We start from the raw sequence: 225,762 nt of genomic DNA, 5'->3' as shown, positions 1-225,762 counted from the left end.
GCCCGGCGAGGAGGTGCTGGCCGGTGGGGCGGACGTTCGGCGAGCCGACGGCGTACAGGGTCCCGTACGCCACGCTCCAGCCGATCAGCACGGTCAGGATGATCGAGAAGGGTGTGGTGTACCCGCCGACCAGCATCGCGAAGGCGTCCAGCAGCAGCACCACCCACAGCGCCACCCGCCAGCGCGGCCGCCGCGTCATCCCGACGGCCGTCATGTACGCGATCACCGGCGCGAGGTAGCCGTGCACCGGGTCGGTGAGGGCGCCGCCCCCGGCGGAGCGGGTCAGGGCGTCCTGGATGGTCTCCGGGGCGCCCTGGGACACCCACAGGTCGGTGGCGAGGGTGACCCCGTGCGCCAGGACGGCGGCGAGGACGCCGTCGGCGATGCGCAGCCCGTCGCGTTTGATCAGCCGTTCGATGGCGAAGGCGACGGGGACGAGGAGCACCGCGATGCTCGACACCAACCCCGCGACCTTGATCAGCACGTCGGGCGCCTGGCCGGTGCCCTTGCTGATGTCGGCTTCCAGGCCGACCGTCGTGCCGTGCGCGAAGGCGGCGATGCCGAGGACGACGGCGATGCCGAGGAGCCCGACGAGGAGGCGTACGAGGTCGGAGGGGCGGTGCACGCGGGCGGCGAGCAGCGGCTCGTCCACCTCGACGGTGTCGGCCGCCGTCGGGGTGTGGCCGGGCGGGTCGTCGGGGTGCGGGTCGTGCGGGCGCGGCCGCGCCTGGGCATCGCCCTCGGGGGCCGCCGGCGCGGTGCCGGAGGCGGCCGCACCGTGGTCCGGTGCGGGCTCCGCGGGGCGTGCGGCATCCCCGTCCGGCGCGTCCTTCTCCGGGCGGGCGTCCCCGCCCGTTCCCGCACCGTTCGGAGGGCTCACACCCCGCTCCTTCGCCGTCACTTCCGTCTCTTCTTGATCACGTATCACCAGTCACCGCCCGGAAGATGGTGGCACGGACCGGCGCCCCAGCGGGGCATCAGGGTGCGCGCCGGTATGGAACCGAAGCTTCCGCCGAGCCGTCCGCGGCATCCGGCACCATGGGCGGAATGAGCGGAGAGCTGCCCGCGTACGCGGAGCGGGTACTGGAGGCGGCCGAGCGGATTCCGCCCGGCCGGGTGATGACGTACGGGGACGTCGCCGAGTGGCTCGGCGAGGGCGGACCCCGCCAAGTCGGGCGCGTCATGGCCCTGTACGGGGGAGCCGTGCCCTGGTGGCGGGTGGTGCGCGCCGACGGCGTACCCCTGCCCGGGCACGAACGCCGCGCCCTGGAGCACTACCGGACCGAGGGCACACCGCTGCGCGAGACCCCTTCCGGCGAGCCCCGGCTGGCGATGCGGCGGGCACGCTGGGACGGGGCCGGGGAAGACGCCGGAGGCGACGAGGCTCACATCTGACAGCTTCGGCCATCCGGAGTCCGTACGGGCACCCGAAGGCCCGTACGGGGGACGGCCCGCGGGGCCCCCGGGTCGACGTCCGGCCCCACCGGGACGGACTGCGGCGGCCCGGCCGGTTGCCGTAGCGTTGCCTCTTCGGCTCCGGCGCCCGCGCCGTCCGCCCCGCTGACAGCACCCGCAGACCCACCAGGACCGGCACCCCACGTGATCACCTCTCCTCCCGGCCGCTCGGAGCGGCGTACGCGTACGCCCGACGCGTACCGCCTGGTGCGCACCGGCCCGCGGCAGGTGGCCCCCCCTGTTCTGGACGCGGCCCAGCGGGCGGTGGTTGATCACACCGGCGGACCGCTCCTCGTCCTGGCCGGCCCGGGCACCGGCAAGACCACCACCCTGGTCGAGGCGGCCGCCGCCCGCGTCGAGGCCGGGACCGACCCGGCCCGCATCCTGATCCTCACCTTCAGCCGCAAGGCCGCCGTCGAACTGCGCGACCGGGCCGCCCTGCGGCTCGGCGGCGCCCGCGCCCCGCAGGCCACCACCTTCCACTCCTTCTGCTACGGGCTGGTCCGCGCCCACCAGGACCACGAACTCTTCGCGGACCCGCTGCGGCTGCTGTCCGGACCGGAGCAGGACGTGATGGTCCGCACCCTGCTGGAGGGCCAGCGCCGGCTCCGCTCCATCCGCTGGCCGGAGGACCTGCGGGCCGCGCTCACCACGCGCGGCTTCGCCGACGAGGTCCGCGCCGTCCTGGCCCGCGCCCGCGAGCTGGGCCTGGGCCCGACCGCCCTCGCCTCCTTCGCCGACCGCATCGGACGGCCCGACTGGAAGGCGGCGGCGGCCTTCCTCTCCGAGTACCTCGACGTCCTGGACCTCCAGGGCTCCCTGGACTACGCCGAGCTCGTCCACCGCGCCGTCCTCCTCGCCGAGGAGACCCCGTCCCTCTCCTCCTCGTACGACGTGATCTACGTGGACGAGTACCAGGACACGGACGCCTCCCAGCTGCGGCTGCTGCGCGCGCTGAACGGCCCGGCGGGCACCCTGGTCGCCTTCGGCGACCCCGACCAGTCGATCTACGCCTTCCGGGGCGCCGACATCAACAACACCCTCGACTTCGAGGCGTCCTTCCCCGGCGCCGGGGTCCGCGCGCTCACCGTCGGCCGCCGCTCGGGCGTGAACCTGCTGGCCGCCACCCGCCTCCTGACCACCCGCATGCCGGTCCCGCGCCTGCCCGCCGCCGCCGTCCGGGCCCACCGCGCCCTGACACCCGTCCGCGAGGGCGGCAGCGTGGAGGTGTACACGTACCCGACCGCCGGGGCCGAACTGGACAACATCGCCGACATCCTGCGCCGCGCCCACCTGGAGGACGGCGTCCCCTGGCAGGACATGGCCGTCCTGGTCCGCTCGGGCGGCCGCACCCTCCCGGCGATGCGCCGCGCCCTGATCGCGGCGGGCGTCCCGGCGGAAACGGACACCACGACCACCCCCCTCCGCCACGAACCGGCCCTCTCCCCCCTCCTGACGGCCCTCCGCCTCACCGCCACAGCCGCCGCCACCCTCCCGCCCGCCGCCCCGCCGCCGGAGGCGCCGACCGCCGACCTGCCGAACGCCGCGGGCGCATCCCTGCCGGCCCCGGCCGGGTCCGGCGCCGCAGGCGCCGAGGCGCGCGAGGGGGACGAGCCCGCGCCCGGCGAAGCCGCGGCCGCCCCCGCCCCCGCCGGAGGCGAAGGGTGGGTCGGGGTCGAGGACGCCGTCGAGTTGCTCACCTCGCCGCTCGGCGGCATGGACGCCGCCGACCTGCGCCGCCTCGGGCGGGCTCTGCGGGACGAGGAGCGGGCCGCCGGGACCGCCGTCCCCGCGCCCTCCGACGTGCTGCTCGCCCGCGCCCTCGCCGAGCCCGAACGCCTCACCGCGCACGACCCCGCCTACGCCCGCGGCGCGCAGCGCCTCGGCCTGCTCCTGCGCAAGGCCCGCGAGCTCCTCCAGGGCGGCGGCACCGCCGAGGAGGCCCTCTGGGCCCTCTGGGACGGCACCCCCTGGCCGCAGCGCCTCGAACGCCAGGCCCGCCGCGGCGGCCCGGCCGGCCGCAACGCCGACCGGGACCTCGACGCCGTGTGCGCCCTCTTCGACAACGCCGCCCGCGCCGAGGAACGCACCGGCGGCCGCGGCGCGCTCAACTTCCTCGAACAGCTCGACGCCGAGGACATCGCCGCCGACACCCTCACCGGCCGGACCGTCCGCTCCGACTCCGTACGCCTCATGACCGCCCACCGCTCCAAGGGCCTGGAATGGGGCCTCGTCGTCGTCGCCGGGGTCCAGGAAGGCCTCTGGCCCGACCTGCGCCGCCGCGGCTCCCTCCTCGAAGCCGACCGCATCGGCCGCGACGGCCTCGCCGAACCCCTCACCCCCGGCGCCCTCCTCGCCGAGGAACGCCGGCTGTTCTACGTGGCCGCCACCCGCGCCCGCCACCGCCTCGTCGTCACCGCCGTCAAGGCCCCCGCCGAAGACGGCGACCAGCCCTCCCGCTTCCTCACCGAACTCGGCGTCACCCCCAAGGACGTCACCGGCCGCCCCCGCCGCCCCCTCGCCGTCCCGGCGCTCGTCGCCGAGCTCCGCGCCACCACCGTCGACCCCGACGCCTCGCCCGCCCTGCGCGACGCCGCCGCCCGGCGCCTGGCCCGGCTCGCCGCGCTCACCGACGACGAGGACCGCCCCCTGGTCCCCGCCGCGCACCCGCAGCGCTGGTGGGGCCTGTACGAGCCCACCGCCTCCGCCGCCCCCCTCCGCGACCGCGACCGCGCCCTGAACCTCTCGCCCAGCGCCCTGGAACAGCTCGCCAACACCTGCTCCCTCCAGTGGTTCCTCGGCCGCGAGGTCAAGGCCGACGCCCCCTCCACCGCCGCCCAGGGCTTCGGCAACGTCGTCCACGTCCTCGCCGACGAGGTCGCCTCCGGCCGCACCCCCGCCGACCTGGCCGTGCTCATGGAACGCCTGGACTCCGTCTGGGACGCCCTCGCCTTCGACGCCCCCTGGAAGTCCCGCCAGGAGAAGGACAACGCCCGCGCCGCCCTGGAACGCTTCCTGCGCTGGCACACCACCGACCGCGGCGGCCGCACCGCCGTCGCCACCGAGCACGACTTCGACGTCACCCTCGACGCGGGGGAGTACGCCGTCCGCATCCGCGGCTCCATGGACCGCGTCGAGGCCGACCCGCAGGGCCGCGCGTACGTCGTCGACTTCAAGACCGGCAAGGGCGCCCCCACCCGCGACGAGGTCGCCCGCCACCCCCAGCTCGCCGTCTACCAGCTCGCCGTCCGCGAGGGCGCCGTCGACGAGGTCTTCGACGGCCGCCGCCCCGAACCCGGCGGCGCGGAACTCGTCCAGCTGCGGCAGGGCGCCGCCAAGCGCGACGGCGGCGACGAGGTCCCCAAGGTCCAGGCCCAGGAGGCCCTGTCCCCCGGCAGCTCCGGCGAGTGGGTCGGCGACCTGCTGGCCACCGCCGCGGGCCGGGTCCTGGACGAACGCTTCGCACCCGCCACCGGTGAACACTGCAAGCACTGCTCCTTCCGCAGCTCCTGCAGCGCCCTCCCCGAGGGCCGCCAGACCGTGGAATGAGACGGCGGCCGGGAGTGTCGGCGCGGGCGGCTAGCCTTCTGAGGTGACCGCGTACGTGTCCGGGCGCGCCCCCGTCCTCGACGATCCCGAGCAGCTCAAGGAGCTCCTCGGGATCCCCTTCACGCCCGAGCAGCTGGCCTGCGTCACCGCCCCGCCCGCCCCCCAGGTCATCGTCGCGGGCGCCGGCTCCGGCAAGACGACGGTCATGGCCGCCCGGGTCGTCTGGCTCGTCGGCACCGGCGCCGTCGCCCCCGAACAGGTCCTCGGCCTCACCTTCACCAACAAGGCCGCCGGCGAGCTCGCCGAACGCGTACGCAAAGCCCTCGCGCGGGCCGGCGTCACCGACCCCGACCCTTCCCCGGCCGACCCCGGCGCGGCGGGCGGCGAGCCCCGCATCTCCACGTACCACGCCTTCGCCGGCCAGCTCCTCAAGGACCACGGCCTGCGCATCGGCCTGGAGCCCAGCGCCCGCCTCCTCGCCGACGCCACCCGCTTCCAGCTCGCCGCGAAGGTCATCCGCGAGGCCCCCGGCCCCTACCCGGCCCTCACCAAGTCCGTCCCCGACCTGGTCAGCGACCTCCTCGCGCTCGACGGGGAGCTCTCCGAGCACCTGGTCGAACCGGCGGAGCTGCGCGCGTACGACACCGAGCTCCTCGGCGCCCTCGCCGACACCAAGCTCACCAACGACGACCTGCGCAAGGTCCCCGAGGCCGCCCGCGGCCGCCTGGAGCTGCTGGAGCTCGTCACCCGCTACCGCGAGGCCAAGCGCTCCCGCGACCTGTTCGACTTCGGCGACCAGATAGCCCTCTCCGCGCGGCTCGCCACCACCCGCCCGGAAGTCGGCGCCCTGCTGCGCGAGGAGTTCCGCGTGGTCCTCCTCGACGAGTACCAGGACACCTCCGTCGCCCAGCGGCTGCTGCTGTCCGGCCTCTTCGGAGGGGGCACCGGGCACGCCGTGACCGCCGTCGGCGACCCCTGCCAGGCCATCTACGGCTGGCGCGGGGCCTCCGTCGCCAACCTGGACGACTTCCCCGAGCACTTCCCGCACGCCGACGGCACGCCCGCGACCCGTCTCTCCCTCAGCGAGAACCGGCGCAGCGGCGGCCGCCTGCTGGACCTCGCCAACGGCCTCGCCGCCCCGCTGCGCGCCCTGCACGAGGGCGTCGAGGCGCTGCGCCCGGCCCCGGGCGCCGAGCGCGACGGCCTGGTCCGCTGCGCGCTGCTGCCCACCCACGCCGAGGAGCTGGAGTGGCTCGGCGACTCCGTGGCCCACCTGGTGCGAACGGGCCGGGAGCCCGGCGAGATCGCGGTCCTGTGCCGCTCGGCGGCCGACTTCGCGAGCATCCAGGCGGTCCTGGTCGCCCGGGACGTCCCCGTCGAGGTCGTGGGCCTGTCCGGCCTCCTGCACCTCCCCGAGGTCGCCGACCTGGTCTCCGTCTGCGAGGTGCTCCAGGACCCCGGCGCCAACGCCGCCCTGGTCCGCCTCCTCATCGGCCCGCGCTGGCGCATCGGCGCCCGCGACCTGGCCCTGCTCGGGCGCCTGGCCCGGCAGCTCGTCGCCCGCCCCGGGGCCCTGGACGGCCCCGACGGGCGCCTCGCCGCCGCGGTCGAGGGCGTCGACCCGGCCGAGGTCGTCTCCCTGGCCGACGCCCTGGAGACCTTCCTGGACGGCTCCGCCACCGAGGACCTCCCGTTCTCCCCGGCCGCCCGGGTCCGCTTCGCCCACCTCGCCCAGGAGCTCCGCGACCTGCGCCGCTCCCTGTCCGACCCGCTGATGGACGTCCTGCACCGGGTCCTGGGCACCACGGGCCTGGACGTGGAACTCGCGGCCTCCCCGCACGCCCTGGCGGCCCGCCGCCGCGAGACCCTGTCCAACTTCCTGGACGTCGCGGCCGGCTTCGCCGCGCTGGACGGCGACGCCACCCTGCTGGCCTTCCTGGGCTTCCTGCGCACGGCCGCCCAGTACGAGAAGGGCCTGGACCACGCCCTGCCCGGCGGGGAGAACACGGTCAAGGTCCTCACCGCCCACAAGTCCAAGGGCCTGGAGTGGGACGTGGTCGTGGTCCCCGACCTGTGCGCGGGCTCCTTCCCGAAGGAGAAGGCCCCGGAGGCCTGGACCGCGTACCCGAAGGTGCTCCCGTACGCCCTGCGCGGCGACTGCGAGACCCTGCCGGCCGACCCGGTGTGGACCTCGGCGGGCCTGAAGTCCTTCAAGGCGGCCCTGAAGTCCCACAAGGAGACGGAGGAGCTCCGCCTGGGCTACGTCACCTTCACCCGCCCCCGCTCCCTCCTCCTCGCCTCGGGCCACTGGTGGGGCCCCACCCAGAAGCGCCGCCGCGGCCCCTCCGCCTTCCTCCAGGCCCTCCACGACCACTGCGCGCGCGGCTACGGCGACATCGAAACCTGGGCGGCCCCCCCGCCCCCCGAAGCCGAGAACCCGTCCCTCGCCTCCGACGCCACCCCGGACCACTCCTGGCCCCTGCCCCTGGACCCGCACTCCCTCGCCCTCCGCCGCGAGGCGGCGGCCCTGGTGGAGGCCCACCTGGCGACCCGGCCCGCCCCGGCCCCGGCCCCGTCCGACGACCCCTACCTCTGGCCCCCCGACTGCGAGGACCCGTCCTACGAGGACGAACCCACCCCCTGGCCCGCCGAAGCCCCCGCCCCCCAGGACGACGCATGGCCCGCCGAAGCCGTGCCCGCGCCCCGGGCAGCCGACACCCCGTGGGCCGGCGAAGCCGTGCCCGGCACTGACGTGCCGGGCGGACCGGACGACCTCTGGGCGGGCGAGGCCGTGCCCGCCGCCGCGCAGGCGTCGGCGGGGCCGGACACCGCCTCCCCCGAGGCGCCCGACGCCCTGTGGGCCGGCGAAGCCGTGCCCGTGGACCCGTGGGGCGAAGCCCCCATGGGCGGCCCCGGCGCAACCGGGCCGGGCCCGGACGGGGTCCGGGGCGCAGCCCCGGTTTCGGGAAGGGCCGGGGTGGGGGAATCCGGCCTTCGGCCCGACCCCGCCGACGGTGACGACCTCTGGGCCGGGGAGGCCGTGCTGCCCTCCGCCGGGCCGGGGCCCGAGACCGCCGCCCCCCAGCCCGCCGCAGGCGACCGGCTCACGCCCGAAGAGGCCCGCACCATCGCCTCCTGGGACCGTGACCTCGACGCCCTGGAGGGCGAGCTGCTCCGCGCCCGCGCCGCCGTGCGCGACGTGGAGCTGCCCGGCGCGCTCTCCGCGAGCCAGCTCCTGCGGCTCGCCGCCGACGAGCAGGCCTTCGTGCGCGACCTCGCCCGCCCCATGCCCAAGCCCCCGCAGCCCGCCGCCCGCCAGGGCACCCGCTTCCACGCCTGGGTCGAGTCCCGCTTCGACGCCCTCCCCCTGCCCCACCTCGACGTCCTCGACCCCGCCGCCGACCTCCCCGGTACCGACCAGGAGATCGCCGACGCCGCCGACCTCGAGTCCCTCAAGGCCGCCTTCGAGCGCAGCGAGTACGCCGAGCGCACCCCGTACCGGATGGAGGCGCCCGTCCAGCTCACCCTCGCCGGCCGCGTCATCCGCGGCCGGATCGACGCCGTGTACCGCAACCCCGACGGCTCCTACGAGGTCGTCGACTGGAAGACCGGCCGCACCACCCAGGCCGACCCCCTCCAGCTCGCCGTCTACCGCCTCGCCTGGGCGGAAGCCACCGGCACCCCCCTCGACCGGGTCGCCGCCGCCTTCCTCCACGTCCGCAGCGGCCGTGTCATCCGCCCCCGTGACCTGCCCGGACGCGAGCGTCTTGAGCGGATCCTCCAAGGCAAAACGGGCACGGACGGCACGCCCCGGGCGGACGGCTAGGCTCGTGACCATGAGCGAAACCCCGGACAACGTCGTCCGCACGTACATCGGCACCCACCGCACGGCCTTCCTCGACGACCTCGCCGAGTGGCTGCGCATCCCGTCCGTCTCGGCCCAGCCCGAGCACGCGGGCGACGTACGCCGCAGCGCCGAATGGCTCGCGGCCAAGCTCAAGGAGACCGGCTTCCCGGTCACCGAGATCTGGGAGACCGCCGCGGGCGCCGGCGCCCCCGCCGTCTTCGCCCACTGGCCCGCCGCCGACCCGGCCGCCCCCACCGTCCTCGTCTACGGCCACCACGACGTCCAGCCCGCGGCCCTCGCCGACGGCTGGCACACCGAGCCCTTCGAGCCCGTCGTCAAGGACGGCCGGATGTACGGGCGCGGCGCGGCCGACGACAAGGGCCAGGTCTTCTTCCACACCCTCGGCGTGCGCGCCCACCTCGCCGCCACCGGCGCCGAGGCCCCCGCCGTGCACCTCAAGCTCCTCGTCGAGGGCGAGGAGGAGTCCGGCTCCCCGAACTTCCGCGCGCTCGTCGAGGCCCGCGCCGCCGAGCTCGCCGCCGACGTCGTGATCGTCTCCGACACCGGCATGTGGTCCGAGACCACCCCCACCGTCTGCACCGGCATGCGCGGCGTCGCCGACTGCGAGATCGACTTCCACGGCCCCGACCAGGACATCCACTCGGGTGCCTTCGGCGGAGCCGTGCCCAACCCGGCCACCGTCGCCGCCCGCCTCGTCGCGGCCCTGCACGACGAGGACGAACGGGTCACCATCCCCGGCTTCTACGAAGGCATCACCGAGCTCACCGACGCCGAGCGCCGGCTGATCTCCGAGCTGCCCTTCGACGAGGCCGAGTGGCTGCGCACGGCCAAGTCCCACGCCGCCTCCGGCGAGGCCGGCTACTCCACCCTGGAGCGCGTCTGGGCCCGCCCGACCGCCGAGGTCAACGGCATCGGCGGCGGCTACCAGGGCCCCGGCGGCAAGACCATCGTGCCCGCCTCCGCCCACCTGAAGCTGTCGTTCCGGCTGGTCTCGGGGCAGGACCCGTACGAGGTCGAGGCCGCCGTCCGCGACTGGGTCGCGGCCCGGGTCCCGGCCGGCATCCGGCACTCCATCACCTTCGGCGCGCCCACCCGCCCCTGCCTGACCCCGCTGGACCACCCCGCCCTCCAGTCCGTCGTCCGCGCCATGGGCCGGGCCTTCGGGCAGCAGGTCCGCTTCACCCGCGAGGGCGGCTCGGGCCCGGCGGCCGACCTCCAGGACGTCCTGGACGCGCCGGTCCTGTTCCTCGGCATCTCCGTCCCGTCCGACGGCTGGCACTCCCCGAACGAGAAGGTCGAGCTGGACCTGCTCCTCAAGGGCGTCGAGACCGCCGCCCACCTGTGGGGCGACCTCGCCGAGAACTGGGCCCCGCCCGCGCCCGTCGCGGCCGCCGCCACCGCCTGACCGCACGCACCCACGTCCGTACGCCTGCCTTGTCCCATACACCGGGGGAGTTGGAAGTACCTGTGAGCACGCACACCGAGCGCCCACTGTCGCTCACCGCGCCCAGCGACATAGACCGCGCCGCGCACCACCGCCTCGACGAGGCCTGGCTCGCCGCCGCCTGGAGCCACCCGACGACCCGCGTCTTCGTCGTCTCCGGCGGTCAGGTGCTGATCGACGACACCCCCGACGGCGGCACGGCCATCGTGATGACCCCGGCCTTCGAGGCCCCGGTCACCGAGACCCACCGCTACTTCCTGGGCACCGACGAGGACGGCGTACGGTACTTCGCGCTGCAGAAGGACTCGCTGCCCGGCCGGATGGACCAGTCGGCCCGCCCCGCCGGGCTCCGGGAGGCCGGGCTGCTGCTCTCCCCGCGCGACGCCGGGCTGATGGTGCACGCGGTGGCGCTGGAGAACTGGCAGCGCATGCACCGCTTCTGCTCCCGCTGCGGCGAGCGCACCGTGGTCGCGGCCGCCGGGCACATCCGCCGCTGCCCGGGCTGCGGCGCCGAGCACTACCCGCGCACCGACCCGGCCGTGATCATGCTGGTCACCGACGAGCAGGACCGCGCGCTCCTGGGCCGCCAGGTGCACTGGCCGGAGGGCCGCTTCTCCACGCTGGCCGGGTTCGTGGAGCCGGGCGAGTCGATCGAGGCGGCCGTGGTCCGCGAGGTGTGGGAGGAGGCGGGCGTGCGGATCGGCGAGGTCGAGTACGTCGCCAGCCAGCCCTGGCCCTTCCCGTACAGCCTGATGCTGGGCTTCAACGCGCGGGCCGTCAGCTCCGAGATCACCGTCGACGGCGAGGAGATCCAGGAGGCCCGCTGGTTCTCCCGGGAGGAACTGGCCGAGGCGTTCGAGTCCGGCGCGGTCGTCCCGCCGTCGGGGATCTCCATCGCGGCCCGGCTCGTCGAGCTCTGGTACGGCCGGCCGCTGCCGAAGCCGGCGCCGGCGGCATAACTTTCGTCACACGGTCCCACGGTCATACGCGGAAGGCCCCCGCCTCGGCGGGGGCCTTCCGCGTTCCGCACGTGCTCCGCACCCGGCGGAATCAGACGGCGAGGGCCTGCTTGACCTGCGCGAGGCTCGGGTTCGTCATCACGGACTCGTTGCCGGCGGAGGACTTCACGAGCACGGTCGGGACGGTCTGGTTGCCGCCGTTGGCCTGCTCCACGAACTTGGCGGACTCGGGGTCGAGCTCGATGTTGATCTCGTTGTACGCGATGCCCTCCCGGTCCAGCTGCGTCTTCAGCCGGCGGCAGTAGCCGCACCAGGTGGTGCTGTACATCGTGACCGTGCCCGTGTCCTGCATGCTCGCTCCTCTGTGAGGTCTGGGGGACCGGAGTCCCGCCCGGTCCGAGTACTCGAACGCACGCCGTCCCCCGGCCATTCCCGGCCCCCGCCCGGTATGACCCATCCGACAACCTGCCCGGGCCTGTGGACGGATTTCCCGCCCGCCCCAGCCGACCTGGCAGCATGTTGGGGTGACAGCAGCAACGCACTCCCCCTCCTTCCCGGCCGGCCCGGCTACCGGCGCGGCCGACGCCGACGCGGTGCTCCTGGGCCTCGACCCGGAGCAGCGCGAGGTCGCCACGACCCTGCGCGGCCCGGTGTGCGTGCTGGCCGGAGCCGGCACCGGCAAGACCCGGGCGATCACGCACCGGATCGCCTACGGGGTCCGGTCCGGGCAGCTCATGCCCGCCAGCGTGCTCGCCGTCACGTTCACCAACCGGGCCGCCGGCGAGATGCGCGGCCGGCTGCGCGCGCTGGGCGCCGGCGGGGTCCAGGCCCGTACCTTCCACTCCGCCGCCCTGCGCCAGCTCCAGTACTTCTGGCCCCGGGCCGTCGGCGGCGACCTCCCCCGCCTCCTCGAGCGCAAGGTCCAGTTCGTGGCCGAGGCCGGGGCGCGCAGCCGCGTCCGCCTCGACCGGAACGAGCTGCGCGACGTCACCGGCGAGATCGAGTGGGCCAAGGTCACCCAGACCGTCCCCGCCGACTACCCGGCGGCCGCCCTCAAGGCGGGCCGCGAGGTCCCCCGGGACGCGGCCGAGATCGCCCAGATCTACGGCACGTACGAGCAGCTCAAGCGCGACCGCGGGATGATCGACTTCGAGGACGTGTTGCTCCTCACCGTCGGCATCCTCCAGGACCGGCACGACATCGCCGAGCAGATCCGCGCCCAGTACCAGCACTTCGTGGTGGACGAGTACCAGGACGTCAGCCCCCTCCAGCAGCGGCTGCTGGAGCTGTGGCTGGGCGAGCGCGACAGCCTCTGCGTGGTCGGCGACGCCAGCCAGACCATCTACTCCTTCACCGGCGCCACCCCCGACCACCTGCTGGACTTCCGCGGCCGCTACCCCCACGCCACCGTGGTCAAGCTGGTCCGCGACTACCGCTCCACCCCCCAGGTGGTCCACCTCGCCAACGGCCTGCTCGCGCAGGCCAGGGGCCGGGCCGCCGAACACCGGCTGGAGCTGCTCTCCCAGCGCGAGCCCGGACCCGACCCGGTCTACGCCGAGTACCCGGACGAGCCCGCCGAGGCCGAGGGCGTCGCCCGCCGGGTCCGCGACCTGATCGCCGCCGGGGTCCCGGCCGGGGAGATCGCCGTGCTCTACCGGATCAACGCCCAGTCCGAGGTCTACGAGCAGGCCCTCGCCGACGCCGGGGTCCCCTACCAGCTGCGCGGCGCCGAGCGCTTCTTCGAGCGGGCCGAGGTCCAGAAGGCGGTCCTCGCCCTGCGCGGAGCCGCCCGCTCCGCCGGCAACGACCCCCTCCTCGACGACGTCGTGGAGCTGGGCTCCCAGGTCCGGGCCGTGCTCAGCTCCACCGGCTGGACCGCCGAGCCGCCGGCCGGCTCGGGCGCCGTGCGCGACCAGTGGGAGTCGCTGGCCGCGCTGGTCCGCCTCGCCGAGGACTTCGCCCGCGCCCGGCCCGGCGCCGGCCTGGCCGAGCTCACCGTCGAGCTGGAGGAGCGCAAGGCCGCACAGCACGCGCCGACCGTCCAGGGCGTGACCCTGGCCTCGCTGCATGCCGCGAAGGGCCTGGAGTGGGACGCCGTGTTCCTCGTGGGCCTCACCGACGGCATGGTGCCGATCACCTACGCCAAGACCGACGAGCAGGTCGAGGAGGAGCGCCGGCTGCTCTACGTCGGGGTCACCCGGGCACGGCTGCACCTGACGCTCTCCTGGGCCCTCTCGCGGGCTCCGGGGGGCCGGGCCTCCCGACGCCCCAGCCGCTTCCTGAACGGCCTGCGGCCGGGCTCGACGGCCCCAGGGGCGCGGTCCGCAGCCCCGGCCGAGCGCGGGCCCCGCAGACGCGGCAGCCGCGGCCCGGTGCTGTGCCGGGTCTGCGGCCGGACCCTGACGGAGGCCGGGGACATCAAACTGATGCGCTGCGGGGACTGCCCCTCGGACATGGACGAGGGCCTCTACGAGCGGCTGCGCGAGTGGCGGGCCGGCCAGTCGAAGCTCCAGGGGCTGCCCGCCTACTGCGTCTTCACCGACAAGACGCTGATGGCCATCGCGGAGGCCGCGCCCTCCGAGCCGGGCGAGCTCTCGATGATCTCTGGAGTCGGCGGCCGCAAGCTCGACCGCTACGGGTCCGACGTGCTGGCCATCTGCGCAGGCCAGGAGCCTGCGGGCGAGGATTCTGACGACGCGTAGAAACTCGTCGGAAAAATAGTTTGCACATGCCCAGGCAATCCCCATAGGTTCTTAGCAACGGAAACGGTGGCTTCTCCGAAGCCCCGGATCCGTGCTGTACTTATCCGAATACGCATGGGACGGGCCCCCGGGCCAGGTCCCCGAGACGCCGAGAGGAGGCGAGACCAGTGACCAGCTTCATGACCTTCACCAAAATGACCGATCGCTCGGTTGCCGCTTCCTGCCTGCTCGGTTCCGTCTCCCTCCGGGGCACCGGTCTGTCCGCGATTTCCGCCGACAAGCCCGCCCTGCTGGCGACCCTTCCGGTCAGCGAGCGCAACGAACGACCGACCAAGGCACTGGTGGCAGTAGGCGGAGCCCAGCAGGCGCACGGCGCCTATGGTTTCGCGGCCGCAGCCGGTGCCGCCAGTGCCGGAATCAAGAACCAGCACACGCAGACGACGCAGCACCACCTGATGTGGGCCTTCCGCGGGCTCGAACCCTGGAGTGATCCAGCCTGATCGCATGATCAGGCCGGCGCCTTCAGGGCCGCGGAACCCCACCCGGGATCCGCGGCCCTTCTGTTTGTCCCCGAACGGGGAGGACGGAGCGAAGGGGCCTCGGGACTGGCAGGACCAGGTAACAGCCGCCACCCGGCCGACCGGCCGGAACGACTAACCGAACCAGACGAGGAAGAGACCACCGTGCAACTCGAAGCGCACGCCCCGTCCGCACCGCAGACCCGAACGATCTCCCCGCCCGCAGTTCCGGAGGACCCCGCCTTGACCCCCCTCACCGCGCTCACCGCGCTCGACGACGCCATCGAGAACCTCGGCGTCCCCGTACCGTGCCGGACCTTCGACCCCGAGGTCTTCTTCGCCGAGTCCCCGGCGGACGTCGAGTACGCCAAGTCCCTCTGCGGCACCTGCCCGCTGGTCGAGGCCTGCCTCGCCGGCGCCAAGGAGCGCCGCGAGCCCTGGGGCGTCTGGGGCGGAGAGCTCTTCGTCCAGGGCGTGGTCGTGGCCCGCAAGCGGCCCCGTGGCCGTCCGCGCAAGAACCCGGTTGCTGCGGCATGACCGCCACCGGAACCATCGACCGCCCCCTGACGCACGACCCCCTGAAGCAGGCCCCCATGTCCCCCTACGCCAACACGAGCGAGCAGCCGCACGGCTCCGCCACCGCAGACTTCATCACCACCGGCGCGATCACCTCGCGTCAGAACAGGACCCGCGAAATGCAACTCATCCCAGAAGCCCTGGCCCGTGCGCATATGGACGACCGGCTGCGCGAGGTGGACGCCCAGCGTCACGCCGTGCGCCTGGTCGCCGCCCGGCGCATGCAGCGCAAGGCCGAGCGCGTCTCGCTGCGCGCCCGCCGCGCGCTGGCCATGGCCGTCATGCACTGACGGCCCCGCACGGAGCCGCGACCCGGCTCCGCACCAGCGCGGTGCGAACACCGCCGCCGCCGGCCCGACCAGGCCGGCGGCGGCACCCCCGGAGGGACCGGTCCGAACGGACCGGTCCCTCCGGTGCGTTGCGGGCCCGGGTGCGACCCCTCGGGGATATCGTCTGGTGGTGGACCAGCCGACTCCCCACCCCGCCAAGCCGGGACCCGAGGACCAGCCCGTCGTCTGCGCGCGCTGCGGCGCCCGCTCCCCGAACGGCGCCCCACCCACCTGGACCTGCTCGGTGGAGAACGGGGCCAGACAGTTCTTCTGCGTCGACTGCGCGCGCGCCAACCTCCGCGCGATCGAGGGCCGGCTCGACTCCTCCTGGTGGTGAGCCGAAGGCTCAGTCCTCGGACGCGAACCCGGGCAGCCAGGCGTCCAGTTCGTCGCGCAGCCGCACCGTCGCACCCAGCTGGCACAGCACCCCGATGGTGCTCAGAGTCACCCGGTGGATCAGCAGGTAGGACGGCGGCAGGTTGATCTGCCGCCCCAACTGGTGTGCGGGGGAACGGGGATCGGCGATCCGCGCGGCCTGCCCGCGCAGCCACGACCGGGTGAAGGTGAACGCGTCGGCCTCGGCCGGCTCGATGATCGGCTTGAGGTAGTCGAGCACCGCGTCCGGGTCGAGCGCGATGGACTCCTTCACGAACCCCTCGGCGCGCAGGTGCCCGTAGACCCCCTCGGCGTCCCCCTCCAGGGTCATCCGCAGCGACCGGCCGATCGGCTTGGGCCAACCGCCGGGCAGCCGGTCCACCGTGCCGAAGTCCAGCACGCCCAGCCGCATCCGGCCGTCCGCCCCGGCCATGAGCCGGAAGTTCCCCGGATGCGGATCGGCGTGCAGCAGCCCCGTGCGCGCCGGGCCGGAGAAGAGGAAGCGGGTCAGCAGCTGGCCGGCGCGGTCGCGCTCCTCCTGCGTGCCGTCGGCTATGACCTCCGACAGCGGGGTGCCCTCCAGCCACTCGGTCACCAGCACCTGGTCGCCCTGGTGCACCACGTCGGGGACGACCACGTCCTCGTCGCCGACGAAGGCGTCCGCGTGGGTGCGCTGCGCCTCGGCCTCCAGCTCGTAGTCCAGCTCCTCGGCGACCCGGTCGCGCAACTCGGTGATCAGCGGTTTGACGTCCATGCCCGGGATCAGCGGTCCCAGCAGCCCGGCGAACCGGCCCAGCTGCTTGAGGTCCGACAGCAGCGCCTCCCCGGCCCCCGGGTACTGGACCTTGACCGCCACCTGCCGCCCGTCGTGCCACACGGCCCGGTGCACCTGCCCGATCGAGGCCGCAGCGGCGGGCTTGTCCTCGAACTCCTCGAACAGTTCGCGCCAGTCCTCCCCGAGCCGCTCCGCGAGCACCTGGTGCACCCGCGCCGCCGGCAGCGGAGGCGCCGCCTCCTGAAGCTTGGTCAGCGCCGCCCGGTAGGGCCCGATGACCTCTTCGGGAAGCGCCGACTCGAACACCGAGAGGGCCTGCCCGAACTTCATGGCACCCCCCTTGAGCTCGCCGAGCGTGCGGAACAACTGCTCGGCGGTGCGCTGCTGGAGCTCACGGGCCACGATCTCGGCCGACTTCCCGCCGATCCGCTTGCCCAGCCCCCAGGTGGCCCGCCCGGCGATACCGAGCGGCAGCGCGGCCAGCTTGACCGTACGGGTGACCGCCTTCCGGGGAAGATCAGACATACGCCCCTCCAATTCCCAGACAGCCTCGGCGCAAGCGGCGGCCGAGGGGTGTCCTCCCCGCGCCTGCGGTCACCCCGCATCCTGCCATGGCCCTTTCCGCCACCCGTGCCCACACCGGCCCGCCTCCGCCAGGATCCCAATCCGGCCAACCCGGGCCGGGCCCGTTCTCGGCGAGACACCATGGTCGGAGCAGCGACCGGGGCCGAGCGCGAAGGGGACCGTGGATGGCGGGGCGGGGGCCTTCTCGGCAAGAACTGATCCGGCGGAGGCGTTCCAGCGGCTTCATCGGCCGCCAGGGACAAGTGGCGGCCTTCCGGGACGCCATGCGCCGGCCCCCCGACGAGGGGACGCAGTTCCTTTTCCATGTGCGCGGCCCGGCCGGCGTCGGGAAGTCGACCCTGGTGCGGCAACTGGAGACCATCGCCCGCGAAGGGCAGGCGGTCACCGCCTACGTCGACGAATCCGTCGCCGACCCCATCGAGGCGATGGAGGTCGTCAGCGGCCAGTTCGCCCAGCAGGGCGCCCCGCTGAAGGCCTTCGACAAACTGCTGGCCACCTACCGCCAGCGCCGGCACGAAGCCGATGCCGGAATGGGTGCCGCGGCGGCCGACCCGGCCTCCGGCGGCGCCCCCGCCCCGTCGCCCTCCAGCGTGGTCGCCTCCCAGCTGGGCCTGGTCGGCTTGGGCATGATCCCCGGAGTCGGCGCCTTCACCGGCGCGGTCGACCCCAACCAGGTCGCCGCCGGGGCGGACCGGGTGAGGGCCCTCCTCAGCACCCGGCTGCGCCACCACGGCGACGTAGAGCTGATCCTCTCCCCGCTGGACGTCCTCACCCCCGTCTTCCTGGAGGAACTCTCGGAGGCCGCCCGCAGGCACCCGTGGATCGTGCTGTTCTTCGACACCTACGAGCGCACCGGGCCGATGCTGGACACCTGGCTGCGCGACATCATCGTCACCGACCGCCACGGCGAGCTGCCCGCGAACGTGCTGGTCACCCTGGCCGGCCAGTCCCGGCTCGCCGCCCACTGCTGGGGGGACTGGCACGACCTGGTCACCGACTGGCCGCTGGAGGTGTTCACCGACACGGAGGCCCGCGCCCTGCTCACCGGAAAGGGCGTGACGGACGAGCGGGTCGTCGAGGTGATCCTGCGGCTGTCGGAACGGCTGCCGGTCCTGGTCTCCACCCTCGCCGAGACCCAGCCCGGCAGCGTCGAGGAGATCGGCGATCCCAGCGGCACCGCCGTCGAGCGGTTCCTGAAGTGGGAGACCGACCCGGCCCGCCGGGCCGCCGCCCTGGTCTGCGCGTTCCCGCAGCAGCTGGACGAGGACGTGTACCGGGCGGCCGTGGAGGAGGAGGCGGCCGAACTCTTCGGCTGGCTGCGCTCGATGCCCTTCGTCACCGACCGCTCCGGCCACTGCCGCTACCACGAGGTCGTCCGCAGCGCGATGCTCCGCCTCCAGCGCAGGCAGTCCCCCACCAGGTGGCAGCAGCTGCACACCCGCCTGGCCGACGCCTTCTCGCGGCGACGCGACCGGCTGGAGGAGGCCCCGGCCCCGCCGGACGGCTGGTGGCAGGACGAGACCTGGCGCGGCCACCGCCTCCAGGAGACCTACCACCGCCTCTGCGCCGACCCGCGCGGCGCCCTCCCTGACGCCCTCAGGGAGCTCCTCGACGCCTATGACCACGGCCTCACCACCCTCCGCCGCTGGGCGGACACCCTGGACCAGGCCGCCCGGGACACCGAGTCCGAGGACCTGACCGACTGGGGCGAACGCCTCCGGACGGCCCTGGAACAGCCTGAGCCCGGCATCGCTGTCCTGACGCTCCTGCTGGCCGGCAGCCGGCTCGACACGGCGGGCCGCTGCGTCGCCTTCACCCTCCGAGGCCGCGACCACCGCAACGCCGAGCGGTACCCCGAGGCCCTCGCCGACTACGCACAGGCCCTCGCCCTCGACACGGGCGCCGCGCGCGCCCACTACGGCCGCGGCCGCACCCATGAGCTCACGGAACGCTTCGAAGAGGCAGCCGAGGACTACACCCGCGCCATCGAACTCGATCCCGACGCCCAGAGCCTGGTCAACCGGGGAGCGTGCCACTTCAACCTCGGCCGAACCGAGGAGGCCATGGCGGACCTCGACCGGGCGATCGTGCTCGCTCCGGACAGCTACGAGGCATACGTCTACCGCGGCGCCCTGCATCGCGACACGGGCCGGTTCGCCGAGGCCCGCGCCGACTTCGACCGGGCCATCGCGGCCGAACCCGACAGCACCTGGGCCCTGGTGATCCGCGCCTTCTTCCTGATCGCCACCAAGCGGTACGAGGAGGCGCTGTCCGACCTCGACCGGGCGGTCGAGCTCGCCCCGGAAGACGTATGGGGCCACCGCCTCCGGGGAGAGTGCCACTGGCACCAGGACCGGTACGAGGAGGCGGTGGCCGACTACACCCGCGCCCTCGAACTGGAACCCGACCACCCCCGGGCACTCGCGGGCCGGGGCAGCGCCTTCAGGCTCATGGGCCGCTACGGCGAGGCTTTGGCCGACCTCAGCCGCGCCATCGAGCTCAGCCCCGACGATGCCTGGACCCTCGCCGAGCGCGGGGTCACCTACCAGCTCACGGACCGGTACGAGGAGGCGCTGTCCGACCTCGACCTCGCGATCCGGCTCAAGCCGGAGGTCTGGTGGGCCCTGTACCAGCGCGGGCTGACGCATGAACGGCTCGGCCGGTACGCGGAAGCCCTGGCGGACCACACCCGTGCCGCGGAACTCGAGCCCGACGAGCCCTGGGCCTTCGGCGACCGGGGGGACGTCCACCGCAAGACCGGCCAGTACGAGGAGGCGCTGACCGACTACCTCCGTGCGGACGAGCTCCGCCCCGACAACGCGGAGGAGTTGACCCGCTGCGGCCTCGCCCGCCGTCTTCTCGGCCGGTTCGACCAGGCGCTGGCCGATCTCACCCGGGCGCTCGCGCTCCAGCCCGACGACGTCTGGGCGCACTACGAGACGGCCGTGGTGCTCCGCGCCCTCGGGCGCGCCGACCACGAGGGCCACTTGGAACGGGTGGTTGAACTCCTTACCGAACCCGAGGACGCCGAGGACTTCGGCTGCCTCGTCCTCGCCCACTGCGTATGGGCCCGCTGGGATGAGGCCGAGCGGTACCTGCTCCGCTTCCTGGACCTCGACCCGCCCCGGGGAACGGTCCACGAGATGCTCATGGCCCTGTGCGGCCTGCTTCCGCTGCTTGGTTCGGCGCAGCCGCGGCTCCTCGGGTTCTGCCAGGTCGTCGAGAACCGGCTCGCCTGACATCCGCCTCATGACCGGGCCTCCAATTCCGGCCCCACCGCCGGCACCGCCGCCCCGCACGGACAGTCCGGATGCGGTACCAGCGCCGAGCGCTCCCAGTGCAGGGCGGGCAGGGCGGCCTCCCAGCGGGCGCCGGTGGAGCCGGGCAGGCGGCCGTCGAGGAAGGCCAGGGCGTGGGCCGCGGCCAGGCCGGCCACCGCCGTGGAGAGCCCCAGATCGCAGGCGGCCCGCTCCCGCCGCCGGTGCGCCGACCGCCACTGGACCAGCATCCGCGGCCAGGCCGGGTCCCGGCCGACGCGCTCGCGCTCCATGCACCCGGCGCAGGCCGTCACCCCGGGCAGCACCAGCGGCCCGACCAGCCCCGTCCCCTCCAGCACCCCCGCGTACAGGTGCGGGGTGCCCGTCGCCACCCAGTCGGCGGCCGTCGCCGGATCGGGCGCCCACGCCTGGAGGCCGTCCCGGGGCGCGACCACCACCAGCGCGACCTCCGGCCCCGGCCCCTCGGGGTCGCCCTCCCGCGGGGCCCGCCCCGGGGCCGACTCCCGCACGAGGGCCCGCGCCGCCTCGGCCCGCAGCCGGCCCACGCTCCCCGGGCCCAGCCCGCCCGGCGCCACATCGGCCGGCTCCACCCGGCCCCCGTCCAGCACCTCGACCCGCCCCACCCCGGCTCCCGCCAGCACGGCGGCCACCAGCGCCCCCACCCGGCCGCTCCCGCGCACCCGGACCCGTATGGCCCGGCGGGCCGCGACGCCCCGTAAGTCGCCCCCGGGCTCCGGACGCACCAGGGACAGCGAGCCCAGATCGGGGCCGAGCCGCTCCAGCACCTCCGGGCGGCTGCGCACGGCCTGGGCGCGGGGCCCGCCCGCCGTGGCGTCGTCGAGCAGCCCGGCCCCCGCGAGCCGCCTGACCAGCCCGTCCGCCCGCCCCTCGGGCAGCCCCATCCCGCGAGCCTCCGACCGCAGCAGCTCCATGCCGCGCGTCCCGTCGATCCGGTCGATGAGCGATCCGGTGGCCGTGTGCACCGGGCCGAGCACCACCGCATGCGCCGGGGTCACCCCGAACTGCACCGTCTGCAGGTCCCGCCACGCCCGTGCCAGCGCGGGCTTCACCTTCGGATACATCGCCGCCTCCTCGTCTCCCCGTACCGTCCGCGGCCGTTTCCCCGGCCTCCTCCGTCACGATGCCCGCCCGTCGGGAGGAGTGCGGAGACTTGTCCACAGGCAGGGGGTATTAGGCATATGAGATGAATGGGTTGAACAGAAGGGGTGTTCCCGGAGGGGGCGCGCGGGGATCCCGTTCGAAGCGCGGACGTGCGGGACTTCCGCCGCGGCGACCGGGTACCGTCGTGGCGTGTCCGCCGACCCATCCCAGCACGCCGTCGAAGTACGCCGGAGCGCGCGCCGCCGCAGGACCGTCTCCGCCTACCGCGAAGGTGACCGGACGGTCGTCCTGATCCCCGCCCGGATGTCCGAGGCGGAGGAGCGGCGCTGGGTCGGGGTCATGCTCGACAAGCTCGCCGCCCAGGAGAGCAGGCGTACCCTCGGCGACACGGAACTCACCGAACGCGCCGCGCGTTTGTCCGAGCAGTACCTCGGCGCCCGCGCCCGCCCCCGCTCGGTCCGCTGGGTCACCAACCAGAACACCCGCTGGGGTTCCTGCACCCCCGCCGAAGGCAGCATCCGGCTGTCCCACCGGCTCCAGGGGATGCCGGAGTACGTGGTCGACTACGTCCTCCTGCACGAGCTGGCGCACCTGCTCGTCCCTGGCCACGGCCCCCGGTTCTGGGAGCTGCTGGAGGCCTACCCGAGGACCGAGCGGGCCCGCGGCTTCCTGGAGGGCGTGGTCGCGGCGGAGCGGCTGCCCCGGATCCCGGCCGCCCGCGAGGAATGAACGCCCCGCGCCTGGCGCGGTTTGTACCGGGTCGGTACCGGCTTGCCCGGATGTCGCCGGGAGCCGTTAGCCTGAGCGGCACACAACCGCGGGTACGCATCCGGCGGCACACCACCAGGCAGGCGAGCAGCCGCGCACTCACACTCGGGACGGGGGACGGTCGGACGTATGGCCAGGGAATTCCAACGCGGCCACAAGGCCAGGATCAGTGACCTGACAGCGGGGACCGATCTGTACGTGGGCATCCAGATCGCCGGCCCCGGACTCACCTTCGACATCAGCTGCTTCGGCCTCGACGCCGACGAGCGCCTGTCGGACGACCGCTACTTCGTCTTCTACAACCAGCCGAAGTCGCCCGAGGAGTCCATCCAGCTGCTCGGCGCGCAGGCCGGGGACACCGAGTCCTTCCGGGTGACCCTGGACCACGTGCCCGCCTCCGTCCACCGGCTCTCCTTCACCGCCAGCCTCGACGGCGACGGACAGATGTCGCAGATCGGCCCCGGCTACATCCGGATCGTGGCGGGCGGCGAGGAAGTCGTCCGCTACTCCTTCACGGGCTCGGAGTTCAGCACCGAGCGCGCCCTGATGATCGGCGACTTCTACCGCAAGGACGTGTGGCGCTTCGCCGCCGTCGGCCAGGGCTTCGACGGCGGGCTCGCCGCGCTGCTGGAGAACTTCGGCGGCGAGGTCGCCGAGGAGGAGCCGCAGCAGCTGGCCCCGGTCCCGGCCCAGCCGCAGGGCGCCACCCCCGGGTTCGCCCCGCCGGCCCAGGCCGCAGCCCCGGCGCCGGCCGCCCCCGCCCCCTCCTACGGCGCCCCGGTCCACCAGCAGCAGCCGCCCGCCCCCGCGCCGTACGCCCCGCCGCAGCAGCCCCAGCAGCAGCCCCCGGCCCCGGCGCCCGCCCCGGCGGCGGTGCACTCGGCCCCGACCATGGTCGGCCCGCTGGTCCCGCCCGCCCCCGCGACCCCTTACGGCCAGCCCCCGCACCCGCCGCAGCAGCCCGGCCCGCCCTCGTACGGCGGAGGCCGCCAGCCGCAGCAGCAGCCGTACGGCGCCCAGGTCCCGCCCCCGGGACCGGCCCCCGCCCCCTACGGCCAGCCGCCCCAGCCCTCCTACGGCGGCCAGGTCCCGCCCCAGCAGCCGGGCTACCCCCAGCAGCAGGGCTACCAGCAGCCGGGCCAGCAGCCCCCCTACGGCCAGCAGCCCCCCGCCCCCTACGGCCAGGCGGCCCCGCAGGCCGGACCGGGCCTCGCCGCCGCGCTCCAGCTGTACAAGGAAGCCCCCACGGGCGCCCGCTGGACCGCGCAGAACCACCAGCTCATGCGGGTCGACCTCGCGGCCGGCGGCGGCCAGCCCGTCCTCGCCCGCCAGGGCAGCATGGTCCTCTACCAGGGCAAGGTCGACTTCAGCTACAAGGGCGCGGGCTTCGCCGGCCGCATCGTCGGCAACGCCACCGGCCAGGAGATGCAGATGATGCGCTGCACCGGCCGCGGCCAGCTCTTCCTCGCGGAGAACGGCGCCCACCTGCACGCCATCGAGCTCCAGGGCGACGGCATCTGCGTCAACTCCGAGAGCGTCCTCGCCTTCGACGAGTCCCTCCAGCACGAGGTCCGCCGCATCGAGGGCCACGGCATCCCCGGCGGAGCCCTGTTCACCATGCTCTTCCAGGGCACCGGCACCGTGATCGTCAAGACGCACGGCACCCCCGTCGTCCTGCCCGTCACCCCGACCACCTTCGCCGACAGCAACGCCATCGTGGCCTGGTCGGCAGCCTCCCAGGTGATCGTTTCCAGCCAGGTCCGGCTGCGCCGCAACGCCTACCCCGGCCACAGCGGGGAGACCGTGAACCTCCAGTTCCGCGGCGCCCCCGGCAACTTCATCGTCGTCCAGCCGTACGAGGTCTGAGGGAGCCCCACATGAATGCCATGAACCCGATGAACCAGCAGCTCGCGGGCTACGCCCCGACCCCCGTCACGGCCCGCATGGAGAACCACGGTTCGGCCATGCTCAAGGTCGCCATGCAGAGCGGCCAGGACCTCTTCGCCCGCACCGGCTCGATGGTCGCCTACGAGGGCTTCGTCCAGTACGAGCCCAACCCGCCGGCCCTGCGCCAGATGGCCTCCCAGTGGCTCACGGGCGAGGGCGCCCCGCTGATGAAGTGCACCGGCGACGGCCTGCTCTACCTCGCCGACTACGGCGCGAACGTGGTCTGCATCAACCTCGACAACGACGCCCTCTCCGTCAACGGCACCAACCTGCTCGCCTTCGACGCCCACCTCCAGTGGGGCGTGGAACGGGTCAAGGGCATGGCCAAGTTCGCCGGCCAGGGCCTGTTCAACGTGCAGGTGTCCGGCACCGGATGGGTCGCCATCACCTCCCGCGGGACCCCGATCGTGGTCGACTGCGGGCGCGGCGAGGACGAGACGTTCGTCGACCCCGACGCGCTCGTCGCCTGGTCCCCCAACCTCAAGGTCAAGGGCAAGAGCAGCTTCAAGGCCTCCTCCCTGATCGGCCGGGGCAGCGGGGAGGCCTACCAGATGGCCTTCTCCGGCCAGGGCATCGTCGTCGTACAGCCCAGCGAGGACAGCACCGACCGGCTCCGGACCCGGGGCTGAGGGGGAGCGGACACACCATGCAGAGCTCACTTTTCGGCCACGCCGAGCAGCAGTCCCAGGAGCGGTACGCCGTCCAGAACCCGCAGCTCCTGCGGGTCACCCTGGCCGGCTCCGACGACGTCCTCGCCCGCAAGGGCTCGATGGTCGCCTACCAGGGCATCGTCGACTTCGACGGTGAGTACCAGAGCACCAGCCAGCGCGGTGCCCGCGCGCGCACCGGCGAGGGCCTCGACCTGATGCGCTGCTCCGGCCAGGGCACGGTCTACTTCGCCAACCTCGCCCAGCACGTCCACGTCCTCGACGTCGACCACGAGGGCCTGACCGTCGACAGCGGCTACGTGCTGGCCATGGACTCCACCCTGCACACCGAGGTCATCGCGGTGGACAGCCAGTACGGGATCTCCGGCTCCGGCAAGTACCAGCTCAACATCACCGGCCGCGGCAAGGTCGCCCTGATGACCTCCGGACAGCCGCTGATGATGCACGTCACCCCGGACAAGTACGTGAACGTCGACGCCGACGCGATCGTCGCCTGGTCCACCTCGCTGCGCGTCCAGATGCAGGCCCAGACGCACTCCAGCGGCGTCTGGCGGCGCCGCGGCAACACCGGCGAGGGCTGGGAGCTCAGCTTCCTCGGCACCGGCTTCGCCCTCGTGCAGCCCAGCGAGGTGCTGCCCCCGCAGAACGCCCAGCTCGGCCAGGGCCTCGCCGCCCAGTACGGCATGGGCCAGCACGGCGCGCACGCCCAGAACCAGAACAACGTCTGGAGCTGACCCGGCGCCCCCACCCGGCCGGCACGACGGCACCACCACACGCGACGAAGGGGCGGCCCCGCCGGGCCCGCCCCTTCCTCACGCCCCTAGGCGCCCAGCCGCGCCCGGGTCGCCTCCACCAGCCGCACCACCGAGGTGTCGGCCACCGAAGCGACCTCCGCGTACGGGAACCAGCGCAGGTCCAGCGACTCGTCACTGATCTCCGCCGTCACCCCGGCCGGAGCCAGCGCCGCGTACTGCACGTCCAGGTGCCAGTTGCACGGGGCCGGGATCGGGTGCCGGTCCAGCCGCACCGGGCCGCCCTCCAGCAGCGTCAGCCCGGAGGCGATGCCCGACTCCTCGACCGCCTCGCGCATCGCCGCGCCCGCCAGCGTGGTGTCACCGGGCTCGCAGTGCCCGCCCATCTGCAGCCACAGCCCGAGCTTCTTGTGCAGGGTCAGCAGAACCCGGCCGCCGGCCGGGTCGATCACCAGCGCGCTGCCCGTCACGTGCCCCGCCTGACAGGGCTTGTACATGCCGTCCGGGTGCTCCGCCAGGTGCTCCAGGTAGACGTCCCTCAGCTCGCGCTGCTGCTCGTCCGCGCCCTCGAAGTCCTTCAGGACCAGGACGGCGTCCTCGTACAGGCTCACTTCTGCTCGTCACCCTCGCCCTGGTCGCGCTTCTCGGCGGCCTCGCCGAGCATCTTGTCGATCTCCGAGAAGTCCAGCTGCTCGCGGTGCACGAACCCGTCCGGGTCGTCCAGGTCGGAGGCGGTCGGCAGCATGTCCGGGTGCTCCCACAGCCCGTCGCGGCCGTCCACGCCGCGCGCGTCCGTGAGCGAGGCCCACAGCCGCGAGGCGTCGCGCAGCCGCCGCGGCCGCAGCTCCAGCCCGATCAGCGTGGCGAAGGTCTGCTCCGCCGGGCCGCCGGAGGCACGCCGCCGGCGCATCGTCTCGCGCATGGCGTCGGCCGAGGTCAGCCGGGGCTTGGCCGCCTCGTGCACCACGGCGTCCACCCAGCCCTCGACCAGCGCGAGAGCCGTCTCCAGCCGGGCCAGGGCCGCCTTCTGCTCCGGGGTGTCCTGCGGCTGGAACATGCCGCCCTGGAGCGCCTCCTGGAGCTGCTCAGGGTTCGACGGGTCGAGCTGTCCGACCACGTCCTCCAGCTTCGAGGTGTCCACCTTGATGCCCCGCGCGTAGCCCTCGACCGCGCCGAACAGGTGCGAGCGCAGCCACGGCACGTGCGCGAAGAGACGGGCGTGCGCCGCCTCGCGCAGGGCCAGGTACAGGCGCACCTCGTCCGAGGGGACGCCCAGGTCCTTGCCGAAGCTCTCGATGTTCAGCGGCAGCAGCGCCGCCCGCCCGGCCGGGCCCAGCGGCAGCCCGATGTCCGTGGAGCCGACGACCTCGCCCGCGAGGGTGCCCACGGCCTGGCCGATCTGCTGGCCGAACATGGCCCCGCCCATGGAGCGCATCATGCCCAGCAGCGGGCCCGCCATGGCCTGCATCTCCTCGGGCAGCACGCCGCCCATGGCCGCGCCGACGCGCTCGGCGACCGGGTCCACCAGCTCCTTCCACACCGGGAGGGTCGCCTCGACCCACTCGGCGCGGCTCCACGCGACGGCCGCGTTGGCACCCGAGGGCAGGGAGGTCACCCCGTCCAGCCACAGGTCGGCCAGCCGCACGGCCTCCTCCACCGCCGACTTCTCGGCGATGCCGACGCTGGCGTCCTTCACACCGTCCGACGTGCCCTGCGCGACGGTCTGGCGGGCGATGTCCTTGGCCATGTCCCAGTTCACGGGACCGCCCTCGTAGCTGAGCATCTGCCCCAGCTGCTGGAAGGCGGCGCCCAGGTCGTTCGGGTTCATCGAACCGAACATCGCGGCGAACGGATTGTCCGCACCGCCGGGAAGACCGCCGGGGAGGCCGCCCGGGCCGAACCCGAACGGATTCCCGGGGCCGCCCTGGCCCCCCTTCTTGCCCTTGTCGCCGTCCTCCGGCTCCTCCGGCGGAAGGCCGAATCCGAATGGGGTGTCGCTCACGGGTTTCCTCGGCTCGTAGGGCCGCCGGCGGACGCCGACGGGCAATGGTCCGACAACACCACCCAGCGTAGACACCACTCCCGCTTCCGGGCTCGGTGCTCCGCCGACTCCTGGGCTGCGGCAGGATGGACATCACCTGGTGGGTACGCGTCACGGCGCGCCCCCACTGAAGACAACCGCTGGAGACGCCCGGTGAGTTCCCCAGATCCGCAGGCTCGCGCGCCGCACGACGCCGAAAACCGCCCTGAGCACGGCGACAGCGCCCCCGGCGTTCGCCAGCCGCGAAACGAAGCCTCCCCCCGCCGCCGCAGCCCCGTGATCGCGGTCACCGGGGCCGCCTCCGGCGTCGGCGCCGCGCTCGTGGACCGCCTCGCCGCATCCGACGAGGTCAAGCAGGTCATCGCCATCGACGAGCGGCGCGGGGAGTGCGCCGACGCCCAGTGGCACGTCCTGGACGTGCGCGACCCCGCCATCGCCGAGAAGCTGCGCGGCGCGGACGTGGTCGTGCACCTCGCGCTCGACCTCGACCTGGAGACGGACCCCGCGGCCCGTACCGCGTACAACGTACGCGGGACGCAGACAGTGCTGACCGCCGCCGCGGCGGCCGGCGTGCACCGGGTGGTGCTCTGCACGTCCGCGATGGTCTACGGGGCCCTGCCCGACAACCCCATCCCGCTCTCGGAGGACTCCGAGCTGCGGGCCACCGCCGAGGCCACCGGCGTCGGCGACCTGCTGGAGATCGAGCGCCTGGGCCGCCGGGCCCCCCGCGCCCACCCGGGCCTGAACGTCACGGTGCTCCGCCCGGCCGTGCTGGTCGGCGGCACGGACACCGCCCTGACCCGGTACTTCGAGTCCCCGCGCCTGCTCGTCGTCGCGGGCTCCCGGCCCACCTGGCAGTTCTGCCACGTCGAGGACCTGGTCAGCGCCCTGGAGTACGCCGCCCTGGAGAAGGTGGAGGGCGAGCTGGCCGTCGGCTGCGAGGGCTGGCTGGAACAGGAGGAGGTCGAGGAGCTCAGCGGCATCCGCCGCATGGAGCTGCCCTCGGCGGTCGCCCTGGGCGCCGCTGCCCGGCTGCACCGGATCGGCCTGACGCCGTCCCCGGCCGGGGACCTCGCGTACACGATGCACCCCTGGGTGGTCAGCGTCAGCGGGCTGCACGCGGCCGGCTGGCGGCCCCGCTGGACCAACGAGGAGGTGCTGGCCGAGCTGCTCCAGGAGGTCGCGGGCCGGCACACCGTCGCGGGCCGCCGCCTGGGCCGCAAGGACGCCGCCACGGCCGCCGGGGCCGCCGGGGCGACGGTGGCCCTGCTGGGCGCCGCCGCCGCGGTCCGCCGGGCCCGCCGCCGCCGCGGCCTCTGACCTCCGGCGGACGCCCGGTCCGCCGCGTCCGCCCGCCCCTCCCGGCGGCCGGAACGCCGGCGGGGCCGGGGTCCTCCTGTAGGAGAATCCCAACCGGCCGGTCACGCCACGGGCGATCCGGCTATTCCGCCACGTCAGCCCCTGAGGCACGATGGATGACATGGCACCGCACTTCGACCACCCCGGCGAGCAGGCCGCCCAGGACCCCGTCCGGCTGCTCGCGATCCGTGAGACCCCGCTCTCGATCGACGAGGTCTTCAAGGCAGTCGGCGACGACGCCACGGGAGGCACCACCCTCTTCGTCGGCACGGTGCGCAACCACGACGGCGGCGCCGACGTCGACTCCCTCGGCTACTCCTGCCACCCGACGGCCGAGGCCGAGATGCGCCGCATCGCCGACCGCGTCGTGGAGAAGTACCCGGTCCGCGCCCTGGCGGCCGTCCACCGCGTCGGCGACCTGGCGGTCGGCGACCTGGCCGTCGTCGTCGCCGTCTCCTGCCCGCACCGCGGCGAGGCCTTCGAGGCCTGCCGGATGCTGATCGACGACCTCAAGCACGAGGTCCCGATCTGGAAGCACCAGACGTTCGCGGACGGCACGGAGGAGTGGGTCGGCGCCTGCTGAGGCCCGCTCGGCACACCCGGGCCCCCCGGTCGCGGAGGCGCGGCCGGGCGGGAGTAGCCTCACACCCGTTCGGCCGCGCAACACGCCCTCGATTTGCGTAACCCCCCCACGGGCACGAGCGTTGAAGCCACCGACGACACTCGTACTTTCGGGGCAGGGAGGCACGTCCATGGCGTCACTGGCGTGGTTGCTGATTCCGCTGTTCGCCGCGATCGGGGCGGCGATATGGGGCAGCTGGGCAGCGCGCGACCGCACCCAGGGAGACATATCCGAGCTCGCCGGCTACGCGAGGTTCCGCGAGGCCATGGACAACGCCGACCGGGCGAGGCAGAAGGAAAAGGCGCACTCCGGTTCCGACGCCGTCTGACGCGTCCCGGAAGTCCCCGGCCCCCGCACGGATCGTCACCCCTACGGACCGGCCCCCGTACGGACCGGCCCCACGGGTCGGCCCACAGGACCGTCCCGTACTGTCGATCCATGCCACGCCGTACAGCGACGATGCTCGCCTCCTCCCTCGTGCTGTTCGCGCTGCTCTGCGCGGGAGTGTTCCTGAAGGTCCCGTACTCCGAGATGAGCCCCGGACCGACCGTGAACACCCTGGGCGAATCGCACGGCGAGCCCGTCCTGAACATCTCCGGGCACAAGACGTACCCGACGACCGGCCACCTCAACATGACCACGGTCCGCGTCACCGGCGCCGACTACGACATGAACCTGCTCGAAGCGGTCTACGGCTGGGTCGCGGGCGACAACATCGTCGTCCCGCACGAGAACCTCTACCCGGACGGCAAGACGGACAAGGAGTCGACGCAGGAGAACGCCGAGGAGTTCAGCCAGTCGCAGGAGAGCGCCAAGGTGGCCGCCCTCAAGCAGCTCGGCATCCCGGTCAGCGCCCGCGTCATCGTCGCCAGCGTCGTCAAGGGCAGCCCTTCCGAGGGCAAGCTCCACGCCGGGGACGTCGTCAAGGCCGTCGACGGCAGCCCCGTCACCGCGCCCGGCGACGTCGCGAAGCTGGTCACCAAGCACAAGCCGGGCGAGCCCGTCGAGTTCACCATCGTGCCCGCCGCCGACGCGGCCGAGGCCGAGAAGGCGAACCGCGAGCCCACCACCACCGCCAAGGTGACCGTCACCGCGGGCAAGGCACCCGACGACGGTCACGCCATCGTCGGCATCAAGGCGGGGACCGACCACACCTTCCCGTTCCCGATCGACATCAAGCTCGCCGACGTCGGCGGTCCCAGCGCCGGCCTGATGTTCGCCCTGGGCATCGTCGACAAGCTCACCCCGGAGGACCTGACCGGCGGCAAGTTCATCGCCGGCACCGGCACCATCGACGACACGGGCAAGGTCGGCCCGATCGGCGGCATCCAGATGAAGACCATCGGCGCCCGCCAGGCCGGCGCCGAGTACTTCCTCACCCCGGCCGAGAACTGCGCCGCGGCCGCCGCGCAGGTCCCCGACGGCCTCACCCTGGTGAAGGTCTCCACCATCGACGACGCCACCAAGGCCCTGCAGAAGATCGGCAAGGGGGACACGGCCGGACTCCCGAGCTGCACGAAGTCCTGACCGGGCGTCCCCCAGCTACCGCTGGGAGGTGCCGCCAGCCGGCCGCGCCCCCACGGCGCCTCAGGCGAAGGTCGCCGCCAGCGCGTCGGCCAGGCCGGGCACCAGGCCCGCGCCGGTCAGCACCTCGCTGGAGGAGTCCTTCTCCCGCAGCCGCACGGCCGACTCCCGCGAGCCGTCGCGCAGGACGCCCACCGTCAGCCGCACCTCCTGCCGCTCCGGGTGGCCGGCGACCCACTTGGCCAGCTGCTTGTCGCTGAGCCCCTCCGGTACGGAGGCCTCGGCGGACGGAGGCAGCATCAGCCGCTCCACCGTCAGGGCGCACCCGACGACCGCGTCGGGCCAGGCGATGGTCCCCAGGAACTTGTCCAGCGGGGTCCCGGCCGGCACCTCGTCCTGCTCGATCGGGGTGAGCTGGGCCTTGCCGGCGTCGTCCGCGTCGAGGCCGAGCTGGTTCGCGAGGCCGGGCTCCTGCCGGCGCAGGCGGGCCGTGTCGACCAGGGCGAAGAGGCGGGCCGGCTTGTCCCAGCCGAGGGTGGAGGCGTACTCGTCGATCTCGAGGACGGCGCGGGTCAGCGGAGTGGCCGCCATGGGGGTGCCGGGGGAGGGCGAAAGGTTGGACATGGACAACATCCTGCCTCCTTTCTCCCCGATACCGGGAACTGACTAAAGCCTCAGTAAGTTGCATGGGTGGGCCCTACGATCGTGGGCCCACGACCAGACACAGCGACTTTCGAGGTGCGCACCTTGGCTTTCCAGATGCCGGACCGCGGCGGAGGCCCCTCCGGGCCACGGATGAGAGTCGGCCGCCCCTCCCGGCGCGCCCGGACCCTTCTGCTGACCCTGGGCGCCCTGGCCGTCCTGGCCATGGCGTTCATCATGTTCGCCGGGTTCTGGACGGACTGGCTCTGGTTCCGCTCCGTCAAGTACTCCTCCGTCTTCACCACCACCCTGTGGACCAAGATCGGCCTCTTCGCCGTCTTCGGCCTGCTGATGGCGGGTGCCGTCGGGCTGAACGTATGGCTGGCGTACCGGCTGCGGCCGCCGCTCAGCGCGATGTCGATGGAGCAGCAGAGCCTCGACCGGTACCGGATGAGCGTCGCCCCGTACCGGAAGTGGCTGCTCCTGGGCGTCGCCGCCGTCGTCGGGCTGATCGCGGGGGCCTCGGCCGCCGGCCAGTGGAAGACCTGGCTGATGTACGTGAACGGGGTGCCCTTCGGCAAGAAGGACCCCCAGTTCCATCTCGACGTCTCCTTCTACACCTTCGACCTGCCCTGGTACCGCTTCCTGCTCGGCTTCGGCTTCGCCGCCGTCGTGCTGTCCGTGATCGCGGCCGTCGTCGTGCACTACCTGTACGGCGGACTGCGCGTGACCAGCCCGGGTGCCCGGGCCACCGCCGCGGCGACCGGGCACCTGTCGGTGCTGCTCGGCCTGTTCGTCACGTTCAAGGCGGTCGCCTACTGGCTCGACCGCTACGGCCTCGCGGTGAAGTCCAGTGACTTCAAGGCCTCCGACAACTGGACCGGCCTGCGCTACGTCGACGCCAACGCCTACCTGCCGGCGAAGACGATCCTCGTCGCCATCGCCGCGATCTGCGCGGTGCTGTTCTTCGCCACCCTGTGGCGGCGCACCTGGCAGCTGCCGGTCATCGGCTTCGGCCTGATGGTCCTCTCGGCGATCCTGATCGGCGGGCTGTACCCGGCGATCGTGCAGAAGTTCCAGGTCCAGCCGAACGAGCAGGCCAAGGAATCGCCGTACGTCGAGAAGAACATCAAGGCCACGCGCGACGCCTACGGGATCGACGGAACCGAGGTCAAGGACTACCCGGGCGTGCCCAACGCCGGCACGAACAAGGACCAGCTGCGCAAGACGGCGGACACCACCGCCAGCATCCGGCTCCTCGACCCGAACATCGTCTCCCCCGCCTTCCAGCAGCTCCAGCAGGTCAAGGGCTACTACGCCTTCCCGTCCACGCTCGCCGTGGACCGCTACAGCGGCCAGGACACGGTCATCGGGCTCCGCGAGCTGAACATCGGCGGCATCCCGAAGAACAACTGGATCAACGACCACTTCCGTTACACGCACGGCTTCGGCGTGGTCGCCGCCAAGGGCAACACCGCCACGGACAAGGGCGCCCCCGACTTCACGCAGTCGGACCTGCCCTCCCAGGGCATGTTCGGCAAGGACTTCCAGCAGCGCATCTACTACGGCGAGCAGACGAAGCAGTACTCGATCGTCGGCGGGCCGCAGAAGGAGCTGGACTACTCGGACGACAAGGGCGAGAAGGAGACGAGCTACAAGGGCGACTCCGGGGTCAACCTGGACAACCCGGTCAACCGGGCCGCCTACGCGCTCGCCTTCAGTGAGCCGCAGATCCTGTACTCCGGGGCCATCGGCGAGGGCTCGCGGATCCTCTACAACCGCACGCCCAAGGACCGCGTCGAGGCCGTGGCGCCCTGGCTCACCATCGACGGGGCCCCGTACCCGGCGGTCGTGGACGGCCGGATCAAGTGGATCGTCGACGCCTACACGACGACGAACGGCTACCCGTACGCCTCGCGCACGACCCTGGGCCAGAGCACCGCGGACTCGCTGACCAACAGCCAGCGCGCGGTGGTCGCGCAGGAGAACCGGGTCAACTACATCCGCAACTCGGTCAAGGCCACCGTCGACGCGTACGACGGCACGGTCGACCTGTACCAGTGGGACACCCAGGACCCGGTCCTGAAGACCTGGATGAAGGCCTTTCCGGGCACGGTGAAGCCCAAGAGCGAGATCTCCAAGCCGCTCATGGACCACCTGCGCTACCCGCAGGACCTCTTCAAGGTCCAGCGCGAGCTCCTGACCCGCTACCACGTCACCGACCCGCAGACCTTCCTCAGCGGCAGCGAGGCGTGGCAGGTCCCGGACGACCCGACGACCAAGGCCGGCACGGCGGTTCCGCCGTACTACCTGTCGATGAAGATGCCGGAGCAGAAGGAGAAGGACCAGGTCTTCTCCCTCACCACCACGTTCACGCCCAACGGGCGGGACAACCTGAGCGCCTTCATGGCGGTCAACGCCGATCCCGGCACCCCGGACTACGGCAGGATCAGACTCCTGAAGCTGCCGACCAGCAGTCCGGTCGACGGCCCCAAGCAGGTCCAGAGCAAGTTCAACTCCGAGCCGAAGATCGCCGAGTCGATCCGCCTGCTGCGCGGCGGTGACTCCGAGGTCGAGTACGGCAACCTGCTCTCGGTCCCGCTGGACGGCGGGATGCTCTACGTGGAGCCGGTGTACGTCCGCAGCGCCACCCTGAAGTACCCGCTGCTGCGCAAGGTGCTGGTGACCTACGGCGGCCAGACGGCCTTCGAGGACACCCTGGAGAAGGCGTTGAACGTGGTCTTCGGCGCCGAGGCACCGACCACGCCGGTGCCGCCGGAGACCCAGCCGACCAAGCCGGGCGAGACCCCCGCCAACCCGCCGGCCGCGCAGGACCCGACGGTCAAGGCGGCCCTGGCCGACGCCCAGAAGGCGGTCGAGGACGCCGACAAGGCGATGAAGGCCGGCGACTGGAACGCGTACGGCAAGGCACAGAGCGACCTCCAGGCGGCGCTGAAGCGGGCGATCGAAGCCGAGGCCAAGCTGACGGCCCCCAAGCCGGGCGGCTAGGCGGCCCGGCCGGCCGTGTCCGTTCGGCTGGAAGGTCGGTAATGGCTCCGCTCCGCGTCGTGATACTGTGGTTTCACCGACGCGGGGTGGAGCAGCTCGGTAGCTCGCTGGGCTCATAACCCAGAGGTCGCAGGTTCAAATCCTGTCCCCGCTACTGAAGACCAAGGCCCGGATCCCATGGGATCCGGGCCTTCGTCATGCCCGGATGAGATTCCGGTGAGATTCGGGGGCCGCTCGGAGCGGGCTCGCACGGGCCGTGCGGGGCCGGTAGGAAGCTGCTGGGGGACATGAGGTCACTGGGGCGGGTGAGTTGAGGTGTGAGCGTGTTTGACTTGTCTCTCTGTGGGCATGTCGACAAAACGCTGTAGTGACCTCACTGGCTGCGACATACCAGGTGTACGCGGGTAGCAGGTGATGCGACGATGGGATTTATGGGGGACAGGTCAACTCTGCTGGAGACAGGGCGGTTTGTGAGGGCGGAGGCCGAGTCGGGTACGGAGGCCGGCAGGACGGCTCCCGCTGTCAACGCGCAGACCGCACTGACCGATGCGGATTTCGCGGAAGAGGCCTTCGGCGACGCCGAGGGGGCCACCGACGCCGAACTGGAGGCGCGCCACCGGGTGGCCGCCGACAAGGGCGACCCCGGTGCCATGAGCGTGCTCGGCGCCCTGCTGCTGCGCCGCGGCGACCTGGCCGGGGCCGAGCCCTACCTGCGCGGCGCCACCGGCGCCGGGGACCGCGCCGCCGCCAACAACCTGGGCGTCCTCCTCCTCCAGCGCGGCTACCCCGACGAGGCCGCCGGCTGGTGGCGGGTCGCCGCCGTCGCCGGATCCGCCCCCGCCGCGCACGCCCTGGGACGCCACTACCGCGAGCGCGGGGACGAGCCCGCCGCCGAGTACTGGCTGCGCCAGGCGGCGGAGTCCGGCCACGCCCTCGGCGCCTACGGCCTGGCCGACCTGCTGGAACACCGCGGGGACAAGGGCATCGAGCGCTGGTTCCGCGCCGCCGCCGAACAGGGCCACCGCGAGGCCGCCTACCGGCTGGCCCGGCACCTGCGCAAGGGCGACCCCGCCGAGGCCGAGCAGTGGTACCGGCAGGCCGCCGCCCGCGGCCACCGGCGCGCGGGCCTGCACCTGGGCGCCCTCCTGGAGGCGCGCGGCGAGCTCAAGGAGGCCGGCCGCTGGTACCTCAGCTCCGCCAAGCAGGGCGAGGCCCGGGCGGCGTGCGCGCTCGGCTTCCTGCTGCGCGACGCCGGGGACGAGGACAGCGCGGCCGCCTGGTGGCACCGTGCCGCCCAGGACGGCGACGGGAACGCGGCCAACGCCCTGGGCGCGCTGCACGCGGCCCGCGGCGAGACCGAGACGGCCGAGAAGTGGTACCGGGTCGCGATGGACGCGGGCGACCACAACGGCGCCTACAACCTCGCCCTGCTGTGCGCCGCCCAGGAGCGGACCGCCCAGGCCGAGCAGTGGTACCGCCGCGCCGCCTACGCGGGCCACCGCGAGGCCGCCAACGCCCTGGCGATCATGCTGCTCCAGGCCGGGGACGCGGCGGGCGCCGAGCCGTGGTTCTCCAAGGCGGCCGAGGCCGGCAGCGTGGACGCCGCCTTCAACCTGGGGATCCTCTTCGCCAGCCGTGACGAGGACCGCTCCGCCCTCAAGTGGTACGAGCGCGCCGCCGCGGCCGGGCACACCGACGCCGCCCTCCAGGTCGGCATCGCCCTGGTGCGCGACGGCGAGGAACGCGCCGCCGAACGGCACCTGCGCTGCGCGGCGGGCGGCGGGAGCGCGGAGGCGGCCTTCCGGCTGGCCGCGCTGCTGGAGTCGCTGGCCCCGCCGCCGGAGCCGGTGGCGCTGGGCGAGCCCGTCGGCGGCGCCGCGCGCTCCGAGAGCGAGGACTGGTACGAGCGCGCCGCCGAGCAGGGCCACCGCCGGGCCCAGGTGCGGGTCGGGATGCTGGCCGCGGCCCGGGGCGACCTGGCCGTGGCCGCCCGCTGGTACCGGGAGGCGGCCGAGGCCGGCTCGCGCAACGGCGCCTTCAACCTCGGGCTGCTCCTGGCCCGCGAGGGCAACGAACCGGAGGCGGCCCTGTGGTGGACCCGCGCGGCCGTGGCCGGACACGGCCGGGCCGCCCTGCGCCTGGGGCTGCTCGCCGCCCGGCACGGCGACCTCGCGGAGGGGCAGAAGTGGTGCGTACGGGCGATGGAGCTGGGCCCCGCGGAGGTCGCCGAGCGGGCGGCCCGGCTGCGGGACGCGCTCGCGGAGGAGCTCTCGGTATGAGGCCGGCCGGGGCACCGGTCGACTGATTTGCATCTGCCGGGTGGGCTCCCGTAGAGTCGTGTTTACCGACGCGGGGTGGAGCAGCTCGGTAGCTCGCTGGGCTCATAACCCAGAGGTCGCAGGTTCAAATCCTGTCCCCGCTACTGAAGGCCCGAGGCCCGGATCCCATGGATCCGGGCCTCGAGTCGTTTCTGAACGTAAACGCCCGCGCAACGGACGCAAGGGAGAAGGCCGGGGGCTTCCGCCCCCGGCCCTCCTCGTTCTTTCGTCGGATCCGTCGGAATCCGTCGGATCACCCGGCGGCGCAGTTCGGGCAGACCCCGCGGTAGGTCACCTCGACCGCCGAGACCGTGAAGCCGAAGCGCTCGCCGGCGGGCAGGTCGGCCAGCGGGTCGCCCGCCGGGTGGACGTCGCGGATGGCCCCGCACTGGGCGCAGACCAGGTGGTGGTGCGGCCGGTGGGCGTTGGGGTCGTAGCGCTTGGCCCGCCGGTCCGTGGAGACCTCCAGCACCTCGCCGAGCGAAACCAGCTCGCCCAAGGTGTTGTACACCGTCGCTCGAGAAATCTCGGGCAGTTTGATCACAGCGCGTGCGTGCACTTCGTCTGCCGTCAGGTGAACGTGGTCACCGTCGAGTACTTCGGCCACGACACGCCGCTGGGCCGTCATGCGCCAGCCGCGTCCGCGAAGTCGTTCCAGCAGGTCACTCATACACGCCAGCCTAACAGTGGGGATTCGGTGCAGATCCCGAACCGATGTGGACTTGGATCCTTACTTGACTTAGACAAAGTCCATCGTAGGATCGGTTACGGCAAACGCCAAGGACAGGACTTGCAGGAAATGACGCAGGAGGCGCACGTGACGCAGGGACCGCTCACCACGGAGGCCGGGGCACCGGTCGCCGACAACCAGAACAGTGAGACCGCGGGCGTCGGCGGGCCGGTCCTCGTCCAGGACCAGCTCCTCCTGGAGAAGCTGGCCCACTTCAACCGCGAGCGCATCCCGGAGCGCGTGGTCCACGCCCGCGGCGCCGGCGCCTACGGCACCTTCACCGTGACCGCGGACGTCACGCGGTACACCCGGGCGAAGTTCCTCTCCGAGGTCGGCAAGCAGACCGAGACCTTCCTGCGCTTCTCCACCGTCGCGGACAGCCTCGGCGGCGCCGACGCCCGCCGTGACCCGCGTGGCTGGGCGCTGAAGTTCTACACCGAAGAGGGCAACTACGACCTCGTCGGCAACAACACCCCGGTGTTCTTCATACGCGACGCCATCAAGTTCCCCGACTTCATCCACACCCAGAAGCGCGACCCGTACACGGGCTCGCAGGAGGCGGACAACGTCTGGGACTTCTGGGGCCTGTCGCCGGAGTCCACCCACCAGGTGACCTGGCTGTTCGGCGACCGCGGCATCCCGGCGTCCTACCGCCACATGAACGGCTACGGCTCGCACACGTTCCAGTGGAACAACGAGGCCGGCGAGGTCTTCTGGGTCAAGTACCACTTCAAGACCGACCAGGGCATCAAGAACCTCACCCAGGCCGAGGCCAACCGGCTCGCCGGCGAGGACCCGGACTCCCACCAGCGCGACCTGCGCGAGTCCATCGAGCGCGGCGACTTCCCGAGCTGGACCGTCCAGGTCCAGATCATGCCCGCGGCCGACGCGGCGGAGTACCGCTTCAACCCGTTCGACCTCACCAAGGTGTGGCCGCACGAGGACTACCCGCCGATCGAGATCGGCAAGCTGGAGCTCAACCGGAACCCGGAGAACATCTTCGCCGAGGTCGAGCAGTCCATCTTCTCCCCGGCGCACTTCGTCCCCGGCATCGGTCCCTCCCCGGACAAGATGCTCCAGGGCCGTCTCTTCGCGTACGGCGACGCCCACCGCTACCGCGTCGGCATCAACGCCGACCACCTGCCGGTGAACCGCCCGCACGCCACCGAGGCGCGCACGAACTCCCGTGACGGCTACCTCTACGACGGCCGCCACAAGGGCGCGAAGAACTACGAGCCGAACAGCTTCGGCGGCCCCTTCCAGACGGACCGCCCGCTGTGGCAGTCCACCGCGGTCACGGGCGGCACGGGCAACCACGCCACCCCCTCGCACTCCGAGGACGACGACTTCGTCCAGGCGGGCAACCTCTACCGCCTGATGTCCGAGGACGAGAAGGGCCGTCTGATCGAGAACCTCTCCGGCTTCATCGCCAAGGTCTCCCGTGAGGACATCGTCGAGCGCGCCATCGACAACTTCCGCAAGGCGGACGGCGACTTCGGCAAGCGGCTGGAAGCCGCGGTCCAGGCCCTCCGCGGCTAGTACGGACCGCTTGCCGTAGCGGAACGGCGGGCCGGGACCCCTTGGGGGTTCCGGCCCGCCGCCGTTTCAGGCCGCGACGGCCCGCCGCGCGCGCACCTGGGAGCGGATGACGTCACGGACGGAGACGATGCCCACCGGGCCGCCGTCCTCCAGCACGATCAGGTGCCGGAACCCGCCGACGGCCATCGCCTCGGCGGCTTCCGCCACGGTGGCCTCGGGGGTGCAGAAGACGACGTTGTTCGTGGTGTGCGCGCCCACCGACTCCCGGTCGGGATCGTGGCCGGCGCCGATGGAGTTGAGGATGTCGCGCTCGGTGAGGATGCCGATGCCGCTGTGGTCGGGGTCGAGGACGACGGCCGCCCCGACCCGGCGGCCGGACATCAGGCAGGCCGCCTGGCGAAGGGTGTGGGCAGGTCCGAGGGTCAGGATCAGGGTGCTCATGGCGTCACGGACGAGCATGAAGAGAACCACCTCCTGGGTGAGTCCCGCTTCGAGAACCGCTTCACAAGCGCACAAGCGGGGGAGTCTCAGATTCCCACGCATACGCAGCGTCATCAAGAGGGCGCGCTGAGCGCACGCCCCCGCGCGTCGGGATCAGGCGGAGGGGCGCAGGAAGCCCAGCATCTCCCCGTGCAGCAGCCCGTTCGAGGCCGCCGCGTTGCCGCCGTGCACCCCGTCCACGCCGTCGATGCTCGTGAACCGGCCGCCCGCCTCCTTCACCACCACCGCGAGGGCCGCCATGTCCCACAGGTTCAGCTCCGGCTCGGCACACAGGTCCAGGGAGCCCTCGGCGACCATCATGTACGGCCAGAAGTCCCCGTAGCCGCGCGTACGCCAGCAGGCGCGGGTCAGCTCCAGGAACCCGGGCAGCCGGCCCAGCTCCTCCCAGCCCGCCAGCGAGGAGAAGGCGAACGAGGCGTCGGCCAGGGAGGCCACCTTCGAGACGCCGATCGGGCCCGCGGGCTCGCCCAGCGCGCCGCCCGCGAAGGCGCCCCCGCCCTCGGAGGCCCACCAGCGGCGGCCCAGCGCCGGGGCCGAGACCACGCCGACGACCGGCCGGAACTCCCCGTCCGCGCCCTCCTCCATCAGGGAGATCAGGGTCGCCCACACCGGCACCCCGCGCACGTAGTTCTTCGTCCCGTCGATCGGGTCCACCACCCAGCGGCGCGGCCCCTCGCCCTTGAGCCCGTACTCCTCGCCGAGGATCGCGTCGTCCGGCCGCGCGGCCAGGATCCCGGCCCGGACGATCTCCTCGGCGGCCTGGTCGGCCTCGCTCACCGGGGTCATGTCCGGCTTCGTCTCCACCTTGAGGTCGAGGGCGCGGAACCGCTGCATGGTCGCGGCGTCCGCCGCGTCGGCGAGTTCGAGGGCGAGGCGCAGGTCGTCGTCATACGTGGACATGCCCGAACAGTACCGAGAGTCCGCCGGCCCGGCGAACGGCGTCCACGGTACGGCCGGGAGGCGCCCTTGACAGGATCTGGCGGTCCGTCAAATCTTGCGGGAGAGCCAGGCCCGGTGACCGCCGGCCGGCGCGACAGGCGGGGGAGGCGACGGATGTCGGCGGCCCGGGAATCCTTGCTGGAAGCGGCCGAAGCGGCGCTGTGCGCCCGCCCCTGGCCGGCCGTGCGCATGGTGGAGGTCGCCACCGCCGCCGGGGTCTCGCGGCAGACCCTCTACAACGAGTTCGGCGGCAAGGAGGGCCTGGGCCGGGCCCTGGTGCGCCGCGCCGCCGACTGGTACCTCGACGGGGTGGACCGGACGCTGGCCGCCGCCCCGCCCGGGCACACCGCCGGGGAGCGGCTCACGGCGGTCGCCGAGTGGACCGTACGGGCCGCCCGCGCCCGTGCCCTCGTACGGGCCCTGCTGACCGGGGCCTGGGACCCGGCCCTGCCCGCGCCGCCCCCGGCCGGGAGCCGGTACGCGGTCGGGCCGGGGGAGCTGACCCGGGCCGCCCGCGACCGGGCCGCCGCCGCGCTGCCGCAGGAACCGGCCCGCCGCTGCGAGCTCGCCGTCCGGCTCGCGCTGTCCTACGTGGTCGCGCCGGGGGAGGAGCCGGGGGACCGGGAGCTGCTGCGGCTGCTCAGTGGGCCGAGCCGGAGAGCTGCAGGCCGATGACGCCCAGGATGACCAGCGTGATCGAGACCAGCTTGAGGGTGGAGACCAGGTCCCCGAGGAAGACCATGCCGTAGATGGCGGTCCCGGCCGCGCCGATGCCCGTCCACACCGCGTACGCCGGGCCCACGTCCAGCTTCTTGAGGGCCAGGGTCAGCAGGCCGAAGCTGCCGAGCGCGAAGCACGCGAAGGCGATCGTCGGCCACAGCCGGGTGAACCCGTGGGACAGCTTCAGGCAGACCGCGAAACCGGTCTCCAGGATTCCCGCGACCACGACCAGCAGCCACGCCATGTCGAATGCCTCCCCGCCTCAGGTGACATCGCGTCACTTGGTGGGATTATGCATTTACCAGACCGGGCATGGTGCAAACCCCGCCGGACGATCAGTCGCCTTCGCGGCGCTCACGCGTCCCCAGCAGCCGGCGCAGCGAATACAGCCGTGCCGGATCCGCGTGGCCGTCCTCCACCCACCGGTCCAGCGCGCAGTCCGGCTCGTCGTGGCTGCACGCCCGCGGGCACTCCTCCGTGCCCGGCACCAGGTCCGGGAAGGCCAGCACCACCCGCGAGGGGTCCACGTGGTGCAGGCCGAAGGAGCGCACGCCCGGGGTGTCGATGACCCAGCCGTCCCCGGAGGGCAGGGGCAGGGCCAGGGCCGAGGTGGTGGTGTGCCGGCCGCGGCCGGTGACCGCGTTGACATGGCCCGTGGCCCGCTGGCGGCCCTCGCCGACCAGCGAGTTCACCAGCGTGGTCTTGCCCACGCCCGAGTGGCCGACGAAGGCCGTGATCCGGCCGTCGAGCCGCTCGCGGACCCGCTCGGCCGCGTCGCCCGTCGCCAGCTCCTCGCGGTTGGTCACCACGTAGTTCAGACCGAAGGTCGAGTAGACCTCCAGGATCTTGTCCGGGGAGGTCAGGTCCGACTTGGTGAGCACCAGCAGGGGCTCCAGCCCCGCGTCGTACGCCGCCACCAGGCAGCGGTCGATCATCCGGGGCCGCGGCTCCGGGTCCGCCAGGGCGGTGACGATGGCCAGCTGGTCGGCGTTGGCGACGACCACCCGCTCGTACGGGTCGTCGTCGTCGGCGGTGCGGCGCAGGACGGACTTGCGCTCCTCGATCCGCACGATCCGGGCGAGGGTGTCCTTCTTGCCGGAGAGGTCGCCGACGAGGGACACCCGGTCGCCGACCACCGCCGCCTTGCGGCCCAGTTCGCGGGCCTTCATCGCGGTGATCTTGCGGTCCCCGACCAGACAGGTCAACCGGCCCCGGTCGACCGTGAGGACGAAGCCCTCGGAGGCGTCCTCGTGCTTGGGCCGGATGTTGGTCCGCGCCCGGTTGCCCTTGGGGTTCGGGCGCTGGCGGATGTCGTCCTCGTCGGTGTTCTTGCCGTACCTGCGCATGACCGGGCCCCTACGCTCCCGCTCCCGCATCCGCCCCGGAGAGCATGTCCGTCCACATCTTCGGGAAGTCGGGCAGCGTCTTCGCTGTCGTCGCCACGTTCTCGATCTCCACGCCCGGCACGGCCAGGCCGATCACCGCGCCCGCGGTGGCCATGCGGTGGTCGTCGTAGGTGTGGAAGACCCCGCCGTGCAGCGGGCGCGGGCGGATGTGCAGCCCGTCCGCCGTCTCGGTGACGTCGCCGCCGAGCTCGTTGATCTCCTTGGTGAGCGCGGCCAGCCGGTCCGTCTCGTGCAGCCGCAGGTGGGCCACCCCGCGCAGGGTGGACGGCGAGTCGGCCAGGGCCGCCACCGCGGCGATGCCCGGGGTCAGCTCGCCGACCTCGCCCAGGTCCACGTCGATGCCGTGGATCCGGCCGGTGCCGGTGAACACCAGGCCCGCGTCGGTCAGCTCGCAGGAGCCGCCCATCTCCGTGAAGATCCGGCGCAGCTCGTCACCCGGCTGCGTGGTGCGGTGCGGCCAGTCCGGGATGGTGACCGTACCGCCGGTGATCAGCGCCGCCGCCAGGAACGGCTGGGCGTTGGACAGGTCCGGCTCCACGACCAGGTCGCGGCCCAGCAGGGCGCTCGGCGCGACCCGCCACACGTTCTTCTCGCCCCCGGCCTCGGGGGTGTCGACCTGGGCGCCCGCCGCGCGCAGCATCTCCACCGTCATCCGGATGTGCGGCATCGACGGCAGCGTCGCGCCGGTGTGCCGGACCTCGACGCCCTGGTTGAAGCGGGGGGCGGACAGCAGCAGCGCCGAAACGAACTGGGAGGAGTTCGAGGCGTCGATCTCGACCGTGCCGCCCTCCAGGGCGCCCCCGCCGTGGACGGTCATCGGCAGCGCGCCGCGGCCCTCGTCCTCGATCCGGGCGCCCAGGGCGCGCAGGGCGTTGATGACCTCGCCGAGCGGGCGCTCGTAGGAACGGGGGTCGCCGTCGAAGCGGATGTCGCCCGCGGCCAGGGTGGCGACGGGCGGCAGGAAGCGCATGACCGTACCCGCGTTGCCGACGTCGACCGTGGCCGGGCCGTGCAGGGCGGCCGGGATGACCCGCCACGCCTCGCCGCCCGCGCCCGCCCCGGCGGAGCTGGAGGAGACCGTCTCCTCGATGCCGACGCCCAGGGCGCGCAGCGCGTCCGACATCAGCTGCGAGTCGCGCGAGCGCAGCGGACGGCGCACCCAGCCCGGCTCGGCGGCCAGGGCGGCGAGCACGAGGGCGCGGTTGGTGACCGATTTGGACCCCGGCACGGTGACGGTGGCGTGGACGGCGCCCTCGGCGAGCGGAGCGGGCCAGAGGGGGTGGAGCGCGGGGGTCTCGGTCATGGCCCCCACTTTAGTGGCTCCCCGCCACCCCGGATCTTGATCGCTCCCGCGTCTCACAGGCCGAGCAGCCAGCGGCCGCCGCCCACCAGGCAGCACAGCGCGACCGTGTGGAAGAAGCCCAGCCAGACCACCGGGTGCAGGTGCGTGAGCCGCCCCAGCTGGTCCGCGTCCGAGTCCGGGGCGGCGCCCCCGCGCCGCTTGCGCTGGAGCTCGAAGACCGGCCGCACCCCGCCCAGCAGCAGGAACCACACCACCGCGTACGCGAACACCGCCTGCACCTGCTCCGAGGCCAGCCAGGACACCAGGACGAACGCGGCCCCGGCCAGCACCACCGTCAGCACCCCGTAGGCGTTGCGGACCCGCACCAGCAGCAGCGCCAGCAGCGCGGTCGCCGCCCACAGCAGCACCGTGATCCGGTGCGCCGACAGCAGGGCCGCCCCGCCCAGGCCCAGCAGCGGGGGCGCCGTGTACCCGGCGGCGGCCGTCAGGACCATGCCGATCCCGGTCGGCTTGCCCCAGCTGACGGTCACCCCGCTGGTGTCCGAGTGCAGCCGGATCCCCTCCAGCCTGCGGCCGCTGAGGCGGGCCACCAGCCCGTGGCCGCCCTCGTGCGCGATGGTGATCGCGTTGCGGGCCGGCAGCCACAGCGGCCGCCACGCCACGACGGCCAGGGCGGCCAGGCCGGTGGCGGCCACCAGCCATGCGGCCGGCGCGGTCTGTATCCCGGTCAGCCGGTCCCAGAGACCGGCGGTGCTGCTGCTGTCCATGGAGTGGCGCACTCCTTGCGGTGGGGGGCGGTGCTCGTGGCAGTGTGTCAGCCATGTGCGGAAGGTTTGCGGCCGGTCGGACGCCGGAGGAGCTGGCGGGGATATTCGGCATCGAGCGGTGGGAGCCCGAGGAGACCCTGGCCCCCGACTTCAACGTGGCGCCGACGAAAGAGGTCCACGTGGTCCTCGACCGTCCCCTCAAAGACGCGCGGGATCCGCGCCCGGTTCGCCAGCTGCGGGCACTGAAGTGGGGCCTGGTCCCCTCCTGGGCCAAGAGCCCCGAGGGCGCCGCCCGGATGATCAACGCCCGGTCCGAGACCCTCCACGAGAAGCCGTCCTTCCGGCGCCCCTTCGCCCAGCGGCGCTGCATCGTCCCGGCCGACGGCTACTACGAGTGGGTCACCGCCCACGACGAACGGCAGCTGGAGGTGGAGGGGAAGAAGAAGCGGGCCCGCAAGCAGCCCTACTTCGTGCTCCCCGCCGACGGCTCCGTCTTCGCGATGGCCGGGATCTACGAGTTCTGGCGGGACGCCACCCTGCCCCCCGACCACCCGCAGGCCTGGTGGGCCACCTGCTCGGTGGTCACCGCCGAGGCCGAGACCACCCCGCTGGGCGTCGCCCCCGCCGAGGGGCCCCGCTCCCTCTCCGACATCCACCCCCGGATGCCGCTGATGCTCACCCCGGACCGCTGGGACGCCTGGCTGGACCCCGCCCGCACCGACGAGACCGGGCTGCGCGAGCTGCTGGCGCCGCCCCCGGGCGGGCTGATGCGGGCCTACCCGGTCTCCACCGCCGTGAGCAACGTCCGCAACAACGGGCCCGAGCTGCTGGGCGAGCTCGAAGCCCCGGAGGAAGGCACGCTCTTCTAGGGCCTGTCCGGCCCGGGTGCGCGGCGCCGCGCCGGCCGCCCGGCACGATGGGGGCATGACCACGCGCAGCGAGACCGTCGAGACCCCGGCCGGGCAGGCCCGCGTCACCTGGCACACCGCCCGCGCGGCCAAGGCCGTCCTCGCCCTCGGCCACGGCGCCGGCGGTGGGATCGAGGCCCGCGACCTCCAGGCCCTGGCCGCCGCCCTGCCCGCGCACGGCTTCACCGTCGCCCTCGTCGAGCAGCCCTGGCGGGTCGCCGGCAAGAAGGTCGCCGCCGCCCCCAAGGTCCTCGACGAGGGCTGGCGCGGCCTGTGGCCCGCCCTCACCCGGCCCGGGCTGCCCGTGGTCGCCGGCGGCCGCAGCGCCGGGGCCCGCGTGGCCTGCCGGACCGCCGCGGAACTGGGCGCGGCCGGGGTCCTCGCGCTGGCCTTCCCCCTGCACCCGCCGGGCAAGCCCGAGAAGTCCCGGGCCGGGGAGCTGCTGGACGCCGGCCGGCCCGCCCTCGTCCTCCAGGGCGGGCGCGACCCCTTCGGGCGTCCCGAGGAGTTCCCCCAGGGGGCGTACGAACTGGTGGAGGTGGCCCACGGGGACCACGGCTTCGCCGTGCCCAAGAAGGCGGACCTCACCCAGGACGAGGCTCTGGCGGTGATCACCGGGGCGGTCGCCCCCTGGCTCACCCGGCTGCTGGGCTGACCCCCTCCGCCCCGACCTGACAGATTCGCCGCGCACCCGCGCGTGATCCCGCTCACCCGCCCCGTCCCAGGACGCCGTGGAACCGCCGGATCCCTTGCCGCGCCCGGGAATGCGCGGGCCCGGGCTCCTGTTGTGCCGAGTGTCGGTAAGCAGGGGAAAGACGTCCGAGGAGAGGGAGCGCATGACCCAGGTCATCAGCCAGAACCGTCGGCAGGCCGCTGACCTGGACTGGACGGTCCTCCCGGCGCCCAAGCGCGGCTCGGTTCGAGCGGCGGAGGGCCGGGATGGTCGACTATTCTCCGATTCGAGCGGATCCGCTTTCGGAGCCGCCACGCTGTCGGAGGAGGTGGGTCCTGTCGCTGGGACCGACGAAGGCCAGGCGCAGGAGACGACCGCTGAGCGCAACGCGCGGTTCGAGCGGGACGCCCTCGGCTACCTCGACCAGATGTACTCCGCCGCCCTGCGCATGACGCGCAACCCGGCCGACGCCGAGGACCTGGTCCAGGAGACGTACGCCAAGGCGTACGCGTCCTTCCACCAGTTCCGCGAGGGCACCAACCTCAAGGCGTGGCTGTACCGCATTCTGACCAACACCTTCATCAACTCCTACCGCAAGAAGCAGCGCGAGCCGCAGCGCAGTGCCGCGGAGGAGATCGAGGACTGGCAGCTGGCGCGCGCCGAGTCGCACATGTCGACCGGCCTGCGTTCGGCCGAATCGCAGGCGCTCGACCACCTGCCGGATTCCGATGTGAAGGAGGCCCTCCAGGCCATTCCCGAGGAGTTCCGCATCGCGGTCTATCTTGCCGACGTAGAGGGCTTTGCGTACAAGGAGATCGCGGACATCATGGGTACACCCATCGGTACGGTCATGTCCCGGCTGCACCGTGGCCGCCGTCAACTCCGCGGAATGCTGGAGGACTACGCCCGCGAGCGCGGGCTGGTCCCCGCGGGCGCGGGAGAGTCGAACGACCTGAAAGGCTCGGGCTCATGAGCTGCGGAGAGCCGCACGAGACGGAGTGCTCCGAGGTCCTGGATCATCTGTACGAGTTCCTGGACCACGAGATGCCCGACAGCGACTGCACCAAGTTCGAGACGCATTTCGGCGAGTGCAATCCCTGTCTGGAGAAGTACGGCCTTGAGCAGGCCGTGAAGAAGCTGGTCAAGCGCTGCTGCGGCTCGGACGACGTACCGACCGACCTGCGTTCCAAGGTCATGGGCCGGATCGAGCTGATCCGCTCCGGCCAGGCCGTTCCGGACCACGACGTCACCGCGGACCCCGCGGGCGGCTGATCTGCCGCGGCTCTCCGCCGGAACCCCTCGCCCCGTACGGCCGACAACGCCCCCGGAAGCACCGTTCATTCACTCGAAGGTGCTAATCCGGGGGCGCCCGTACGGGGCAATACGAAAATGTCCCCCGCTTCGCACGGGGGCCGATTTATTCTCCCCTCGCGGTACCCCTTCCGAAGCGGTACCCGGGAATGCACGCCCCAGGGGAGGAGAGCGCCATGCGGGTCCTTCCGCCGGCGGCGCGCGCCTGCGTCCTGGGCGCCGTGCTCGCGGCCGCCGCGTGCGTCGCCCCCGCACTCCGTCCCGGATCAGCCGTGCCCTGGCCCACCGTGGGACTGCTGGCCGCGCTCTGCCTCGGCTGCGAGGCGGCCCGGGTGCTGCCCCTGCGCGGGCGCGGGGCGCCCGAGGGGACCGGCCCCTTCTTCCCGGTGGTGCTGGCCGCCGTCTTCCTGCTGCCCCCGGCCGCCGCCGCCCTCGTGGCCCTGCCCGGCGGGCTCGCCCAGCCCGCCCCCCAGCGGCCCGTCGCCGTCCGCCGGATCTGGCACGCCGCCCAGCAGGCCGTCGCCGCCTGGGCGGCCGGACGGGCCTACGGGCTCCTGGGCGGCCACGGAGCCCCCGCCGGGGCGGCCGCCTTCCCCTACGCGCTGCTGCCGGCGGCCGTCGCCGCCGTCGTCTTCTGCCTGGTGCTCACCACCCTCGACACGGCGGTCCTCGCCGCCGCCGAAGGCCGCCCCGCCACGGCGGCCGCGACCGCCGCCGCGGACCGGCGCCGACCGGCCGCGCTCCTGCGGGTGCCGTCCGGGGCGGGCGCCCCGGCCCTCGCCCCGTACTGCCTGCACGGACTCGTCGGCCTGATGATGGCCGTGATGTGGCACAGCCCCTACGGCCCCCCGGCCGCACTGCTGGTCCTGCTCCCCATGTACATCTCCTGCTGGGTCTTCGCCCAGTACCAGCGCGAACACGCCGCCCACCAGGCCACCATCCGCGCCCTCGTCCAGGCCGTCGACATCAAGGACCGCTACACGCGCGGGCACAGCGAACGCGTGGGCCAGGCCTCCGAGATGATCGCCCGCGAGCTGGGCATGGCCGACGACCGCCTCGAAGTCGTCCGCATCGCCGGCATCCTCCACGACGTCGGCAAGCTGGGCGTGCCGACCCGGCTGCTGCGCAAGAACGGGCCGCTGACCCCCGAGGAGCGCCGGGTCGTCGAACTGCACCCCGAGTACGGGCACGAGATGGTGCGCGGCATCGGCTTCCTCGGCGAGGCCCGCTCGGCGATCCTGCACCACCACGAACGGGTCGACGGCTCCGGCTACCCCTACGGGCTGAGCGGGGAGCAGATCCCGGTGCTGGCCCGGGTGGTGGCGGTGGCCGACTCCTTCGACGCGATGACCTCGACCCGCTCCTACAGCCGGGCCCGCCCGGTGGAGACCGCCCTCGCCGAGCTCCGGCGCTGCGCGGGCTCCCAGTTCGACCCGGCCATGGTGCGGGCCCTGACCTCCGCCGTCGGACGGCACGGCTGGCACCCCGTGGTCACCTCGGACGAGGACCTCCCGGCCGCCGGGGCCGGAGCCGCGGGCCCGGCCGGGGCCCGGGACGGCGGGCCGGACGGGCCGCCCGTGATGCCGGCCCAGGGGCGCGAGGCCGCCGGTTCACCCGGACGGGGCAAGGCCGGCGGCCCGTGAGGACCTCCGCCGGCTGGGCCGTACGGGGGGCCGCAGCCGTGCTCACCGCGGGCGGGCTGGCACACACCCTGTGGACCGGGGTCGCCGAACCCGCCGCCGCCCTCGCCTTCGCCACCCTGATCACCGTCGGCGAACTCGCCCGCCGCGACCACCCCGCCGAGGACCGCCGCCCCGCCCCCCTCGGCTCCGCCGGAGCCCTCGCCTACGCCCTGCTCGGCCAGGACGCCGGGCAGCCCACCCACCACGGCGTGCTCCAGACCGTCGCCGTCGTCGTCGCGGCCGCCCTGGCCGGGACCGTCCCGCACATCGCCCGCGGCCACGCCCCCGCCCTGGACCACGTGGCCCGCCGGGTCCTGGCCGTCGCCTTCGCCGCCGCCTGCTTCCAGCCCCTCTACGGCTCCGGCCGCCTCACCCAGTGGATCGGCCAGGGCCCCTCCCTCGTCCTGTTCCTGGTGCTCCTGCTGGGCCTCACCGCCCTGTGCGACGCCGTCCTGGCCGCCGCCCTCGCCGGAGCCCGCACCGGCTGGCGCTTCGGACCGCTGCTGCGCGACGAGCTGCGCGCCCAGCTCGGGATCGGCTCCGCCATCTGCGCCACCGGGGTCGTCATGGCGCTCGGCGTGGCCGTGGCCGGCCTGTGGGCGCTGCCGGTCTTCAGCGTCCCGCTGCTGCTGACCCAGCTCTCCTTCCACCGCGTCGACGCCGTCCGCACCACCTACCGCCAGACCATCACCTCCCTGGCCCGCGCCACCGAGATCGCCGGCTGCACCGCCCCCGGCCACTCCCGCCGGGTCGCCGCCCTCAGCCGCGCCGTCGGCCGGGACCTCGGCCTCTCCGAGCGGGAGCTCACGGTGCTGGAGTACGCGGCCCTGATGCACGACATCGGGCAGCTCTCCCTCGTCGACCCCGTCCCCGGCGGGGCCACCGCCGAACTGCCCCCCGACGAGGCCCGCCGGATCGCCGGGCTCGGCGGGGAGGTGGCCCGCCGGACGGGGGTGCCGGCGGAGGTCGCCGTGATCGTGGAACGGCAGGCCGACCCGTACCGGCGGCAGCCCGTCGCCGCCCGGATCGTGCGCGCGGTCAACGCCTACGACGACCTGGCCGGGGACGGCCGTCACCCGGCCGGCTCACTGTCCGCCCTGGAACGCCTCCGCCTGGGCACCGGGCACGACTACCAGCCGGAGGTCGTGGAGTCCCTGGCGAGGGTTCTGGCCAGGGGCGGACGCGGCAGAGTCGTTCCCGTTCCACCGGGGTAACCCATGGGTAATGAGCGGTCGTCCGAGCGGGCATGGTTGGATGCAGTAAGGGGTGTCCGTGAGGGTGTCCGCAGGGCTGAACCGTTGGAGCGGCAGGCGGGAATCGTGAGGATCTTCGGAAAGGTACGGCATCGGCCCTCCGCCTCGTGGCGGCAGGCCACCGACCGCGCGTTCACGCTGATCGGCGACGGTCGGTACGAGGACGCGGGTGCGCTGCTGACCAGGGCGGCGGACCTGGAGCCCTGGCTGTCCGAGTCCTGGTTCAACCTGGCCCTCCTCCACAAGTTCCGGCACGACTGGGAGCAGGCGCGGGCCGCGGGCCTGCGCGCCGTCGCCCTGCTGGACCGCGAGACCGGCGCCCCGGACTGGTGGAACGTGGGCATCGCCGCGACCGCCCTCCAGGACTGGCCGCTGGCCCGCCGGGCCTGGCAGGCGTACGGGCTGAAGGTGCCCGGCGACCCCCACAGCACGGCCGGGACGGGCGAGCCGGTGGGCATGGAGCTGGGCAGCGCGGCCGTGCGGCTGTCGCCCGAGGGCGAGGCCGAGGTCGTGTGGGGCCGCAGGCTCGATCCAGCCCGTATGGAGGTCCTGTCCATCCCGCTGCCGTCCTCGGGACGCCGCTGGGGCGAGGTCGTCCTGCACGACGGGGTGCCGCACGGCGAGCGCGTCACCGCGGCCGGGCCCTCGTACCCGGTCTTCGACGAGATCGAGCTGTGGGCGCCCTCCCCGGTGCCGACCTGGGTGGTGCTGCTGGAGGCGGCGACCGAGGAGGACCGCGACGCCCTGGAGCAGCTGGCCTCGGACGCGGGCTTCGCCGCCGAGGACTGGTCCTCGTCCGTGCGGCTGCTCTGCCGGACCTGCTCGGAGAGCTCGATGCCCAGCGGCGAGGACAACGGGGACCACCTCGACCCCCACGACCACAGCGAGCCCGGGCACCCCGGACCCCTCGGCCACCGCACGGCCGGATCCGGCTCCCTGTGGGTCCCCGAGCGCGAATGCGGCATCGCGGCGCCGGCCGGACTGGTGCGCGGACTGCTCGACGGCTGGGTCGCCGACAGCCCCGACAGCCGGGAGTGGCGGGATCTCGAAGAAGTCTGCTGACCCCGGGCCGTAGGCTGTACGGGCACACCACGGACTTGAGGGAAGGCGTACGGCGGACATGGCGCAGCAGGAGAACCAGGTGACCCCGATCGACGACGAGGGCTGGGTCGTGGACACCGAGGACTGTGAGGCGCGCGAGCTCGCCCACCGCGAGCGCGGTACGTCCCGCCCCATCACGGTCGTCGGCAACCCGGTCCTGCACCGCGAGTGCAAGGACGTCACCGAGTTCGGCGACGAGCTGGCGCAGCTCATCGACGACATGTTCGCCAGCCAGAAGACCGCCGAGGGCGTGGGCCTGGCCGCCAACCAGATCGGCGTCGACGCCAAGGTCTTCGTCTACGACTGCCCCGACGACGACGGCGTCCGCCACACCGGTGTCGTGGTCAACCCCAAGCTCGTCGAGCTGCCGGCCGGCTCCCGCGTCCTGGACGACTCCAACGAGGGCTGCCTCTCCGTCCCCACCGCCTACGCCTCCCTGGCCCGCCCCGACTACGCCGAGGTCACCGGCCAGGACGCCCAGGGCAACCCGATCAAGGTCCGGGGCACCGGCTACTTCGCCCGCTGCCTCCAGCACGAGACCGACCACCTGTACGGCTACCTGTACATCGACCGCCTCTCCAAGCGCGACCGCAAGGACGCGCTGCGCCAGATGGCGGAGAACACCCCGCGCTACGAGGTCGTCCCGAACGACTGACCCGGCCCGCGCCCGCGGACGCACGAAGGCCCCGCTCCGGACAACGCTCCGGAACGGGGCCTTCGCCTGTGGGGGGTGTCCCGCGCGGGTGACGCGGGGCGGCGTATTCGGATCCCACCACCGCCACGGCCCGACGACCAGACCCACCCGCCCCGCATGTCAAGTCGAGGGTCGAATACCGGCCGCCCCTGCCGACCGGACTAGAAGTCCTCGTCCAGGTCGACGGTGCCCTCGACGGCCACCTGGTACGCCGACGGGCGGCGCTCGAAGAAGTTCGTCAGCTCCTGGACGCCCTGGAGCTCCATGAACGAGAACGGGTTCTGCGAGCCGTACACCGGCGGGAAGCCGAGGCGCACCAGGCGCTGGTCGGCGACGCACTCCAGGTACTCGCGCATCGAGTCGGTGTTCATGCCCGGCAGGCCGTCACCGCACAGGTCGCGGCCGAACTGCAGCTCCGCCTCCACGGCCTCCTTCAGCATGTCGGTGACCTGCTGCTGGAGGGCGTCGTCGAAGAGCTCCGGCTCCTCCTTGCGGACCGTGTCCACGACCTCGAAGGCGAAGTTCATGTGCATGGTCTCGTCGCGGAAGACCCAGTTGGTGCCCGTCGCCAGGCCGTGCAGCAGGCCGCGCGAGCGGAACCAGTACACGTAGGCGAAGGCGCCGTAGAAGAACAGGCCCTCGATGCACGCGGCGAAGCAGATCAGGTTCAGCAGGAAGCGGCGGCGGTCGGCGGCCGTCTCCAGCCGCTCGATCTTCTCGACCGAGTCCATCCACTTGAAGCAGAACTGCGCCTTCTCGCGGATCGACGGGATCTCCTCGACCGCGTCGAAGGCGGCCGCGCGGTCGTCCGGGTCGGGCAGGTAGGTGTCGAGCAGCGTCAGGTAGAACTGGACGTGCACGGCCTCCTCGAACAGCTGGCGCGACAGGTACAGGCGCGCCTCCGGGGAGTTGATGTGCTTGTACAGCGTCAGGACCAGGTTGTTCGAGACGATCGAGTCGCCCGTCGCGAAGAAGGCGACCAGACGGCCGATCATGTGCTGCTCGGCCGGCGTCAGCTTCGCCAGGTCGGCGACGTCGGAGTGGAGGTCGACCTCCTCCACCGTCCAGGTGTTCTTGATCGCGTCCCGGTAGCGCTCGTAGAAGTCCGGGTAGCGCATCGGGCGGAGCGTGAGCTCGAAGCCCGGGTCGAGGAGGTTCTTCTTCTCGGTGGAGCTCATTACTGGCAGGCCTCGCAGGACTCGGGGTTCTCAAGGGAGCAGGCCAGCGCGTCGGCGTCGAGGGCCTGCGGCAGCTGGGTGGGGGTGGCGGCGGGAGCCGGGACGGCCGCGCCGGAGGCCGCGCGGGCGATCTTCGTCGCCGGGCGCGAGCGCAGGTAGTACGTGGTCTTCAGCCCCTGCTTCCAGGCGTACGCGTACATCGAGCTGAGCTTGCCGATGGTGGGCGTCTCCAGGAACAGGTTCAGCGACTGGCTCTGGTCCAGGTACGGCGTGCGGGCCGCCGCCATGTCGATCAGGCCGCGCTGCGGGATCTCCCACGCCGTGCGGTACAGCTCGCGGACCTCCTCCGGGATCCAGCCGAAGCCCTGGACCGAGCCGGAGGACTCGCGCAGCGCCTCGCGGGTCTGCGCGTCCCACACGCCGAGCTTCTTGAGGTCCTCCACCAGGTAGCCGTTGACCTGGAGGAACTCACCGCTGAGGGTCTCGCGCTTGAAGAGGTTGGAGACCTGCGGCTCGATGCACTCGTACACGCCCGCGATGGAGGCGATCGTCGCCGTCGGGGCGATCGCGAGGAGCAGCGAGTTGCGCATGCCGGACTGCGCGATCCGGGCGCGCAGCGCGTCCCAGCGCTCGGGCCAGTGGCGCTCGGTCTCGTAGTGGTCGGGGTGCAGCACGCCCTGGGCGGTACGGGTCTCGGCCCAGGCCGGGAGCGGGCCGCTGCGCTCGGCGAGGTCGCAGGAGGCCTCGTAGGCGGCGAGCATGATGCGCTCGGAGATCTTCGTGGACAGCGCCTTCGCCTCGGCGGAGTCGAAGGGCAGGCGCAGCTTGAAGAAGACGTCCTGCAGGCCCATCGCGCCCAGGCCCACCGGACGCCACTTGGCGTTGGAGCGGCCGGCCTGCTCGGTCGGGTAGAAGTTGATGTCCACGACGCGGTCGAGGAAGGTCACGGCCGTGCGGACGGTCTCGTCCAGGCGCTCCCAGTCCATGTCCCCGTCGGCGACGAACGCGCCGAGGTTGACGGAGCCGAGGTTGCAGACGGCCGTCTCGCCGTCGTTGGTGACCTCGATGATCTCGGTGCAGAGGTTGGAGGAGTGGACCACCGTGCCGGGCAGCGCCGTCTGGTTCGCGGTCCGGTTGGAGGCGTCCTTGAACGTCATCCAGCCCTGGCCGGTCTGCGCCAGGGTGCGCATCATGCGGCCGTACAGGTCGCGGGCCGGCATGGTCTTCTTGGCGAGCCCGGAGGCCTCGGCCTTGACGTAGGCGGCGTCGAACTCGTCGCCGTAGAGGTCCACCAGCTCGGGGACGTCGGCGGGGGAGAACAGCGACCACTCGGCGTCGGCGTTCACGCGGCGCATGAACTCGTCCGGGATCCAGTGGGCGAGGTTCAGGTTGTGCGTGCGGCGCTGGTCCTCGCCGGTGTTGTCGCGCAGCTCCAGGAACTCCTCGATGTCCGCGTGCCAGGTCTCCAGGTAGACGGCGGCGGCGCCCTTGCGGCGGCCGCCCTGGTTCACGGCGGCGACGGAGGCGTCGAGGGTCTTCAGGAACGGGACGATGCCGTTGGAGTGGCCGTTGGTGCCGCGGATGAGGGAACCGCGGGCGCGGATGCGGGAGTAGGACAGGCCGATGCCGCCGGCGTGCTTGGAGAGGCGGGCGACCTGGTGGTAGCGGTCGTAGATGGAGTCCAGCTCGTCCAGCGGGGAGTCGAGGAGGTAGCAGGAGGACATCTGCGGGTGCCGGGTACCCGAGTTGAACAGGGTGGGGGAGGACGGCAGGTAGTCCAGGCGGCTCATCAGGCGGTAGAGCGAGGCCACTTCCTCGACGGCGCGGACGCTCCCGTCCTCGGCGAGGCCGCAGGCCACGCGCAGCATGAAGTACTGCGGGGTCTCGATGACCTGGCGGGTGATCGGGTGGCGCAGCAGGTAGCGGCTGTGCAGGGTGCGCAGGCCGAAGAAGCCGAAGCGGTCGTCCGCGCCCTCGGCGAGCGCGTGCTCGACCAGGGCGTTCAGGCGGGCGGCGTGGGCGGCGACGAACTCGGCGGTGCGGTCGGCGATCAGGCCCTCGCGGTGGCCGACGGCGACGGACTCGGCGAAGGAGGTGGAGCCCTGGCCGGCGGCCTCGTCGGCGACGGCCAGCGTCAGCAGGCGGGCTGCCAGGCGGGAGTAGGCCGGGTCCTCGGAGATCAGGCCGGCGGCGGCTTCGGTGGCGAGCCCGCGCAGTTCGGCCTCGTCGGCGGCGGCGCTGCGGCCGCGCAGGGCGGCGGCGGCGACCCGGCCGGGGTCGGTGTCGGGGAGGTCGGCCGTGAGCTCGGTGAGGGTCCGCAGCAGGGCGGCCCCGGGACCTTCTGCTTCGGGGTGGTCGGACTCGGCGCGCGGTGCGGCGGGCGCGATGGTCACGGGGGAGCTCTCCCTCACTCGGCCCGGGCATCGGCGGAGCGGGGCGCGAGTGGGCGCATGCGGGCGCGCGCAGAAGCGCGTTCGGCACCGCATGGCGTCCACCGGCCCAACCGCGAGGCCCGGACGAATCGACACCCCGGTTCGGTCGATCCGGGGGTACTGCCGGCAGGTCTTCGGACTCGCGGACACGCCGGTGGGCGTACGTCTCACCGTTGCGGGACAGTTCCGGATTCCCACCGGATTCCCCTGCGGCGGCAGCAGGCATGAGCATACATGTGGGGGCGACCCGATGCGGTAGCCCCCACATGTTGTGTCGGGTGCATGCGGAGCGTGGCGTCACAGCTCCAGTCGGTACGTGAGCAGGGACAGTTCCGGGATGGGCGACCAGTCCCGTTCGGGGGTACGGACGAAGCCGAGCCGCTCGTAGATCCGCTGGGCCCCGCGCATGGCCGGCTGGGTGGACAGCACCAGTGCGGTGACCCCGTCCAGGGCGCAGGCCCGTTCGGCGCAGGCCCGCACGAGGGCCTCCCCGACGCCCTGCCCGCGCGCCTCGGCGGCCACCGCGAGCATCCGGAACTCGGCCTCGCCCTGCCGGGCGATGTCGGCGAGCCGGCTCCCGGGCGCGGCGAACGTCACCCCGCCGAGCACCTCCCCGTCCCGCACGGCGACGAGCACCTCCCCGTCCCCGGCCCGCCCGGCGACGTCCCGCAGGACGTTGAGGTAGCGGTCGTCCCCGTTCTGGTCGAGCAGCCCGTCCCCGGCATAGGCCTGCCCGGTGATCTCGCCGAGCCGCCGGTACTCGTCTTCCCTTGCCGTCCTGATCTCGAAGTCCATGCCGTCGAGTGTGCCGGACGGGTGCCGGTGCCCGACGCCGTCCCGGCTGCGCCGGGCAAGCGGAAGGGCCCCGCCGTCTCCGACCGGAGACCGCGGGGCCCTTCACAGGCGCTCAGCAGCAGCGGAAGCCCTCCCGGGGGTTCGCTTCGCGGGCGTCCGTGCGGGCGTGTTCGAAGGCTCGGCGGGTCAGGACCTCGGCCTCGGGGTCGTGGGAGCGGGCGTGGGCGACGTAGCGGTCGTATGCGGCCTCGCCGGAGAACTCCCGTACGAAGTACCGCGCCTTCGCCAGGGCCCCGCGGACCCCGTTCACGCGACCGGGTCCTTCACGCGGCCGCCGCCGCTGTCGAGGCCGGCCGCCGCGAGCCGGGCCTTCTCCTCGGCCGTGGCGATCAGCCCCGCCGGGGCGATGATCTTCGACTCGCTCCACGGGACCTCGCTCAGGCGGACCGACCCGGGGTCGGAGACGGCCTTGAAGCAGGTGCGGGCCGCGTCCAGCAGGACGATGATGATCAGGGCGGCGAAGAGGGCCGAGAGGACCCCGTCGACCGTGGCGTTGGTGACCACGGTGTGCATCTCGTCCATGTTCTTGGCGGGCGCCAGCACCTTCCCGGCGTCGATGCCGGTCTGGTACTTGTCGCGCTGCGCGAAGAAGCCGATCTTCACGTCGTCGGAGAAGACCTTCTGGTAGCTCGCGGTGAGGGTGACGGCCACGTCCCAGGCCAGCGGGACGCCGGTGACCCAGGCCCACTTGAGGCGGCCGGACTTGACCAGCAGGGTGGTGCACACCGCCAGGGCGACGGCGGCGAGCAGCTGGTTCGCGATGCCGAACAGCGGGAAGAGCTGGTTGATGCCGCCCAGCGGGTCCTTGACGCCGACCCACAGGAAGTAGCCCCAGCCGCCGACGACGACCGCGCTGGCCAGCCAGACGCCCGGCTTCCAGCTGACGTCCTTGAAGGACTTGTGCACGTTGCCCAGGGTGTCCTGGAGCATGAACCGGCCGACGCGGGTGCCCGCGTCCACCGTCGTCAGGATGAACAGGGCCTCGAACATGATGGCGAAGTGGTACCAGAACGCCTTCATCCCGGCCCCGCCGAACACGGAGGAGAAGATCTCCGACATTCCGAGCGCGAACGTCGGCGCGCCACCCGTGCGGGAGAGCAGGGTGGTCTCCTCCACGTCCTTGGCGGCCTGCGCCAGGGCGTCGGGGGAGATGGCGAAGCCGAGGTGGCCGACGGCCGCCGACGCGCTCTGGACGGTGGTGCCGATGACCCCGGCGGGGGAGTTGACGCCGAAGAACAGCCCGGGCTCGATGATGCAGGCGGCGATCACCGCCATGACGGCGACGAAGGACTCGGTGAGCATGGCGCCGTAGCCGACGACCCGGATCTGGGTCTCCTTCTGGATCATCTTCGGGGTGGTGCCCGAGGCGACCAGCGAGTGGAAGCCGGACAGGGCGCCGCAGGCGATGGTGATGAAGACGAAGGGGAACATCGAGCCGGCGAAGACCGGACCGTCGCCGCGCGTGGCGAAGTCGGTGACCGAGGGCATCTTCAGCGTCGGCATCGCGACGACCACGCCGACGGCCATCAGCGCGATCGTGCCGACCTTCATGAAGGTCGACAGGTAGTCGCGCGGGGCGAGCAGCAGCCACACCGGCAGGACGGAGGCGAAGAAGCCGTACCCGATCATCCAGAGGACGAGGGTCTCCTTGTCCAGGGTGAAGAAGTCGGCCCAGGAGGACTCGGCGACCCAGCCGCCCGCCACGATGGCGAGGAGCAGCAGCGCGACGCCGACGACGGAGACCTCGGTGACCCGGCCCGGCCTCAGGTAGCGCAGGTAGACGCCCATGAAGAGGGCGATCGGGATGGTCATGCCGATGGAGAAGACGCCCCAGGGGGAGTGCCCCAGGGCGTTGACGATGACCAGCCCGAGCACCGCCAGGAGGATGATCATGATGGTGAACACGGCGAGCAGGGCGGCGGCCCCGCCGACGGGGCCGATCTCGTCCCGGGCCATCTGGCCGAGCGAGCGGCCGTCGCGCCGGGTGGAGAAGAACAGCGTCACCATGTCCTGGACGGCGCCGGCGAAGATGACGCCCGCGACGATCCAGATGGTGCCCGGCAGGTAGCCCATCTGGGCGGCGAGCACCGGACCGACGAGCGGGCCGGCGCCGGCGACGGCGGCGAAGTGGTGGCCGAAGAGCACGCGCCGGTCGGTGGGGTGGAAGTCGACACCGTTGTCGAGGCGTTCGGCGGGGGTGGCCCGGGTGCCGTCCAGCTTCAGCACGCGGTTCGCGATGAACCGCGCGTAGAAGCGGTAGCCGATGGCGTACGAACCCAGCGCGGCGGCCAGCAGCCAGGCGGCGGAGATCTCCTCACCGCGCGAGAGTGCCAGCACGCCCCAGCCGACGGCACCGACGAGGGCCACGAGCACCCACACGGCGATGGACTGCGGGGTGGCTCTCGCCGCCGGTGTCCGCTGTGTCCCTATTGCTCCCGGTTCCGGCATGATCCTCGTCCCCTCGTTGATCATTTGCGTACAAGCGCACGGAATCTACGGGGGGTTGTCGGTGGACGTCACCCCTCGTCCGCATAGCGGTACGAGCGTCCACCGGCGTTCGAAGTGCCGTCAACCGTTGATCACACGGCAGGTCGCTGAAGACGGGCAACGAACTTATAACGGTCGCCGCGATATACCGATCGCACCCATTCGACCGGTTCGCCTTCGGCGTCCAGCGAGTGCCGCGAGAGCATCAGCATCGGCAGGCCCACGTCCGTGCCGAGCAGCCCGGCCTCGCGCGGGGTGGCGAGGGAGGTCTCGATGGTCTCCTCGGCCTCCGCGAGCCGGACGTCGTACACCTCGGCGAGGGCGGTGTAGAGGGAGGTGTACTTGGCGAGCGAGCGGCGCAGCGCGGGGAAGCGCTTGGCCGACAGGTGCGTGGTCTCGATGGCCATCGGTTCGCCGCTGGCCAGGCGCAGGCGCTCGATGCGCAGCACCCGCCCGCCGGTGGCGATCTTGAGCAGGCCGGCGAGGGTGTCGTCGGCGGTCACGTAGCCGATGTCGAGGAGCTGGGAGGTGGGCTCCAGGCCCTGGGCGCGCATGTCCTCGGTGTAGGAGGACAGTTGCAGCGGCTGGGAGACCTTGGGCTTGGCGACGAAGGTGCCCTTGCCCTGGATGCGCTCCAGCCGTCCCTCGACCACCAGCTCCTGCAGTGCCTGCCGGACGGTGGTCCGGGAGGTGTCGAACTCGGCCGCGAGCGTACGCTCCGGCGGTACTGGAGTGCCGGGGGGTAGCGTTTCGGTCATGTCGAGCAAGTGCCGCTTGAGTCGGTAGTACTTGGGCACACGTGCCGTTCGAGTGGCTGGTCCGCTCTCCGGCTCCGTGGTCGCCCCTTCGGTGGACATCGCCGCCCGCCTTCCCGACTCCAGTTTCGCTGCCGTCACCGGCTCCTCCGATATGTGCGGTCACATGGTGACACGGGTGGGAGGGCAGGCCTCCTCCCTCCCCCAGGTGTCGGTCCGATAACGGACCGAGCACCCGCTCATTAGACCCTTGACACCCCTAAAGGTCTAGGCCAAGCTCCCGGTACTGGTCTACACCAATATGGATCAGATCCCGGCCCCACGGCAGTACTTCGTATGTATGTCACCGCGGCGGGCGAGGGAAGTGCAGAGCATCCCTGAGGAGGGTGGCGTGAAGCGCAAGCTCATCGCGGCGGTGGGAGTCGCCGGCATGGTAATCGGCCTGGCGGCATGCGGTGACTCGGGTAGCAAGGCGGGCGGCGACGGCAAGGCCTCCGACGCCAAGGAGCTGACGGTCTGGCTGACCGTCGACGCCCAGAAGAACTGGCCCGACCTGGTGAAGGCCGCCGACGACGCCATCGTCGCGAAGCACCCGGGCCTGACCGTCAAGCACGAGTACTACGGCTGGCCGGACAAGAACGCCAAGCTGGACGCCGTACTCGCCACGGACAAGGCCCCGGACGTCGTCGAGATGGGCAACTCCGAGATGATCGGCTACATGTCGACCGGAGCCTTCGCCGAGGTCGACCCCTCGAAGTTCGAGAACTCCGCCGCGTGGCTCGACGCCCTCAAGCAGTCCGTCACCTACGAGGGCAAGACCTACGGCGTCCCCTACTACGCCGGTGGCCGTGTCGGCACCTGGCGCAAGGACGTCGCCGCCGAGGCCGGCGTCACCGCCACCCCGAAGTCCTGGGCCGAGTACACCGCCGCCCTGGACAAGATCCAGGCGGCCAAGGGCGACAAGTTCAGCGCCCTCTACCAGCCGTCCCCCGACTGGTACGCGGCCATGTCCTTCGTCTACGACGCCGGCGGCGCCATCGCCAAGAAGGACGGCGGCAAGTGGAAGGGCTCCCTGTCCTCCCCCGAGTCGCTGAAGGGGCTCAAGCAGTACAAGGAGCTCCTCGACAAGTACATGCACGCCGACAAGACCAAGGACGAGTCGGACCGCCCGGTCGTCTTCGGCCAGGGCAACTCCGCCGCGATCTTCGCCGCCGCGTGGGAGGGCAGCACCGCCGCCACCCCGGAGAACGACAAGGTCGGCGGCCTGACGGACAAGCTGGAGAACTTCGTCCAGCCCGGCCCCAACGGCAAGAACCTCCCGGTCTTCCTCGGCGGCTCCGACCTGGCCGTCCCCACCAAGTCCAAGGCCCAGGACATCGCGGCCGAGTGGATCAACGCCTTCACCGGCGCCCAGGGCCAGAAGGGCCTGATCGCCAAGGGCAACCTGCCGAACAACAAGACGGACCTCGGCCCGCTGAAGGCCGACCCGAAGACCCAGGTCGCCGCCACGGCCGCCGAGTCCTCCTGGTTCGTCCCCACCGCCCCCGGCTGGGGCCAGGTCGAGAAGGCCAAGATCCTCCAGACGATGCTCCGTGACCTCGGTACCGGCAGCAAGTCGGTCGAGGACGCGGCCAAGGCCGCCGACGCCGAGATCGACAAGGTCATCAACACCAAGTGACCTGAAGTCGCAGGGCCCCGCCGGACGGCGGGGCCCTGCCGACCGTCAAGAGAGGGACTTCCGAGGAGCGCGCGATGAGTGCCGCACAGACAACCACCGCCGAACTGCCGCCGGCGAAGCAGCAGACCTCCCCCGGAGCCGGGAGCGGAAGCACGGGCACGCCGGCGAAGCCCAGCCGCAAGGGGAGCGGCGCCACCCCCTGGCTGCTGCTGGCACCCTGCCTGCTGATCATCGTCCTCATCATGGGCTACCCGCTCTACAGACTGGTGTCCCTCTCCTTCCAGAAGTTCGGCAAGTCCGAACTCTGGGGCTTCAAGGACCCCGAGTGGGTCGGGTTCGACAACTTCTCGAGGATCCTCGGCGACGGCGTCTTCTGGTCCGTCGTCCTGCGCACGGTCCTCTTCGCGGCGGGCGCGGTCATCTTCACGATGGTCATCGGCATGCTCATCGCGCTGCTGCTCCAGAAGGTCTCCGGCTTCGTCAAGATCCTCATCAGCATCGCCCTCGTGGCGAGCTGGGGCATGCCGATCATCGTCGCCACCGCCGTCTTCAAATGGCTCTTCGACGCCGACTACGGCGTCCTCAACTACCTGCTGAGCAAGCTCCCCGGCGTGGACATGGTCGGCCACAACTGGTTCGCCAGCGGCCCCCAGGGCCTCGCGGTGATCATGCTCCTCGTGGTCTGGGGCGCCGTGCCGTTCGTGGTCATCACCCTCAGCGCGGGCCTCACGCAGGTCCCCAAGGAACTGGAAGAGGCGGCCCGCCTCGACGGCGCCGGCGCCTGGGGCGTGTTCCGGCACGTCACCCTGCCCATCCTGAAGCCGATCATCGTCATGCTGACGACCCTCTCCGTGATCTGGGACATGGGCGTCTTCCCGCAGGTCTTCGTGATGCGCAACGGCAACCCCGAGGCCAAGTTCCAGCTGCTGACCACCTACTCGTACCAGCAGGCCTTCACCGTCAACGACTACGCGACCGGCTCCGCGATCGCCCTGGTGACCGTGCTGCTGCTGCTCGGCGTCGTCGCCGTCTACATGCGCCAGATGCTCAAGATCGGAGAGGTGGAGTGACCTCGACCACCGCGCCCGCCGCACCCGCCGCGCCCCTCAAGCGCGTGAGGAAGTCCAAGCTCGGCTGGAACCTCATCGGCCTGCTGGTCTTCGTCGTCGTGGGCTTCCCCGTCTACTGGATGCTCAACACCGCGTTCAAGCCGGCCAAGGACGCGATCGACCCGAACCCCCACTTCTTCCCCACCACGTTCACGCTGGCCAACTTCCGGCGCGCCCTGGAGATCTCCGACTTCTGGGGGCCGGTCGGGCGCAGCCTGATCGTCTCCAGCGTCGTGGTCGTCATCGGCATCGCCGTCGGCATGCTGGCGGCCCTGGCCATCTCCCGCTTCGCCTTCCGCGGCCGCAAGGCCGTGATCGTGGGCATCCTGGCCGTCCAGATGATCCCGCTCGTCGCGATGATCATCCCGGTCTTCCTGCTGCTGAACGACCTCGGCCAGTACGACAAGCTCACCGGCCTGATCATCACCTACCTGACCTTCATCCTCCCCTTCACGGTCTGGACGCTGCGCGGCTTCATCGTGAACATCCCCAAGGAGCTGGAGGAGGCGGCCCAGGTCGACGGCTGCACCCCCACCGGCGCGTTCATCCGGGTGGTCTTCCCGCTGCTCGCCCCGGGCATGGTCGCCACCTCCGTGTACGGGTTCATCCAGGCGTGGAACGAGTACCTCTACGCCCTGATGCTGATGAGCCAGCAGAAGCAGACGGCCACGGTGTGGCTCGGGAACTTCACCACGCTGCACGGCACCGAGTTCGCCCCGATGATGGCCGGCTCCACCATGATGGCGATCCCGATCGTGGCCCTGTTCCTCGTCGTCCAGCGCAAGATGGCCGCGGGCCTCACCGCCGGCGCCGTGAAGGGATAACGGCCGTGACGATCCTCGCGCACCACACCGACACCCTGACCCGCGACGCGCTCGCCGTCCTCCAGCCCGGCTTCGAGGGCACCACCGCCCCCTCCTGGCTGCTGCGCCACATCGGCGAGGGCCTCTCCTCCGTCGGCCTCTTCGGCCGCAACATCACCGCGCCCGAGCAGCTCGCCGCGCTCACCGCCCAGCTGCGCCGCGAGCGGGAGGACCTCCTCGTCGCCATCGACGAGGAGGGCGGCGACGTCACCCGCCTGGAGGTCCGGGGCGGCTCCTCCTTCCCGGGCAACCTGGCGCTCGGCGCCGTCGACGACACGGACCTGACCCGCGGGGTCGCCCGCGAGCTGGGCCGCCGCCTCGCCGAGTGCGGAGTGAACTTCAACTGGGCCCCGTCCGCCGACGTCAACTCCAACCCCGACAACCCGGTCATCGGCGTGCGCTCCTTCGGCTCCGACACCGGTCTCACCGCCCGCCACACCGCCGCGTACGTCCAGGGCCTCCAGTCGGCCGGGGTCGCCGCCTGCACCAAGCACTTCCCGGGCCACGGCGACACCAACGTCGACTCCCACCACGCGCTGCCCCGCATCGACGTGGACCTGGACACCCTCCAGGCCCGCGAGCTGGTCCCGTTCCGGGCGGCCATCGAAGCCGGCACCAAGGCCGTCATGAGCGCCCACATCCTGGTGCCCGCCCTCGACCCGACCCGCCCCGCCACCCTCAGCCCGCAGATCCTCACCGGTCTGCTGCGCAAGGAACTCGGCTACGAGGGGCTCATCGTCACCGACGGCATGGAGATGAACGCCATCGCCGGCACGTACGGCATCGAGCGCGGCTCGGTGCTGGCCATCGCGGCCGGCGCCGATGCCATCTGCGTCGGCGGGGGCCTCGCCGACGAGGCGACCGTGCTGCGCCTGCGCGACGCGCTGGTCGCCGCCGTCCGCGAGGGCACGCTGCCCGAGGAGCGGCTCGCCGACGCCGCCGAGCGGGTGCGCGCCCTCGCCGGATGGACCTTCCGGGCCCGGCCGGACGCGCGGCGGGAGGGGAGCCGCGCGTCCGGCATCGGCCTGGAGGCCGCCCGCCGCGCCCTGGCCGTGACGGGCACCCCGTCCCCCGTGGCCGCCCCGTACGTCGCCACGCTCGCCCCGGTGGCGAACATCGCGGTCGGTGACGAGACCCCCTGGGGGGTGGCCGAGGAGCTGGCCGCCCTGGTCCCGGGGACCGCCTCGGGCGTCTACGCCGAGGGCTCGGGCGCCGAGGACGTGCTGGCGGCCGCGGGGGAGCGCACGGTCGTCGCGGTGGTCCGCGACGCGCACCGGCACCCGTGGATGACCGGTGCGCTGGACGCCCTGGTCGCCGCGCGGCCCGACACCGTGGTCGTGGAGATGGGCCTGCCGCGCGCCGAGCCGCGCGGGGCGCTGTACATCGCCACGCACGGCGCCGCCCGGGTCTGTGGGCGGGCCGCGGCCGAGGTCGTCGCCGGCGTCCGGTAGTCCGCCGGGCACATGCGGAAGGGCCGGGCCCCCGAGGAGGGGGGCCCGGCCCTTGTCCGTCGCTCCCGCGCTCCTACAGGCCCTGCCAGGCGGGCTTGTTCACGTAGGTGTGGCGGAAGTAGTCGGCCAGCTTCAGCTTGGAGGCGGCGGCCTCGTCCACGACGACGGTGGCGTGCCGGTGCAGCTGGAGCGCGGAGGCCGGGACCAGGGCCGACAGCGGGCCCTCGACGGTCTGGGCGACCGCCTCGGCCTTGCCCTCGCCGGTGGCCAGCAGGACCAGGTGGCGGGCGTCGAGGATGGTGCCGATGCCCTGGGTGATGACGTGGTGCGGCACCTGGTCCATGTCGTTCTCGAAGAAGCGCGCGTTGTCCACGCGGGTCTGCTCCGTGAGCGTCTTGATGCGGGTGCGGGAGGCCAGGGAGGAGCAGGGCTCGTTGAAGCCGATGTGCCCGTCGGTGCCGATGCCCAGCAGCTGGAGGTCCACCCCGCCGGCGTCGGCGAGGGCCTGGTCGTAAGCCTCGCAGGCCGCCTGGACGTCGGCGGCGGAGCCGTCCGGGCCCATGAAGGACTCCTCGGTCAGGCCCAGGGGCTCCACGACCTCGCGCAGCACGACGGCGCGGTAGGACTCCGGGTGCCCGGCGGGCAGGCCGACGTACTCGTCGAGCTGGCAGATCCGGGCGCGGGAGGCGTCGACCTCGCCGGCCGCGACCTTGGCGGCGAGCGCCTCGTAGATGGGCAGCGGGGTAGAGCCGGTCGCCACGCCCAGCAGGGCGTCGGGCTTGCGGCGGACCAGGGCGGCCATGGCCTCCGCGATGAGCTCGCCGCCTGCCTTGGCGTCCGGGACGATGACAACTTCCACGCGGGGCCTGCCGATCTGAGAGTCGTGTGTGGTATAGACCAATCTAGCAGAGCGGCCCCGCCCGCGGAGGCCCTCCGCCACATCCATCGTCCCGCCGTTCCGGGCCTCGCGCCCGGTCGGCCCGCCGCCCCGGACCGGGCCGGCGGCGCGATGTCCGGGGTGCCCGGTAGTGGTCGCTACAGAAAGGACACGTATCGGATTCGATAGCGACCGCTATAGAATCGTCCGCATGGTGACAGGACAGCGCGGCAGGCCCCGCTCCTTCGACCGGGACGCCGCCCTCGACAAGGCGATGCTGACCTTCTGGGAACACGGCTACGAAGCCACGTCCATCTCCGACCTGACCCGCACCCTGGGCATCGGCGCGCCCAGCCTCTACGCGGCCTTCGGCGACAAGCGCAAGCTCTTCGACGAGGTCGTCGTGGTCTACGGCAGCCGCTACGGGGACTTCGCCGGCGTCGCGCTCCGCGAGGAGCCCACCGCCGGCGCGGCCATGGGGCGGATCCTGCGGGAGGCGGCCGAGATCTACACCGACCCGGCCCACCCGCCGGGCTGCATGGTGATCAGCGCCGCGGCCAACACCACCTCGCAGGAGGTGGCCGACGCCCTGCGCGAGCGCCGCCTGGCCACCCTGGCCATGTTCGAGACCAGGATCAGGGCCGACATCGCGAGCGGGGTGCTGCCCGCGGACACGGACGCGCGGATGCTGGCCCGCTACGCCGGAGCGGTGCTCCAGGGCATGAGCCAGCAGTCGCGCGACGGGGCGACCCGGGAGGAGCTGGAGGCGGTGGCGGAGCGGGCGCTGCTGGCCTGGCCGCGATGAACCGGCGCACTCGGGCCTGATGCCGCGGGGAATTCCGCACGCATTCGATCCCGGATTTCCTCTGGGCCACGGTGCAGGACGGGACCCTCAACCCGTCCGGCACCGTAGCCCGGAGTACTTACGGCCGTCAGGTGTGCGGTTCCCGGCGGCCGGTGGGAGGTGTCTGCGCGGTCAGGGCAGAACGCGCGGCCACCTCGATCCGTCCTCCTGTGCGGGGAGGGCGGAAGCTTCGGTCAATTGTGGACTAGACCAATCTGTCCTGTCCATCCAAAGCGCGGACCTACTGGCCCGTCACTTCCTCCAACAGTACGCGGAGTGCGCCCGTCCTGGATACTCCCGAGTACCGGTCGTGGGGAAAGTCATCCCCGTACCCGGGGTACGCTCGCAATGTGCCCTCCATGAACGATCTCGTACGCCAGCACACCGCCCTCGGTGAAACCGACCTGGAGTGGCTGCACCTGCTGGTCTCGGAGTGGCAGCTGCTCTCCGACCTGTCCTTCGCGGACCTGGTCCTGTGGGTCCCCACCCTCGACGGCACCCGCTACGTCTCCGTCGCGCAGATGCGGCCGAACACCGGCCCCACCTCGTACCAGGACGACATGGTCGGCCACCTCGTGCCGCGCGGCCGCCGCCCGCTGCTCGACGCCGCGCTGGACGAGGGCCGGATCGTGCGCGAGGGCGACCCGGAGTGGCGCGAGGAGGTGCCGGTCCGCGTCGAGTCGATCCCCGTCCGCCGCGAGGGCCGGGTCCTCGGCGTGATCGCGCGCAACACCAACCTGCTCACTGTGCGTACACCCAGCCGGCTGGAGCTGACCTACCTCCAGTCCGCCTCCGACCTCGCGCAGATGATCGCCGCGGGCTCCTTCCCGTTCCCCGGCCAGCAGGTCGACATGGACGCCTCCCCGCGCGTCGGAGACGGCCTGATGCGCGTCGACGCCGACGGCGTGGTGACCTACGCGTCCCCCAACGCCCTCTCCGCCTACCACCGGCTCGGCCTCGCCGCCGACCTGGTCGGCCAGCACCTGGGCACCACCACCGCCGAACTCGCCCCCTCCCGCGGCCCGGTGGACGAGGCCCTCGCCAAGCTCGCCAGCGGCTGGGCCCCCCGCGAGACCGAAGTCGAGGGCAACGGCGGGGTCATCCAGCTCCGTGCGATCCCGCTCAAGCCCAAGGGGACCCGGATCGGCTCCCTGGTCCTGTGCCGCGACGTCACCGAACTGCGCCGTCGCGAACGTGAACTGATCACCAAGGACGCCACCATCCGGGAGATCCACCACCGGGTGAAGAACAACCTCCAGACGGTGGCCGCGCTGTTGCGCCTCCAGGCCCGCCGGATGGACTCGGAGAGCGGCCGCGAGGCGCTCAACGAGGCGGTGCGGCGCGTCGGTTCGATCGCGATCGTGCACGAGACCCTCTCTCAGAACCTGGACGAGCGGGTCGAGTTCGACGAGATCGCCGACCGGGTCATCGCGATGGTCGCCGAGATCTCGCCCGGCAAGGTGCAGTGCCGGCGCGTCGGACGGTTCGGGATCCTGGACGCGGAGGTGGCCACTCCGCTGTCGATGGTGCTGACCGAGATCCTCCAGAACGCCCTGGAGCACGCCTTCACCCAGGGGGAGGGCGGCACGGTCGAGGTGACCGCCGCCCGCAGCGGCTCGGGCCGCGCCGACGGCCGGCTGCTGATCACCATCCTCGACGACGGCTCCGGCCTGCCCGAGGGCTTCGACCCGCAGACGGCCGGCAACCTCGGGCTGCAGATCGTCCGCACCCTCGTGGAGGGCGAGCTCGGCGGCACCTTCGACATGGTCCGCGCGGAGCCGCGCGGCACCAAGGTCGTCCTCGACGTGCCGGTCAGCTCCCCGAAGTAGCCCACCGGGCGCCTTCACGCAGAGTGACGGCTCCAGGACGGGGACAGCACTGAGCCCCGGACCGAAGGGTGATCGGTCCGGGGCTCAAGAGCACGTTGCTGAGCGCTATACGGGTACTACGCGCTGCGCGTCGAGGCTCGAAAGTCGATATCAGGCGCTGGCGTTGCGCGCCCGGTTGCGAGCGGCGCGGCGCTTCATGGCGCGGCGCTCGTCCTCGCTCAGGCCGCCCCAGACACCGGAGTCCTGGCCGGACTCGAGCGCCCACTGCAGGCACTGCTCCATGACGGGGCAACGGCGGCAGACGGCCTTGGCTTCCTCGATCTGCAGCAGCGCAGGACCGGTGTTGCCGATGGGGAAGAAGAGCTCGGGGTCTTCCTCGCGGCAAACGGCGTTGTGACGCCAGTCCATGGCTGCTCCATCTCCTTGTATTGCGGGCAGGTTGCTTGTGAATGTGAACGCTTTCACGAATCCCCCCGTGAGGGAAGGGCCGACGCCCAGTTGCCTGGTGCGGTCCAAGATTCGTGGTGGGGTTCTGGCGCTCTGTGTGGGTGCCGGGTTCTGCGGGCTGTCCCGATCGCCATGTAGAGATTCGCAAACCTCGGACGGGGATACAACCCCTTCCGGAAAGTTTTTTTGGATTCGTCGGTGTCGACTAGGTCACAGCCCTAGTTCCTAGGGGTGGACCGGCGTGTAAACGTTCGACTGAAAGGATTTTGGACTCTTCTACTCACACAATCACACGCAGTGCACGGCGAACGCCTGTGAACCGAACGCTGGTGCGCACTCCGAGGTGATCGCCGTCCATCTGGAAAGGGAGGGGAACCTTCGAATGCAAGGTGAAGTCGGTCAGATCGTGCAGAGACACCGCATGCTTGCCGTGCGGACCGCGCTCAGGAGTCGAGGTCAGGAGCTGTGTCGCGTACCGCGCGACCGCCGGAGTTGACAAACGGTCCAGCGCCAATACGTCAAGCGCGGTATCGAACGAGGCCTCCGGAGAGGCGTACAGCGGGCGATTTCCCAGGTACGTCCACGGCGAGGTGTTGCAGACTATCGACAGCACCAGATCCGTCACCGGATCCATGTCCGGCCGCTCCAGCGTGATCGTCCCGTGCCGGCGGTTGGGCTCCTCCCAGAACTGCCGCATCAGCTGTCGTACATACAGGGCGTGCGTCGAACGCTTGCCGCGCTCCCGCTGCTGCTCGACCCGCCCCACCACACCCGCGTCGAAACCGAAGCCCGCGCAGAACGTGAACCAGCGCGACGGGACCGACTCGTCCTCCGTGCCCGGCGCCCCCGCGGCCAGCCCTAGCCCCACCGTCCGCTCGCGCCGCTCCCGCAGCGCGTCCAGCAGGGCGCCCGTCGCCTCGACCGAATCGTTCGGCAGCCCGAGCGCACGGGCGAAGACGTTCGTGGAACCGCCCGGCACCACCGCCAGCCGCGGCAGGTTCTCCGGATCCGGGCCGTCGTGCAGCAGCCCGTTCACCACCTCGTTGACGGTGCCGTCCCCGCCCAGCGCCACCACCAGGTCCAGCCCCTCGTGCGCGGCCCTGCGCCCCAGGTCACGGGCGTGCCCCCGGTACTCGGTGGTCACCGCCTCCAGCTTCATCTCGCTGGCCAGGGCGTGCGTCAGGACGTCGCGCGTGCGCGCACTGGTGGTCGTCGCTGCTGGGTTGGCCACGAGAAGTGCACGCATGGTCGCCAGACTACCCACCCCCGCGCACCCGCCCCCTACCGACCGTCCCCGTCCGGGCCCGCCCCGCCGCGGCTACCCTGCTGGGGTGAGCAAGAAGCCGAGCCCCCGTACCCCCGCAGCGTCCCCCGACGGCCCCGCCGACGCGACCGCGGAGCCCAAGAAGCTGCCCGGCCGGCTGACCGCGGCCGCCGCGCTGACCGCCCTGGAGGGCCTGGCCCTCGCCGGCCTCGGCGTCTACATGCTGTTCGTCGGCATCGCCGGCCACCCCGACTCCCCCCAGCAGGCCGAGACCGGCGGAGCGACCCTGCTCGCCCTCGCCGCGCTCCCGCTGATCGCGGCCCGCGGGCTGCGCCTGGGCCGCCGCTGGAGCCGCGGGCCCGCGCTGATCACCCAGCTCATGGCCCTCCCCGTCGCCTGGACCCTGTGGACCACCGGCGGCGCGATGACCGCCGCCGCCGTGGCCCTCGCCCTGGCGGCGGTGGCCGTCACCGCGCTCCTGGTGAACCCGACGGCGACCGAGGCACTGGGCATCGGACCCGCGGACCAGGCCCGATAACCCCTCCAGCCCCCGTCGATCACTCCTCGACGAGGAGCTTGTCCCGCAGCTGGGCCAACGTCCGCGCCAGCAGCCGGGAGACGTGCATCTGCGAGATGCCCACCTCCTGGGCGATCTGCGACTGGGTCATGTTCCCGAAGAAACGCAGCAGCAGGATCCGCTTCTCCCGCGGCGGCAGCCCCTCCAGCAGCGGCTTGAGCGACTCGCGGTACTCGACGCCCTCCAGCGCCTCGTCCTCCGAGCCCAGGGTGTCCGCCACCGCCGGCGACTCGTCGTCGGTGTCCGGCACGTCCAGCGACAGCGTGCTGTAGGCGTTGGCCGACTCCAGCCCCTCCAGCACCTCCTCCTCGGAGATCCCCAGCCGCTCGGCCAGCTCGTGCACCGTCGGCGAGCGGCCGTGCTGCTGGGACAGTTCCGCCGTGGCCGTCGTCAGCGACAGCCTCAGCTCCTGCAGGCGCCGCGGCACCCGCACCGCCCAGCCCTTGTCCCGGAAGTGCCGCTTGATCTCGCCGACCACCGTCGGGGTGGCGTACGTCGAGAACTCCACCCCCCGGTCCGGATCGAACCGGTCCACCGACTTGATCAGGCCGATCGTCGCCACCTGCGTCAGGTCGTCCAGCGGCTCGCCCCGGTTGCGGAACCGCCGCGCCAGGTGCTCGACCAGCGGCAGGTGCATCCGCACCAGCCGGTTGCGCAGCTCCGCCCGCTCCGCGGACCCGTCGGGCAGCTCGCGCAGCTCGAAGAAGAGCGCCCGCGCGCCACTGCGGTCCCGCGGATCCGGCAGCGCCACGTGCACCTCGTCCGGCACCTCCGGGGCCAGGGCCTCCGATGGCTGTGGTTGGTCGTGCTGGTTCTCGCTCATAGGGCCCGCCCGTCGCTCCGCCGAGTCCAAAAAGCCGTCTTCCGCATCCGCGTCAGCCGGGTGCGGCCGGGCGTGGTGCTGCTCCGGGATGCCGCCGTCGACCTCGTGCCTCACCCGGGGCCGATCCCCGCCCCGCACCGGGATCTCCCCGCCGCTCACGCCGGGCCTGGTCCCGCGCCGCGCTGTTTGTAGAGGCTGATGCTCACCGTCCGGTTGTCCTCGACCGTCGCCTCGACCTTGCCGGCCAGCGCCGACAGCACGGTCCACGCGAACGTGTCCCGCTCCGGCGCGCGCCCGTCGGTGGTGGGCGCGGAGACGGTCACTTCCAGTGAATCGTCGATCAACCGGAAGACGCAGCTGAGGACGGAGCCCGGCACGGCCTGCTGGAGCAGGATCGCGCAGGCCTCGTCCACCGCGATGCGGAGGTCCTCGATCTCGTCGAGGGTGAAGTCCAACCGTGCCGCGAGACCGGCCGTGGCCGTTCGCAGCACCGACAGGTAGGCACCCGCAGCCGGCAGCCGGACTTCCACGAAGTCCTGGGTCCCGGGCTCGCCTGCGATCTGGGACACCCTCACCTCCAAGGTGGTACGAGCTCTGTTCGCCGGTGACGCTATCGCGATCCGGGCGATCGTGTCGCGGCACCCCTCATGGCGCCCTCTGTGGAGCGCCCGGGCCGACCCCACCTCTGTGCAGTGACTGATGGTAAGCCCACGGGTACACACAGTGGCTAGGGGTCTGCGGGCCCAAATCGGGGGAACCGGCGGAGGGTTGAACTACCCCGCCTCAGACGATCGAACCGTCGACAAAACACCAACGCCACGTCTCGCCCGGTTCGAAGCTGCGCATCACCGGATGACCCGTCTCCTGGTGGTGCGCGGTGGCGTGCCGGTGGGGAGAGCTGTCACAGCAGGCCACGTACCCGCACCCGAGGCACATCCGAAGCTGGACCGGATGGCTCCCGAGCACCTCACATTCCGGGCAGGTCAGTGCACGCGGGACAGGCTCGGGGCGCGGCAGTTCGGCAACGTGGGTGCACTCGCTCATGATGGCCAGGTTACGGCCACGGCGCGGGTGGGACATCGGCGACGACGGATGGGGATGGATCTTCGATGGAGGTATTGCCGCTGGTGGCGCTGGTGGCGGTGAGCGCCGCCGTGGCGGGGGCGGCCCGGCGCACCCCCGTGCCGGCGCCGCTGCTGCTGGTCGCCGTGGGGCTCGTCGCGGCGTACGTGCCCGGGGTGCCCTCGTACGCCCTCGACCCGCACATCGTGCTGCCGCTGCTGCTCCCGCCGCTGCTGCACACGGCCGCGGTCGACAGTTCGTACCTGGACCTGCGGGCCAACGTACGGCCGATCGCCCTGCTCTCGGTGGGGTACGTGCTGTTCGCGACGCTCGCGGTGGGCTGGGTGACGTACCTGGTCGTGCCCGGGCTGTCCCTGCCGGTGGCCCTGGTGCTGGGCGCGGTCATCGCCCCGCCGGACGCCGTCGCCGCCACCGCGATCGCCCGCCGGCTCGGACTGCCGAACCGGGTGACGACCATCCTGCAGGGCGAATCCCTGGTGAACGACGCCACCGCCATCACCGCCTACAAGGTGGCCCTGGCCGCCGCCGTCGGGACGGGCGCCGGCTGGTCCGGCGGACTCGCCGAGTTCCTGCTGGCCTCGGTGGGAGGCGTCGGGGTGGGCCTGCTCCTGATGGTCCCGATCCACCAGCTGAGGAAACGGCTGCGGGAGCCGCTGCTCCAGAACACCCTCTCCCTGCTGATCCCCTTCGTGGCGTACGCGGCCGCCGAGCGGGTGCACGCGTCGGGCGTCCTGGCCGTGGTGGTCGTCGCCCTCTACCTGGGGCACCGCAACTGGCAGGTCGACTTCGCGACCCGGCTCCAGGAGGAGGCGGTGTGGAAGGTCGTCGCGTTCGTCCTGGAGTCGGTGGTCTTCGCCCTCATCGGCCTCCAGCTGCCGGTGGTCCTCAAAGGGCTGGGGGAGTACGAGGGGCTGGCCGCCGCCTGGTACGCCGTCGTGGTGTTCCTCGCCGTGGTGGTGGCCCGCTTCCTGTGGGTGTTCCCGGCGACCTTCGTGCCGCGGTGGGTCTCGGAACGCATCCGCGCCCGGGAACCCGACACCGACTGGAAGTCCCCGGTGATCGTGGGGTGGGCCGGGATGCGGGGGGTGGTCTCCCTGGCGATCGCCTTCTCGGTGCCGATGAGCGTGCCGCACCGCAACCTGATCCTCTTCCTCACCTTCACGACGGTGATCGGCACCCTGGTCGTCCAGGGCCTGACCCTCCCGCCGCTGATCCGGGCGCTGAAACTGCCGCCGCGCGACGCCCAGGCCGAAACCCTGGCCGAGGCCCAGGCCCAGAGCGAGGCCTCCCGGGCGGCGGAGGAACGCCTCACGGAACTCCTGGCGGACCCGGCGAACAGCAGCCTGCCGCCACCCCTGGCGGACCGCCTGCGCACGGTCATGGAACGCCGCCGCAACGCGGTGTGGGAGCGCCTGGGCGAGCTCAACCCCCTGACGGGCGAGTCGGCGGACGACGTCTACCGGAGGCTGGCCAGGGAGATGATCGAGGCCGAACGGGAGGTCTTCGTGACCCTCCGCGACCGCCGCCGCATCGACGACGAGATGCTACGGGGCCTGCTGCGCCGCCTGGACCTGGAGGAGGCGGCGGCGTACAGGGAGGAAACGGGATAGGGCACGCTCCCGGTTCCGTCGGGGCCCGCCGCGAGGGGGCGATGGCGGGTCCCTACGCCCGCCCCGTCACCACCGCCGTCACCGTCGTGCCGCGTTCGAACGCCCCCGCTTCCGTCAGGGTCGTCAGGGCCCGGAGGAGCTTCGCGACGTAGATGCGTTCCACCGGGAGGCCGTGGCGGGACTCGAAGTCCTTCGCGAAGGCTTCGAGCGACGGGGGGACGCGGGCGTAGCCGCCGTGGTCGTGGCCCTCGGCCAGGGTCCAGTTGGGGGTCGGGGCGCCGAAGGCGGCCGTCTGGAGGGAACGTATCTCCGGGCCCAGGAAGCCGCCCGCCAGGACCGGGACGCCCAGGGCGCGCTGGTCCGGGCCCAGGCCGGCCGCCAGGCCGGCCAGGGTGCCTCCCGTGCCGCAGGCGACGGCCACCACGTCGCCGGCGCCCCGCAGTTCGCGTCCCAGCTCCGCGCAGCCGGTGAGGGCGAGCGGGTTGCTCCCGCCCTCCGGGACCAGATAGGCGTCCTGGGCCCCGGCGGCGGTCAGCAGGCGGGACAAGGCCTCCGGCTCGGCCTTGCGCCGGTACTCCGAGCGGGTGACGAAGTGCAGCCGCATGCCGTCCGCCGCGCAGCGGGCCAGGGAGGCGTTGAGGGGGCGGTCCGCGAGCTCGTCGCCCCGGACGACGCCGACCGTCTCCAGGCCGAGCAGCCGCCCGGCGGCCGCGGTGGCGCGGAGGTGGTTGGAGTAGGCGCCGCCGAAGGTGACGAGCCGGTCGTGGCCCGCCTCCAGGGCCGCCCGGAGGTTCGGCGCGAGCTTGCGCCACTTGTTGCCCGGGAGCTGCGGGTGGACGAGGTCGTCCCGCTTGAGGAGGAGCCGCACCCCCTGCGCGGCGAAGCGTTCGTCGGCCGCCTCGACGAGAGGGGACGGCGGGCGGGGGCGCAGCTCGGGGTGGGTCACCCGTCCATTGTCACTTCAGCCGGTCGGCCACACGTTCGCGTAGCCAGTCCATCGTGAAGCCCTTGGGGTCGATCTTGCCCGGCTGCCATTCGAGGTGGCCGATGACCGAGCGGGCGCCCCAGTCGTGGACGCGGCACAGGGCCGCCGCCGCGCGGGTGATGGCGTCGAGCTGGACGGCGGGCCAGGGGTCCTCGCCGTCACCGAGGTTCTCGCATTCGAAGCCGTAGAAGTAGCGGTTGCCGTCGGTGTCGGCCCGGTGGTCCGGGGGGAGGCGGCGCTCCGCGACGACGGCCGCGAGGACGTCGGAGTCGCCGGCGCCGGCGTGGTTGGCGCGGCCGTAGCCGACGAGGTGGACGCGGCCGTCCTTGGTGATGACCCCGTGGCAGAGCGGGCCGGGCAGGGCGCGGTCCCCGTCGCGGCAGAGTTGCACGGTGTAGGCGGTGCCGTGGGTGACGGTGTGGTGGATCATCACCCCGTGCACCGGCCCCCAGGGGCCCTTGTGGTTGCGGTTGTGCGTGCGCCAGCTGCCGACCTCGACGACGGTCAGACCTTCGGCGCGCAGGGCGTGGATGAAGCGGTCCGCGGACATGGGTGCGGACATGGCCGCCTCCCTTACGGTACGTGCTCGGTTCGTTACGTACCGGTGTAGTGGAGGCGGCCATTCCGTGGCTAGGGCGGGTTTCGGCCACGCGCGACCGGACCCTGGAGGATGCCCACCCGGGCCGGGAGTAGTCCCACTCTTTTGTGTAATGGTCCGACCGCATTGCGTGCTGAAAGGGTTCTCTATCGCAGACCATGGAGTGATCGAAAGGCGAAGACATGTCGGTCCAGGCGGGCTCCGAATCCGAAGCCCAGACACCGCAGCGCAGTCTCGGCACCGCGGCCGCGCGGAACTTGGCGAGCACCACCAAGTCCGCCCCGCAGATGCAGGAGATCACCTCGCGGTGGCTCCTGAAGATGCTCCCCTGGGTCTCGGTGCAGGGCGGCACCTACCGCCTCAACCGCCGCCTCAGCTACTCGGTCGGCAACGGCATCGTGGAGTTCGTCAAGACGGGCCGCCAGGTCCAGGTCATCCCCGCCGAACTCGGCGAACTGCCCCTCCTGCGCGACTACACCGAAGAGGACGTCCTCACCGAACTCGCCGCCCGCTGCCGGCAGCTCGACTTCGAGGCCGGCCAGGAGCTCACCTCCTTCGGCAGCCCCGCCGACCAGGTCTTCCTCCTCGCCCACGGCCGCATCGACCATATCGGCCCCGGCCCCTACGGCGACGACGCCGTCCTGCGCACCGTCGCCGACGGCGCCTACTTCGGCGAGGACGCCCTCACCGACGAAGAGGCCATCTGGGAGTACACCGCCCGCGCCGCCACCCCCGGCACGGCCCTCGTCCTGACCCGCCAGGACTTCCAGATCCTCGCCGACCGCGTCCCCTCGCTCCGCGCCCACGTGGACAGCGTGAGCACACAGCCCGAGCGGCACGCCAACCCGTACGGCGAGGCCGCCATCGAGCTCTCCGCCGGCCACCACGGCGAAGCCGTGCTCCCCGGCACCTTCGTCGACTACGAGGCCCGCCCCCGCGAGTACGAACTCTCCATCGCGCAAACGGTCCTGCGCGTCCACACCCGCGTCGCCGACCTCTACAACCACCCGATGAACCAGACCGAACAGCAGCTCCGGCTGACGGTCGAGGCGCTGCGGGAGCGCCAGGAGCACGAGATGCTCAACAACCCCGACTTCGGCCTCCTCCACAACGCCGACTACGACCAGCGCGTCCAGCCCCACGACGGCGCGCCCACCCCCGACGACTTCGACGCGCTGCTCGCCATGCGCCGCGACTCGAACCTGTTCCTGGCCCACCCCAAGGCCATCGCCGCCTTCGGCCGCGAGTGCAACAAGCGCGGCCTCTACCCCGAGACCGTCGACGTCGCCGGGACCCGGGTTCCGGCCTGGCGGGGCGTGCCCATCTTCCCGTCCAACAAGATCCCGATCAGCGACGCCCGGACGACGTCCATCCTCTGCATGCGCACCGGCGAGGAGAACCAGGGCGTGATCGGGCTCCACCAGCCCGGGATCCCCGACGAGATCGAGCCGAGCATGTCGGTCCGCTTCATGGGCATCAGCGAGCAGGCGATCATCTCCTACCTGGTCACCGCCTACTTCTCCGCCGCCGTCCTCGTCCCCGACGCGCTCGGCGTGCTGGAGAACGTCGAGATCGGCCGCTGGCGCTGATGGCCGCGCACACCGTCGCCGCCGGCGAGGGACAGGAGGCGGCCGCCCTCCTGGACGGCACGAGGGAAGCGGTCGACCCCGAGCTCCGGCGGGCCGTGGAGAGCCTGCCCGCCCCCACCCGGCGGGTGGCGATGTACCACTTCGGCTGGGCGGACGAGGACGGCGGACCGGCCGCCGTCGGCGCGGGCAAGGCCATCCGGCCGGCCCTCGTCCTCGCCTCGGCGCGTGCCCTGGGCGGTCCGCAGGGCAGCCCCGGCTCCGCGGTGCGGGCGGCGGCCGCGGTGGAGCTGGCGCACAACTTCACCCTGCTGCACGACGACGTCATCGACAACGACGCCCGCCGCCGCGGACGGCCCACCGCCTGGACCGTCTTCGGGATCCCGGACGCCCTGCTCACGGGCGACGCGATGATGGCGCTCGCCCTGCGGTTGCTCGCCGACGACCCGCATCCGGCCTCGGCGCGGGCCTCGGCCCGCCTCGCGGCCTGCATCGTCGAGCTGTGCGCCGGACAGCAGGCGGACTGCGCCTTCGAGCGGCGTTCCTCCGTCTCCCTGGAGGAGTGCCTGGCCATGGCCACGGCCAAGACCGGCGCCCTCCTGGGCTGCGCCTGCGCGGTCGGCGCGCTGTACGCGGGCGCCGGGCCGGAGGAGGTCGAGGCGATGGACGCCTTCGGCCGGGAGGCGGGCCTGGCCTTCCAGCTGATCGACGACCTGATCGGCATCTGGGGGGACCCCGGGCACACCGGCAAGCCCGCCGGGGCCGACCTGCTCGCCCGCAAGAAGTCCCTTCCCGTGGTGGCGGCCCTCACCTCCGGCACCGAGGCGGGGGAGGAGCTCGCCGCCCTGTACGCCGGGCCCATGACCGGCGACGAGGACGTCCCTCGGGCCGCCCGGGCCGTGGAGCGGGCCGGCGGCCGCGACTGGGCGCAGGACCACGCCGCCGACCGGATGGGCCGGGCGGTGCAGGAGCTGTCCCGCGCGGTGCCGGACGTGGCGGCGGCGGGCGGGCTGCTGGCGCTCGCGGAGTTCGTGACGCGCCGTACGAAGTAGGCGGGGCGGTTGGCCCGTTCCGGCACCGCGGGGGTGCCGGAACGGGCCTTTCCGCGCGCTCCGGCCAACTCTAGGATCACTCGCGGTAGTTGACGTGCGAGTGAAAGGCGTGACCTGTGGTGCTGGAGATACGTCAGGCGGATCGGTCGGACCGGGACGCCGTCGCGCGCCTGCTGGACGAGGCCTTCCGCAGCGACCCGGTCAGCTCCTGGGTCTTCCCCGACCCCGCGCACCGCGCCGCCGTCCACGGCAGGTTCCTCGGGGTCTTCGTCGACGTGGCCCTGGCCGAGGGCCGGATCGACTACGCCGCCGACGGCTCGGCGGCCGCGCTGTGGCTGCGGATCCCGGCCGGCGAACCGGAGGGGGAGGACGAGGTGCCGGCCCGGATGCGCGAGGTGGCCGACCCCGGCAACGAACGCTGCGAGCTCGTCGGACGGCTCACGGGGGCGGTCCACCCCACCGCCGAGGAGCACGAGTACCTGCTCATGATCGCGGTCGCGCCCGGCCGGCAGGGCGAGGGGCTGGGCACCGAGCTGATCCGGCCCGTCCTGGAACGCTGCGACCGGGACGGGGTCCCCGCGTACCTGGAGGCGAGCAGCGAGCGGAGCATGCGGCTCTACGAGCGGCTGGGGTGGGAGTTCACCGGCGAGGCGGTGCGGCTGCCCCAGGGCCCGCTGATGTGGCCCATGTGGCGCAAGCCGCGGGGGAGCGGGAGCGGGGGCCTCGCGTAACCGGGCCTTGCGTAACCACTTCAAGCGAAGTACTTTGACTGTCGTGCCACGGAGCGTGGCACCCCCTCACGGAAGAAGCCCCGCTTGCGCAAGCTCACGTACTTCATCGCCACCACCGTCGACGGGTTCATCGGAGCCCCGGACGGCGATGCCGATTTCATGTACGCCTACGCCGACCAGGAGTTCGTCGGACACCTGATCGCCGAATACCCCGAGACCATCGCCGCCGCCGGCCGCGCCCACCTCGGCCTCGCCGACGTGCCGCCCAAGCGGTTCGACGCGGTGATCATGGGCCGCCGCACCTACGAGCCGGGCCTCAAGGCCGGTATGACCAGCCCCTACGGCCACTTCCGGGAGCAGTACGTCGTCTCCCGCTCCCTCACCGAGGCACCCGCCCCCGACGTGCGGCTGATCAGCGGGGACATCGCCGCCGAGGTCCGCGGGCTCAAGGCGCGGGACGGGCTCGGCATCTGGCTGTGCGGCGGCGCCGACCTCGCGGCCCAGCTGGCCGACGAGATCGACGAGTACGTCGTCAAGACCTACCCGGTCGTGGTGGGCACCGGCATGCCGATGTCCCGCACCGGTTTCGGGGTGCGGGAGCTGGAGCTGACCGGCTGCACCGCGTTCGGCGGCGGCCAGGTCGTCACCGCGTACACCGTCAAGCGCTGACCGGGCGGACGCGCGGAACCGGCCTACCGTGGAGGTATGGCCGCTGAACGAGAACGCGCGCACCCGACGGTCGCCCCGCAGGCCGGGCACGAACAGCGGACCTGCCCGGCCTGCGGGACCCCCGTGGAGACGGTGGTCCGCCGCCACAAGTCCCTCGGGATCTTCGTACCCACGTGGGGCCCGGGCCCCTGCCCCGACCCGGACTGCCCGCGGCACCTGCCCGCGGAGGGATGACCCTCCGCGGGCACGTGCGGGCCGGGCGAGTCCCTGGCGGGCTCAGCCCTTGGTGCCGAGACCCGAGCCGACCAGACCGTTGGCCCACAGCTGGTTGACGCGTGAGCGCTCGGTGCTGTTCGGGTAGGCGTTCGTGCACGAGGTGCCCGGGCCGCCGCCCGACATCAGCTCGCTGCACGGACCCGAGTAGTGGTCCGGCAGGCCCAGCACGTGACCCGTCTCGTGCGCCGTCACGCGGGTGGAGTTGTACTGCTGGTTCTGCGCGTAGTCCAGGAAGATGTAGCCCCGACCGTGCCCGTCCGTGCTCGCGTACGAACCACGGGAGTCGTTGCCCTCGTAGTACGAGAAGTTCCCGCCCGACGCCACCTCCTGCAGCTTCACGTTGGAGACCGAGCCGTTCCAGATGCGGGTCGAATTGGCTATCTGGGTACGGAAGCTGGGCGCGTTGCGGGTGTTGTAGGTGACCGTGACGACCGCCGTCGCGCTCGGGTTCGCGGCACGCTGCTCCGCCACCGCGCGCTGGACGGCCTCGAAGAACGCCTTGTTGGCGGCCTGGTTCTCCTGCGAGCGCTCGTACGCGGAGTAGCTCGCCGGGCTGCCGCCCGCCGGGGTCGCGGCCGTCGCGCTCGGAACGACGCCGCCGAGGACGGCGGCGACACCCAGGCCGACGGAGGCGACGGACAGCATGGTCCTGCGGGAGTGGCGCATGTGGGGGGCTCCTACTCATCAGGTGCAGTGGGGGGTGGATGGGTCATCCGGTACCGGAGTCTGCGGGAGCCGAAGGGGACTGCGGATGATGTCAGAGGCCGATAACACCGCCCTATCGGGAGGTTTCGGAGAGATTTACCTTGGTCAACTAGCGTGAGAATGGCGGGATTCGGGGGGCTATCGGCGGCTGGTGCGGTCCCGTGGGGCCCGCCTACCCTCGGGTCATGGAGCTCGAGGTGAGGCACCTGCGCGCGCTGTGCGCCATCGCCGACGCCGGCAGCCTGCACAAGGCCGCCCGGCAGCTCGGCGTGAGCCAGCCCTCCCTGACGACGCAGCTGCGCCGGATCGAACGGGCCCTGGAGGGCGAGCTGTTCCTGCGCGAGCGCACCGGCTGCCGACCGACTCCCTTCGGACGCACGGTACTCGGACGGGCGCGGCCGCTCCTCGCCGAGATGGCCGCACTGGTCGCCGACGCGCGGGCCGCCGCCCACGGGCCGCGCCTGCGGATCGGCTCGACCGCGAGCCGGGCCCTGCCGGGGTGGCTGCGCCGGCTCCACCGGCGCGCCCCGGAGACGGAGACCACGCTGGTGGTCGACGTCTCGGCCAACGCGCTGCTGCGGATGACCGCCGCCGGGCAGCTGGACGTGGCGTTCGTGCACGAGGTGGAGGGCAGCCCGCTGCGGGTGCCGGGCGGGCTGGAACTGCGGGTGCTGATGGAGCGCGAGCCGCAGTTCGTGTCCATGTCCCTGGACCATCCGGCGGCCCGCTCGGCGGTGGTGGAGTTAGAGGACCTGGCCGGGGACCGCTGGACGGTGGACCCCTCGGTCGACGGCGAATGGGACGGCCTGCGGCGCGTGTTCGCCCGCGCCGGCCTGACCCCGCAGGTCCTGCACGCCGACTACCACACGGCGGCCTCCCTGATCGTCTCCGGCGAGGCGGTGGCCCCGTGCCAGCCGACGTCGGGCCCCCGCGACGACATGGCGATCCGCCCGCTACAGGGCGACCCCCTGGCGGTCCGCCTCCTGCTGGCCACCCGCCCGGGGGAACACGCGGAGGCCTACGAGGACCTCCGCGCCGCCTACCGCGAAGCGGCCCTGGGCACCCCGCCCTACCGAGCGTGGCTGTCCCGCCAGGGGAGCTCGCTGCTGGTGGCGTAGGGCGCCGTCGCGGCTGGGGGGGGAGGGCGGGGTTCCAGCGGGGCGGTCTCAGAGCTGTCTTGGGGGTTTCCCGGCAGTCTTCGTCCTTCCGCGTCGGGCCGGCCTGTCAAGGGCGCTCCTTCGTCGCGTCGCTTCGCGATGGCCTTCGGCCACCCTTGACAGACCGTCCCGCCCCGGAAAAACGAAGACTGCCGGGAAACCCCCAAAGGAACGGGACGGATGTGTGATGGGCATGCGGCTCCCTCAGCGATGAGACGGGGTGGCCGGGGGTCGGCAGACATCCCAACCGGGCCGACATGGATGCCTTTCGGGGCCGCCCTCCGCGCCAGATCGCTACGCGCTTCTCTCGTCTCGGCGTCTGCCGCCCGTCTGGGGTTGCTGCTGTCGACGAAGGACGACGGAGTCGTCATCCGGGCCGGTGGGCGCCCCAGATCGCTACGCGCTTCTCATTTATCGGCGTCCGGCGGCCGTCTGGGGCTGATCCCCACAGCAAAGGCCGACGGAATCGTCATCCGAAGCCGCCAGGCGCATCAGATCGCTACGCGCTGGCCAGATTTCGGCGTCTGCCGCCCGTCTTGGGCTGCTACCTGCACCAAATGACGAACAGGACGGCATCCGGAGCCCCTGGGCGCGTCAGACCGCTACGCGCTGCCGACATTTCGGCGTCGGGCGGCCGTCTGGGGCTGGTGACGGCACCAAAAGCCGATCCGCAGAGCATCCCGGCCCAAGACGGCCGTCAGACGCTGAGACGGGAGGAGCGCGTAGCGATCTGGCGCGCCTGAGGGTGCCTGATGGTCCGTCTGTCGGCATCTGGCTACAGCAGCAACCCCAGACGGCTGATAGACGCTGAGACGAGAGGAGCGCGTAGCGATCTGGGGCGCCCACCGGCCCCGGATGTCGAATCCGTCGGCCTTCGGCTACAGCAGCAACCCCGGACGGCCGCCGGACGCCGAGACGGGAGGAGCGCGTAGCGATCTGGTGCGCCCTCCGCCCCGGATGGCGAATCCGTCGTCCTTTGGCGACAGCAGCAACCCCAGGCGGTCGTCGGACGCTGAGACGGGAGAAGCGCGTAGCGATCTGGGGCGGAGGGCGGCTCCGAATGGCATGCACGTCGGCCCGGATGCCCGGCGAGGCGGCGCCCGGCGGGCCGCCTCATCGCTGAGGGAGCCGGATGGTCAAGGTAGGACCGGCCCGTTCTTCTGGGGGCTTCCCGGCAGTCCTTGTCTTTCCGGGGCGGGACGGGCTGTCAAGGGTGGCCGAAGGCCATCGCGGAGCGACGCGACGAAGGAGCGCCCTTGACAGGCCGGCCCGAACCGGAAGGACAGTGGGACTGACGGGAAACCCCCAGACCTGCTCTGAGACCGCCCAGGTCACACCCCGCCCCCCCGGCCCCGCCCGGCCATCGCGCCACCGCCCGGCCGGAGTCCCGTCGTTCCGCCCCACCCCGCCCCGGGACCCCGCCCCGCGAGCGCGGAGTGCTTGACTTCGGTCGACCGCGATATATCGTGTTCTACAGAAGACGCGATATGTTGCGTGCTTCGTCAGTCCATGAGGAGGAGCAGCACCATGCCTGAGCAGATGACCTGGTCCGTCCCCGCCCCCCAGCGGCTCGCCTTCGAGCAGCCGGTCACGGACCTGCGGGTTCGTGTGGTCGGCGGCACCGTCAACGTCGTCGCCTCCGAGGACGGGCCCGCGCGGCTGGAGGTCACCGAGGTCGACGGGCCCCCGCTGCAGGTGGTGCAGGAGGGCGGCACGCTCACCGTGTCCTACGAGGACCTGCCCTGGAACGGCACCCAGGGGTTCAAGAAGTGGTTCGAGGGCAAGCCCTGGAAGTCCTGGTCCGGCTCCTCCTCCGACGGGCGCAAGGCCTGGGAGCGCAGCGTCACCGTCACGCTGACCGTGCCCGCCGCCACCGCCGTCCAGCTGGCCGCCGTCAGCGCGACCGCGTTCGTCTCCGGCATCTCCGGCGCCACCGACGTCACCGGGGTCTCGGGCGACGCCACCCTGGTCGGGCTCTCCGGGCGGGTCAAGGCGCACACCGTGTCCGGCAGCGTCGAGGCGCAGTCCGTCACCGGTGAGCTCGGCTTCCACTCGGTCTCCGGCGGCCTCACGGTCGTCGACGGCGCCGGCGGCAGCGTACGGGCCGACTCCGTCAGCGGTGACATGCTCATCGACCTCGCCCTCGACGGGGCGGCGGCCGCCAAGCCGGTGGACATCTTCCTCAACTCCGTCTCCGGCCAGGTCGCCATCCGCCTCCCGCACCCCGCCGACGCCAAGGTCGAGGCCAACACCGCGACCGGCAGCGTCTCCAACGGGTTCGAGGACCTGCGCGTCACCGGCCAGCTGGGCGCCAAGCGGATCACCGGCACCCTCGGCAAGGGCTCCGGCACCCTGCGGGCGACCACCGTCTCCGGGTCCATCGCCGTGCTGCGCCGCCCGCAGGCGGACGCCGAGGCCTCCGCGCCCCTCCAGCTCGACAAGAAGGTGCTCTGACATGCCGCCCGTCTTCGCCCACGGCCGCCTCCGCCTCTACCTCCTCAAGCTGCTGGACGAGGCGCCCCGCCACGGGTACGAGGTGATCCGCCTGCTGGAGGAGCGCTTCCAGGGGCTGTACGCGCCCTCCGCCGGCACGGTGTACCCGCGGCTGGCGAAGCTGGAGGCCGAGGGGCTCGTCACGTACGCCAGCGAGGGCGGGCGCAAGGTGTACTCGATCACCGAGGCGGGCCGTGCCGAGCTGGCCGACCGGGGCGGGGAGCTGGCCGACCTGGAGCTGGAGATCCGCGACTCGGTCTCCGAGCTGGCCGCGGAGATCCGCGACGACGTCCGGGGCGCCGCCGGTGATCTGCGGCGCGAGATGCTGGCCGCGGCCAACGCCTCGGCGACGCACCCGGAGGACGAGTCCTGGAAGGCCGCCAAGGAGGAGCTCCGCAAGGCGCGCCAGGAGTGGAAGGAGCAGGCCCGCCGGGCCAAGGACGAGAGCCGCCGGGCCCGTGAGGAGGCCCAGCAGGCCCGCCGCCAGGCCAAGGAGGCCCAGGAGCGGGCCCGTGAGGAGGTGCAGCGGATCGCCGCGCAGCTCCAGGAGCAGCTCGGCAAGACGGGCGGGGTGTTCGGCAGCCTGGCCGGGGCCTGGCTGGGCGGTGGCGGTTCCGCCGCGCCCGAGACGCCCACCGCCCCGGGCCCGTCGGGTTCGGCGTGGGCCGACGACCTGGCGCCCGGGCCGGACCCGGCCCGCGACCTGGACCGGCTGCTGGACCGTTTCCGTGACGACATCCGGGACGCGGCCCGCGACCACGGGGTCACCCCGGCCCAGCTGGCCGAGGCCCGTGCCCACCTGGCGGCCGCGGCGGCCCGCATCGAGGCGGGGCTGCGGCCGGGCGCGTAGGTCAGGCCGCGAGGGCGGTTTCCACCCGTGCGTAGGTGACTCCGTGGTCCGCGAGGACCTCGGAGACCGTGCCGGGGCGGGTGAGCAGGGCCAGGAGCAGGTGGGGGGCGCCGATATGGCGGTCCCCCCGGCCCAGGGCGATGCGCAGGGACTGCTCCAGGGTCTTCTTCGCGCCCTGGGTGAGGGGTACGTGGCGGCGGACCGGCTCCGGGCGGCCCAGGGCCGTGCGGAGCAAGGCGCCCGGGCCGCGCCTGCGGGGCGCCGGGGGCGTGAGGGCGCCCTCGCCGTGGGTCTCCTCGATCCGGGCGACGATCTCCGAGAGGTCGATGCCCAGGCCCGCCAGGGCCTCCTCGTCGGCCCGGGACATCCCGCCCCGGCGGCCGGCCGCCGCGAGACCCGCCGTGATCGCGGGGCCGTCGACGTCCAGGGCGTCCAGCGCGCCCAGGTCCAGCAGGGACAGCAGCAGGTGTTCCTCGGTGACGGTCGCGGCGTCGGCCTCGCGGGCCCGGGCCACCGCCCCCGTCACCGCGTCGCGCGCGTCCGAGGTGAAGCGTTCGAACATCAGAGCCTCCCATGCTTCTTGTGCACGGCCTGCCGGCTGACGCCGAGTTCGGCCGCGATCTCCTGCCAGGACCAGCCCTGGGCGCGGGCGCTGCGTACCTGGACGGCCTCCAGCTGCTCCAGCAGCCGGCGGAGGGCGGCCACGGCACGCAGGCCCACGCGGGGGTCCCGGTCTCCGGCCCGTTCGGCGAGATCGGTGGCTTCGGTCATGGTGTCAATCTAGGTTGACATGGGAGGGGTGTCAACCTTGATTGACAAGCGGGCGTCCCGGACCCGCCGGCCGCTCAGACCGTGAGGACGATCTTTCCGAACAGGTCGCCGGACTCGAGGCGTTCGAAGCCCTCGCGGGCGCGGTCCAGCGGCAGGACCTCGTCGATGACCGGGCGGACCCCGGTGGTCGCGCAGAAGGCCAGCAGGTCCTCCAGCTCGTCCTTGGTGCCCATCGTCGAGCCCACCACCTTCAGCTCCAGGAAGAAGATCCGCCGCAGCTCCCCCTGGGGAGGGGTGTCGCCGCTGGTGGCGCCGGAGATGACCAGGGTGCCGCCGGGGCGCAGGCACTTGACGGAGTGGGACCAGGTGGCCGCGCCCACGGTCTCGATCACCGCGTCCACCCGGTGCGGGAGCCGGGCGCCGGGCGGGAAGGCCTCGATCGCGCCCAGTTCCACCGCCCGCTTGCGCTTGGCCTCGTCCCGGCTGGTGGCGTATACCCGCAGGCCCGCCGCCTTGCCCAGGACGATCGCGGCGGTGGCGACCCCGCCGCCCGCGCCCTGGACGAGGACCGAGTCGCCGGGGCGGACCCCGGCGTTGGTGAAGAGCATCCGGTACGCCGTCAGCCAGGCCGTCGGCATGCAGGCGGCCTCCGCGAAGGACAGCTCGGCGGGCTTGCGCAGCACGTTCCAGGCCGGGACGCTGACCTGCTCGGCGAAGGTCCCCTGGTAGAGCTCGGTCAGCACCGAGCGGGGCTCGTCCGGGCCGACGCCGTGGCCGCTCTGGCCGATCACGGAGTGCAGGACGACCTCGTTGCCGTCCTGGTCGGTGCCGGCCGCGTCGCAGCCGAGGATCATGGGCAGTTTGTCGGCGTCCAGGCCCACCCCGCGCAGGGACCACAGGTCGTGGTGGTTGAGCGAGGCGGCTTTGACGTTGACGGTCACCCAGCCGGGGCGGGCCTCGGGGGCCGGGCGTTCGCCCAGCTCAAGGCCGTTCAGGGGCTGGTCTCGGTCGATTCGGGCGGCGTAGGCAGCGAACATGGCGCCAGAGGCTACCGGTCGGTAGGGCCCATGGCCAGGGGCGCGGGGGTGCGGACGGATCGGACTGGAAGCGGAGTGAGGTCTCTCAACTACCGTCGGTGCCATGTGGTTTGTGGGTCTCCATAGGCCTAAACGGAAGAGATCGACAGGCTCCGGATGGGGGTAATATTCAGGCCATGCGGTGGCTCGTCATGATCGTGTCGCGTGCCCCGCACACTCCTTCTGCGTTCCCGGGGCGCCCTTCGCGCGCTCTTTCCGCGCGCCCGCTCGTACCCGGTCGTGTCCGGTCGAGCCGGTGAGGAGGCCCACGGCCGGCCGCGGCGAAGGACCCGGGACGTCCCCCTCCCCGTTCGGGGGCGGGGAGGGTGCGTTCCCCTGCGCGGCGGCCCTCCGTACACGAAGAGGCCCGGCCGGATCACTCCGGCCGGGCCTCACCCGTTCAGCCCCGCGGGGCCCCGCTCGCCACTCAGACGAGGCGGGCCACACCGTCGGCCTTCGCGGCCGCGGCGACCGCGGCCGTGACGGCCTCGGCGACGCGCTCGTCGAACGGCGAGGGGATCACGTAGTCGGCGGCGAGCTCGTCGCCCACGACACCGGCGATGGCGTCGGCGGCGGCGATCTTCATGCCCTCGGTGATGCGGGTCGCGCGGACCTTCAGGGCACCCGCGAAGATGCCCGGGAAGGCCAGCACGTTGTTGATCTGGTTCGGGAAGTCCGAACGGCCCGTGGCCACGACCGCCGCGTACTTGTGCGCGATGTCGGGGTGGACCTCGGGGTTCGGGTTGGCCATGGCGAAGACGAAGGAGTTCTGCGCCATCGTGGCGACGGCCTCCTCGCCCACCGTGCCGCCGGAGACGCCGATGAAGACGTCCGCGCCCGCGAGGGCCTCCTCCAGCGTGCCGGTCAGCCCCGTCTTGTTGGTCAGGCCCGCGATCTCCGCCTTGACGTCCGTCAGGTCGCTGCGGTCCGCCGAGACGACGCCCCTGCGGTCGGTGACGCAGACGTCGCCGATGCCCGCGTCCACGAGGATCTTGGCGATGGCGATGCCCGCCGCGCCGGCGCCCGCGATCACGGCGCGCAGGTCGCCGAGGGTGCGGCCGGTCAGCTTGGCCGCGTTGCGCAGGGCGGCCAGCGTCACGATGGCCGTGCCGTGCTGGTCGTCGTGGAAGATCGGGATGTCGAGGGCCTCCTGGAGGCGCCGCTCGATCTCGAAGCAGCGGGGGGCGGAGATGTCCTCCAGGTTCACCCCGCCGAAGGACGGCGCCAGACGGATGACCGTCTCGACGATCTCGTCCGTGTCCTTGGTCGCGAGCGCGATCGGCACCGCGTCCACGCCGCCGAACTGCTTGAACAGAATCGCCTTGCCCTCCATGACGGGGAGGGAGGCCTCGGGACCGATGTCACCGAGTCCGAGCACGGCCGTACCGTCGGTGACGACGGCGACCACGTTGGACTTCCAGGTGTACTCGTTCACGAGCTCGGGCTGCTCGGCGATGGCGGTGCACACCTTCGCCACGCCGGGCGTGTAGGCCAGGGACAGGTCATCCTTGTCCTTGACGGGCACAGTGGCCTGGATGGCCATCTTGCCGCCCCGGTGCAGCGCGAACACCGCATCGGGGTTGTTGTCCGTCGCACTGTCACTGCGAGGGTTGACGATCTCCGCTGCCACTTCGTGTGACCCCTTAAGTCCTTTGATCATTGAGGGTGGCCACTCCTGGTTAAGGGGTGGGCGGGCACCGCGTCCGTACTCCGCATCGACGGTTGGCCCGTCTCCGCGGAGGGGAGGTTCGTACGCGCGGGCGCGCCGCACGCGCGCCCTGAGCCCCGGATGAGGGGTGTAAGGATCTGTTCTACCCGAAGAGCACACGCCCAGACGAGTCGATTCCGGACTGATCGTAGGGTCCTTGTCCTGGTTTTGGCCAAAAGTCCAAAGGTTGCTGTCCAGTACCTGAGACGCGCCGCAAATAGTGAGGCGAAAATGCCAGGTCACGGCGGTTTGTGCGGCTCCGAGGGGCCTTGCCCGCAGTCCTGTTGGGTAGTCGGGGGCGCCCGTTATCTGATTTTGACCTCACGGGCACCCTGAATGCGTCAGTCCGAATGGCAAGATGCCGTAATCACACAAGGTCGCGGCGCTCGATGGTGCGTGCTCGACCTGTTCTCGGATGCTTTTCCACCCCTGTCGGAGGAACCAGCTCATGACCGCAAGCACCACCCGTCGTACGACCGCCGCCCGGTCCCGGATCGCCGCGGTGGGCGCGATCGCGGTCGCCGGCGCCCTGATCCTCACCGGCTGTGGCGACCAGACCGACAAGTCCTCCTCCGGCTCGGGCACGGCGGACAAGAGCGCCCCGCTCTTCTCCAAGCTCCCGAAGAAGATCCAGGACGCGGGTGTCATCAAGGTCGGCTCGGACACCGCCTACGCGCCGATGGAGTTCGTCGACAACGGCAAGATCGTCGGTGTGGACCCGGACATCGCCGAGGCGCTCGGCAAGCAGCTCGGCGTCAAGCTCCAGTTCACCTCCGGCACCTTCGACGGCCTGATCACCTCCCTGGAGACCGGCCGCCAGGACGTCGCGATGTCCTCGATGACGGACAACAAGCGCCGACAGGAGGGTCTCGACGAGAAGGGTCAGAAGATCGGCAAGGGCGTCGACTTCGTCGACTACATGTCCTCCGGCGTCTCGCTCCTGGTCAAGAAGGGCAATCCGGACAACATCAAGTCCCTCGACGACCTCTGCGGCAAGACGGTCGCCGTCCAGCGCGGCACCGTCTACGAGGACACCTTCAAGGCCCAGGCCGAGAAGTGCGGTGACAAGAAGCTCACCATCGAGGCCTTCGACACCGACGCCGAGGCGCAGACCCGCGTCAAGGCCGGCGGCGCCGTCGCCGACCTGAACGACTTCCCGGTCACCTCGTACATCGCGAAGACCTCGGGCGGCGGCAACGACTTCGAGGTCGGCGGCCAGCAGTCCGACGTCGGCCTCTTCGGCATCGCGGTCTCCAAGGACAACACGCAGCTCCGCGACGCCCTCAAGGAAGCCGTCGACGCCATCATCAAGGACGGCTCCTACGCCAAGGTGATGGAGAAGTGGAACGTGAAGGACGGCGCCGTGCAGTCCGCCACGATCAACGCCGGCAAGTAACACCGAAGCGCTCCACTGAAGGGCAGTCATTGTGACTGACAAGATCGACAAGGGTCCGGCGGACGCCACTCCGCCGGCCGGGCCCGGCGCCTCGGGCACCACCCCCTACGAGGCCATCAAGGCAATCCCCGTACGGCACTACGGCCGCTGGATCAGCGCCGTGGTCGTGGCCGTGCTGCTGGCGTGGCTCGTCTACGCCTTCTCCCAGGGCAAGATCATCTGGGCGACCGTCGGCAACAAGCTGTTCGACTCCTCGGTCATCAGCGGCCTCGGCAACACCGTCATCATCAGCATCACCTCGATGGCGCTGGGCCTCGCCCTCGGCATCCTCTTCGCGGTGATGCGCCTCTCGAAGAACCCGGTCACCAGCTTCGTGGCCTGGCTCTACATCTGGTTCTTCCGCGGCACCCCGGTCTACGTCCAGCTGCTGGTCTGGTTCAGCCTCCCGCTGATCTTCCAGTACATCAACCTCGGTCCGATCTACAAGAACGAGACCGTCGACGTCATGACCCCGTTCATGGTCGCCCTCCTGGGCCTCGGCCTGAACGAGGGCGCCTACATGGCGGAGATCGTCCGCGCGGGCATCCAGTCCGTCGACGAGGGCCAGAGCGAGGCCTCCCACGCGCTGGGCATGACCCAGACGCAGACCATGCGCCGTGTCGTGCTCCCGCAGGCCATGCGCGTGATCATCCCGCCGACCGGCAACGAGTTCATCAACATGCTGAAGACCTCCTCCCTGGTCTCGGCGGTCCAGTACACCGAACTCCTGCGGGCCAGCTCCAACATCGGCAGCACCGCCGGCGCCGTCATCGAGATGTACTTCGTCGCCTCCATCTGGTACCTGGCCCTGACCAGCCTCTTCAGCGTCGGCCAGTACTACCTGGAGCGCCGCTACGCCCGCGGCGCGCAGCGCACCCTGCCGCCCACGCCGTTCGAACGGCTGAAGGCCAACCTGAACATGTTCCGCCGTACGGAGGTCGCGCGATGACCGCCAAGACCGCTCAGCCGATGGTCAAGGCCGAAGGCGTCCACAAGTCGTACGGCGCCGCCCACATCCTGCGGGGCATCGACCTCGAGGTCGCCCCCCGCGAGGTGTTCTGCCTGGTCGGCCCGTCCGGCTCCGGCAAGTCCACCTTCCTGCGGTGCATCAACCACCTGGAGCGCATCAACGCCGGCCGGCTCTCGGTCGACGGCCAGCTGGTGGGCTACAAGCAGAAGGGCGACAAGCTCTACGAGCTGAAGGACAGCGAGGTCGCGACCCAGCGCCGGGACATCGGCATGGTCTTCCAGCGCTTCAACCTCTTCCCGCACATGACGGCCATAGAGAACGTCATGGAAGCCCCGGTCATGGTCAAGGGCGAGTCCAAGGCGGTGGCCCGCGAGCGCGCCGTCAAGCTCCTGGACCGCGTCGGTCTCGGGGACAAGGGCGGGAACTACCCGACCCAGCTCTCCGGCGGCCAGCAGCAGCGCGTGGCGATCGCCCGCGCGCTGGCCATGGAGCCGAAACTGATGCTCTTCGACGAGCCCACCTCGGCCCTCGACCCCGAGCTGGTCGGCGACGTCCTCGACGTCATGCGCGACCTGGCCGAGTCGGGCATGACCATGATCGTGGTGACCCACGAGATGGGCTTCGCCCGCGAGGTCGGCGACAACCTCGTCTTCATGGACGGCGGCGTCGTGGTCGAGTCCGGCCACCCGCGCGACGTGCTGGGCAACCCGCAGCACGACCGCACCAAGGCGTTCCTCTCCAAGGTGCTGTAGCGCTCGGCCGAAGGGGGCGGTACGGGAGACCCCGTACCGCCCCCTTCGCGCTGCCGCCGGAAAGTTACTGCTTCAGACCTAGGACCAGCGCGTCCGAGGGGGAGCGCCAGACCGTGCGGGCCTCCGCGAAGCCCGCCTCGCGCAGGGTGCGGGCGTGCCAGAACTCGTCGGGGGTGTCCCCGTCGGCGTGCTCCCCGTAGATCGCGAAGCGGGCCTTCGTCGGTTCGGCCAGCACCGGGTCGGCGGCGGCCAGCGCCCACCAGTCGCGCCAGTCCAGGACCCCGGCCGCCTTCGCCCGGTCCATCCCGGCGTGCCGCCGCGCCCGGTCGGCGGCGTTGATCAGCGGGGTGGAGGGGTCGGGCATGTGGTCGGCGTTCATGAACACCCCGCCCGGGCGGACCAGCTCCGCGATCTGCCCGTAGAGGACCTCCAGCTCGTCGCTGTGCAGCCAGTGCAGGGCCGTCGCGGTCAGGACGGCGTCGTAGGAGTCGTACGGGAGCGCGGCCCGCCAGTCGGGGTCCTTGAGGTCGGCGGTGACGAAGGTGGCCCGGTCGTCGCCCGCGAAGTGGCCCCGGGCGATCGTCAGCAGGGCGGGGTCGAGATCCAGCCCGGTGGCGACGGCCTCCGGGAACCTTTCGAGGAGGCGGTCCGTGATACTTCCCGTACCGCACGCGAGGTCCAGCACCCTGGGGGCGGGGCCGGTCAGCGCCCCGACCATGTCCAGCATCACCCGGAACCGCTCCTCGCGGTCGGGCATGTACCACTCCTGCTGGCGGTCCCAGCTGTCCTGCCAGGCCTGCCAGTCCGTACCGAACGAGCCAGTCACCGTATCCGTCATCCCGAACCCCTCCATACGTAATACCCTCGAACTGAGAGCAGCCGTTACCGGCGGCCGTGACCGACCCTAACCCGCAGCCGTAAGGACTACAAGTGGAACTGGCCCATTACTCGGACTATGCCGTGCGCCTGGTCAACACCGAGGAGCCGGCCCGCAACAAGGACGCCCTGACCTCGGCGGACGACGTCCGTGCCCTCTTCGGCCCCAGCACGCAGATGGCCCGCCGCGTCACCGACACCGACGTCACCCGCTTCCGCAACGTCCGCGGCCGGCTGCGCGCCGTCTTCGAGGCCGCCGACAGCGGCGACCACGTCCTCGCGGTGGACCTGCTGAACTCCCTGCTCATGGAGTTCCCCGTCAGCCCCCAGGTCTCCGGGCACGACCTCGTCGGCCCCGACGGACGCCCCGACTGGCACATCCACCTCGCCGACCACCCCTCCAACGCCTCCGCGGGCTACGCCGCCATCGCCTCCTTCGGGCTGGCCTTCCACCTCACCGAGCACGGCCCCGACCGGCTCGGCCTCTGCCAGGCCCCGCCCTGCCGCAACGCCTACCTCGACACCTCCACCAACCGCTCCCGGCGCTACTGCTCCGACCGCTGCGCCACCCGCGCCAACGTCGCCGCCTACCGCGCCCGCAAGCGCCTGGAGGCCGAGGAGTCCGCCCGCAGCGGCCGCACTGCCGACAGCGCCCAGGACAGCCGCGCCCTCAGCGAACTCTGATGCGCCGGGCGGGGCCGCAGCCGCAGCACGGCCGTCGCCAGCACCAGCTCGTCGGGGACGGCGCCGTAGTCGGTGCTGTCCCCGGTCTCGTTGAACGGGTTGTCCCCGAGCACCCACCAGCCGCCCGGCCGCCGCTCTGCCGCCCGCTTCACCACCAGCAGGTCCTGTTGCAGCGGATGCCGGAACACCACCACGTCACCCGGCCGGACCAGTGCCCCGTACCGCACCACCATCCGGTCCCCGGGCAGCAGCGTCGGCACCATCGACGGCCCCACCACCTCGGTGATCCCGACGCGCACCCGCGCCCGCCCGCTCTCCGCCATCCGAAGCCTCCTCGTCCTGCCCGCATGGTGCCGCACGACCCCGTAGGTTCGCTCACCCGTCCTCGGCGGAGGCTGGACTTTTGTCCTAAGCCCATGGGGGCGCCCGCGATTTCCGTCTTCTCAGCGAGTAATCTCCACCCTTGAGAAGACGATCACGAGGAGGACCCACTCCATGCTTTCCCGCTTCTTCGCCCCCAAGGTGAAGGTCTCCGCCCACTGCGATCTGCCCTGCGGCGTGTACGACCCGGCCCAGGCCCGCATCGAGGCCGAGTCCGTCAAGGCCGTCCAGGAGAAGTACCAGGCCAACGAGGACGCGGACTTCCGCGCGCGCGCCATCACCATCAAGGAGCAGCGCGCCGAGCTCGCGAAGCACCACGTCTCGGTGCTGTGGAGCGACTACTTCAAGCCCCCGCACTTCGAGAAGTACCCCCAGCTGCACACCCTGGTCAACGACACCCTGAAGGCCCTCTCGGCCGCCAAGGCGTCCAACGACCCGGCGACCGGCGCCAAGGCCCTCGAGCTCATCGCCGAGATCGACCGCATCTTCTGGGAGACGAAGGCCGCCTGATCCAGGCCTTCCCCCGGCACCACCACCGAGGGGCCCGACCGCGTGCGGTCGGGCCCCTCGGTCGTTGCGGACTGCGGACTACTCGTCCTCGTCGTCCTCGTCGTCCAGCCGGGCCAGCCAGGTGGCCAGGCGCTCGACGGGGACCTCGAAGTCAGGGTTGAGGTCCACGAAGGTGCGGAGCTGCTCGGCGAGCCACTCGAAGGTGACCTCCTCCTCGCCGCGCCGCTTCTCCAGCTCCTCGATGCCGCGATCGGTGAAGTACAAGTCGGGCTCCGTGCCATGTAGGAAGAGTGGGGTGTGTTTCCCGCCAGGATAATCCGGGTCCCCTGCGACACCTCCCGCCTTCCCGCCCCCGGCGCTAGCGTGGACGGAGCCGATGGGGCGGGCGGGGGAGGGGGGTCTCGGGATGCCGGACGGGCGCACGGTCGGGTCCGCGCGCGCCTTCGAGCTCCTCGAACCCCTGGTCCGGGCCGCCACGGTACGCGTCCACGCGGCCCCGGGCGGGTATGACAGCGCTGGGACCGGACCCACCTGGGGCAGCGGCTTCTTCATCGCCCCCGGCTGGGTCCTCACGTGCGCGCACGTCGTCGGTGAAGGGGGTGCCGGGGTGCGTCTGGCCGGGCGTGAGGTCGGCATCAGCTTCTTCCCCGGCGGGGACACCACCGCCGACGGGACGGTCGCCGGGCGGGTGGAGTGCGTCCTGCCCGAACGGCTGGAGGAACGCCGGCCCGGCCGGCGGGCCCTGTGGGACCTGCCCGACCTCGCGCTGGTCCGCGTCCTGTCACCCGTCACCCACACCTGCGTCTGGCTCACCGACCGGGCCAGGCCCCGCCTCGACGAGGCCGCCTACTTCGGCTGCACCGAGGAACTCGGCATCCGCGAGATCACCGGCCGCACCACCCGGCTGCGCGGCCTCGCCGGGGGCGGCGCCGCCATCCGGCTGGGCGACGAGGACGAGATCGAGGCGGGGATGTCCGGCGGGCCCGTCGTCGACCTGACGCGCGGGGAGGTCGTCGGCGTCGTCAAGGCCCGCCGGCACACGGGCGGCGGCGGGCTCGCCGTGTCCGTGGCGCAGCTGCGCACCCTGCCCATGGCCGCGACCGGGCAGACCGGGCTCTACCGCCGGGTCATGCAGGCCCACGACCTGTACCACTACGACCGGCATCTGAGCGATCTCGACAACCGCCGCACCTGGACCGACGTCCACGACCTGCTCCCCGACGGCGAGAGCGACCCCTACGGCGGGCGCGGCCGGCTCACCCCCGGCGAGCGGACCACCCTGTGCGGGCTCCTCGCCGAACTGCCGCCGCCCGGATCCTCCGAGGCCGTACGGGAACTCGCCGAACGGGCCCGGGGCGAGGAACCCGACACCACCCTCCCCGCCCCCCTCAGCTGGCGCGACGGCCTCGGCCTCCTGCACGACCCGCCCGGCGCGGGCGGCGAGGCCGCCGCGATGCTCCGCTACGCCACCGGCGTCAGCGTCGCCGACCACCGTGAACCGCCCGCCCCCGGCGCCGACGAGGAGCTGTGGGACTGGGTACGGGCCACCGCCGAACGGCTGTGGCGGCCGCTGCGCCGGGAGCTGGCCGAACAGCACGAACGGGGCCTGGCCGAACGGGACCGGCGCCGCCGGCAGGCCGCCGGACGGGCCGCGCTGGGCCGCGCCCGGCCGCCCCAGGGCCTGCCCGCCGGACCCTCGGTCCTGCTGGAGGCCTGGGCGCACGGCTGGGAGGACGTCTACGACTGGCGGGTGTCCGTCCTGGCCGGCCCCGCCCGCCCCGGCCGGATCACCCCGGTCGCCGCCGGCGTACGGGCCACCCTCGCGGGCCTGCCCGAGGCGCTGCGGGCCCCGCTCGCCGAGGGCTTCCGCCGCTGCGACAACCACGAGACGGCCGCGCTCCTCGAAGTGGCCGTCGCCCCCGAACTGTTCGGGCTCGCCTTCGACGAGTGGCCCGTCTCGGGCGGCGTCCCCGTCGGAGCGCAGCGGCCCGTGGTCCTGCGCCACCCGGACGCGGCCGCCGGCCCCGCCGCCCGCGCACGCTGGGCGCGGGTGCAGGCCGGGCCCCTGCTGGACCAGCGCGCCGACTGCTCGCGCGGCCGCCCCCGCAGCCCGTCCCCGGGCTGGCTCCAGGGGCTGCCCGACACCGTCGTGCCGGTGCTCTGCCGGGACCCCGCCGCCGAACCGACCCTGGGCGCCCTGCACTCCGTACGGGACGCCGGGTACGGGGTGGCGGTGTGCCGGCGGCCCCCGGCGGACCCCTCGGCCTCCTGCGCGCCCTTCCACCGGGGGCTGCACGAGGAGTTCGCCGAGGCGGCCCGGGGCACGGTCCTCCCGCTACGCCTCCAAGCCCTGCGGCAGCGGGCCCACGGGGCGGACCCCGACGCGTACTGGGCGGCCGGGCTGGCCCTCGTCTGGGAGGACCCGGACCGCCCCCTGCCGGAGGACGAACCGCTGCAGGGGGACCTTTGAGGCGGGGACCGCAGGAGAACGGCCGGGGTGTGGGAGGGGAGCGGCAGTGAACGACGAATGGCTGATCTACCGGGGAGTCGGCGAACCCCACGACGGGATCGAGACGCTGCCCGACCCGCCGCCCTGGCGGGACTTCGACGGGGGTCCCGTCGCCGAACCCGGCCCGGCGGCCGCGGCCGCCGACGGGAACGTGGCGCGGCGCCTGGGCGCCCACCGGCAGGCCGCCGAACTGCACCGGCCCGAGCCCGAGGAACTGGAGGCCGTCAACGCCGCCCTCTACCTGCGCCGGCCCCTGCTGGTCACCGGCTACCCCGGCACCGGCAAGTCCACCCTCGCGCACGCCGTCGCCCACGAGCTGAAACTCGGCCGCGTGCTGCGCTGGCCCGTGGTGTCCCGGACCGTCCTCCAGGAGGGGCTCTACCGCTACGACGCCCTCGCCCGGCTCCAGGACGTGCAGATCGCCGCGAGCGGGGCCGGCCGGGGGAGCGGGGCCGCCGCGGCGACGCCCCCCGGCATCGGCAGGTACATCCGGCTCGGGCCGCTCGGCACCGCCCTGCTGCCCACCGCCCGGCCCCGCGTCCTGCTCGTCGACGAACTCGACAAGAGCGACATCGACCTGCCCAACGACCTGCTGAACGTGCTGGAGGAGGGCGAGTTCACGCTGCCCGAGCTCGAACGCGTCGCCGACGCCGAGCCCGAGGTCCAGGTCCTCACCGACGACGGCACCAAGGCCACCGTGCGCGACGGCCGGATCCGCTGCCGGGCCTTCCCCTTCATCATCCTCACCAGCAACGGCGAACGGGACTTCCCCGCCGCCCTGCTGCGCCGTTGCATCCAGCTGAAGCTGGGCCAGCCCGGTGAGAAGCGCCTCGCCACCATGGTCCGCGCCCACCTCGGGGAGGAGGCCGCCCGGCTCGGCGCCGACCTGATCCGGGAGTTCCTCAGCCGCTCCCGCTCCGAACTGGTCGCCGCCGACCAGCTGCTCAACGCGATCTACCTCACCCACTACGCCTCCCCGCCCAGCCGGGAGGACCTCGCGGACCTCCTCATCCAGCGCCTCGACCGCCCGAGGTGAGCGGCGGTGCCCCCAGAGCACGCCGACCCCCCGGCCGCCGGCCCGCACGACCCCGGGGACCCCGCAGGGCCCGGGTCCGGGTCCGGCGTGTCCGGGGAGCCCGGGGACCCCGGGGTGCGGGTGCTGGCCGGGCTGCTTCGGGCCGTCGGGCTCGATCCGTCGCCCGAGGAGCTCGCCGACGCCCTCTGGCTGGCCGCCCGGACCCGCGAGGCCACCCGTGCGGCCGAGCCGGGGCCGGAGCCCGCCCGGGCGCCGGGGAGGGCCCGGCCGGCCTCCGGGCGCCCCGCCGGCACGAGCCCCCCGGCCGGCGACGGGGCGCCGCCGCCCGCCCGGACCCGTGAGGAGGACGCGCCCGAGGACCCCGTCGCGCTCCACCCCGCCGGCACCCTCGCCCCCGACACCGCGCCCGCCGCCGAGGTCCCCGTCGCCGCCGGGGTCCCCGTACGGGTGCCCGGTGCGGCCGCCCTGCCCCGGATCCTCGACATCCAGCGGGCCCTGCGCGTCCTCCAGCGCCACCGGCCGCCCGGCCCGCCCACCCGCACCGTCCTCGACGAGACGGCCACCGCCGAGGCCAGCGCCCGCGCCCTCGGGCTGGTCCTGCCCGTCTTCCGGCCCGAGAGCCGCCGCGAGGCGACCGTACGGCTGGTGATGGACGCCTCCCCGTCCATGGCGGTGTGGCAGGACATGTTCGACGAACTGCGGGCGGTGTGCGAGCGGCTGGGCGCCTTCCGGGACGTCCAGGTGCACTACCTGCACCGGCTCCCCGACGGCACCGCCGCCGTCGGACGCGGCCCCGCGCCCACCGCCGGGGTGCGCTCCGGCGACCAGCTGCGCGACCCCACCGGGCGGACGCTGACCATGGTGGTCTCCGACTGCGCCGGGCCGGTCTGGCGGGAGGGTGCGGCGCAGCGGCTGCTGCACCGCTGGGCCGAGTGCGCCCCCTGCGCGGTGGTCCAGCCCCTGCCGCAGCGGCTGTGGAACCGCAGCTGGCTGCCGACCGAGCGCGGGGTGCTGGAACGGGCCTCGGGCGGTGGTGCCGGGCCGGGCGGCGCGGGCCCCGGGTCCGGGGGCGCGTCCGGAGGCGGGTCCGGGCTGAGGTTCCGCCCGGACCGGCCCGCCCGGCCCGGGCGCCCCACCGGCGGGCTCACCGTGCCCGTGCTCCCGCCGAACGCGACCGCCCTCGGCGCCTGGGCCCGGCTCGTCGCGGGCCTCGGCGCGGGGCCCGTACCGGCCGAGGTGGGCCGGGTCCTGGCCCGCCACCCCGCCGCCCCCGTACCGCTGCCCCGCACCGCGCGGCCGCCGGGCGAGCTGGTGCGCCGCTTCCGCTCCTCCGCGGCGCCCGGCGCCGTCCAGCTCGCCGTGTACCTGTCGGCGGCGCCGCTGACCCTGCCCGTGATGCGGCTGGTGCAGCGGACGATGCTGCCCGACTCGGAGCCGTCCGACCTCGCGGAGGTGCTGCTCAGCGGGCTGCTGCGGCGCTCCGGCGCAGCGGCCGGGCCGTGGTACGAGTTCGTGCCGGGGGTGCAGGACGTGCTGCTGGGGCCGCTGGGGCGGGACGAGGCCGCGCTGGTCCTCAAGCACTGCTCGGAGTACGTCCTGGCGCACTTCGGCCGGGGCGTGCGGAACTTCCCCGCGCTCGCCGTCTCCCAGCTGACCGGGGTTCCGGCGGGGGAGCCGGGGGAGGCGGCTGTGGAGGGGGCGGAGGGGGCCGAAGGGGCGGAGGGGGCCGAGGGGGTCGGGCCGCTGCCGCAGGCCTTCGCGCAGGTCTCCGCGAAGGTCGTACGCCGCTACCTGCCCGGGCCGCCGGGGGAGGACCCGGAGCCGGCGCCCGCGCCCGTCCCGGCCGGGCGCGCCCCGTCGGTACGGGCGGCCCGCGAACGCCTCCGGCTCGCCGAAGCCGACGGCGACACCCGCCACCTCCACGACGCCGCCGCCCTGCTGCGGCGGGCCGCGGCGGTCCCGGCCGGGCCCGGGGACCCGCCCGAGGAGGCCGAGGCCGAGCTGGCCGGGGTGCTGCTGCGGCTGTGGGCGGTCCAGCGGGACCCGGAGCTGCTGGAGGAGGCCGAACGGGCCGTCACCGGGCTGCGGACCGCCGGGGGCCGGGCGGCGCTGGGCCGGGTGCTGTACGAGCGGGCCCTGGCGGCGGGCCCCGACGGGGACGCGCTGCTGGCCGCCGCCGCGCGGGAGTTCGCCGCCGCCGGGGCCGCCGCGCAGGACGCGGAGCTTCGGGCGGACTGCGCGGTGCGGCGGGCCCGCAGCCTGATCCGGCTGAGCGAGGTCCGGTCGGACACCGGCCCGCTGCACGAGGCCCTCGCCGCCCTGGAACCGCTGGCCCCCGACCCGCCGGCGGCCACGCACCCGGACGTCCTGCTGGCCCTGGGTACGACCCTGCTGGCCCTCCTGACCCGCACCCCGTCCCCGTCCGACCGCACGGCCCTGGCCGAACGGGCGGCGGCGGCCCTGGAGCGGGCCCTGACCCTACTGGAGGCCGACCCGGACCGCCCGCCCGCGGCGCGGGATGACCACCCCGACACCCCCCCGCCCCCAACACCCGCCGCGGCAGCCGCCGCCGCACCCGACTCCGGCGCCCCCGCCCACGCCGGGGCCCCGGAGCGTGACGGCACCCCGCCTCCCACCGGGACCACCCCCGACGGGGCCACCGCCCCTGCGACGGACCAGGCCGGGGCACCTGAGGGCGACGGCCCCGCCACTACCCCACGGCCCGCCGACCCCCGCCCCGACGAGCACACCCCCGCGACCGGCGCCGCCGCCCCGCCGGACCCGGGCAGGTCCGACGGGCCCCGGGCACCCGCCCAGGACGGACCGCCCACCCCGGCCGGAGACGCCACCCGGGCGCCGGCCGGGCCCGACGAGCCCGCCCACGGCACGGGCGAGGGTCCCGCCGCCACCGGAGCGGCGCACCGGGCCGGGGCCGGCCGTGACGCGGACACGGGTTCCACCGGGCCGCGAGCCTCCGGCCGGGACGTAACGCCCACCCCGCCTGGAGCCGCCACCCGAGCGCCGGCCGGGGCCGACGAAGCCCGGGCCGGGGAGTCCGGCCAGGACACGGACCCCGCCTTCCCCGGGGCCGGGGCGGTCACCCGGGTTGGAGGCGCCGCCCGAGGTGGTGCCCTGGGGGCGGACGGGGTCCCGGCCGGGGAGCCCGGGCACACTGGCCCCGCCTCCACCGGGGCCGGGGCGGTCGGCGGCGGCCGGGCCGGGGCGGACGACCGGGGTCGGGTCGGGGCGGCCGGCGCCGGGAGGGGCGATCGGGGGCGGGCCGGGGCCGGGGGGCGGAGGCGGCGGGTTGTGCGGGTGCGGGTGGCGTTGGCCGGGGCGCTGCGGTATCTGCCCGGGCGGCTCGAAGAGGCGCGGGCCCAGCTGCTGCGGGCGCTCGACGAGGGCGTCGGGGAGCCCGAGCTGCGGCTGGCCGCGCTGCTGTGCCTCGCCCGCGTGCACCGGGCGCGCTACGACCGTGACGGGGATCCCGCGGCCCTGGAGGAGGCGGCCGAGGCCTACGCGCGGGCCCGGCGGCTGATCCCCCGGGACGGCGACGCCTACGCCGGCCTGCTGCCCGAGTGGGGCGACGTGCTCCTGGAGCGGGCCCGGGCCGCCGACGGCCGCCGCTTCGCCTCCACCGCCGTACGGGTGCTGCGCGAGAGCCGGTCGGCGGTGGCCCAGTCCCACCCCGGAGCCGCGTACCGGCTGCAGCGGCTGGCCTCCGGGCTGCGGCTGCGGCACGGCTACGAAGGGGACCTCGTCGACCTCCGGGAGGCCGAGTACCTGCTGGAGCTCGCCGTCCGGCAGGGCCACCACCCCCTGGAGCGGGCCCGCGCCTGGCGCGACCACGGCGACGTCCAGCAGGAGATCCACGCCCACACCCGCACCACCGACCGCCTCGACCGCGCGGCCGACTCCTACCGCCGGGCCTGGCGCGCCGCCCTGGAGGCGGCCCGTGAGGAGCCCGACGGCCCCGACGCCACCGACGACACCGGCGCGGCCCTCCGGCTCGCCGCCCGCGTGCAGGAACTGCGCGGCGGGGTCCTGGAGCGCCTGGCCCGCCCCCGCGCGGCCCTCGACGCCTACCGGGCCGCCCTGGAGCTGTGGCAGCGCCAGGGACTGCCGGACGGCGAGCACGCCGGAGCCGTCCGGACGCGGATCCACGCCCTGGAGAGCGGCGGATGAGCCGTTTCCCCCCGCCGGACCGCGGGAAAGGGCAGTGGACCACGGCATTCCACGACATTCCACATTCCACGGTGCGACAGGGGGACGGGAAGCCCATGGTGACCGGACGTCAGGAAGTGGCCGCGCCCCCCGACCCCCGCCCCTGTGCCGGGCAGCTCCCCGACCTCTCCGGGCTCGACCTCGCCGCCCTGCGCGGCATCGCCCACCCGGTGCTCGCCGAGGTCGTCGAGGGGCTCGTGGAACGGGTGACCCACCCGGCCGAGATCCTCAACGCCTTCGACTCCGGCGTCGCCTGACCCGTGCCCCGCCGGCCGCCCCACACCGGCCCGGACCGCCCGGAGTTGACCACTTTCCGCCGTTAGCCGGCCCCTCGCGAAGGGCAGGGATGGACCGTCCCGGGGGCCGGATCCCCCAGCGGTGGCCGGGGGAGGAGGTACGGGCGATGGACCGAGCGAGCACGGGCGGCCCCCCGCCCCCGCACCCGCCGCCCGCGCCCCGCGACCCCGCCGGCGCCCACGCCCTCCACGCCCCCTGGCCCTACACCCGGCTCGACGTCCCCGCCCTGCGTGCCGCGGGCCACCGCCCGCACCCCGTACGGCAGTTCGTGCTCAAGACGCACAGCCGCTGCAACCTCGCCTGCACCTACTGCTACGTCTACGAGATGGCCGACCAGAGCTGGCGCACCCGCCCCGCCGCCATGGCCCCCGCCACCGCCCTGCGCGCCGCCGAACGCATCGCCGAACACGCCGCCGCCCACGAACTGCCCCGCGTCGACCTCGTCCTGCACGGCGGCGAACCCCTCCTCGCGGCCCCCGCCGACCTGGCCGCCCCCGTCGAGGCGGTACGCGCCGCCCTGGCCCGCAGCTCGCCCCGCACCCGGGTCACCGCGAGCGTCCAGACCAACGCGACCCTGCTCACCCGGGGCCGGATCACCGCCCTGGCCGCCGCCGGGATCCGCGTCGGCGTCAGCCTCGACGGCGGGCTCCCCGCCCACAACGCCCGCCGCGTGGACCACGCCGGACGGCCCGCCTTCGGCGCGGCCGCCCGCGGCCTGCGGCTGCTGGCCCGCCACCCGGCCGGCTACGCGGGGGTGCTGTGCGTCGCCGACATCGCGCAGGACCCGGTGGAGACGTACGAGTCCCTCCTCGCCTTCGCCCCGCCCGCCATCGGCCTGCTGCTGCCCCTGGCCAACTGGAGCACCCCGCCGCCCGGCCGCACCGGGCGGAGCCCCGGCACCCCGTACGCGGACTGGCTGATCGCCGTCTTCGAACGCTGGTGGCACGAAGCGGCCCGGCGTACCCGGATCCGGATCTTCGAGGAGGTCATCGCACTGCTGCTGGGCCTCCCCGCCGCCACCGAGAGCCTCGGCCTGGCGCCCGCCGCCACCGCCGTGGTGGAGACCGACGGCAGCATCGAGCAGGCCGACTCCCTGAAGTCCGCCTACGAAGGGGCCGCGGCCACCGGCATGACCCTGGACACCCACAGCTTCGACGACCTCCTCGACCACCCCGGCTTCGCCGCCCGCCAGCTCGGCCGCGAGGCCCTCGCCGACGACTGCCTCTCCTGCGAGCTGGTCGAGGTCTGCGGCGGCGGCCACTACCCGCACCGCTACCGCGAGGGGGAGGGCTTCCGGCAGCCGTCCGTGTACTGCGCGGACCTCCAGGCCCTGATCCGCCACATCGCCCGAGCGGTCCACACCGCCGCCACGACCCGGCGGGCCGCCTCATGACCCACCCCGGCCCGCCCCGCTCCCCCCGGCCCCCCGCCCCCGCCCCCCTCGCCCGGTTCAGCGTGAGCTCACACGTCCTGCGCGCCCTCGCCACCACCGAGCCCGCCCCCGAAGGGCTGCGGCTCGTCGCGGACGTCCGGCGGTCCAAGCGGCTGCTCCTGCTGCGGGCCGTGCTCGACGCCGCCCCCGGGCCCGAGACCGGGGAGTGGTGGGGGCTGCTGGAGGAGGCCGAGCGGCAGGACCCCGGCGCCGTGCGGGACGTCCTGCACTACCCCTCCACCGGGGTCTGGGCCGAGGAGACCCTGCGCCGGCTGCACGCCCCGCAGGGCCCCGCCCCCGACCTGGGACACTTCGGGGCCCTCGCCGCCGCCGCCGCGCTGCGCGCCGGGATCGGCTTCAAGACCACCCTGCGCCCCGCCCACGGCCGCCTCGCCCTGCCCACCCTCGGCCTGCTGCTCCCCGACCGGCCCGGCCCCCTCGCCCTCACCGAACGCTCCTGGGACACCTGCGACGTCCTGCCCCTGCACCCCCTGCCCGGCGGCCGCGCCTCCCTCGACGACCTCGACCCCTACCGGGCCCCCGCCGGCGGCCACCCCGCCCCCGTCCGCCCCGCCCGGCGGCTCACCCCCAAGGGGCACAAACGCTGGGACACCCAGTGGGCCGCCGCGCTCACCCTCCTGGAGCGCTACGACCCGGCCCGCGCCGACGAGGCGGCCCGCCTGCTGCGCTCCGTCGTCCCGCTCGGCGGCGGCTCCCGCTCCAGCGGCGCCACCCTCCCCGCCGCCGCGGGCGCCGTCCTCGCCCGCGGCCAGGCCCCGCCCGCCCTCGCCGCGACCCTCGTCCACGAGGTGCAGCACGGCAAGCTCGCCGCCCTCACCGACGTCCTCACCCTCCACACCGCCGACCGCACCCCCTGCCACTGGGCCCCCTGGCGCGCCGACCCGCGCCCCCTGGAGGGGCTGCTGCACGGCACGTACGCCCACCTGGCCCTGGCCGGATACTGGCAGCGCGCCGCCCTCTACGGGGCCCGCGGCGCCTGGGCCCGGCACGCCCGGATCCGCGCCCAGGTGGCGGCCGTCCTGCCCGTCCTGCGCGACCACCCCCGACTCACCCTCGCCGGGCGGGAGTTCGTCGACGCCATGGCCGGGGCCGAACGGGCCATGGACGAGCTCCCGCCGCCCGGCGACCGGTACGCCACCGCCCGCCGCGCCCTCGAACGCGACCGCCTCGCCTGGTGCGCGGCACACCCCGAACTCGCCGCGTTCACAGGGGCCTGACGGGCCGTCCGCTGCGGTACCTTTCAAGCCCCGCCGCCGTGGCACCCCCCGGCCGCGGCAGCGCCCCCGCACCGCCCCGCACCCGTCCACCGCCCGGACACCCCAGGGAGACGGCCGCATGACCGGTACCGGTACGCGCCACGACCGCGACGGAGCCGCCCAGCCCCAGCGCTTCGTCATCAGCTTCGCGGGCTTCAACCGCCCCTGGGCGGCGTGGATCGCCCACCGCCTGGAGGAGCACGGCCACCGGGTCGCCCTCCAGCGCTGGGACCCGCAGACCGGCCCCGGCATCACCGAGGCCCTCGACGACCTCGCCCGCGCGGGCGGCAAGGTCCTCGTCGTCCTCAGCGAACGCTACTTCTCCGCCGGCACCCACACGGACGAGGAGTGGAACACCGCCCTGCGCACCGTCACCGCCGCCCACCCCGACCGGTTCGCCGCCGTCTGCCTCACCGACGCCCCCCTCCCCAGCGCCGTCGCCACCCTGGAGAAGACCGACCTGTGGGGCCTGGACGCCTACGAGGCCGAGTACCGCGTCCTGCGCCGCCTGGACCTGCCCACCGACCGGATCGGCACCGAGAGCGGCCGCCGGGGCCCCCGCTTCCCCAACGACCCGCCCGAGATCTGGGGCCGCGTCCCGCGCCGCAACCCCCGTTTCACCGGCCGCAACGACGTCATCGGCCGGCTCCGCGACGCCCTCACCGAAGCCCCGCCCGGCGCCTCCACCGTCACCCTCCTGGGGCTGTCCGGCGTCGGCAAGACCCAGGTCGCCACCGAGTACGCCTACCGGTTCGCCTCCGAGTACGACGTCGTCTGGTGGGTCCCCGCCGAGGACCGCCCCACCCTCCGCGAACGCCTCGCCGACCTCGCCCCCGAACTCGGCCTGCCCCGCGGCTCCGGCAGCTACGGCGAACAGATCCGGGCCGTCCTGGAGGCCCTGCGGCGCGGCTCCCCCTACCACCGCTGGCTGATGGTCTTCGACGGCTGCGACAACCCCGACGACCTCACCGACCTGCTGCCCTCCGGCGCCGGCGACGTCATCATCACCTCCCGCAACCGCGAATGGGCCGCCCGCCACACCAGCCTCGTCGAAGTGCCGCTCTACGCCCGCCCCGAGTCCGTCACCTTCATCCGCCGCCGGGCCCGCCGCCTCACCGGCGAGGAGGCCGACCAGCTCGCCGAGGCCCTGGAGGACTACCCCCTCGCCCTCGACCAGACCGCCGGCTGGCTCGCCGACTCACCGCTCGGCGTCGGCGAGTACCTCGACCTGCTCCAGCGCCGCCTCGACTCCCACGAGGCCGTCACCCTCTCCGACGACTACCCGCTGCCCTTCCCGACCGCCCTGGCGATACTCCTCAACAACGTCCGCGAGGACTTCCCCGACGCCCTCGCCCTGCTCCGGCTGTTCGTCTTCTTCGCCCCCGGCCGGGTCCCGCTACGGCTGCTGCGCGAGTTCCCCGCCGAGGACGTCCCCGAGGACCTCGCCGGCATCGTCAACGACCAGATCCGCTGGAACGCCGCCCTCAACAAACTCGTCCAGTTCTCCGTCGTCCGCCTGGAGTACTCCGACCTGTCCGTCGAGGAGGGCGGCGGCCTGGAGACCGTCCAACTGCACCGCATGGTCCACAACATCGTCCGCGAGAACCTCGCCGAGGAGGAGGCGGACCAGCTCTCCCGCGCCGTCCGCCAGGTCCTCGCCGCGGCCGACCCCGGCCGCCCCACCGACTCCCGGCTCTGGCCCCGCTACGCCGAACTCATCCCCCACCTGGAACCCGCCGGGGTGCTGACCAGCAGCAACCCCCGCATCCAGAACTTCCTCCTGCACTGCCTGCGCTTCCTGATCCTCGCCGGCGAATACCGCACCTGCCTGCGCCTGTCCGAACAGACCGACCACGTCTGGCGGGCCATGCTCGGCGACGACCACGACCAGGTCCGCGAACTCAGCTACCACTACGGCGGCGCCCTGCGCATGCTCGGCCACTTCCGCCGGGCCGAGGCCCTCGCCCGCCAGGTCGCCGACCGGCTCACCGCCGAACGCGGCGACCGCGACCTGGAGACCCTCCGCGCCACCAGCACCTACGCCGGCGTCCTCCTCAGCACCGCCAAGTTCGACCAGGCCCGCGCCCTCCTCGAACACGCCTTCGCCAGCTACCGCGAACTCCTCGGCGAGGACGACATCACCACCCTCAACGCCCAGAACAACGTCGCCGTCGCCCTGCGCCTCCTCGGCCGCTACCAGGAGGCCTACGACACCGACCTGGACACCCTGCGCCGCCGTGAACGCGTCCTGCGCGTCCGGCACATCGCCACCCTCTCCTCCGGCATCGGCTGCGCCATGGGCCTGCGCCTGATGGGCCGCTACCGCGAGGCCCTCGCCCGCCAGGAACAGGGCCTCAAACTCCACCTCCAGGTCCTCGGCGCCAACCACCCGCAGACCCTGCGCGCCGAACACAACCTCGGCCAGTGCCTGCGCCGCACCGGCGACATCCCCGGAGCCGGCGCCCGCCTGCGCAGCGTCCTGGAACGCTCCACCCGGGTCTTCGGCGCCGAGTTCCCCTGGACCCTGATGGTCGCCTCCGACTACGCCACCTACCTGCGCGAGTACGGGGACATCGAGGAGGCCCGCCGGATCTCCGAGGAGGTCGTCCGCGGCTACCAGTCGCAGCTGGGCCTCGCCCACCCGTACAGCATCGGGACGGTCGGCAACCTCGGCCTGGTCCTGCGCGCCCAGGGCGAACGCACCGAGGCCCTGAACCTGGCCGAACAGGCCCTCGTCGGCATGCGCGGCGCCCTCGGCGAACGCCACCCCTGGACCCTGGGCTGCGCCCTCAACGCCACCGGCCACCGCAACATCACCGGCCGCCTGGACTCCGCCCTGGAACTCAGCCGCGAGACCCTCCGCGCCACCGAACAGGTCCTCGGCCCGGACCACCCGATGGCCCTCAGCGCCCAGATCGCCCTGGCCGCCGACCTCCGCGCGGTACGGGAGGACGCGGAGGCCGCCAAACACGAGGACGCCGGCCTCAAGGCCCTCACCCGCACCCTGGGCCCCCAACACGTCCACACGGTCTCGGCCCGCCAGCAGACCCGCCCCTACTGGGACTTCGAACCACAGCCCTAGCGAACGCCGGAAGGCCCGGCCCCCATCGGGGACCGGGCCTTCCGTTCAGCACGAGCCTCAGGCTTCGAAGACCTCGTTCAGCAGCTGCTGCTGCTCCGCCTGGTGGCGCTTCGCGGAGCCCACCGCCGGGGACGAGCCGTGCGGGCGCGAGATGCGGCGCAGCCGCTCGCCCGCCGGGACGTCCGCGCCGACCGCCAGGTCGAGGTGGTCGATCAGGTTCAGCGCGATGAACGGCCACGCACCCTGGTTCGCCGGCTCCTCCTGCGCCCAGATGTACTTCGCGGCGTTCGGGAACTTGGCGATCTCCGCCTGGATCTCGGCACCCGCCAGCGGGTACAGCCGCTCGATGCGGATGATCGCCGTGTCGGTGATGCCGCGCTTCTCCCGCTCGGCCTCCAGGTCGTAGTAGACCTTGCCCGCGCAGAAGACGACCTTGCGCACGGCGTTCGGGTCGACCGTGGTGTCCCCGATGACCGGACGGAACGAACCGCTCGTGAACTCCTCCGCCTTCGACGCCGCGGCCTTCAGACGCAGCATCGACTTCGGGGTGAAGACGATGAGCGGCTTGTGGTGCGGGTTGTGGACCTGCCAGCGCAGCAGGTGGAAGTAGTTCGACGGCAGGGTCGGCATCGCGACCGTCATGTTGTCCTGCGCGCACATCTGCAGGAAGCGCTCCGGGCGGGCGGACGAGTGGTCCGGGCCCTGGCCCTCGTAGCCGTGGGGGAGGAGCAGCGTGACACCGCTCGTCTGGCCCCACTTCTGCTCGGCCGAGGAGATGAACTCGTCGACGACGGTCTGCGCGCCGTTGACGAAGTCACCGAACTGGGCCTCCCACAGCACCAGCGCGTCCGGACGGGCCAGCGAGTAGCCGTACTCGAAGCCCATGGCCGCGTACTCGGAGAGCAGCGAGTCGTAGACGTTGTAGCGGGCCTGGTCGTCCGAGAGGTACTGCAGCGGCGTGTAGTCGTTGCCGGTCTCCCGGTCGATCAGCACCGCGTGGCGCTGGCCGAAGGTGCCGCGGCGCGAGTCCTGGCCGGACAGGCGGACCGGGGTGCCCTCCATCAGCAGCGAACCGAAGGCCAGGGTCTCGCCCATGCCCCAGTCGATGGTGCCCTCGTCGATCATCGCCGCGCGGCGCTGGAGCTGCGGCAGCAGACGCGGGTGCACGGTGACGTGCTCCGGGATGTTGACCTGGGACTCGGCGATCCGCTTGACGACGTCCTGCGAGATCGCGGTGTTCACCGCGACCGGGAACTCCTGCGCGGTCTGCGCCGGAGTGACGGGGACGGCGGGCTGCGTGGCGGCCTCGCGGACCTCCGCGAAGACCTTCTCCAGCTGGCCCTGGAAGTCCTGGAGCGCCTGCTCGGCCTCTTCCAGCGTGATGTCGCCGCGACCGATGAGGGACTCGGTGTACAGCTTGCGCACCGAGCGCTTCTTGTCGATCAGGTCGTACATCAGCGGCTGCGTGAACGCCGGGTTGTCCGACTCGTTGTGACCGCGGCGGCGGTAGCAGATGAGGTCGATCACGACGTCCTTGTTGAACGCCTGGCGGAACTCGAAGGCGAGCCGCGCGACGCGGACCACGGCCTCCGGGTCGTCGCCGTTCACGTGGAAGATCGGCGCCTCGATCATGCGGGCCACGTCGGTCGCGTACATCGAGGAACGCGAGGACTCCGGGGCGGCGGTGAAGCCGACCTGGTTGTTGATCACGACGTGGACGGTGCCGCCGGTGCGGTAGCCGCGCAGCTGCGACATGTTCAGCGTCTCGGCGACCACGCCCTGGCCGGCGAACGCGGCGTCGCCGTGCAGCGCGACGGGCAGGACGGTGAAGTCCGTGCCGGCCTTGCCGATGACGTCCTGCTTGGCGCGGGCGACGCCCTCCAGGACCGGGTCCACGGCCTCCAGGTGCGAGGGGTTGGCGACGAGCGAGACCTTGATCTGCTCCCCGTCCAGGCCCGTGAAGGTGCCCTCGGCGCCCAGGTGGTACTTGACGTCGCCGGAGCCGTGCATGGACTTCGGGTCGAGGTTGCCCTCGAACTCGCGGAAGATCTGCGCGTACGACTTGCCGACGATGTTCGCGAGCACGTTCAGGCGGCCGCGGTGGGCCATGCCGATGACGACCTCGTCGAGGCGGGCCTCGGCGGCCGAGTCGATGACGGCGTCGAGCAGCGGGATGACGGACTCGCCGCCCTCCAGCGAGAAGCGCTTCTGGCCGACGTACTTCGTCTGCAGGAAGGTCTCGAACGCCTCCGCCGCGTTCAGGCGGCGCAGGATGCGCAGCTGCTCCTCGCGCTCCGGCTTGGAGTGCGCGCGCTCGATGCGGTCCTGGATCCAGCGGCGCTGCTTCGGGTCCTGGATGTGCATGAACTCGACGCCGGTGGTGCGGCAGTACGAGTCGCGCAGCACGCCGAGGATGTCGCGCAGCTTCATCATCGACTTGCCGGCGAAGCCGCCGACCGCGAACTCGCGCTCCAGGTCCCACAGGGTGAGGCCGTGCTCGGTGATGTCGAGGTCGGGGTGCTTGCGCTGCTTGTACTCCAGCGGGTCGGTGTCGGCCATGACGTGGCCGCGGACCCGGTAGGAGTGGATCAGCTCGAAGACGCGGGCGGCCTTCGTGACGTCGTCGTCGTGCGAGGCGTCGATGTCGCGCATCCAGCGGACCGGCTCGTACGGGATCCGCAGCGACTCGAAGACCTGGTCGTAGAACTCGCCCTCGCCGAGGAGGAAGTTCGCGACGATGCGCAGGAACTCGCCGGAGGCCGCGCCCTGGATGACCCGGTGGTCGTAGGTCGAGGTCAGGGTCATGACCTTGGAGATGCCCAGCTTGTTCAGGGTGTCCTGCGAGGTGCCCTGGAACTCGGCGGGGTAGTCCATGGAGCCGACGCCCATGATGACCGACTGTCCGGGCATCAGGCGGGGCACGGAGTGGACGGTGCCCAGGCCGCCGGGGTTGGTCAGCGAGACGGTGACGCCGGTGAAGTCGTCCATCGTCAGCTTGCCGACGCGGGCGCGGCGGACGATGTCCTCGTAGGCCTGCCAGAACTCGAAGAAGTTCAGGGTCTCGGCCTTCTTGATGCCGGCGACGACGAGCTGGCGGTCGCCGTTCGGCTTGACCAGGTCGATCGCGAGGCCGAAGTTCACGTGCTCCGGCTTGACCAGGGTCGGCTTGCCGTCCTTCTCCTGGAAGGAGTAGTTCATCGACGGCATGGCCTTGATGGCCTGCACCATCGCGTAGCCGATCAGGTGGGTGAAGGAGATCTTCCCACCGCGGGCGCGCTTGAGGTGGTTGTTGATGACGATGCGGTTGTCGAACAGCAGCTTCACCGGGACGGCGCGGACGGACGTGGCCGTCGGGACGTCGAGGGAGGCGTTCATGTTCTTGGCCACGGCGGCCGCGGGGCCGCGGAGCGTCACCAGCTCGGGGCCCTGGGGGGCCTCGGTGGCGGGCGCGGCCTTCTGAGCCGGGGTGGTGGCGGCCGGAGCCGGAGCCTGAGGGGCGGGCGCGGCCGGTGCGGCGGCCGGGGCCTGGGAGGTGACAGTCACAGCAGGGGCACCAGAGGGGGTGGCAGGAGCAGGGGAAGGAGCTGACACGGGCGTGGTCGCGGCGGGGGCCGGCGCGGCGGGCGCCGCCCCCGTGGCGGCGTCGGCGGCCTGCGGGATCCCGACGGGGGCGGTGGCGGCCTGTGCGGAGGCGCCATCCGTCGTAGCGGACTTCTCGGGACCGGGGCCGTCGGACTTCACCGGAGCGGCTGCGCCCCCCGGCTTGTAGTCGGCGAAGAAGTCCCACCAGGCCCGGTCGACCGAGTTCGGGTCCTGGAGGTACTGCTGATAGATCTCGTCGACGAGCCACTCATTCGCGCCGAAGCCTGAGGCGGGGTTCTTCCCGCCCTCTGCTGCGTCGGTCGTGGTGCTCGGGTTACTGGGGGACTGTGGCGACACGGCGGCAACCGCCCTCTTCCGCTTCACAAGGTATGGACAGCGGGAATAAAGGCTACGCCTCCCCGGCGGTGCAATGCAGGCCGGGCGGGACTTCCGTCGCGCAGGTCACACCGAACGGCGGGTTTCGCCACGTGGAATGGCGGGAAACAAGCGTGGTTCGGGTAGGGGGCAGCCAGGTTGCGACCCCCGTGGCCTCGCACCCCTGCCGACCTCGGGCACGTGTGGCCGAGATCATGTCCTTCCCACTCGAACCCTACGTCAAGACAGCACCGGCGAGCTGCCCGGAAGGGTGACGAGGATCCGGCAGCCGCGTGACGATTCGGCCACGCGGATCTCGCCTCCGTGCAGGCCGACGGCCCAGCGGGCGATCGCCAGCCCCAGCCCCGTGCCCCCGTCGCCGCCGCCCGCGGCCCCCCGGTTGAACCGCTCGAAGACCCGGTGCCGCTCCGCCTCCGGAATCCCCGGCCCCTCGTCCACGACCTCCAGCGCCAGGCTCCCGGGCGTGTCGCCCGAACGGGCCCGCACCGTCACCCGGCCGTGCGCCGGACTGTGCTTCACCGCGTTGTCGATCAGGTTCGCCACCACCTGGTGCAGCCGCTCCGCGTCCGCGTACGCGGTCAGCTCCGGAGGATGCACGTCCAGGTGCAGGTGCACGTCGTTGCGGGTGTGCCCGCCCGATCCGGAAGACAGCCCCGGCCGCCCCGCGGCCGCCAGCCCCGACTCCTTCAGCACCCCCGACAGGTACGGCCACACCTCGAAGCGGCGCGCCTTCAGCGGCACGACCCCGTTGTCCACCCGGGACAGGTCCAGCAGCGTCTCCACCAGCCGGCCGAGCCGCTCCGCCTGCTTCAGCATCGTCCGCATGGTCTCCGGATCGGCCTCCGAGACCCCGTCCACCACGTTCTCCAGCACCGCCCGCAGCGCCGCGATCGGAGTCCGGAGCTCGTGCGAGACGTTCGCGACCAGCTCTCGACGGTGCCTGTCCTCGGCCTCGAGATCACCGGCCATCCGGTTGATCGTGGACGCCAGATCACCCAGCTCGTCCCGCCGTCCGGCCCCGCTGACCCGGCGCGTGTAGTCCCCGTGCGAGATCGCCCGGGCGACCGTCGTCATCTCGTCCAGCGGGGCCGTCAGGCCGTGCGCCACGAACTGGGTGATCAGCATCGAGGCGATCACCGAGAAGACCGTGATGAAGCGCACCTCCGTGTCCGTGCGCAGCGCCACCATCAGCAGACCGGTGGTGATGAACACCGAGACCACGACGAGCGTGCCCAGCTTCGTCTTGATCGAGAACGGCGAGAACGGCCGCAGCCCCCCGTCGGGGCGTCCGCCGCTCACGCCTGCGCCGGGGTCTCCAGGGCGTACCCGACGCCGTGGACGGTACGGATCCGCTCCGCGCCGATCTTCCGGCGCAGGGCCTTGATGTGGCTGTCGACCGTGCGGGTGCCCGAGGCGTCCGCCCAGTCCCACACCTCCGCCAGCAGCTGCTCGCGCGACAGCACCGCCCGCGGGGTCCCCGCCAGGCACACCAGCAGGTCGAACTCGGTCGGCGTCAGGTGCACGTCCTCCGCCTGCACCCGCACCCGCCGCTGCGCGTGGTCGATCTCCAGGTCCCCCAGCCGCAGGGTCGCCCCGCGCGGGGCCGTCGCGGCCTGCGTGGCCCGCTCCACCCGGCGCAGCAGCACGTGCACCCGGGCGGCCAGCTCGCGCATGGAGAACGGCTTCGTCATGTAGTCGTCCGCCCCGACCCCGAGGCCGACCAGCATGTCGGTCTCGTCGTCCCGGGCGGTCAGCATCAGCACCGGGACCGGCCGCTGCGCCTGCACCCGCCGGCACACCTCCAGTCCGTCGAAGCCGGGCAGCATGACGTCCAGTACCAGCAGCTCGGGCAGCCAGCTCTCGGCGGCCGCGACGGCGGCCGGCCCGTCGTAGGCGGTCTGCACCTGGAAGCCCTCGGCCCGTAGCCGGGCCGCGATCGCGTCGGCGATGGTGCGGTCGTCCTCGACCACCAGCACGCGCCGCTGGGCACCTGGGGTGGCCGCGGCGCCGTGGTGGCTGGTGTGCGTGTGTTCCATGTCCCGCCCCTGATGATCCGCGTGATGGCTGGGGTGCAGCGTAGAGGAGGCACCGGCCTGCGGCCATGGAGGGTTCGGACAGGACCCGAGAGGATCCGGAATCAGAGATTCATCCCGGATTCCTCAGGCGGCGTCGAATCCGGGGAGGGCCTCCAGCACCCGGGACAGGGCCGCCGGCAGTGCCGTCTGGTCGGCCGTCACCTCGAAACCGCCTTGCACGAAGGTGTAAGTGAACCCGTCGTACACCGGCGGATCGGCCTTCGTGGTGCGGGGCAGCCGGGCGAAGTCGGCCTCGCGGAGCGCGCTGCGCAGATCCTCCAGCCCGGCGGGGGTGAGCCGGCCCTTGCGCAGGTCCTTGTCCTGCTCGCCGAGGAGGGTCCAGGAGCCGTCGCCTTTGACGACGAGGGTCCTGGTCCGGCCGGCGAAACCGCCGCTGCGGGTGACGCGCAGGAGGCGCTCGGTGGACGGGTCCGCCGTCGGGGGAGGGGTGGGGCGGGGGGTGGCGGGGGTGGTGGTGGCCGGGGTGGCGGGGGCCGTGGGCGCGGGGGCCGTGGCTCCCGCCGGCTGCCCGGCGGCCGGGGAGCCCCCGTTGTCGCACCCCGCCAGGGACACCGCGGCCAGCAGCACCGTCGCCGCGGCCGCGGCCGCTCGCATCGTTCGCACTCCGACCTCCTGCGGGACACCGGTACCGCATCCGAGTATGGAGGCGCCGACCCGCCACCGAAAGCACCCCGGAGGACGTCATCCACCGCTTGGCCGCCTGGCGCTGGCTCCCGCCGCTGCTCGCCGTCCTCCTGCTCGGCCTGTGGGGCCTGGAGCGGGGGCCGGGCGGCGGCAGCATGTGGCGCGACGAATCCACGACCTGGCAGGTCGCGCACCGGCCGACCGGGGAGCTGTGGGGCCTGCTCGGACAGGTCGACGCGGTGCACGGGCTGTACTACGCGGTGATGCACGCGCTCTTCGCCGGGTTCGCCGTGGGGGGCGACGGCGGTGGCGGGCTGTGGGCGCTGCGGCTGCCGTCCGTGGCGGGGACGGCCCTCGCCGCCGGCGGGGTGGCCGCCGTGGCGCACCGGCTGGCCGGGGAGCGGGCCGCGCTGTGGGCGGGGGTGGTGTACGTCCTGCTTCCGCCCGTGCAGATGTACGGGCAGGAGGGGCGCTCGTACGCCCTGGTCGCGGCGGCCGTGGCCTGGGCGACCCGGCTGATGGTGGCGCGGCGCTGGGTCCCGTACGCGGTGGTGCTGCTGGTGGGCTGCTGGCTGCACGAGTTCGCGGCCCTGGCGCTGCTCGCCCACGGGGTCTGCGCCTGGCGGGAGCGGGGCTGGCGGTGGGCGGCCGGGGCGGTCGCCGCCGGGCTGCTGCCGCTGGCGGTGGTCAGCGCGGGGCAGGCGGAGCGGCAGCTGGGCTGGCTGGGACGGCCCCGGTGGCAGGACTGGGTGGCGTACGGGGTGCTGGCGGGGGCGGTGGCGCTGCTGGCCCGGGGCGGCCGGCGGGACGTGCTGCGGATCGCGGTGCCCCTGGCGCTGCTGCCGCCCGGCCTGCTGATGGCGGTCTCGCTGGTCCACCCCTGGTACGTCGACCGGTACGTCCTCTACGCCCTGGGCGGGCTCGCGCTCCTGGCCGGGGTCCGGCTGGCGGAGGGGGGACGGGCGGGGGCGCGGGGCTGGCTGCCGTGGGCGGTGGCGGGCGCGCTGCTGGTGCCGGTGGGGGTGTGGTCGGCGTGGCTGCGCACGCCCGAGAGCCGCCGCGACGACGTCCTCGCGGTGGCGGCGGTGGTGCGGGAGCGGGCCCGGCCGGGGGACGCCGTGCTGTTCATGCCGTCGAGGAGGCGGGAGTGGCTGCTGTCCTCGCCCGGGGTGTACGGGGGGCTGCGCGACGTGGCCCTGGCCGGCCCCCCGGCCGCCTCGCACACCCTCCACGGCACGGAACTCGCCCCGGAAGCGGTCCGGCGGGCGCTGCTGTCGTCCCCGCGGGTGGTGGCCCTGATGGACCCGGCGGACCAGCCGCTGGACCCGTACCCGGCGGAGGCACAGAAGCGCACCACCCTGGCGGCCGGCTTCCACCGCTGCTCGGTGACGGAGGTCAGGGGCGCGCGGGTGGCGGTGTACGCGCGGCGGGGCGGGGGGTGCGGGTGAGGGGGAGCACCGCGGGGGGAGGATGGGCGGGAGATCGTTTCCGACGCCGTCCCGGAGGCTGCCGTATGTCCGTGCCCGCATCCGCGCCCGAGATGCCCGCCCCGCTGGTCGGTGCCGACTGGCTCGCCGCGCACCTCGGGCGGGTCGTGGTGTTCGACGCCTCCGTCGGGGCGCACCGGGGCGGGCGGCGGAGGATTCCGGGGGCGCGCCCCTTCGACCTGGACGGGCACCTGTCCGACCACGACGCCCCCGCCCCGCACACCATGCCGGCGGCGGGTGCGTTCGAGGAGGCCATGCGGGGGCTCGGGGTGGACGAGGACTCCCGCGTGGTCGTCTACGACGCCGCCGGGATCTACTCCGGGGCCCGGGCCTGGTGGATGCTGCGGGCCATGGGGTTCGACCGGGCCGCCGTGCTCGACGGCGGGCTGCCCGCCTGGGCCGCCGCGGGGCTGCCCGTCGAGGACGGGCCGGCGGAGTACGACGGGCCGCGGGGCTCCTTCACCGCGCGGCCGCGCCCCGGGCTGCTCGTGGACGCCGCCGCCGTGGCCGGGGCCCTGGCCGACCCGGGTGCCGCCGTGTTCGACGCCCGGAGCCGGGAGCGGTTCGCCGGCAGCGCCCCCGAGCCCCGGCCGGGGCTGCGCGGCGGGCACATGCCGGGCGCGCTGAACCTGCCGTTCGGCGAACTCCAGGGGCCCGGGGGGCTGATGCGTCCGGCCGGGGAACTCCGGGCGGCCTTCGAGGCGTTGGCCGGGCAGCGGGAGCGGCTCTACTTCAGCTGCGGCTCCGGTGTCACGGCGTGCGTGCTCGCGCTGGGGGCGACCCTGGCCGGGTACGGGGAGACCGCGGTGTACGACGGTTCGTGGAGCGAGTGGGGGCTGCCCTCGGACCGCCCGGTGGCCGTCGGGAGCTGACGGGAGGCCGGCCGAGGGGTGGCCGGGGGTGGTGCTGGCCCCACCCCCGTTTCGGAGGCCTGCACCCGCGCGCCGGACGTCCCCGCTCGGCAGACTCGTCCGCATGGCACCTCACACCACGTCAACCCGCCTCGTCGTCACGGCCCTCGGGGCCGCCCTCCTGCTGTCCGGCTGCGCCCTGACGGGGACGGGGCCGGTGAAGACCTTCGACGCCGACGCGACCGTCTCCGAGCCGGTCACGGCGGTGGAGCTGACCGGCCTCCGCAGCGGCGACGTCGAGGTCACCACGGGCTCCGGCACCGGGGTCACCGTCCGCCGGGTCGTCCACTACCGGGGCGGCACGGCCCCCACGCCCGGACAGCGGGTCTCGGGCGGGGTGCTGAAGTTCGAGGACGGCTGCGGGGACGACTGCTGGATCGACTACCGCCTGGAGGTGCCCGCGGCGGCCGGGGTGCGGGTCGAGAGCAGCAGCGGGGACATCACCGTGCGGGGGGTCGCGCGGGCCGACCTGACCTCCTCGTCCGGGGACGTCAGGGCGGAGCGGATCGCGGGCCCGGTGAAGGTCCGTACGGCGTCGGGGCGGATCACCGCCACCGGTCTGGAAGGGGCCGAGGCGGACCTGCGCGCCTCCTCCGGGGACGTGGAGGCCGCCTTCGTGAAGGCTCCGGCCTCGGTGTCCGTCACCACCAGCTCCGGCGACGTCGGCGTGACGGCCCCGCAGGGCCCGTACAGGCTGTCGGTCGACACGGCCTCCGGGAGCCGGGACGTCCGCCTGGACACCCGCCAGGACGCCCCGTCGCGGATGACGGTCCGCACCGCCTCCGGGGACGTCCGGCTCTCGGCGTCCTGACCCCCCGGTACTCCTCGGTCCTCTCAGTCCTCGTCGAGGATCGCGTCGAGCTCCACCTCGACCAGCCAGGCGGGGTCGATGAAGCGGGACACCTCCACGAAGGTGGCCGCCGGGCGGATGCCGGCGAAGCGCTCGCCGTGGGCCCGGGCGGCCTCCTCCCAGCGGGTGATGTCGGTCAGCATGATCCGCGTGCGCACGGTGTGCTCCAGGGAGGCGCCCGCCTCCTCCAGGGCCCGCTGGGCGATGTCGAGGCAGCGCACCGTCTGGGCGTGGACGTCGCCCGGGCCGACGGTGGAGCCGTCGTCCCCGATGGGCGCCGTGCCCGCGACGGCCACGTGCCGCCCCAGGCGCACCGCGCGCGAGAAGCCGATCCGGGGTTCCAGCGGGGAGCCCGAGCTGACGGTTCGTCGTATGTCTGCCATGGCGTCATGGTGCTACGAGGAGGGCCGTGAGGGTGTTCGCCCCCGGCGAACGGGAGTTGGGGAACATTGCCGGGCGCAGAAGCATTGAGTCGGCATAGCTCAACTTCACTGCCGGAGGGAAGATCATGGCTTCGACGTCCGTAACGCTCACCCTGCCCGTACTGCCGCTCGACGACGAGGTCGTGCTGCCCGGGATGGTCGTCCCGCTGGACCTGTCCGACGCCGAGGTGCGCGCGGCCGTCGAGGCCGCGCAGGCGGCGCGCGGCAGCGGGAAGCCCCGGGTGCTGCTCGTGCCGCGGGTCGACGGGAAGTACGCCGGGATCGGTGTGCTGGGGACCGTCGAACAGGTCGGCCGGCTCTCCGACGGCGATCCCGGGGCGCTGATCCGCGGGCGCGGCCGCGTCCGGATCGGCGCCGGGACCACCGGGCCCGGGGCTGCGCTCTGGGTCGAGGGGGAGACCGTCGAGGAGCAGGTGCCCGACCCGCTGCCCGGGGCGGTCGCCGAGCTCGTCAAGGAGTACAAGGCCCTCGCCACCAGCTGGCTCAAGAAGCGCGGCGCCTGGCAGGTGGTGGACCGGGTGCAGCAGATCGAGGGGGTCTCGGCGCTCGCCGACAACTCCGGCTACTCGCCGTTCCTGACCGTGGCGCAAAAGGTCGAACTGCTGGAGACCGTCGATCCGGTCGCCCGGCTGCGGCTCGCCGTCAAGGCGCTCTCCGACCACCTCGCCGAGCAGGACGTCGCCGAGTCCATCGCCAAGGACGTCCAGGACGGCGTGGAGAAGCAGCAGCGCGAGTTCCTGCTCCGCCGCCAGCTGGAGGCCGTCCGCAAGGAGCTGCGCGAGCTGGGCGGGGAGAAGGAGGGCGAGGAGTCCGACGACTACCGGGCCCGCGTCGAGGCCGCCGACCTGCCCGAGAAGGTGCGCGAGGCCGCCCTCAAGGAGGTCGACAAGCTGGAGCGCTCCAGCGACCAGAGCCCCGAGGGCTCCTGGATCCGCACCTGGCTGGACACCGTGCTGGAGCTGCCCTGGAACGAGCGCAGCGAGGACCGGTACGACATCCAGGGTGCGCGGGCGGTCCTCGACGCCGAGCACGCCGGGCTGAACGACGTGAAGGACCGCATCACCGAGTACCTCGCCGTGCGCAAGCGGCGCGGCGAGCGGGGCATGGGCGTCATCGGCGGCCGGCGCGGTGGCGCCGTGCTCGCGCTGGTCGGGCCCCCCGGCGTCGGCAAGACCTCGCTCGGCGAGTCCGTGGCCCACGCCATGGGCCGCAAGTTCGTCCGCGTCGCCCTCGGCGGCGTACGGGACGAGGCCGAGATCCGCGGCCACCGCCGGACCTACGTCGGCGCCCTGCCCGGCCGGATCGTCCGGGCCATCAAGGAGGCCGGGTCGATGAACCCGGTCGTGCTCCTCGACGAGATCGACAAGGTCGGCTCCGACTTCCGCGGCGACCCGGCGGCCGCCCTGCTGGAGGTCCTGGACCCGGCGCAGAACCACACCTTCCGCGACCACTACCTGGAGGTCGAGCTCGACCTGAGCGACGTGGTCTTCCTGGCCACGGCCAACGTGCTGGAGGCCATCCCCGAGGCCCTGGCCGACCGGATGGAGCTGGTCCGCCTCGACGGCTACACCGAGGACGAGAAGGTCGTCATCGCCCGCGACCACCTGCTGCCCCGCCAGCTGGAGCGCGCCGGGCTGACCGGCGAGGAAGTGGTCCTGGAGGAGGACGCCCTGCGCAAGCTCGCCGGGGAGTACACCCGCGAGGCGGGCGTGCGCACCCTGGAGCGGTCCATCGCGCGGCTGCTGCGCAAGGTCGCCTCGCAGCACGAGCTGGGCGAGCGCGCGTTCCCGTTCACCATCGGCGCGGGCGAGCTGCGCGGCCTGATCGGCCGGCCGCACCACGTGCCCGAGTCCGCCCAGGACCCGGCGGAGCGGCGCACGGCCGTCCCGGGCGTGGCCACCGGCCTCGCCGTGACCGGCGCGGGCGGCGACGTGCTCTTCGTCGAGGCCTCCCTGGCCGACCCGGAGACCGGCGCCGCCGGGCTGACCCTGACCGGGCAGCTGGGCGACGTGATGAAGGAGTCGGCGCAGATCGCGCTCAGCTTCCTGCGCTCGCACGGCGCCGAGCTGGAGCTCCCGGTCGCCGACCTGAAGGACCGGGGCGTGCACATCCACTTCCCGGCGGGCGCCGTCCCCAAGGACGGCCCGAGCGCGGGCATCACCATGACCACCGCGCTCGCCTCCCTGCTCTCCGGCCGCCAGGTCCGCACGGACGTGGCCATGACCGGCGAGGTCTCGCTGACCGGGCGGGTCCTGCCCATCGGCGGGGTCAAGCAGAAGCTGCTCGCCGCCCACCGGGCCGGGCTGACCACGGTGATCATCCCGAAGCGCAACGAGGCCGACCTGGACGACGTCCCCGCCGAGGTGCTGGAGGGGCTGGAGGTGCACCCGGTGACCGACGTGCGCCAGGTGCTGGAGCTGGCCCTCGCCCCGGCGGTGGTCTCCTTCACCAAGGCCGCCTGACCGGCGGCGCGGCGCCGCGGCCCGGTACCCCCTTTCCCCCAGACTCCGTCCGGGGGGACCCCCAGGCGGGGTACCGGGCCTGCGACGCACGGCCTGCGAAATACTGGACCCGTACAGGGGTGCCGGGCTCGCACCCCTCCACGGATGGGAGCGGCACGTGCACGGCAGTGAAGACCAGGAGTTCCTCGCGCTGGAGCGGGAGCTGTCCGTCTTCCTGCGGCGGGCCCGGGCCTCCTCGGGCGAGATGGCCCGCGCCCTGCACCCCGAGCTGGAGCCCGCCGCCTACGGGCTGCTGGTCCGGCTGGAGGCCGCCGGCCGCCAGCGGGCCACCGAGCTGGCCGCCTACTTCGGCGTCGGCAAGGCCACCATGAGCCGCCAGCTGCGCGCCCTGGAGCTGCTGGGCCTGGTCGCCCGCGAGCCGGACCCCGCCGACGGCCGCGCCTTCCTCGTCGGCCTCACGGAAGAGGGCCGGGCCCGGTTCCTGCGCGTCCGGGGGGCCCGGCGCGAGCAGTACATGCGCAAGCTGGCCGACTGGGACCGCGGCGAGGTCGCCGAGCTGGCCCGGCTGCTCAACCAGCTGAACTCCGGCGAGGAGTAGCGGCGCCGGGGCGCCGCTTCACAGCTCCGCGTACACCGCCGAGGCGTCGTCGTGGCGCTTGTGGCGGGTCGGCGGGCGCAGCGGGTCGGACTCGATGGCCCGCACCCGCCCGATCAGCCCCCGCGCCCCCTCCTCGCGCAGCACGTCCAGGCAGGCCGCCCAGTCGCCCTCCCCGAACGTGTCCGTCCACCGGCTCGCCCCGTCGGTCAGCGCGGCCAGCGCCCCCACCTCCCGGCGCGGCGTGCGCCCGACGACGGCCCGGGCCGCCACCGAGGGGTCGGCGGCCGCGGTGAAGAAGCCGCCCTCGGCGTTGCGCAGCGCGTCCGTGGCCGCCACCGAGCGGCGCACCCCGTCGGGGATCCGGTCCAGCCGGTCGTCGAGCACCGCCGTGACCCCGCCGCCGGGCGACCGCAGCAGGAGCACGGAGTCCGAGAGCACGAGGTGCTCCACATGGGCCTCGTCCCAGCGGACCATCACCACCGTCGCCTGCGGCGTCCGGACGTGAGAAAGGTCACAGGTTTCGCGGTGGGCGTCGGCCGTGTCCCCGATGGCCCGGGCCAGGATCCGGTCGAGCGGCATGTCCCGCCGCGATCCGGACAGTTCGGTCAATCGGCCACCCAGACGGGTGGCGAACCAGGGCACTCCGTGCGCGCAGCCGTCGTCCTCCCGGGGCGGAGTGACCCCGTCCAGGACGACCACAACACCCCCTCCCGCCGCAGGTGTCGACGCCGACACCCAGTCCTCGTTGGGGCGTTCGGCGCTGCCGGGGGCCGAAGCCAGGTCGATGCGCATACGGACATTCTGCCCGGCCGGGCCCTGAGCCGCCGGTCAGGTCCGTACCAATGCCGGAATCGGTACCGCCGGTAAATGTGGGCGGGCATATTGCCAAAGCCCGCCTCGACCTTCAACCACCCGTCCACGGGCGGCCCCTGGCACGTCCGGCCCGAGTTGGTCGGCCACTCCTCCGTGATGTTCACTCCTTCGAGTGGCCGGGTGGGCGATGTGCGGCTCTCCTCCCAACACACTGCGAAGGTCTGAGGCGGTACGAGGGGGCAGGGGGCGTTTACTTGTTGACCGGCCGTTACCTCGGCCACACGAGTAGACGAGCACGACCCCACGTACAGGATTGCGAGCACCGGTGCAGAAGAAGCGGTCTCGGAAGAACGGCACCGCCAGCGCCGACGGACCCGCCAAGGCAGGACGCCGCGTGCGCGTCCGCAGCAGGCTGGTCGTCGGAGTAGCAGTCGCCGGACTCACCGTCCTCGCGGCAGGCACCCCCGCCGTCGTCTCCGCCACCAGGGAACTGGACGACTCCCAGCGACTCGTCACCCTTGCCGAGCAGACACAGCACACCCTCACCCTCGTCCACCTCCTCGGCGACGAGCGCGACGCCGTCGTCGAGTACGTGGCCAAGGGCCGCCCCGGCAACGCCAAGGCACCCGTCGACGAGCGCACCGCGCGCACCGACCGGACGCTCGCCGAACTGCGCCCGGAAGCCGACCAGGACCTCGCCCGCGCCCTCGGCCACATCAAGGCAGCCCGCGCCGAGGCCGTCGACGGCAAGGGCACCGCCGTCGCCGCCCAGCAGGCCTACACGCGCCTCCTCACCGAACTCCTCGCGCCCGGCGACCGGCTCGCCGAGCTCACCCCGCCGCGCGCCGAGGCCGCCCTCGCCGTCACCCGCCCCACGGCCCCCCTCAGCCAGGCCGTGGACCAGGCCTCCGCCACGCGCGGACTGCTGCTCGCCGCCCTGGCCGTCCCCCGCGCCGAACAGGCCCCGGGCAACGCCGCCGCCGACGAGCTCAGCGCCGCCGCCCAGCGCTCCCGCGTCCGTGAGCAGGCCGCCCTCGACGACTTCAACCGGGCCGCCCGCCCCGACGTGCGCCAGACCCTGGCCGCCACCGTCACCGGCCCCGAGGTCAAGACCGCCGAGGACCAGCTGACGCGCCTCACCGAGCGGCCCACCCTCACCGCCGCCGAACGCAAGGCCACCGACCCGGCCGCCCTCGCCACCGCGCTGACCGCCCGGCTCGACCGCATGCGCTCCGTCGAGGCCACCCTCGCCGGCCAGCGGGCCGCCGCCCTCACGACCCTGCGCGACGACGACGTGACCCGGCTGGAGCTCCTGGTCGCCGGACTCGGCGTCCTCTTCCTCTTCGTCATCGGCTTCACCACCGGCGTCGCCCGCTCCCTGACCCGGCCGCTGTCCGTACTGCGCCGCGGCGCGGAGCGTCTGGCCACCCCCGAGGGCTCCCAGGAGCCGGTCCGCTTCACCGGCCGCAACGACGAGTTCGCCGAGGTCGTCCGCCACCTCAACGCCGTCCGCGAGCAGACCGTCGCCCTCCACACCAAGGTCGCCGGACTCGACGCCGACCGGCGCAGGCTCATCGGCCGCAACGAGGCGCTCGCCACCAGCCGCGAAGCCCGCGAGCAGGAGCTGGCCTCCACCCGCAAGGCCCTCGAAGGGGAACTGGCCGAGCTGCGCGCCGGGCTCGAAGAGCACCGCCGCGTCATGTCGACCACGTCGGTCTCCCTCTCGCTGCGCACCCTCGGACTCGTCGAGCGCCAGCTCGCCGTCATCGAGGAACTGGAGTCCAAGGAAGGCGACCCCGACCGGCTCGCCACCCTCTTCAAGCTCGACCACCTCGCCACGGTCATGCGCCGCCACAACGAGAACCTCCTGGTCCTCGCCGGGCAGGAGCACGGCCACGGCCAGAGCCTGCCGGTGCCGCTGGTCGACGTCATGCGTGCCGCCGTCAGCGAGATCGAGCGCTACGAACGCGTCGACCTGGCCACCCTGCCCTCCTACACGCAGGTCGCCGGGCACGCCGCCGACGACATCTCGCACGTGGTCGCCGAGCTGCTGGAGAACGCCACCACGTTCTCCCCGCCGGAAGCGAAGGTGAAGGTCTCCGGCCACCTCACCGAGGCCGGCGACGTGGTGCTGTCCGTCGTCGACGAGGGCATCGGTGTCACCGGCGAGCGGCTCGACTCCCTCAACTCCCGCCTCTCCACCCCCGAGGCCTACGACGAGGAGCCCGAGGCCGAACACGGTCTCGGCCTCGGCCTGTACGTCGCCGGCCGCCTCGCGGCCCGCCACGGCGTCACCGCCGAGCTGCGCGCCGGCGCCCACGGCGGCACGGAGGCCCTCGTGGTCATCCCGGCGGCGCTGCTGCCGGACGCCCCGCCGGCCTCCCCGGTCCACAGCCTGGGCTCCTCCGGCGCGCCCGCGTACCAGCTGCCCGGCGTCATCGCCGAGGCGAACGAGCACACCCTCCCGCCCCGGCTGCGCCCGGAGCCGGCGGAGGCCCCGGCCGCCGTCCCGGCCCCTGCGCCGGCGCCGGAGGAGACCGCCAAGGTGGTCACACTGGCCGAGGCCTTCGAGGCGGAGACGCCCGAGGCGGAGCCCGCCGAGGTCGACGCCGCTGGGCGTGATGCCGCTGGGCACGACGCCGCCGGGCGCGACGCCGCCGGGCGTGACGCGGCCGGGCGTGATGCCGCCGAGGTCGATGCCACCGAGGCCGATGCCGCCGGGCGCGTGGACACCGAGCTCGGGGCCGTGCGCGAGGACGCCGAGGTCGATGCCGTCGGGCGCGAGGGCGTGCGTGATGGTGCCGGGCTGCCCGCCGGCGCCGGGTACGAGGACTCCGCGATAGGTGCCGACGGGACCTGGGCGTACGCCGACGAGGCCGACGCCGACGCGTCCGGCTTCGGCGCGGCGGACCTGGTGGCCGAGGCCTTCGGGGCCGGTGCCTTCACGAAGGAGCCCGCCGCCGCGGAGACCGCCGCGGACGGCACCGACGAGGAGCGGCCCGCCCGGGTCGTGCCCCTCGGCGAGGCCTTCGAGGACGGCCAGCTTCCGCCCGCCGACCAGGTCTTCACGGCCGGCGGCGAGCCGCCCGCCGACCGGGACTTCACGGTGCCCGCCCCCGCGGCGGAGGCGCCGGGCGGGGCCGGTCCCGAGGAGGAACTCCTCGCGCGGATCGTGGCCGACGCCGACGCGGACGCCTTCGCGGTGGCCGACCCCGCCCCGGGGGACGCTGCCGGGGAGCCGGGCACCGCGCCCGGTGGCCCCGTACCCAAGGCAGGACTGCCGCGCCGGGAGCGGAACGACGCCGACCAGGGCGGACACCGACGGGCCCCCGACGCCGAGGACGGCTTCGTCCCCCGCCAGGGCAGCCACCCGGAGCCCGGCGGCACCGAAGCCGTCACCGCCAAGGGACTCCCCAAGCGCACCCCGCGCGCCGTGGCCGCCCCCGGCGGCGGCGCCGGACGCCCCGCCGCGGCCCGCCCCGAGCCGCGCCGGGTCGACGCCGAGGAACTGCGCCGCCGGCTCGGCGGCTTCTACCAGGGCGCCCAGGACGGGCGCCGGGTCGTCGCCGCCGAGCTCGCGCAGGACCAGCGGCAGACCCCGGGGGGTCCGGGGGCCCAGGAGGCCCACGGACAGGGACACACCGATCAGGGGGACACCGCACAGGAGGCACGCACATGACCGCGCCCAGTACGTACGGACTGAGCAGCCAGGCCCGCAACCTGCAGTGGCTGCTGACCGACCTGGTGGAGGAGGTGCCCGGGGTCAACTCCGTGGCCGTCGTCTCCTCGGACGGTCTGCTGCTGCTCTCCTCCGAGGCCGCCCCGGAATCCGGCAAGGCCGCACGCCCCAAGGGCCCCCGCGGCGCCTCCGCCGACCTCGCCACCATCGTGTCCGGTCTCGGCAGCCTCACCACCGGCGCCGCCGCGCTCATGGAGTTCGGCTCGGTCAAGCAGACCATGGTGGCGATGGAGAACGGCTCCGTCTTCGTCATGTCCATCAGCGACGGCTCCCTGCTCGGCGTGCACGCCACGCCCGACTGCGACATGGGCGTCGTCGCCTACCACATGGCCCTGTTCGTCGGCCGAGCCGGCCACGTCCTGACCCCCGAAGTCCGCAGCGAGCTGCGCCAGTCGATGGAGAACACCCCGTGAGGAGCCCGGCCTCCGACCGACTGCCGATACGCGGGGCCGACCGGCGCCCCGCCCGCGTCCGCCCGTACTCCCTGACGGGCGGCCGCACCCGCTTCACGCAGGTGCTGCTCGTGGAGACCTTCGTCGCCACCCTGGACGCCGGACCGGCCAAGACCCCCGACCGGATGCCCGAGATGCGGGCCATCGTCGAGGTCTGCCGGCGGATGCGGACCATCGCCGAGATATCCGCGCTCCTGAAACTGCCGCTCGGCGTGGTCCGGGTCCTGGTCAGCGACCTCGCCGACCAGGGCCGGATCCGCGTCTACGGCACGGGGCACGGCACCGGCCGGCCCGACCGCGCGCTGCTGGAAAGGGTGCTCGATGGCCTTCGCCGTCTCTGAAGCCGTCTCTGGTCCCGACACCGCGCTCCTGCTGGACGACGAGCCCGTCCAGCCGTGGCAGTACGACCGCTCGCGCGCGCCCGTCGCCGTCAAGGTGCTGGTCGCGGGCGGGTTCGGGGTCGGCAAGACCACCTTCGTGTCCTCCGTCTCCGAGATCACCCCGCTGCGCACCGAAGCGGTGATGACCCAGGCCAGCGTCCCCACCGACGACCTGACCGGGACCCCGGACAAGAACACCACCACCGTCGCGATGGACTTCGGCCGCATCACCCTCGCCGACGACCTCGTGCTCTACGTGTACGGGACCCCGGGCCAGGAGCGGTTCTGGTTCATGTGGGACGACCTGGTGCGCGGCGCCATCGGCGGCCTGGTGCTCGCCGACACGCGCCGGCTGCGCGACTGCTTCCCCGCCCTCGACTACTTCGAGAGCTGCGGGCTGCCCTACGCCGTCGCCGTCAACCACTTCGAGGGGTCGAAGGAGTACGAGCCGGAGGACGTGCGCGAGGCGCTCACCATCCCGCCGGACGTCCCCGTCGTGATCATGGACGCGCGGCGCCGGGACACGGTCGTCGAGTCCCTGCTGACCCTGGTGGGCCACGCGCTGGACGCCACGCCCGCGTAGCCGGCCGAGCCCGACAGATTGAGAACGTGAGATGCGCAGGATACTTGTCGTGGGGGCCGGGCAGTCCGGCCTCCAGCTCGCCCTCGGCCTCCAGGCGAAGGGCTACGAGGTCACCCTCATGTCCAACCGGACGGCGGACGAGATCCGCACCGGCCGGGTCATGTCCACCCAGTGCATGTTCGACTCCGCGCTCCGGCACGAGCGCGACCTCCAGCTGAACTTCTGGGAGCGGCAGGCCCCCAGGATCGAGGGGCTCGGCGTCTCCGTCGCCGCCCCCGACGGCGGCCGCGCCGTCGACTGGATGGGCCGCCTCAAGGGCTACGCGCAGTCCGTGGACCAGCGCGTGAAGATGGCCGGCTGGCTCGACGTGTTCGTGCAGCGCGGCGGCCAGCTGGTCATCCACGGCGCGTCGGTCGCCGACCTGGACTACTTCTCGCGCTCGTACGATCTGGTGCTGGTCGCCGCCGGCAAGGGCGAACTCGTCTCCATGTTCGTCCGGGACGCGGCCCGTTCCCCGTACGACAGCCCCCAGCGCGCCCTGGCCGTGGCGTACGTGCACGGGCTCGGGCCCCGCCCCGAGCACCCGGACACCGACGCCGTGCGCTGCAACCTCGTGCCCGGCGTCGGCGAGCTGTTCGTCATGCCGACGCTGACCACCTCGGGGCGGGCGGACATCCTGTTCTGGGAGGGCCTGCCGGGCGGGCCGCTGGACGCCTTCCGGGGCGTCAACGACCCGGGCGAGCACCTGGAGCTCACGCTGGAGCTCATGGAGAAGTTCGTTCCGTGGGAGTACGCGCGCGCCACGAAGGTCGAGCTGACGGACGCCGGCGGCACGCTGGCCGGCCGGTACGCGCCGGTGGTGCGGAAGCCCGTCGGGCGGCTGCCGGGCGGCGGGCTGGTGCTGGGCGTGGCGGACGTGGTCGTCGCCAACGACCCGATCACCGGGCAGGGCGCGAACGCCGCCGCGAAGTGCGCGGCCTCCTACCTGTCGTCGATCCTGATGCACGGTGACAAGCCGTTCGACGAGTCCTGGATGAAGGCCACCTTCGACAAGTACTGGTTCACCACGGGCAAGCCGGTCACCCAGTGGACCAACGCCATGCTGGGCGCTCCGCCGGACCACGTGCTGAACCTGATCGGGGCGGCCGGGCGGTACCAGCCGGTGGCGGATCGATTCGCCAACGGCTTCGACAACCCGGCCGACTTCGACACCTACTTCTACGATCCGCAGGACGCGGAGGACTACCTGGCGGACGTCGCCGAGGCGGCGGAGGCGGCGGAGGCCGGTTCCGTGTCCGCGTCGTAGCCGGTGTCGTCGCCCGTCGCCGGGGCCTGCGGCAGCGGCGGCGGGGTGAAGTGGGCGAGCGGGGTCCCGTCCGGGTCGGGGCGGACCGCGCCCAGGAGCGGGTTCGCCGCGATCGGGGACACCTTGACCTTGGCCCCCGGGCGGGGGGCCTGGATCACCTTGCCGTCGCCGATGTAGAGGGCGACGTGGGTGGCCTTGGGGAAGTAGACGACGAGGTCACCGGGGCGCAGCCGGTCCAGCGGCACCCTGGGCAGCTGCGCCCACTGCTCCTGGCTGGTCCGGGGGATGGACCGGCCGGCGTGCTCCCAGGCCTGTGAGGTCAGCCCGGAGCAGTCGAAGCTCGCCGGACCCTCGGCGCCCCACACGTACGGCTTGCCGATCTGGGCGGCGGCGTAGCGCAGGGCGGAGTCGCCGGCGGCGGTGGGCGGGGTCGTACGGGCGGGCAGTCGGCCCGAGTCCAGCAGGCTGCGCTGGGCCCCGGCGGTGACGGCCGCCTCCCGCGCGCCGAGCCCGGCGAGCTCGGCGGGGGTCAGCGCGGCGAGCAGCCGCTCGACCTCCTTGAGCCGGCCGGTGACCTCACGCTGGGCCTCCTTCTGCCGGGCCGCGAGGGACTGCTGGGCGTCGAGGGCCTTGCGGGCGGCGTCGGCGAGCGCACCCGCCTGCTTGCGGTCCCGCTCCAGCCGCGCCACGACCCCGGCCCGCCGGGCCCCCTCGCGGGCGGCGAGGCGCCGCTGGTCGAGGGCCTGCTGGGGGTCGCCGGAGAGCAGCATCCTCAGGTAGGGGGAGAGGCCGCCGTTCTGGAGCCCCTGGTACTGCTCCCGGGCGAGCCGTCCGGCGCCGGCCCGCTCGGAGTCCAGCGCGGAGCGGGCCTTGCCGAGGGCGGAGCTGAGCCGCCCCTCCTCCGCCCGGCGGGCCTTGAGGGCCGCTTCGGCGGCGTTGTAGACCTCGGCGGCCTCCTCCGCCTGCTGGTACAGCCCCTGCAGCCGCGTGAGCAACTCCCCGACGGGCTCGGCCCGGGCGGGGGGCGGGGGACCGGCGGCGACGAGGAGGGTGGCGGCGGCGAGACAGCTGAGGCCGAGACCGAGCGGGCGGTGTAGTCGTTTTGTCATGTAATCACCTCCGCTGGCTGATGCTGCCACGTGGTCGGGTGGGGTCCGGCGAGGCGGCACGGCGGGGGAGCGGGGGTCACCCGGGTGGGGGGCTTTCCGGTGCCTGGCCGCCGCGATCAGGGCAGCGCGTACTCGATTCGCCGGGAGGGGAGGGTCGTTCAACGGCCCCGATCCTCCTGGGGTGGCCGATGACGAAATCCCGACGTAACGAGCCCCGGCTACCGTCGGGGAGATGAGCGCGAAGGCGAGTGTGGTCCGGCTCGGTGTCGAGGGCGACCTCGAAGAGCTGACCCGCATCTACAACCATTACGTCGTCGAGACGCCGATCACCTTCGACGTCGAGCCCCTCACCGTTGACCAGCGCCGGCCGTGGCTGCTGGCCCATCCGGACTCCGGACCGCACCGGCTCCTCGTGGCCGAGGAGGGCGGGAAGCTTCTCGGTTACGCGACGAGCAGCGCGTTCCGGCCGAAGGCGGCCTACGCGACCACCGTGGAGACCACTGTGTACGTCGCGCCCGAGCACGTCGGCCGTGGTGTCGGCGGTCTGCTGTATGCCTCGCTCTTCGAGGTGCTGGAGCAGGAGGACGTCCATCTGGCCCTCGCCGGAATCACCATGCCCAACAAGGCGTCCCAGCGGCTCCACGAACGGTTCGGCTTCCGGCCGGCCGGACGCCTGGAGCAAGTGGGCCGCAAATTCGGGACCTTCTGGGACGTGGCCTGGTTCCAGAAGCGCCTGTCCCGGGCGTCGTAGCCGCTCACCCCTCCAGCAGTCGCCCCTTGGCCCGTGCGAACTCCTCCGGGGTCAGGAGGCCCTCGCGGGCGAGGTCGGCCAGTTGGGTGAGCTCCGACACCAGGGTTGCGTGCGTGGAGGGGGGCGCCGGGGTTCGGGGTCCGGCGGGCCACGGGGCCGGCCGGGCCATCGCGTCGGCCTCGTCGAACCCCTCCGCCCGGCCCTCCAGCCCCACGGCCCCCGCCGCCTCCGCCAGGGCCTCGGCCTCGTCCTCCGCGAAGGCCTCCGCCAGGGCCTCCTCGCCGGTGTCCCCGTCCTCCCCGGGCCCCACGTCCTGGCTCCACTCCGCCGCCCCCGCCGCCCGCCGCAGCAGGCCCCGCAGCAGGGGGTGGCCCGGCGGGCGGGTCGCCGCCGTCACCGTCACGTTCACCGGGCGGATGAACATCAGACCGCCACCTCCACCCGCTCCGCCGGGATCCGGACCGAGCCCACGATCCGCCCGCCCGCCGCCCGTACCGCGACGGCCGCGTCCTGGGCCCAGACGTGTTCGACCACCAGCAGCAGCGCACAGCTCCCCCGGTCCAGGAGCTCCGCCGCCTCGCGGACGTCCTCCGGGCCGATCAGCCGGGCCACGTCACGGCCCGCCAGGAGCCCCCGCAGCTCCACGAACTCGTCGAACTCCGCCGCCAGGACCTCCCCCGACGCCGTCTTCGTCGTGACCAGGCCGTCGATGAGCCGCACCACCCCGGTCTTGCGCAGCCCCATCACGGCCTCGACCGCCGGGACCCGGAGCTGCTCCTCCGGGAAGGCGAGGACGATGAATTCCCCAGGTCCCATAAGGCTCGGCTCCCGCTCCTCGCGACGGCAATCTCGACCGTTTCTGACGACTCTTCGGCAGACTATGGCATAACCGGACATAGGGGTGGTTGGCTTGCTACGTTTCCCGTATGCCCCCGCCAGCCCTGACGGCGAAGGTGACGGAGCCCGAGCCCGCCCCGCCCCCTCCACCCGGCGTCCGTCCCCCCAAGCGCCGGGGCGTCGAGCTGACGCTCCTCGCCGGAGCCGTCCTGATCTCCGCGCTGGGGCACGCCTACGTGGGCCTCGCGGCCGGAGCCGCCGGCCCCCGGGCCTCGACCTCCACCCCGCACTACGCCGCCGCCCTCGGCGCGGCCGCGCTGCTCGCGCACCTCGCCGTGCGCCTGCGGGCCCCGTACGCCGACCCGGTCCTGCTCCCCATCGCCGTCCTGCTCAACGGCCTCGGCCTGGTGTTCATCGAGCGGCTCGACCTCGTCACCCCGGGCGAGGCCGGCGCGGGGGACCAGCTCCGCTGGTCGGGGCTGGGGGTGGGGCTGTTCGCCCTGGTCGTGGTCGGGCTGCGCGACCACCGGGTGCTCCAGCGGTACGCCTACCTCTCCGTCACCGCCGCCCTCGCGCTGATGCTCGTCCCCGTGTTCTTCCCGGCGGTCAACGGCGCCCACATCTGGATCCGCTTCGCCGGGCTCTCCTTCCAGCCGGGGGAGTTCGCCAAGATCCTCCTCGCCGTCTTCTTCGCCTCCTACCTCGCCGCCAACCGCACCGCCCTCGCCCTCACCGGCCGCCGGCTCCTGTGGAAACTGCGGCTCCTGCCCGGCCGGGTCCTCGGGCCGATCCTCACGATCTGGCTGCTCAGCGTCGGGGTGCTGGTCCTGGAGCGCGACCTCGGGACCTCCCTCCTCTTCTTCGGCCTCTTCGTGATCATGCTGTTCACCGCCACCGGCCGGATCGGCTGGATCGCGGTCGGGCTGCTGCTCGCCGCGCTCGGCGCGTACGCCGTCGGAACCCTCGAACCCCACGTGCACAGCCGCGTCGAGGACTGGCTGAATCCTTTCGCCTCCATCGACCGGGGTGAAGGCCCCGGCCAGCTCGCCCAGTCCCTCTTCGCCTTCGCCGCCGGCGGCCTCCTCGGCGCCGGCCTCGGCCACGGCCACTCCTTCCTCATCGGCTTCGCCGCCAAGTCGGACTTCGTCCTCGCCACCGCCGGCGAGGAGCTGGGCCTGGTCGGCCTGACCGCCCTCCTGCTGCTCTACGGGCTCCTCGTCTCCCGGGGCTTCCACGCCGGGCTCGCCCTGCGCGACCCCTTCGGGCGGCTGCTCGCCACCGGGCTCGCCTCGATCGTCGCGCTCCAGGTCTTCGTCATCGCGGGCGGCGTGACCGGCCTGATCCCCCTCACCGGCATGGCCATGCCCTTCCTGGCCCAGGGCGGCTCGTCCGTCGTCACCAACTGGATCATCGTGGCCCTGCTGGTCCGGCTCAGCGACAGCGCCCGCGCGGGCGGCGGAACCGGGGGGCCCGCGTGATCCGCTACATCCGCTGGTGCGCGTACTCCTGCGTGCTGCTCCTCGCCGCCCTGCTCGTCAACGTGGCCCGCGTGCAGGTCTGGGAGTCCGCCGCCTACGGGGCGAACCCGGCCAACAAGCGCCCCGCCATCGCGCGCTACGCCGAGCCGCGCGGGAACCTCCTGGTCGACGGCCACCCCGTCACCGGTTCCCGCGACAGCGGCCAGCTGCTGCGCTACGAGCGCACCTACACCGACGGCCCGCTGTACGCCCCCGTCACCGGCTTCTCCTCCCAGACGTACGGGACCAGCTTCGCCGAGCGCGCCGAGGACGCCCTGCTGGCCGGCACCGACCCGGGGCTCTCGGCCTTCCCCCTCTGGTACGACCTCTCGCGCGGCCGCCCCGCGGGCGGGGACGCCGTGACCACCCTGCGCGCCGCCGTCCAGCGGGCCGCCTACCGGGGGCTCGGCGGCAGACGCGGGGCGGCGGTCGCGCTGGAGCCGGCGACCGGCCGGATCCTGGCCCTGGTCAGCAGCCCCTCGTACGATCCGGGCCTGCTCTCCGGGACCGGTACGAAGGTCAAGGCGGCCTGGGCGCGGCTGAACGCGGACCCCGCCAAGCCGATGCTCAACCGGGCGCTGCGCGAGACCTATCCGCCGGGCTCCACCTTCAAGATCGTGACGGCTGCGGCGGCCCTGGACGCGGGCGTGGTCACCGATGTCGACGCCCCCACCCGCACCCCGGACCCGTACCCGCTGCCGGGCACGAGCACCCTGCTGCCGAACGCGGGCACGGGCTGTGAGGACGCCTCGATGGCGGAGGCGGTGCAGTGGTCGTGCAACACGGTGATGGCGAAGGTCGGGGTGCAGGTGGGGCTGGAGGGGATGGTCGCGGCGGCGGAGCGGTTCGGGTTCAACGACGAGAGGCTGCGGGTGCCGTCCTGGGTGTCCCGGTCGAACTTCGACACCGACATGAGCCCGGACCAGCTGGCGCTGTCCTCGATCGGGCAGTTCAACACCAGGGCCACGCCCCTGCAGATGGCCATGGTGGCGGCGGCGGTGGCCCAGGGCGGCGAGATCGAGACCCCCTATCTGGTGGACCGCACCACCCGGCACGGCGGCGGCCTGGTCCGCCGCACCGCCCCGCACACCCTGGGCCGGGCGATGAGCCCGCCCACGGCGCTGCGGCTGCAGGAGCTGATGGTGAAGGTGGTGGAGGAGGGGACGGGGCGCAACGCGGCGATCCCGGGCGCGCGGGTCGGCGGCAAGACCGGCACGGCCCAGCACGGTGTCGGCAACGCGGGCACGCCCTACGCGTGGTTCATCGGCTGGGCGGCCGCGGCCGGCGCGCCGCAGCCGGGGGTGGCGGTCGCGGTGGTGGTCGAGGACGCCTCGGCGGTGCGCGGCGACATCAGCGGCAACGGCGCGGCGGCCCCGATCGCCCGCGCGATGATGGAGTCCGCCCTGGCCGCCGGGCCGCGCTGACGCCCCCCCCTGACGCCCCCCCGCGCTGACGCGCCCCGCTGCGAACGCTACGCCTCGGCCCCCTCCTGGATGGCCGCCTCGACCTCCGCGACCCGCTCCCGCTCCTCGTGCGCGAACCGTTCGCGGTCGAGGGCCTCGGCGATCTCCTCGTCCTGGGCCATCAGCAGGTCGAGGTTGGAGTCGCCCATCTCGAAGACGCCCATGTCCAGATAGGCCTTCTGGAGTCGCTCGCCCCACAGCCCGATGTCCTTCACGCACGGCACGATCCGGCTGAACAGCAGCTTGCGGAACAGGTGCAGGAACTCCGACTGCTCGGAGAACTCCTCCGCCTCCCGCCGCGGGATCCCGAAGTTCTCCAGCACCTCCACCCCGCGCAGCCGGTCCCGCATCAGGTGGCAGCCCTCGATGACGAACTCCTCGCGCTCGCGCAGCTCGGCGTCCGTCAGCTGGCGGTAGTAGTCGCGCAGGGCCATCCGTCCGAAGGCGACGTGCCGGGCCTCGTCCTGCATCACGTACGCGAGGATCTGCTTGGGCAGCGGCTTGTCCGTCGTGTCGCGGATCATCCCGAACGCGGCCAGCGCCAGCCCCTCGATCAGCACCTGCATGCCCAGGTACGGCATGTCCCAGCGGGAGTCGCGCAGGGTGTCGCCGAGCAGCCCCTGGAGGCTGTCGTTGACCGGGTAGAGCATCCCGACCTTCTCGTGCAGGAACCGGCCGAAGACCTCGGCGTGCCGGGCCTCGTCCATGGTCTGGGTGGCGGAGTAGAACTTGGCGTCCAGGTCCGGCACGGACTCCACGATGCGCGCCGCGCACACCATGGCGCCCTGCTCGCCGTGGAGGAACTGGCTGAAGTTCCAGGCGGCGTAGTGGCGGCGCAGGTCGCCCTTGTCCTTCTCGGTGAGCCTGGCCCAGTGCCGGGTCCCGTACAGGGTCAGCACCTCGTCGGGGGTGCCGAGCGGGTCGAACGGGTCCACCTCGATGTCCCAGTCGATGCGCTTGGCTCCGTCCCACTGCTTGTCCTTGCCCTTCTGGTAGAGCGCGAGGAGGCGTTCGCGGCCCTCGTCGTACTCCCAGCTGAAGCGGGCCGAGCCGCTGGCGGGCACCTGCCAGACGCCCTCGCCCGGGGCCGTGGTGTAGAGCTCGTGCGTCGACACTGACGCCTCCTCGTCTCACGTGCTGCCGTACTGCCGTACAGGACTGGACAGTTGGCAGCGTCACACGTTGGTAGACACGGGGTCAACAAGTCGTGCGCGAGGGATTGACGGCCTTGCTGACAAGCAGTCTCATAAGAGGTGACCGCTGGTAACCCGACCGCCGAGGTGCCCCAAGCCATGACGACCGTGACGCAGCGAGCCGCGCTGAGGGACGCCCTCGGCCTCCTCAAGGACCGCGAGCAGATCGCCGAGCGCCTGCTCGAATCCTCCGCCAAGCACTCCTTCGACCCCGACAGGGAACTCGACTGGGACGCCCCGCCCGTCGACGGCAAGTACTACTGGCCGCCCGAGCTGCTCTCCCTCTACGACACCCCGCTGTGGAAGAAGATGGGGGAGGAGCAGCGCATCGAACTCTCCCGCCACGAAGCCGCCGCCCTCGCCTCGCTCGGCATCTGGTTCGAGATCATCCTCATGCAGCTCCTCGTCCGGCACATCTACGACAAGCCGCTGACCAGCAACCACGTCCGCTACGCCCTCACCGAGATCGCCGACGAGTGCCGCCACTCGATGATGTTCGCCCGCATGATCCAGACGGGCGGCGCTCCCGCCTACCCCGTCTCCCGCGCCAACCACAACCTGGCCCGGATCCTGAAGACGATCTCGACGACCCCCGGCTCCTTCGCCTGCACCCTCCTCGGCGAGGAGATCCTCGACTGGATGCAGCGCCTGACCTTCCCGGACGAGCGCATCCAGCCCCTCGTCCGCGGCGTGACCCGCATCCACGTCGTCGAGGAGGCCCGGCACGTCCGCTACGCCCGCGAGGAACTGCGCCGCCAGATGCTCACCGCCCCCCGCTGGGAGCGCGAACTCACCCGGCTCAGCTGCGGCGAGGCCGCCCGCGTCTTCTCCCTGGCCTTCGTCAACCCGGCCGTCTACGACAACGTCGGCCTCGACCGGCGCGAGGCCGTCGCCCAGGTCAAGGCCAGCGGCCACCGCCGCGAGGTCATGCAGACCGGCGCCAAGCGGCTCACCGACTTCCTCGACGACATCGGCGTCCTGCGCGGAGCCGGCCGCCGCCTCTGGAAGAGCTCCGGCCTCCTCGCGTAAGCCCCCCGCGCGCCGCACCGTACGTCTACGCTGCGGACATGACCGTACGCACCGTACGTGCCTACCGCCGGCTGAGCGTCGAGGAGCGGCGGGCCCAACTCCTCGACGCGGCCCTGTCGCTGTTCGCGCACCGGGCGCCGGAGGAGATCTCCCTCGACGAGGTCGCCGAGGCAGCGGGCGTCTCGCGGCCGCTGGTCTACCGCTACTTCCCCGGCGGCAAGCAGCAGTTGTACGAGGCCGCGCTGCGCTCGGCGGCCGACGTCCTCGAACTGTGCTTCGCCGAACCCCAGGCCGGACCGCTCACCGGGCGGCTCTCCCGGGTCCTCGACCGCTACCTGGCCTTCGTCGACGAACACGACGCCGGCTTCGCCGCGCTCCTCCAGGGCGGCAGCGTCGTGGAGACCTCCCGCACCACCGCCACGGTGGACGGCATCCGCCGCGCGGCCGCCCAGCAGATCCTCCTCCACCTCGGCGTCCCGGCCCCCGGGCCGGGACCCCGGCTGAGGATGATGGTCCGCACATGGATCACGGCGGTCGAGGCCGCCTCCCTGATCTGGCTGGACGAGGGCAAGCAGCCGGAGGCCGCCACCCTCCGCGACTGGCTGGTCGACCAGTTCATCGCCCTCCTGACCGCCACCGCCGCCACTGACCCCGAAACGGCCGGCGCCGCCCGCGCCGCCCTGGCCCTGGAGCGGGCCGACGGCCCGGCGGGCGTCCTCGCACGGCGCGTGATCCCGGTGGTCTCCGAGGCGGCTCACCTGCTGTGACACTGGTGGGGTGAAAAGCGAACCGACCCCCTTCGAGGGCGGCCCGATGGACGGCCGGGTCCTCCCGATCCTCCTCGGCCCGACGGGCCACCCCTCGAAGTGGTACGAGATCCCCGTCCCGGCGGCCGACGGCGGCCCCCCGACGGTCCTGCTGTACGAACGGGTCCCGTCGGGCTACACGAAACGGCTGGGCCTCCAGAAGGGCTGGAAGTACGAGTACCGCCCGTCGGGCCGCAAGCCGAAGCTCCGCTGGCCCTGGACGAAGCGGCGGGACGCGGAGGGCTGAGGGGGCCCGGCGCCCGGGCGGGCGGCTACCGCCCGGGCAGCGTCAGCACCGCGAGTGCCCCGCCGCCGGCCGCCGTGCGGAACTCCAGGCGGGCGCCGATCGCCTCCGCCTGGCCCGCCGCGATGGTCAGGCCCAGCCCGTGGCCCTTGCCGCCGCTGCGGAACCGCTGCGGGCCGCCGTCCAGCAGGTAGTCGGGGAAGCCGTCCCCGTGGTCCCGCACCGACACCACCGGACCGTCCACCGTCAGCACCACCGGCCCGCGTCCGTGCTTGTGCGCGTTCGCGACCAGGTTGCCCAGGACCCGCTCCAGGCGCCGCCGGTCCGTCTCCACGTGGGCGTCGCGGACCACCACCACCTCCGTGTCCGTGCCCGACGCCCGGACCACCCTGCGCGCCAGCCGTGCCAGCTGGTGCAGGTCGGTGTCCACGCGCTCGCTCCCGGAGTCCAGCCGTGAGATCTCCAGCAGGTCCTCGGTCAGCTGCCGCATCGTGCGCACCCGCTCCCGCACCAGCTCCGTCGGCCGGCCCTCCGGCAGCAGTTCCGACGCCGCCTGCAGACCGGTCAGCGGGGTGCGGAGCTCGTGCGCGACGTCGGCCGTGAACCGCTGCTCGCCCTGCAGCTTCCGCTGGAGGGTCCCCGCCATCGTGTCCAGCGCGCCCGCCACCGTCGATACCTCGTCCGGGTGCCGTGAGGGATCCTCCGCGCGCGGGTCCCGGACCCGGGCGTCCAGGTCCCCCCGGGTGATCCGCCGGGCGACCGTCGCGGTCTGGTGCAGCCGCCGCGTCACCCGCGTCACCGCGAAGGCGCCGACCAGCAGCGTCCCGCCGATGGCCAGCACCGACGAGCCGATGATCGCGTTGTCCAGCCCCCTGATCGTGCGCGCGCTCTGCCCGTAGTCGACGGACGTGGCCAGCGCCCGCCCGTCGGCCGGCGCCGCCGCCCACATCACCGGCCGGCCCTGCCGGTCCTCGGCCACGACCGTCCCGCGCTGCCCGCCCACCGCCAGCGCCCGCAGCGCCGGCGGCAGCCCCCGGGGGTCGATCCCCGACTCGGGCGGCAGGGCCTCGCCGGCCTCGTACGCCCGGGAGGCGTCGTGCAGCTTGCCCAGGGCCTTGTCACGGGCCGTGGCGACGGTCTGCCGGGTCACCTCCACGTGCACGAGCACGCCCAGCACCGCGGCCAGCGAGCAGCACATCCCGACGATGAAGCACACGGACTTCCAGGTCAGCGTGGCCGTCCAGGCGGGCAGCAGCCGTCTCACGGCGCACCCGGCGCAGGCACCGCGGCCCCGGCCGTCCCCGCGGGCACCCGTACGATCTCCTCCCGCGCCGGCAGCATGGTCCGCTGCCCCGCGTCCCACGACCACGCGGTGATCAGCTCGTACCCGGGGTTCCCGCTCGGCACCCGCAGGATCACGTCCCGCCCGGCCAGCTCCACGCTGATCACGGTCTGCGTCGTCGCCATGATCCGGTTGAGCCGCCCGTCGGCGTCCGCCGTGTACACGCGTACGGACATCATCCGGTCGGGGAACTCGATCCCGACCACCACCTCGTCCTTGCCGTTCCCCGTCAGGTCCCGGTAGTACGGCGCCCGCACCGGACACGCCCCGGGCGCCTGGCCCTCCCGCCCGCACGCCCGGATCGCGGCGGCGGTCTCCGCGGGCATCCCGTCCGGGCCGACGGTGATGTCCGGGTGCGCGCGCAGCTCGGCCTGGACCAGGGCCACCGGGTCGACGGAGTGCACGTCCTGGCCGACGACCGGCGGCAGACCCGGTACGTACTCCGGCGGCGCGCCCCCGGGATCGGCGGGCGGCACGTCCGCGCCCTTGCGCTCCGGCCACAGGTGGACGGGCCCGATCGCCGTGGGGGTGGGCCCCGCCGAGGCGAGCCCGCCGGTGTTCCCGCAGCCCGCGACCAGCGGCAGCGCGGCCGCCAGGACCAGCAGGGCCACACCCGCGCGCCTGCCCGCGCGGGCAGGGGAGGAAGGCGTGCGCACGGCGCGGGCCCTCCTCTCCGGGCGTGGAACTTGTTGCGACCACCTTATGCGGAGATAAGCCCGTTTTCGGATTTCCGCCCACCGGGCGACGGCGGCCCCGGCGGGGGAACGGCTCCCCCGGGAGGTCAGCCGTCGGTGCGGCCCCGCCGCAGCATGGCGAAGCCCAACCCGGCCGCGCCCACGGCCGCGATCCCGCCGCCCGCGGCGAGCAGCAGCACCCCGCTGCCCGGACCGTCGGCCAGGGTGTTGAGCCGCAGCGTCTCGGCGGTGCCGGCGGTGCGGTGCGTCTCGGCGACGGCCGGCACGACCTGCCCGGCGCCCCGGCGGGTCGCCGTCTTGTGGCCGTCGCCGGCCACGGCGTGCGAGCCGTCGCGCGGGAGGGTGTCGTCGACCCAGGAGGAGAGCCGCCCGTCCGGGCGCAGCGCGGCGTGCAGCTCGCCCGCCCCGCCCGTGCCGGTGCTTCCGTCACGGCTGGTCAGCGTCGCCACCGTGGCGCCCGCGCGCAGGATCTCCGCCTGGTACGCGTCCTTGGCGAGCCGGTAGACCTTGGCGGTCGACTGCCCGTCCGCGAGGGAGAGGCTGCTGACCAGGGTCCGCTGGACGCCGGCGGCGGACGCGGCCGGGGCCCCGTCGGCGAGCGCGGCGGCGGTGGGCAGCGCCAGCAGGGCCGCGGCGCATGCGGTCACGGCGGTGGCGCGAACGATGGTGCGACGGCTGACGGTGTCCACGGGAGTCCATTCGGTACGGGTGGTGCGGGCAGGTACGCCATCAACGTAGGGGCGGGCTGTTGCGGTACAGCGCTGGCCTTGTAACAGGAAGGCAGCAGCGAGCCGACGGAGCTGTTACATGTTCGAGGGATTGCCGCGGGCGGCGGCGCCTGCTCACATGGACGGCGGGGGTGAGGCCGATGTCCGGACTCAAGGTGCTCGCGAGCGGCCGGCCCGGCCGCGGCCGGCTCTACGTCAACCGGCCCGACGGCCTGGCGGTCGCCTGGTACGACCGGCGGGCCAACCGGATCAGCGTCCTCTCGGACGACCAGCGCGAGGCCGTACTGGCGGTGCTGCGCCCGTACTTGAGCGGTGACTGGACCATCGGACCGCCCCCCGTCCCGAGCCGTGCCGAACTGCGCCGCCTGCACCTCCCGCCGGACCGGGACCTGGCCCCCAACCGCCCCGGCGAGACGCTCCTCGGCGAACTGGCGTACGGGGCGCAGGGCGGCGGCCGGGCCCGGCACCGCATGCGGCGGCAACTGGCGGCCTCGCAGCGCACGGGAGCGGAGCTCGACCTGCTGGAGGCCGAGGACTGGCGGGTGGTCCACGACGTCCCCCTGCCGGGTCTCGGACTGCTGGACCACCTGCTCGTCGGACCGCCGGGCGTCTTCGCCCTGCGCACGGTCCCGGGCCGCCGCCAGCGGGCCCAAGTGGGCGACCTCCTCCTGACGGTGGGCCGCGCGGCCCCGGCCCCCGACCCGCGCTGGATCCGGCGCGCGGCGGCCCGGGCCTCCCGCGCCCTGGCCTGCCCGGTCACCCCGGCCCTGTCCCTCACGGACGCCTCCCGGGTGGAGGTGGCCCCCACCCTCAGGGACGTCCTGATCCTTCAGCCCCCTACCCTCACGACCACCCTCGGGTCCCTCCCCCCGACCCTCAAACCCCCGGACGTGGAAGCCCTGTTCACCACGGCCCGAGCAACCCCGACCTGGCTCCCGGCCGACTAGCCGAAGCCCAGCCTCGCCGGGGGGCGGGGCCCCCGCTCCCCGCACCCGCACACGCCCGCCACCCCCCACCCGTCAGGCAGAACTCCGCTTCCGCGGGGCCGCCTTCTTCGCCGCCCCGCCCCCCGCGGCCTTCTTCGCGGCCGCCGAAGCCGTGGACTTCGTACCCGAACGGGAACCCGAAGCCGCCTTCTTGCCCGTCGTCTTGGCGGCGGCGGTCTTCGAAGTCGACTTCGCCGTGGCGGACTTCTTCGCCGCCGCGCCCCGCCCCCCGGCCGCGGTCGACTTCTTCCCGCCGACCGCCTTCGGCGATGCCGCAGCAGCTGCCGCCTTCCGCCGGAGGGGCGTCACCTCGGCCTTCCCGCCTTCCCCGGCTTCCCCGCCACCCTCGCCCCGCGAGGCCCGCGCCGCCCGCACGCTGTTCTCCAGCGCCGCCATCAGGTCGATGACCTGCCCGCCGGCCGGCTCCACCACCGCCTCCGACGGCTCGAACGCGCCGCCCGACTTCGCCGCGATCATCGCCTCCACGGCCTCCCGGTAGTCGTCGTGCAGGGAGTCGATCTCCACCTCCCCCAACGTCGCCATCAGCGCGTCCGCCAGGTCCAGCTCGGCCTCCCGCACCGAGACCGACGCCTCCGGTGCCACGCCCTCCGGCGCCCGGATCTCGTCCGGCCACAGCAGTCCGTGCATGGCGATCACGTCGTCCACGACCCGCAGCATTCCCAGCCGCTCCCGCCCCCGCAGCGCGAACTTCGCGATGGCCACCTTCCGGCTCCGCTTCAGCGCCTCGCGCAGCAGGGTGTACGGCTTGGCCGCCGTGGCCCCGTTCGCCGCCAGGTAGTAGGCGGAGTCCATCTGCAGCGGATCGATCTGGTCGGCCGGTACGAACGACACGATCTCGATCGTCTTCGCCGTGGCGATCGGCAGCCGCGCCAGGTCCTCGTCCGTGATCGGCACGATCGATCCGTCCGCCTCCTCGTACCCCTTGCCGATCTCGTCCGAGGACACCTCCTCCCCGTCCAGTTCGCACACCTTGCGGTAGCGGACGCGTCCGCCGTCCGTCACGTGGATCTGACGGAAGGAGATGGAGTGGCTCTCGGTGGCGTTCACGAGCTTGATCGGGATGCTGACCAGGCCGAAGGAGATCGCCCCATTCCAAATGGATCGCACGGTTCCTCCTGTTTCGTGGCAATCTCATCGTATGACGCCGATCACATCGGTGGAGGGGCGTCGCATCGCGCTCAGCAACCTGGACAAGGTCCTGTACCCGCGGACCGGGTTCACGAAGGGCGAGGTGCTGCACTACTACGCCACCATCGCGCCTGCCCTCCTCGCGCACGTCCATGACCGCCCCGTCTCCTTCCTCCGCTATCCCGACGGCCCCGACGGCCAGCTGTTCTTCACCAAGAACCCGCCGCCCGGCACCCCCGACTGGGTGAAGACCGCCCCGGTGCCCCGCTCCGAGGATCCGGGAGCCGAACAGGTGCTCGTATCCGACATGCCGTCCCTGATCTGGGCCGCCAACCTGGTCGTCGAGTTCCACGTCCACCAGTGGCCCGCCGCCACCCCCGCCGTCGCCGACCGCATCGTCCTCGACCTGGACCCCGGCCCGCCCGCGACCGTCGTCGAGTGCTGCGCCGTCGCCCTCTGGCTGCGCGACCGCCTCGCCGCCGACGGGCTGCACGCGTACGCCAAGACCTCCGGCTCCAAGGGCCTGCACCTGTCCGTCCCCGTGGAGCCGACCCCGTCCGCCCGGGTGTCCGCGTACGCCAAACACCTCGCGCAGGAGGCCGAGGCGGCCCTCCCCGACCTGGTCGTGCACCGCATGGCCAAGGCGCTGCGCCCCGGCAAGGTCTTCGTCGACCACAGCCAGAACGCCGCCGCCAAGACCACCGCCGCCCCCTACACCCTGCGCGCCCGCGCCCTGCCGACGGCCTCGGCCCCCGTCACCTGGGCGGAGCTCCGCGACTGCCGGGACCCCGCCGACCTCGTCTTCCTCGCCGACGACATCCCGCCCCGCCTGGCCCGCGACGGCGACCTTCTGGCCCCCCTCCTCGACCCCGCGCAGGCCGCCCCCCTCCCCGGCGCCCGCCGATGACCCCGCCCCCCGTCCGAGTGGCCCTGGCCGCCTCCGTACGCACCCTGCCGCGCGGCCCGGGACTGGCCTACGAGCCGAAGTTCGACGGCCACCGCATGGTCGTCCTGCACACGGCCGAGGGCGTCGTCCTCCAGGCCCGCTCCGGCCGCACCGTGACCGCCGCGTTCCCCGATCTCGCGGAGGCCGCCCGGCGGTTGCCGGCCGGAACCGTCCTGGACGGGGAGGTGGTCGTCTGGCACGCCGGCCGGACCGACTTCGCCCTGGTCCAGCGCCGGGCCGCCGCCACCCCGGCCCGCGCCGCCGCCCTGGCGCGCACCCTCCCCGCCTCGTACGCGGCCTTCGACGTGCTGGAGCTGGCCGGCCTCGACGTACGCGCCCAGCCCTACGCACGCCGCCGCGCCCTCCTGCTCGACCTCCTCGCCCCCCTCGGCCCGCCCCTCCAGCCGGTGCCGATGACCACCGACCCGGAACTGGCCGAGACCTGGTACGAGACCCTGCCCGCGAGCGGCATCGAGGGGCTGGTCGTCAAACGCCTGGACCAGCCCTACCCCTCCGGCCGCCGCGCCTGGCGCAAGCTCCGCCACACCAACGTCCGGGACGCGGCGGTGATCGGCTACACCGGCACGGCGCGGCGCCCGCTCGCGCTGGTCCTGCTCCTCCCCGGGGAGGACGACGAGACCCCCCTGGTGTCGAGCCCCCTGCCGGCCGCCCTCCGCGCGGACCTCACGGCCGCCCTGCGTACGGCCCCGCCCCCGCCGCCGCCCCCGCGGCCGCCGACGGTCACGGCGATCGGCCTGGGCGAGACCACCTACACCCCCCTGGACCCGCCCCTCACCGCAGAGGTCCGCCACGCCTCGACCCGCCACCCCCCGCCCGAGGTGCTCCGGCTCCGGACAGACCTCTGACCCGCGCCGGCGGCGCGGGTCAGAGGACGGAGGCCCCTACGGACTCCGGACGGCGGCTCCCAGGCCGTCTAGGCGTGCGCCCCGCGTCCCGCGTCGGGCGGTGCCCCCGGCTGCGGGTGCGGTCCGGGACCGGTCACGGGCTTGTACCCGGACTCCCGCTCGGCCCGTACCTCGTCGGGGTGCGCGGAGGTCGTGGACCCGAAGTTCCCGTACCCCTGCATCTCGTGCGGCCTCAGCCCGCCCTCGGGGATCTCCACGTGGTCCCGCTCCTCCCGGACCTCGTGCACGGCACCCCCCTCGGGCAGGTGCGGCTGGCTCTCGGGAGTGGGCGGCGGCGGCTCCTTGGCCCGCACCCGCTGCCCCAGCTTGAACCCGGCGAGCAGGAACCCGGCGATGACCACTCCGACGATGAAGAACCATGCGCTACGGGAAAGAGTCGCGTCCACGCTCAGGATCATGTCCATGAGTGTTATTTTCCCGTTTTCGCACCATTTTCACGCGCCCGTCCCAAAGAATCATGAACGGCGCACGGCCGTCACCGCAGCGGCCCGTCCGAATCCCGCAGCCCCCGGGCGTCCCTCCCGCCGAGCACCCCGAGGATCTCCGCGCAGATCGCCAGCGCCGTCTCGGCCGGGGTCTTCGCCCCCAGATCCAACCCGATCGGCCCGTGCACCCGAGCCAGCTCGCCCTCGGCCACCCCGGCGGCGAGCAGCCCCTCCCGGCGCCGCGCCGTGGTCCGCCGCGACCCGAGCGCGCCCACGTACGGAACCCCCAGCGCCAGCGCGCTCCGCAGCGCCGGCACGTCGAAATCCGGCTCATGGCTCAGCAGTACCAGGCAGGCGGCCTCCCGATGCCGTTCGAGCACCTTCTCCGCCTCGCCGGCGCTCTCGACCACCACCGACTCCCACCCCAGCAGCGCGGCCTGTGCCCCGATCACCTCGGCCAGCTCCCCGCCGCCCCCGACCACCAGGTACGGAGCCGACGGGTACGCCTCCACGAGCACCAGCCCGGCCCCCCCGTACAGCGCGTCCCGCCCCGGCCGGCGCGTACCCAGCAGCTCCCCGGCCCGCCGCGCGGCGTCATCGGCCGGCACGCCCCCGGCCCGCACGACCTCGCTCACCGCGGCGTCCGCCCCCTCGCTCAGCCGCGTCACGAGCGCCACCCCGGCCCCCGTCCCGAGCAGCTCCCACCACTCGGCGGGGATCGCGGCCAGCGGCTGCAACAGCACCTCGGCCTGCCCGCCGCAGGTCAGCTTCGCCTCGGTGGCCTCCCCGGCCCCGACCGACACCTCGCACACCCGCGCACCGCCCCCGGCCCCCATGGCCCCGGCCTCGGCCACGAGCTCGGCGTCGAACACCCCCCGGTACAGCGCCCCGACACACTCGCCCCGCGCGTCCACGAGCACGGCCCCGGCAGGATCCCGCGGCCCGAACCCCTGCTCGGTCACCGGCCGCGCCAGGAAGGCCACCCGCCCCTCGGCCACCCACTGCCGCGCCGTCTCCGCCAGCTCACGCATCTCGTCGCCCCATCCTCTATGCGCCACCACACCGCAAAGCACCAGGTCAACGGCACAAAGCGGCCTCAAATCAACCCTACGCACCCCCCGCCCCCCCGCCACCCCCCGAACACACAGACCCTGCCCCCACCCCCTCGTACGGTCCACCGGACCACCAGGCGGGAGGATACGCACAGTGATGGATCCTCTCCGGGAGCGTCACCATCCGTACTGGCAACAGGAAACCTCGGCGATGCCGCCCGCGAACCCGGACCGCATGCCACACTCACCACTGAATCGATCTCCAAGAACGTCACGACTTCGGGGAGTTGAGCTTCATGGGCACCTCGCCCGAATGGGGACCGGAACTGCGCCGATTACGGCACCGAGCCGGATACACCCTTACGGAATTGGCCCTCGAGGTGAACTACACCAAGGGTTATCTCAGCAAGGTGGAGCGGGGCAAGGTCCGGCCCTCGCCAGAACTCGTCCACCGGGTCGACAGGTTTCTGCGGGCGGACGGCGCCTTGCGCAGACTGGCCGAACCCCTATCGCCCGGAACAGGGGGGAAAACGGTCCCCGATACCGCCCGGGAAGCGGACGACCGGCGGTCCGAGCTCGACCGGCGGGCATTCCTCGACGCGATCCGCGCATCGCGGGAAGGAGCGCTTCCGGGGCGAGGGCCCAAGCGCCCGGGCAGCACCCCGGCCCCGGCGGGCACCACCTTGCCGGCCTCCCTGGCCACCCAGCTCGACCAGTCCCGCCGGCTCGGCCAGTGCACCGATCCGGCGGTCCTGCTGCCCCTGCTGGAAGCCCAGACGCGGGCGGTCGTCGCGCTCGTCTCCAAGAGCGATCCCCACAACCGGCCGCCGCTCATGCTCCTGGCTTCCCGTTTCGCGGAGTTCACCGGATGGATGGCCCAGGAGGCGGGAAGCAGCCGGGCGGCCCTCGCCTGGACCGCGGACGCCGTCCTGCTGGCCCAGGCCGGCGGGGACCCGCACCTCGCCTCGTACGCCCTGGTGCGGCGCGCACTCGTCACCTTCTACGACGGCGACGCGGCCGCCACGACCGGTCTCGCCGCACAGGCCCGGTCCAACAGCCGCCTCCCTCCCCGCATCAGAGGCCTGGCCGCCCAGCGCGAGGCCCAGGGGTACGCGCTCGCCGGCGACGAACTCGCCTGCATGCGTGCCCTGGAACTGGCACGCCGGAGCTTCGCCGCAGCCGCACGGGAAGCGGACCCCGAGGCGGGCCCCGTCCTCGGTACCACCCACCTGACCGATCCCGCGGCCATGGTCACCGGCTGGTGTCTGTACGACCTCGGAAGCCCCCGTGAGGCCGCCCAGGTGCTCGACCGGGAATTCCTCGGCATCCCACCGCACGCACTGAGGACGCGTACGAGATACGGGTTCCGCCGGGCCCTCGCGCACGCGGCAGCAGGCGATCTCGAGTATTCCTGCACCCTGGCCCGGGAACTCCTCGACGTCAACACCGCCGTACCCTCTGCCACCGTGCGGACCGATATCCGCCGCCTCGCCGGTGAACTCGGCCGCTATCGCACCCATCGCGCCGTGCGCGATCTGCAGCCCGCATTCGCCTGGGCCCTCAGGCCCGCCCACATCTGATACGCGATCCGCCCCTCCGGCAACACGGTTTGGGCGGGTCGCAATCACCAGTCATCGCATTCATGAGCCAGGAGGGGAATCAGCCATGCCCGAAATTTTCGTCAATTACCGCACCGGCGACGAGGAAGCCACCGCCACCGTCATCGAACGCGAACTCTCCGCCCGTTTCGGCGACGACCAGGTCTTCCGGGCCGGCAAGTCCATCCGCCCCGGCCGGGCCTTCCCCCAGGAACTCCTCACCGCCGTGGGCCGCTGCAGCGTCCTGCTCGTGGTGATCGGACCGCGCTGGGCCGAGTTCACCGACAGGGACGGACGCCGGGCGCTCGATGACCCCGAAGACTGGACCCGGCGCGAAATCCTGGAAGCCCTGGACACCGGCGCCCACGTCATCCCCGTCCTCGTGGGCCGCACGACCCGGCTCGACCGGACCGTGCTGCCCCGGGAGCTGGAGGAACTCGCCGACCACCAGTACCGCCGGCTCGACCACCGCAACGCCGAGGCCGACCTCAGGCGGCTCGGTGACGACCTCGCCGACCTGGTTCCGCAGCTCGCCGACACCGACCGATCGCCGCAGCGGCGGGGCGATGAGTCCGCGCAGGACACCGGCTCCGTTCGCATGAAGGCCCGGGACGTACGCGGCGGCATCGGCAACCTCCACGGCGGCCTCGGGACCTTCGTCAACGAGCCGCGCGGACCCGTGAACACCGGCCCCGGCGCGCAGTACAACGCCCCCACGTTCTCCGGCGACGGCATGGGGGTGAACTACGTGGCGGGCGACAACTCCGGCGACATGCGCCAGCACAGCGAGCGAGCCGACCACCGTAAGGACGGCGAGTGATGACAGGGGACTTCAGCAGCTCCTTCTTCGGCGCCACGGGCCCGGTCAACCAAGGGCCTGCGCCGCAGTACAACCTGTGGGTCACGTCGACCGGAAAGGCCCGTGACCGCCTCCACATCGGCTGGGAGCAGCGCGCCGATCTGCGCAGGCGGTTCATCCGACCGGGCAACTACGGGGAAGCGGCCCGCCGGATCGACGTCCCCGGTGCGGTGGTCCTGCTCCAGGGACCGGCCGGCAGCGGCCGCAGCGCGGCCGCGATCATGCTCCTGCACGAGGCCCCCGCCCCGGAACCGGGGGAGGAGGGCCGCTTCGAGGAGCTGACGACGGACCCGGCGGAGCGAGGACCCCTGGATGCGGGCCCCCAGGACCGCTTCCTCCTCGACCTCTCCGGAACCTCCTACGAGGACTTTCCCGAGGCGCAGAAGATCCTTGCTCTCCACCGTGGGGTCGTAGAGCAGGCCAAGGCGCGGCTGGTCGTCGTACTTCCGGCCTGGGCGGACCCCCTTCTGGACCCGCAGCTCGCCCCACTCGTGGTGCTGCTGCGCCGACCCCGCCCCCTGGCCGTGGTGCGCCGAGCCTTGCGCGTCGCCGGGGTCCCCTGCGAGGTGGAGCAGCTGAGCACTCCGGCTCTGGCCGGCTTCTTCGCCAACGCCCCGATGAGCGAACTCCTACGATTCTGCGCCATGGTCCTGCGTGCACGCGACAGCGGCCGTCACGGCCGGGGGTTCGACGCCTGGCGCGAAGAGGCGCGCCGGGCTGTCAACGACCGAACGGCCGAGGCGGCGAAACAGGTTGCCAGGCTGACGGCCTTGGAGGACCGTGCCCTCCTGCTGACCGCTGCCATGCTGCACGGGGCACCCGCGGACGCCGTCTTCCACAGCCGTAACCTTCTGCTGCACGAACTCGGACACGGAGAAGCCGCCGTGCACGGTCTTGCGCAGCGTGATCTTCTCGACCAGCTGACGACGCTCGGTGCCCTCCGGAACGAGGCCGGCCGGGTCACCTTCGAGAAGCTGGAGTACGACGCCGCGATCCGCAGGCACTTCTGGCTCCACTTCCCGGACCTCCGGGAGGCACTGAGCTCCTGGGTCGACGGGACGATCAGGCTCGACGGGCTCACGTCGGACGATCGCACCGACCTCGTCATCCGCTTCACCGAACAGGTCCTCGGAGCGGGACGCCCCGGCGATCTCCTTGAGAAGGCCGAGCGCTGGGCCGGGACCCGTCCTCCGCACGCCCGTTACGCGGAGGCGGCGACCGCCTTGGCACTGGGATTGCGTGACGAACGGCAGAGCTCGTTCATCCGGCGGCAGATCTGGGACTGGTCCAAGTCGCCGGAACTCGCCCCAGGACTCTTCCGCGTGCTCACCGACGTCTGCCGGGACGTGCTCGCCCGCACCCATCCCCATCAGGCGGTTGTCCGGCTGCACCACCTGGCGCTCCAACGGAATGGTGAGTACGCCCGCACCGCCCTGTTCGACCTGGTCGGAGGTGATTCGAGGCTGCGCCGCTTCCTGATCAACCGGCTCACCACACACGCCGGGTCTCGATCCCTGGGCAACCTCGGACTGCTGCGCGACCTGATCCCGCAGGCCGCACTGCCGTCCGACCTTCCCTGGCGGGAACTGGCCCACGTATGGCGCGCGGCCTTCCAGAGCCCGCCGGAAGCCTGGGACCCCCTCCTCCGGAGCTGGCTGGACGCCGTCCTGCTAATGCCCCCCGACCGCAGGGAGCCCGCGCTCGACGTGCTGGTCCGAGCGGCCACCGGCAGCGACAGCCACACCAATCGGCTCTATGCGATCACCTGTACCTGGGAGGCCGGGCGTCCGGAGCGGGAGCCCGTCGCGACCTGGCTCTGGGAGCGGATCGACACGGCTCTTGACCTCGCCGCCGCCGGTACCGGAGGCGGCCGGTGAGCGCCTACCTGACCTGGATCTTCCTGGCTGCCGCCCTCGCCGCAGCGCTCGGACTGATCTCCATGAAGCGTGCGGAAAGGGCCCGCCGACGGGCCGATGACCGGGCCCGGTACGAGGAGGCCGCCGCTCGGGCCAACGCCGAGCCCGAGCGCCCGGCCGAGGAGCCGTTCCAGGAGACCCATCTGGACCGGGTGGCCCTGCGCAGTGCCCTCCCCGACTACGACTTCCTCTTCTCGGCGTCCGTCTGGTGGCGCCCTGCCGCGACCGCGGGCGACGTGCCGACGCACGGCAACCTCTCCGTGCTCGCCGCGGCCACCGTACTCAGAAGGGCGCAGGAGCTGACCCTGCGCGAGCACCCGGACCGATACGGATCCGTGCAGTACCGCCTGGAGGAGCAGCTCGGTGCCCGCGCCCTGGACGACTCGGCGACGCTGGTGGTCATGGTCACGGACGTCACCCTCACCCTCGCCGCCGAGGACCGTGACCGGCTGCGGAAGCTCGCGGGCCTGCGTAAGGAGGAGGACACCTGGGAGCAGGAACGCCAGTACGAGCGGAGCAAGCGCAAGTACCTCGCTGACGAGATCCTCAAGACTCCGGGCAGCGCGGCGGTGTGGTGGCTCGCACGCCACGAGGATGACGTCACGGGAACCGTGAACCTCTTGGGCCCCTTGGCCCAGCTCTCGGCGGCGTCGAACAACACGGAGGTGGCGGAGCTGTTCCGGCACCTGGTCGAGGGGCCTGCCGAGGCCGGCCCCGCCCCCTGGGACGACGACAGCCCGGCTCGGGACCACCCCCAGGACCTGCCCCTGTCCACGGTCGACTGTGTGGCGAGGCTTCTGGACGCGGCCGGTCTGGACGATCCCACGCCCGAGCGCTGGACGTTGCTGCACCGCATCATCCGCGGGTTGGAGGGAGCCGGCCGTCGAGGGGAGGCCGAGGAAGTACGTGCCCGCCTGTGGCCGGACCAGACTCCGGAGGAGTCTGCGCCCGAGGACCCCGCCGCCGAACCAACCGCCGCTGGATCCGAGCCTCCGCACTGGGAACCCGATCCCGCGAGTTCCTAGCCGTGCCGGCGTGCGGAACTGTTTCGGAGCCACTTCCGGTCGAAGGCGGGGGGACGTAGGGGGCAGGAATCGCCCCCTACGTCGAGTCCTGCCCCACCCGTGCCCGCCTGTCCCACCCGCCCCGGCTGGTTCGCGCCCTTTGCACGGGCCGCCGGACTGTCGACCCTCACGGTATGGGGGACTACCAGGACGAACCGCCCCGGCTGCGCGCCGGGCAGCCGCACTGTCCGCACTGCGGCCTACCGGTGGACCGGGTGGCCACGCTGGAGCACGACTGGGTACTGCTGGAGCCGGACATGACGCCCCTGGCGCACGTCGTGCCGCCGCAGCACCGCTGGATAGAGCTGTCCGACGACCGTGTGACCGTCTACGGGGTCAGCCCGGCCGACCCGACCCAACGCTGCCGCATAGAACACCGCCTCGCCTGCGCGGCCCAGCCCCTCCCCGACCTCTGGCCCTGGCTCACCACCCTCCGCACCGAGAACGACCGCCGGGCGGCCCGCCAGGCACAGGACTGGCGGGACACCGGCTGACGAGGACGGGCGGGGGGTCAGGCCACGGCTCCCGGACCCGCCCATGTCCCCTCCGGCTCCGGGTGCGGGAGGGGAGAGCCGCCGGTCGGCGGGTTGCAGGGCGCGGCGAAGCATTCCCACTGGTGGGACGGGACGTGCTGCGGCTGCCCGCAGGGCGCGGTGAGGCACTGCCAGTCGTGTCCGGAGGGGGCGTTCACCGGCGGCCCGTCCTTCCCGTGCCCGCTGCCGTCCGGCGGGTTGCACGGCGCGGCGAAGCACTCCCACTGCTGCCCGGCGGCGGCCGCGTGCGGCCCCCCGTGCACGGCGGCGAACGCGGCGACGTTCAGCAGGGCACTCCCCGCGGCCACGACGGTCGAGGCGGCGAACACGAAGATGCGGCGGGTCCAGAAGGGCGGGGTCGTCGTCATGGAGTCCTCCTCCGGTCGGTGCGGGCCGGGCGGGAGCCTCGTGCTCCTCTCGACCGCACCTCCAGTAGGCCCTCGGGACCCGCGCCGGGTCAGGCCCCGGATTCACGTGTCTTGACACGTCGGGGGAGTACGCGTAAACGCGCCTGGCCGCACCTACGCCAAGACCCCGCCCTCAGCGTTCTCGCTGATGACGGGGTCTTCGGGCACAACGGCCCTATAGCTTGATCATCTTGGCGTACGGGCTCAAGATCCGCTGGCGCGCCGAGCCGAAATCGACGAGCGTCGCGGTTCCCTCCTCGACGCCGACCACTCGGCCGAGTCCGTACACGTCGTGCGTGACCTGGTCACCCACCGCGAAGTGCTTGGGGGGTGGCGCGGTCGGGGCTTTGAAGGGGCTGCTCGGCAGATGGCGCTTCGGCGCGGCTGGCTTTGTCATTGCGCCCAGTATGCGCCCGCCGGGGCCCGACCGGACCCCCGTGCGCATTACCGTTCGGTCCCGATCGGCGACGGGGAAGGGCCGGAGAGGAACGCGAAGTGGTCGACGGCCGCCAGGAGGTGGCCTCCGGGGGCCTTCGGGGTTCCCGTCGCTACGGCTGCACGGGGCGGCAGTTGGCTGCACATACGCGAAGACCCCGTCTCCAGCGTTCGCGCTGGTGGCGGGGTCTTCGGGCACTTCATGCGAAGTGCCCCCGGCAGGATTCGAACCTGCGCACACGGCTCCGGAGGCCGTTGCTCTATCCCCTGAGCTACGGGGGCGTGTCGTTCGCGTTGCGGCGACGGGTTGAACACTACCAGCTTCCGCGGGGTGATCAGGAACCGATTTGAGTGGAGGGAGGAGGTCGGTCGCCCGGAGGGGGTGGAAGTGGCAAAAACCCGGACGCGGGGGCTTAGGGCGACCTACCCTCAAGTTGTGCCAGGCGCCTCGGGCCGGGTCCTCGTTGTCGACGACAACAAGGTCATCCGGCAGCTGATCAAGGTCAATCTCGAGCTGGAGGGCTTCGAGGTCGTGACCGCGAACGATGGTGCCGAGTGCCTGGACGTGGTCCACCGGGTGTGCCCCGACGCGATCACCCTTGATGTGGTCATGCCCCGGCTGGACGGGTTCGGGGCCGCCGCGCGGCTGCGGGCCGATCCGCGGACGCGGCACGTGCCGCTCGCCATCGTCAGCGCCTGCACCCAGCACGAGGTCGAGGCCGCCATCGCCGCCGGCGTGGACGCCTTCCTCGCCAAGCCCTTCGAGCCCGCCGAGCTGGTGAAGGTCGTACGGCGGCTCGTCGAGCGCAAGGACCGGCGGGAGCGGAAGGGTGCCTCCGCCGGTAGAGGGGTGTAAGGGGAGAGCGGCCGGCGGGGTGCCCGGGGCGGGTATTCCACATGGCGAAACCCGATGCATGGGGGCCGGGCTTCTCCCCTAGGCTGGGTTCCGTGATCCCCGCCGACCTCTCTCGTGCCGTCGTACGCGCCGTACGCCGTGCCGTCGAGGCCGGAGAGCTGGACGGGCCCGTGCCCGGGCGGGTGGTCGTCGAACGGACCCGGCCCGGAGGGGTCGGGGAGTACGCCAGCCCCGTCGCGCTGCGGATGGGGAGGGGGGCCGAGGGGGCCCGCGTGCTCGCGAAGGCACTCGCCCTGGAGCCCGGCATCGCGACCGTCGACGTCACCGGGCCCGGCTTCCTGAACTTCACCCTCGCCCCCCTGTCCGCCACCGAGCTGCTGCGGGACCTGAGCGAGAGGCCCGAGCGGTACGGGTGTGGTCCGGCGCTCGGCGAGGCCGTCCGTGGCGGGCGGGAGCAGGTCGTGCGGGGCGCCGTCGCGCGGATCCGGGAAGGGCAGGGGTTTCCCCAGGAGGACGGGGAGGCGAAGGTCGCGCCCGTCGCCCGGCGGGACGGGGACGTCTTCGCGCGGTACGGGGCCGGAGCCGCCGTCTGGGCCATGGTCGTCGTTCCGGGGCGGGAGACGCCCGTCTTCGGTGACGGGCTACTCGTGCAGACGGAGGAGAACGAGGGCTTTCGGGTGCGGTACGCGCACGCCCGGGCGCGTGCGCTGGCGCGCAACGCCCGCGACCTCGGTTTCCACGCCGAGCCCGGCGATGTCGGCGGGCTCGGGGATTCCGACGCGGTCGCCCTGCTGCGGGCCCTCGCCGACCATCCCCTCGCGCTTGAGGCCGCCGCGTACCACCGGGCGCCCGAGCGGCTCGCCCGGCACCTCGTCGCCGTCGCCGACGCGCTCCTCGACTTCCAGTACCAGGTCCTGCCCCTCGGGGACGAGAAACCCTCGGCCGCCCACCGCGCCCGGCTGGCTCTTGCCGAAGCCGCCGGGGCGGTGCTGGCCGGCGGCCTCGCCCTCCTCGGCATAGACGCCCCAGATTCTTTGTGACTCCCGAAGAGAGATTCCGATGAGCCGTTCCGCGCACCCCGCCGGGCCCCGCCACGCCGACGTCCTGCCCGAGGGCCACTACGCCCCGCCGCCCGCCGACCTGAACGCGCTCGACGAGAAGGTCTGGTCGCGGACCGTCACCCGCAACGAGGCCGGTGTCGTCACCGTCGGCGGCATCGAAGTGACCCGTCTCGCCGAGGAGTTCGGTACCCCCGGCTACTTCCTCGACGAGGAGGACTTCCGGGCCCGCTGCCGTGCCTGGGCGCACGCCTTCGGCAAGGACGCGGACGTGTTCTACGCGGGGAAGGCGTTCCTCTCCAAGGCCGTCGTCAAGTGGCTGAAGGAGGAGGGGCTGAACCTCGACGTGTGTTCGGGCGGGGAGCTGGCCACCGCCCTCGCCGCCGAGATGCCCGCCGAGCGGATCGCCTTCCACGGGAACAACAAGTCCGAGGGCGAGATCCGCCGCGCCGTCGGCGCCGGTGTGGGGCGGATCGTGCTCGATTCGTTCCAGGAGATCGCGCGGGTCGCGCACATCGCGGCCGAACTGGGCGTGCGCCAGCCGGTGCAGATCCGGGTGACCGTGGGCGTGGAGGCGCACACCCACGAGTTCATCGCCACCGCCCACGAGGACCAGAAGTTCGGCATCGCCGTGGCCGACGGGTCCGCCGCCGAGGCCGTGCGGCGGGCGCTCGGGCACGACAGCCTGGAGCTGCTCGGCGTCCACTCCCACATCGGCTCCCAGATCTTCGACATGGCCGGCTTCGAGGTCTCCGCGAAGCGGGTCGTGCAGCTGCTGGCCGCCGTCCGCGACGAGCACGGGGTCGAGCTTCCGGAGATCGACCTCGGCGGCGGGCTCGGTATCGCCTACACCTCCGCCGACGACCCGCGCGAGCCCCACGAGATCGCCAAGGCGCTCACCGAGATCGTCGCGCGGGAGTGCGAGAGCGCGGGGCTCAAGGCCCCCCGGATCTCCGTCGAGCCCGGCCGCGCCATCGTCGGCCCGACCGCCTTCACCCTCTACGAGGTCGGCACCATCAAGCCGCTGGAGGGGCTGCGGACCTACGTCTCCGTCGACGGGGGCATGTCCGACAACATCCGGACGGCCCTGTACGACGCCGAGTACGCCGTGACCCTCGTCTCCCGCGTCTCCGACGCCGAGCCCATGCTCGTCCGGGTCGTCGGCAAGCACTGCGAGAGCGGCGACATCGTCGTCCGGGACGCCTTCCTCCCCGCCGACCTGGCCCCCGGCGACCTGATCGCCGTTCCCGCCACCGGGGCGTACTGCCGCTCCATGGCCAGCAACTACAACCACGCGCTCCGCCCGCCCGTCGTCGCCGTGCGCGACGGGGCCGCGCGGGTGATCGTCCGGCGTGAGACGGAGGAAGATCTCCTGTCCCTCGACCTCGGGTGATTCCCATATTTTTGGGACAGGGCGTCCGGCCCCGAAAATAGACGTCTCACTCAATGGACCGAAGATGGAAACTGCTGTCCATTGAGTGAGACTGGTTCCTACCTGGCGCGCAACCCGCGTGCCGGGAGCGAAGAAAGATCGAAAGGCGTAGGTCGAATGATGCGTACGCGTCCGCTGAAGGTGGCGCTGCTGGGCTGTGGCGTGGTCGGCTCAGAGGTGGCGCGCATCATGACGACGCACGCCGACGATCTGGCGGCCCGGATCGGCGCGCCCGTCGAGCTCGCCGGCGTCGCCGTGCGCCGCCCCTCCAAGGTGCGCGAGGGCATCGACCCGGCGCTCGTCACCACCGACGCCACCGCGCTGCTCAAACGCGGCGACATCGACGTGGCCATCGAGGTCATCGGCGGCATCGAGCCCGCCCGCACCCTGATCACCACCGCCTTCGAGAACGGCGTCTCCGTCGTCTCCGCCAACAAGGCGCTGCTCGCCCAGGACGGCGCCGCGCTGCACGCCGCGGCCGAGACGCACGGGCTGGACCTCTACTACGAGGCCGCCGTCGCCGGCGCCATCCCGCTGGTCCGCCCGATGCGCGAGTCCCTCGCCGGCGACAAGATCAACCGGGTGATGGGCATCGTCAACGGCACGACGAACTTCATCCTCGACAAGATGGACTCCACCGGCGCCGGCTACCAGGAGGCGCTCGACCAGGCCACCGCCCTCGGCTACGCCGAGGCCGACCCGACGGCCGACGTCGAGGGCTACGACGCCGCCGCCAAGGCCGCCATCCTGGCCGGCATCGCCTTCCACACCCGCGTCCGCCTCGACGACGTGTACCGCGAGGGCATGACCGAGGTCAGCGCCGCGGACTTCGCCTCCGCCAAGCGGATGGGCTGCACCATCAAGCTCCTCGCCATCCTGGAGCGCGCCGCGGACGGCGAGTCCGTCACCGCCCGCGTCCACCCGGCGATGATCCCGCTCAGCCACCCGCTCGCCTCCGTCCGCGAGGCCTACAACGCGGTCTTCGTCGAGGCGGAGGCCGCCGGGCGGCTGATGTTCTACGGGCCCGGCGCGGGCGGTTCGCCGACCGCGTCCGCGGTGCTCGGCGACCTCGTCGCCGTCTGCCGCAACAAGCTCGCCGAGGCAACGGGGCCCGGCGAGTCGGCGTACACCCAGCTGCCCGTCAGCCCCATGGGGGACGTCGTCACCCGCTACCACATCAGCCTCGATGTGGCGGACAAGCCGGGCGTCCTCGCCCAGGTGGCGACCACCTTCGCGGAGCACGGCGTGTCGATCGACACGGTCAGGCAGCAGGGCAAGGACGGTGAGGCCTCCCTCGTCGTCGTCACCCACCGCGCACCCGACGCCGCCCTCTCCGGGACCGTCGAGGCGCTGCGGAAGCTGGACACCGTGCGCGGTGTCGCCAGCATCATGCGTGTTGAAGGGGAGTAAGGACCCATGAGCAGCAATCGCACCCACCAGTGGCGCGGCATCATCGAGGAGTACCGGGACCGGCTGCCGGTCACCGAGACGACCCCCGTGGTCACGCTCCGAGAGGGTGGCACTCCCCTCGTTCCCGCCCAGGTGCTCTCCGAGCGCACCGGCTGTGAGGTGCACCTCAAGGTCGAGGGTGCGAACCCCACCGGGTCCTTCAAGGACCGCGGCATGACCATGGCCATCACCAAGGCCAAGGAGGACGGCGCCAAGGCCGTCATCTGCGCGTCCACGGGCAACACCTCCGCCTCCGCCGCCGCGTACGCGGTGCGCGCCGGCATGGTGTCCGCGGTCCTCGTGCCGCGCGGCAAGATCGCGCTCGGCAAGATGGGCCAGGCCCTCGTGCACGGCGCGAAGATCCTGCAGGTTGACGGCAACTTCGACGACTGCCTGGACCTGGCCCGCGCGCTGTCCGACAACTACCCGGTGGCGCTGGTCAATTCCGTCAACCCGGTGCGCATCGAGGGCCAGAAGACGGCCGCGTTCGAGATCGTGGACGCGCTCGGCGACGCCCCCGACATCCACGTGCTGCCCGTCGGCAACGCCGGCAACATCACCGCGTACTGGAAGGGCTTCAAGGAGTACAAGGCCGACGGCCTGGCCTCCCGTACGCCCCGCGTGTGGGGTTTCCAGGCCTCCGGCTCGGCGCCGATCGTGCGCGGCGAGGTCGTCAAGGAGCCGCACACCATCGCCACCGCGATCCGGATCGGCAACCCGGCCTCCTGGGAGTACGCGCTGGCCGCGCGGGACGAGTCGGGCGGCTTCATCGACGAGGTGACGGACCGCCAGATCCTGGCCGCCTACCGCCTGTTGGCCTCCCAGGAGGGTGTCTTCGTCGAGCCCGCCTCGGCCGCCTCCGTCGCCGGTCTGCTCAAGGCCGCCGAGCTGGGCCTGGTCGACCCGGGCCAGAAGATCGTGTGCACCGTCACCGGCAACGGCCTCAAGGACCCCGACTGGGCGGTCGCGGGCGCTCCGCAGCCCGTCACCGTTCCGGTGGACGCCGAGGCCGCGGCCGTCCGGCTCGGCCTGGTCTGACCCCCGGCCCGACCCGGGAACCCCCCGGGCCGCGCGAAGCGGCCCGCGACCGGCGTTGCCGGATTCCGGAAACCTTCCGGAATCCGGCAACCCGGCCCGTACGACACCGGAAGCCAACGGCAATTCGGCGTCGATCGACCGGAAGACGGCGACACGCGTCGTGCGCCTCCTGTGCGCCCTATGTCGCGGGAGAACCTTCCTTCGATACGCTGTACTGACATCCGCCACCGCGCATATGACCGCGGTGCTGCCCCGAGGGCCTTCGGGTGTCGTACGTTCTCCAGTACATTTCGCAGCGAAGATCCCGCACAGCCCGCCGGATCCCGCACAGTCACAAGGAGTGTCATCGACCGATGGCAGGTCCAGCGTTCCGCGCCGCCGCCGTACGAGTGCGCGTGCCCGCCAGCAGTGCCAACCTCGGCCCCGGCTTCGACGCCCTCGGCCTGGCCCTGGGGCTCTACGACGACGTGGTCGTCCGCGTCGCCGACTCCGGCCTGAACATCGACATCGCGGGTGAGGGCGCCGACACCCTCCCGCGTGACGAGAGCCACCTCCTCGTACGCTCCATGCGCACCGCGTTCGACCTGCTGGGCGGACAGCCGCGCGGCCTCGAGGTCGTCTGCGCCAACCGCATCCCGCACGGGCGGGGCCTCGGCTCCTCCTCGGCCGCGATCTGCGCCGGCATCGTCGCCGCGCGCGCCGTGACCATAGGCGGCGAGGCCAAGCTCGACGACACGGCGCTGCTGGAGCTGGCCACCGAGATCGAGGGCCACCCGGACAACGTCGCCGCCTGTCTGCTCGGCGGCTTCACCCTCGCCTGGATGGAGGGCGGGAGCGCCAAGGCGATCCGTATGGACCCCGCCGATTCCATCGTTCCGGTGGTCTTCGTCCCGTCGAAGCCGGTCCTGACCGAGACCGCCCGCGGCCTGCTGCCGCGCTCCGTTCCGCACGTGGACGCCGCCGTGAACGCGGGGCGCGCGGGCCTGCTCGTGGAGGCCATGACCAGGCGTCCCGAGTTCCTGCTGCCCGCCACCGAGGACCGGCTGCACCAGGAGTACCGCGCCCCGGCGATGCCGGAGAGCGTGGCGCTCGTCAACCGGCTGCGGGCGGACGGCATCCCCGCGGTCATCTCCGGCGCGGGCCCCACGGTCCTCGCGCTGGTCGACAACGACGCGGCCGACAAGGTCGCGCAGCTCGCGGGCGAGGGGTGGGCCGCGAACCGGCTCGCCCTCGACGCCGCGGGTGCGAGCGTCCTTCCGCTGGGCGCTCAAGGCGGTCAGTCCGTGTCCTCGTGACACGGCCCTCCGGGGCGGGCGGCCGGGCAGGCCGGCCGCCCCGGACGGGCGATTGCCGGTGATTGAGAGGGGGAATGTCTGTTGGATCCGGTAGTGTTAATCTCAAGTGCGCAACCGAAGCCGCCATGGCTCGGTGCTCAGTGTCCCCATCAGGGACCACCTTTCTTCCGGGAGCCTCCCCGACTGCTTTGATCGCAGCCAGCAGTTTCGGGCACGCTCCGGAATCGGCGTGACATTCCCACGCTTCCAGCTGGGGGGCTTCTCGCCGGAACCACCCATGCACGTTTCTTTCCGCCGTATCTCTACCGGCGGACCACCGCCCCGGCACCGTCCACACACCTAGGACTGCTGCCGGACAGCACAACCGGTCGCCGAGCCAGACAGGCCGACGTCCGCTCCAGGGAAGGACCCTTCGTGAGCGACACCACCGATCTGATGGGCGCTGCCGACACCAACGTCGACACCAGCGCCCCCGCCGCGGGCGCCGCAGCTGCCACTGCCACCCGGCGCCGCCGCTCCGGCACCGGCCTTGAGGGCATGGTCCTGGCCGAGCTGCAGCAGGTCGCGTCGGGCCTCGGTATCAGGGGCACCGCGCGGATGCGCAAGAGCCAGCTGATCGAGGTCATCAAGGAGGCGCAGGGCGGCAGCGCCCCCAAGGCCGCGGCCCCCGCCGCCGACGCCGCCGAGGCCAAGCCGAAGCGCCGCGCCACCAGCAAGGCCCGCACGGGTGAGGCGGCCGCCGCCGCGCCCGCCGAGAAGCCCGCCGCCGCACCGGCCCAGATCGAGATCCCGGGCCAGCCGATCAGCGAGGACGCCCCGGCCGGCGAGCGCCGCCGCCGCCGCGCCACCGCCCCCTCCGGCAGCCCCGAGTCCTCGGCCCCCGCCGTCGTGCAGGTCGAGCAGAAGACCGAGGCCCCCGCGGCCGCCCCGCAGGCCGAGGCCAAGGCTGAGCAGGCCGTGGCCGTGTCCGCCCCGGCGCAGGGCCAGGCCCCCGCGCAGGAGGCCGGCGAGGGCCGCGGCCGCCGTGACCGCCGTGACCGCGGCGAGCGTGGTGACCGCGGTGAGCGCGGTGAGCGCGGTGAGCGCCAGGGCCGCCGCGAGCGCGGCGCCAAGGCCGACGAGCAGGGCGGCCAGCAGCAGCAGGGCGGGGGCGGCCAGGGCCAGCAGGGCGGCCGTCAGGACCGCGCCGAGCGCCAGGACCGCCAGGACCGCCAGGACCGCCAGCAGCAGGGTGGCGGCCGGGGCCAGCAGGGCCGTCAGGACAACGGTCCGCAGGACGACTTCGACGGCGAGGACGGCCGGCGCGGCCGGCGCGGCCGCTACCGGGACCGCCGTGGCCGCCGCGGCCGTGACGAGTTCGCCCCGGGCGAGCCGCAGGTCGCCGACGACGACGTCCTGATCCCCGTCGCGGGCATCCTCGACATCCTCGACAACTACGCGTTCATCCGGACCTCCGGCTACCTGCCCGGCCCGAACGACGTGTACGTCTCCCTCGCCCAGGTCCGCAAGGCCGGCCTGCGCAAGGGCGACCACACCACCGGTGCGGTCCGCCAGCCCAAGGACGGCGAGCGCCGCGAGAAGTTCAACGCCCTCGTGCGCCTGGACTCCGTCAACGGCATGGCGCCCGAATCGGGCCGGGGCCGCCCCGAGTTCCAGAAGCTGACCCCGCTCTACCCGCAGGACCGGCTCCGTCTGGAGACCGACCCGGGCGTGCTGACCACCCGCATCATCGACCTCGTGTCGCCGATCGGCAAGGGCCAGCGCGGTCTGATCGTGGCCCCGCCGAAGACCGGCAAGACCATGATCATGCAGGCGATCGCCAACGCGATCACCACCAACAACCCCGAGTGCCACCTGATGGTCGTCCTGGTCGACGAGCGTCCGGAAGAGGTCACCGACATGCAGCGGTCGGTCAAGGGCGAGGTCATCTCCTCGACCTTCGACCGCCCGGCCGAGGACCACACCACGGTCGCCGAGCTGGCCATCGAGCGCGCCAAGCGCCTCGTGGAGCTGGGCCACGACGTGGTCGTCCTGCTCGACTCCATCACCCGTCTGGGCCGCGCGTACAACCTCGCGGCGCCCGCCTCCGGCCGCATCCTGTCCGGTGGTGTCGACTCGACCGCGCTGTACCCGCCGAAGCGCTTCTTCGGTGCCGCGCGCAACATCGAGGACGGCGGCTCGCTGACCATCCTGGCCACCGCGCTCGTCGACACCGGCTCGCGCATGGACGAGGTGATCTTCGAGGAGTTCAAGGGCACCGGCAACATGGAGCTCAAGCTCGACCGCAAGCTCGCCGACAAGCGCATCTTCCCGGCCGTCGACGTCGACCCGTCGGGTACGCGCAAGGAGGAGATCCTCCTCAACAGCGAGGAGCTCGCCATCGTCTGGAAGCTGCGCCGGGTGCTGCACGCGCTCGACTCGCAGCAGGCGATCGAGCTGCTGCTCGACAAGATGAAGCAGACGAAGTCGAACGCCGAGTTCCTGATGCAGATCGCCAAGACGACCCCGGCCGGCAAGAACGACGACTGACCGGGTCGCCCGCAGACGGAACCGCCCCCGCCGCACCCGCGGCGGGGGCGGTTCCGTTTTTGCGACCTTCGCCACAGGCATACGGCTCGCACAGCAAGCCGTGGAACCCTGGAACGCGCTGCTCCGTCTGAGTGAAGGAAGACGGGACACGGAGCCAGGACTGAGGAGAGCATGAGCGAGGACAGCAGGGGGCGCGGCCGACGAGCCGCACGCGGGGGCAGGCGCAGGGGGGAGCCGCGGCGCCGCAAGGGCCTCAGAGCGGCTGCCTGGACCGCCGCGGGCGTGGTCCTGCTGGGCGGCGGGAGCCTCGGCTGGTTCTACTTCAAGCTCAACAGCAACCTGCACAGCGTCGACATCGACCAGGCCCTGGGCAAGGACCGCCCGCCGAACGTGGACAACGGCTCGATGGACATCCTCGTCCTCGGCTCCGACTCCCGCGAGGGCGCGAACCGCGAGTACGGCGCCGACGACGGCGGCTCGGCGCGCTCGGACACGGCGATGATCATCCACCTCTACGAGGGCCACAAGCAGGCCAGCGTGGTGTCCATCCCGCGCGACACCATGCTGCCGCGGCCCGCGTGCCCCATCGGCAAGGGGAAGAACAGCGCCCCCCGGCAGCGCGCGCAGTTCAACGAGGCCTTCACCATCGGCGGGGCCGCCTGCGCGGTGAAGACCGTCGAGGCGATGTCCGGGATCCGCATGGACCACTACATCGAGGTCGACTTCACCGGCTTCAAGAACATCATCGACAACCTCGGCGGGGTCCAGCTCACGACCACCAAGCCGATCAAGGACTACGGCAGCCACCTCGACCTGCCGGCCGGCTCCCACAAGCTCAACGGCGAGCAGTCCCTCGGCCTGGTCCGCACCCGCAAGACCGTCGGCGACGGCGGCGACCTCGGCCGAATACAGCTCCAGCAGGCCTTCATCAAGGCACTGATCAAGCAGGTCAAGGGCGTCGGGGTGTTCGACAGCCCGAAGAAGCTCTACGGTCTCGCCGACTCCGCCACCAAGGCGGTCACCACCGACAAGGCCCTCGGCGACGTGAAGTCCCTCGCCAGCTTCGCCCAGGGGCTCCAGGGCATCAGCGCCGAGAACATGCACATGATCACCCTGCCGGTGACCCAGGACCCGCTCGACCAGGACCGCGTCGCGATCCTGGCCAAGGACTCCAAGATGGTCTGGGACGCCCTGCTGGCCGACCAGCCCATCCCGGCCGCGGCCACCGAACACTCCAACGGGGACAAGAGCGCCGCGGGCTCGATCGTCCAGTAGTCCTTCCTGCCGGGACCCGGCAGGAATAGACGCCGGCCCCACCCCGTTGAGGGGAGCGTTCCGAGAATTTTGACAGGCGGGCCGGTCCTGGCAGACTGGTCTGTCGGCCCCGGTTCACGCAGTGCGCAATTCGGCCCCTGCGACCCGGCGCCCTCCCGAATCTAGGAGACACCTTGAAGCGCGATGTTCACCCCGAGTACGTCGAGACCCAGGTCAGCTGCACCTGTGGCGCGTCGTTCACCACCCGTAGCACCCTGACCGAGGGCACCATCCGTGCCGAGGTCTGCTCCGAGTGCCACCCGTTCTACACGGGCAAGCAGAAGATCCTCGACACCGGTGGCCGTGTGGCCCGCTTCGAGGCCCGCTTCGGCAAGGGTGCGGCCAAGAAGTAGCGCGACCCAGGCGCCGGTCACCGGCCGCCCCCTGACCATGCGGGGGCGGCCGGACCGGCGCCTTTGTCGTCGTATCGACAGCCCAGCCCATCTTTGACTTTTTTCACCCCAGGAGCACCCGATGTTCGAAGCGGTCGAGGACCTGGTCGGCGAGCACGCCGACCTCGAGAAGAAGCTCGCCGACCCTTCGGTCCACTCCGATCAGGCGAACGCGCGCAAGCTGAACAAGCGCTACGCGGAGCTGACCCCGATCGTGGCGACCTTCCGCGCCTGGAAGCAGTCGGCCGAGGACATCGAGACGGCCAAGGAGCTGGCGGCCGAGGACCCCGACTTCGCCGCCGAGGTCAAGGAGCTGAACGCGCAGCGCGAGGAGCTCACCGAGAAGCTCCGCCTGCTGCTCGTCCCGCGCGACCCCAGCGACGACAAGGACGTGCTCCTGGAGATCAAGGCGGGCGCCGGCGGCGACGAGTCCGCCCTGTTCGCGGGCGACCTGCTGCGCATGTACCTGCGCTACGCCGAGCGCGTCGGCTGGAAGACCGAGATCATCGACTCCACCGAGTCCGAGCTCGGCGGCTACAAGGACGTCCAGGTCTCCGTCCGCACCAAGGGCGGCAACGGCGCCACCGAGCCCGGCCAGGGCGTGTGGGCCCGGATGAAGTACGAGGGCGGCGTCCACCGCGTCCAGCGCGTCCCGGCCACCGAGTCCCAGGGCCGCATCCACACCTCCGCCGCCGGCGTGCTCGTCACCCCGGAGGCCGAGGAGGTCGAGGTCGAGGTCAACCCGAACGACCTGCGCATCGACGTCTACCGCTCCTCCGGCCCCGGCGGCCAGTCCGTCAACACCACCGACTCGGCCGTGCGCATCACGCACATCCCGACCGGTGTGGTCGCCTCCTGCCAGAACGAGAAGAGCCAGCTCCAGAACAAGGAGCAGGCCATGCGCATCCTGCGCTCGCGCCTGCTGGCCGCCGCCCAGGAGGCCGCCGAGCAGGAGGCCTCCGACGTGCGCCGCAGCCAGGTGCGCACCGTGGACCGTTCCGAGAAGATCCGTACGTACAACTTCCCGGAAAACCGGATCTCGGACCACCGCACCGGATTCAAGGCGTACAACTTGGACCAGGTGCTCGACGGCGACCTCGACTCGGTCATCCAGGCCTGCGTCGACACCGACTCCGCGGCCAAGCTCGCGGCCGCGCACTGACGAGCCCCGCACCACCCCCCCGTATGACAGCAGCCCGGAGGACCAGCGTGAACTTGCTGCTTGCCGAGGTGGCCCAGGCCACCCAGCGGCTGGCCGCCGCCGGCGTGCCCTCACCGCGTTTCGACGCGGAGGAGCTCGCCGCCTTCGTGCACGGCGTCAAGCGGGGGGAACTGCACCACGTCAAGGACGCGGACTTCGACGCCCGCTACTGGGAGGCCGTCGCCCGCCGCGAGGCGCGCGAGCCGCTCCAGCACATCACCGGCCGCGCCTTCTTCCGCTACCTGGAGCTCCAGGTCGGCCCCGGGGTGTTCGTGCCCCGGCCCGAGACCGAGTCGGTCGTGGACTGGGCCATACAGGCCGTCCGGGCCATGGACGTGGTCGAGCCGCTGATCGTGGACCTGTGCACCGGCTCCGGCGCCATCGCCCTCGCCATGGCCCAGGAGGTGCCGCGCTCGCGCGTGCACGCCGTGGAGCTGTCCGAGGACGCCCTGCGCTGGACCCGCAAGAACGCCGAGGGCTCCAGGGTCACCGTCCACCAGGGCGACGCGCTGACCGCGCTGCCCGAGCTGGACGGCCAGGTCGACCTCGTCATCTCCAACCCGCCGTACATCCCGCTCACCGAGTGGGAGTACGTGGCCCCCGAGGCCCGGGACCACGACCCCGAGATGGCGCTGTTCTCCGGCGAGGACGGCCTCGACACCATCCGCGGGATCGAGCGCACCGCCCACCGCCTGCTGCGGCCCGGCGGCATCGTCGTGATCGAGCACGCCGACACCCAGGGCGGCCAGGTGCCGTGGATCTTCGCCGACGAACGGGGCTGGGCCGACGCCGCCGACCACCCCGACCTGAACAACCGCCCGCGTTTCGCGACCGCCCGCAAGGCCATGCCGTGACCGCCGCGACCCCCACCCCGACCGCCCACGACACCACCCCGCTGCACGAGGAGGCCCGCTGATGGCCCGGCGATACGACTGCAACGACGCGACGGACCGCAAGACGGGCCTGCGCGAAGCGGCCTCCGCCGTGCGCCGCGGAGAGCTCGTCGTGCTGCCCACCGACACCCTGTACGGGATCGGCGCGGACGCCTTCAGCGCCGAGGCCGTCGGCGACCTGCTCGCCGCCAAGGGCCGCGGCCGCACCATGCCCACCCCGGTGCTCATCGGCTCCCCGAACACCCTCCACGGCCTCGTCACGGACTTCTCCGAGCAGGCCTGGGAGCTCGTCGACGCCTTCTGGCCGGGCGGGCTCACCCTCGTCGCCAAGCACCAGCCGTCGCTGGCCTGGGACCTGGGGGAGACCCGCGGGACCGTGGCCGTGCGCATGCCGCTGCACCCCGTCGCGATCGAGCTGCTGACCGAGGTCGGCCCCATGGCCGTCTCCTCGGCGAACCTGTCCGGGCACCCGGCGCCGGAGGACTGCGACGCGGCCCGCGCCATGCTGGGCGACTCCGTCTCCGTGTACCTGGACGGCGGGCCGACCCCGAGCACGCTGCCGTCGTCGATCGTCGACGTCACCGGGAAGGTTCCCGTGCTGCTGCGCGAGGGCGCGCTGACCGCGGAGCAGCTGCGGGAGGTCGTACCCGACCTCGAGGTGGCTCCGTGAGCCCTCAGGGGCGTGGCATAGCCAAGGGGGACGACGCCTTCCGCATACTCCACGTCAGCACCGGGAACGTGTGCCGCTCGCCCATCACCGAGCGGCTGACGCGGCACGCGCTGGCGCACCGGCTGGGTGTGCTCGGGCTGGCCGCGGGCGACCTGATCGTGGAGAGCGCGGGCACCTGGGGCCACGAGGGCGCGCCGATGGAGGCCAACGCGGCGGCCGTGCTCGCCGACTTCGGGGCCGACTCGACGGGGTTCACCGGGCGCGAGCTGCTCGACGAGCACGTCATACGGGCCGACCTGGTGCTGACCGCCACCCGCGACCACCGGGCACAGGTCATCTCCATGGGCCACTCGGCCGGCCTGCGGACCTTCACGCTGAAGGAGTTCACCCGGCTGGTGCGGGCCATAGACCCGGCGACCCTGCCCCCGCTGGACGACGGCATGGCCGAGCGGGCGCGGGCGCTGGTACGGGCCGCAGCCGCCCTGCGGGGCTGGCTGCTGGCCCCTTCCGCCGACGCGGACGAGGTGTACGACCCGTACGGGGCGCCGATCACCTTCTTCCGCTCGATCGGCGACGAGATCAACCAGGCACTGGACCCGGTCGTCACTGCCCTCACGGGCGTCACGGCCCCGCGCTGACCTCCCCCGGGCGGGAAGCCGGGGCCCGGCCTACAGTGGCTGGTACCGGTACCCCCACTGCGCGGGAGTCGCGCCATGAGCGTCACCACTGAGCGGGCCACTGACGTGCTGCGGGCGCAGGACCCGCAACTGGCCGACATCCTCGACGGGGAGCGGCAGCGCCAGGCCACCACCCTCCAGATGAGCGCCGCCGAGAACTTCACCTCGTCCGCCGTGCTCGCCGCGCTCGGCTCCCCGCTCGCCAACAAGTACGCCGAGGGCTACCCCGGCGCCCGCCACCACGGCGGATGCGAGTACGCGGACCTGGCCGAGCGGGTGGCCCAGGAGCGGGCCACGGCCCTGTTCGGGGCCGAACACGCGAACGTGCAGCCCCATTCGGGCTCCGCCGCCGTGCTCGCCGCGTACGCCGCCCTGCTGCGCCCCGGGGACACCGTCCTGGCGATGGGGCTCGCGCACGGCGGCCACCTCACCCACGGCTCGCCCGCCAACTTCTCCGGCCGGTGGTTCGAGTTCGTGGGGTACGGGGTCGACGCCGAGTCCGGGCTCGTCGACTACGAGCAGGTGCAGCGCCTGGCCCGGGCGCACCGGCCCAAGGCCATCGTGTGCGGGTCCATCTCCTACCCCCGGCACCTGGAGTACTCGGCCTTCCGGGAGATCGCCGACGAGGTCGGGGCCTACCTGATCGCCGACGCCGCCCACCCCATCGGCCTGGTCGCCGGCGGGGCCGCGCCCAGCCCCGTGCCCTACGCGGACGTGGTCTGCGCGACCACCCACAAGGTGCTGCGGGGCCCGCGCGGCGGGATGGTCCTGTGCGGGGCCGAGTTCGCCGAGCGCGTCGACCGGGCGGTGTTCCCCTTCACCCAGGGCGGCGCCCAGATGCACACCATCGCCGCCAAGGCGGTGGCCTTCGGGGAGGCGGCCGACCCGGCCTTCACCCGGTACGCGCACAAGGTCGTCGCCAACGCACGCGCCCTCGCCACCGCCCTGCGGGCGCACGGGCTGGCCGTGACCACCGGCGGCACGGACACCCACCTGATCACCGCCGACCCCGCCCCCCTCGGCATCGACGGACCGGCCGCGCGCGGACGGCTGGCCGCCGCCGGGATCGTCCTCGACACCTGCGCCCTGCCCTACGGGGACCAGCGCGGGATCCGCCTCGGTACGGCGGCGGTCACCACGCAGGGGATGGGGGAGCCCGAGATGGCCCTGGTCGCGGAGCTGTTCGCCGCCGCCCTGACCGGCGTCGAGCCGGCCGCTACGCGTACGGCGGTCGCCGAACTGACCGGGCGTTTTCCCCCTTACGGGGCGTAACCGGGACGAGTGTCCCTTAGTGCAACCGGAACGAGGACTCCGCGCGTCCTCGTCCCCGTGTACATCGCGGCTAATGTGTGGGGCTGAGATGGCCGGCGATACATCTGGGGCAGCCAGTGCGTGAATACCTGCTGACGCTTTGCGTCACGGTCGCGGTGACCTACCTGCTGACCGGGCCCGTCCGGAAGTTCGCGATCGCGGCGGGCGCGATGCCGGAGATCCGCGCCCGCGACGTGCACCGCGAACCCACCCCCCGGCTGGGCGGCATCGCGATGTTCGGCGGACTGTGCGCGGGCCTGCTGATCGCCGACCACCTGCAGAGCCTCAACGGGGTCTTCGAACGATCCAACGAGCCACGGGCGCTGCTCTCGGGCGCCGCGCTGATCTGGCTGGTCGGCGTCCTCGACGACAAGTTCGAACTCGACGCGCTCATCAAGCTCGGCGCCCAGATGATCGCCGCCGGCGTGATGGTCATCCAGGGCCTCACCATCCTGTGGATCCCCGTCCCGGGCATCGGCACCGTCGCGCTGACCCAGTGGCAGGGCACCCTGCTCACGGTGGCGCTGGTGGTGATCACCATCAACGCGGTGAACTTCGTCGACGGGCTCGACGGCCTGGCGGCCGGCATGGTCTGCATCGCCACCTGCGCGTTCTTCCTCTACGCCTACCGGATCTGGTTCGGCTACGGCATCGAGGCGGCCGCCCCGGCGACCCTCTTCGCCGCCATCCTGATGGGCATGTGCCTGGGCTTCCTGCCGCACAACATGCACCCGGCGCGGATCTTCATGGGCGACTCGGGCTCGATGCTCATCGGCCTGGTGCTGGCGGCCTCGGCCATCTCGATCACCGGGCAGGTGGACCCGGACACGATGGCCCTCTTCGTCGGCGGTGAGCGCAACGCCACGCACGCGATGCTGCCGGTCTTCATCCCGCTGCTGCTGCCGCTGACCATCATCGCGATCCCGATGGCGGACCTCGTCCTGGCCATCGTGCGGCGCACCTGGAAGGGGCAGTCGCCCTTCGCCGCGGACCGCGGCCACCTGCACCACCGGCTGCTGGAACTCGGGCATTCGCACAGCCGCGCTGTACTCATCATGTACTTCTGGTCGGGGCTGATCGCCTTCGGGACCGTGGCCTATTCGGTGAACTCCGCCTCGATGTGGATCGTCCTGGCCATCGCCGCGCTGAGCGCCCTGGGCCTGGTCCTGCTGCTCCTGCCGAGGTTCACCCCGCGCGCCCCTCGTTGGGCGGAGGGCCTCGTGCCGCCCCGCTACCGGCACACCAGGCGGGCCGCGGAGGCGGCGGCCGAGGCGGCGGTCCGGGAGGCCCCGGGTACGGAGCCGGAGCCCGCGCGGCCGATCGCGGCCGGGGTGTCCGGCGTCAACGGCGCGACAGCGGTAGGCCCCCGTTCGCGCCTCCCCGACCGGCGTAAGGCGGGTTCGGCGCGCTGACGCGCCCTTCGCATGTCCGACATGAACGCCCTTTACCAGACAAGCTGCCGCTCTGTCTTGCACACACGGGCGGATTAGCCCTCATGTGTGACAGTCAGCACACCGCACAGGTAAAGCTCTCATCAAATAGTTTGTGATACCGTTCACTAAACCCGGCGACAGAGCCGAAGGACCGTAGTGCGACGGTCCATTGGCCCGAGGCGATCACTCGGACCGGGCTTACGCTCGTCCCCGTACGAGTTCCCGTACGAGTCCGTGCCCCCACCACCACGCGGAGCAAACCGCCATGCGGTCTAACGACGTCCGATCCCTCCTGCAAACCGCCGTACCCACCGCTGCCGCCGGCGCCATCGCCGCCGTGATCAGCGGTCTGGTCGTCGGTGGCAAGGGCGCGGTCGGCTCGCTCGTCGCGACCGTGGTCGTGATCCTGTTCATGGGTATCGGATTCGTCGTTCTGCAGCGCACGGCGAAATCCCTGCCGCACCTGTTTCAGGCGATGGGCCTCATGCTCTACGCGGCCCAGATCCTGCTGCTCTTCGTCTTTCTCGCCGTGTTCAAGAACACGACGCTGTTCCACCCCCGGGCGTTCGCGATCACGCTCGTCGCCACCACCCTCGTGTGGATCGGCGCGCAGACGCGTGCGCACATGAAGGCCAAGATCCTTTACGTCGAGCCGGACTCGACCGAGGCGCGAAAGCCCGAAAATCCGGGGCCGAAGTCGTGAGGGGTAGGGCCGGGATAAGTGTGCGTTCGAGATGCTGCTATCGTCCGGTTCAAACTGCGGCACTGCGGGCACGGGCATCTGAGCTGACGCCTGGTCCATCGCGAGGCTCGATGCCTGACTGCCGCCCCCACACCCGTTACACCAGTCCAGTGCCGAACCGCGGCCGTGCGCCGCGCCGACACGATGAGGTTGCCCTACCTATGCGCCACGCTGAAGGAGCCCGCGGTGAGTGCTGACCCGACGCAGGTCCTCGCCTTCGAGACCGACTGTCACATCTTCCAGGGGTGTGGCTTCCCCGGCCCGGGCCTGCACTCGTTCCTCTTCGAGCCGCTGTGGGGCGAAGCTGGTCTGACCAGCGTCTACTTCAACAAGCCGATGCTGCTGGCCCTCCTGGGCTCGATCATCATCGTGGCCTTCTTCTGGGCCGCCTTCGCCAAGCCGAAGCTCGTCCCCGGCAAGCTGCAGATGGTCGGCGAGGCCGGTTACGACTTCGTGCGCCGCGGCATCGTCTACGAGACGCTCGGCAAGAAGGAGGGGGAGAAGTACGTCCCCTTCATGGTCTCGCTGTTCTTCTTCGTCTGGATCCTGAACGTCTGGTCGATCGTCCCGGTGGCACAGTTCCCGGTGACCTCGATCATCGCGTACCCGGCCATCCTGGCCCTGTCGGTCTACGTCGTGTGGCTGCCGCTGACCTTCAAGCGGCACGGCTTCATCGGCGGTCTGAAGAACCTCACCGGCTACGACAAGAGCCTCGGCGGCGTCCTGCCGCTCGTCATGGTCATCGAGTTCTTCTCGAACGTCCTGGTGCGCCCGTTCACCCACGCGGTCCGACTGTTCGCGAACATGTTCGCCGGTCACACGCTGCTGCTGCTCTTCACGATCGCCAGCTGGTACCTGCTGCACGGCATCGGCATCGCCTACGCCGGCGTCTCGTTCATCATGGTCATCGTGATGACCGCCTTCGAGCTGTTCATCCAGGCCGTCCAGGCGTACGTCTTCGTCCTCCTGGCCTGCAGCTACATCCAGGGCGCGGTCGCCGAGCACCACTGAGCCAGCCCATCCCCGCTCAGCCCCCCGTATTCGTCCGGTGGCCAACCCCCACCGGTCCGTGAAAGAGAAGGAAGAACTGGCATGTCCCAGACCCTTGCCGCCGTCACCGGCTCCCTCAGCTCCGTTGGTTACGGTCTCGCGGCCATCGGCCCCGGCGTCGGCGTCGGCATCATCTTCGGTAACGGCACCCAGGCCCTCGCCCGCCAGCCCGAGGCTGCCGGTCTGATCCGCGCCAACCAGATCCTCGGCTTCGCCTTCTGTGAGGCGCTCGCCCTGATCGGTCTGGTCATGCCGTTCGTCTACCCGAGCTCCTGATCCTCGGTACTCGACGAACAGCCCTAGACGAAAGGCACTGATGTGAACCTCATGGTTCTCGCGGCAGAGACGGAGAATCCGCTCTTCCCGCCGATCCCCGAGCTCGTCATCGGTCTGATCGCCTTCGTCATCGTCTTCGGATTCCTCGCGAAGAAGCTCCTCCCGAACATCAACAAGGTTCTGGACGAGCGTCGCGAGGCCATCGAGGGCGGTATCGAGAAGGCTGAGGCCGCTCAGACCGAGGCCCAGAGCGTGCTGGAGCAGTACAAGGCCCAGCTCGCCGAGGCCCGGCACGAGGCCGCGCGCCTGCGCCAGGAAGCGCTGGAGCAGGGCACTGCGCTCAAGGAAGAACTGCGCGCAGAGGGCCAGCGGCAGCGTGAGGAGATCATCGCTGCCGGTCACGCCCAGATCGCCGCTGACCGCAAGGCCGCCTCTCAGGCGCTGCGTCAGGACGTGGGCAAGCTCGCCACCGACCTGGCCGGCAAGCTCGTCGGCGAGTCCCTCGAGGACGTCGCCCGGCAGAGCCGCACCATCGACCGCTTCCTCAGCGAGCTCGAGGAGAAGGCCGAGGCGGCCCGATGAACGGAGCGAGCCGCGAGGCGCTGGCCTCCGCGCGCGAGCGTCTCGACGCGCTGACGGACAACACGTCCGTCGACGCGGCGAAGCTCGCCGGTGAGCTGGCAGCCGTCACCGCGCTGCTCGACCGTGAGGTCTCGCTGCGTCGGGTCATCACGGACCCGGCGCAGTCCGGCGAGGCCAAGGCCGAGCTGGTCGGCCGGCTGCTGTCCGGCCAGGTGGGCGGGGAGACCCTCGACCTGGTGTCCGGCATGGCCCGGTCCCGCTGGTCGCAGTCCCGCGACCTGGTGGACGCGCTGGAGGCACTGGCGGCCACCGCCGACCTCACCGCCGCCCAGCAGGCGGGCGCGCTCGACGGCGTCGAGGACGAGCTGTTCCGGTTCGGCCGGATCGTCGCCTCGAACGCCGGGCTGCGCTCCGCGCTGACCGACCGCGCGGCCACCGCCTCCGCCAAGAGCGAGCTGCTGCGCAGCCTGCTCGGCGGCAAGGTGAACGCCGTCACCGAGCGACTGGTCGTCCGGCTCGTCACGCACCCGCGTGGACGTAGCCTTGAGGGGGGCCTCGAGTCCCTCTCGACGCTCGCCGCCGCGCGCCGTGACCGCATGGTCGCCACCGTGACCAGCGCGGTTCCGCTCAGCGACGTGCAGAAGCAGCGTCTCGGCGCGGTGCTGGCCAAGCTGTACGGCCGCCAGATGCACCTGAACCTCGACGTGGACCCCGAGGTCCTCGGCGGGATCTCGGTGCGGGTCGGCGACGAGGTCATCGACGGCACCATCGCGGAGCGCCTTTCCGAGGCGTCCCGCCGCATGGCCGGCTGACCAGCCGCCACCACACAGATACAAAGCATTCCTAGCGGCCCGGTTGGGCCGTGCAGAACTTGCAGAAGATTCCTGGGGGTCGCCCCCAGACCCCTAAGAAGCTTCAGGCCCAACAAGGAGAGCAGGGAACCCAGATGGCGGAGCTCACGATCCGGCCGGAGGAGATCCGGGACGCACTGGAGACCTTTGTCCAGTCGTACCAGCCGGACGCGGCCTCGCGCGAGGAGGTCGGAACGGTCAGCGTTGCCGGCGACGGCATCGCGAAGGTGGAGGGCCTGCCCTCCGCCATGGCGAACGAGCTGCTGAAGTTCGAGGACGGCACCCTCGGTCTCGCCCTCAACCTCGAGGAGCGCGAGATCGGTGCGATCGTCCTCGGCGAGTTCAGCGGTATCGAGGAGGGCCAGCCGGTGCAGCGCACCGGTGAGGTTCTCTCCGTAGGTGTCGGCGAGGGCTACCTCGGCCGCGTTGTCGACCCGCTCGGCAACCCGATCGACGGCCTCGGCGAGATCGCGACCGAGGGCCGCCGCGCCCTTGAGCTGCAGGCCCCGGGCGTCATGGTCCGTAAGTCGGTGCACGAGCCCATGCAGACCGGCTACAAGGCCGTCGACGCGATGGTGCCGATCGGCCGTGGCCAGCGTCAGCTGATCATCGGTGACCGTCAGACCGGCAAGACCGCTCTTGCCGTCGACACGATCATCAACCAGCGCGACAACTGGCGCTCGGGCGACGTGAACAAGCAGGTCCGCTGCATCTACGTCGCCATCGGCCAGAAGGGCTCGACCATCGCGTCCGTGCGCGGCGCCCTGGAAGAGGCCGGCGCGCTCGAGTACACGACGATCGTCGCCGCCCCGGCGTCCGACCCGGCCGGCTTCAAGTACCTGGCGCCGTACACCGGTTCCGCCATCGGTCAGCACTGGATGTACGCCGGCAAGCACGTCCTGATCATCTTCGACGACCTGTCGAAGCAGGCCGACGCCTACCGCGCCGTGTCGCTGCTGCTGCGCCGCCCGCCGGGCCGTGAGGCCTACCCGGGTGACGTCTTCTACCTGCACTCCCGTCTGCTGGAGCGCTGCGCGAAGCTCTCCGACGACATGGGTGCCGGTTCGATGACCGGTCTGCCGATCGTCGAGACCAAGGCGAACGACGTCTCGGCGTTCATCCCGACCAACGTCATCTCCATCACCGACGGCCAGTGCTTCCTGGAGTCCGACCTGTTCAACGCGGGCCAGCGCCCGGCGCTGAACGTCGGTATCTCGGTCTCCCGCGTCGGTGGCTCCGCCCAGCACAAGGCGATGAAGCAGGTCTCCGGCCGCCTCCGCGTCGACCTGGCCCAGTACCGCGAGCTGGAGGCGTTCGCCGCCTTCGGTTCCGACCTGGACGCCGCGTCGAAGGCCTCGCTGGAGCGCGGCAAGCGCATGGTCGAGCTGCTCAAGCAGGGCCAGTACCAGCCGATGCCCGTCGAGGAGCAGGTCGTCTCCGTCTGGGCCGGCACCACCGGCAAGATGGACGACGTCCCGGTCAACGACATCCGTCGCTTCGAGTCGGAGCTGCTGGAGCACCTGCGCCGTGAGCGCAAGGACCTCCTCACCTCCATCGCCGACGGCGGCAAGATGTCGGACGACACCCTGTCCTCCATCGCGGACGCCATCGCCGGCTTCAAGCGGCAGTTCGAGACCTCGGACGGCAAGCTCCTGGGCGAGGACGCGCCGGCCGTCAACGTCTCCAAGTGACGACGGAAGGGACCTGACTCATGGGAGCGCAGCTCCGGGTCTACAAGCGTCGCATCCGTGCCGTCACGGCGACCAAGAAGATCACCAAGGCGATGGAGATGATCGCCGCCTCGCGCATCGTCAAGGCGCAGCGCAAGGTGGCGGCGTCGATGCCGTACGCGACCGAGCTCACCCGCGCGGTGACCGCGGTGGCGACCGGTTCGAACACCAAGCACGCCCTGACCACCGAGGTCGAGGCGCCGACCCGCGCCGCGGTCCTGCTCATCACGAGCGACCGCGGTCTGGCCGGCGGCTACTCCTCGAACGCCATCAAGCAGGCCGACCGGCTCACCGAGCGGCTGCGCGCTGAGGGCAAGGAGGTCGACAGCTACATCGTCGGCCGCAAGGGCGTCGCCTACTACGGCTTCCGCGAGCGCACGGTCGTGGACTCGTGGACCGGCTTCACCGACAGCCCGGCCTACGCCGACGCCAAGCGCGTCGCGGCCCCGCTGATCGAGGCCATCCAGAAGGACACGGCCGACGGCGGCGTCGACGAGCTGCACATCGTCTTCACGGAATTCGTGTCGATGATGACGCAGAACGCGGTGGACGGCCGGATGCTGCCGCTCAGCCTCACTGAGACATCGGCTGGGGCTGCGGAGGAGGACGGTGCGAAGGGCGAGCTCCTTCCGCTGTTCGAGTTCGAGCCGTCGGCGGAGGACGTCCTCGACGCCCTTCTGCCGCGCTACGTCGAGAGCCGGATCTACAACGCACTGCTGCAGTCGGCCGCTTCCGAGCACGCCGCCCGCCGCCGCGCGATGAAGTCGGCGACCGACAACGCCGGAGACCTCATCAAGAGCCTCTCCCGGCTTGCCAACGCGGCCCGCCAGGCCGAAATCACCCAGGAAATCAGCGAGATCGTCGGTGGCGCCAGTGCCATGGCCGACGCGACCGCGGGGAGTGACAAGTAATGACGACCTCTGTTGAGACGGCCGCCGCCACGGGCCGCGTCGCCCGGGTCATCGGCCCGGTCGTCGACGTGGAGTTCCCCGTCGACGCGATGCCCGAGATCTACAACGCCCTCAAGGTCCAGGTCGCCGACCCGGCCGAGGACGGCAAGCTCAAGACGCTGACCCTTGAGGTCGCCCAGCACCTGGGTGACGGCCTGGTCCGCACGATCTCCATGCAGCCCACCGACGGTCTGGTCCGCCAGGCCCCGGTGACCGACACGGGCGAGGGCATCACCGTCCCCGTCGGTGACTTCACCAAGGGCAAGGTGTTCAACACCCTGGGTGAGGTGCTCAACTACCCCGAGGCGAACGCCGAGGTCACCGAGCGCTGGCCCATCCACCGCAAGGCCCCGAGCTTCGACGAGCTCGAGTCCAAGACGGAGATGTTCGAGACCGGCGTCAAGGTCATCGACCTTCTCACCCCGTACGTCAAGGGTGGAAAGATCGGTCTGTTCGGTGGTGCCGGTGTCGGCAAGACCGTTCTGATCCAGGAAATGATCTACCGCGTCGCCAACAACCACGACGGTGTGTCGGTGTTCGCGGGCGTCGGTGAGCGTACCCGTGAGGGCAACGACCTCATCGAGGAAATGGGCGACTCGGGCGTCATCGACAAGACGGCCCTCGTCTTCGGCCAGATGGACGAGCCCCCGGGCACCCGTCTGCGCGTCGCGCTCGCCGGTCTGACCATGGCGGAGTACTTCCGCGATGTTCAGAAGCAGGACGTGCTGTTCTTCATCGACAACATCTTCCGGTACACCCAGGCGGGTTCCGAGGTGTCGACCCTGCTCGGCCGTATGCCCTCCGCGGTGGGTTACCAGCCGAACCTGGCCGACGAGATGGGTCTCCTCCAGGAGCGCATCACCTCGACGCGTGGTCACTCGATCACCTCGATGCAGGCGATCTACGTCCCCGCGGACGACCTGACCGACCCGGCGCCGGCGACCACCTTCGCCCACCTCGACGCGACGACGGTTCTCTCCCGTCCGATCTCCGAGAAGGGCATCTACCCGGCCGTCGACCCGCTGGACTCGACGTCCCGCATCCTGGACCCCCGCTACATCGCGGCGGACCACTACGCGGCCGCCATGCGCGTCAAGGGGATCCTGCAGAAGTACAAGGACCTCCAGGACATCATCGCGATCCTCGGTATCGACGAGCTGGGCGAGGAGGACAAGCTCGTCGTCCACCGTGCCCGTCGTGTCGAGCGCTTCCTGTCGCAGAACACCCACGTCGCCAAGCAGTTCACCGGCGTGGACGGTTCGGACGTTCCGCTCGACGAGTCGATCACCGCGTTCAACGCCATCTGCGACGGTGACTACGACCACTTCCCCGAGCAGGCGTTCTTCATGTGCGGTGGCATCGAGGACCTGAAGGCCAACGCCAAGGAGCTGGGCGTCTCCTGACGCTCCGCAGGAGAGGGGCGGGTGTGTCCCGCCCCTCTCTCCACGCCCATTAGAATTTGACCCAACACCCGGCGCACCCGCCGGGTGGTGACCCGAGGAGCCACCTTGGCTGCTGAGCTGCACGTCGAGATGGTCGCGGCGGACCGCAATGTCTGGTCCGGCGAGGCCACCCTGGTCGTCGCCCGCACCACGTCCGGCGACATCGGCGTCATGCCCGGTCACCAGCCGCTTCTCGGTGTGCTGGAATCGGGCCCGGTGACCATCCGTACCAGCGATGGCGGCACGGTCGTCGCCGCGGTGCACGGCGGTTTCATCTCGTTCGCGGACAACAAGCTGTCCCTGCTGGCCGAGATCGCCGAGCTCGCGGACGAGATCGACGTCCAGCGGGCGGAGCGGGCACTGGAGCGCGCGAAGGCGGAGGCCGACGCGGCCGCCGAACGTCGCGCCGATGTCCGGCTGCGTGCGGTCACGGGGCACTGAGCCCCGTACCGAAGAGTTTGAAACCTCAGCCGCGGTCCGTTCCGGAATTTTCCGGAGCGGGTCGCGGCTGAGGCGATGTACGTACTTTTTGTTTGTGCGGTTTTCGATGAGCGAGGAGGTCGGTGAAGATGCTCCTCGCTCTGCTTGTGAGCGGCCTGGTCGTAGCCCTGGTGGTGATCGGGCTGTTCGTGTTCGGGCTGCGTCGCAGACTCATCCAGCGCTCCGGCGGGACCTTCGACTGCAGCCTGCGCTGGGGCGTGGCCGAGGAGCCCGACGTCTCCGGCAAGGGGTGGGTGTACGGGGTCGCCCGCTACAGCGGTGACCGCATCGAGTGGTTCCGTGTGTTCAGCTATTCGCCGCGGCCGCGCCGGATGCTGGAGCGTTCCTCCATCGAGGTGCTCGCCCGACGTGCGCCCGAGGGCGAGGAGGAGCTGGCCCTGCTGTCCGACTCCGTCGTGCTCGGCTGTTCCCACCAGGGGACGCGCCTGGAGCTGGCGATGAGCGAGGACGCGCTGACCGGGTTCCTGGCCTGGCTGGAGGCGGCGCCTCCCGGGCAGCGGGTGAACGTCGCCTAGGACGTACCAGGGCGTACCAGGGCTTAGCGGAACGTGAAGAAGCCGGCGAGGCGGGGGCGGACCCGTCTCGCCGGCTTCGTCGTGTGCGGCTACTGCAGGCCGGTGTGGATGGCGTTGGCGAGCTCGCCGTTCGCGGTGTCGCCGCTGAACTCCCAGAAGAAGGCTCCGCGGAGCCCCTGGTTCTTCAGCCAGCTCGTCTTTCCGGCGATGGTGGCCGGGGTGTCGTAGCTCCACCAGTTGCTGCCGCACTTGGCGTAGGCGGTGCCGGCCACGGTGCCGGTGGTGGGGCAGCTGGTCTTGAGGACCTTGTAGTCCTCGATGCCCTGCTCGTAGGTGCCGGGCGCGGGTCCGGTGGCGGTGCCGCCGGGGGCGTCCTGGGTGACGCCGGTCCAGCCGCGGCCGTAGAAGCCGATGCCGAGGTTGAGCTTGGAGCCGGGGATGCCCTTGCCCTTGAGCTTGGTGATGGCGGCCTCCGAGTTGAAGCCGGCGATCGGGATGCCGGAGTAGGAGGTCAGCGGGGAGTGCGGGGCGGTCGGGCCCTTGGCGTCCCAGGCGCCGAAGAAGTCGTACGTCATCACGTTGTAGAAGTCGACGTACGGGGCGGCGCCCGCGTAGTCCGCGAGGTCGAGCTTGCCGCCGTTGGAGCCGTCGGCGGAGATCGCGGCGGTGACCAGGTTGGAGGAGCCGAACTTGGCGCGCAGGGCCGACATCAGGTTCTTGAAGGCGGCGGCTCCGCTGGTGTCGCAGGACAGGCCGCAGGCGTTCGGGTACTCCCAGTCGATGTCGATCCCGTCGAAGACGTCCGCCCAGCGGGGGTCCTCGACCAGGTCGTAGCAGGACTGGGCGAAGGCGGCCGGGTTCTGGGCGGCCTGGCCGAAGCCGCCGGACCAGGTCCAGCCGCCGAAGGAGTAGACGACCTTGATGTTCGGGTACTTGGCCTTGAGCTTGCGCAGCTGGTTGAAGTTGCCGCGCAGGGGCTGGTCCCAGGTGTCGGCGACGCCGTCGACGCTCTGGTCGGCGGTGTAGGCCTTGTCGTAGTCGGCGTAGGAGTCGCCGATGGTGCACTTGCCGTTCTGGACGTTGCCGAAGGCGTAGTTGATGTGGGTGATCTTCGCGGCGCTGCCGGAGGTGACCAGGTTCTTCACGTGGTAGTTGCGCTGGTAGACGCCCCAGTCGGTGAAGTAGCCGAGCTTGACCTTGCCGCCGGGGTCGGGGCCGGGGCCCGGTCCGGGGTCGGTGCCGCCGCCCGGGGTGGTGACGGAGAGGGGGGCGGAGGCGGGGCCGGTCTGGTCGGCGGTGTCGCGGGCGGTGACCGTGTAGGTGTAGGTGGTGCCCTTGGTCAGGCCGCTGTCGGTGTAGGTGGTGCCGGCGACCGTGGCGATCTTGGTGCCGTTGCGGTGGAGGTCGTAGTTCTTGACGCCCTTGTCGTCGGTGGCCGCGGGCCAGGAGACGGTCACGGCGGTTTCCGTGAGGCCGCCGGCCGTGGGGGTGCCGGGGGCCGAGGGCGGGTTGTCGGTGGGGGGCGTGGTGCCGTCGCAGGAGCCGCCGTTGACCTTGCAGCCGGCGGGGGCGCCGGGGCCGGTGCCGTTGAAGCCGAAGCTGATGGTGGCGCCGGGGGCGAGGGTGCCGTTCCAGCCGACGTTCTTGCCGGTCCAGTGGGTGCCGGAGCTGGTGACGGTGGCGTCCCAGGCCGAGGTGACCTGGGTGCCGGCCGGGTAGTCCCACTCCACGGTCCAGCTGCTGAGGGTGGTGGTCCCGGTGTTCTTCACCGTCCACTTGCCCTCGAAGCCGGTGCCCCAGTCGGAGACCTTGGTGTAGGTGGCGCTCGCGGAGGCGGCGGCCTGCGCGGGCCCGGCCAGGCCGACGAGGCCGGCGACGGGCAGGGCGAGGACGGCCGCGGTGGCGGCCAGCTTCCTCAAGAGGCGGGTGCGTCGTGGGGGTGCTGTGCTCAAGGGTGCTCCTCCGGAGGTCCGTGCCGGTCGGGGGCCGACCGGCACCGGGGATGGGACCTGCGCCGCCCGTGAGCACGCCGGAAGCGATCTTTGTCATGGCACGCTCACCACAGTGATGCCGTGAGACTAGAAAGGTCTGTACCAAGCGTCAAGAGGTCCAGACCTCATCTCAAGCGGGCCTACTGGATGCCCAACTCCCTTGCCATCACCGCCGCTTGGACCCGGCTGCGCAGCTCCAGCTTGGCCAGCAGCCTGCTGACGTGGGTCTTCACCGTGGCTTCCGCCATGTCCAGCCGGACGGCGATCTCCGCGTTCGACAGCCCCTCGCCCAGCGCCCCCAGCACCTCCCGCTCGCGCCGGGTCAGCGACTCCACCGCCGCGGCCGCCTCCGGCCGCACGGACGCCCGTACCGTCTTCGGCGCGGCGAACTCGGCGATCAGCCGCCGGGTCACCGCCGGGGCGATCAGCCCCTCGCCGCGCGCCACCGTACGCACCGCCGCGATCAGCTCCGCGGCGTCGGCGTCCTTCAGCAGGAAGCCCGCCGCCCCGGCCCGCAGCGCCCCGAACACGTACTCGTCCAGGTCGAAGGTGGTCAGCACGAGCACGTCGGCCAGCCCCTCCGCGACCACCCGCCGGGTGGCCTCCACGCCGTCGAGGAGCGGCATCTGCACGTCCATGAGCACCAGGTCCGGCCGCAGCTCCCGGGCCAGGCGCACCGCCTCCTCCCCGTCGGCCGCCTCCCCGACCACCTCGACGTCGCCCGCACTGCGCAGGATCAGCACCAGCCCGGCCCGTACCGCCCGCTGGTCCTCGGCCACCACGACCCTGATGCTCACCGGGCCACCTCCCCTTCCTCAGCGGGCAGCTCCGCCCGCACCTGCCAGACGGACCCGCTCGGGCCCGCCGTGAACCTGCCGCCGAGCAGCTCCGTCCGCTCGCGCATGCCGACCAGCCCCGCCCCGGAGCCCGGCGCGCGCGGCCCCGGCCGGTCCCCGTACGGGGATTCCACCGCCACCGTCAGCAGCCCGTCGCGCCGGGCCACGCCGACCAGCACCGTGCCGGCGGCTGCGTGCTTGAGGGCGTTGGTCAGCGACTCCTGGACGATCCGGTACGCCGCCAGCTCCACCGGGGCCGGCAGCGGCGGCCCGGACCGGCGCGCGTCCTCCAGGACGAAGTCCAGCCCGCTCGCGGTGCCGTTCGCCCGGGCCCGCTCCAGCAGGGCCTCCAGCCCGTCGAGGGAGGGCACGGGCGCGGCCTCCTGCCCGGCCCCCGCCTCGCGCAGCAGCCCGATCAGCCGGCGCATCTCGGCCAGCCCCTGCACGCTGTTCTCGCGGATCACCCCGAGGGCCTCGCGGCTGGTGGCGGGGGAGTCGATGGACAGCGCGGCGGTGGAGTGGATGGCGATCGCGGAGAGGTGGTTGGCGACCATGTCGTGCAGCTCCCGGGCCATCCGGGCCCGTTCGGCGGCCACCGCCTGCGTCCGGTCCATCTCGGCCAGCAGGGCCGTCTGCTCGGCGCGCAGCCGGGCTGCCTCGGCGGCCTCGCGGTGGTTGCGCAGGGTGGCGCCGGTCAGGGCCGGGCCGAAGCAGACGATGCCGGTGATGACGCCGATCATCAGCGACTGCGGGGTGCGCAGCCAGGCCACGGCGACGACGGTGACGACGACCGTGATCAGACCGGTATGGATCGGCAGCCGGCGTGCCATGGCCGGTTTCCCGTAGACGACGGCCGCGTACATCAGGTCCGTGAAGACGAGCACGGTGGCCAGGTTGCCCACGGTGAACTGGTCGGCGACCACCGCCACCGTGCCGACGGCCAGGGTCAGGTTGGGGGCGGTGCGCCGCAGCAGCTCCATCGGGCCGATGGCGAGCAGGGGCACCAGGGCCGCCCAGGCGGGGAAGAAGTGCCGATTGTTCGTGCTGTAGACCCCCAGGGACCACAGCAGCAGGCCGGCGAGCACGCTGACCACCGCGAGGAGCACGTCGTCGCGGTGCGGGCGGAAGGTCTTGGGGTGCACGTCCCCATCCAACACGCGTCGCCCCGCGGCGGCGTCGGCGGTGGGGCGGAGACGCGGCTACACCGAAGGATGCAGCGGGGATTCGTCACTGGTGACGAGGTGGCGGGGCGCGGCCGCCGCGATCCTGGGAGGGAGTCCACGAGGGGAAGGAGGGCGGGCCGTGCTCGTCGCGCTGATCATCGCCTGCGAGGTCGGGTTCTGGGTGCTGCTGGGCGCCGGACTGGCGCTGCGCTACCTGGCCGGGATGCCGCGGCTGGGCGCCGCGCTGCTGCTGTGCGAGCCGCTGCTGGAGCTGGTGCTGCTGGTGGTGTCCTTCGTCGACCTGAAGAACGGCGGCGAGCCGAGCTGGCGGCACGGGCTCGCGGCCTTCTACATCGGCTACACCGTCGGCTACGGGCACTACACCGTGAAGTGGCTGGACGGGCACGCCGCCCACCGCTTCGCCGGGGGCCCGAAGCCGCCCGGCCTGAAGTACGGCAAGGCCCGCGCCGTTCACGAGTGGAAGCTGTGGACGCGGAGCCTCGCGGGCGCGGCGGTCGCGCTCGGGCTGCTCCAGGCCGGGATCTGGTACGTCGGCGAGGCCGCCGACACCGGCAGCCTCCAGTCCTGGCAGTTCGTCGCGCTCCGGGTACTCGGCATCCAGGCCCTGATCGCCGCGACCTACACGATCTGGCCGCGCAAGGCCCCGGAAGAGACGGCCTAGCGCTCCCCGCCCGGCACCCAGAGCACGTCACCGACCTCCTTGTTGGCCGTGCGGGCCAGGATGAACAGCAGGTCGGAGAGGCGGTTGAGGTAGGTGGCCGTCAGCGGGTTCATCACCTCGCCGTGCACCTCCAGCGCCGCCCACGTGGAGCGCTCGGCCCGGCGCACCACCGTGCAGGCCTGGTGCAGGAGCGCGGCGCCGGGGGTGCCGCCGGGGAGGATGAAGCTGCGCAGCTTCTCCAGCCTCTCGTTGAAGACGTCGCAGTCCGCCTCCAGCCGGTCGACGTAGAACTGCTCCACGCGCAGCGGCGGGTACTGCGGGTCCTCCACCACGGGGGTGCACAGGTCGGCGCCCACGTCGAAGAGGTCGTTCTGCACGCGGACCAGGACCTTGACGACCTCCTCCGGCAGCGAGCCCAGCGCGATCGCCGTGCCGATCGCGGCGTTGGCCTCGTTGGCGTCGGCGTACGCGGAGATCCGCAGGTCCGTCTTCCGCGTGCGGCTCATGTCGCCCAGGGCGGTCGTGCCCTGGTCGCCGGTGCGGGTGTAGATGCGCGTGAGGTTCACCATGCCGCCAGGGTAGTGCGGCCCAACTGCGGGCGGCCCGCGCACTGCTGGGCCGTGCCGGTGTGATGTCCGTCATCTGAGACGTGACGCGTGTTACTTCGCGGTCACTGGGCCCCTCACGGACGCTAGTCTCCGCCGGAGAGGCTACGAGGCCGGGTCGTACTTGAGAACGTCGTACGTGAGAAAAACGAGGGGTGTGCATTGGCTGGGAAGCTCGCCGTCATCGGCGCGGGACTGATGGGTTCCGGGATCGCTCAGGTCTCCGCTCAGGCGGGTTGGGACGTCGTCCTGCGGGACGTCACCGATGCCGCGCTGACCCGTGGCACCGACGGGATCAAGGCCTCGTACGACAAGTTCGTCTCCAAGGGCAAGATGACGGCCGAGGACGCCGAGGCGGCCCTCGCGCGCATCACCACGACCACCGACTTCGACGCGGTCGCCGACGTGGACATCGTCGTCGAGGCCGTCTTCGAGAAGATCGAGGTCAAGCACGAGATCTTCCGGACCCTGGACGAGCTGGTCCGCGAGGACACCGTCCTCGCCTCCAACACCTCCGCCATCCCGATCACCAAGATCGCGGCGGTCACCAAGCGCCCCGAGCGGGTCGTCGGCGCGCACTTCTTCTCGCCCGTCCCGATGATGCAGCTCTGCGAGCTGGTCCGCGGCTACAAGACGAGTGACGAAACCCTCGCCACCACCCGCGCGTTCGCCGAGTCCGTCGGCAAGACCTGCATCGTCGTCAACCGCGACGTCGCCGGCTTCGTCACCACCCGCCTGATCTCCGCCCTCGTCGTCGAGGCCGCGAAGCTCTACGAATCGGGCGTGGCCTCCGCCGAGGACATCGACATCGCCTGCAAGCTGGGCTTCGGTCACGCCATGGGCCCGCTGGCCACGGCCGACCTCACCGGCGTGGACATCCTGCTGCACGCCACCAGCAACATCTACACCGAGTCGCAGGACGAGAAGTTCGCGCCGCCGGAGCTCATGCGCCGCATGGTCGACGCGGGAGACATCGGCCGCAAGAGCGGCCAGGGCTTCTACAAGCACTGAGCACGGCCGTTCGAATCCCCGCACCCTACGGGGTGAATTAGGTATCGGTTCGCTCACGGTCGGCAACTTCACCGCCCGCCGGGCAGTCAGTTGCGGTGAGAGTTGCCGACCAGGAGCCGACGCCGATCACGAGCCGCCACGGACCGTCGGACCACACGCACGCAGCACAGCCGGGGAGCACACATGCACATCAGGGGCGACCACGCCGAACTCAGCGTCGGGGGCCGCCTCGACGTGCGCAGCGCGGCGGACGCCCGTACGGCCCTTCACACCGCCCTCGACGACGGCCACGGCGACCTCGTGCTCGACCTGACCGGACTCGACTCCTGGGACGCGACCGGACTCGGCGTGATCATGGGGGCGCACCGGCGGGCCGGCCGCACCGGCCGGCGGCTGGTCCTGCGCGGGGTGCCGGACCGGATGCAGCGGCTGCTCGTGGCGACCCGGCTGCACCGGATCCTCGCGATCGAGGGCGGGCTGGAAGCGGAGTCCCTGCCCCGGGTCTGAGCCGGGGCCCGCGGGGGCGGGCCTTCCGCGGAGCCCGCGGGAAAAGGGGCTGCGGGGGCGGGCCGGGCTCGGTTTACATGGACGCATGGTGTCCACCGACAGACTGCTGGCCTTCGCCGCCATGTCGTTCCTGCTGATCGTGATCCCCGGCCCGAGCGTGCTCTTCGTGATCGGCCGGGCCCTCACGCAGGGCCGCCGGGCCGCGCTGACGACGGTGGCCGGCAACACGCTCGGGGCGTACCTGCTCGTCGTGGCCGTGGCCCTCGGGGTCGGGTCGGTCGTCGAGCGGTCGGTCCTCGTCTTCACCGCGCTGAAGCTGGTCGGCGCCGCGTACCTGGTGTACCTGGGCGTCAAGGCCGTGCGCCGGCGCGGCTCCCTGCGGGCGGCCCTCGCCGAGGCGGCCCCCGCCGCGCACGGGTCGCTGCGGACGCTGGGGGAGGGGTTCGTGGTCGGCGTGGCCAACCCCAAGACGATCGTCTTCTTCGCCGCCGTGCTGCCCCAGTTCGTGGACCGCGAGCGCGGGCACGTGGTCCTGCAGATGCTGCTGCTGGGGTTGGTGTTCAACCTGATCGCGGTCGTGTCCGACAGTGTGTGGGGGCTGGTCGCCGCCACCACCCGGGGCTGGTTCGCCGGGTCGCCGCGGCGGCTCTCCCTCATCGGGGGTGTGGGCGGGCTCACCATGATCGGCCTGGGCGTCACCGTGGCCGCGACCGGCCGCAAGGACTGATCCCGGATACCGTGCGGTAGCTGCGGAGTTCCCGCTTCCGCACAGACGCGCGGGAAACGTAACGGTCCGATGGTGGAGGCACCCCTGTGGTACCGGCGCGACCCGGCAGCGTTTAGGGTCGGGCGGAAACCGGACCAGTCGCGACAAGCGGCGCGAGCGGGGCCGGGCGGTAGGAAAGACGGCGCCGGAGCGCGCGACGCGAGGCGGGGGGACGTGGTCATGGACCGTACAGAGGGGCAGCCCGGCGAGGACCGCCGGCCCGGGACCGATCCCGCGGCCGGCCGCCCGACCCCGAAGCGGGGGCGCGCCGGCGCGGCGGGAAGGGGCGGCCCGGGAGCCGGCACCCCGACACCCGCCGACCCCCCGACGACGACCGCCACCCCGTCGGCTGCCCCCGCTCCGTCGGTGGGTGCCAGCCCGTCGGCGGGCGCTACTTCGTCGGGGGGCGTTACTTCCTCGGGGGGCGCCGCCCCGTCGGTGGGTGCCACCCCCTCGGCGGGCGACCCGGCCGCCGCCACCTCTTCGGGGTCCCTGCCCGTCGCCGGTGCGCAGCCTGACGGTATGCCCGCTACGGGGGCGGCCGACGCCGCTCCGTCGGTGGGCGACCCGGCTGCCGCCACCTCTTCCGAGTCCCTGCCCGTCGCCGGTGCGCAGCCTGCGGGTACGCCCGCTACGGGTGCGGCCGCCGCCGCGTCCGGGGCGGGTAGGTCCGCAGCCGGTACGCCAACGGGTGACGGGTCGCCAGAGGCGGCAGCGTCTGCGGTCGCGCAGGACGCTGGTGTGGCCGGCGGTGTTTCGTCCGGCGACGAGGGCCCCGTTGCCGGTGGGGCCGCCCCCGGCGCCCGCGGAGCCGGTGCCCCCGTCGCAGGTGGCCCGGCCGCAGCCCCTGCCCGTGCGGCCGCCGGTACGGCTGCCGGGGCCTCGCCCGGCGGAGGATCCGCGGCCCCGACCCCGGACGCCGTGACGCCGGTCAGCCGTGGTCCGGTCGGCGGACCCGGCGGAACGGCCGGCGCTGGTACGGCCGCCGCGAGCGCTCCGGCGGGCGGCGGATCCGCGGCCCCGGGCGTCGTGACGCCGGTCGGTGGGGCGGGGGTGGCGCCGCTGCCCGTCGGGCCCGCGAGGGTCGTGACGCTGACAGCCGGGGAGTTCACCCTCACCGTCAACCCCCTCGACGGCAGCGAGATCGAACCCCACCGGCCCGGCACCGGCCCGGACCCCGACCGCCGTCCCGCCAAGCGTGACGCCGCCTCGCGCGCCGCCCGCGACAGCGCCGCGCGGCCCCCCGTCCTGCCCGGGCCGCCCGTTCCCGACCGGCCGCTGCTCGAGCGGGCCGAGGAGCAGGAGCGGCTCGTACGGCTGCTGCAGCGCGGCCGCTCGGTCCGCCTGACCGGTCCCGCCGGGTCCGGCCGCACCTCGCTGCTCGGCGCCGTCGCCCGGGCCTGCGCCGACCTCGCGCCCGACGGCGTGGTCCGGCTCAGCGGGTACGGCCAGCAGCAGCCGGCCGAGCTGCTGCACGCCCTCTACGCCACCGTGTACGACACCGCCGGCCGGCGCCCCGACCGTACGGCCCTGCTCGCCCGGGTCCGGGAGATCGGCGCCATCGTCCTCCTGGACGACCTGGAGCTGGGCGGCCCCGCACTGGACGAGCTGCTGCGCGCCACCCCCGAGTGCGCCTACCTGCTCGCCGCCACCCCCGACGCCAAGGCGCCCTCGGACGAGTCCCACCTGGACGAGGTGTTCCTCGGCGGCCTCGGCCGCGCCGGCGGCACGCAGCTGCTGGAGGAGCTCACCGGGCGCCCCCTCACCGAGGCGGAGACGGCCTGGGCCGGGGACCTGCGGTTCGCCTCCGAGGGGCTGCCGCTGAGCTTCGTCCAGGCGGCCGCGCTGCTGCGCCAGCGCGACGAGCTGAACGGGACCGCCGCCGCCGGGGACGAGGACGACGACGAGGAGCCCGGCGTCTTCGAGGAGCGCCCGCGCGACCCGGCCCCCGTGCCGCTGCCCACCCTGGCCCAGGCGGCCGCCCCCGCCGCGCTGCTGGCCTCCCGCGTGAGCGAGTCGGCCCGCGCCGCGCTGCGGATAGCCTGCGCGCTGGGCGGGGAACTCCCGCACCCCGCGCACCTGCCCGCGCTGGTCGGTGACACCCACGCCGACACGGCCGTGGCCGAGCTGCTGGCCTGCGGGCTGATCACCCCGGTCGGACCGCGCTACCGGCTCGCCGAGGGGGTCGCGCGGCAGCTGGAGGAGGCCGGGTACGGGGGCGCCGGCGCCGAGGAGGCGCGCACCGCCGCACGGCACTACGCCTGGTGGACCGGGCACTCCTCGGTCACCCCGGAGCGGGTCGCGGCCGAGGCCGACGCGGTGCTCGCGGCGTTGGCCGGGGCCGATGTGGTGGCCGCCGTCCTCCTGGCCCGCACGGCCGCCCCGGCTTTCGAGGCCTCGCTGCACTGGGACGCCTGGGAGCGGGTGCTGCGGGCGGGGGCGGAGGCCGCGCGGAAGGCGGGGGAGGTCGCCGAACAGGCGTACTTCCACCACGAGCTGGGCGTCCTCGCCCTGTGCGAGGGGCGCCTGGACCGGGCACGGGCCGAGCTGGAGGCCTCGATCGGGCTGCGCGGCGCGCTCGCGGACAAGCGGGGGACCGTCGCCGGGCGGCGTGCGCTGGCCCTGGTCACCGACCGCGAGGCCCTCGGCCCGGCCGCCTCCCCACCCCTGCGCCTGGAGGCCCCCCCGACCCCCCGCCCCGCCGCCGGGCCCTCCGACCCCACGACGCCCCTCCCGGCGGCCGGGTCGGCTCGCGCGCCCTTCCCGCCGGTCGCGGGGGCGTCCGATCCCACGACGCGCCTCCCGGCCGCCGGAACGGACGCGGGCTGGCCGCTCCCGCCCGCCGCCGGGGCGTCCGATCCCACGACGCCCCTCCCGGCCGCCGGTGCGAAGGCCCGCAGGCCGTTTCCGCCCGTCGGCGGGGCGAGTGGTCCCGCGGCGTCTTCGGCGGCGGCCGGTGCGGATGCCCGTGCGCCGTTCCCGGCAGTCGGGGGGACGGACACCCCTGCGACGCCGCTGCCGGCCGCCGGTGCGAAGGCTCGCTCGACGCAGGCCACGACGCCCCTACCGGGCGCCGGGGCGGGCGCGCGCTCGCCGTTCCCGCCCGTCGGCGGGGCGAGTGGTCCCGCGGCGTCTTCGGCGGCGGCCGGTGAGGGTGGTCGTGCGCCGTTCCCGGCAGTCGGGGGGACGGACACCCCCGTGAAGCCCCTGCCCGCCGCCGGGGCGAGCGCGGGCTCGCCGTTCCCGTCCGTCGGCCGGGCCGGTGCCGCCTCGGCGTCTCCGTCCGCCGCCGGGGCGAAGAAGGCGGCGACGGCTCCCGTGACCGGGCCCACCGCGTCCCTGGCCAAGTCTCCGGCGGCCGCGCCCACCGCCACGGGGTCCGAGGCCGTCACCCAGGTCAACCCGGTGATCCGGCGGGCCCAGCTGCCGCCCCCGGAGACCCCCAAGAACCTCTCGGCGGTCTTCGGCAACGCGTTCCCGCCGCCCGCGCCCGCCCGGCCGGCGCCCCCGCGCCTCACCGGCCCGCGCCCGGCCCCGCCCGGTTCGGCCCGGCGGCGCCGCACGGCGCTGCTCGGGGCGGCCGGGGTGCTCACGGTCGCGGCGCTCGGCACGGTCATCGGCCTCGCGCTGGCCTCGGACGGCACGCAGGCCCCCGAGGCCCCCTCGGTGTCGTCGAGCCCCTCGGCGCAGGTGTCCCCGCGCGTCCCGCAGGTGCCCGGTACCGGCGGCGGCGACCCGGCGACCGACCCGGCCCCGCCGGCCACCCCCGGGCGGTCCGGCAGCCCGCAGCCGGGTCGCAGCGGGGCCGGCCCCTCCGCCGCCCCGACGCCGAGCGGTACCCCTTCGTCTGAGCCGCCGCCCGCGTCCTCGCCCGCGCCCGAGCCGTCGCCGAGCCGGTCGGTGCCGAGTCCGTCCGCGCCCGTCAGTCCTTCGGCGGACCCGAGCCCTTCCCTCTCCCAGCCGGATTCGCACACGTCGGCCGGTTCGACGCCGCCCGCGCCGGGGCCGCAGTCCCCGTCGGCCACGACCTGACGCCTGCCGGGCGGGGTGGGGCCTGCGGCGCCAGCCCCTCCCCGCCCTTCCTCCGTTCCCCGGGGCTCCACCCCGGACCCCTTGGGGCTGCGCCCCGGACCCCTTGGGGCTGCGCCCCGGGCCCCTTGGGGCTGCGCCCCGGGCCCCTTGGGGCTCCACCCCGGACCCCTTGGGGCTCCACCCCGGACCCCTTGGGGCTGCGCCCCGGACCCCCTCGGGGGCTGTGCCCCGCGCCCCTTGGGCTGCGCCCCCCGCGCTTCGGACTCCCCCCGCTACCGCCCCGAAGGGGCCCTGTCGCGCACCCCCGCGGGGGCCTGGACGCGGGAACGCCGGTGGGGCTGGAGGGGGTCCAGCGCCGCCGGCGTTGAGAGAGGGGACGCGTGCGTCAGAACAGGCGCAGCTTGTCGTCCTCGATGCCGCGCAGGGCGTTGTAGTCCAGGACCACGCAGTCCATGCCCCGGTCATTGGCCAGAACCCGCGCCTGCGGCTTGATCTCCTGGGCCGCGAACACACCCCGGACAGGGGCCAGGTGCGGGTCGCGGTTCAGCAGCTCCAGGTAGCGGGTCAGCTGCTCGACGCCGTCGATCTCGCCGCGCCGCTTGATCTCCACCGCCACCGTCGCGCCCGACGCGTCCCGGCACAGGATGTCCACGGGGCCGATCGCCGTCATGTACTCGCGCCGGATCAGCGTGTAGCCGTCGCCCAGCGTCTCGATGCGGTCCGCCAGCAGCTCCTGGAGGTGCGCCTCGACGCCGTCCTTGATGAGGCCCGGGTCCGTGCCCAGCTCGTGGGAGGAGTCGTGGAGGACCTCCTCCATGGTGATGATGAGCTTCTCGCCCGCCTTGTTGACGACGGTCCAGACGTTCGCCTCGTCCCCGCTCCCCTCCTTGAGGGTGCACGGAGGCGACATCCAGTTGAGCGGTTTGTACGCCCGGTCGTCCGCGTGGATCGAGACACTGCCGTCGGCCTTCACGAGGATCAGACGGGGTGCCGAGGGCAGATGGGCGGTGAGCCGGCCCGCGTAGTCGACGGAGCAGCGGGCAATGACGAGACGCATGGTCGGCAACGCTACTCGACCGACGGGCCTTCACGCGATTCGCCCCTGAAAGCCCCGTTCGCCGATGGCGCGTTGTATGCGCATTCTCCTGGTGCGCCACCCGGTGGGCGCCTACCGTGGTGAGCAGGAGGTTGCCGAGCGTGCACACTGCGTCGCGGCCTCCTTCCCTGCCCGTAGGACTTCGGCAACCCAAACGCCGGGGTCACGAGAGGAGAACCCATGTCGCTCGACGTCTCACCGGCCCTACTCGAACAGGCCGAGCGAGGCGAGGTCGACGAAGCCGCCTTCGTCGACTGCGTCCGGACCTCCCTGCCTTACGCATGGGAGATGATCAGCTCGTTGACGGCCCAGCTGGAGGTTGAGGGCGGACAGTTCGCCGACAACCAGACGCCGCCGCCGGACGAGCAGGCGCGCGGCCAGCTGCTGCGCGCGCTCGCGAGTGACGCGATACGGGGTGCGCTGCAGCGGCACTTCGGGGTGCGCCTGGCCTTCCAGAACTGCCACCGCGTCGCGGTGTTCCCACTGGACCCCTCGGTGGACGACCGGCTGGCAAAGTTCACCTCGATCCGCGGCCAGCTGCTCAACCAGTCGCCCGAACTGCGCGACTGCTAGCGGTACCGGTACTCGCTGCCGCTCCGTGTCGCGGGAGGTGCGACTGAGGCCGGAGCGGCAGCCCAGGCCAGAGCAGGGCATGTCAGGGCACGTCAGGTCAGGGCCGGCAGGACCTCCGTGCCGAGACGCCGGACGTTCTCCTCCGTCGCGGCGAGGTCGCCGGAGCCCTCCGTCAGCAGTGCGAAACGCGTGATGCCCGTGAGCTCCGAGGTGGCCGCCAGCCGGTCCGCCGCCAGCTCCGGCGTGCCGACGGGGTGCAGGTCGCACAGCAGCTCCGTATAGGCGTGCGGGTCGCGCATCGCACGCGGCCGGCCGTCCACCGTCTCGTACGCGTCGAGGCCCTGCCGCAGCCAGCCCGGCATCGCCTTGAGCAGGGTCTCGCGGGCGTCCGCCGTCCGGTCCGCCAGCTGGCACACCCCCGCCGACACGTGCCCGGCCGCCCGTACGGCCTCCGGCGCGTGCCCCGCCGCCAGGGCGGTCTCGCGCCACAGCGCGACCATCCCCGCCTTGTCCTCGTCCCCGCAGTGCATGCCCAGCAGCATCGGCAGCCCGCGCCGCGCGGCCAGGCGCACCGACGCCGGGGAGGTGCAGGCGACGATCACTTCCGGCCCCGTCCCGTCCCCGTCCAGGGCCTCGTCCGGGCGCGGTACGACGGCCACCTCGCGGAAGCCGTGCCGCCCGCCGGCCGCCCCCACCCGGGGCTCGGCCAGCCAGCGCCGCAGCAGGTCGAGGTCCTCGGGGAAGCCGTTCTCGTACGCGTCCAGCCCGCCCCCGAACACCTCCAGGTCCACCCACGGCCCGCCCCTGCCCACCCCGAGGGTGAACCGGCCGCCGGAGGTGACGTGCAGCAGGGCCGCCTGCTCCCCGAGGGCCACCGGATGCGTGTTCGGCAGCACGCTCACCGCCGTCCCCACCCGCAGCCGCCGGGTCCGCCCCAGCAGCAGGGCCGCCAGCGTCACCGCCGACGGGCAGACCCCGTACGGGATGAAGTGGTGCTCGGCCAGCCAGACCGAGTCGAGCCCGGCCTCCTCGGCCACCTCGGCGGTCCGCACCGCCCGGTGCAGCGCCTCCCCCTGCCCCTGGCCCGGGAACTGGGCCGCCAGTACAAACGCTCCTACGCGCATCGCCCTTGGCCTCCTCGCGGCTGGCGCGGCCTCCCCAGGTGGACCGGCTCGTTGCTCGTCGACGGCGTCGACGTCTCCTGGCAACAACGTCTGACACGTGCCAAAGGCACGGCCTGACAGGAAAGTTATTGAGATAGTCGGGCCAGTTCCGTTCGGCGGGGGGCCTCACCCGGACACCCTGCGGGTACCCCGCCTCGCTGCGCGTAGTCTGGGAGAAAGTCACCGACCGACGCCCCTTCGTGAGGTATACGTGTCACCGCGCCACAACCGCCCCAGGGGCGGCGAGACCCCGGACGAACGGCCCGCCTCCGGATACGACCGGTACGGACTGGAGCGCACCGAGGAGTACCTGGGCGAGGAGTGGAAGGTCCGGCAGGTGGCGGGCGCCAGTGCGGCGGGCAAGCGCTACCGCTGCCCGGGCTGCGACCAGGAGATCCCCTCGGGCACCCCGCACGTGGTGGCCTGGCCCGAGTACGGCGGCGTGGACGACCGCCGGCACTGGCACAAGGCCTGCTGGAACGCGAAGGACCGCCGCACCTCGAAGGTGCAGCGGTCCCGCAACGCACCGCGGTACTGATCCGCGCGGCCCCCGCGCTCAGACGTCCCGGCGGCCGACGACGGCGTAGGAGGCGGCGATCGCCCCGGCCGTCACCAGCAGGATCAGCGTGAACTGGGCCAGGTCGCTGGGCATGGTCGCGCCGCCCACCCCGCTGTCCTGCACCCCGAACAGCTGGAACAGCCCGACGGGCGCGTTGTAGCGGAGCACGAGCAGCCCCAGCCCGCTGGTCACCGGCCAGACCGTCAGTATCGACCCGAGCACCGGGGGCATGGTGACCACGCCGAGCATGACCGCGATGGCGCCCGCCGAATGCCGCACGAGCGCCCCGACGGCCAGGGCGAGCAGGCCCAGCAGGGTCACGTAGAAGCAGCCGGCCAGCGCCCCCGCCCACTCGGCGAGGCCGTGCGGCCCGGCGGCGGGCCCGCTGTGCAGGACGGCCGCCCACAGCCCCACGAACCCCACCGAGCAGCTGATGGTGGCGAAGGCGACGGTGCCGAAGACCAGGTACTTGGCGGTGAGCACCCGCAGCCGGTCGGGGGCGGCGGTGAGGGTGGTGCGGATCAGGCCCGTGCCGAACTCGGAGGAGATCGTCAGCACCCCGAGCACGATCACGGCGATCTGCCCGACCATCAGCCCGAAGAGGGCGGGCGCCGGGTAGGGCAGGTTCGCGTAGTCCCGGGAGGCGGTCTGCACCACGGCGAGCATGCCGACGCCGACGACCAGGACCACCAGGGAGCCGAGCGTCCACAGGGTGGAGCGCACGGAGGTCAGCTTGGTCCACTCCGAGGCCAGCGCGTGCCCCAGGTGCGGGCGCGGGGTGGGCAGCGGCGAACGGTAGGCATCGGACCCGCCCGACCCGGACCCGTCGGGCGCGGTCGCGCTCGCCGTCGGCTTCCCGGCGGGGGTGGTGGTCATCGGGGGTCCTCGGGGGTGTGCTGGGGGGAGGGGGCGAGGTCGGCGGCGCTGTCCGGCATCAGGAACGGCCGCCGCTCGGATCCGGGGGGCGGGGGAACGAAGAAGGCCGCCGCGGTCTCGGGAGCGACTTCCGGGGCGGGCCCGTCCTCCCATGCGGGGACGGTCAGCGGTTCCGGCTCCCACAGTTCGGCACGGGGGTCCTCGCTGGAGGTGTACTCGACGGAGGCCTGCGTCATCCGCATGTAGGCCTCTTCCAGCGAGGCCCGGTGCGGGGACAGCTCCCACAGCCGTACGCCGGCGCCGTGCGCGAGGTCGCTGATCCGCGGGAGCTCCAGCCCGGTGACGCGCAGCGCGCCGTCGGACTCCTGGAGCACCCGGCCGCCCGCCGCGGTCAGGGCGGTCGCCAGCGTCCCGCGGCCCGCGGGGTCCCCGTCGGCGACGCGGACCCGCGCGAATCCGGCCGAGTTGTGGGTGATGAACTCCTGGGTGCTCATGTCGGCCAGCAGCCGGCCCCGGCCGATCACGATCAGGTGGTCGGCGGTCAGGGCCATCTCGCTCATCAGGTGCGAGGAGACGAAGACGGTCCGGCCCTCGGCGGCGAGCCGGCGCATCAGGTTGCGGACCCAGAGGATGCCCTCGGGGTCGAGGCCGTTGACGGGCTCGTCGAAGAGGAGCACCTGCGGGTCGCCGAGGAGGGCGGCGGCGATGCCGAGCCGCTGGCCCATTCCGAGCGAGAAGCCCTTGGTGCGCTGGCGGGCCGCGGCCTGGAGGCCGACCACGCCGAGGACCTCGTCCACCCGCTTCTCGGGGATCCCGGAGAGCTGGGCGATGGCCAGCAGGTGGGTGCGGGCCCGGCGGCCGCCGTGCACGGCTTTGGCGTCGAGCAGGGCGCCGACGTGCCGCTGGGCGTTCGGCAGCTCCCGGAAGGGGAGGCCGTTGATCGTGACCTGACCGGAGGTGGGCCGGTCGAGGCCGAGGATCATGCGCATGGTGGTCGACTTGCCGGAGCCGTTGGGCCCGAGGAAGCCGGTCACATGGCCGGGCCTGACCTGGAAGGACAGCTGGTCGACGGCCGTCTTGGTGCCGAATCGCTTCGTCAGGCCGACTGCCTCGATCATCGTGCTGCCCCTTGTCGGCCCCGGACGGCTCTCGCCCGGCTATGCCCTAAGAGGATATCGAGCCCCGGCCGGTTCCCGCCGGGGCCGGATCCCTGAGCTCTCCCTGAGATCCGGCCCGGGGTTTTCCCGTAGTACGCGCGGCGTCCTCCCTGAGACGGACGGACCCGCCGGCGTCAGGCGTCCCGCTTCCTCAGGACGAGGTAGCCGCCGAGCACCGCGGCGAGCACCCACAGCACCATGATCCCGAGGCCGCCCCACGGGCCGTAGGGCGCGTCGGAGCCCGCGGCGGCCGGGACGGTCTGCATGATCGCGGAACCGGCCTGGCCGGGGAGGTAGGCGGCGATCTTGCGGGTGGCGTCGACCAGGCTGAGGACGATGGGCAGGATCAGGAAGAAGCCGATCAGCAGCGCGTTCGACGCGGCCGAGTTCCGCAGGACCGTCGAGGCCCCGATGGCGAAGGCGGTCAGCAGGGCCATGTACAGGCCGACGCCGAGCACCGCGCGCAGTACGTTCTCGCCGTCCAGCCCGGTGCTGTGCGCGCCGAGCAGGGCCTGTCCGAGGAAGAACGACAGGAAGCCGGTGGCCAGACCGACCACCAGGCCCAGGGCGGTGGCCACGAGGACCTTCGCCAGCAGCAGGCCGCCCCGGCCGGGCACGGCGGCGAGGGAGGTGCGGATCATGCCCGTGCCGTATTCGCCGCCCACCACCATGGCCCCGAAGACCAGCATCGCCAGCTGGCCGAGGATCATGCCGGAGAAGCTCATCCGCGTGGCGTCGAAGGTGACCTGCTCCGCCTTCGGCATGTTGTCGAACGTCGCGTTCACCACGGCGCACAGGCCGGCGCCGATGCCGACGGTGACCAGGAGCGCGGAGGCCAGGGTCCAGGTGGTCGAGGCCACGGTGCGGATCTTGGTCCACTCGGAGCGGAGGACGGCGGGGAAGGCTGCCACGGTCACACACCCGCCTCTCGGGGCGCGTGGGCCTGGTACTCGACGGAATCCGCCGTCATGCGCATGAACGCTTCCTCCAGTGAAGCCCGTTGGGGGCTGAGTTCGTGCAGCACGATCTGGTGCTGGGCGGCGAGTTCGCCGAGCCGCTCGCTCGGGACGCCGTCGATTTCCAGGGTCCCGGTCGCCGGGACGCTGATGGCGTCGATACCCGCCTCGTGCAGGACGTCCTTGAGCCGCTCCTGTTGCGGCGAGCGTACGCGCACGTAACTGCGGGAGTTCCGGTGGATGAAATCCGCCATCGACAAGTCGGCGAGGAGCTTTCCCTGTCCGATGACCACCAAATGGTCTGCGGTCAGCGCCATTTCGCTCATCAGGTGGGAGGAGACGAAGATCGTCCTTCCCTCCGACGCCAGCCCCTTCATAAGATTGCGGATCCAGAGAATTCCCTCCGGGTCCAGACCATTGACGGGTTCGTCGAACATGAGGATCTCCGGATCGCCCAGCAGGGCGGCGGCGATTCCCAGCCGTTGGCCCATTCCGAGCGAAAATCCTTTCGACTTCTTCCGCGCCACCGGCGTCAGCCCGACCAGGTCCAGCACCTCGTCCACCCGGCCCTTGGGGATCCGGTTGGACTCGGCGAGGCAGAGCAGGTTGTTGTAGGCGCTGCGCCCGCCGTGCATGGCCTTGGCGTCCAGCAGCGCTCCGATGTGCTTGAGCGGCTCCTTGAGGTCCCGGTAGTGCCTGCCGTCGATGCGGACCGTGCCGCTGGTCGGATGGTCGAGGTCCAGCATCATGCGCATGGTCGTCGACTTCCCCGCCCCGTTCGGGCCGAGGAAGCCGGTCACGGCCCCGGGTCTGACCTGGAAGCTGAGGTGGTCGACGGCGGTCTTCGCGCCGAATCGCTTCGTGAGGCCCTCTAGCTCGATCATGGAGCCACGCTAGAACGCCGGAGGGCCGTACGCCACGCGAATGGTGATGTACGGCCCTGGATGCCCGACTTCGACTACCTGTAGGTGGCTCCGCGTGCGTACGGGGGTGTATCCGCACGCGGACGTACGGGAGTTGTCAGCGGCTCTGCTGCGCCGGGACACCGCGGGTGACCGGCTCGTCGTCGATCGGGGAGCCGGCGGCGGCCACGGCCGCGCCGGTCAGCGTCGCCAGCATCTCGCGGACGTTGGTCAGCTGGGCGTTGATGGAGTCGCGGCGGTTGGTGAGCGCCGCCAGCTCGCGCTCGGACTCGCTGCGGATGCGGTCGGCCTTGGCGTTGGCGTCGGCGACGATGTCCTCGGCCTGGCGCTGCGCGGTCTCCACCGTCTGGCGGGCCCGGCGCTCGGCGTCCGTGCGGAGCTTCTCGGCCTCCAGGCGCAGCTGCTCGGCCCGGTGCTCGATCTCCGCGAGGCGCTTCTCGGCCTTCTGCTGGCGCGAGGCCAGGTCGCGCTCGGACTGCTCGCGGCGCTTGGCCAGGTTGGTCTCGAAGTCCGCGGCGGCCTGGGCGGCCTTGGCGCGGGTCTCCTCGAAGAGGGCGTCGGCCTCCTCGCGCTTGGAGGCGGCGTCCTTCTGGGCCTCGGCGCGCAGGGTGGCGGCGTCCCCCTTCGCCTTCTCGACGATGCGGACGCCCTCGTCCTCCGCCTTCGACTTCCGGTCCGCCGCGAACGACTCGGCGTCGTTGCGCACCTGCTGCGCGGCGGACTCGGCCAGCTCACGGTGCTGCTCGGCCGCGCGACGGGCCTCCTCGCGCAGGTCCTTCGCCTCCTCCTCGGCCAGCCGCAGGATCTTCTCGACCCGGGCGCCGAGGCCGGCGTACGACGGCTCCGCGTCGCTCACCTGGGCCTGGGCGTTCTGCGTTTCGAGGTGCAGCTCCTCGATCCGCTTTTCCAGAGAGTTGATACGTCCTAGGGCGCTGTCGCGGTCGGAGACCAGCTTGGTAATGCGGTCGTCCACCTGACCGCGGTCGTAACCACGCCGCACGAGCTCGAAGCCGAAGGGGGAGGAAGTGTCGCTCATGGGGTTCCTGTCGAATGAGACCGATGAGGTGCTACGTGAGGTGTTGAGGGGAATCCTAGGCGCCCGGGCGGCGTGTCATCGAGTCAATCCGCGTTTGCCCTGGACAATGACACCCCTTTTGAGTGGCAAGGCGACGGAATGATTGTCACTCCTTCGACTGAACCTCCCTCAGAAGCACACATCCTGCGTTCTGACTACCCCTCCGACGCCTTGCCACCCGAACGAGTGGACCCTGCTGATGCGCCGGCCTTCACGCCCCCCGCGCCCTGGCCGCCCAATGCGGGCTTTCCGCCACCCGAAGGTGCCTCGAATGATTCCAACGCCTCAAGAACGTCCTGGACACGGGAGATCTCCGCCTGAATGTCCTCGCGCCTGCGCACCAGGACCTCCAGCTCACGACGGCCCTCGTCCACGATCCGCTCCGCCTCGGCCTGGGCCTCCGCGAGCACCTTCTCCGCCTGCCGGGAGAGCTCCGCCTTCTTCGTCTCGGCCTCCTTGAGCAGCGTCTCCGCCTTGCGCACCGCGGCGATGCGGACCTTGCTCGCCTCGCTGCTCGCGTCCGACACCAGCTCCTTGGCCTTCGCCTCCGCCTCGGCGCTCTGCTCGGTCGCCGCACGGACCAGCTTGTCCACGCGCTCGCCCGCCGACTTCATCTGCTCCGCCGACTCCCGGCGGGCCCGCTCGTGCAGCTCCTCGACCTCGGACTCCACGCGCGCACGCAGCTCCTCCGCGCGCTCCCTTATGGCGGAGGCGTCCGTGCGCGCACCGACCAGCAGCTCGTCGGCGTCCGTACGGGCCTTCTCCACCAGGGAGTTGCCCTCGACGGTCGCCTCCGAGGTGATCCGCGCGGCCTCCTTGCGCGCCGCGTCCACCATCGCGTCGGCCTGCTCCTCGGCCGCCGTCGTGGCGGCCAGCGCCTGCCGGGCCGCGTCGGAGGTCAGCTTGTCGGCCTCGGCCGCCGCCTCCGTGATCAGCCGGTCCACCTGCTCCGCGGCCTCGCGGCGGCGCTTGTTGGCCTCCTCGCGGGCTTCGTCCAGCGCCCGCTCGGACTCCTCGCGGGCCTCCGTACGGGTACGGTCCGCCTCGGTCGCGGCCTCCGCCTTGACCCGCTCCGCCTCGGAGCGGGTGCGCGTCGCGTGCTCCTGCGCCGAGGCCAGCGCCTCGGCCGCCTCCGCCCGCAGCCGCTCGGCCTCGGCGGCCGCCTCGCCGACCGTGCGCTCGTTGTCCTTGCGGGTCTGCTCGGTGAGCTTCTCCGACTCCGACACGGCTTCCGTGATGAGCCGGTCCGCCTGCTCGGCGGCGTCCGTGCGCAGCCGGTTGCCCTCCGCGCGCGCCTCGTCGAGGGTCTGTTCCGCCTCCCGCTCGGCGCTCGCCAGGGTCTCGTTCGCCGCGGCCGTGACGCGCTCCGCCTCCGCGGTGGCCTCGCCGATGATCCGGCCGCCCTCCGCGCGGGCCTCGTCCAGCGTCTGCGCCGCCTCGGCGCGCAGCCGGTCCGCCTCCGCCGCGGCCTCGCCGAGCGTCAGTTCGTTGGCCGCGCGGGTCTCCTCGATGAGGCGGTCGCCCTCCGCGCGGGAGTCGACCAGGATCCTGGCGGAATCCCGCTCGGCCGCGGCCAGCGTCGCCGCGGCCTGCGCCGTCAGCCGTTCCGCCTTCGCGGTGGCCTCGTCCAGGGTCTGCGCCGCCTCGGCGCGCAGGGCGTCCGCGGCGGCCTGGGCCTCGCCCACGGTCGCCTCGTTGGCCGCGCGGGTCTCCTCCGTGAGCCGCTCCGCCTCGGCGGCGGCCTCGGTGATGAGCCGGTCGGCCTGTTCGGCGGCCTCGGTGCGCAGGCGGTTGCCCTCGGCGCGGGCCTCGTCCAGGACGGCGTCGGCCTCGGCGCGGGTGGCGTCGGCCGCGGCCTGGGCCTCGCTCGCGGTCGCCTCGTTGGCCGCGCGGGTCTCCTCCGTGAGCCGCTCGGCCTCGGCGGCGGCCTCGGTGATGAGGCGGTCGGCCTGTTCGGCGGCCTCGGTGCGCAGGCGGTTGCCCTCGGCGCGGGCCTCGTCCAGGACGGACGCCGCCTCGGCGCGGGTCGCCTCGGCCGCCTGCTCGGCCTCCGCCGTGAGGCGCTCGGCCTCGGCGGCGGCCTCGGCGACCGTCAGTTCGTTGGCCGCACGGGTCTCCTCGGTGACCCGCGCCGCCTCCGCCGTCGCCTCGTCCGTGATCCGGGCGCCCTCGGCGCGGGAGGCCTCCAGGGACTCCGCCGCCTCGTTCCGGATGCGGTTGGCGTCGTCACGGGCGTCCTGCCGGGTCCGCGCCGCGTCGCGCTCGGACGCCGCCAGGGCGTCAGTCGCCTCCGTGCGGACCCGCTGGGCGTACTCGGCGGTGTCGGCGCGCAGCTGCTCGGCCTCGGCGATGGCGTCGCCGACCGTGCGCTCGGCCAGGGCCTTCGCCGCGTCCGTCTCGACCTTGGCCTCGTGGCGGATGCGGGCGGCGTCCTCGCCGGCCCGGTCCCGCTCGGCGTGGGCGTCGGCGCGGACCCGGTCCGCCTCCTGTTCCGCCTCCGCACGGGTGCGCTCCGCCGCGACCTCGGCCGCGCTGCGCAGCCCGGAGATCTCCTCCTCGGCCTGCTCGTGCAGCCCGGCCACGGAGTCGCGCACCTGCTGGGCGGTGGCCTCGGCCGCCGCGACCAGCTCCGCCGCGCGGGCCTCCGCCTCCTCGGTCAGCCGGGCCGCCTCGGCCTGCGCCTCCTCCGAGCGCTTGCGGGCCTGCGCCAGCAGCTCCTCGCTCTGCTCACGGGCCTGCGCCCGCTCGTTGCCCGCGTCCGTCCGGGCCGCCGACAGGGTCTCCTCGGCCTCGCGGCGCCGCCGGGCGGCCTCCTCCTGGGCGGCGGCCAGCGCCTCCGCGGCCTCCTGGGCGACCCGCTCGGCCGCCGCCTTCGCCTCGGCGCGCAGCCGGTCCGCGGTCTCCTGCGCCTCCGTGCGCACCCGCTCCGACTCGGCCTCCGCCTCGGCGCGCAGCCGCACGGAGACCAGCTCGGCCTCCGCCCGGACCCGGCCGGCGTCCTGCGCGGCCTCACCGCGCAGCTGCTCGGCCTCCGCCTCCGCCTGTCCCTGGAGGGTGCGGATCCGCTCCGCCGCCTCGGCGCGCAGCCGGTCGTTCTCCTCGGTGGTCTCCTTGCGGATGTTCTCCGCCGCCAGCCGGGACTCGCGCAGGGTCTGCTCGGCCGACGCCAGGCGCGCCTCGGCGTCCGTCTGGAGCCGGGCCAGCTCGGCGTCGGCCTCCGCCCGCTTGGCCGCCAGGGCCTGCTCGGTCTCCTCGCGCCGTGCCCGCACCGCCGCGTCCGCCTCGGCGGTGACCGCCTGGGCGTGCTCCTCGGCCTCGGCGCGCAGCCGCTCGGCCTCGGCGCGGGTGCGCTCCAGGGTCTCCTCGGCCTGCCGGCGCAGGGTGGTCGCCCGCTCCACGGCCTCGGCGCGGACCCGCTCGCTCTCGGCGGTGGCACCCGAACGCAGCTCGTCGGCGTCCGCCTTGGCCTTGCCCAGCAGCTCCTCGGCGGTCTTGGCCGCCTCCTCGATCTGCCCGACCGCCTCACGGCGGGCCTCGCCGCGGATCCGCTCGCCCTCGGCGACGGCCTCCGCGCGCAGCTGCTCGGCCTCGCCGCGCAGCCGCCGCGCCTCCTCCTGGAGTTCGACCGTACGGGCCCGGTACTCCTCGGTGTCGTCCTTCGCGGCGCCCTTGAGCTCCGCGGCCGCGTCCGCCGCCTGGGCGCGCAGCCGCTCCGCCTCGGCCTCCGCCTCGCGGCGGATCCGCTCGGCCTCCTCGGAGGCGGCGCGGGTGGTCGCCCGGGCGTCCTCCGAGGCCTTGTTCAGCACGTCCTCGGCGGTCCGGGCCGCCTTCGCCAGCTGCGCCGACATCTCCTCGGCGGCGGCCGTACGGGCCTGCTCGCCGGCCTCGGTGCGCAGCCGCTCCGCCTCCGCGCGGGCGTCGGCCAGCGCGTGCTCGGCCTCGGCCTTGAGGACCTCGGCCTCCTTGGTGGCCTCGCCGACCAGCCGGGCCACCTGCTCCTTGGCGGTGCGGGTGCGCTGCTCGTTGACGGACTCCGCCGAGGCGAGCTGCCGGGCGGCGCTCTCCTTGGCCTCCGCGAGCAGGGTCTCCGCCTCGGCCCGGGCCGCGCGCAGCGCCCCGTCGGCCTCCTGCACCCGCGCCTCGGCCACCCGGCCGAGGTCCATGGTCTGCTGCCGGGTCTGCTCGGCCTCGGCGGTGGTGGTGGTGCGCAGCCGCTCGGCGTGCTCGGTGGCCTCCTGGGCCTGCGCGGAGGCGGCGGCCAGCAGCCGCTCGGCCTCCTTGCGGGCGCGCAGCAGCGCGGCCTCGGCCTCGGCACGGGCGGCCTCGGCGTCGGCGGCGAGCCGGCGGCGGGCCTCCTCGGCGGTCCGGGCGGCCTCGGCGCGGGCGGCGTTCAGCGCCTGCTCGGCCTCGGCGCGGGACTCCTCCATGAGCCGGCGGGCCTGGGCCTCGGTCCGGGCGCGCAGCTGCTCGGCCCAGGCGACGTTCTCGTTGACGTGCGCCTCGACGGTCTGGCGGCGCTCGTTGAGCTCCTGGTCCAGGCGCTGGCGGCGGTTGACGGCCTCGGCGTGCAGCTCGGCCTGGAGGCGCGCCTGGTGCTCGGCGTGCTCCTGGAGGATGCGCTGGGTCTGCGCCCGGGCGTCGCGCAGTTCGCGCTCGGCGTCGGAGCGCATCTGGTCGGCCTGGATCTGGGCGTTGCGCAGCAGCTGCTCCGCCTGGTATCCCATGTCCGCGCCGTCGTAGGCGGGCCGGGAGGCGAGGGCGCGGCGCACCTCGTGCAGCTTGGCCCGCAGCACCTCGACCTGGTAGCCCAGGTCCTCGGCGTGCTGGACTGCCTTCCCGCGCTCCTTCCTCAGCCGTTCCATCTCGGCTTCGAGGCGCGTGAGATGGTCGGCTTCAGCCTGATGGCTCTCCTGGCTTTCGTAGCCGAGCACAGCGCGGTCCCGTCCGTCCCCTGGTCGCAAGCTCACCTTCAATTGAGCATCGCTCGCCCGCTGAACGACGCCCCCGGGGAAATGGTGTCAGAAACCGGGGCAGGGGTATCGGGCCCCGCCCCGTCTCCGACCGCACCCCGGCCGAGCCATGGCCACTCTACCGGCCGGGGAATGGGGGTATCAGTGGTCCGGGTTGCCGGTGACCAGTTCCGTGAGGACTCCGTGGCAGTCCTTGGGGTGCAGGAAGGTGATCCGGGAGCCCATGGAGCCGATGCGGGGCTCGTCGTAGAGGACGCGGACGCCCTTGCCGCGGATGGCCTCGGCGTCGCCGTCGACGTCCGCCGTGCCGAAGGCGATGTGGTGGACGCCCTCGCCGTTCTTGGCGAGCCACTTGCCCACCGCGGAGTCCTCGCGGGTGGGCTCCAGGAGCTGGAGGTACGAGGCACCTCCGTCGGAGGTCTCGTTGATCTTCAGCATGGCCTCGCGGACTCCCTGTTCCTCGTTGACCTCGGTGTGGAACACCTCGAAGCCGTACGTGGCACGGTAGAACTCGACGGTCTTGTCCAGGTCGAAGCAGGCGATCCCGATGTGGTCGATTCTTGTCAGCATGGGTCCAGTGCACCGCCGAGGAGGGTCGTCACGCAACGTGCCAGCGATCACACCGACTGCCCGGTGACGGCGCGGGTACTGCTCAGTACATTCAGGTAAACCCTCGTTCACTCCTCAGCTTCCCCGCTGAAAGGGGATTCGCCCTCATGTCCGGAACGAACAACAACACCACCGTGATCGTCGCCGGGGCCCGCACGCCCATGGGGCGGCTGCTCGGCTCGCTGAAGTCCTTCTCGGGCGCCGACCTCGGCGGCTTCGCCATCAAGTCCGCGCTGGAGCGGGCCGGGATCTCCGGCGACCAGGTCCAGTACGTGATCATGGGCCAGGTGCTCCAGGCCGGCGCGGGCCAGATCCCCGCCCGCCAGGCGGCCGTCAAGGCCGGCATCCCCATGAACGTGCCCGCGCTCACCATCAACAAGGTGTGCCTCTCGGGCCTCGACGCCATCGCCCTCGCCGACCAGCTCATCCGTGCGGGCGAGTTCGACATCGTGGTCGCCGGCGGCCAGGAGTCGATGACCAACGCCCCGCACCTGCTGCCGAAGTCCCGCGAGGGCTACAAGTACGGCGCGATCGAGATCCTGGACGCGATGGCCTACGACGGCCTGACCGACGCCTTCGAGAACATCGCGATGGGCGAGTCCACCGAGAAGCACAACACCCGTCTGGGCATCGAGCGCGCCCCGCAGGACGAGTTCGCCGCCGCCTCGCACCAGCGGGCCGCGGCCGCGCAGAAGAACGGCGTCTTCGAGGCCGAGATCACCCCGGTCGAGATCCCGCAGCGCAAGGGCGACCCGGTGATCTTCGCCGCGGACGAGGGCATCCGCCCGGAGACGACGGTGGAGTCGCTCGGCAAGCTGCGCCCGGCCTTCGCCAAGGACGGCACGATCACCGCCGGCACCTCCTCGCAGATCTCGGACGGCGCCGCCGCCGTGGTCGTGATGAGCAAGGCCAAGGCCGAGGAGCTGGGCCTGGACTGGATCGCCGAGATCGGCGCCCACGGCAACGTGGCCGGCCCGGACAACTCCCTCCAGTCGCAGCCCTCGAACGCGATCCTGCACGCCCTCAAGAAGGAGGGCCTGGAGGTCGCCGACCTGGACCTGATCGAGATCAACGAGGCCTTCGCGGCGGTCGCCGTGCAGTCAATGAAGGACCTCGGCGTGACCCCGGAAAAGGTGAACGTCAACGGTGGCGCCATTGCCCTGGGCCACCCGATCGGCATGTCCGGCGCCCGTGTGGTGCTCCACCTGGCGCTGGAGCTCAAGCGCCGGGGCGGCGGGGTCGGCGCGGCCGCGCTGTGCGGTGGCGGCGGCCAGGGCGACGCCCTCGTGATCCGCGTCCCGAAGGCGTAGGTGCTGCACTGATGGCGACGGTGGACGTCCCCGCGCTGGTGGCGCAGGCCCGGGAGGGCCGGCCGCGGGCGGTGGCCCGGCTGATCTCGCTGGTCGAGGGGGCGTCCCCGCACCTGCGCGAGGTCATGGCCGCCCTGGCCCCGCTCACGGGCGGCGCGTACGTGGTCGGGCTGACCGGCTCCCCGGGGGTCGGCAAGTCGACCTCGACCTCGGCCCTGGTCACGGCCTACCGCAAGGCCGGCAAGCGGGTCGGCGTGCTCGCGGTGGACCCGTCCTCGCCCTTCTCGGGCGGGGCCCTGCTCGGCGACCGGGTCCGGATGTCGGACCACGCCTCCGACCCGGGGGTCTACATCCGCTCCATGGCCACCCGGGGACACCTGGGCGGGCTCGCCTGGGCGGCGCCGCAGGCGATCCGGGTGCTGGACGCGGCCGGCTGCGACGTGATCCTGGTCGAGACGGTCGGCGTCGGGCAGTCGGAGGTGGAGATCGCCTCCCAGGCCGACACCTCGGTGGTGCTGCTGGCGCCCGGGATGGGCGACGGGATCCAGGCCGCGAAGGCGGGCATCCTGGAGATCGGCGACGTGTACGTGGTGAACAAGGCCGACCGGGACGGCGCGGACGCGACCGCCCGGGAGCTGAACCACATGCTGGGCCTGGGCGAGTCCCGGGGCCCCGGCGACTGGCGCCCGCCGATCGTCAAGACGGTCGCGGCGCGGTCCCAGGGCATCGACGAGCTGGTCGAGCAGCTGGAGAAGCACCGGGCGTGGATGGACGAGCGGGGGGTGCTCGCCGAGCGCCGTGCCGCGCGGGCCGCGCGCGAGGTGGAGACCATCGCGATCACCGCCCTGCGGAGCCGGCTGGCCGACCTGCACGGGGACGCGCACCTGGGGGCGCTGGCCGCCAGGGTCGCCGGGGGCGAGCTGGACCCCTACGCGGCTGCCGACGCGCTGCTGGAGAGCCTGACCGAGGGCTGAGCCCCGGGGGCGGGGCGGGGGCTCGCCCCGCCCCGACCGCCGGCGGCGCTCAGGAACTGTCGCTTCCGTCGTTGCCGTTGTCGTTCTCGTCGTTGTCGCCCGAGTCCGAGTGGGACGGGGTGACCTGGGCCGTCGTGGCGTTCACGTCGACGTTCGCGGTGGTGCCGTCGGTGGCCTTGATCTCGACGTGCCAGTACGGAGTGCGGCCGTTGTCGTCGTCGTCCCAGTCGAGCGAACGGACCTGGCCCGGGTGCGCGGCGAGTGCCGCCTTCATGGCCTGGGCGGCGGTGACCTTGGCGGCGATCAGCGCCTTGTACTCGCCGCTGTCCTGGTCGTGGTCCTGGTTGCGCTGGGTGACCGCTCCGCTCGCGGCGTTCACCTCCAGCTCGGCATGGCCCTTGCCGTCCTTGCCGATCACGTTCACGTGCCAGACCGAACCGTCCTGGTCGAGGGACTCGACGTAGCCCGGGTAGTGCTTCAGGGCCGCCGCCGCGGCCCCCTGGGCGTCGACGTCGGCGCGGGCGGCGGTGGCGGCGGGCACGGTTCTCGCCGCGTCGGCGGATGCCGCTGCCGCGGCCGCCACCGGGCCTCCCGCCACCAGTGCCACGGACACGGCCGCGGAGACATACAGGGTGCGCTTCATGGCTGGACCTCCTTGGGCCGGCCGGAGCGCATGCGGTTGCCCGGCGTTCGGCCGGCGATGAGCTGTACCGCCCATTCTCCGGCCGACCGCCGGGTACGGCGCCTTGAGCGCCGGGTTCAGATCTTGCCGCGCGTGCCCCGCAGGTGTTCCGCCACGGGGGTCAGCGAGGCGCGCAGGGCCTGGAGGGCCTCCGGGGGGAGCAGGTCGATGAAGTGCTCCCGGACGGACGCCACGTGGTGCGGGGCGACCTTGCGCATGGTTTCCATGCCCTCGTCGGTGAGGACGGCGTAGAGCCCCCGCCGGTCGGACTCGCAGTTGACCCGGCGCACCAGGCCCGCGGTCTCCATGCGGGTGATCTGGTGGGACAGCCGGCTCTTGGACTGCAGGGTGGCGGTGGCCAGGTCGCTCATGCGCATCCGGTGGTTCTCCGACTCCGAGAGGTTCACCAGGATCTCGTAGTCGTTGTTGGTGAGTCCGAAGGGCTGGAGATCCTTTTCCAGCTGGTGCATCAGCAGTCTGCTGACGTCCAGGTGGGTGCGCCAGGCGCACTGTTCGGCATCGGTGAGCCAGCGTGTGGCGGTCTCGGTCTCCATCGTCTCCATGAATGAACTCTACCTAAGAAGTTGAATTACGTACAAAAATCGGAAGATCTGCCCGGCGGGGGAGGTGTGGGTCCTCTCACAGCCCCAGCCGCCGCTGGAGGTCGCCGAGCTGCCCCGGCATCCGCGGCACCCCCAGCTGCCCCAGCGGACCCTGGCCGGCCCCGGGGACGCCCTGGGCCTCCGCACCGGCGCCCACCGCGCCGACCGACTGCTCCGCCATCAGCATCTCGCTCGACTGGAGCAGCACCGTGCCCGCCCCCACGAACTCGAACTGGTGCTCCTCGCCCGAGGCGCCGCCGATGCCCGTGAGCGCGCGCAGCCCGCCCATCACGCCGGACATGTAGCCGTGGTCGTAGTGGTGGCACGGGGAGGGGCAGTCCGCCCAGCCCACCAGCGCCTGCGGGTCCACCCGCAGCGGCGGCTCCATGAAGACCACCGGACCGTTGGACGCCGCCACGAACTTCCCGGTCCCGATCAGCGTCAGGAACCCCGGGACGATCGACTGCTTCAGCGCCAGCGAGGGCTGGTACGCCAGCAGGTTCCCCGACCGGATGGTCAGGTTCCCCTCGTCCAGGTCGTAGGAGTTCACGTCGAAGGCCCGGTCGGCCAGCAGCATCTTGCCCTGGCCCTCCGCCACCACCCAGTCGCTCGCGTGCAGCGGCGAGTGGAAGCTGGTGCGCAGCAGCCGGTCGAAGCGGCCGTTGCCGATGCCGTTGAACTCGATGCGCCCGTAGTACGAGATCATCTTGCCCTTCTGCAGGAACCACTGGTTCCCCTTGAGCTCCACGCAGAAGGTGTACTTGTTCACGTTGTCGTCGGAGGGCAGCGTGTACGGGTCGAAGACCGTCGGGCCGCCCGGCCCGCCGCTCACGGGGCCGAAGTTCACAGCTTCTCCTCCGAGGCCTGTACGTAGACGGCGCCCTGGCCGGACAGTTCCAGCTGGAACGCCTCGCCCGAGCCGCGCCCCACCATGTCGCGCCAGCCGAGGGCGGTGGAGAGCTTGTTCCTGACGTCCCCGTGGTGGGCCACGTACGCCTGCGGGTCGACGTGGACCGGCCGGTTCGGGGTGATGGGGAGCTCGATGACCCCGCCGTGGGCCATCACGGCGACCGCGCCGTGGCCCTTGAGGGTGGTGGTGAACAGGCCCTGCCCGGTCACCTGGCCGCGCACCATGCCCATGACGCCGCCCTGCGAGCCCATGAACATCGTGCCCTGCTGGAGGGTGCCGTCGAAGGCGAGCAGCCGGTCCGCCTCCACGTAGAGGGTGTCGCCCTGGAGGTTGATCACCTGGATGTGGTGGCCGCCGTGGCCGAACATCACCGTGCCGCTGCCCTCCACCTCCATCAGCGGGGTCTGCTCGTTCGCCACCCGGCGCCCGATCATCCCCATGACGCCGCCCTGGCCGCCGGTGATGCTCGGGGTGAAGGAGACCTCGCCGCGGTAGGCGAGCATCGCCCCGCGCTGGCTGTACATCTTCTGACCGGGGACCACCTGGGCCTCGACCATCTTCGAGTTGATCTCGCGGAACGGCATCAGATGTCACCCCCGATCGTGTTGCGCTCGCTGGGCTGCACGTAGACCAGGCCCTCGCCCTCGAAGCGGATCTGGAACGCCTCGCCCGAGCCCTCGCCGATCAGGGTCCGGAAGTTGATCCCCGACTGGAAGGACTGCTGGAGGTTGCCGGTGTGGGCGATGTACGCGCCCGGGTCCACCGAGAGCGGGTACTGGGCGCTGACGCGCAGCACCACCGCCGGGCCGTCGGACATGATCGCCGCCTGGCCGGAGCCCTCCACGGTCGTCGTGAAGAGCCCGTTGCCCGTACTGGCGCCGCGCAGGCCGGTGAAGGTCGTGCCGGTGCGCAGGGAGGAGTCGGTGCACAGCAGGTTGCTGGACTCGACGTAGAGCTTCTCCCCGCGCAGGTCGACCAGGTTGATCTCGCTCGCGCGGTCCGCGAAGTAGCAGGTGCCGTGCCCCTGTACCTCCATCACGGTCATCTGCTCGCCGGTGAGCCGGCGCGTCACCATCCCGCGGAGGCCTTCGCCGCCGCCCGTCATCTTCTTGAAGGCCATCTGCCCGTCGTACGCGACCATGGAGCCGTTCTTCGCTTTCACGGCGTCCCCGGTCAGCTCGACGGCCAGCACCTTGCTGCCTTGGAGTCGGAACTGAGCCACGGGGATGACGGTATCGGCACCGGGCGGCACCGAACAGGGTCCGGAGGTCGATATACGCCACATTCGCCGGGCTTGGGGCTTCCGGCCCCCCGCCCGAAGATCCCCGGGAGCGGCTGAGACACTGGGACGGACCCCCGGTCCCCGGCCCCGAAGGTTCCACGTGGACATCAAGACCGCCTCCGCCCTGCACCGGCTGCGCCTCATCTCCGTCCCGGAGGCGCTGTCGTTCCCGGCCCTGCTGATCTTCGGCTCCCTGCTGAGCCGGATCTCGGACATCGACTACCTGATGATGCCGCTGGGCATCCTGCACGGAATCCTGTTCGTCATCTACGCGGTCTTCCTGCTGGACGTGTGGAACAAGGCCAAGTGGCCGCTGAAGAAGGTCGCCCTCTTCTTCCTGCTCGCCCTGCTGCCCTTCGGCGGCCTGTACGGCGACCGGGTGCTCAAGCGGGACGAGGCCGACTCCGTCGTCGCCGCCCGCGCGCGTGAGGCGGCCCGGGCGTGATCGTCGCGTTCTCGGTGACCCCGCTGGGGGTGGGTGAGGAGGTCGGCGAGTACGTCGCCGACGCGGTCCGCGTGGTGCGCGAGTCGGGGCTGCCGAACCGCACGGACGCGATGTTCACGACCGTGGAGGGCGAGTGGGACGAGGTGATGGACGTGGTCCGCCGCGCGGTCGCCGTGGTGGAGGAGCGGGCCCCCCGGGTCTCCTTCATCCTCAAGGCCGACATCCGCCCCGGCGTCACCGACGGGATCACCTCGAAGGTCGAAACGGTCGAACGCCACCTCGCCCGGGGCTGAGCCCCGGGCGCTGCCCGACCCGCCCGCACGGCGCGAACGTGTCACACGGCATGGACGTGCACATCGGGCGGCTGAAGCACTGATAGATACGCGGTGATGTCCTCCGGATCACTGGTGAAGATCACCGCGCTGCCGTGCTTGGCGGCGGCCAGGGCCACGCAGGCGTCAACGGCGTCCGGCCGCTTCTTCGGGGGCAGTTCGGCCTCCCCGAGGGCGGTACCGATTCTGCGCCAGTCCGTGAGGTCGAAGCCCATCGCGCAGGAGATGCACTCCGGACGGCCGGCCTTCGTCTCGCGCATCGGTGGGGCCGAAGTCCTTGCCTGTGGCACGGAACAGTCCTTGAGCGTCGTGGCCAGCGCATGTACCAGCGCCGGGTTGGGACGCCACACTTGAGCCAGCACCGGCCCGAGGACAAGGGCCCGGTGCGGGGTCTCCTTCAGGGCTTCGTGCAGGTGAACCGCCTTGGCCTTGCGATCGGCGAGAGCGATGAGCATCCCGGTGTCGTAGACGGGCACCCTCCCCGCGCTCACGCGGCCTTTCCGGAACGCGCACCGGGCCGATCTGCCCCGTAGACGAGATCGAGGGCCGCCTCGACCTCCTGCCGCTCCTGCTCGGTCAGTGCCCCGAGAGCCGTGTCGTCCTGCGACGCGCCCGCAGCCTCGGCTTCAGCCGCAGCGATCAAGGCGTCCACGCCCGCGAACTGCGCCTCTATGGTTTCGGTCTCCGCCATCTGCCGCGTCGCGGCGTGTACGAGGTAGGCGGAGACGTCCAAGCCGGCTCGCTCGGCATGCCGCCTGATGCGCTCGGCCTGGTCCTGCTCAAGGCTGATGCTGATCCTGGTTTTGGCCACAGTCAAAGTGTATGACGCGTATTACGCTCCGCCAAGCCTGGCTCACCCCGTGGTGTCCGGGTGGAAACAGGGCGCCCCCCGCCCGTCGCGGCGTACCCGGGCGCACCCAGTGTGACCGGGCTCACGCTTGAGCGATCGCTCAAACCCGCCTAAGGTCCCGTTTGAGCGATCGCTCAACACGAGGCGCCGGGGGGCGAACCCCCGCCCGCCGACCACCCTGGAGCCGTCGTGACGTCCATCTTCCGCGCCCACATGGGCGCCGACTTCGACCGCCTGCACCCCGAGCTCCAGCGCCGGTTCTCGGTCGGGCTGGAGAGCGGGCAGGGCTGCGTCGGCCACGGGACCATGGAGCGGATCTGGCACGGCCGCGGCTTCGTGAAGCCCTTCCTGCGGCTCGGCGGGACCCGCAACATCCTGGTGCCGCGCGAGGGGCGCGACGTCCCGTTCGTCATCGAGAACATGCCCTACGCCGACTCGTACGGGCGCGAGACCGTCACCTTCGTCCGGACCTTCCGGCTGCCGGGCGGTCCGCGCCGGTTCGACGCCACGATGATCCACAGCCCCGAGCGCGGCTCCATCCTCGACTACCTGGGCACCCACCAGCACCTCGCCAGCGACCTGCACATGAGCGCCGAGCCCGACGGCTCCCTGCTCATCCGCTCCGGCGAGCACCGCTTCCGCGAGGGCCGCCTGGACGTCCGGGTGCCCGCCCCGATCGGCGGGGACGCCGAGGTGCGCGAGTCCTTCGACGAGACCACCGGCCGGTTCCGGATCCGCGTCCGGGTGGCCAACCGGTACGTCGGGCCGCTCTTCGGCTACGAGGGCAGCTTCACCGCCCGGTACGTGGACGTCCGCACCCATGGGGTCCGCGGCGGCCTGCGGCCCGTCCGCGAAGAGGCCCGGGCATGAGCGCGGCCACCAAGCAGAAGCTCCTCGAAGGGGCCCTGCGCACCCTCGTCGAGCAGGGCGTCGCCAAGACCTCCGCCCGGAACATCGCCGCCACCGCCGGGGTCGCGCAGGGGCTGGTCTTCTACCACTTCGGCTCCGTCGACGAACTCCTCGGCGAGGCCTGCCGGTACGGGGCCGCGCAGCGGGTGGCGCGCTACCGCGAGCGGCTCGCCGCGCTGGGCAGTCTGGCGGAACTGCTGGAGTTCGCCCGCGCGATGCACGCCGAGGAACGGGCCGGCGGTTACGTCGCCGTGCTCGGCCAGCTGCTGGCGGCCGCGCAGTCCTCGCCGGCCCTCGCCGCCGCCACCGCCGACGGGCTCGGCCTGTGGATCGCGGAACTGGAGGCGGTCCTCACCCGGCTGCTCGCGGCGACCCCGCTGGCCGGCTTCGCCGACCCGGCGGGCCTGGCCCGCGCCACGGCCGCCTCCTTCGTCGGCATGGAGCTGTACGAGGGGGTCGACCCCGACGGGGCCGGCCGCGCCCTGGACGCCCTGGAACAGCTGGCCGCCCTGGCCTCGGTCCTGGAGGGCCTCGGCCCCCTGGGCCACCGCGCCGTCCGCCACGGCCTCCGCCGGGGCACGCGCGGCTGAGGCGGGGACGTCAGGTGGACGGGGTGCCCGAGGACAGGGCTATGGCCAGCGGGGTGCGCTCGTAGTGGACCTGGTGGCCGTGGCGGGACGGGATCAGCAGGCCCGCCTCCGTCAGGATCCGCAGGTGGGCCGAGACCGTGGAGGGGGCCAGGCCCAGCCGGTGGGCCAGCGCCGTGGTGGACGCCGGCTCCTCCAGCGCGCACAGCACGTCGGCCCGGGCCCGGCCCAGCAGCCGGGCCAGCGCGGCCGGGGTGTCCTGGCGCACCGGGGTCCACAGGGCGCCGATGCCCCGGGCCGCGTACACCACGGTCGGCTGCCAGGGCGGGTCGAAGCCGCCCGCGATCTGCGGCCAGACGAAGGCGCTCGGCATCAGCAGCAGGCCCTGGCCGCCCAGGACGCGCTCGTGGTGGGTGGGCGAGGGGCGGGTGATGGTCAGGGTGAGGGACGCGGAGTCCCAGGACAGGTCCGGGTGCAGCCCGTCGAACAGGGCCTCCAGCCCGCCGGCGGCGAGCCGGCGCGAATGGAAGAGGACGTCCGCCTCCAGCAGGGCCCGCAGCCGCGGCCAGTGCGGCTCGACCAGGGCCGTCCAGGCCCGCTCCAGCAGGTCGGCCAGCTCCCGTACGGACCGGGCCGGGTCCGCGAGCAGGTGGCGGCCCAGCTCGCTGTCGAGCGCGCCCGGGGTGCAGGCGAGGGAGCGGCGCATGTCCTCGCGGGCCTCGTCCGGGTCCGCCGCGCGGACCAGCGCCAGCTCCTCCGCGAAGGAGACGCCGGGTCCGGCCGGCGGCGGGCTGACGAAGTCCGTGCTGTGCCCGCGCCGGGGCATCAGCAGCCACAGCGGCCGCAGGTCCAGCCCGGCGGCCGCCGCGCGGATCCCGCGCAGCCAGGGCAGGTGGTAGCCCTGCCGGTCGGGCCGCTTGAGGGTGCGGACCGCCTCCTGGGTCTCCCACAGGGGCGACAGCGCGAACCGGCAGCGCAGCAGGTCCTCGTGCCCGAAGTGGTGGAGCAGTCCCATGGCCGGCCGCCTCCCTCCGTGCGGTGCGGTACGTTGCCGCCTTCCGCGAGGACTCTGCCCCAACATTCGCCCCCACGCGAATCACTACGCGGCCGGCCCCGGCCCCGGGAGGCTGCGTCCATGCCCACCGACCCCGAAACCCCCGCCGGCCCCGTACCCCGGACCACCCCGCACGGCCCCGCCCCCGGACCCCCGGGCCCTGTCGCGCGGGCCGGTTCCGGCGGCGCGGCCCCCGGGTACCGGGAGGTGTTCCGGGTCCCCGAGTTCCCCGCCGTCTTCGCCGCGCACCTGATGTCCGTCCTCGGCGTCGTCGTCGCCGAGATCTCCCTCACCGTCCTCGTCTACCGAGCCACCGGCTCCCCGCTGATGAGCGCGCTCACCTTCGCCCTCGGCTTCCTCCCCTACGCCTTCGGCGGCACCCTGCTCGCCGGGATCGCCGACCGCCACCCCGCCCGGCGCGTGCTCACCGCCTGCGACCTGATCTGCGCCGCCTGCGCGGCGGCCATGGTCTGGCCGGGCACGCCCGTCGCGGGGATCCTCGTCCTGCGCTGCGCCATGGCCTTCGTCGCGCCGCTGTTCCAGGGCGCCCGCAGCGCCTCCCTCGCCGACATCCTCGGCTCCGGCGAGGCCTTCGTCCTCGGCCGTTCGCTGCTGCGGATGGTCGCGCAGAGCGCCCAGCTCACCGGCTTCGGCCTCGGCGGCCTGCTGCTGACGGTCGTCTCCCCGCGCGGAGCCATCGCCCTCACCGCCGCCGGGTTCCTGGCCTCCGCCCTGCTGCTGCGCCTGGGCACCCGGCCCCGGCCCGCCCGCGCCGGGGCCGCCCGGCACTCCGCGCTCGGCGGGCTGCGCGCCGTGTTCGGCAACCGCAGGCTGCGCGCCCTGACCCTGCTGTGCTGGATCCCGTCCGCCTTCACCGTCGTGCCGGAGGCCCTGCTCACCCCCTACGCCGAGGGCATCGGCGCCGGGACCGTCACCCTCGGGATCCTGATGTGCGCCCTTCCCGTGGGCACCATCGCGGGTGAACTCTGGGCCGGTTCCGCCCTCAGCGCCCGCACCCGCGCGCGGATCACCACCCCGCTGGCCGCCGTCTGCCTGCTGCCCTTCCTCCTGTACGCGCTGCGCCCCGGCCCGGTGGCCGTCGCGGCGGCGCTGGTCCTCGCCGGGCTGGCGCACGCCCACGCCCTGGGCGTCGACCGGATGTACGTGGACGCCGTCCCCGACGAACTGCGCGGCCGGGCGATGACCCTGCTGAGCACCGGGGTGATGACCCTCCAGGGGGTGGGCATGGCCCTGGCCGGAGCCGCCGCCGAGGTCTTCCCGCCGCACGCCGTCGTCGCCGGGGCGGCCGTGCTCGGTACCCCGGTGATCCTCGTCCTGCTGGCGGAGCTGCGCGCCACCGGGGCCCCGCGGGGTGGGCCGAAGCATGAGACGGGCGGCGCCGGAAATGGACCGACCGGTAGGGTCTGGTGGATGCCGAAGCCGCTCAGCCTCCCCTTCGATCCCATCGCCCGTGCCGACGAACTGTGGCGCCAGCGCTGGGGACCTGTGCCGTCCATGGCCGCGATCACCTCGATCATGCGCGCGCACCAGATCCTCCTCGGCGAGGTCGACGCGGTGGTCAAGCCGTACGGGCTGACCTTCGCCCGGTACGAGGCGCTCGTGCTGCTCACGTTCTCCCAGGCCGGGGAGCTGCCGATGTCGAAGATCGGCGAGCGCCTGATGGTCCACCCGACCTCGGTGACGAACACCGTGGACCGGCTCGTGCGGTCCGGGCTGGTGGCCAAGCGGCCCAACCCGCAGGACGGGCGCGGCACGCTCGCTTCGATTACGGAGAAGGGCCGCGAGGTCGTCGAGGCGGCGACCAAGGACCTGATGGCGGTCGACTTCGGCCTCGGCGCCTACGACGCCGAGGAGTGCGCGGAGATCTTCGCCCTGCTAAGGCCGCTGCGGGTGGCCGCCGCCGACTTCGAGGAGAGCTGACGGCCGGGGTGCGTCAAGATCGAGCAAATCGGGCGGTTACGCTCGACGGCATGAAACGAAGCGTGCTGACCCGCTACCGCGTCATGGCCTACGTGACCGCGGTCATGCTCCTGATCCTCTGTGCCTGCATGGTGGCGAAGTACGGCTTCGACACCGGCGCCGACCTGACCCTCGCGGTCTCCCAGGTCCACGGCGTGCTCTTCATGATCTACCTGGTCTTCGCCTTCGACCTCGGCTCCAAGGCCAAGTGGCCCTTCGGCAAGCTGCTGTGGGTCCTGGCGTCGGGCACGATCCCGCTGGCGGCCTTCTTCGTCGAGCGCGGCGTGCGCGCCGAGGTGGAGCCGCTGGTCGAGGACGCCCCGGTGACCGTCGGCGCGTAGCGGCGTCGCGGCCCGCTCGCGCGGGCCTGTAGCAAGGCTGGAAATCACACCCCCGGCGGAGACTCCCCGGGGGTTTGCCATCGACATTTACTAGGACGTCCTAGTAAATTCGAAGGTATGGACGCTGACGCCATCGAGGAGGGCCGCCGCCGCTGGCAGGCCCGTTATGACAAGGCCCGCAAGCGGGACGCGGACTTCACCACGCTCTCCGGCGATGAGGTCGATCCCGTCTACGGCCCCCGGCCCGGAGACGCCTACGAGGGCTTCGAGCGCATCGGCTGGCCGGGGGAGTACCCCTACACCCGCGGCCTGCACGCCACCGGCTACCGCGGCCGGACCTGGACCATCCGGCAGTTCGCCGGCTTCGGCAACGCCGAGCAGACCAACGAGCGCTACAAGATGATCCTGGCCGCCGGCGGCGGCGGGCTCTCGGTGGCCTTCGACATGCCCACCCTGATGGGCCGCGACTCCGACGACCCGCGCGCCCTCGGCGAGGTCGGGCACTGCGGCGTCGCCATCGACTCCGCCGCCGACATGGAGGTCCTCTTCAAGGACATCCCGCTCGGCGACGTGACCACCTCGATGACGATCTCCGGCCCGGCCGTCCCCGCCTTCTGCATGTACCTCGTCGCCGCCGAGCGCCAGGGCGTCGACCCGTCCGTGCTCAACGGCACCCTCCAGACGGACATCTTCAAGGAGTACATCGCCCAGAAGGAGTGGCTCTTCGAACCCGAGCCCCACCTGCGCCTCATCGGCGACCTGATCGAGTACTGCGCGAACGGCATCCCCGCCTACAAGCCGCTGTCCGTCTCCGGCTACCACATCCGCGAGGCCGGGGCCACGGCCGCGCAGGAGCTCGCCTACACCCTCGCCGACGGTTTCGGCTACGTGGAACTCGGCCTTTCCCGCGGCCTGGACGTCGACCACTTCGCGCCCGGCCTCTCCTTCTTCTTCGACGCCCACCTCGACTTCTTCGAGGAGATCGCCAAGTTCCGCGCCGCCCGCCGGATCTGGGCCCGCTGGATGAAGGAGGTGTACGGCGCGAAGAACGAGAAGTCGATGTGGCTGCGCTTCCACACGCAGACCGCCGGCGTCTCCCTGACGGCCCAGCAGCCCTACAACAACGTGGTGCGCACCGCCGTCGAGGCCCTCGCGGCCGTCCTCGGCGGCACCAACTCCCTGCACACCAACGCCCTCGACGAGACCCTCGCCCTCCCCAGCGAGCAGGCCGCCGAGATCGCGCTGCGCACGCAGCAGGTGCTGATGGAGGAGACCGGCGTCGCCAACGTCGCCGACCCGCTGGGCGGCTCCTGGTACGTCGAGCAGCTCACCGACCGCATCGAGGCCGACGCCGAGAAGATCTTCGACCAGATCAAGGAGCGCGGCCTGCGCGCCCACCCGGACGGGCAGCACCCGATCGGCCCCATCACCTCGGGCATCCTGCGGGGCATCGAGGACGGCTGGTTCACCGGCGAGATCGCCGAGTCGGCCTTCCAGTACCAGCGCGCCCTGGAGAAGGGCGACAAGCGCGTCGTCGGCGTCAACGTCCACCACGGCTCCGTCACCGGCGACCTGGAGATCCTCCGCGTCAGCCACGAGGTGGAGCGCGAGCAGGTGCGGGTGCTCGCCGCCCGCAAGGAGCGCCGCGACGACACCAAGGTGACGGCCGCCCTGAAGGCCATGCTCGACGCCGCCCGCGACGGCTCGAACATGATCCCGGCCATGCTGGACGCCGTACGGGCCGAGGCCACGATGGGCGAGATCTGCAACGTCCTGCGCGACGAGTGGGGCACCTACACCGAGCCCCCGGGCTTCTAGGCCCCCGGCACGGCGGAGGGCCGGCCGCGCGGATCCCCCGGGGAACCCGCGCGGCCGGCCCTCCGCCGTGTCCGCCGCCTCAGGCGCGGGCGGTCAGGCCGTGCATCAGCAGCATGGTGAAGGCCGCAACCCACCCCTCGTCCACGGGTTCGGAGCTCACCAGCGCCCGGTGCACCACCGTGCCCGCGATCACGTCGAAGATCAGGTCCGTGGTGTGCCCCGCCAGTACCTGGTCCTCCTCGTACGGGAGTTCCCCGCGGGCCTGCGCCCGTTCGCGACCCAGTACGACGAGACGTTTCTGCCGGTCCACGATCGCCGACCGGATCCGGTCCCGCAGCGCCTCGTCCCGGGTGGACTCCGCGACCACCGCCATCAGGGCCGTCCGGGCCTCCGGGCGCCGCAGCAGCTCCGCGAACTGCAGGACCACGTACTCGATGTCCGCCTCCAGCGAGCCCCGGTCCGGCAGCTCCAGGGCGTCGAACAGTTCCGCCACCGCGTCCACGACCAGCTCGTTCTTGCCCGCCCAGCGCCGGTAGAGGGTGGTCTTCGCGACGCCGGCCCGGGCCGAGACGTCCCCCATCGTCAGCTTCGACCAGCCCAGCTCCACCAGTGCGTCCCGCGTCGCCGCGAGGATCGCCGCGTCCGCAGCCGCGCTGCGGGGGCGGCCCGTGCGGCCGGGCGAGGGGGTGGTGCGGTGGCAGGGGTTGCGCATGGCCGAGACCATACCCGCCAGTAGCGGAACCGTCGGGGGCCCCGGAGGTGTGGTTCAGATCACGGGGCGTCCGGCGCCCGGGGGAGTTACGCTACGGCTCGTAGCGTAAGAGCGGCAACCACGCGAAGAGCTACCGGCGCCAGGTGGGGACCCGGCGCCACACCAGTGGGGCGAACGTCGGAAACGACGTTTCGCACGGGATCTTCCGGGATCCTTTTCGTCGGCGCGCGCACACGGGGGAGGATGTACGCATGCAGCCCAGAAACATGTCCATGAGCGGCGTCGTCGACCTCGCCGCGGTGAAGGCGGCCGGCGAAGCCAAGGCGAAGGCCGAGCAGGCCCGTGCGGAGGCGGCCCGCCAGACCGGCGGAGGCGCGCCCGGCGGCGCGGTCCCGCCGTCCGCCCTCGTCATCGACGTCGACGAGGCCGGCTTCGAGAGCGACGTCCTCCAGCTGTCCAACGAGGTCCCGGTCGTCCTGGACTTCTGGGCCGAGTGGTGCGAGCCGTGCAAGCAGCTCGGCCCGCTCCTGGAGCGGCTGACCGTCGAGGCCAACGGCCGCCTCCTCCTGGCGAAGATCGACGTCGACGCCAACCAGATGCTGATGCAGCAGTTCGGCATCCAGGGCATCCCGGCCGTGTTCGCCGTGGTCGCCGGCCAGGTGCTGCCGCTGTTCCAGGGCGCGGCCCCCGAGCAGCAGATCCGCGAGACCCTGGCCCAGCTGGTCCAGGTCGCCGAGGAGCGCTTCGGCATCCTCGGCATCCAGGTGGACCCCGACGCCACGGGCGCCCCGGCGGCCCCGGCCCCCGTGCCGGCCGGCCCGTACGACGCGCTGCTGCAGGCGGCGGTCGACGCGCTGGACGCGGGCGACCTGGGCGGCGCCGTGCAGGCGTACAAGAACGTGCTCGCGGACGACCCGGCCAACACCGAGGCCAAGCTGGGCCTGGCCCAGGCCGAGCTGCTCTCCCGGGTGCAGCACATGGACCCGCAGGCGGTGCGCACCACCGCCGCCGAGAACCCGCGCGACCCGGCCGCCCAGATGGCCGCGGCCGACCTGGACCTGGCCGGCGGCCACGTGGCGGACGCCTTCTCCCGCCTGGTGGACACCGTGCGGGTGACGGCGGGTGACGACCGGGACTCCGTACGGGTGCGGCTGCTGGAGCTGTTCGAGGTCATCGGCGCCGACGACCCCCGGGTGACCGCGGCCCGCACGGCGCTGGCGCGCGTGCTGTTCTAGGGCGCCGCCCGTTCTGGAGCCCGGCCCGGCTGCGGCTGGAGCGGGATCCGCCGGGTGACCGGCGATTTGTTGACACGGAGATAAACAGCGGCCGCACTTTGCCAAAACTTGGTAATCGCGGCCGCTGTTACTCGTAGTAAACGGAGCCCCGTGTTCTGTCCGGTTGGTTCCTTCTTTGACCCTTCTGTCGTGGCCCAGGGTGACACCCTGTGTGGCCGCTGTGTGGCGTAGGGCGGCACCCCGGTTACCCAGCCGTTACCCGCGAGTAACGACCCCCCTTGTGCCCCGGCCTGGAATGGACCAGCATCGGCGACGCTCGGTCCTTCCCGCAGCCCCGCTCATCAGGCGGCGGCCGCGGTGGAGGGTCCCCACCGGGTGGGCCGGTGGCACGCACACCGGCCGTGGACAGGGGGGTCTCTGCCACACCGGCAGGGCCTGTCCTCCAGGTTGCGCGAACGCGTGGCCCAGTGGTTGTCGCTCGGGGGTGATCGCCGGTGTATCGGACGCGGCTGCGCCGCGCCTCGGCCGCCTGCGCTCCTTCCCGAGGACGTAGCACTTCTCCCATCCCAGGCCGGGCTCAGCTCGGACCGGAGATGTACGTCCGAGAAGGAGGAACGAAATGAGTTCTCAGGTTCGTGGCGGGACCAGATGGAAGCGCTTCGCGCTCGTCATGGTGCCGTCCATCGCGGCCACGGCCGCGGTCGGTGTGGGTCTGGCGCAGGGTGCCCTCGCGGCCTCGTTCAGCGTCTCCGGCCAGGACTTCAAGGTGTCGGCCGACCAGCTCGTCGGTGACAACCTGATCCAGTACGGCAGCGTTGCGGAGGGTGCGACCCTCGGCAGCAAGGACATCAGCAAGCACCCGGTGACGATCTCCGGCTTCAGCCGCGCCGAGATCACCAACATGTGCCAGTCGCTGGTCACCCCGGTGCCGGGCCTCGGCGCCATCACCCTCCAGCTGCACACCGGCAACAAGGGCAAGCCGGCCGTCGCCGAGAACATCTACCTCGACGTCGCCGAGCTGGACGCGGACGCCAAGTTCGACCAGCTCGACATCGGTGTCGCGGTCGGCGACGGCAGCCACGTCACCAAGCCGGTCCCCGGCACGGTGGCGGACGGCGGCCTGTTCTCGCAGCGCGCCAAGAAGGCCACGCTCACCAACGTGCGCCAGAAGGCGTGGGCGACGACGGCGGGTACCTTCACGCTGCCCGACCTCAAGCTGCGTCTGCTCAGCGGCAACCAGCCGTGCTACCAGGACGAGAAGTAGGCCTCGTCCCGGACGTGTGACTGACCGGTCGGGCGTGCGGCGGCGGCAGCCGCCAGGCGCCCGTCCGGGCTCCACAGAGTTCTCCGTACCACCGTTTCCAGGGAGCTGTTGTCCATGAACCCCCAGGCCCCGGTTCACGCCGCAGACGATCACTGGCTCACCGTCGCGCACTACCGCTTCCGGGCCTGGCGGGGCGAGCGCCCCTTCTGGGCCGGCCTGTTCACGCTCCTCGGCGGGGTCCCGATCGTCTACTTCCCGTTCGCGGACATCCGGCTGGGCAACGTCACCCTCGCGATGGTGACGACGAGCGGCTCCGCCTCGCTGATCATCGGCATCCTGCTGATCACCCTGGGCCTGGCCCTGTGGTTCCAGAAGGGCATCCGCGTCTTCGCGGGCGTCGCCGCGATCCTGCTGGCCCTCGTGTCGATCCCGCTGTCCAACCTCGGCGGCTTCTTCATCGGCTTCCTCACCTCCATGGTCGGCGGCTGCCTCGCGCTGGCCTGGGCGCCGGGCGTCCCGGTGGAGGAGGAGCCCGAGGAGGACGGAGCCGCCGGGGCGGCGCCCGTGGACGCCTTCCAGGGCATCCCGGCACCCCGCGGGACGGAAACGCCGTACCTGACCGAGAAGACTGCCCACGCCGATGGCGGGAGGAACAGTGCGGGGTGACGAGACGCAGCGGGGCGTGGCCCCAGGCGCAGAGTCCCGTGAGAGAAAGGGCCGCCACGCGGCGCCCAGGAAGTCGCTGCTGAACAAGCTCCAGATACCCGTCGGCAAGACGATGGCGCTCGCGGCGATGCCGACGGCCGTGCTCGTCGGGATGGGCATGGCGCCCAAGCTGGCCCTGGCGGACGACAAGGAGATCCCCTTCGCGCCCGGCCCGTGCGTGACGCGCTCCGACGAGCCCTCCGCGTCGGCCTCGCCGTCCCCGTCCGGCTCCCCGTCCGCGTCGCCCTCGCCGGGTACGTCGCCGGGCGCGAGCCCCGCACCGGACACGAGCAAGGAGCCCAAGCCCGGTGCGAGCCCCGCGGCGACCCCGCCGGCGAAGCGGCCCGAGGCCCCCAAGGCGCCGCAGCAGCAGACCCCGCCGGCCAAGCCGTCCGCGAGCGCCTCCCCGTCCCCCGCGGCGACGAAGGCGACGAACCCGCTCGACCCGCTGGGTGTCGGGGACGCCCTCAAGGGACTCGTCGACGGCCTCGGCAAGCCCCTCCAGGGCGCGCAGAAGCCGGCGCCCGCCCCCAGCACGCCGAGCGCTCCGAAGACCCCCGCCCCCGACCCGACGGCGGACGCGATCCGGGACGCCGCCAAGAAGGCCGGCGCCACGGTCGAGGAGCTGCCGCAGGCCGTCAAGGACACCGTCAAGACCCCCAAGGACGAGACGGGCAAGACGGCCGCCGACGCGGACGGCACGGACGCGGACAAGGCGGACGCCGCCTCGCCCTCCCCCTCCGCCTCCACCACGGCGGACCCGGACGGCAAGCAGCCCTTCCCCTGCCCGACCTTCGACGCCAAGGCCCTGGCCGACGCGAAGCTGGAGCAGGGCATCCCGCTCCTGCCCGACGAGCCCTGGTACCTGGACAGCTCCCTGCTGACCCTCTACGGCCTGGACTACGAGGGCATCGTCGAGGTGAAGACGGCGGGCGGGCACATCAAGAAGGTCCTGAAGTTCACGGCGGACTCGCTGGACATCAAGGACCTGTACCAGACGGTCGGCAAGACGGGGAACGTCGCCCACCTGAAGTCGCGCCCGGGCTCCACGTCCAAGATCCGCGACGGCAAGGTCACGATGTACACGGAGAGCCTCAAGGGCAACCTCTTCGGGCTCATCCCGATCGAGTTCACCCCGAACAGCCCGCCGCCCCTGAACGTCCCCTTCGCGTTCTTCACCAACGTCAAGGTCGTCCAGGCCGGCCAGTTCGGCGGCAACCTCACGGTCCCGGGCCTGCACAACTACATCGGCCCCCCGGAGGGGTGACCCCCGAAAAACGCGGCGACCCTTGACTGGACAAGTCCAGTCAAGGGTCGCCGCTCTCTACGCTTCGATCTCCTTATCGGGTGCGCAGTGGGGCAGAATGTCGCTGTCCAGGCCGTAGATCTCGAAGAGGTCGATCAGGGCTTCGGTTGCTGCCTCGAGACCACCTTCGCGCATGATGATCAAGTCTGGGATCCGAAGGTAGAGGCCATGGGCACTTTCTCCGGTCTGCAGCCGGCGGCGCATGATCTCTTCCAGCCTGCGATGGGTCATCAGGCTTGCTGTCCGCCTGGAGCCATCGGGCGCTGTGACGACTGCGTCCACGTCCTCCACCGAGTCGGCGGTGTCGTCGATTCCCAGGGTGTAGGTGACGGAGAACCCCCTGGTCTGCACTACTACGAACGGGTCGTCAGCCATAGAGCTTCCCCAGCTCGGCGATCACGTTGCTTTCCAAGGCTTTGTCTGCCTTTCCGACGATTTCCCAGCCGTCGCCGACCTGCCGGAAGAAGAGTCTGGCACCTGCATCGCCGCGCAGGTAGCGGATCCCGCCTGGTAGGCCCTTGGTCCCCCTGCCAGGATTGTCGTTCCCAGCTATGAGCTTGTTAATCAGGACGTTCATCTCCTTCTGGACCGCTTGGTTCTGCGTGGACTTCTCGGCGAGCTTGGCAAGGCGTGTTCCCTTCCCGAGTGCCGAGGTGACGCAAAACTTGGGCTTTGCGCCCGCCTGTACCGCAGCAGGAGAGAGTCTGGTCGAGCTCTTTGCGGCCGCGCCTTGTACCACGTCTGCGATCGGTGCCAGGCAGGCAGCGACGGTCTGGCCAGCCTTGAGGGTGTCGAGGAGTTTGCGCAGCCGTTCGAGAGTGGACCGGGCTCGTTCCAGACTATCGAGGAAGGCGTTGACGCCCTTGCCAACCTTATAGATCACCTTGGCGACGGCCGGGATCTTGGGTCTGCCGCACGATCGGGTGACATCTGAACTGGCTTGCCCTGTGGGGCAGGTGGGAAGGATGTCGCTGTGCCCAAGCCCTATCCGGAAGAGTT

At 72.8% G+C, this 225,762-nt stretch carries 205 protein-coding genes, 3 tRNA genes, 3 pseudogenes and 1 riboswitch (1 of these 212 only partly in view); of the genes and pseudogenes, 132 read left to right on the top strand and 79 right to left on the bottom strand.

Annotated elements, in window-relative coordinates; all coding sequences use genetic code 11:
* On the bottom strand, positions 1-928 hold the 5' end (the start) of the coding sequence (locus ACFY0O_RS28320; RefSeq protein WP_388951633.1) for a YbhN family protein. 1,895 nt of this gene lie to the left of the window's left edge; 928 of the gene's 2,823 nt are visible here — the first part of the coding sequence; its start codon is at positions 926-928; the stop codon falls past the left edge of the window.
* A gap of 110 nt (positions 929-1,038) precedes the next feature.
* On the opposite strand from ACFY0O_RS28320, the gene ACFY0O_RS28315 reads away from it, so the two are divergent.
* The 5 genes from ACFY0O_RS28315 to nudC all read left to right on the top strand — a co-directional run bounded on the left by ACFY0O_RS28315 (position 1,039) and on the right by nudC (position 11,275).
* The gene (locus ACFY0O_RS28315) at positions 1,039-1,395 is read left to right on the top strand and encodes an MGMT family protein (RefSeq protein WP_358894320.1); all 357 of its coding nucleotides are present in this window, start codon (positions 1,039-1,041) and stop codon (positions 1,393-1,395) included.
* A 207-nt stretch (positions 1,396-1,602) separates the two neighbouring features.
* Positions 1,603-5,004 carry an ATP-dependent helicase gene (locus tag ACFY0O_RS28310; RefSeq protein WP_388951678.1) on the top strand — a complete coding sequence of 1,134 codons (3,402 nt, stop codon included), beginning with the start codon at positions 1,603-1,605 and terminating at the stop codon, positions 5,002-5,004.
* A 43-nt stretch (positions 5,005-5,047) separates the two neighbouring features.
* Positions 5,048-8,830 carry a UvrD-helicase domain-containing protein gene (locus ACFY0O_RS28305; protein WP_388951630.1) on the top strand — a complete coding sequence of 1,261 codons (3,783 nt, stop codon included), beginning with the start codon at positions 5,048-5,050 and terminating at the stop codon, positions 8,828-8,830.
* 10 nt (positions 8,831-8,840) lie between these two features.
* Entirely contained in the window at positions 8,841-10,277 is a 1,437-nt protein-coding gene (locus tag ACFY0O_RS28300) for a dipeptidase (RefSeq protein ID WP_388951627.1), read from the top strand.
* A 50-nt stretch (positions 10,278-10,327) separates the two neighbouring features.
* Positions 10,328-11,275 carry an NAD(+) diphosphatase gene (nudC, locus tag ACFY0O_RS28295; protein ID WP_358894324.1) on the top strand — a complete coding sequence of 316 codons (948 nt, stop codon included), beginning with the start codon at positions 10,328-10,330 and terminating at the stop codon, positions 11,273-11,275.
* Positions 11,276-11,366: 91 nt separating this feature from the next.
* Here the strand turns inward: nudC and ACFY0O_RS28290 are convergent, their stop codons facing one another.
* Complete coding sequence (locus tag ACFY0O_RS28290; protein WP_045949161.1) at positions 11,367-11,627, bottom strand: mycoredoxin; 261 nt, start codon at positions 11,625-11,627, stop codon at positions 11,367-11,369.
* A 172-nt stretch (positions 11,628-11,799) separates the two neighbouring features.
* Between ACFY0O_RS28290 and ACFY0O_RS28285 the strand changes: the two genes are divergently transcribed.
* The 5 genes from ACFY0O_RS28285 (at position 11,800) to ACFY0O_RS28265 (ending at position 15,737) form a co-directional block, all read left to right on the top strand.
* Positions 11,800-13,977 (top strand): ATP-dependent DNA helicase UvrD2, encoded by a 2,178-nt coding sequence (locus tag ACFY0O_RS28285; RefSeq protein WP_388951624.1) that lies wholly within the window; start codon positions 11,800-11,802, stop codon positions 13,975-13,977.
* A 179-nt stretch (positions 13,978-14,156) separates the two neighbouring features.
* A complete protein-coding gene (locus ACFY0O_RS28280; RefSeq protein WP_388951675.1) occupies positions 14,157-14,477 on the top strand; it encodes a hypothetical protein in 321 nt (106 codons plus the stop codon).
* Between the two features lie 183 nt (positions 14,478-14,660).
* Positions 14,661-15,032, top strand: coding sequence for a WhiB family transcriptional regulator (locus ACFY0O_RS28275; RefSeq protein WP_358894327.1), 372 nt, complete (start codon positions 14,661-14,663; stop codon positions 15,030-15,032).
* Positions 15,029-15,361 carry a hypothetical protein gene (locus ACFY0O_RS28270; protein WP_388951621.1) on the top strand — a complete coding sequence of 111 codons (333 nt, stop codon included), beginning with the start codon at positions 15,029-15,031 and terminating at the stop codon, positions 15,359-15,361. The genes ACFY0O_RS28275 and ACFY0O_RS28270 overlap by 4 nt, the downstream gene beginning before the upstream one ends.
* 166 nt (positions 15,362-15,527) lie before the next feature.
* Positions 15,528-15,737, top strand: coding sequence for a hypothetical protein (locus tag ACFY0O_RS28265; RefSeq protein ID WP_388951619.1), 210 nt, complete (start codon positions 15,528-15,530; stop codon positions 15,735-15,737).
* Positions 15,738-15,746: 9 nt separating this feature from the next.
* On the opposite strand, the gene ACFY0O_RS28260 is transcribed toward ACFY0O_RS28265, so the two are convergent.
* Positions 15,747-17,075, bottom strand: coding sequence for an ABC1 kinase family protein (locus tag ACFY0O_RS28260; RefSeq protein ID WP_388951618.1), 1,329 nt, complete (start codon positions 17,073-17,075; stop codon positions 15,747-15,749).
* 86 nt (positions 17,076-17,161) lie between these two features.
* On the opposite strand from ACFY0O_RS28260, the gene ACFY0O_RS28255 reads away from it, so the two are divergent.
* Positions 17,162-20,374 (top strand): tetratricopeptide repeat protein, encoded by a 3,213-nt coding sequence (locus tag ACFY0O_RS28255; protein ID WP_388951615.1) that lies wholly within the window; start codon positions 17,162-17,164, stop codon positions 20,372-20,374.
* Positions 20,375-20,382: 8 nt separating this feature from the next.
* On the opposite strand, the gene ACFY0O_RS28250 is transcribed toward ACFY0O_RS28255, so the two are convergent.
* Positions 20,383-21,495 (bottom strand): TOMM precursor leader peptide-binding protein, encoded by a 1,113-nt coding sequence (locus ACFY0O_RS28250; protein WP_388951613.1) that lies wholly within the window; start codon positions 21,493-21,495, stop codon positions 20,383-20,385.
* 229 nt (positions 21,496-21,724) lie between these two features.
* Here ACFY0O_RS28250 and ACFY0O_RS28245 point away from each other — a divergent pair, with 229 nt between their 5' ends.
* The 4 genes from ACFY0O_RS28245 to ACFY0O_RS28230 all read left to right on the top strand — a co-directional run bounded on the left by ACFY0O_RS28245 (position 21,725) and on the right by ACFY0O_RS28230 (position 25,652).
* A complete protein-coding gene (locus tag ACFY0O_RS28245; RefSeq protein WP_388951610.1) occupies positions 21,725-22,264 on the top strand; it encodes a M48 family metallopeptidase in 540 nt (179 codons plus the stop codon).
* A 168-nt stretch (positions 22,265-22,432) separates the two neighbouring features.
* Positions 22,433-24,169, top strand: coding sequence for a TerD family protein (locus ACFY0O_RS28240; protein ID WP_388951607.1), 1,737 nt, complete (start codon positions 22,433-22,435; stop codon positions 24,167-24,169).
* A 29-nt stretch (positions 24,170-24,198) separates the two neighbouring features.
* Positions 24,199-24,879: an AIM24 family protein gene (locus ACFY0O_RS28235; RefSeq protein WP_388951673.1), complete on the top strand. Its 681-nt coding sequence runs from the start codon at positions 24,199-24,201 to the stop codon at positions 24,877-24,879.
* A gap of 17 nt (positions 24,880-24,896) precedes the next feature.
* On the top strand, positions 24,897-25,652 hold the full coding sequence (locus tag ACFY0O_RS28230; RefSeq protein ID WP_388951605.1) for an AIM24 family protein: 756 nt from the start codon (positions 24,897-24,899) through the stop codon (positions 25,650-25,652).
* 86 nt (positions 25,653-25,738) lie between these two features.
* On the opposite strand, the gene ACFY0O_RS28225 is transcribed toward ACFY0O_RS28230, so the two are convergent.
* Both ACFY0O_RS28225 and ACFY0O_RS28220 read right to left on the bottom strand, forming a co-directional pair.
* Entirely contained in the window at positions 25,739-26,281 is a 543-nt protein-coding gene (locus ACFY0O_RS28225; RefSeq protein ID WP_358894333.1) for an NUDIX hydrolase, read from the bottom strand.
* Positions 26,278-27,672 (bottom strand): zinc-dependent metalloprotease, encoded by a 1,395-nt coding sequence (locus ACFY0O_RS28220; protein ID WP_388951601.1) that lies wholly within the window; start codon positions 27,670-27,672, stop codon positions 26,278-26,280. The genes ACFY0O_RS28225 and ACFY0O_RS28220 overlap by 4 nt, the downstream gene beginning before the upstream one ends.
* A 192-nt stretch (positions 27,673-27,864) precedes the next feature.
* Here ACFY0O_RS28220 and ACFY0O_RS28215 point away from each other — a divergent pair, with 192 nt between their 5' ends.
* The 4 genes from ACFY0O_RS28215 to ACFY0O_RS28200 all read left to right on the top strand — a co-directional run bounded on the left by ACFY0O_RS28215 (position 27,865) and on the right by ACFY0O_RS28200 (position 31,219).
* Entirely contained in the window at positions 27,865-29,031 is a 1,167-nt protein-coding gene (locus ACFY0O_RS28215; protein ID WP_388951598.1) for an SDR family oxidoreductase, read from the top strand.
* A 160-nt stretch (positions 29,032-29,191) separates the two neighbouring features.
* Positions 29,192-29,653 (top strand): molybdenum cofactor biosynthesis protein MoaE, encoded by a 462-nt coding sequence (locus ACFY0O_RS28210; RefSeq protein ID WP_358894336.1) that lies wholly within the window; start codon positions 29,192-29,194, stop codon positions 29,651-29,653.
* Between the two features lie 169 nt (positions 29,654-29,822).
* Positions 29,823-30,020: a hypothetical protein gene (locus ACFY0O_RS28205; RefSeq protein WP_358894337.1), complete on the top strand. Its 198-nt coding sequence runs from the start codon at positions 29,823-29,825 to the stop codon at positions 30,018-30,020.
* Positions 30,021-30,130: 110 nt separating this feature from the next.
* The gene (locus tag ACFY0O_RS28200; RefSeq protein ID WP_388951595.1) at positions 30,131-31,219 is read left to right on the top strand and encodes a PDZ domain-containing protein; all 1,089 of its coding nucleotides are present in this window, start codon (positions 30,131-30,133) and stop codon (positions 31,217-31,219) included.
* A 60-nt stretch (positions 31,220-31,279) separates the two neighbouring features.
* Here the strand turns inward: ACFY0O_RS28200 and ACFY0O_RS28195 are convergent, their stop codons facing one another.
* Positions 31,280-31,849 (bottom strand): PPA1309 family protein, encoded by a 570-nt coding sequence (locus ACFY0O_RS28195; RefSeq protein ID WP_388951592.1) that lies wholly within the window; start codon positions 31,847-31,849, stop codon positions 31,280-31,282.
* Positions 31,850-31,975: 126 nt separating this feature from the next.
* Here ACFY0O_RS28195 and ACFY0O_RS28190 point away from each other — a divergent pair, with 126 nt between their 5' ends.
* The 4 genes from ACFY0O_RS28190 to ACFY0O_RS28175 all read left to right on the top strand — a co-directional run bounded on the left by ACFY0O_RS28190 (position 31,976) and on the right by ACFY0O_RS28175 (position 37,289).
* Positions 31,976-34,867, top strand: a complete 2,892-nt coding sequence (locus ACFY0O_RS28190; protein WP_388951670.1) for a UPF0182 family protein — start codon at positions 31,976-31,978, stop codon at positions 34,865-34,867.
* A gap of 80 nt (positions 34,868-34,947) precedes the next feature.
* A tRNA-Met gene (locus ACFY0O_RS28185) sits at positions 34,948-35,021 on the top strand.
* A 268-nt stretch (positions 35,022-35,289) separates the two neighbouring features.
* Positions 35,290-37,146, top strand: coding sequence for a tetratricopeptide repeat protein (locus ACFY0O_RS28180; RefSeq protein WP_358894340.1), 1,857 nt, complete (start codon positions 35,290-35,292; stop codon positions 37,144-37,146).
* A gap of 69 nt (positions 37,147-37,215) precedes the next feature.
* Positions 37,216-37,289: transfer RNA gene (locus ACFY0O_RS28175), tRNA-Met, on the top strand.
* A gap of 149 nt (positions 37,290-37,438) precedes the next feature.
* Here the strand turns inward: ACFY0O_RS28175 and ACFY0O_RS28170 are convergent.
* Positions 37,439-37,855 carry a Fur family transcriptional regulator gene (locus ACFY0O_RS28170; protein WP_388951589.1) on the bottom strand — a complete coding sequence of 139 codons (417 nt, stop codon included), beginning with the start codon at positions 37,853-37,855 and terminating at the stop codon, positions 37,439-37,441.
* A gap of 147 nt (positions 37,856-38,002) precedes the next feature.
* On the opposite strand from ACFY0O_RS28170, the gene ACFY0O_RS28165 reads away from it, so the two are divergent.
* Complete coding sequence (locus tag ACFY0O_RS28165; protein ID WP_358894342.1) at positions 38,003-39,454, top strand: catalase; 1,452 nt, start codon at positions 38,003-38,005, stop codon at positions 39,452-39,454.
* A gap of 66 nt (positions 39,455-39,520) precedes the next feature.
* Here the strand turns inward: ACFY0O_RS28165 and ACFY0O_RS28160 are convergent, their stop codons facing one another.
* Positions 39,521-39,913, bottom strand: a complete 393-nt coding sequence (locus ACFY0O_RS28160) for a cyclic nucleotide-binding/CBS domain-containing protein (protein WP_388951586.1) — start codon at positions 39,911-39,913, stop codon at positions 39,521-39,523.
* A 135-nt stretch (positions 39,914-40,048) separates the two neighbouring features.
* On the bottom strand, positions 40,049-40,855 hold the full coding sequence (gene hisN, locus ACFY0O_RS28155; RefSeq protein WP_388951585.1) for a histidinol-phosphatase: 807 nt from the start codon (positions 40,853-40,855) through the stop codon (positions 40,049-40,051).
* Between the two features lie 153 nt (positions 40,856-41,008).
* On the opposite strand from hisN, the gene ACFY0O_RS28150 reads away from it, so the two are divergent.
* Positions 41,009-41,569, top strand: coding sequence for a TetR/AcrR family transcriptional regulator (locus tag ACFY0O_RS28150; RefSeq protein WP_388951583.1), 561 nt, complete (start codon positions 41,009-41,011; stop codon positions 41,567-41,569).
* Here ACFY0O_RS28150 and ACFY0O_RS28145 read toward each other — a convergent pair.
* The 4 genes from ACFY0O_RS28145 to ACFY0O_RS28130 form a co-directional block, all read right to left on the bottom strand.
* Positions 41,535-41,858, bottom strand: a complete 324-nt coding sequence (locus tag ACFY0O_RS28145) for a multidrug efflux SMR transporter (RefSeq protein WP_007266432.1) — start codon at positions 41,856-41,858, stop codon at positions 41,535-41,537. The genes ACFY0O_RS28150 and ACFY0O_RS28145 overlap by 35 nt on opposite strands.
* Before the next feature lie 91 nt (positions 41,859-41,949).
* Positions 41,950-42,960 carry a ribosome small subunit-dependent GTPase A gene (gene rsgA / locus ACFY0O_RS28140; RefSeq protein ID WP_388951581.1) on the bottom strand — a complete coding sequence of 337 codons (1,011 nt, stop codon included), beginning with the start codon at positions 42,958-42,960 and terminating at the stop codon, positions 41,950-41,952.
* A 10-nt stretch (positions 42,961-42,970) separates the two neighbouring features.
* Entirely contained in the window at positions 42,971-44,323 is a 1,353-nt protein-coding gene (gene aroA / locus ACFY0O_RS28135) for a 3-phosphoshikimate 1-carboxyvinyltransferase (RefSeq protein ID WP_388951580.1), read from the bottom strand.
* A gap of 53 nt (positions 44,324-44,376) precedes the next feature.
* Complete coding sequence (locus tag ACFY0O_RS28130) at positions 44,377-45,090, bottom strand: M50 family metallopeptidase (RefSeq protein ID WP_388951578.1); 714 nt, start codon at positions 45,088-45,090, stop codon at positions 44,377-44,379.
* A 53-nt stretch (positions 45,091-45,143) separates the two neighbouring features.
* Between ACFY0O_RS28130 and ACFY0O_RS28125 the strand changes: the two genes are divergently transcribed.
* The 8 genes from ACFY0O_RS28125 (at position 45,144) to def (ending at position 52,673) form a co-directional block, all read left to right on the top strand.
* Complete coding sequence (locus tag ACFY0O_RS28125) at positions 45,144-45,959, top strand: SOS response-associated peptidase (protein WP_388951576.1); 816 nt, start codon at positions 45,144-45,146, stop codon at positions 45,957-45,959.
* 55 nt (positions 45,960-46,014) lie between these two features.
* On the top strand, positions 46,015-46,653 hold the full coding sequence (locus ACFY0O_RS28120) for an alpha/beta family hydrolase (RefSeq protein WP_388951575.1): 639 nt from the start codon (positions 46,015-46,017) through the stop codon (positions 46,651-46,653).
* A 346-nt stretch (positions 46,654-46,999) separates the two neighbouring features.
* A complete protein-coding gene (locus tag ACFY0O_RS28115; protein WP_007266438.1) occupies positions 47,000-47,644 on the top strand; it encodes a sigma-70 family RNA polymerase sigma factor in 645 nt (214 codons plus the stop codon).
* A complete protein-coding gene (gene rsrA / locus ACFY0O_RS28110; protein ID WP_045945881.1) occupies positions 47,641-47,943 on the top strand; it encodes a mycothiol system anti-sigma-R factor in 303 nt (100 codons plus the stop codon). Before ACFY0O_RS28115 ends, rsrA begins: the two co-directional genes overlap by 4 nt.
* 215 nt (positions 47,944-48,158) lie before the next feature.
* Entirely contained in the window at positions 48,159-49,625 is a 1,467-nt protein-coding gene (locus ACFY0O_RS28105) for an HD-GYP domain-containing protein (protein ID WP_388951572.1), read from the top strand.
* Positions 49,622-50,878 (top strand): HD-GYP domain-containing protein, encoded by a 1,257-nt coding sequence (locus ACFY0O_RS28100; RefSeq protein WP_388951570.1) that lies wholly within the window; start codon positions 49,622-49,624, stop codon positions 50,876-50,878. The genes ACFY0O_RS28105 and ACFY0O_RS28100 overlap by 4 nt, the downstream gene beginning before the upstream one ends.
* A 105-nt stretch (positions 50,879-50,983) precedes the next feature.
* A complete protein-coding gene (locus tag ACFY0O_RS28095) occupies positions 50,984-51,979 on the top strand; it encodes a tetratricopeptide repeat protein (RefSeq protein ID WP_388951567.1) in 996 nt (331 codons plus the stop codon).
* Positions 51,980-52,037: 58 nt separating this feature from the next.
* On the top strand, positions 52,038-52,673 hold the full coding sequence (def, locus tag ACFY0O_RS28090) for a peptide deformylase (RefSeq protein ID WP_358899303.1): 636 nt from the start codon (positions 52,038-52,040) through the stop codon (positions 52,671-52,673).
* Positions 52,674-52,873: 200 nt separating this feature from the next.
* Here def and ACFY0O_RS28085 read toward each other — a convergent pair whose 3' ends face one another.
* The 6 genes from ACFY0O_RS28085 to ACFY0O_RS28060 all read right to left on the bottom strand — a co-directional run bounded on the left by ACFY0O_RS28085 (position 52,874) and on the right by ACFY0O_RS28060 (position 60,521).
* Entirely contained in the window at positions 52,874-53,890 is a 1,017-nt protein-coding gene (locus tag ACFY0O_RS28085) for a ribonucleotide-diphosphate reductase subunit beta (protein ID WP_358899304.1), read from the bottom strand.
* Positions 53,890-56,283, bottom strand: coding sequence for a ribonucleoside-diphosphate reductase subunit alpha (locus ACFY0O_RS28080; protein ID WP_388951563.1), 2,394 nt, complete (start codon positions 56,281-56,283; stop codon positions 53,890-53,892). The genes ACFY0O_RS28085 and ACFY0O_RS28080 overlap by 1 nt, the downstream gene beginning before the upstream one ends.
* 146 nt (positions 56,284-56,429) lie before the next feature.
* A riboswitch (cobalamin riboswitch) is annotated at positions 56,430-56,561 on the bottom strand.
* A gap of 58 nt (positions 56,562-56,619) precedes the next feature.
* The gene (locus tag ACFY0O_RS28075) at positions 56,620-57,117 is read right to left on the bottom strand and encodes a GNAT family N-acetyltransferase (protein WP_388951560.1); all 498 of its coding nucleotides are present in this window, start codon (positions 57,115-57,117) and stop codon (positions 56,620-56,622) included.
* Between the two features lie 112 nt (positions 57,118-57,229).
* Positions 57,230-57,427, bottom strand: coding sequence for a CstA-like transporter-associated (seleno)protein (locus ACFY0O_RS28070; protein WP_388951557.1), 198 nt, complete (start codon positions 57,425-57,427; stop codon positions 57,230-57,232).
* Positions 57,424-59,625: a carbon starvation CstA family protein gene (locus ACFY0O_RS28065; RefSeq protein WP_388951554.1), complete on the bottom strand. Its 2,202-nt coding sequence runs from the start codon at positions 59,623-59,625 to the stop codon at positions 57,424-57,426. The genes ACFY0O_RS28070 and ACFY0O_RS28065 overlap by 4 nt, the downstream gene beginning before the upstream one ends.
* A 131-nt stretch (positions 59,626-59,756) precedes the next feature.
* Complete coding sequence (locus ACFY0O_RS28060; RefSeq protein ID WP_358899310.1) at positions 59,757-60,521, bottom strand: GntR family transcriptional regulator; 765 nt, start codon at positions 60,519-60,521, stop codon at positions 59,757-59,759.
* Between the two features lie 289 nt (positions 60,522-60,810).
* Between ACFY0O_RS28060 and ACFY0O_RS28055 the strand changes: the two genes are divergently transcribed.
* From ACFY0O_RS28055 to ACFY0O_RS28040, 4 genes are all read left to right on the top strand, one after another.
* Complete coding sequence (locus ACFY0O_RS28055; protein ID WP_358899311.1) at positions 60,811-62,097, top strand: extracellular solute-binding protein; 1,287 nt, start codon at positions 60,811-60,813, stop codon at positions 62,095-62,097.
* A gap of 74 nt (positions 62,098-62,171) precedes the next feature.
* Entirely contained in the window at positions 62,172-63,167 is a 996-nt protein-coding gene (locus tag ACFY0O_RS28050; protein ID WP_388951551.1) for a carbohydrate ABC transporter permease, read from the top strand.
* Complete coding sequence (locus tag ACFY0O_RS28045; protein WP_388951548.1) at positions 63,164-64,030, top strand: carbohydrate ABC transporter permease; 867 nt, start codon at positions 63,164-63,166, stop codon at positions 64,028-64,030. Before ACFY0O_RS28050 ends, ACFY0O_RS28045 begins: the two co-directional genes overlap by 4 nt.
* 5 nt (positions 64,031-64,035) lie before the next feature.
* The gene (locus tag ACFY0O_RS28040; RefSeq protein ID WP_388951545.1) at positions 64,036-65,520 is read left to right on the top strand and encodes a glycoside hydrolase family 3 protein; all 1,485 of its coding nucleotides are present in this window, start codon (positions 64,036-64,038) and stop codon (positions 65,518-65,520) included.
* Positions 65,521-65,593: 73 nt separating this feature from the next.
* Here the strand turns inward: ACFY0O_RS28040 and nagB are convergent, their stop codons facing one another.
* Positions 65,594-66,379, bottom strand: coding sequence for a glucosamine-6-phosphate deaminase (gene nagB, locus ACFY0O_RS28035; protein WP_388951543.1), 786 nt, complete (start codon positions 66,377-66,379; stop codon positions 65,594-65,596).
* Positions 66,380-66,608: 229 nt separating this feature from the next.
* Here nagB and ACFY0O_RS28030 point away from each other — a divergent pair, with 229 nt between their 5' ends.
* Together ACFY0O_RS28030 and ACFY0O_RS28025 are read left to right on the top strand one after the other, a co-directional pair.
* A complete protein-coding gene (locus tag ACFY0O_RS28030; RefSeq protein ID WP_388951541.1) occupies positions 66,609-67,202 on the top strand; it encodes a TetR/AcrR family transcriptional regulator in 594 nt (197 codons plus the stop codon).
* Between the two features lie 398 nt (positions 67,203-67,600).
* A complete protein-coding gene (locus tag ACFY0O_RS28025) occupies positions 67,601-69,070 on the top strand; it encodes a PAS domain-containing sensor histidine kinase (RefSeq protein WP_358899388.1) in 1,470 nt (489 codons plus the stop codon).
* Positions 69,071-69,220: 150 nt separating this feature from the next.
* On the opposite strand, the gene ACFY0O_RS28020 is transcribed toward ACFY0O_RS28025, so the two are convergent.
* The gene (locus tag ACFY0O_RS28020) at positions 69,221-69,478 is read right to left on the bottom strand and encodes a WhiB family transcriptional regulator (protein WP_003953983.1); all 258 of its coding nucleotides are present in this window, start codon (positions 69,476-69,478) and stop codon (positions 69,221-69,223) included.
* Between the two features lie 319 nt (positions 69,479-69,797).
* Positions 69,798-70,763 (bottom strand): diacylglycerol/lipid kinase family protein, encoded by a 966-nt coding sequence (locus ACFY0O_RS28015; protein WP_388951538.1) that lies wholly within the window; start codon positions 70,761-70,763, stop codon positions 69,798-69,800.
* 85 nt (positions 70,764-70,848) lie between these two features.
* Here ACFY0O_RS28015 and ACFY0O_RS28010 point away from each other — a divergent pair, with 85 nt between their 5' ends.
* Complete coding sequence (locus ACFY0O_RS28010; protein WP_388951535.1) at positions 70,849-71,319, top strand: hypothetical protein; 471 nt, start codon at positions 70,849-70,851, stop codon at positions 71,317-71,319.
* Between the two features lie 19 nt (positions 71,320-71,338).
* Here ACFY0O_RS28010 and ACFY0O_RS28005 read toward each other — a convergent pair whose 3' ends face one another.
* The 3 genes from ACFY0O_RS28005 to ACFY0O_RS27995 form a co-directional block, all read right to left on the bottom strand.
* A complete protein-coding gene (locus ACFY0O_RS28005) occupies positions 71,339-72,325 on the bottom strand; it encodes an RNA polymerase sigma factor SigF (protein ID WP_388951667.1) in 987 nt (328 codons plus the stop codon).
* 11 nt (positions 72,326-72,336) lie between these two features.
* The gene (locus ACFY0O_RS28000) at positions 72,337-72,750 is read right to left on the bottom strand and encodes an anti-sigma regulatory factor (RefSeq protein WP_042816094.1); all 414 of its coding nucleotides are present in this window, start codon (positions 72,748-72,750) and stop codon (positions 72,337-72,339) included.
* Positions 72,751-72,964: 214 nt separating this feature from the next.
* Positions 72,965-73,225, bottom strand: a complete 261-nt coding sequence (locus ACFY0O_RS27995; RefSeq protein ID WP_358899385.1) for a UBP-type zinc finger domain-containing protein — start codon at positions 73,223-73,225, stop codon at positions 72,965-72,967.
* A 65-nt stretch (positions 73,226-73,290) separates the two neighbouring features.
* Between ACFY0O_RS27995 and ACFY0O_RS27990 the strand changes: the two genes are divergently transcribed.
* A complete protein-coding gene (locus ACFY0O_RS27990) occupies positions 73,291-74,874 on the top strand; it encodes a Na+/H+ antiporter (protein ID WP_388951531.1) in 1,584 nt (527 codons plus the stop codon).
* A 52-nt stretch (positions 74,875-74,926) separates the two neighbouring features.
* On the opposite strand, the gene ACFY0O_RS27985 is transcribed toward ACFY0O_RS27990, so the two are convergent.
* Both ACFY0O_RS27985 and ACFY0O_RS27980 read right to left on the bottom strand, forming a co-directional pair.
* Positions 74,927-75,820 carry a 1-aminocyclopropane-1-carboxylate deaminase/D-cysteine desulfhydrase gene (locus ACFY0O_RS27985; RefSeq protein ID WP_388951529.1) on the bottom strand — a complete coding sequence of 298 codons (894 nt, stop codon included), beginning with the start codon at positions 75,818-75,820 and terminating at the stop codon, positions 74,927-74,929.
* Between the two features lie 10 nt (positions 75,821-75,830).
* On the bottom strand, positions 75,831-76,421 hold the full coding sequence (locus tag ACFY0O_RS27980; RefSeq protein ID WP_358899382.1) for an N-acetylmuramoyl-L-alanine amidase: 591 nt from the start codon (positions 76,419-76,421) through the stop codon (positions 75,831-75,833).
* 218 nt (positions 76,422-76,639) lie between these two features.
* Here ACFY0O_RS27980 and ACFY0O_RS27975 point away from each other — a divergent pair, with 218 nt between their 5' ends.
* The 5 genes from ACFY0O_RS27975 to ACFY0O_RS27955 all read left to right on the top strand — a co-directional run bounded on the left by ACFY0O_RS27975 (position 76,640) and on the right by ACFY0O_RS27955 (position 80,729).
* A complete protein-coding gene (locus ACFY0O_RS27975) occupies positions 76,640-78,046 on the top strand; it encodes a family 2B encapsulin nanocompartment shell protein (protein WP_388951525.1) in 1,407 nt (468 codons plus the stop codon).
* The gene (locus tag ACFY0O_RS27970; protein ID WP_388951522.1) at positions 78,046-79,095 is read left to right on the top strand and encodes a family 2 encapsulin nanocompartment cargo protein polyprenyl transferase; all 1,050 of its coding nucleotides are present in this window, start codon (positions 78,046-78,048) and stop codon (positions 79,093-79,095) included. Before ACFY0O_RS27975 ends, ACFY0O_RS27970 begins: the two co-directional genes overlap by 1 nt.
* A 116-nt stretch (positions 79,096-79,211) precedes the next feature.
* Entirely contained in the window at positions 79,212-79,826 is a 615-nt protein-coding gene (locus ACFY0O_RS27965) for a GNAT family N-acetyltransferase (RefSeq protein ID WP_388951519.1), read from the top strand.
* Between the two features lie 84 nt (positions 79,827-79,910).
* Positions 79,911-80,495, top strand: coding sequence for a dihydrofolate reductase family protein (locus ACFY0O_RS27960; RefSeq protein WP_388951516.1), 585 nt, complete (start codon positions 79,911-79,913; stop codon positions 80,493-80,495).
* A gap of 36 nt (positions 80,496-80,531) precedes the next feature.
* On the top strand, positions 80,532-80,729 hold the full coding sequence (locus tag ACFY0O_RS27955) for a hypothetical protein (RefSeq protein ID WP_388951514.1): 198 nt from the start codon (positions 80,532-80,534) through the stop codon (positions 80,727-80,729).
* Positions 80,730-80,771: 42 nt separating this feature from the next.
* On the opposite strand, the gene snpA is transcribed toward ACFY0O_RS27955, so the two are convergent.
* Positions 80,772-81,437, bottom strand: a complete 666-nt coding sequence (gene snpA, locus ACFY0O_RS27950; RefSeq protein WP_388951511.1) for a snapalysin — start codon at positions 81,435-81,437, stop codon at positions 80,772-80,774.
* Positions 81,438-81,661: 224 nt separating this feature from the next.
* Here snpA and ACFY0O_RS27945 point away from each other — a divergent pair, with 224 nt between their 5' ends.
* From ACFY0O_RS27945 to ACFY0O_RS27935, 3 genes are all read left to right on the top strand, one after another.
* Positions 81,662-82,594 (top strand): LysR family transcriptional regulator, encoded by a 933-nt coding sequence (locus ACFY0O_RS27945; RefSeq protein WP_358899375.1) that lies wholly within the window; start codon positions 81,662-81,664, stop codon positions 82,592-82,594.
* 1,566 nt (positions 82,595-84,160) lie between these two features.
* Positions 84,161-85,087 carry a DUF4097 domain-containing protein gene (locus ACFY0O_RS27940; RefSeq protein WP_388951509.1) on the top strand — a complete coding sequence of 309 codons (927 nt, stop codon included), beginning with the start codon at positions 84,161-84,163 and terminating at the stop codon, positions 85,085-85,087.
* A gap of 1 nt (position 85,088) precedes the next feature.
* Positions 85,089-85,976, top strand: a complete 888-nt coding sequence (locus tag ACFY0O_RS27935) for a helix-turn-helix transcriptional regulator (protein ID WP_388951506.1) — start codon at positions 85,089-85,091, stop codon at positions 85,974-85,976.
* Position 85,977: 1 nt separating this feature from the next.
* Here the strand turns inward: ACFY0O_RS27935 and ACFY0O_RS27930 are convergent, their stop codons facing one another.
* The 4 genes from ACFY0O_RS27930 to ACFY0O_RS27915 form a co-directional block, all read right to left on the bottom strand.
* Positions 85,978-86,538: a Clp protease N-terminal domain-containing protein gene (locus ACFY0O_RS27930; RefSeq protein WP_388951504.1), complete on the bottom strand. Its 561-nt coding sequence runs from the start codon at positions 86,536-86,538 to the stop codon at positions 85,978-85,980.
* A complete protein-coding gene (locus tag ACFY0O_RS27925) occupies positions 86,538-86,747 on the bottom strand; it encodes a helix-turn-helix domain-containing protein (protein ID WP_042818984.1) in 210 nt (69 codons plus the stop codon). Before ACFY0O_RS27925 ends, ACFY0O_RS27930 begins: the two co-directional genes overlap by 1 nt.
* Positions 86,748-86,821: 74 nt before the next feature.
* Positions 86,822-87,784: a zinc-binding dehydrogenase gene (locus ACFY0O_RS27920; protein WP_388951502.1), complete on the bottom strand. Its 963-nt coding sequence runs from the start codon at positions 87,782-87,784 to the stop codon at positions 86,822-86,824.
* Between the two features lie 466 nt (positions 87,785-88,250).
* Positions 88,251-89,453 (bottom strand): NADP-dependent malic enzyme, encoded by a 1,203-nt coding sequence (locus tag ACFY0O_RS27915; protein WP_388951500.1) that lies wholly within the window; start codon positions 89,451-89,453, stop codon positions 88,251-88,253.
* A gap of 526 nt (positions 89,454-89,979) precedes the next feature.
* Here ACFY0O_RS27915 and ACFY0O_RS27910 point away from each other — a divergent pair.
* From ACFY0O_RS27910 to ACFY0O_RS27900, 3 genes are read left to right on the top strand one after another with little or no spacing between them, the layout of a single operon-like run.
* Positions 89,980-90,927 (top strand): ABC transporter substrate-binding protein, encoded by a 948-nt coding sequence (locus tag ACFY0O_RS27910; RefSeq protein ID WP_388951498.1) that lies wholly within the window; start codon positions 89,980-89,982, stop codon positions 90,925-90,927.
* A gap of 31 nt (positions 90,928-90,958) precedes the next feature.
* On the top strand, positions 90,959-91,915 hold the full coding sequence (locus ACFY0O_RS27905) for an amino acid ABC transporter permease (protein ID WP_388951497.1): 957 nt from the start codon (positions 90,959-90,961) through the stop codon (positions 91,913-91,915).
* A 20-nt stretch (positions 91,916-91,935) separates the two neighbouring features.
* On the top strand, positions 91,936-92,688 hold the full coding sequence (locus ACFY0O_RS27900; RefSeq protein WP_358892456.1) for an amino acid ABC transporter ATP-binding protein: 753 nt from the start codon (positions 91,936-91,938) through the stop codon (positions 92,686-92,688).
* 64 nt (positions 92,689-92,752) lie between these two features.
* On the opposite strand, the gene ACFY0O_RS27895 is transcribed toward ACFY0O_RS27900, so the two are convergent.
* Positions 92,753-93,526: a methyltransferase domain-containing protein gene (locus ACFY0O_RS27895; protein ID WP_388951494.1), complete on the bottom strand. Its 774-nt coding sequence runs from the start codon at positions 93,524-93,526 to the stop codon at positions 92,753-92,755.
* A 92-nt stretch (positions 93,527-93,618) separates the two neighbouring features.
* Here ACFY0O_RS27895 and ACFY0O_RS27890 point away from each other — a divergent pair, with 92 nt between their 5' ends.
* Positions 93,619-94,248, top strand: coding sequence for a CGNR zinc finger domain-containing protein (locus tag ACFY0O_RS27890; RefSeq protein ID WP_358892434.1), 630 nt, complete (start codon positions 93,619-93,621; stop codon positions 94,246-94,248).
* On the opposite strand, the gene sodX is transcribed toward ACFY0O_RS27890, so the two are convergent.
* Positions 94,152-94,571, bottom strand: a complete 420-nt coding sequence (sodX, locus tag ACFY0O_RS27885; RefSeq protein ID WP_358892433.1) for a nickel-type superoxide dismutase maturation protease — start codon at positions 94,569-94,571, stop codon at positions 94,152-94,154. The genes ACFY0O_RS27890 and sodX overlap by 97 nt on opposite strands.
* Before the next feature lie 172 nt (positions 94,572-94,743).
* Here sodX and sodN point away from each other — a divergent pair, with 172 nt between their 5' ends.
* Positions 94,744-95,139, top strand: coding sequence for a superoxide dismutase, Ni (gene sodN, locus ACFY0O_RS27880; RefSeq protein ID WP_007266490.1), 396 nt, complete (start codon positions 94,744-94,746; stop codon positions 95,137-95,139).
* 78 nt (positions 95,140-95,217) lie between these two features.
* Here the strand turns inward: sodN and ACFY0O_RS27875 are convergent, their stop codons facing one another.
* On the bottom strand, positions 95,218-95,403 hold the full coding sequence (locus tag ACFY0O_RS27875) for a DUF6104 family protein (protein ID WP_010061466.1): 186 nt from the start codon (positions 95,401-95,403) through the stop codon (positions 95,218-95,220).
* Positions 95,404-95,545: 142 nt separating this feature from the next.
* On the opposite strand from ACFY0O_RS27875, the gene ACFY0O_RS27870 reads away from it, so the two are divergent.
* From ACFY0O_RS27870 to fxsT, 7 genes are all read left to right on the top strand, one after another.
* Entirely contained in the window at positions 95,546-97,609 is a 2,064-nt protein-coding gene (locus ACFY0O_RS27870; protein ID WP_388951490.1) for a trypsin-like peptidase domain-containing protein, read from the top strand.
* Positions 97,610-97,655: 46 nt separating this feature from the next.
* Entirely contained in the window at positions 97,656-98,684 is a 1,029-nt protein-coding gene (locus ACFY0O_RS27865; protein WP_358892431.1) for a MoxR family ATPase, read from the top strand.
* A 6-nt stretch (positions 98,685-98,690) separates the two neighbouring features.
* Positions 98,691-102,869, top strand: a complete 4,179-nt coding sequence (locus tag ACFY0O_RS27860; RefSeq protein ID WP_388951487.1) for an SAV_2336 N-terminal domain-related protein — start codon at positions 98,691-98,693, stop codon at positions 102,867-102,869.
* A 95-nt stretch (positions 102,870-102,964) separates the two neighbouring features.
* Positions 102,965-103,165 (top strand): FxSxx-COOH cyclophane-containing RiPP peptide, encoded by a 201-nt coding sequence (gene fxsA, locus ACFY0O_RS27855; RefSeq protein ID WP_358892429.1) that lies wholly within the window; start codon positions 102,965-102,967, stop codon positions 103,163-103,165.
* A 146-nt stretch (positions 103,166-103,311) separates the two neighbouring features.
* A complete protein-coding gene (locus tag ACFY0O_RS27850) occupies positions 103,312-104,598 on the top strand; it encodes an FxsB family cyclophane-forming radical SAM/SPASM peptide maturase (protein WP_388951484.1) in 1,287 nt (428 codons plus the stop codon).
* Positions 104,599-104,660: 62 nt separating this feature from the next.
* A complete protein-coding gene (locus ACFY0O_RS27845; RefSeq protein ID WP_388951482.1) occupies positions 104,661-105,875 on the top strand; it encodes an aKG-HExxH-type peptide beta-hydroxylase in 1,215 nt (404 codons plus the stop codon).
* A 118-nt stretch (positions 105,876-105,993) separates the two neighbouring features.
* The gene (gene fxsT / locus ACFY0O_RS27840) at positions 105,994-108,996 is read left to right on the top strand and encodes an FxSxx-COOH system tetratricopeptide repeat protein (protein WP_388951479.1); all 3,003 of its coding nucleotides are present in this window, start codon (positions 105,994-105,996) and stop codon (positions 108,994-108,996) included.
* Positions 108,997-109,053: 57 nt separating this feature from the next.
* On the opposite strand, the gene ACFY0O_RS27835 is transcribed toward fxsT, so the two are convergent.
* The 4 genes from ACFY0O_RS27835 to ACFY0O_RS27820 form a co-directional block, all read right to left on the bottom strand.
* Positions 109,054-112,935 (bottom strand): multifunctional oxoglutarate decarboxylase/oxoglutarate dehydrogenase thiamine pyrophosphate-binding subunit/dihydrolipoyllysine-residue succinyltransferase subunit, encoded by a 3,882-nt coding sequence (locus ACFY0O_RS27835; protein WP_388951477.1) that lies wholly within the window; start codon positions 112,933-112,935, stop codon positions 109,054-109,056.
* A gap of 258 nt (positions 112,936-113,193) precedes the next feature.
* A complete protein-coding gene (locus ACFY0O_RS27830) occupies positions 113,194-114,273 on the bottom strand; it encodes an ATP-binding protein (protein ID WP_388951475.1) in 1,080 nt (359 codons plus the stop codon).
* On the bottom strand, positions 114,270-115,010 hold the full coding sequence (locus ACFY0O_RS27825) for a response regulator transcription factor (RefSeq protein WP_388951473.1): 741 nt from the start codon (positions 115,008-115,010) through the stop codon (positions 114,270-114,272). The genes ACFY0O_RS27830 and ACFY0O_RS27825 overlap by 4 nt, the downstream gene beginning before the upstream one ends.
* 123 nt (positions 115,011-115,133) lie before the next feature.
* Positions 115,134-115,673, bottom strand: coding sequence for a hypothetical protein (locus tag ACFY0O_RS27820; protein WP_388951470.1), 540 nt, complete (start codon positions 115,671-115,673; stop codon positions 115,134-115,136).
* An 89-nt stretch (positions 115,674-115,762) separates the two neighbouring features.
* Here ACFY0O_RS27820 and ACFY0O_RS27815 point away from each other — a divergent pair, with 89 nt between their 5' ends.
* From ACFY0O_RS27815 to ACFY0O_RS27805, 3 genes are all read left to right on the top strand, one after another.
* A complete protein-coding gene (locus ACFY0O_RS27815; RefSeq protein WP_388951468.1) occupies positions 115,763-117,142 on the top strand; it encodes a hypothetical protein in 1,380 nt (459 codons plus the stop codon).
* Between the two features lie 65 nt (positions 117,143-117,207).
* Positions 117,208-118,053 (top strand): sulfurtransferase, encoded by an 846-nt coding sequence (locus ACFY0O_RS27810; RefSeq protein ID WP_388951466.1) that lies wholly within the window; start codon positions 117,208-117,210, stop codon positions 118,051-118,053.
* 103 nt (positions 118,054-118,156) lie between these two features.
* Positions 118,157-118,903, top strand: coding sequence for a DUF4097 domain-containing protein (locus tag ACFY0O_RS27805; protein WP_388951463.1), 747 nt, complete (start codon positions 118,157-118,159; stop codon positions 118,901-118,903).
* A gap of 23 nt (positions 118,904-118,926) precedes the next feature.
* Here ACFY0O_RS27805 and ACFY0O_RS27800 read toward each other — a convergent pair whose 3' ends face one another.
* Positions 118,927-119,325 carry a RidA family protein gene (locus tag ACFY0O_RS27800; protein ID WP_358892418.1) on the bottom strand — a complete coding sequence of 133 codons (399 nt, stop codon included), beginning with the start codon at positions 119,323-119,325 and terminating at the stop codon, positions 118,927-118,929.
* A gap of 125 nt (positions 119,326-119,450) precedes the next feature.
* On the opposite strand from ACFY0O_RS27800, the gene lon reads away from it, so the two are divergent.
* On the top strand, positions 119,451-121,847 hold the full coding sequence (gene lon / locus ACFY0O_RS27795; protein WP_388951460.1) for an endopeptidase La: 2,397 nt from the start codon (positions 119,451-119,453) through the stop codon (positions 121,845-121,847).
* 157 nt (positions 121,848-122,004) lie between these two features.
* Entirely contained in the window at positions 122,005-122,445 is a 441-nt protein-coding gene (locus ACFY0O_RS27790) for a MarR family winged helix-turn-helix transcriptional regulator (RefSeq protein ID WP_388951458.1), read from the top strand.
* Positions 122,446-122,463: 18 nt separating this feature from the next.
* On the opposite strand, the gene ACFY0O_RS27785 is transcribed toward ACFY0O_RS27790, so the two are convergent.
* Positions 122,464-123,237: a hypothetical protein gene (locus ACFY0O_RS27785; protein ID WP_388951456.1), complete on the bottom strand. Its 774-nt coding sequence runs from the start codon at positions 123,235-123,237 to the stop codon at positions 122,464-122,466.
* A gap of 346 nt (positions 123,238-123,583) precedes the next feature.
* Here ACFY0O_RS27785 and ACFY0O_RS27780 point away from each other — a divergent pair, with 346 nt between their 5' ends.
* The 5 genes from ACFY0O_RS27780 to ACFY0O_RS27760 are packed head-to-tail and all read left to right on the top strand — an operon-like array spanning position 123,584 to position 129,718.
* Positions 123,584-126,937: a nitrate- and nitrite sensing domain-containing protein gene (locus ACFY0O_RS27780; protein WP_388951453.1), complete on the top strand. Its 3,354-nt coding sequence runs from the start codon at positions 123,584-123,586 to the stop codon at positions 126,935-126,937.
* Complete coding sequence (locus ACFY0O_RS27775; protein ID WP_045950060.1) at positions 126,934-127,410, top strand: roadblock/LC7 domain-containing protein; 477 nt, start codon at positions 126,934-126,936, stop codon at positions 127,408-127,410. The genes ACFY0O_RS27780 and ACFY0O_RS27775 overlap by 4 nt, the downstream gene beginning before the upstream one ends.
* Entirely contained in the window at positions 127,407-127,790 is a 384-nt protein-coding gene (locus ACFY0O_RS27770; RefSeq protein WP_079429754.1) for a DUF742 domain-containing protein, read from the top strand. Before ACFY0O_RS27775 ends, ACFY0O_RS27770 begins: the two co-directional genes overlap by 4 nt.
* Positions 127,771-128,412, top strand: a complete 642-nt coding sequence (locus tag ACFY0O_RS27765) for an ATP/GTP-binding protein (RefSeq protein WP_388951448.1) — start codon at positions 127,771-127,773, stop codon at positions 128,410-128,412. The genes ACFY0O_RS27770 and ACFY0O_RS27765 overlap by 20 nt, the downstream gene beginning before the upstream one ends.
* Positions 128,413-128,443: 31 nt before the next feature.
* Positions 128,444-129,718: a styrene monooxygenase/indole monooxygenase family protein gene (locus ACFY0O_RS27760; protein WP_388951445.1), complete on the top strand. Its 1,275-nt coding sequence runs from the start codon at positions 128,444-128,446 to the stop codon at positions 129,716-129,718.
* On the opposite strand, the gene ACFY0O_RS27755 is transcribed toward ACFY0O_RS27760, so the two are convergent.
* Complete coding sequence (locus tag ACFY0O_RS27755; protein WP_388951443.1) at positions 129,655-130,827, bottom strand: NlpC/P60 family protein; 1,173 nt, start codon at positions 130,825-130,827, stop codon at positions 129,655-129,657. The two genes, ACFY0O_RS27760 and ACFY0O_RS27755, sit on opposite strands and share 64 nt — an antisense overlap.
* A gap of 232 nt (positions 130,828-131,059) precedes the next feature.
* Here ACFY0O_RS27755 and ACFY0O_RS27750 point away from each other — a divergent pair, with 232 nt between their 5' ends.
* Complete coding sequence (locus ACFY0O_RS27750; RefSeq protein ID WP_388951441.1) at positions 131,060-131,578, top strand: GNAT family N-acetyltransferase; 519 nt, start codon at positions 131,060-131,062, stop codon at positions 131,576-131,578.
* 4 nt (positions 131,579-131,582) lie between these two features.
* Here ACFY0O_RS27750 and ACFY0O_RS27745 read toward each other — a convergent pair whose 3' ends face one another.
* Both ACFY0O_RS27745 and ACFY0O_RS27740 read right to left on the bottom strand, forming a co-directional pair.
* A complete protein-coding gene (locus tag ACFY0O_RS27745) occupies positions 131,583-132,002 on the bottom strand; it encodes an SHOCT domain-containing protein (RefSeq protein ID WP_388951438.1) in 420 nt (139 codons plus the stop codon).
* Positions 132,002-132,394: a DUF6325 family protein gene (locus ACFY0O_RS27740; RefSeq protein ID WP_388951435.1), complete on the bottom strand. Its 393-nt coding sequence runs from the start codon at positions 132,392-132,394 to the stop codon at positions 132,002-132,004. Before ACFY0O_RS27740 ends, ACFY0O_RS27745 begins: the two co-directional genes overlap by 1 nt.
* Before the next feature lie 110 nt (positions 132,395-132,504).
* Between ACFY0O_RS27740 and ACFY0O_RS27735 the strand changes: the two genes are divergently transcribed.
* Positions 132,505-133,893 carry an FtsW/RodA/SpoVE family cell cycle protein gene (locus tag ACFY0O_RS27735; protein ID WP_388951434.1) on the top strand — a complete coding sequence of 463 codons (1,389 nt, stop codon included), beginning with the start codon at positions 132,505-132,507 and terminating at the stop codon, positions 133,891-133,893.
* Positions 133,890-135,356: a penicillin-binding transpeptidase domain-containing protein gene (locus ACFY0O_RS27730; RefSeq protein WP_388951432.1), complete on the top strand. Its 1,467-nt coding sequence runs from the start codon at positions 133,890-133,892 to the stop codon at positions 135,354-135,356. The genes ACFY0O_RS27735 and ACFY0O_RS27730 overlap by 4 nt, the downstream gene beginning before the upstream one ends.
* 47 nt (positions 135,357-135,403) lie before the next feature.
* On the opposite strand, the gene ACFY0O_RS27725 is transcribed toward ACFY0O_RS27730, so the two are convergent.
* Positions 135,404-136,510: a ferritin-like domain-containing protein gene (locus ACFY0O_RS27725; protein ID WP_388951429.1), complete on the bottom strand. Its 1,107-nt coding sequence runs from the start codon at positions 136,508-136,510 to the stop codon at positions 135,404-135,406.
* A gap of 177 nt (positions 136,511-136,687) precedes the next feature.
* Here ACFY0O_RS27725 and ACFY0O_RS27720 point away from each other — a divergent pair, with 177 nt between their 5' ends.
* The 3 genes from ACFY0O_RS27720 to ACFY0O_RS27710 are packed head-to-tail and all read left to right on the top strand — an operon-like array spanning position 136,688 to position 138,670.
* Positions 136,688-137,617: a diiron oxygenase gene (locus tag ACFY0O_RS27720; protein ID WP_358892403.1), complete on the top strand. Its 930-nt coding sequence runs from the start codon at positions 136,688-136,690 to the stop codon at positions 137,615-137,617.
* A 38-nt stretch (positions 137,618-137,655) separates the two neighbouring features.
* A complete protein-coding gene (locus tag ACFY0O_RS27715) occupies positions 137,656-138,384 on the top strand; it encodes a TetR/AcrR family transcriptional regulator (protein ID WP_388951427.1) in 729 nt (242 codons plus the stop codon).
* A 10-nt stretch (positions 138,385-138,394) separates the two neighbouring features.
* Positions 138,395-138,670 (top strand): hypothetical protein, encoded by a 276-nt coding sequence (locus ACFY0O_RS27710; protein WP_358892401.1) that lies wholly within the window; start codon positions 138,395-138,397, stop codon positions 138,668-138,670.
* Positions 138,671-138,695: 25 nt separating this feature from the next.
* Here the strand turns inward: ACFY0O_RS27710 and ACFY0O_RS27705 are convergent, their stop codons facing one another.
* The 3 genes from ACFY0O_RS27705 to ACFY0O_RS27695 form a co-directional block, all read right to left on the bottom strand.
* Positions 138,696-139,931 (bottom strand): ATP-binding protein, encoded by a 1,236-nt coding sequence (locus ACFY0O_RS27705; protein ID WP_388951424.1) that lies wholly within the window; start codon positions 139,929-139,931, stop codon positions 138,696-138,698.
* Positions 139,928-140,665: a hypothetical protein gene (locus ACFY0O_RS27700; RefSeq protein ID WP_388951421.1), complete on the bottom strand. Its 738-nt coding sequence runs from the start codon at positions 140,663-140,665 to the stop codon at positions 139,928-139,930. Before ACFY0O_RS27700 ends, ACFY0O_RS27705 begins: the two co-directional genes overlap by 4 nt.
* 125 nt (positions 140,666-140,790) lie before the next feature.
* Positions 140,791-141,393, bottom strand: a complete 603-nt coding sequence (locus ACFY0O_RS27695) for a hypothetical protein (RefSeq protein WP_388951418.1) — start codon at positions 141,391-141,393, stop codon at positions 140,791-140,793.
* Between the two features lie 179 nt (positions 141,394-141,572).
* Between ACFY0O_RS27695 and ACFY0O_RS27690 the strand changes: the two genes are divergently transcribed.
* Positions 141,573-142,379: a nuclease-related domain-containing protein gene (locus tag ACFY0O_RS27690; protein WP_388951417.1), complete on the top strand. Its 807-nt coding sequence runs from the start codon at positions 141,573-141,575 to the stop codon at positions 142,377-142,379.
* Between the two features lie 72 nt (positions 142,380-142,451).
* Here ACFY0O_RS27690 and ACFY0O_RS27685 read toward each other — a convergent pair whose 3' ends face one another.
* On the bottom strand, positions 142,452-143,546 hold the full coding sequence (locus ACFY0O_RS27685; protein ID WP_388951414.1) for a Ku protein: 1,095 nt from the start codon (positions 143,544-143,546) through the stop codon (positions 142,452-142,454).
* A 31-nt stretch (positions 143,547-143,577) separates the two neighbouring features.
* Between ACFY0O_RS27685 and ligD the strand changes: the two genes are divergently transcribed.
* Together ligD and ACFY0O_RS27675 are read left to right on the top strand one after the other, a co-directional pair.
* Positions 143,578-144,474 carry a non-homologous end-joining DNA ligase gene (ligD, locus tag ACFY0O_RS27680; protein WP_388951411.1) on the top strand — a complete coding sequence of 299 codons (897 nt, stop codon included), beginning with the start codon at positions 143,578-143,580 and terminating at the stop codon, positions 144,472-144,474.
* A complete protein-coding gene (locus tag ACFY0O_RS27675; RefSeq protein ID WP_388951409.1) occupies positions 144,471-145,379 on the top strand; it encodes an ATP-dependent DNA ligase in 909 nt (302 codons plus the stop codon). Before ligD ends, ACFY0O_RS27675 begins: the two co-directional genes overlap by 4 nt.
* 68 nt (positions 145,380-145,447) lie before the next feature.
* Here the strand turns inward: ACFY0O_RS27675 and ACFY0O_RS27670 are convergent, their stop codons facing one another.
* Both ACFY0O_RS27670 and ACFY0O_RS27665 read right to left on the bottom strand, forming a co-directional pair.
* Entirely contained in the window at positions 145,448-145,843 is a 396-nt protein-coding gene (locus ACFY0O_RS27670; RefSeq protein WP_388951407.1) for a DUF6479 family protein, read from the bottom strand.
* 71 nt (positions 145,844-145,914) lie between these two features.
* Positions 145,915-146,895: an XdhC family protein gene (locus tag ACFY0O_RS27665; RefSeq protein WP_388951405.1), complete on the bottom strand. Its 981-nt coding sequence runs from the start codon at positions 146,893-146,895 to the stop codon at positions 145,915-145,917.
* Positions 146,896-147,212: 317 nt separating this feature from the next.
* On the opposite strand from ACFY0O_RS27665, the pseudogene ACFY0O_RS27660 reads away from it, so the two are divergent.
* The 6 genes and pseudogenes from ACFY0O_RS27660 to ACFY0O_RS27635 form a co-directional block, all read left to right on the top strand.
* Positions 147,213-147,398, top strand: a pseudogene (locus ACFY0O_RS27660) (helix-turn-helix domain-containing protein); the annotation flags it as partial.
* Between the two features lie 201 nt (positions 147,399-147,599).
* Positions 147,600-148,496 (top strand): DNA-binding protein, encoded by an 897-nt coding sequence (locus ACFY0O_RS27655; protein WP_388951664.1) that lies wholly within the window; start codon positions 147,600-147,602, stop codon positions 148,494-148,496.
* A gap of 85 nt (positions 148,497-148,581) precedes the next feature.
* Complete coding sequence (locus ACFY0O_RS27650) at positions 148,582-149,334, top strand: toll/interleukin-1 receptor domain-containing protein (protein ID WP_388951402.1); 753 nt, start codon at positions 148,582-148,584, stop codon at positions 149,332-149,334.
* Complete coding sequence (locus ACFY0O_RS27645; protein ID WP_388951398.1) at positions 149,334-151,250, top strand: hypothetical protein; 1,917 nt, start codon at positions 149,334-149,336, stop codon at positions 151,248-151,250. Before ACFY0O_RS27650 ends, ACFY0O_RS27645 begins: the two co-directional genes overlap by 1 nt.
* Positions 151,247-152,314 carry a hypothetical protein gene (locus tag ACFY0O_RS27640; RefSeq protein ID WP_388951395.1) on the top strand — a complete coding sequence of 356 codons (1,068 nt, stop codon included), beginning with the start codon at positions 151,247-151,249 and terminating at the stop codon, positions 152,312-152,314. The genes ACFY0O_RS27645 and ACFY0O_RS27640 overlap by 4 nt, the downstream gene beginning before the upstream one ends.
* Positions 152,315-152,487: 173 nt before the next feature.
* Positions 152,488-152,847 (top strand): DUF6083 domain-containing protein, encoded by a 360-nt coding sequence (locus ACFY0O_RS27635; RefSeq protein WP_388951393.1) that lies wholly within the window; start codon positions 152,488-152,490, stop codon positions 152,845-152,847.
* A gap of 17 nt (positions 152,848-152,864) precedes the next feature.
* On the opposite strand, the gene ACFY0O_RS27630 is transcribed toward ACFY0O_RS27635, so the two are convergent.
* The 3 genes from ACFY0O_RS27630 to ACFY0O_RS27620 all read right to left on the bottom strand — a co-directional run bounded on the left by ACFY0O_RS27630 (position 152,865) and on the right by ACFY0O_RS27620 (position 154,010).
* Positions 152,865-153,254 (bottom strand): hypothetical protein, encoded by a 390-nt coding sequence (locus ACFY0O_RS27630; protein ID WP_388951390.1) that lies wholly within the window; start codon positions 153,252-153,254, stop codon positions 152,865-152,867.
* A 214-nt stretch (positions 153,255-153,468) separates the two neighbouring features.
* Complete coding sequence (locus ACFY0O_RS27625; protein ID WP_388951387.1) at positions 153,469-153,690, bottom strand: hypothetical protein; 222 nt, start codon at positions 153,688-153,690, stop codon at positions 153,469-153,471.
* A 248-nt stretch (positions 153,691-153,938) separates the two neighbouring features.
* Positions 153,939-154,010 (bottom strand) — tRNA-Arg (locus ACFY0O_RS27620).
* 52 nt (positions 154,011-154,062) lie between these two features.
* Here ACFY0O_RS27620 and ACFY0O_RS27615 point away from each other — a divergent pair.
* The 25 genes from ACFY0O_RS27615 (at position 154,063) to ACFY0O_RS27495 (ending at position 179,915) form a co-directional block, all read left to right on the top strand.
* A complete protein-coding gene (locus ACFY0O_RS27615; RefSeq protein WP_388951661.1) occupies positions 154,063-154,584 on the top strand; it encodes a response regulator in 522 nt (173 codons plus the stop codon).
* Between the two features lie 92 nt (positions 154,585-154,676).
* On the top strand, positions 154,677-155,624 hold the full coding sequence (gene nrtL / locus ACFY0O_RS27610; RefSeq protein WP_388951385.1) for an ArgS-related anticodon-binding protein NrtL: 948 nt from the start codon (positions 154,677-154,679) through the stop codon (positions 155,622-155,624).
* Between the two features lie 19 nt (positions 155,625-155,643).
* Positions 155,644-157,035 (top strand): diaminopimelate decarboxylase, encoded by a 1,392-nt coding sequence (gene lysA, locus ACFY0O_RS27605; protein WP_388951384.1) that lies wholly within the window; start codon positions 155,644-155,646, stop codon positions 157,033-157,035.
* Between the two features lie 159 nt (positions 157,036-157,194).
* Positions 157,195-158,484, top strand: a complete 1,290-nt coding sequence (locus ACFY0O_RS27600) for a homoserine dehydrogenase (RefSeq protein ID WP_388951659.1) — start codon at positions 157,195-157,197, stop codon at positions 158,482-158,484.
* 6 nt (positions 158,485-158,490) lie between these two features.
* A complete protein-coding gene (gene thrC, locus ACFY0O_RS27595; RefSeq protein WP_358892385.1) occupies positions 158,491-159,561 on the top strand; it encodes a threonine synthase in 1,071 nt (356 codons plus the stop codon).
* A 353-nt stretch (positions 159,562-159,914) separates the two neighbouring features.
* The gene (thrB, locus tag ACFY0O_RS27590) at positions 159,915-160,856 is read left to right on the top strand and encodes a homoserine kinase (protein ID WP_388951381.1); all 942 of its coding nucleotides are present in this window, start codon (positions 159,915-159,917) and stop codon (positions 160,854-160,856) included.
* A 414-nt stretch (positions 160,857-161,270) separates the two neighbouring features.
* Complete coding sequence (rho, locus tag ACFY0O_RS27585; protein ID WP_388951378.1) at positions 161,271-163,385, top strand: transcription termination factor Rho; 2,115 nt, start codon at positions 161,271-161,273, stop codon at positions 163,383-163,385.
* Positions 163,386-163,556: 171 nt separating this feature from the next.
* Entirely contained in the window at positions 163,557-164,660 is a 1,104-nt protein-coding gene (locus ACFY0O_RS27580) for an LCP family protein (RefSeq protein ID WP_388951375.1), read from the top strand.
* A 173-nt stretch (positions 164,661-164,833) separates the two neighbouring features.
* Entirely contained in the window at positions 164,834-165,052 is a 219-nt protein-coding gene (gene rpmE, locus ACFY0O_RS27575) for a 50S ribosomal protein L31 (RefSeq protein ID WP_007266580.1), read from the top strand.
* Between the two features lie 121 nt (positions 165,053-165,173).
* On the top strand, positions 165,174-166,253 hold the full coding sequence (prfA, locus tag ACFY0O_RS27570) for a peptide chain release factor 1 (protein WP_358892381.1): 1,080 nt from the start codon (positions 165,174-165,176) through the stop codon (positions 166,251-166,253).
* Positions 166,254-166,300: 47 nt separating this feature from the next.
* A complete protein-coding gene (gene prmC, locus ACFY0O_RS27565; protein ID WP_042813202.1) occupies positions 166,301-167,146 on the top strand; it encodes a peptide chain release factor N(5)-glutamine methyltransferase in 846 nt (281 codons plus the stop codon).
* Positions 167,147-167,207: 61 nt separating this feature from the next.
* Positions 167,208-167,855 (top strand): L-threonylcarbamoyladenylate synthase, encoded by a 648-nt coding sequence (locus ACFY0O_RS27560; RefSeq protein WP_358892379.1) that lies wholly within the window; start codon positions 167,208-167,210, stop codon positions 167,853-167,855.
* Entirely contained in the window at positions 167,852-168,493 is a 642-nt protein-coding gene (locus ACFY0O_RS27555) for a protein-tyrosine-phosphatase (RefSeq protein WP_388951370.1), read from the top strand. Before ACFY0O_RS27560 ends, ACFY0O_RS27555 begins: the two co-directional genes overlap by 4 nt.
* Before the next feature lie 75 nt (positions 168,494-168,568).
* Complete coding sequence (gene glyA / locus ACFY0O_RS27550; RefSeq protein WP_388951367.1) at positions 168,569-169,804, top strand: serine hydroxymethyltransferase; 1,236 nt, start codon at positions 168,569-168,571, stop codon at positions 169,802-169,804.
* A 104-nt stretch (positions 169,805-169,908) separates the two neighbouring features.
* A complete protein-coding gene (locus ACFY0O_RS27545) occupies positions 169,909-171,255 on the top strand; it encodes an MraY family glycosyltransferase (protein WP_388951656.1) in 1,347 nt (448 codons plus the stop codon).
* A gap of 286 nt (positions 171,256-171,541) precedes the next feature.
* A complete protein-coding gene (locus ACFY0O_RS27540; protein WP_388951364.1) occupies positions 171,542-171,979 on the top strand; it encodes a hypothetical protein in 438 nt (145 codons plus the stop codon).
* 225 nt (positions 171,980-172,204) lie between these two features.
* Positions 172,205-173,029: a F0F1 ATP synthase subunit A gene (gene atpB / locus ACFY0O_RS27535; protein WP_388951361.1), complete on the top strand. Its 825-nt coding sequence runs from the start codon at positions 172,205-172,207 to the stop codon at positions 173,027-173,029.
* A gap of 81 nt (positions 173,030-173,110) precedes the next feature.
* The gene (gene atpE / locus ACFY0O_RS27530) at positions 173,111-173,344 is read left to right on the top strand and encodes an ATP synthase F0 subunit C (protein WP_007266589.1); all 234 of its coding nucleotides are present in this window, start codon (positions 173,111-173,113) and stop codon (positions 173,342-173,344) included.
* A gap of 51 nt (positions 173,345-173,395) precedes the next feature.
* Positions 173,396-173,926, top strand: a complete 531-nt coding sequence (locus ACFY0O_RS27525) for a F0F1 ATP synthase subunit B (RefSeq protein ID WP_358892454.1) — start codon at positions 173,396-173,398, stop codon at positions 173,924-173,926.
* Positions 173,923-174,738, top strand: a complete 816-nt coding sequence (locus ACFY0O_RS27520; RefSeq protein ID WP_358892374.1) for a F0F1 ATP synthase subunit delta — start codon at positions 173,923-173,925, stop codon at positions 174,736-174,738. Before ACFY0O_RS27525 ends, ACFY0O_RS27520 begins: the two co-directional genes overlap by 4 nt.
* Positions 174,739-174,872: 134 nt before the next feature.
* On the top strand, positions 174,873-176,468 hold the full coding sequence (gene atpA, locus ACFY0O_RS27515) for a F0F1 ATP synthase subunit alpha (RefSeq protein ID WP_388951357.1): 1,596 nt from the start codon (positions 174,873-174,875) through the stop codon (positions 176,466-176,468).
* 20 nt (positions 176,469-176,488) lie between these two features.
* On the top strand, positions 176,489-177,418 hold the full coding sequence (locus tag ACFY0O_RS27510) for a F0F1 ATP synthase subunit gamma (RefSeq protein WP_358892372.1): 930 nt from the start codon (positions 176,489-176,491) through the stop codon (positions 177,416-177,418).
* Positions 177,418-178,860 (top strand): F0F1 ATP synthase subunit beta, encoded by a 1,443-nt coding sequence (gene atpD, locus ACFY0O_RS27505; RefSeq protein WP_249767819.1) that lies wholly within the window; start codon positions 177,418-177,420, stop codon positions 178,858-178,860. The genes ACFY0O_RS27510 and atpD overlap by 1 nt, the downstream gene beginning before the upstream one ends.
* Positions 178,861-178,965: 105 nt before the next feature.
* The gene (locus ACFY0O_RS27500; RefSeq protein WP_388951353.1) at positions 178,966-179,340 is read left to right on the top strand and encodes a F0F1 ATP synthase subunit epsilon; all 375 of its coding nucleotides are present in this window, start codon (positions 178,966-178,968) and stop codon (positions 179,338-179,340) included.
* A gap of 128 nt (positions 179,341-179,468) precedes the next feature.
* Complete coding sequence (locus ACFY0O_RS27495) at positions 179,469-179,915, top strand: DUF2550 domain-containing protein (protein ID WP_358892370.1); 447 nt, start codon at positions 179,469-179,471, stop codon at positions 179,913-179,915.
* 89 nt (positions 179,916-180,004) lie between these two features.
* Here ACFY0O_RS27495 and ACFY0O_RS27490 read toward each other — a convergent pair whose 3' ends face one another.
* From ACFY0O_RS27490 to ACFY0O_RS27480, 3 genes are all read right to left on the bottom strand, one after another.
* Positions 180,005-181,867 carry a glycosyl hydrolase family 18 protein gene (locus ACFY0O_RS27490; RefSeq protein ID WP_388951349.1) on the bottom strand — a complete coding sequence of 621 codons (1,863 nt, stop codon included), beginning with the start codon at positions 181,865-181,867 and terminating at the stop codon, positions 180,005-180,007.
* A gap of 179 nt (positions 181,868-182,046) precedes the next feature.
* Positions 182,047-182,703, bottom strand: a complete 657-nt coding sequence (locus ACFY0O_RS27485; protein WP_388951347.1) for a response regulator — start codon at positions 182,701-182,703, stop codon at positions 182,047-182,049.
* On the bottom strand, positions 182,700-183,884 hold the full coding sequence (locus ACFY0O_RS27480) for a sensor histidine kinase (RefSeq protein ID WP_388951344.1): 1,185 nt from the start codon (positions 183,882-183,884) through the stop codon (positions 182,700-182,702). The genes ACFY0O_RS27485 and ACFY0O_RS27480 overlap by 4 nt, the downstream gene beginning before the upstream one ends.
* 160 nt (positions 183,885-184,044) lie before the next feature.
* Between ACFY0O_RS27480 and ACFY0O_RS27475 the strand changes: the two genes are divergently transcribed.
* Positions 184,045-184,587, top strand: a complete 543-nt coding sequence (locus ACFY0O_RS27475; protein WP_388951341.1) for a hypothetical protein — start codon at positions 184,045-184,047, stop codon at positions 184,585-184,587.
* Here ACFY0O_RS27475 and ACFY0O_RS27470 read toward each other — a convergent pair.
* The gene (locus ACFY0O_RS27470; protein ID WP_358892365.1) at positions 184,584-185,156 is read right to left on the bottom strand and encodes a cob(I)yrinic acid a,c-diamide adenosyltransferase; all 573 of its coding nucleotides are present in this window, start codon (positions 185,154-185,156) and stop codon (positions 184,584-184,586) included. The genes ACFY0O_RS27475 and ACFY0O_RS27470 overlap by 4 nt on opposite strands.
* A gap of 198 nt (positions 185,157-185,354) precedes the next feature.
* Between ACFY0O_RS27470 and ACFY0O_RS27465 the strand changes: the two genes are divergently transcribed.
* The 4 genes from ACFY0O_RS27465 to ACFY0O_RS27450 all read left to right on the top strand — a co-directional run bounded on the left by ACFY0O_RS27465 (position 185,355) and on the right by ACFY0O_RS27450 (position 191,508).
* Entirely contained in the window at positions 185,355-186,203 is an 849-nt protein-coding gene (locus ACFY0O_RS27465; protein ID WP_045948898.1) for a 3-hydroxyacyl-CoA dehydrogenase family protein, read from the top strand.
* Positions 186,204-186,386: 183 nt separating this feature from the next.
* Entirely contained in the window at positions 186,387-186,710 is a 324-nt protein-coding gene (locus tag ACFY0O_RS27460; protein ID WP_358892364.1) for an STAS domain-containing protein, read from the top strand.
* An 85-nt stretch (positions 186,711-186,795) separates the two neighbouring features.
* A complete protein-coding gene (locus tag ACFY0O_RS27455) occupies positions 186,796-187,437 on the top strand; it encodes a LysE family translocator (RefSeq protein ID WP_388951337.1) in 642 nt (213 codons plus the stop codon).
* A gap of 1,125 nt (positions 187,438-188,562) precedes the next feature.
* The gene (locus ACFY0O_RS27450; protein ID WP_388951330.1) at positions 188,563-191,508 is read left to right on the top strand and encodes an ATP-binding protein; all 2,946 of its coding nucleotides are present in this window, start codon (positions 188,563-188,565) and stop codon (positions 191,506-191,508) included.
* A 385-nt stretch (positions 191,509-191,893) separates the two neighbouring features.
* On the opposite strand, the gene nucS is transcribed toward ACFY0O_RS27450, so the two are convergent.
* Positions 191,894-192,565: an endonuclease NucS gene (nucS, locus tag ACFY0O_RS27445; protein ID WP_358892361.1), complete on the bottom strand. Its 672-nt coding sequence runs from the start codon at positions 192,563-192,565 to the stop codon at positions 191,894-191,896.
* Positions 192,566-192,784: 219 nt separating this feature from the next.
* On the opposite strand from nucS, the gene ACFY0O_RS27440 reads away from it, so the two are divergent.
* Positions 192,785-193,177 (top strand): SCO5389 family protein, encoded by a 393-nt coding sequence (locus ACFY0O_RS27440; protein WP_358892360.1) that lies wholly within the window; start codon positions 192,785-192,787, stop codon positions 193,175-193,177.
* A gap of 92 nt (positions 193,178-193,269) precedes the next feature.
* Here ACFY0O_RS27440 and ACFY0O_RS27435 read toward each other — a convergent pair whose 3' ends face one another.
* Positions 193,270-194,301, bottom strand: a complete 1,032-nt coding sequence (locus ACFY0O_RS27435) for an LLM class flavin-dependent oxidoreductase (RefSeq protein WP_388951327.1) — start codon at positions 194,299-194,301, stop codon at positions 193,270-193,272.
* 250 nt (positions 194,302-194,551) lie between these two features.
* Between ACFY0O_RS27435 and ACFY0O_RS27430 the strand changes: the two genes are divergently transcribed.
* Positions 194,552-194,878, top strand: a complete 327-nt coding sequence (locus ACFY0O_RS27430) for an ATP/GTP-binding protein (protein ID WP_358892358.1) — start codon at positions 194,552-194,554, stop codon at positions 194,876-194,878.
* A gap of 18 nt (positions 194,879-194,896) precedes the next feature.
* Here the strand turns inward: ACFY0O_RS27430 and ACFY0O_RS27425 are convergent, their stop codons facing one another.
* The 7 genes from ACFY0O_RS27425 to mce form a co-directional block, all read right to left on the bottom strand.
* Complete coding sequence (locus ACFY0O_RS27425) at positions 194,897-195,775, bottom strand: ABC transporter permease (RefSeq protein WP_388951325.1); 879 nt, start codon at positions 195,773-195,775, stop codon at positions 194,897-194,899.
* The gene (locus ACFY0O_RS27420; protein WP_388951322.1) at positions 195,772-196,893 is read right to left on the bottom strand and encodes an ABC transporter ATP-binding protein; all 1,122 of its coding nucleotides are present in this window, start codon (positions 196,891-196,893) and stop codon (positions 195,772-195,774) included. Before ACFY0O_RS27420 ends, ACFY0O_RS27425 begins: the two co-directional genes overlap by 4 nt.
* A 173-nt stretch (positions 196,894-197,066) precedes the next feature.
* Positions 197,067-197,843, bottom strand: a complete 777-nt coding sequence (locus ACFY0O_RS27415) for an ABC transporter permease subunit (RefSeq protein ID WP_388951320.1) — start codon at positions 197,841-197,843, stop codon at positions 197,067-197,069.
* A gap of 2 nt (positions 197,844-197,845) precedes the next feature.
* Positions 197,846-198,772 carry an ABC transporter ATP-binding protein gene (locus tag ACFY0O_RS27410; RefSeq protein WP_388951317.1) on the bottom strand — a complete coding sequence of 309 codons (927 nt, stop codon included), beginning with the start codon at positions 198,770-198,772 and terminating at the stop codon, positions 197,846-197,848.
* 136 nt (positions 198,773-198,908) lie between these two features.
* A complete protein-coding gene (locus tag ACFY0O_RS27405) occupies positions 198,909-199,847 on the bottom strand; it encodes a cellulose-binding protein (protein WP_042811317.1) in 939 nt (312 codons plus the stop codon).
* A gap of 194 nt (positions 199,848-200,041) precedes the next feature.
* On the bottom strand, positions 200,042-204,817 hold the full coding sequence (gene scy / locus ACFY0O_RS27400) for a polarized growth protein Scy (protein WP_388951313.1): 4,776 nt from the start codon (positions 204,815-204,817) through the stop codon (positions 200,042-200,044).
* A gap of 180 nt (positions 204,818-204,997) precedes the next feature.
* Positions 204,998-205,426: a methylmalonyl-CoA epimerase gene (mce, locus tag ACFY0O_RS27395; protein ID WP_358892353.1), complete on the bottom strand. Its 429-nt coding sequence runs from the start codon at positions 205,424-205,426 to the stop codon at positions 204,998-205,000.
* Positions 205,427-205,572: 146 nt separating this feature from the next.
* Here mce and ACFY0O_RS27390 point away from each other — a divergent pair, with 146 nt between their 5' ends.
* Positions 205,573-206,775 carry an acetyl-CoA C-acetyltransferase gene (locus tag ACFY0O_RS27390; protein WP_388951311.1) on the top strand — a complete coding sequence of 401 codons (1,203 nt, stop codon included), beginning with the start codon at positions 205,573-205,575 and terminating at the stop codon, positions 206,773-206,775.
* An 11-nt stretch (positions 206,776-206,786) separates the two neighbouring features.
* Complete coding sequence (gene meaB, locus ACFY0O_RS27385) at positions 206,787-207,749, top strand: methylmalonyl Co-A mutase-associated GTPase MeaB (protein WP_388951309.1); 963 nt, start codon at positions 206,787-206,789, stop codon at positions 207,747-207,749.
* A 49-nt stretch (positions 207,750-207,798) separates the two neighbouring features.
* Here the strand turns inward: meaB and ACFY0O_RS27380 are convergent, their stop codons facing one another.
* From ACFY0O_RS27380 to ACFY0O_RS27360, 5 genes are all read right to left on the bottom strand, one after another.
* Entirely contained in the window at positions 207,799-208,392 is a 594-nt protein-coding gene (locus ACFY0O_RS27380) for a PepSY domain-containing protein (protein WP_388951307.1), read from the bottom strand.
* 116 nt (positions 208,393-208,508) lie between these two features.
* Positions 208,509-208,985, bottom strand: a complete 477-nt coding sequence (locus tag ACFY0O_RS27375; RefSeq protein ID WP_388951653.1) for a MarR family winged helix-turn-helix transcriptional regulator — start codon at positions 208,983-208,985, stop codon at positions 208,509-208,511.
* Between the two features lie 85 nt (positions 208,986-209,070).
* Positions 209,071-209,865 carry an AIM24 family protein gene (locus ACFY0O_RS27370; RefSeq protein WP_358892451.1) on the bottom strand — a complete coding sequence of 265 codons (795 nt, stop codon included), beginning with the start codon at positions 209,863-209,865 and terminating at the stop codon, positions 209,071-209,073.
* 11 nt (positions 209,866-209,876) lie between these two features.
* Positions 209,877-210,527, bottom strand: coding sequence for an AIM24 family protein (locus ACFY0O_RS27365; RefSeq protein ID WP_079429815.1), 651 nt, complete (start codon positions 210,525-210,527; stop codon positions 209,877-209,879).
* The gene (locus ACFY0O_RS27360; protein WP_388951304.1) at positions 210,527-211,165 is read right to left on the bottom strand and encodes an AIM24 family protein; all 639 of its coding nucleotides are present in this window, start codon (positions 211,163-211,165) and stop codon (positions 210,527-210,529) included. Before ACFY0O_RS27360 ends, ACFY0O_RS27365 begins: the two co-directional genes overlap by 1 nt.
* A 160-nt stretch (positions 211,166-211,325) precedes the next feature.
* Here ACFY0O_RS27360 and ACFY0O_RS27355 point away from each other — a divergent pair, with 160 nt between their 5' ends.
* On the top strand, positions 211,326-211,670 hold the full coding sequence (locus ACFY0O_RS27355; RefSeq protein WP_358892348.1) for a DUF3817 domain-containing protein: 345 nt from the start codon (positions 211,326-211,328) through the stop codon (positions 211,668-211,670).
* Positions 211,667-211,963: an MTH1187 family thiamine-binding protein gene (locus tag ACFY0O_RS27350; RefSeq protein WP_388951302.1), complete on the top strand. Its 297-nt coding sequence runs from the start codon at positions 211,667-211,669 to the stop codon at positions 211,961-211,963. The genes ACFY0O_RS27355 and ACFY0O_RS27350 overlap by 4 nt, the downstream gene beginning before the upstream one ends.
* A 41-nt stretch (positions 211,964-212,004) precedes the next feature.
* Here ACFY0O_RS27350 and ACFY0O_RS27345 read toward each other — a convergent pair whose 3' ends face one another.
* Complete coding sequence (locus tag ACFY0O_RS27345; protein ID WP_388951299.1) at positions 212,005-212,478, bottom strand: hypothetical protein; 474 nt, start codon at positions 212,476-212,478, stop codon at positions 212,005-212,007.
* A gap of 11 nt (positions 212,479-212,489) precedes the next feature.
* Complete coding sequence (locus tag ACFY0O_RS27340; protein WP_388951297.1) at positions 212,490-212,813, bottom strand: ribbon-helix-helix protein, CopG family; 324 nt, start codon at positions 212,811-212,813, stop codon at positions 212,490-212,492.
* Between the two features lie 228 nt (positions 212,814-213,041).
* Here ACFY0O_RS27340 and ACFY0O_RS27335 point away from each other — a divergent pair, with 228 nt between their 5' ends.
* On the top strand, positions 213,042-213,722 hold the full coding sequence (locus tag ACFY0O_RS27335) for a DUF4166 domain-containing protein (RefSeq protein WP_388951294.1): 681 nt from the start codon (positions 213,042-213,044) through the stop codon (positions 213,720-213,722).
* Positions 213,719-214,351, top strand: a complete 633-nt coding sequence (locus ACFY0O_RS27330; RefSeq protein WP_388951292.1) for a TetR/AcrR family transcriptional regulator — start codon at positions 213,719-213,721, stop codon at positions 214,349-214,351. The genes ACFY0O_RS27335 and ACFY0O_RS27330 overlap by 4 nt, the downstream gene beginning before the upstream one ends.
* Positions 214,352-214,361: 10 nt before the next feature.
* Here the strand turns inward: ACFY0O_RS27330 and ACFY0O_RS27325 are convergent, their stop codons facing one another.
* Positions 214,362-215,363, bottom strand: a complete 1,002-nt coding sequence (locus ACFY0O_RS27325) for a DUF5937 family protein (RefSeq protein WP_388951290.1) — start codon at positions 215,361-215,363, stop codon at positions 214,362-214,364.
* Positions 215,364-215,483: 120 nt separating this feature from the next.
* Here ACFY0O_RS27325 and ACFY0O_RS27320 point away from each other — a divergent pair.
* From ACFY0O_RS27320 to ACFY0O_RS27305, 4 genes and pseudogenes are all read left to right on the top strand, one after another.
* Positions 215,484-216,791: pseudogene (locus tag ACFY0O_RS27320) on the top strand (MFS transporter); the annotation flags it as partial.
* 42 nt (positions 216,792-216,833) lie between these two features.
* On the top strand, positions 216,834-217,343 hold the full coding sequence (locus ACFY0O_RS27315) for a MarR family winged helix-turn-helix transcriptional regulator (RefSeq protein WP_388951650.1): 510 nt from the start codon (positions 216,834-216,836) through the stop codon (positions 217,341-217,343).
* 50 nt (positions 217,344-217,393) lie between these two features.
* Entirely contained in the window at positions 217,394-217,723 is a 330-nt protein-coding gene (locus ACFY0O_RS27310) for a DUF3817 domain-containing protein (protein WP_358892343.1), read from the top strand.
* Positions 217,724-217,840: 117 nt separating this feature from the next.
* Positions 217,841-219,541: a methylmalonyl-CoA mutase gene (locus tag ACFY0O_RS27305; RefSeq protein ID WP_388951287.1), complete on the top strand. Its 1,701-nt coding sequence runs from the start codon at positions 217,841-217,843 to the stop codon at positions 219,539-219,541.
* Positions 219,542-219,620: 79 nt separating this feature from the next.
* On the opposite strand, the gene ACFY0O_RS27300 is transcribed toward ACFY0O_RS27305, so the two are convergent.
* A complete protein-coding gene (locus ACFY0O_RS27300) occupies positions 219,621-220,253 on the bottom strand; it encodes a TetR/AcrR family transcriptional regulator (protein WP_388951285.1) in 633 nt (210 codons plus the stop codon).
* A gap of 251 nt (positions 220,254-220,504) precedes the next feature.
* On the opposite strand from ACFY0O_RS27300, the gene ACFY0O_RS27295 reads away from it, so the two are divergent.
* The 4 genes from ACFY0O_RS27295 (at position 220,505) to ACFY0O_RS27280 (ending at position 224,724) form a co-directional block, all read left to right on the top strand.
* Positions 220,505-221,488: a tetratricopeptide repeat protein gene (locus tag ACFY0O_RS27295; protein WP_388951282.1), complete on the top strand. Its 984-nt coding sequence runs from the start codon at positions 220,505-220,507 to the stop codon at positions 221,486-221,488.
* 619 nt (positions 221,489-222,107) lie between these two features.
* Entirely contained in the window at positions 222,108-222,752 is a 645-nt protein-coding gene (locus ACFY0O_RS27290) for a DUF6230 family protein (protein ID WP_042810711.1), read from the top strand.
* A gap of 114 nt (positions 222,753-222,866) precedes the next feature.
* Positions 222,867-223,418: a DUF6114 domain-containing protein gene (locus ACFY0O_RS27285; protein ID WP_388951280.1), complete on the top strand. Its 552-nt coding sequence runs from the start codon at positions 222,867-222,869 to the stop codon at positions 223,416-223,418.
* Positions 223,408-224,724: a hypothetical protein gene (locus ACFY0O_RS27280; RefSeq protein ID WP_388951647.1), complete on the top strand. Its 1,317-nt coding sequence runs from the start codon at positions 223,408-223,410 to the stop codon at positions 224,722-224,724. Before ACFY0O_RS27285 ends, ACFY0O_RS27280 begins: the two co-directional genes overlap by 11 nt.
* A gap of 57 nt (positions 224,725-224,781) precedes the next feature.
* Here the strand turns inward: ACFY0O_RS27280 and ACFY0O_RS27275 are convergent, their stop codons facing one another.
* Together ACFY0O_RS27275 and ACFY0O_RS27270 are read right to left on the bottom strand one after the other, a co-directional pair.
* On the bottom strand, positions 224,782-225,138 hold the full coding sequence (locus ACFY0O_RS27275) for a hypothetical protein (RefSeq protein ID WP_388951277.1): 357 nt from the start codon (positions 225,136-225,138) through the stop codon (positions 224,782-224,784).
* Positions 225,131-225,762: pseudogene (locus ACFY0O_RS27270) on the bottom strand (hypothetical protein); the annotation flags it as partial. The pseudogene ACFY0O_RS27270 and the gene ACFY0O_RS27275, both read right to left, overlap by 8 nt.

It is taken from the genome of Streptomyces sp. NPDC001594, from assembly GCF_042893675.1.
In the GTDB taxonomy this organism is placed as follows: Bacteria; Actinomycetota; Actinomycetes; order Streptomycetales; family Streptomycetaceae; genus Streptomyces.
The sequence above is the reverse complement of the archived record's forward strand: the minus strand, read 5'-3'. Positions and strand labels throughout refer to the sequence as shown.

Bases quoted from the DNA above. Each gene is read 5' to 3' on its own strand.
- ACFY0O_RS28315 (WP_358894320.1), top strand. From the start codon at position 1,039: ATGGGCGGAATGAGCGGAGAGCTGCCCGCGTACGCGGAGCGGGTACTG.
- ACFY0O_RS28300 (WP_388951627.1), top strand. From the start codon at position 8,841: ATGAGCGAAACCCCGGACAACGTCGTCCGCACGTACATCGGCACCCAC.
- ACFY0O_RS28290 (WP_045949161.1), bottom strand. From the start codon at position 11,627: ATGCAGGACACGGGCACGGTCACGATGTACAGCACCACCTGGTGCGGC.
- ACFY0O_RS28280 (WP_388951675.1), top strand. From the start codon at position 14,157: ATGACCTTCACCAAAATGACCGATCGCTCGGTTGCCGCTTCCTGCCTG.
- ACFY0O_RS28270 (WP_388951621.1), top strand. From the start codon at position 15,029: ATGACCGCCACCGGAACCATCGACCGCCCCCTGACGCACGACCCCCTG.
- ACFY0O_RS28260 (WP_388951618.1), bottom strand. From the start codon at position 17,075: ATGTCTGATCTTCCCCGGAAGGCGGTCACCCGTACGGTCAAGCTGGCC.
- ACFY0O_RS28255 (WP_388951615.1), top strand. From the start codon at position 17,162: ATGGCCCTTTCCGCCACCCGTGCCCACACCGGCCCGCCTCCGCCAGGA.
- ACFY0O_RS28250 (WP_388951613.1), bottom strand. From the start codon at position 21,495: ATGTATCCGAAGGTGAAGCCCGCGCTGGCACGGGCGTGGCGGGACCTG.
- ACFY0O_RS28240 (WP_388951607.1), top strand. From the start codon at position 22,433: ATGGCCAGGGAATTCCAACGCGGCCACAAGGCCAGGATCAGTGACCTG.
- ACFY0O_RS28235 (WP_388951673.1), top strand. From the start codon at position 24,199: ATGAACCAGCAGCTCGCGGGCTACGCCCCGACCCCCGTCACGGCCCGC.
- ACFY0O_RS28230 (WP_388951605.1), top strand. From the start codon at position 24,897: ATGCAGAGCTCACTTTTCGGCCACGCCGAGCAGCAGTCCCAGGAGCGG.
- ACFY0O_RS28210 (WP_358894336.1), top strand. From the start codon at position 29,192: ATGGCACCGCACTTCGACCACCCCGGCGAGCAGGCCGCCCAGGACCCC.
- ACFY0O_RS28205 (WP_358894337.1), top strand. From the start codon at position 29,823: ATGGCGTCACTGGCGTGGTTGCTGATTCCGCTGTTCGCCGCGATCGGG.
- ACFY0O_RS28200 (WP_388951595.1), top strand. From the start codon at position 30,131: ATGCCACGCCGTACAGCGACGATGCTCGCCTCCTCCCTCGTGCTGTTC.
- ACFY0O_RS28195 (WP_388951592.1), bottom strand. From the start codon at position 31,849: ATGTTGTCCATGTCCAACCTTTCGCCCTCCCCCGGCACCCCCATGGCG.
- ACFY0O_RS28190 (WP_388951670.1), top strand. From the start codon at position 31,976: ATGCCGGACCGCGGCGGAGGCCCCTCCGGGCCACGGATGAGAGTCGGC.
- ACFY0O_RS28180 (WP_358894340.1), top strand. From the start codon at position 35,290: ATGGGATTTATGGGGGACAGGTCAACTCTGCTGGAGACAGGGCGGTTT.
- ACFY0O_RS28170 (WP_388951589.1), bottom strand. From the start codon at position 37,855: ATGAGTGACCTGCTGGAACGACTTCGCGGACGCGGCTGGCGCATGACG.
- ACFY0O_RS28160 (WP_388951586.1), bottom strand. From the start codon at position 39,913: ATGCTCGTCCGTGACGCCATGAGCACCCTGATCCTGACCCTCGGACCT.
- hisN (WP_388951585.1), bottom strand. From the start codon at position 40,855: ATGTCCACGTATGACGACGACCTGCGCCTCGCCCTCGAACTCGCCGAC.
- ACFY0O_RS28150 (WP_388951583.1), top strand. From the start codon at position 41,009: ATGTCGGCGGCCCGGGAATCCTTGCTGGAAGCGGCCGAAGCGGCGCTG.
- ACFY0O_RS28145 (WP_007266432.1), bottom strand. From the start codon at position 41,858: ATGGCGTGGCTGCTGGTCGTGGTCGCGGGAATCCTGGAGACCGGTTTC.
- rsgA (WP_388951581.1), bottom strand. From the start codon at position 42,960: ATGCGCAGGTACGGCAAGAACACCGACGAGGACGACATCCGCCAGCGC.
- aroA (WP_388951580.1), bottom strand. From the start codon at position 44,323: ATGACCGAGACCCCCGCGCTCCACCCCCTCTGGCCCGCTCCGCTCGCC.
- ACFY0O_RS28130 (WP_388951578.1), bottom strand. From the start codon at position 45,090: ATGGACAGCAGCAGCACCGCCGGTCTCTGGGACCGGCTGACCGGGATA.
- ACFY0O_RS28125 (WP_388951576.1), top strand. From the start codon at position 45,144: ATGTGCGGAAGGTTTGCGGCCGGTCGGACGCCGGAGGAGCTGGCGGGG.
- ACFY0O_RS28120 (WP_388951575.1), top strand. From the start codon at position 46,015: ATGACCACGCGCAGCGAGACCGTCGAGACCCCGGCCGGGCAGGCCCGC.
- rsrA (WP_045945881.1), top strand. From the start codon at position 47,641: ATGAGCTGCGGAGAGCCGCACGAGACGGAGTGCTCCGAGGTCCTGGAT.
- ACFY0O_RS28105 (WP_388951572.1), top strand. From the start codon at position 48,159: ATGCGGGTCCTTCCGCCGGCGGCGCGCGCCTGCGTCCTGGGCGCCGTG.
- def (WP_358899303.1), top strand. From the start codon at position 52,038: ATGGCGCAGCAGGAGAACCAGGTGACCCCGATCGACGACGAGGGCTGG.
- ACFY0O_RS28085 (WP_358899304.1), bottom strand. From the start codon at position 53,890: ATGAGCTCCACCGAGAAGAAGAACCTCCTCGACCCGGGCTTCGAGCTC.
- ACFY0O_RS28075 (WP_388951560.1), bottom strand. From the start codon at position 57,117: ATGGACTTCGAGATCAGGACGGCAAGGGAAGACGAGTACCGGCGGCTC.
- ACFY0O_RS28065 (WP_388951554.1), bottom strand. From the start codon at position 59,625: ATGCCGGAACCGGGAGCAATAGGGACACAGCGGACACCGGCGGCGAGA.
- ACFY0O_RS28060 (WP_358899310.1), bottom strand. From the start codon at position 60,521: ATGTCCACCGAAGGGGCGACCACGGAGCCGGAGAGCGGACCAGCCACT.
- ACFY0O_RS28050 (WP_388951551.1), top strand. From the start codon at position 62,172: ATGAGTGCCGCACAGACAACCACCGCCGAACTGCCGCCGGCGAAGCAG.
- ACFY0O_RS28030 (WP_388951541.1), top strand. From the start codon at position 66,609: ATGGTGACAGGACAGCGCGGCAGGCCCCGCTCCTTCGACCGGGACGCC.
- ACFY0O_RS28025 (WP_358899388.1), top strand. From the start codon at position 67,601: ATGAACGATCTCGTACGCCAGCACACCGCCCTCGGTGAAACCGACCTG.
- ACFY0O_RS28020 (WP_003953983.1), bottom strand. From the start codon at position 69,478: ATGGACTGGCGTCACAACGCCGTTTGCCGCGAGGAAGACCCCGAGCTC.
- ACFY0O_RS28015 (WP_388951538.1), bottom strand. From the start codon at position 70,763: ATGCGTGCACTTCTCGTGGCCAACCCAGCAGCGACGACCACCAGTGCG.
- ACFY0O_RS27995 (WP_358899385.1), bottom strand. From the start codon at position 73,225: ATGAGCGAGTGCACCCACGTTGCCGAACTGCCGCGCCCCGAGCCTGTC.
- ACFY0O_RS27990 (WP_388951531.1), top strand. From the start codon at position 73,291: ATGGAGGTATTGCCGCTGGTGGCGCTGGTGGCGGTGAGCGCCGCCGTG.
- ACFY0O_RS27980 (WP_358899382.1), bottom strand. From the start codon at position 76,421: ATGTCCGCACCCATGTCCGCGGACCGCTTCATCCACGCCCTGCGCGCC.
- ACFY0O_RS27975 (WP_388951525.1), top strand. From the start codon at position 76,640: ATGTCGGTCCAGGCGGGCTCCGAATCCGAAGCCCAGACACCGCAGCGC.
- ACFY0O_RS27970 (WP_388951522.1), top strand. From the start codon at position 78,046: ATGGCCGCGCACACCGTCGCCGCCGGCGAGGGACAGGAGGCGGCCGCC.
- ACFY0O_RS27955 (WP_388951514.1), top strand. From the start codon at position 80,532: ATGGCCGCTGAACGAGAACGCGCGCACCCGACGGTCGCCCCGCAGGCC.
- snpA (WP_388951511.1), bottom strand. From the start codon at position 81,437: ATGCGCCACTCCCGCAGGACCATGCTGTCCGTCGCCTCCGTCGGCCTG.
- ACFY0O_RS27945 (WP_358899375.1), top strand. From the start codon at position 81,662: ATGGAGCTCGAGGTGAGGCACCTGCGCGCGCTGTGCGCCATCGCCGAC.
- ACFY0O_RS27940 (WP_388951509.1), top strand. From the start codon at position 84,161: ATGCCTGAGCAGATGACCTGGTCCGTCCCCGCCCCCCAGCGGCTCGCC.
- ACFY0O_RS27935 (WP_388951506.1), top strand. From the start codon at position 85,089: ATGCCGCCCGTCTTCGCCCACGGCCGCCTCCGCCTCTACCTCCTCAAG.
- ACFY0O_RS27930 (WP_388951504.1), bottom strand. From the start codon at position 86,538: ATGTTCGAACGCTTCACCTCGGACGCGCGCGACGCGGTGACGGGGGCG.
- ACFY0O_RS27925 (WP_042818984.1), bottom strand. From the start codon at position 86,747: ATGACCGAAGCCACCGATCTCGCCGAACGGGCCGGAGACCGGGACCCC.
- ACFY0O_RS27920 (WP_388951502.1), bottom strand. From the start codon at position 87,784: ATGTTCGCTGCCTACGCCGCCCGAATCGACCGAGACCAGCCCCTGAAC.
- ACFY0O_RS27910 (WP_388951498.1), top strand. From the start codon at position 89,980: ATGACCGCAAGCACCACCCGTCGTACGACCGCCGCCCGGTCCCGGATC.
- ACFY0O_RS27900 (WP_358892456.1), top strand. From the start codon at position 91,936: ATGGTCAAGGCCGAAGGCGTCCACAAGTCGTACGGCGCCGCCCACATC.
- ACFY0O_RS27895 (WP_388951494.1), bottom strand. From the start codon at position 93,526: ATGACGGATACGGTGACTGGCTCGTTCGGTACGGACTGGCAGGCCTGG.
- sodX (WP_358892433.1), bottom strand. From the start codon at position 94,571: ATGGCGGAGAGCGGGCGGGCGCGGGTGCGCGTCGGGATCACCGAGGTG.
- sodN (WP_007266490.1), top strand. From the start codon at position 94,744: ATGCTTTCCCGCTTCTTCGCCCCCAAGGTGAAGGTCTCCGCCCACTGC.
- ACFY0O_RS27870 (WP_388951490.1), top strand. From the start codon at position 95,546: ATGCCGGACGGGCGCACGGTCGGGTCCGCGCGCGCCTTCGAGCTCCTC.
- fxsA (WP_358892429.1), top strand. From the start codon at position 102,965: ATGGTGACCGGACGTCAGGAAGTGGCCGCGCCCCCCGACCCCCGCCCC.
- ACFY0O_RS27850 (WP_388951484.1), top strand. From the start codon at position 103,312: ATGGACCGAGCGAGCACGGGCGGCCCCCCGCCCCCGCACCCGCCGCCC.
- fxsT (WP_388951479.1), top strand. From the start codon at position 105,994: ATGACCGGTACCGGTACGCGCCACGACCGCGACGGAGCCGCCCAGCCC.
- ACFY0O_RS27825 (WP_388951473.1), bottom strand. From the start codon at position 115,010: ATGGAACACACGCACACCAGCCACCACGGCGCCGCGGCCACCCCAGGT.
- ACFY0O_RS27810 (WP_388951466.1), top strand. From the start codon at position 117,208: ATGTCCGTGCCCGCATCCGCGCCCGAGATGCCCGCCCCGCTGGTCGGT.
- ACFY0O_RS27805 (WP_388951463.1), top strand. From the start codon at position 118,157: ATGGCACCTCACACCACGTCAACCCGCCTCGTCGTCACGGCCCTCGGG.
- ACFY0O_RS27800 (WP_358892418.1), bottom strand. From the start codon at position 119,325: ATGGCAGACATACGACGAACCGTCAGCTCGGGCTCCCCGCTGGAACCC.
- lon (WP_388951460.1), top strand. From the start codon at position 119,451: ATGGCTTCGACGTCCGTAACGCTCACCCTGCCCGTACTGCCGCTCGAC.
- ACFY0O_RS27785 (WP_388951456.1), bottom strand. From the start codon at position 123,237: ATGCGCATCGACCTGGCTTCGGCCCCCGGCAGCGCCGAACGCCCCAAC.
- ACFY0O_RS27775 (WP_045950060.1), top strand. From the start codon at position 126,934: ATGACCGCGCCCAGTACGTACGGACTGAGCAGCCAGGCCCGCAACCTG.
- ACFY0O_RS27765 (WP_388951448.1), top strand. From the start codon at position 127,771: ATGGCCTTCGCCGTCTCTGAAGCCGTCTCTGGTCCCGACACCGCGCTC.
- ACFY0O_RS27760 (WP_388951445.1), top strand. From the start codon at position 128,444: ATGCGCAGGATACTTGTCGTGGGGGCCGGGCAGTCCGGCCTCCAGCTC.
- ACFY0O_RS27755 (WP_388951443.1), bottom strand. From the start codon at position 130,827: ATGACAAAACGACTACACCGCCCGCTCGGTCTCGGCCTCAGCTGTCTC.
- ACFY0O_RS27750 (WP_388951441.1), top strand. From the start codon at position 131,060: ATGAGCGCGAAGGCGAGTGTGGTCCGGCTCGGTGTCGAGGGCGACCTC.
- ACFY0O_RS27745 (WP_388951438.1), bottom strand. From the start codon at position 132,002: ATGTTCATCCGCCCGGTGAACGTGACGGTGACGGCGGCGACCCGCCCG.
- ACFY0O_RS27740 (WP_388951435.1), bottom strand. From the start codon at position 132,394: ATGGGACCTGGGGAATTCATCGTCCTCGCCTTCCCGGAGGAGCAGCTC.
- ACFY0O_RS27735 (WP_388951434.1), top strand. From the start codon at position 132,505: ATGCCCCCGCCAGCCCTGACGGCGAAGGTGACGGAGCCCGAGCCCGCC.
- ACFY0O_RS27720 (WP_358892403.1), top strand. From the start codon at position 136,688: ATGACGACCGTGACGCAGCGAGCCGCGCTGAGGGACGCCCTCGGCCTC.
- ACFY0O_RS27715 (WP_388951427.1), top strand. From the start codon at position 137,656: ATGACCGTACGCACCGTACGTGCCTACCGCCGGCTGAGCGTCGAGGAG.
- ACFY0O_RS27690 (WP_388951417.1), top strand. From the start codon at position 141,573: ATGTCCGGACTCAAGGTGCTCGCGAGCGGCCGGCCCGGCCGCGGCCGG.
- ligD (WP_388951411.1), top strand. From the start codon at position 143,578: ATGACGCCGATCACATCGGTGGAGGGGCGTCGCATCGCGCTCAGCAAC.
- ACFY0O_RS27675 (WP_388951409.1), top strand. From the start codon at position 144,471: ATGACCCCGCCCCCCGTCCGAGTGGCCCTGGCCGCCTCCGTACGCACC.
- ACFY0O_RS27670 (WP_388951407.1), bottom strand. From the start codon at position 145,843: ATGGACATGATCCTGAGCGTGGACGCGACTCTTTCCCGTAGCGCATGG.
- ACFY0O_RS27665 (WP_388951405.1), bottom strand. From the start codon at position 146,895: ATGCGTGAGCTGGCGGAGACGGCGCGGCAGTGGGTGGCCGAGGGGCGG.
- ACFY0O_RS27650 (WP_388951402.1), top strand. From the start codon at position 148,582: ATGCCCGAAATTTTCGTCAATTACCGCACCGGCGACGAGGAAGCCACC.
- ACFY0O_RS27645 (WP_388951398.1), top strand. From the start codon at position 149,334: ATGACAGGGGACTTCAGCAGCTCCTTCTTCGGCGCCACGGGCCCGGTC.
- ACFY0O_RS27635 (WP_388951393.1), top strand. From the start codon at position 152,488: ATGGGGGACTACCAGGACGAACCGCCCCGGCTGCGCGCCGGGCAGCCG.
- ACFY0O_RS27630 (WP_388951390.1), bottom strand. From the start codon at position 153,254: ATGACGACGACCCCGCCCTTCTGGACCCGCCGCATCTTCGTGTTCGCC.
- ACFY0O_RS27625 (WP_388951387.1), bottom strand. From the start codon at position 153,690: ATGACAAAGCCAGCCGCGCCGAAGCGCCATCTGCCGAGCAGCCCCTTC.
- lysA (WP_388951384.1), top strand. From the start codon at position 155,644: ATGAGCCGTTCCGCGCACCCCGCCGGGCCCCGCCACGCCGACGTCCTG.
- ACFY0O_RS27600 (WP_388951659.1), top strand. From the start codon at position 157,195: ATGCGTACGCGTCCGCTGAAGGTGGCGCTGCTGGGCTGTGGCGTGGTC.
- thrC (WP_358892385.1), top strand. From the start codon at position 158,491: ATGAGCAGCAATCGCACCCACCAGTGGCGCGGCATCATCGAGGAGTAC.
- thrB (WP_388951381.1), top strand. From the start codon at position 159,915: ATGGCAGGTCCAGCGTTCCGCGCCGCCGCCGTACGAGTGCGCGTGCCC.
- ACFY0O_RS27580 (WP_388951375.1), top strand. From the start codon at position 163,557: ATGAGCGAGGACAGCAGGGGGCGCGGCCGACGAGCCGCACGCGGGGGC.
- prfA (WP_358892381.1), top strand. From the start codon at position 165,174: ATGTTCGAAGCGGTCGAGGACCTGGTCGGCGAGCACGCCGACCTCGAG.
- ACFY0O_RS27560 (WP_358892379.1), top strand. From the start codon at position 167,208: ATGGCCCGGCGATACGACTGCAACGACGCGACGGACCGCAAGACGGGC.
- glyA (WP_388951367.1), top strand. From the start codon at position 168,569: ATGAGCGTCACCACTGAGCGGGCCACTGACGTGCTGCGGGCGCAGGAC.
- ACFY0O_RS27540 (WP_388951364.1), top strand. From the start codon at position 171,542: ATGCGGTCTAACGACGTCCGATCCCTCCTGCAAACCGCCGTACCCACC.
- atpE (WP_007266589.1), top strand. From the start codon at position 173,111: ATGTCCCAGACCCTTGCCGCCGTCACCGGCTCCCTCAGCTCCGTTGGT.
- ACFY0O_RS27525 (WP_358892454.1), top strand. From the start codon at position 173,396: ATGGTTCTCGCGGCAGAGACGGAGAATCCGCTCTTCCCGCCGATCCCC.
- ACFY0O_RS27520 (WP_358892374.1), top strand. From the start codon at position 173,923: ATGAACGGAGCGAGCCGCGAGGCGCTGGCCTCCGCGCGCGAGCGTCTC.
- atpA (WP_388951357.1), top strand. From the start codon at position 174,873: ATGGCGGAGCTCACGATCCGGCCGGAGGAGATCCGGGACGCACTGGAG.
- ACFY0O_RS27510 (WP_358892372.1), top strand. From the start codon at position 176,489: ATGGGAGCGCAGCTCCGGGTCTACAAGCGTCGCATCCGTGCCGTCACG.
- atpD (WP_249767819.1), top strand. From the start codon at position 177,418: ATGACGACCTCTGTTGAGACGGCCGCCGCCACGGGCCGCGTCGCCCGG.
- ACFY0O_RS27495 (WP_358892370.1), top strand. From the start codon at position 179,469: ATGCTCCTCGCTCTGCTTGTGAGCGGCCTGGTCGTAGCCCTGGTGGTG.
- ACFY0O_RS27470 (WP_358892365.1), bottom strand. From the start codon at position 185,156: ATGGTGAACCTCACGCGCATCTACACCCGCACCGGCGACCAGGGCACG.
- ACFY0O_RS27460 (WP_358892364.1), top strand. From the start codon at position 186,387: ATGCACATCAGGGGCGACCACGCCGAACTCAGCGTCGGGGGCCGCCTC.
- ACFY0O_RS27455 (WP_388951337.1), top strand. From the start codon at position 186,796: ATGGTGTCCACCGACAGACTGCTGGCCTTCGCCGCCATGTCGTTCCTG.
- nucS (WP_358892361.1), bottom strand. From the start codon at position 192,565: ATGCGTCTCGTCATTGCCCGCTGCTCCGTCGACTACGCGGGCCGGCTC.
- ACFY0O_RS27440 (WP_358892360.1), top strand. From the start codon at position 192,785: ATGTCGCTCGACGTCTCACCGGCCCTACTCGAACAGGCCGAGCGAGGC.
- ACFY0O_RS27435 (WP_388951327.1), bottom strand. From the start codon at position 194,301: ATGCGCGTAGGAGCGTTTGTACTGGCGGCCCAGTTCCCGGGCCAGGGG.
- ACFY0O_RS27425 (WP_388951325.1), bottom strand. From the start codon at position 195,775: ATGACCACCACCCCCGCCGGGAAGCCGACGGCGAGCGCGACCGCGCCC.
- ACFY0O_RS27420 (WP_388951322.1), bottom strand. From the start codon at position 196,893: ATGATCGAGGCAGTCGGCCTGACGAAGCGATTCGGCACCAAGACGGCC.
- ACFY0O_RS27410 (WP_388951317.1), bottom strand. From the start codon at position 198,772: ATGATCGAGCTAGAGGGCCTCACGAAGCGATTCGGCGCGAAGACCGCC.
- ACFY0O_RS27405 (WP_042811317.1), bottom strand. From the start codon at position 199,847: ATGAGCGACACTTCCTCCCCCTTCGGCTTCGAGCTCGTGCGGCGTGGT.
- mce (WP_358892353.1), bottom strand. From the start codon at position 205,426: ATGCTGACAAGAATCGACCACATCGGGATCGCCTGCTTCGACCTGGAC.
- ACFY0O_RS27390 (WP_388951311.1), top strand. From the start codon at position 205,573: ATGTCCGGAACGAACAACAACACCACCGTGATCGTCGCCGGGGCCCGC.
- meaB (WP_388951309.1), top strand. From the start codon at position 206,787: ATGGCGACGGTGGACGTCCCCGCGCTGGTGGCGCAGGCCCGGGAGGGC.
- ACFY0O_RS27380 (WP_388951307.1), bottom strand. From the start codon at position 208,392: ATGAAGCGCACCCTGTATGTCTCCGCGGCCGTGTCCGTGGCACTGGTG.
- ACFY0O_RS27375 (WP_388951653.1), bottom strand. From the start codon at position 208,985: ATGGAGACCGAGACCGCCACACGCTGGCTCACCGATGCCGAACAGTGC.
- ACFY0O_RS27365 (WP_079429815.1), bottom strand. From the start codon at position 210,527: ATGCCGTTCCGCGAGATCAACTCGAAGATGGTCGAGGCCCAGGTGGTC.
- ACFY0O_RS27330 (WP_388951292.1), top strand. From the start codon at position 213,719: ATGAGCGCGGCCACCAAGCAGAAGCTCCTCGAAGGGGCCCTGCGCACC.
- ACFY0O_RS27325 (WP_388951290.1), bottom strand. From the start codon at position 215,363: ATGGGACTGCTCCACCACTTCGGGCACGAGGACCTGCTGCGCTGCCGG.
- ACFY0O_RS27315 (WP_388951650.1), top strand. From the start codon at position 216,834: ATGCCGAAGCCGCTCAGCCTCCCCTTCGATCCCATCGCCCGTGCCGAC.
- ACFY0O_RS27310 (WP_358892343.1), top strand. From the start codon at position 217,394: ATGAAACGAAGCGTGCTGACCCGCTACCGCGTCATGGCCTACGTGACC.
- ACFY0O_RS27305 (WP_388951287.1), top strand. From the start codon at position 217,841: ATGGACGCTGACGCCATCGAGGAGGGCCGCCGCCGCTGGCAGGCCCGT.
- ACFY0O_RS27300 (WP_388951285.1), bottom strand. From the start codon at position 220,253: ATGCGCAACCCCTGCCACCGCACCACCCCCTCGCCCGGCCGCACGGGC.
- ACFY0O_RS27295 (WP_388951282.1), top strand. From the start codon at position 220,505: ATGCAGCCCAGAAACATGTCCATGAGCGGCGTCGTCGACCTCGCCGCG.
- ACFY0O_RS27290 (WP_042810711.1), top strand. From the start codon at position 222,108: ATGAGTTCTCAGGTTCGTGGCGGGACCAGATGGAAGCGCTTCGCGCTC.
- ACFY0O_RS27285 (WP_388951280.1), top strand. From the start codon at position 222,867: ATGAACCCCCAGGCCCCGGTTCACGCCGCAGACGATCACTGGCTCACC.
- ACFY0O_RS27275 (WP_388951277.1), bottom strand. From the start codon at position 225,138: ATGGCTGACGACCCGTTCGTAGTAGTGCAGACCAGGGGGTTCTCCGTC.